The organism is Arthrobacter sp. 10N44_2 (genome assembly GCF_056394385.1).
On record NZ_JBFTHT010000007.1, the window covers coordinates 1 to 200,221 of the forward strand.

The 200,221-nt window shown below is 68.0% G+C and carries 184 protein-coding genes, 1 tRNA gene and 2 pseudogenes; 84 read left to right on the forward strand and 103 right to left on the reverse strand.

Features of this window, described 5'->3' with window-relative positions; translation table 11 throughout:
* Positions 1–207: 207 nt before the first annotated feature.
* The 11 genes from AC1DBX_RS09485 to AC1DBX_RS09535 all read right to left on the reverse strand — a co-directional run bounded on the left by AC1DBX_RS09485 (position 208) and on the right by AC1DBX_RS09535 (position 12,668).
* The gene (locus AC1DBX_RS09485; protein ID WP_223913717.1) at positions 208–1,683 is read right to left on the reverse strand and encodes an FAD-dependent oxidoreductase; all 1,476 of its coding nucleotides are present in this window, start codon (positions 1,681–1,683) and stop codon (positions 208–210) included.
* 88 nt (positions 1,684–1,771) lie between these two features.
* Complete coding sequence (gene cobA / locus AC1DBX_RS09490) at positions 1,772–3,058, reverse strand: uroporphyrinogen-III C-methyltransferase (protein WP_476931620.1); 1,287 nt, start codon at positions 3,056–3,058, stop codon at positions 1,772–1,774.
* A gap of 123 nt (positions 3,059–3,181) precedes the next feature.
* Positions 3,182–3,478 (reverse strand): putative quinol monooxygenase, encoded by a 297-nt coding sequence (locus AC1DBX_RS09495; protein ID WP_223913715.1) that lies wholly within the window; start codon positions 3,476–3,478, stop codon positions 3,182–3,184.
* 199 nt (positions 3,479–3,677) lie between these two features.
* Positions 3,678–4,616 (reverse strand): ABC transporter permease, encoded by a 939-nt coding sequence (locus AC1DBX_RS09500; protein WP_476870408.1) that lies wholly within the window; start codon positions 4,614–4,616, stop codon positions 3,678–3,680.
* Positions 4,606–5,331: an ABC transporter ATP-binding protein gene (locus tag AC1DBX_RS09505; RefSeq protein WP_018775157.1), complete on the reverse strand. Its 726-nt coding sequence runs from the start codon at positions 5,329–5,331 to the stop codon at positions 4,606–4,608. Before AC1DBX_RS09505 ends, AC1DBX_RS09500 begins: the two co-directional genes overlap by 11 nt.
* A gap of 44 nt (positions 5,332–5,375) precedes the next feature.
* Positions 5,376–6,551 carry an ABC transporter substrate-binding protein gene (locus AC1DBX_RS09510; RefSeq protein WP_476931621.1) on the reverse strand — a complete coding sequence of 392 codons (1,176 nt, stop codon included), beginning with the start codon at positions 6,549–6,551 and terminating at the stop codon, positions 5,376–5,378.
* A 283-nt stretch (positions 6,552–6,834) separates the two neighbouring features.
* Positions 6,835–8,274 (reverse strand): sulfate adenylyltransferase subunit 1, encoded by a 1,440-nt coding sequence (locus AC1DBX_RS09515; protein ID WP_223913711.1) that lies wholly within the window; start codon positions 8,272–8,274, stop codon positions 6,835–6,837.
* The gene (gene cysD / locus AC1DBX_RS09520; RefSeq protein ID WP_476931622.1) at positions 8,274–9,341 is read right to left on the reverse strand and encodes a sulfate adenylyltransferase subunit CysD; all 1,068 of its coding nucleotides are present in this window, start codon (positions 9,339–9,341) and stop codon (positions 8,274–8,276) included. The genes AC1DBX_RS09515 and cysD overlap by 1 nt, the downstream gene beginning before the upstream one ends.
* The gene (locus AC1DBX_RS09525) at positions 9,338–10,048 is read right to left on the reverse strand and encodes a phosphoadenylyl-sulfate reductase (RefSeq protein WP_476931623.1); all 711 of its coding nucleotides are present in this window, start codon (positions 10,046–10,048) and stop codon (positions 9,338–9,340) included. Before AC1DBX_RS09525 ends, cysD begins: the two co-directional genes overlap by 4 nt.
* On the reverse strand, positions 10,045–11,790 hold the full coding sequence (locus AC1DBX_RS09530) for a nitrite/sulfite reductase (protein WP_476931624.1): 1,746 nt from the start codon (positions 11,788–11,790) through the stop codon (positions 10,045–10,047). Before AC1DBX_RS09530 ends, AC1DBX_RS09525 begins: the two co-directional genes overlap by 4 nt.
* 131 nt (positions 11,791–11,921) lie before the next feature.
* Complete coding sequence (locus AC1DBX_RS09535) at positions 11,922–12,668, reverse strand: sirohydrochlorin chelatase (protein ID WP_476931625.1); 747 nt, start codon at positions 12,666–12,668, stop codon at positions 11,922–11,924.
* A gap of 60 nt (positions 12,669–12,728) precedes the next feature.
* On the opposite strand from AC1DBX_RS09535, the gene AC1DBX_RS09540 reads away from it, so the two are divergent.
* Together AC1DBX_RS09540 and AC1DBX_RS09545 are read left to right on the forward strand one after the other, a co-directional pair.
* The gene (locus AC1DBX_RS09540) at positions 12,729–13,394 is read left to right on the forward strand and encodes a trimeric intracellular cation channel family protein (protein ID WP_476851228.1); all 666 of its coding nucleotides are present in this window, start codon (positions 12,729–12,731) and stop codon (positions 13,392–13,394) included.
* 20 nt (positions 13,395–13,414) lie between these two features.
* A complete protein-coding gene (locus tag AC1DBX_RS09545; protein WP_243181967.1) occupies positions 13,415–13,843 on the forward strand; it encodes a hypothetical protein in 429 nt (142 codons plus the stop codon).
* A 172-nt stretch (positions 13,844–14,015) separates the two neighbouring features.
* Here AC1DBX_RS09545 and AC1DBX_RS09550 read toward each other — a convergent pair whose 3' ends face one another.
* Positions 14,016–14,501: an endonuclease domain-containing protein gene (locus AC1DBX_RS09550; RefSeq protein ID WP_476931626.1), complete on the reverse strand. Its 486-nt coding sequence runs from the start codon at positions 14,499–14,501 to the stop codon at positions 14,016–14,018.
* A gap of 108 nt (positions 14,502–14,609) precedes the next feature.
* Here AC1DBX_RS09550 and AC1DBX_RS09555 point away from each other — a divergent pair, with 108 nt between their 5' ends.
* Positions 14,610–14,822: a hypothetical protein gene (locus AC1DBX_RS09555; RefSeq protein ID WP_476931627.1), complete on the forward strand. Its 213-nt coding sequence runs from the start codon at positions 14,610–14,612 to the stop codon at positions 14,820–14,822.
* Between the two features lie 522 nt (positions 14,823–15,344).
* On the opposite strand, the gene AC1DBX_RS09560 is transcribed toward AC1DBX_RS09555, so the two are convergent.
* The 3 genes from AC1DBX_RS09560 to AC1DBX_RS09570 are packed head-to-tail and all read right to left on the reverse strand — an operon-like array spanning position 15,345 to position 18,653.
* A complete protein-coding gene (locus tag AC1DBX_RS09560) occupies positions 15,345–16,445 on the reverse strand; it encodes a polyprenyl synthetase family protein (protein ID WP_230007829.1) in 1,101 nt (366 codons plus the stop codon).
* Positions 16,446–16,454: 9 nt separating this feature from the next.
* The gene (locus AC1DBX_RS09565) at positions 16,455–17,849 is read right to left on the reverse strand and encodes a geranylgeranyl reductase family protein (protein WP_476931628.1); all 1,395 of its coding nucleotides are present in this window, start codon (positions 17,847–17,849) and stop codon (positions 16,455–16,457) included.
* 12 nt (positions 17,850–17,861) lie between these two features.
* A complete protein-coding gene (locus AC1DBX_RS09570) occupies positions 17,862–18,653 on the reverse strand; it encodes a demethylmenaquinone methyltransferase (protein WP_084476083.1) in 792 nt (263 codons plus the stop codon).
* A gap of 153 nt (positions 18,654–18,806) precedes the next feature.
* Between AC1DBX_RS09570 and AC1DBX_RS09575 the strand changes: the two genes are divergently transcribed.
* From AC1DBX_RS09575 to AC1DBX_RS09590, 4 genes are all read left to right on the forward strand, one after another.
* Positions 18,807–20,183 carry an isochorismate synthase gene (locus tag AC1DBX_RS09575; protein WP_476931629.1) on the forward strand — a complete coding sequence of 459 codons (1,377 nt, stop codon included), beginning with the start codon at positions 18,807–18,809 and terminating at the stop codon, positions 20,181–20,183.
* A gap of 268 nt (positions 20,184–20,451) precedes the next feature.
* Positions 20,452–21,405, forward strand: coding sequence for an ABC transporter substrate-binding protein (locus AC1DBX_RS09580; protein ID WP_476870399.1), 954 nt, complete (start codon positions 20,452–20,454; stop codon positions 21,403–21,405).
* A 35-nt stretch (positions 21,406–21,440) separates the two neighbouring features.
* Complete coding sequence (locus AC1DBX_RS09585) at positions 21,441–22,412, forward strand: amino acid ABC transporter permease (protein ID WP_476851222.1); 972 nt, start codon at positions 21,441–21,443, stop codon at positions 22,410–22,412.
* A complete protein-coding gene (locus AC1DBX_RS09590) occupies positions 22,409–23,185 on the forward strand; it encodes an amino acid ABC transporter ATP-binding protein (RefSeq protein ID WP_028276658.1) in 777 nt (258 codons plus the stop codon). Before AC1DBX_RS09585 ends, AC1DBX_RS09590 begins: the two co-directional genes overlap by 4 nt.
* 81 nt (positions 23,186–23,266) lie before the next feature.
* Here AC1DBX_RS09590 and menD read toward each other — a convergent pair whose 3' ends face one another.
* The 4 genes from menD to AC1DBX_RS09610 all read right to left on the reverse strand — a co-directional run bounded on the left by menD (position 23,267) and on the right by AC1DBX_RS09610 (position 30,343).
* The gene (menD, locus tag AC1DBX_RS09595) at positions 23,267–25,000 is read right to left on the reverse strand and encodes a 2-succinyl-5-enolpyruvyl-6-hydroxy-3-cyclohexene-1-carboxylic-acid synthase (RefSeq protein ID WP_476931630.1); all 1,734 of its coding nucleotides are present in this window, start codon (positions 24,998–25,000) and stop codon (positions 23,267–23,269) included.
* Positions 24,997–26,832 (reverse strand): arginine--tRNA ligase, encoded by a 1,836-nt coding sequence (gene argS, locus AC1DBX_RS09600; protein ID WP_476859329.1) that lies wholly within the window; start codon positions 26,830–26,832, stop codon positions 24,997–24,999. Before argS ends, menD begins: the two co-directional genes overlap by 4 nt.
* Before the next feature lie 218 nt (positions 26,833–27,050).
* Positions 27,051–29,147 carry a PhoX family protein gene (locus tag AC1DBX_RS09605; protein ID WP_476931631.1) on the reverse strand — a complete coding sequence of 699 codons (2,097 nt, stop codon included), beginning with the start codon at positions 29,145–29,147 and terminating at the stop codon, positions 27,051–27,053.
* Between the two features lie 158 nt (positions 29,148–29,305).
* Complete coding sequence (locus AC1DBX_RS09610) at positions 29,306–30,343, reverse strand: o-succinylbenzoate synthase (protein WP_476931632.1); 1,038 nt, start codon at positions 30,341–30,343, stop codon at positions 29,306–29,308.
* A 360-nt stretch (positions 30,344–30,703) separates the two neighbouring features.
* Here AC1DBX_RS09610 and AC1DBX_RS09615 point away from each other — a divergent pair, with 360 nt between their 5' ends.
* On the forward strand, positions 30,704–31,762 hold the full coding sequence (locus AC1DBX_RS09615; protein ID WP_476931633.1) for a phosphatase PAP2 family protein: 1,059 nt from the start codon (positions 30,704–30,706) through the stop codon (positions 31,760–31,762).
* Between the two features lie 60 nt (positions 31,763–31,822).
* Here AC1DBX_RS09615 and AC1DBX_RS09620 read toward each other — a convergent pair whose 3' ends face one another.
* From AC1DBX_RS09620 to AC1DBX_RS09640, 5 genes are all read right to left on the reverse strand, one after another.
* Positions 31,823–32,329 (reverse strand): hypothetical protein, encoded by a 507-nt coding sequence (locus AC1DBX_RS09620; RefSeq protein WP_476855601.1) that lies wholly within the window; start codon positions 32,327–32,329, stop codon positions 31,823–31,825.
* A 228-nt stretch (positions 32,330–32,557) separates the two neighbouring features.
* On the reverse strand, positions 32,558–33,772 hold the full coding sequence (locus AC1DBX_RS09625) for an MFS transporter (RefSeq protein WP_476931634.1): 1,215 nt from the start codon (positions 33,770–33,772) through the stop codon (positions 32,558–32,560).
* 38 nt (positions 33,773–33,810) lie between these two features.
* Positions 33,811–34,548, reverse strand: a complete 738-nt coding sequence (locus tag AC1DBX_RS09630) for a GAF and ANTAR domain-containing protein (protein WP_028277729.1) — start codon at positions 34,546–34,548, stop codon at positions 33,811–33,813.
* A gap of 36 nt (positions 34,549–34,584) precedes the next feature.
* A complete protein-coding gene (locus tag AC1DBX_RS09635; RefSeq protein ID WP_476855598.1) occupies positions 34,585–35,871 on the reverse strand; it encodes a MinD/ParA family ATP-binding protein in 1,287 nt (428 codons plus the stop codon).
* A 117-nt stretch (positions 35,872–35,988) separates the two neighbouring features.
* Positions 35,989–36,804, reverse strand: coding sequence for an MBL fold metallo-hydrolase (locus tag AC1DBX_RS09640; RefSeq protein WP_476931635.1), 816 nt, complete (start codon positions 36,802–36,804; stop codon positions 35,989–35,991).
* Between the two features lie 231 nt (positions 36,805–37,035).
* On the opposite strand from AC1DBX_RS09640, the gene AC1DBX_RS09645 reads away from it, so the two are divergent.
* The gene (locus AC1DBX_RS09645; RefSeq protein WP_476931636.1) at positions 37,036–37,662 is read left to right on the forward strand and encodes a TMEM175 family protein; all 627 of its coding nucleotides are present in this window, start codon (positions 37,036–37,038) and stop codon (positions 37,660–37,662) included.
* 49 nt (positions 37,663–37,711) lie between these two features.
* Here AC1DBX_RS09645 and AC1DBX_RS09650 read toward each other — a convergent pair whose 3' ends face one another.
* The 3 genes from AC1DBX_RS09650 to pdhA are packed head-to-tail and all read right to left on the reverse strand — an operon-like array spanning position 37,712 to position 41,636.
* A complete protein-coding gene (locus AC1DBX_RS09650; protein WP_476931637.1) occupies positions 37,712–39,286 on the reverse strand; it encodes a dihydrolipoamide acetyltransferase family protein in 1,575 nt (524 codons plus the stop codon).
* A gap of 2 nt (positions 39,287–39,288) precedes the next feature.
* Positions 39,289–40,401 carry an alpha-ketoacid dehydrogenase subunit beta gene (locus AC1DBX_RS09655; RefSeq protein WP_476931638.1) on the reverse strand — a complete coding sequence of 371 codons (1,113 nt, stop codon included), beginning with the start codon at positions 40,399–40,401 and terminating at the stop codon, positions 39,289–39,291.
* Entirely contained in the window at positions 40,398–41,636 is a 1,239-nt protein-coding gene (gene pdhA / locus AC1DBX_RS09660; RefSeq protein WP_476931639.1) for a pyruvate dehydrogenase (acetyl-transferring) E1 component subunit alpha, read from the reverse strand. Before pdhA ends, AC1DBX_RS09655 begins: the two co-directional genes overlap by 4 nt.
* Before the next feature lie 159 nt (positions 41,637–41,795).
* Between pdhA and AC1DBX_RS09665 the strand changes: the two genes are divergently transcribed.
* Entirely contained in the window at positions 41,796–42,260 is a 465-nt protein-coding gene (locus tag AC1DBX_RS09665; RefSeq protein WP_026537452.1) for an Lrp/AsnC family transcriptional regulator, read from the forward strand.
* Here AC1DBX_RS09665 and galU read toward each other — a convergent pair.
* The 7 genes from galU to paaA form a co-directional block, all read right to left on the reverse strand.
* On the reverse strand, positions 42,257–43,147 hold the full coding sequence (gene galU / locus AC1DBX_RS09670; protein ID WP_476855591.1) for a UTP--glucose-1-phosphate uridylyltransferase GalU: 891 nt from the start codon (positions 43,145–43,147) through the stop codon (positions 42,257–42,259). The two genes, AC1DBX_RS09665 and galU, sit on opposite strands and share 4 nt — an antisense overlap.
* Positions 43,148–43,245: 98 nt before the next feature.
* On the reverse strand, positions 43,246–44,025 hold the full coding sequence (locus tag AC1DBX_RS09675) for an enoyl-CoA hydratase/isomerase family protein (RefSeq protein ID WP_476931640.1): 780 nt from the start codon (positions 44,023–44,025) through the stop codon (positions 43,246–43,248).
* A gap of 41 nt (positions 44,026–44,066) precedes the next feature.
* Positions 44,067–45,293, reverse strand: coding sequence for a 1,2-phenylacetyl-CoA epoxidase subunit PaaE (paaE, locus tag AC1DBX_RS09680; RefSeq protein WP_476931641.1), 1,227 nt, complete (start codon positions 45,291–45,293; stop codon positions 44,067–44,069).
* Between the two features lie 15 nt (positions 45,294–45,308).
* Entirely contained in the window at positions 45,309–45,893 is a 585-nt protein-coding gene (gene paaD / locus AC1DBX_RS09685) for a 1,2-phenylacetyl-CoA epoxidase subunit PaaD (RefSeq protein ID WP_476931695.1), read from the reverse strand.
* Between the two features lie 11 nt (positions 45,894–45,904).
* Positions 45,905–46,801: a 1,2-phenylacetyl-CoA epoxidase subunit PaaC gene (paaC, locus tag AC1DBX_RS09690; protein WP_476887318.1), complete on the reverse strand. Its 897-nt coding sequence runs from the start codon at positions 46,799–46,801 to the stop codon at positions 45,905–45,907.
* Positions 46,802–46,821: 20 nt separating this feature from the next.
* Positions 46,822–47,124: a 1,2-phenylacetyl-CoA epoxidase subunit PaaB gene (gene paaB / locus AC1DBX_RS09695; protein ID WP_476931642.1), complete on the reverse strand. Its 303-nt coding sequence runs from the start codon at positions 47,122–47,124 to the stop codon at positions 46,822–46,824.
* Complete coding sequence (gene paaA / locus AC1DBX_RS09700) at positions 47,121–48,146, reverse strand: 1,2-phenylacetyl-CoA epoxidase subunit PaaA (protein WP_476859315.1); 1,026 nt, start codon at positions 48,144–48,146, stop codon at positions 47,121–47,123. The genes paaB and paaA overlap by 4 nt, the downstream gene beginning before the upstream one ends.
* A 104-nt stretch (positions 48,147–48,250) precedes the next feature.
* On the opposite strand from paaA, the pseudogene arfB reads away from it, so the two are divergent.
* Positions 48,251–48,673, forward strand: a pseudogene (gene arfB, locus AC1DBX_RS09705) (alternative ribosome rescue aminoacyl-tRNA hydrolase ArfB).
* A gap of 126 nt (positions 48,674–48,799) precedes the next feature.
* Positions 48,800–49,423 carry an arsenate reductase/protein-tyrosine-phosphatase family protein gene (locus AC1DBX_RS09710; protein ID WP_476931643.1) on the forward strand — a complete coding sequence of 208 codons (624 nt, stop codon included), beginning with the start codon at positions 48,800–48,802 and terminating at the stop codon, positions 49,421–49,423.
* A gap of 53 nt (positions 49,424–49,476) precedes the next feature.
* Here the strand turns inward: AC1DBX_RS09710 and AC1DBX_RS09715 are convergent, their stop codons facing one another.
* Complete coding sequence (locus AC1DBX_RS09715; RefSeq protein ID WP_343213085.1) at positions 49,477–49,728, reverse strand: hypothetical protein; 252 nt, start codon at positions 49,726–49,728, stop codon at positions 49,477–49,479.
* A gap of 452 nt (positions 49,729–50,180) precedes the next feature.
* Here AC1DBX_RS09715 and AC1DBX_RS09720 point away from each other — a divergent pair, with 452 nt between their 5' ends.
* The 6 genes from AC1DBX_RS09720 (at position 50,181) to AC1DBX_RS09745 (ending at position 59,258) form a co-directional block, all read left to right on the forward strand.
* Positions 50,181–51,176 (forward strand): LCP family protein, encoded by a 996-nt coding sequence (locus tag AC1DBX_RS09720; protein WP_476872923.1) that lies wholly within the window; start codon positions 50,181–50,183, stop codon positions 51,174–51,176.
* 75 nt (positions 51,177–51,251) lie between these two features.
* Complete coding sequence (locus AC1DBX_RS09725; protein WP_476931644.1) at positions 51,252–52,349, forward strand: LCP family protein; 1,098 nt, start codon at positions 51,252–51,254, stop codon at positions 52,347–52,349.
* A 27-nt stretch (positions 52,350–52,376) separates the two neighbouring features.
* On the forward strand, positions 52,377–54,593 hold the full coding sequence (locus AC1DBX_RS09730; RefSeq protein ID WP_476872921.1) for a S9 family peptidase: 2,217 nt from the start codon (positions 52,377–52,379) through the stop codon (positions 54,591–54,593).
* Between the two features lie 245 nt (positions 54,594–54,838).
* Positions 54,839–55,621, forward strand: a complete 783-nt coding sequence (locus AC1DBX_RS09735; RefSeq protein WP_476931645.1) for a peptidoglycan-binding protein — start codon at positions 54,839–54,841, stop codon at positions 55,619–55,621.
* 7 nt (positions 55,622–55,628) lie between these two features.
* On the forward strand, positions 55,629–58,208 hold the full coding sequence (locus tag AC1DBX_RS09740) for a hypothetical protein (protein WP_476931646.1): 2,580 nt from the start codon (positions 55,629–55,631) through the stop codon (positions 58,206–58,208).
* Positions 58,209–58,631: 423 nt separating this feature from the next.
* Positions 58,632–59,258: a dihydrofolate reductase family protein gene (locus AC1DBX_RS09745; protein WP_476872918.1), complete on the forward strand. Its 627-nt coding sequence runs from the start codon at positions 58,632–58,634 to the stop codon at positions 59,256–59,258.
* Between the two features lie 162 nt (positions 59,259–59,420).
* On the opposite strand, the gene AC1DBX_RS09750 is transcribed toward AC1DBX_RS09745, so the two are convergent.
* The gene (locus tag AC1DBX_RS09750) at positions 59,421–59,984 is read right to left on the reverse strand and encodes a GNAT family N-acetyltransferase (RefSeq protein WP_476870382.1); all 564 of its coding nucleotides are present in this window, start codon (positions 59,982–59,984) and stop codon (positions 59,421–59,423) included.
* A 60-nt stretch (positions 59,985–60,044) separates the two neighbouring features.
* Positions 60,045–61,214 (reverse strand): acetate kinase, encoded by a 1,170-nt coding sequence (locus tag AC1DBX_RS09755; protein WP_476872917.1) that lies wholly within the window; start codon positions 61,212–61,214, stop codon positions 60,045–60,047.
* Positions 61,215–61,436: 222 nt separating this feature from the next.
* Between AC1DBX_RS09755 and AC1DBX_RS09760 the strand changes: the two genes are divergently transcribed.
* Entirely contained in the window at positions 61,437–61,700 is a 264-nt protein-coding gene (locus AC1DBX_RS09760; RefSeq protein WP_028276372.1) for a hypothetical protein, read from the forward strand.
* Positions 61,701–61,728: 28 nt separating this feature from the next.
* Here AC1DBX_RS09760 and pta read toward each other — a convergent pair whose 3' ends face one another.
* Positions 61,729–63,840 (reverse strand): phosphate acetyltransferase, encoded by a 2,112-nt coding sequence (gene pta / locus AC1DBX_RS09765; RefSeq protein ID WP_476931647.1) that lies wholly within the window; start codon positions 63,838–63,840, stop codon positions 61,729–61,731.
* Positions 63,841–63,931: 91 nt separating this feature from the next.
* Here pta and AC1DBX_RS09770 point away from each other — a divergent pair, with 91 nt between their 5' ends.
* From AC1DBX_RS09770 to gad, 7 genes are all read left to right on the forward strand, one after another.
* Positions 63,932–64,474 (forward strand): hotdog fold thioesterase, encoded by a 543-nt coding sequence (locus tag AC1DBX_RS09770; protein ID WP_476931648.1) that lies wholly within the window; start codon positions 63,932–63,934, stop codon positions 64,472–64,474.
* A 16-nt stretch (positions 64,475–64,490) separates the two neighbouring features.
* Positions 64,491–65,819, forward strand: coding sequence for a phenylacetate--CoA ligase PaaK (paaK, locus tag AC1DBX_RS09775; RefSeq protein WP_476870378.1), 1,329 nt, complete (start codon positions 64,491–64,493; stop codon positions 65,817–65,819).
* A gap of 31 nt (positions 65,820–65,850) precedes the next feature.
* Positions 65,851–66,456, forward strand: coding sequence for a TetR/AcrR family transcriptional regulator (locus AC1DBX_RS09780; RefSeq protein WP_230008365.1), 606 nt, complete (start codon positions 65,851–65,853; stop codon positions 66,454–66,456).
* A 69-nt stretch (positions 66,457–66,525) separates the two neighbouring features.
* Positions 66,526–67,386 (forward strand): DUF427 domain-containing protein, encoded by an 861-nt coding sequence (locus AC1DBX_RS09785; protein WP_476931649.1) that lies wholly within the window; start codon positions 66,526–66,528, stop codon positions 67,384–67,386.
* A 266-nt stretch (positions 67,387–67,652) separates the two neighbouring features.
* Positions 67,653–69,029, forward strand: a complete 1,377-nt coding sequence (locus AC1DBX_RS09790) for a chloride channel protein (protein ID WP_476931650.1) — start codon at positions 67,653–67,655, stop codon at positions 69,027–69,029.
* On the forward strand, positions 69,022–69,723 hold the full coding sequence (locus AC1DBX_RS09795) for a hypothetical protein (protein WP_476931651.1): 702 nt from the start codon (positions 69,022–69,024) through the stop codon (positions 69,721–69,723). The genes AC1DBX_RS09790 and AC1DBX_RS09795 overlap by 8 nt, the downstream gene beginning before the upstream one ends.
* A gap of 31 nt (positions 69,724–69,754) precedes the next feature.
* Positions 69,755–71,134: a glutamate decarboxylase gene (gene gad, locus AC1DBX_RS09800; protein WP_476855571.1), complete on the forward strand. Its 1,380-nt coding sequence runs from the start codon at positions 69,755–69,757 to the stop codon at positions 71,132–71,134.
* Between the two features lie 41 nt (positions 71,135–71,175).
* Here gad and AC1DBX_RS09805 read toward each other — a convergent pair whose 3' ends face one another.
* Complete coding sequence (locus AC1DBX_RS09805; RefSeq protein WP_476859300.1) at positions 71,176–72,057, reverse strand: helix-turn-helix transcriptional regulator; 882 nt, start codon at positions 72,055–72,057, stop codon at positions 71,176–71,178.
* A 297-nt stretch (positions 72,058–72,354) separates the two neighbouring features.
* Between AC1DBX_RS09805 and AC1DBX_RS09810 the strand changes: the two genes are divergently transcribed.
* From AC1DBX_RS09810 to AC1DBX_RS09825, 4 genes are all read left to right on the forward strand, one after another.
* Positions 72,355–73,236, forward strand: a complete 882-nt coding sequence (locus AC1DBX_RS09810) for an aldo/keto reductase (RefSeq protein ID WP_476855569.1) — start codon at positions 72,355–72,357, stop codon at positions 73,234–73,236.
* Between the two features lie 20 nt (positions 73,237–73,256).
* Complete coding sequence (locus AC1DBX_RS09815; protein WP_476859299.1) at positions 73,257–74,285, forward strand: aldo/keto reductase; 1,029 nt, start codon at positions 73,257–73,259, stop codon at positions 74,283–74,285.
* Between the two features lie 72 nt (positions 74,286–74,357).
* Positions 74,358–74,690 carry a carboxymuconolactone decarboxylase family protein gene (locus AC1DBX_RS09820; protein ID WP_476850188.1) on the forward strand — a complete coding sequence of 111 codons (333 nt, stop codon included), beginning with the start codon at positions 74,358–74,360 and terminating at the stop codon, positions 74,688–74,690.
* A gap of 8 nt (positions 74,691–74,698) precedes the next feature.
* Positions 74,699–75,100, forward strand: coding sequence for a (R)-mandelonitrile lyase (locus tag AC1DBX_RS09825; RefSeq protein WP_476870370.1), 402 nt, complete (start codon positions 74,699–74,701; stop codon positions 75,098–75,100).
* Positions 75,101–75,264: 164 nt separating this feature from the next.
* Here the strand turns inward: AC1DBX_RS09825 and AC1DBX_RS09830 are convergent, their stop codons facing one another.
* Together AC1DBX_RS09830 and paaZ are read right to left on the reverse strand one after the other, a co-directional pair.
* A complete protein-coding gene (locus AC1DBX_RS09830; RefSeq protein ID WP_476855566.1) occupies positions 75,265–75,672 on the reverse strand; it encodes a VOC family protein in 408 nt (135 codons plus the stop codon).
* A 189-nt stretch (positions 75,673–75,861) separates the two neighbouring features.
* Positions 75,862–77,964: a phenylacetic acid degradation bifunctional protein PaaZ gene (gene paaZ / locus AC1DBX_RS09835; RefSeq protein ID WP_476931652.1), complete on the reverse strand. Its 2,103-nt coding sequence runs from the start codon at positions 77,962–77,964 to the stop codon at positions 75,862–75,864.
* A 165-nt stretch (positions 77,965–78,129) separates the two neighbouring features.
* On the opposite strand from paaZ, the gene AC1DBX_RS09840 reads away from it, so the two are divergent.
* Together AC1DBX_RS09840 and AC1DBX_RS09845 are read left to right on the forward strand one after the other, a co-directional pair.
* Positions 78,130–78,546, forward strand: coding sequence for a PaaI family thioesterase (locus AC1DBX_RS09840; RefSeq protein ID WP_223913660.1), 417 nt, complete (start codon positions 78,130–78,132; stop codon positions 78,544–78,546).
* Positions 78,547–78,780: 234 nt separating this feature from the next.
* Positions 78,781–80,088, forward strand: coding sequence for a globin domain-containing protein (locus AC1DBX_RS09845; protein WP_476931653.1), 1,308 nt, complete (start codon positions 78,781–78,783; stop codon positions 80,086–80,088).
* Positions 80,089–80,201: 113 nt separating this feature from the next.
* On the opposite strand, the gene AC1DBX_RS09850 is transcribed toward AC1DBX_RS09845, so the two are convergent.
* Together AC1DBX_RS09850 and AC1DBX_RS09855 are read right to left on the reverse strand one after the other, a co-directional pair.
* Positions 80,202–83,141, reverse strand: a complete 2,940-nt coding sequence (locus AC1DBX_RS09850; RefSeq protein ID WP_476931654.1) for a S1 family peptidase — start codon at positions 83,139–83,141, stop codon at positions 80,202–80,204.
* 24 nt (positions 83,142–83,165) lie between these two features.
* Entirely contained in the window at positions 83,166–83,903 is a 738-nt protein-coding gene (locus AC1DBX_RS09855; protein WP_476931655.1) for a tyrosine-protein phosphatase, read from the reverse strand.
* A gap of 153 nt (positions 83,904–84,056) precedes the next feature.
* On the opposite strand from AC1DBX_RS09855, the gene AC1DBX_RS09860 reads away from it, so the two are divergent.
* Complete coding sequence (locus tag AC1DBX_RS09860) at positions 84,057–84,893, forward strand: SGNH/GDSL hydrolase family protein (protein ID WP_476850195.1); 837 nt, start codon at positions 84,057–84,059, stop codon at positions 84,891–84,893.
* On the opposite strand, the gene AC1DBX_RS09865 is transcribed toward AC1DBX_RS09860, so the two are convergent.
* The 6 genes from AC1DBX_RS09865 to AC1DBX_RS09890 form a co-directional block, all read right to left on the reverse strand.
* On the reverse strand, positions 84,890–85,513 hold the full coding sequence (locus tag AC1DBX_RS09865) for a GNAT family N-acetyltransferase (protein ID WP_476931656.1): 624 nt from the start codon (positions 85,511–85,513) through the stop codon (positions 84,890–84,892). The genes AC1DBX_RS09860 and AC1DBX_RS09865 overlap by 4 nt on opposite strands.
* Before the next feature lie 32 nt (positions 85,514–85,545).
* Entirely contained in the window at positions 85,546–86,418 is an 873-nt protein-coding gene (locus AC1DBX_RS09870; RefSeq protein ID WP_476931657.1) for a 3-hydroxyacyl-CoA dehydrogenase family protein, read from the reverse strand.
* 2 nt (positions 86,419–86,420) lie between these two features.
* Positions 86,421–87,254, reverse strand: a complete 834-nt coding sequence (locus AC1DBX_RS09875) for an enoyl-CoA hydratase/isomerase family protein (protein WP_476931658.1) — start codon at positions 87,252–87,254, stop codon at positions 86,421–86,423.
* Complete coding sequence (locus AC1DBX_RS09880) at positions 87,254–88,465, reverse strand: thiolase family protein (protein WP_476859289.1); 1,212 nt, start codon at positions 88,463–88,465, stop codon at positions 87,254–87,256. The genes AC1DBX_RS09875 and AC1DBX_RS09880 overlap by 1 nt, the downstream gene beginning before the upstream one ends.
* 109 nt (positions 88,466–88,574) lie before the next feature.
* On the reverse strand, positions 88,575–89,252 hold the full coding sequence (locus AC1DBX_RS09885; protein WP_476859288.1) for a pentapeptide repeat-containing protein: 678 nt from the start codon (positions 89,250–89,252) through the stop codon (positions 88,575–88,577).
* Entirely contained in the window at positions 89,252–89,725 is a 474-nt protein-coding gene (locus AC1DBX_RS09890) for an SRPBCC family protein (RefSeq protein ID WP_223913648.1), read from the reverse strand. Before AC1DBX_RS09890 ends, AC1DBX_RS09885 begins: the two co-directional genes overlap by 1 nt.
* Positions 89,726–89,900: 175 nt before the next feature.
* Here AC1DBX_RS09890 and AC1DBX_RS09895 point away from each other — a divergent pair, with 175 nt between their 5' ends.
* From AC1DBX_RS09895 to AC1DBX_RS09905, 3 genes are all read left to right on the forward strand, one after another.
* Positions 89,901–90,077 (forward strand): CsbD family protein, encoded by a 177-nt coding sequence (locus AC1DBX_RS09895; RefSeq protein WP_043435744.1) that lies wholly within the window; start codon positions 89,901–89,903, stop codon positions 90,075–90,077.
* A 102-nt stretch (positions 90,078–90,179) separates the two neighbouring features.
* Entirely contained in the window at positions 90,180–90,953 is a 774-nt protein-coding gene (locus AC1DBX_RS09900; protein WP_476855555.1) for a dienelactone hydrolase family protein, read from the forward strand.
* Positions 90,954–91,041: 88 nt separating this feature from the next.
* Complete coding sequence (locus tag AC1DBX_RS09905) at positions 91,042–91,899, forward strand: prephenate dehydratase (RefSeq protein WP_223913646.1); 858 nt, start codon at positions 91,042–91,044, stop codon at positions 91,897–91,899.
* A 45-nt stretch (positions 91,900–91,944) separates the two neighbouring features.
* Here the strand turns inward: AC1DBX_RS09905 and AC1DBX_RS09910 are convergent, their stop codons facing one another.
* Complete coding sequence (locus AC1DBX_RS09910; RefSeq protein ID WP_476931659.1) at positions 91,945–93,858, reverse strand: FAD-binding monooxygenase; 1,914 nt, start codon at positions 93,856–93,858, stop codon at positions 91,945–91,947.
* A 249-nt stretch (positions 93,859–94,107) separates the two neighbouring features.
* Here AC1DBX_RS09910 and AC1DBX_RS09915 point away from each other — a divergent pair, with 249 nt between their 5' ends.
* From AC1DBX_RS09915 to AC1DBX_RS09940, 6 genes are read left to right on the forward strand one after another with little or no spacing between them, the layout of a single operon-like run.
* On the forward strand, positions 94,108–95,613 hold the full coding sequence (locus AC1DBX_RS09915; RefSeq protein ID WP_476931660.1) for a fumarylacetoacetate hydrolase family protein: 1,506 nt from the start codon (positions 94,108–94,110) through the stop codon (positions 95,611–95,613).
* Positions 95,606–96,307: a GntR family transcriptional regulator gene (locus tag AC1DBX_RS09920; protein WP_026537409.1), complete on the forward strand. Its 702-nt coding sequence runs from the start codon at positions 95,606–95,608 to the stop codon at positions 96,305–96,307. Before AC1DBX_RS09915 ends, AC1DBX_RS09920 begins: the two co-directional genes overlap by 8 nt.
* Before the next feature lie 56 nt (positions 96,308–96,363).
* Positions 96,364–97,878, forward strand: a complete 1,515-nt coding sequence (hpaE, locus tag AC1DBX_RS09925) for a 5-carboxymethyl-2-hydroxymuconate semialdehyde dehydrogenase (RefSeq protein ID WP_476931661.1) — start codon at positions 96,364–96,366, stop codon at positions 97,876–97,878.
* Positions 97,879–97,926: 48 nt separating this feature from the next.
* Entirely contained in the window at positions 97,927–99,015 is a 1,089-nt protein-coding gene (gene hpaD / locus AC1DBX_RS09930) for a 3,4-dihydroxyphenylacetate 2,3-dioxygenase (protein WP_028276400.1), read from the forward strand.
* Position 99,016: 1 nt separating this feature from the next.
* On the forward strand, positions 99,017–99,802 hold the full coding sequence (hpaH, locus tag AC1DBX_RS09935) for a 2-oxo-hept-4-ene-1,7-dioate hydratase (RefSeq protein ID WP_476931662.1): 786 nt from the start codon (positions 99,017–99,019) through the stop codon (positions 99,800–99,802).
* Positions 99,787–100,620: an HpcH/HpaI aldolase family protein gene (locus tag AC1DBX_RS09940; protein ID WP_476931663.1), complete on the forward strand. Its 834-nt coding sequence runs from the start codon at positions 99,787–99,789 to the stop codon at positions 100,618–100,620. The genes hpaH and AC1DBX_RS09940 overlap by 16 nt, the downstream gene beginning before the upstream one ends.
* Positions 100,621–100,725: 105 nt before the next feature.
* Here AC1DBX_RS09940 and AC1DBX_RS09945 read toward each other — a convergent pair whose 3' ends face one another.
* Complete coding sequence (locus AC1DBX_RS09945; protein ID WP_476931664.1) at positions 100,726–102,183, reverse strand: amino acid permease; 1,458 nt, start codon at positions 102,181–102,183, stop codon at positions 100,726–100,728.
* Positions 102,184–102,452: 269 nt separating this feature from the next.
* Positions 102,453–104,135 (reverse strand): ABC-F family ATP-binding cassette domain-containing protein, encoded by a 1,683-nt coding sequence (locus AC1DBX_RS09950; protein ID WP_476887270.1) that lies wholly within the window; start codon positions 104,133–104,135, stop codon positions 102,453–102,455.
* Positions 104,136–104,320: 185 nt separating this feature from the next.
* On the opposite strand from AC1DBX_RS09950, the gene AC1DBX_RS09955 reads away from it, so the two are divergent.
* From AC1DBX_RS09955 to AC1DBX_RS09980, 6 genes are all read left to right on the forward strand, one after another.
* Positions 104,321–105,082: a lysostaphin resistance A-like protein gene (locus AC1DBX_RS09955; protein ID WP_476850208.1), complete on the forward strand. Its 762-nt coding sequence runs from the start codon at positions 104,321–104,323 to the stop codon at positions 105,080–105,082.
* Between the two features lie 130 nt (positions 105,083–105,212).
* A complete protein-coding gene (locus AC1DBX_RS09960; protein WP_476872899.1) occupies positions 105,213–106,490 on the forward strand; it encodes a S1C family serine protease in 1,278 nt (425 codons plus the stop codon).
* Between the two features lie 39 nt (positions 106,491–106,529).
* A complete protein-coding gene (locus tag AC1DBX_RS09965; protein WP_476870353.1) occupies positions 106,530–106,970 on the forward strand; it encodes a VOC family protein in 441 nt (146 codons plus the stop codon).
* Between the two features lie 21 nt (positions 106,971–106,991).
* Complete coding sequence (locus AC1DBX_RS09970; protein ID WP_476870352.1) at positions 106,992–107,960, forward strand: 1,4-dihydroxy-2-naphthoyl-CoA synthase; 969 nt, start codon at positions 106,992–106,994, stop codon at positions 107,958–107,960.
* Positions 107,961–107,983: 23 nt separating this feature from the next.
* The gene (locus AC1DBX_RS09975) at positions 107,984–109,129 is read left to right on the forward strand and encodes an AMP-binding protein (protein WP_476931696.1); all 1,146 of its coding nucleotides are present in this window, start codon (positions 107,984–107,986) and stop codon (positions 109,127–109,129) included.
* 73 nt (positions 109,130–109,202) lie between these two features.
* Positions 109,203–110,084, forward strand: a complete 882-nt coding sequence (locus AC1DBX_RS09980; protein WP_079554823.1) for a 1,4-dihydroxy-2-naphthoate polyprenyltransferase — start codon at positions 109,203–109,205, stop codon at positions 110,082–110,084.
* Positions 110,085–110,147: 63 nt separating this feature from the next.
* On the opposite strand, the gene AC1DBX_RS09985 is transcribed toward AC1DBX_RS09980, so the two are convergent.
* Positions 110,148–110,471, reverse strand: coding sequence for a DUF4229 domain-containing protein (locus AC1DBX_RS09985; RefSeq protein WP_018775060.1), 324 nt, complete (start codon positions 110,469–110,471; stop codon positions 110,148–110,150).
* Positions 110,472–110,600: 129 nt separating this feature from the next.
* Here AC1DBX_RS09985 and AC1DBX_RS09990 point away from each other — a divergent pair, with 129 nt between their 5' ends.
* Both AC1DBX_RS09990 and AC1DBX_RS09995 read left to right on the forward strand, forming a co-directional pair.
* Positions 110,601–111,029, forward strand: coding sequence for a PLD nuclease N-terminal domain-containing protein (locus tag AC1DBX_RS09990; RefSeq protein WP_223913634.1), 429 nt, complete (start codon positions 110,601–110,603; stop codon positions 111,027–111,029).
* Between the two features lie 532 nt (positions 111,030–111,561).
* Positions 111,562–112,425, forward strand: coding sequence for a hypothetical protein (locus AC1DBX_RS09995; protein WP_476931665.1), 864 nt, complete (start codon positions 111,562–111,564; stop codon positions 112,423–112,425).
* A 335-nt stretch (positions 112,426–112,760) separates the two neighbouring features.
* Here AC1DBX_RS09995 and ccsB read toward each other — a convergent pair whose 3' ends face one another.
* From ccsB to AC1DBX_RS10020, 5 genes are read right to left on the reverse strand one after another with little or no spacing between them, the layout of a single operon-like run.
* Complete coding sequence (gene ccsB / locus AC1DBX_RS10000; protein WP_459385545.1) at positions 112,761–113,879, reverse strand: c-type cytochrome biogenesis protein CcsB; 1,119 nt, start codon at positions 113,877–113,879, stop codon at positions 112,761–112,763.
* Positions 113,879–115,651: a cytochrome c biogenesis protein ResB gene (gene resB, locus AC1DBX_RS10005; RefSeq protein WP_476931666.1), complete on the reverse strand. Its 1,773-nt coding sequence runs from the start codon at positions 115,649–115,651 to the stop codon at positions 113,879–113,881. The genes ccsB and resB overlap by 1 nt, the downstream gene beginning before the upstream one ends.
* The gene (locus AC1DBX_RS10010; RefSeq protein WP_028278104.1) at positions 115,651–116,406 is read right to left on the reverse strand and encodes a cytochrome c biogenesis CcdA family protein; all 756 of its coding nucleotides are present in this window, start codon (positions 116,404–116,406) and stop codon (positions 115,651–115,653) included. The genes resB and AC1DBX_RS10010 overlap by 1 nt, the downstream gene beginning before the upstream one ends.
* A 12-nt stretch (positions 116,407–116,418) precedes the next feature.
* The gene (locus AC1DBX_RS10015) at positions 116,419–117,039 is read right to left on the reverse strand and encodes a TlpA family protein disulfide reductase (protein ID WP_476850216.1); all 621 of its coding nucleotides are present in this window, start codon (positions 117,037–117,039) and stop codon (positions 116,419–116,421) included.
* A 2-nt stretch (positions 117,040–117,041) separates the two neighbouring features.
* Positions 117,042–117,707: a histidine phosphatase family protein gene (locus AC1DBX_RS10020; RefSeq protein ID WP_230010601.1), complete on the reverse strand. Its 666-nt coding sequence runs from the start codon at positions 117,705–117,707 to the stop codon at positions 117,042–117,044.
* Between the two features lie 213 nt (positions 117,708–117,920).
* Between AC1DBX_RS10020 and AC1DBX_RS10025 the strand changes: the two genes are divergently transcribed.
* The 3 genes from AC1DBX_RS10025 (at position 117,921) to AC1DBX_RS10035 (ending at position 120,519) form a co-directional block, all read left to right on the forward strand.
* Positions 117,921–118,469, forward strand: a complete 549-nt coding sequence (locus AC1DBX_RS10025) for a YceI family protein (protein WP_028278101.1) — start codon at positions 117,921–117,923, stop codon at positions 118,467–118,469.
* A 218-nt stretch (positions 118,470–118,687) separates the two neighbouring features.
* Positions 118,688–119,404, forward strand: coding sequence for a hypothetical protein (locus AC1DBX_RS10030; protein WP_476931667.1), 717 nt, complete (start codon positions 118,688–118,690; stop codon positions 119,402–119,404).
* A 212-nt stretch (positions 119,405–119,616) separates the two neighbouring features.
* Entirely contained in the window at positions 119,617–120,519 is a 903-nt protein-coding gene (locus AC1DBX_RS10035) for a Yip1 family protein (RefSeq protein ID WP_476931668.1), read from the forward strand.
* A gap of 66 nt (positions 120,520–120,585) precedes the next feature.
* On the opposite strand, the gene AC1DBX_RS10040 is transcribed toward AC1DBX_RS10035, so the two are convergent.
* Together AC1DBX_RS10040 and AC1DBX_RS10045 are read right to left on the reverse strand one after the other, a co-directional pair.
* Positions 120,586–121,281, reverse strand: coding sequence for a redox-sensing transcriptional repressor Rex (locus AC1DBX_RS10040; RefSeq protein ID WP_079555510.1), 696 nt, complete (start codon positions 121,279–121,281; stop codon positions 120,586–120,588).
* A 74-nt stretch (positions 121,282–121,355) separates the two neighbouring features.
* Entirely contained in the window at positions 121,356–121,628 is a 273-nt protein-coding gene (locus tag AC1DBX_RS10045) for a glutaredoxin family protein (RefSeq protein ID WP_476855540.1), read from the reverse strand.
* A gap of 131 nt (positions 121,629–121,759) precedes the next feature.
* Here AC1DBX_RS10045 and AC1DBX_RS10050 point away from each other — a divergent pair, with 131 nt between their 5' ends.
* Complete coding sequence (locus tag AC1DBX_RS10050) at positions 121,760–122,578, forward strand: HAD family hydrolase (protein ID WP_018775047.1); 819 nt, start codon at positions 121,760–121,762, stop codon at positions 122,576–122,578.
* Positions 122,579–122,793: 215 nt separating this feature from the next.
* Here the strand turns inward: AC1DBX_RS10050 and AC1DBX_RS10055 are convergent, their stop codons facing one another.
* The 3 genes from AC1DBX_RS10055 to AC1DBX_RS10065 all read right to left on the reverse strand — a co-directional run bounded on the left by AC1DBX_RS10055 (position 122,794) and on the right by AC1DBX_RS10065 (position 124,625).
* Entirely contained in the window at positions 122,794–122,892 is a 99-nt protein-coding gene (locus tag AC1DBX_RS10055; RefSeq protein ID WP_003792170.1) for a 30S ribosomal protein bS22, read from the reverse strand.
* Between the two features lie 205 nt (positions 122,893–123,097).
* Positions 123,098–123,319 (reverse strand): helix-turn-helix domain-containing protein, encoded by a 222-nt coding sequence (locus AC1DBX_RS10060; RefSeq protein WP_018775046.1) that lies wholly within the window; start codon positions 123,317–123,319, stop codon positions 123,098–123,100.
* Positions 123,320–123,509: 190 nt separating this feature from the next.
* Complete coding sequence (locus tag AC1DBX_RS10065; protein WP_476850221.1) at positions 123,510–124,625, reverse strand: 3-deoxy-7-phosphoheptulonate synthase; 1,116 nt, start codon at positions 124,623–124,625, stop codon at positions 123,510–123,512.
* Positions 124,626–125,022: 397 nt separating this feature from the next.
* Here AC1DBX_RS10065 and AC1DBX_RS10070 point away from each other — a divergent pair, with 397 nt between their 5' ends.
* Entirely contained in the window at positions 125,023–126,378 is a 1,356-nt protein-coding gene (locus AC1DBX_RS10070; RefSeq protein WP_476931669.1) for an alpha-hydroxy acid oxidase, read from the forward strand.
* Between the two features lie 96 nt (positions 126,379–126,474).
* On the opposite strand, the gene AC1DBX_RS10075 is transcribed toward AC1DBX_RS10070, so the two are convergent.
* Both AC1DBX_RS10075 and AC1DBX_RS10080 read right to left on the reverse strand, forming a co-directional pair.
* Complete coding sequence (locus AC1DBX_RS10075) at positions 126,475–127,050, reverse strand: ArsR/SmtB family transcription factor (protein ID WP_476850272.1); 576 nt, start codon at positions 127,048–127,050, stop codon at positions 126,475–126,477.
* A gap of 81 nt (positions 127,051–127,131) precedes the next feature.
* Complete coding sequence (locus AC1DBX_RS10080; RefSeq protein WP_476855537.1) at positions 127,132–128,355, reverse strand: acetoin utilization protein AcuC; 1,224 nt, start codon at positions 128,353–128,355, stop codon at positions 127,132–127,134.
* A gap of 118 nt (positions 128,356–128,473) precedes the next feature.
* Between AC1DBX_RS10080 and AC1DBX_RS10085 the strand changes: the two genes are divergently transcribed.
* Positions 128,474–129,904, forward strand: coding sequence for a TrkH family potassium uptake protein (locus AC1DBX_RS10085; protein ID WP_476931670.1), 1,431 nt, complete (start codon positions 128,474–128,476; stop codon positions 129,902–129,904).
* Between the two features lie 40 nt (positions 129,905–129,944).
* Positions 129,945–130,583 (forward strand): potassium channel family protein, encoded by a 639-nt coding sequence (locus AC1DBX_RS10090; protein ID WP_374208249.1) that lies wholly within the window; start codon positions 129,945–129,947, stop codon positions 130,581–130,583.
* Positions 130,584–130,641: 58 nt separating this feature from the next.
* Here AC1DBX_RS10090 and proC read toward each other — a convergent pair whose 3' ends face one another.
* The 7 genes from proC to AC1DBX_RS10125 form a co-directional block, all read right to left on the reverse strand.
* Positions 130,642–131,475 (reverse strand): pyrroline-5-carboxylate reductase, encoded by an 834-nt coding sequence (gene proC / locus AC1DBX_RS10095; RefSeq protein ID WP_476850224.1) that lies wholly within the window; start codon positions 131,473–131,475, stop codon positions 130,642–130,644.
* A 497-nt stretch (positions 131,476–131,972) separates the two neighbouring features.
* Complete coding sequence (locus AC1DBX_RS10100) at positions 131,973–133,271, reverse strand: RNA polymerase sigma factor (protein ID WP_476931671.1); 1,299 nt, start codon at positions 133,269–133,271, stop codon at positions 131,973–131,975.
* A gap of 21 nt (positions 133,272–133,292) precedes the next feature.
* On the reverse strand, positions 133,293–133,634 hold the full coding sequence (locus AC1DBX_RS10105; RefSeq protein WP_028277719.1) for a YciI family protein: 342 nt from the start codon (positions 133,632–133,634) through the stop codon (positions 133,293–133,295).
* A 114-nt stretch (positions 133,635–133,748) separates the two neighbouring features.
* Positions 133,749–134,753, reverse strand: a complete 1,005-nt coding sequence (locus AC1DBX_RS10110) for a Ppx/GppA family phosphatase (protein ID WP_476850226.1) — start codon at positions 134,751–134,753, stop codon at positions 133,749–133,751.
* A 92-nt stretch (positions 134,754–134,845) separates the two neighbouring features.
* Positions 134,846–135,289 carry an SseB family protein gene (locus AC1DBX_RS10115; protein ID WP_028277718.1) on the reverse strand — a complete coding sequence of 148 codons (444 nt, stop codon included), beginning with the start codon at positions 135,287–135,289 and terminating at the stop codon, positions 134,846–134,848.
* A gap of 115 nt (positions 135,290–135,404) precedes the next feature.
* The gene (gene topA / locus AC1DBX_RS10120) at positions 135,405–138,143 is read right to left on the reverse strand and encodes a type I DNA topoisomerase (RefSeq protein ID WP_476859270.1); all 2,739 of its coding nucleotides are present in this window, start codon (positions 138,141–138,143) and stop codon (positions 135,405–135,407) included.
* Positions 138,144–138,357: 214 nt separating this feature from the next.
* Positions 138,358–139,059, reverse strand: coding sequence for an ArsR/SmtB family transcription factor (locus tag AC1DBX_RS10125; RefSeq protein WP_476855533.1), 702 nt, complete (start codon positions 139,057–139,059; stop codon positions 138,358–138,360).
* Positions 139,060–139,249: 190 nt separating this feature from the next.
* On the opposite strand from AC1DBX_RS10125, the pseudogene AC1DBX_RS10130 reads away from it, so the two are divergent.
* A pseudogene (locus AC1DBX_RS10130) lies at positions 139,250–140,401 on the forward strand (MFS transporter); the annotation flags it as partial.
* Between the two features lie 114 nt (positions 140,402–140,515).
* Here the strand turns inward: AC1DBX_RS10130 and AC1DBX_RS10135 are convergent.
* Positions 140,516–142,195: a DUF7059 domain-containing protein gene (locus AC1DBX_RS10135; protein ID WP_476872259.1), complete on the reverse strand. Its 1,680-nt coding sequence runs from the start codon at positions 142,193–142,195 to the stop codon at positions 140,516–140,518.
* A 91-nt stretch (positions 142,196–142,286) separates the two neighbouring features.
* Complete coding sequence (locus AC1DBX_RS10140; protein WP_476887256.1) at positions 142,287–143,066, reverse strand: MerR family transcriptional regulator; 780 nt, start codon at positions 143,064–143,066, stop codon at positions 142,287–142,289.
* A gap of 256 nt (positions 143,067–143,322) precedes the next feature.
* On the opposite strand from AC1DBX_RS10140, the gene AC1DBX_RS10145 reads away from it, so the two are divergent.
* Both AC1DBX_RS10145 and AC1DBX_RS10150 read left to right on the forward strand, forming a co-directional pair.
* Entirely contained in the window at positions 143,323–143,781 is a 459-nt protein-coding gene (locus AC1DBX_RS10145) for a hypothetical protein (RefSeq protein ID WP_476931672.1), read from the forward strand.
* 109 nt (positions 143,782–143,890) lie between these two features.
* Positions 143,891–144,436, forward strand: a complete 546-nt coding sequence (locus tag AC1DBX_RS10150; RefSeq protein ID WP_476872882.1) for a DUF6023 family protein — start codon at positions 143,891–143,893, stop codon at positions 144,434–144,436.
* A 34-nt stretch (positions 144,437–144,470) separates the two neighbouring features.
* Here AC1DBX_RS10150 and trhO read toward each other — a convergent pair whose 3' ends face one another.
* A complete protein-coding gene (trhO, locus tag AC1DBX_RS10155) occupies positions 144,471–145,364 on the reverse strand; it encodes an oxygen-dependent tRNA uridine(34) hydroxylase TrhO (RefSeq protein WP_476931673.1) in 894 nt (297 codons plus the stop codon).
* A 117-nt stretch (positions 145,365–145,481) separates the two neighbouring features.
* Here trhO and AC1DBX_RS10160 point away from each other — a divergent pair, with 117 nt between their 5' ends.
* Complete coding sequence (locus AC1DBX_RS10160) at positions 145,482–146,174, forward strand: GNAT family N-acetyltransferase (RefSeq protein ID WP_223913610.1); 693 nt, start codon at positions 145,482–145,484, stop codon at positions 146,172–146,174.
* Between the two features lie 150 nt (positions 146,175–146,324).
* A complete protein-coding gene (locus AC1DBX_RS10165; protein WP_476931674.1) occupies positions 146,325–148,751 on the forward strand; it encodes a DEAD/DEAH box helicase in 2,427 nt (808 codons plus the stop codon).
* Between the two features lie 182 nt (positions 148,752–148,933).
* Here the strand turns inward: AC1DBX_RS10165 and AC1DBX_RS10170 are convergent, their stop codons facing one another.
* The 8 genes from AC1DBX_RS10170 to ssd all read right to left on the reverse strand — a co-directional run bounded on the left by AC1DBX_RS10170 (position 148,934) and on the right by ssd (position 156,473).
* Complete coding sequence (locus AC1DBX_RS10170; protein WP_476931675.1) at positions 148,934–149,413, reverse strand: Rv3654c family TadE-like protein; 480 nt, start codon at positions 149,411–149,413, stop codon at positions 148,934–148,936.
* Positions 149,410–149,880 carry a TadE family type IV pilus minor pilin gene (locus AC1DBX_RS10175; RefSeq protein ID WP_476931676.1) on the reverse strand — a complete coding sequence of 157 codons (471 nt, stop codon included), beginning with the start codon at positions 149,878–149,880 and terminating at the stop codon, positions 149,410–149,412. The genes AC1DBX_RS10170 and AC1DBX_RS10175 overlap by 4 nt, the downstream gene beginning before the upstream one ends.
* A complete protein-coding gene (locus tag AC1DBX_RS10180) occupies positions 149,877–150,203 on the reverse strand; it encodes a DUF4244 domain-containing protein (protein WP_476850273.1) in 327 nt (108 codons plus the stop codon). Before AC1DBX_RS10180 ends, AC1DBX_RS10175 begins: the two co-directional genes overlap by 4 nt.
* Before the next feature lie 253 nt (positions 150,204–150,456).
* Positions 150,457–152,163: a hypothetical protein gene (locus AC1DBX_RS10185; RefSeq protein ID WP_476931677.1), complete on the reverse strand. Its 1,707-nt coding sequence runs from the start codon at positions 152,161–152,163 to the stop codon at positions 150,457–150,459.
* 339 nt (positions 152,164–152,502) lie between these two features.
* Positions 152,503–153,114 (reverse strand): type II secretion system F family protein, encoded by a 612-nt coding sequence (locus AC1DBX_RS10190; RefSeq protein WP_476855525.1) that lies wholly within the window; start codon positions 153,112–153,114, stop codon positions 152,503–152,505.
* Positions 153,115–153,130: 16 nt separating this feature from the next.
* Positions 153,131–153,865 (reverse strand): hypothetical protein, encoded by a 735-nt coding sequence (locus AC1DBX_RS10195; RefSeq protein ID WP_476931678.1) that lies wholly within the window; start codon positions 153,863–153,865, stop codon positions 153,131–153,133.
* A gap of 161 nt (positions 153,866–154,026) precedes the next feature.
* Complete coding sequence (locus AC1DBX_RS10200) at positions 154,027–155,367, reverse strand: TadA family conjugal transfer-associated ATPase (protein ID WP_476931679.1); 1,341 nt, start codon at positions 155,365–155,367, stop codon at positions 154,027–154,029.
* The gene (ssd, locus tag AC1DBX_RS10205; RefSeq protein ID WP_476931680.1) at positions 155,364–156,473 is read right to left on the reverse strand and encodes a septum site-determining protein Ssd; all 1,110 of its coding nucleotides are present in this window, start codon (positions 156,471–156,473) and stop codon (positions 155,364–155,366) included. The genes AC1DBX_RS10200 and ssd overlap by 4 nt, the downstream gene beginning before the upstream one ends.
* A gap of 134 nt (positions 156,474–156,607) precedes the next feature.
* On the opposite strand from ssd, the gene AC1DBX_RS10210 reads away from it, so the two are divergent.
* Positions 156,608–158,350: a bifunctional 3'-5' exonuclease/DNA polymerase gene (locus AC1DBX_RS10210; RefSeq protein WP_476887250.1), complete on the forward strand. Its 1,743-nt coding sequence runs from the start codon at positions 156,608–156,610 to the stop codon at positions 158,348–158,350.
* A gap of 80 nt (positions 158,351–158,430) precedes the next feature.
* Complete coding sequence (locus AC1DBX_RS10215; protein ID WP_476855520.1) at positions 158,431–158,754, forward strand: YegP family protein; 324 nt, start codon at positions 158,431–158,433, stop codon at positions 158,752–158,754.
* 85 nt (positions 158,755–158,839) lie between these two features.
* Here AC1DBX_RS10215 and AC1DBX_RS10220 read toward each other — a convergent pair whose 3' ends face one another.
* The 3 genes from AC1DBX_RS10220 to AC1DBX_RS10230 all read right to left on the reverse strand — a co-directional run bounded on the left by AC1DBX_RS10220 (position 158,840) and on the right by AC1DBX_RS10230 (position 161,856).
* Complete coding sequence (locus tag AC1DBX_RS10220; RefSeq protein WP_230008029.1) at positions 158,840–159,520, reverse strand: NUDIX hydrolase; 681 nt, start codon at positions 159,518–159,520, stop codon at positions 158,840–158,842.
* Entirely contained in the window at positions 159,517–160,287 is a 771-nt protein-coding gene (gene nth / locus AC1DBX_RS10225) for an endonuclease III (protein WP_230008030.1), read from the reverse strand. Before nth ends, AC1DBX_RS10220 begins: the two co-directional genes overlap by 4 nt.
* A 96-nt stretch (positions 160,288–160,383) precedes the next feature.
* Positions 160,384–161,856 carry a hypothetical protein gene (locus tag AC1DBX_RS10230; protein ID WP_476931681.1) on the reverse strand — a complete coding sequence of 491 codons (1,473 nt, stop codon included), beginning with the start codon at positions 161,854–161,856 and terminating at the stop codon, positions 160,384–160,386.
* A 431-nt stretch (positions 161,857–162,287) separates the two neighbouring features.
* Between AC1DBX_RS10230 and acs the strand changes: the two genes are divergently transcribed.
* From acs to AC1DBX_RS10245, 3 genes are all read left to right on the forward strand, one after another.
* The gene (acs, locus tag AC1DBX_RS10235; protein WP_476931682.1) at positions 162,288–164,318 is read left to right on the forward strand and encodes an acetate--CoA ligase; all 2,031 of its coding nucleotides are present in this window, start codon (positions 162,288–162,290) and stop codon (positions 164,316–164,318) included.
* Between the two features lie 202 nt (positions 164,319–164,520).
* Positions 164,521–164,997, forward strand: a complete 477-nt coding sequence (aroQ, locus tag AC1DBX_RS10240; RefSeq protein ID WP_230009056.1) for a type II 3-dehydroquinate dehydratase — start codon at positions 164,521–164,523, stop codon at positions 164,995–164,997.
* A gap of 2 nt (positions 164,998–164,999) precedes the next feature.
* A complete protein-coding gene (locus tag AC1DBX_RS10245; protein ID WP_476931683.1) occupies positions 165,000–166,193 on the forward strand; it encodes a DUF2332 domain-containing protein in 1,194 nt (397 codons plus the stop codon).
* Between the two features lie 50 nt (positions 166,194–166,243).
* Here the strand turns inward: AC1DBX_RS10245 and AC1DBX_RS10250 are convergent, their stop codons facing one another.
* A complete protein-coding gene (locus AC1DBX_RS10250) occupies positions 166,244–167,428 on the reverse strand; it encodes a MarP family serine protease (RefSeq protein WP_476850249.1) in 1,185 nt (394 codons plus the stop codon).
* Between the two features lie 215 nt (positions 167,429–167,643).
* On the opposite strand from AC1DBX_RS10250, the gene AC1DBX_RS10255 reads away from it, so the two are divergent.
* Positions 167,644–168,321 (forward strand): Crp/Fnr family transcriptional regulator, encoded by a 678-nt coding sequence (locus tag AC1DBX_RS10255; protein ID WP_011693220.1) that lies wholly within the window; start codon positions 167,644–167,646, stop codon positions 168,319–168,321.
* A gap of 397 nt (positions 168,322–168,718) precedes the next feature.
* Here AC1DBX_RS10255 and AC1DBX_RS10260 read toward each other — a convergent pair whose 3' ends face one another.
* Genes AC1DBX_RS10260 through AC1DBX_RS10270 form a run of 3 tightly spaced genes read right to left on the reverse strand, consistent with a single transcriptional unit; the run spans position 168,719 to position 170,395 of the window.
* On the reverse strand, positions 168,719–169,630 hold the full coding sequence (locus AC1DBX_RS10260) for an NUDIX hydrolase (protein WP_476931684.1): 912 nt from the start codon (positions 169,628–169,630) through the stop codon (positions 168,719–168,721).
* Between the two features lie 16 nt (positions 169,631–169,646).
* Positions 169,647–170,237, reverse strand: coding sequence for a RidA family protein (locus tag AC1DBX_RS10265; protein ID WP_476872246.1), 591 nt, complete (start codon positions 170,235–170,237; stop codon positions 169,647–169,649).
* Between the two features lie 2 nt (positions 170,238–170,239).
* On the reverse strand, positions 170,240–170,395 hold the full coding sequence (locus AC1DBX_RS10270; protein WP_003797879.1) for a DUF4177 domain-containing protein: 156 nt from the start codon (positions 170,393–170,395) through the stop codon (positions 170,240–170,242).
* Between the two features lie 37 nt (positions 170,396–170,432).
* Between AC1DBX_RS10270 and AC1DBX_RS10275 the strand changes: the two genes are divergently transcribed.
* From AC1DBX_RS10275 to AC1DBX_RS10295, 5 genes are all read left to right on the forward strand, one after another.
* Complete coding sequence (locus tag AC1DBX_RS10275; RefSeq protein ID WP_476859255.1) at positions 170,433–172,724, forward strand: transglycosylase domain-containing protein; 2,292 nt, start codon at positions 170,433–170,435, stop codon at positions 172,722–172,724.
* A gap of 3 nt (positions 172,725–172,727) precedes the next feature.
* Positions 172,728–173,675: a metallophosphoesterase gene (locus AC1DBX_RS10280; RefSeq protein ID WP_476855513.1), complete on the forward strand. Its 948-nt coding sequence runs from the start codon at positions 172,728–172,730 to the stop codon at positions 173,673–173,675.
* A 347-nt stretch (positions 173,676–174,022) separates the two neighbouring features.
* A complete protein-coding gene (locus AC1DBX_RS10285) occupies positions 174,023–175,846 on the forward strand; it encodes an ABC transporter ATP-binding protein (RefSeq protein ID WP_476855512.1) in 1,824 nt (607 codons plus the stop codon).
* Entirely contained in the window at positions 175,843–177,768 is a 1,926-nt protein-coding gene (locus tag AC1DBX_RS10290; RefSeq protein ID WP_476931685.1) for an ABC transporter ATP-binding protein, read from the forward strand. The genes AC1DBX_RS10285 and AC1DBX_RS10290 overlap by 4 nt, the downstream gene beginning before the upstream one ends.
* A gap of 128 nt (positions 177,769–177,896) precedes the next feature.
* Positions 177,897–177,973 (forward strand) — tRNA-Pro (locus AC1DBX_RS10295).
* Positions 177,974–178,210: 237 nt separating this feature from the next.
* Here the strand turns inward: AC1DBX_RS10295 and AC1DBX_RS10300 are convergent.
* Positions 178,211–178,429 (reverse strand): hypothetical protein, encoded by a 219-nt coding sequence (locus AC1DBX_RS10300; protein WP_018776166.1) that lies wholly within the window; start codon positions 178,427–178,429, stop codon positions 178,211–178,213.
* 131 nt (positions 178,430–178,560) lie between these two features.
* On the opposite strand from AC1DBX_RS10300, the gene AC1DBX_RS10305 reads away from it, so the two are divergent.
* Positions 178,561–179,826, forward strand: a complete 1,266-nt coding sequence (locus AC1DBX_RS10305; RefSeq protein WP_459385576.1) for a helix-turn-helix domain-containing protein — start codon at positions 178,561–178,563, stop codon at positions 179,824–179,826.
* A 33-nt stretch (positions 179,827–179,859) separates the two neighbouring features.
* Here AC1DBX_RS10305 and AC1DBX_RS10310 read toward each other — a convergent pair whose 3' ends face one another.
* Both AC1DBX_RS10310 and purD read right to left on the reverse strand, forming a co-directional pair.
* Complete coding sequence (locus AC1DBX_RS10310) at positions 179,860–180,873, reverse strand: phosphoribosylaminoimidazolesuccinocarboxamide synthase (protein ID WP_476931686.1); 1,014 nt, start codon at positions 180,871–180,873, stop codon at positions 179,860–179,862.
* Positions 180,870–182,180, reverse strand: coding sequence for a phosphoribosylamine--glycine ligase (purD, locus tag AC1DBX_RS10315; RefSeq protein ID WP_476855508.1), 1,311 nt, complete (start codon positions 182,178–182,180; stop codon positions 180,870–180,872). Before purD ends, AC1DBX_RS10310 begins: the two co-directional genes overlap by 4 nt.
* Positions 182,181–182,909: 729 nt before the next feature.
* Here purD and AC1DBX_RS10320 point away from each other — a divergent pair.
* Genes AC1DBX_RS10320 through AC1DBX_RS10330 form a run of 3 tightly spaced genes read left to right on the forward strand, consistent with a single transcriptional unit; the run spans position 182,910 to position 185,967 of the window.
* Complete coding sequence (locus AC1DBX_RS10320; RefSeq protein ID WP_476872241.1) at positions 182,910–184,484, forward strand: molybdopterin-dependent oxidoreductase; 1,575 nt, start codon at positions 182,910–182,912, stop codon at positions 184,482–184,484.
* 36 nt (positions 184,485–184,520) lie between these two features.
* Positions 184,521–185,537 carry an asparaginase gene (locus AC1DBX_RS10325; protein WP_476872240.1) on the forward strand — a complete coding sequence of 339 codons (1,017 nt, stop codon included), beginning with the start codon at positions 184,521–184,523 and terminating at the stop codon, positions 185,535–185,537.
* Positions 185,538–185,550: 13 nt separating this feature from the next.
* Positions 185,551–185,967: a sterol carrier family protein gene (locus AC1DBX_RS10330; protein ID WP_476855506.1), complete on the forward strand. Its 417-nt coding sequence runs from the start codon at positions 185,551–185,553 to the stop codon at positions 185,965–185,967.
* A 70-nt stretch (positions 185,968–186,037) separates the two neighbouring features.
* Here the strand turns inward: AC1DBX_RS10330 and AC1DBX_RS10335 are convergent, their stop codons facing one another.
* The 4 genes from AC1DBX_RS10335 to AC1DBX_RS10350 all read right to left on the reverse strand — a co-directional run bounded on the left by AC1DBX_RS10335 (position 186,038) and on the right by AC1DBX_RS10350 (position 189,576).
* Positions 186,038–186,799 (reverse strand): SDR family oxidoreductase, encoded by a 762-nt coding sequence (locus AC1DBX_RS10335; RefSeq protein ID WP_476850259.1) that lies wholly within the window; start codon positions 186,797–186,799, stop codon positions 186,038–186,040.
* A 168-nt stretch (positions 186,800–186,967) separates the two neighbouring features.
* A complete protein-coding gene (locus AC1DBX_RS10340; protein WP_476931687.1) occupies positions 186,968–187,285 on the reverse strand; it encodes a hypothetical protein in 318 nt (105 codons plus the stop codon).
* Positions 187,286–187,348: 63 nt separating this feature from the next.
* Positions 187,349–187,654 carry a hypothetical protein gene (locus AC1DBX_RS10345; RefSeq protein ID WP_223913587.1) on the reverse strand — a complete coding sequence of 102 codons (306 nt, stop codon included), beginning with the start codon at positions 187,652–187,654 and terminating at the stop codon, positions 187,349–187,351.
* A gap of 134 nt (positions 187,655–187,788) precedes the next feature.
* Entirely contained in the window at positions 187,789–189,576 is a 1,788-nt protein-coding gene (locus AC1DBX_RS10350; RefSeq protein WP_476931688.1) for a glycoside hydrolase family 15 protein, read from the reverse strand.
* 75 nt (positions 189,577–189,651) lie between these two features.
* On the opposite strand from AC1DBX_RS10350, the gene AC1DBX_RS10355 reads away from it, so the two are divergent.
* Both AC1DBX_RS10355 and AC1DBX_RS10360 read left to right on the forward strand, forming a co-directional pair.
* A complete protein-coding gene (locus tag AC1DBX_RS10355; RefSeq protein ID WP_476855504.1) occupies positions 189,652–190,392 on the forward strand; it encodes a DUF72 domain-containing protein in 741 nt (246 codons plus the stop codon).
* A 90-nt stretch (positions 190,393–190,482) separates the two neighbouring features.
* The gene (locus AC1DBX_RS10360; RefSeq protein WP_476931689.1) at positions 190,483–191,550 is read left to right on the forward strand and encodes an App1 family protein; all 1,068 of its coding nucleotides are present in this window, start codon (positions 190,483–190,485) and stop codon (positions 191,548–191,550) included.
* A gap of 21 nt (positions 191,551–191,571) precedes the next feature.
* On the opposite strand, the gene AC1DBX_RS10365 is transcribed toward AC1DBX_RS10360, so the two are convergent.
* On the reverse strand, positions 191,572–193,092 hold the full coding sequence (locus AC1DBX_RS10365) for a GH1 family beta-glucosidase (protein ID WP_476931690.1): 1,521 nt from the start codon (positions 193,090–193,092) through the stop codon (positions 191,572–191,574).
* 123 nt (positions 193,093–193,215) lie between these two features.
* On the opposite strand from AC1DBX_RS10365, the gene AC1DBX_RS10370 reads away from it, so the two are divergent.
* Positions 193,216–193,764, forward strand: a complete 549-nt coding sequence (locus AC1DBX_RS10370; RefSeq protein ID WP_230007698.1) for a TspO/MBR family protein — start codon at positions 193,216–193,218, stop codon at positions 193,762–193,764.
* Positions 193,765–193,791: 27 nt separating this feature from the next.
* Here AC1DBX_RS10370 and AC1DBX_RS10375 read toward each other — a convergent pair whose 3' ends face one another.
* The 3 genes from AC1DBX_RS10375 to AC1DBX_RS10385 all read right to left on the reverse strand — a co-directional run bounded on the left by AC1DBX_RS10375 (position 193,792) and on the right by AC1DBX_RS10385 (position 195,134).
* A complete protein-coding gene (locus tag AC1DBX_RS10375; protein ID WP_230007693.1) occupies positions 193,792–194,181 on the reverse strand; it encodes a hypothetical protein in 390 nt (129 codons plus the stop codon).
* A 93-nt stretch (positions 194,182–194,274) separates the two neighbouring features.
* The gene (locus AC1DBX_RS10380) at positions 194,275–194,640 is read right to left on the reverse strand and encodes a J domain-containing protein (RefSeq protein WP_476872835.1); all 366 of its coding nucleotides are present in this window, start codon (positions 194,638–194,640) and stop codon (positions 194,275–194,277) included.
* Between the two features lie 65 nt (positions 194,641–194,705).
* Complete coding sequence (locus AC1DBX_RS10385) at positions 194,706–195,134, reverse strand: Hsp20/alpha crystallin family protein (protein WP_290370254.1); 429 nt, start codon at positions 195,132–195,134, stop codon at positions 194,706–194,708.
* A gap of 136 nt (positions 195,135–195,270) precedes the next feature.
* Between AC1DBX_RS10385 and AC1DBX_RS10390 the strand changes: the two genes are divergently transcribed.
* Positions 195,271–195,558 (forward strand): MerR family transcriptional regulator, encoded by a 288-nt coding sequence (locus tag AC1DBX_RS10390; RefSeq protein WP_476931691.1) that lies wholly within the window; start codon positions 195,271–195,273, stop codon positions 195,556–195,558.
* Positions 195,559–195,564: 6 nt separating this feature from the next.
* Here the strand turns inward: AC1DBX_RS10390 and AC1DBX_RS10395 are convergent, their stop codons facing one another.
* On the reverse strand, positions 195,565–196,347 hold the full coding sequence (locus AC1DBX_RS10395) for a phosphatase PAP2 family protein (RefSeq protein WP_230007696.1): 783 nt from the start codon (positions 196,345–196,347) through the stop codon (positions 195,565–195,567).
* A 231-nt stretch (positions 196,348–196,578) separates the two neighbouring features.
* Between AC1DBX_RS10395 and AC1DBX_RS10400 the strand changes: the two genes are divergently transcribed.
* The 3 genes from AC1DBX_RS10400 (at position 196,579) to AC1DBX_RS10410 (ending at position 199,815) form a co-directional block, all read left to right on the forward strand.
* Positions 196,579–198,240 carry a purine-cytosine permease family protein gene (locus AC1DBX_RS10400; protein ID WP_476931692.1) on the forward strand — a complete coding sequence of 554 codons (1,662 nt, stop codon included), beginning with the start codon at positions 196,579–196,581 and terminating at the stop codon, positions 198,238–198,240.
* A complete protein-coding gene (locus AC1DBX_RS10405) occupies positions 198,237–199,403 on the forward strand; it encodes a cyclase family protein (RefSeq protein ID WP_476931693.1) in 1,167 nt (388 codons plus the stop codon). The genes AC1DBX_RS10400 and AC1DBX_RS10405 overlap by 4 nt, the downstream gene beginning before the upstream one ends.
* A 202-nt stretch (positions 199,404–199,605) precedes the next feature.
* On the forward strand, positions 199,606–199,815 hold the full coding sequence (locus AC1DBX_RS10410; protein WP_028276129.1) for a hypothetical protein: 210 nt from the start codon (positions 199,606–199,608) through the stop codon (positions 199,813–199,815).
* 139 nt (positions 199,816–199,954) lie between these two features.
* Here AC1DBX_RS10410 and AC1DBX_RS10415 read toward each other — a convergent pair.
* Positions 199,955–200,221 (reverse strand): enolase C-terminal domain-like protein (locus tag AC1DBX_RS10415; protein WP_476931694.1); only part of this gene is annotated, 267 nt, incomplete at its 5' end.

Below are 200,221 nucleotides of genomic sequence, written 5' to 3' on the forward strand. Positions count from 1 at the left end.
TCACCGCCGAGGACCTCGAGGCAATCGCCGACAAGCTCAACAACCGGCCCCGCCCCACGCTGAACCTCGAAACCCCCAAACAACGCATGCGCCACCTCATCGCCGCCGCGGCCTAAACCCCGTTGTTGCAACGACCAATTGACTTTGAGCTTCCGGGATGGGCGCGAAGTGACCCCGCGCTGGTCTGCGTCGTTGCCTGTGTTGAGGCTAGACCTCGACGGCGGCGCCGCGGGAGATCTCCACCATGTCCTCGCGGGGCACCACCTTGATGCGCTCGCGCTGGACGGCGACGCCGTGCGACCCGCCGGCAGCGGTGGCCTTTTCACCGAGGGCGCGCTCGTGCTCGTCCAGGGCCAGCCAGCCTTCCCAGCTGGTGTACTCGACGCCGCGGCCCGCCAGGAGCTCGACGATCGCCTCGGGGGCGGGCGCCGCGGCCAGCGGCAGGTTTTCGCGGTCCTCAAGCAGGTAGGTCACGGTTTCGAGGGCGTCACCCTTGGTGTGGCCGATCAGTCCCACCGGGCCGCGCTTGATCCAGCCGGTCGCGTAGATCCCCGGCACGTGGGTGCCGGCGGCGTCCAGGACCCGGCCGCCGTCGTTCGGGACGACTCCCTTGCTGTGGTCGAACTCGACCTCGGGGAGGGCGGAACCGAAGTAGCCGATGGCGCGGTACACGGCCTGGACCGGGTACTCGACAAACTCGCCCGTGCCGCGGGCGTTGCCGGTGCCGTCCAGTTCGGTGCGCTCGAACTTGATCCCGGCGACGCGGCCGGGCGCGTCGGCGCCGTCTGTTGTTTCTGCGTAGATCTCGACGGGGCTGTGCAGGAAGTGCAGGTGCAGCCGGCGGGACGCGGTGAGCTCGGAGAGGTCCTCGGGCTGCTCGGCGATCCAGTTGGTGAGCGTGCCCACCATGGTCTTGGTCTGGTTGTTGCTCTGGATCTGCCGGTCCGATTCGGCGTCGAACTCGAAGTCCTCGGCGTAGAGGATGATGTCCACGTCCTTGGAGTGGGAAAGTTCGCGCAGTTCCAGGGGCGTGAACTTGACCTGGGCGGGCCCGCGCCGGCCGAACACGTGCACGTCCGTGACCGGCGAGGACTTCAGCCCGGTGTAGACGTTGTCCGGGATTTCGGAGACCAGGAGGTCGTCGGCGTGCTTGGAGAGCATGCGGGCCACGTCGAGGGCCACGTTGCCGTTGCCGATCACGGCGATTTCCTTGGCCTCCAGCGGCCATTCGCGGGACACGTCGGGGTGCCCGTCGTACCAGGACACGAAGTCGGCGCCGCCGTAGGAGCCCTCGAGCTCGATGCCGGGGATGTTCAGGTCCGCATCCTTGATGGCGCCGGTGGCGAAGATGACGGCGTCGTAGTGGGTGCGGAGGTCATCGATGGACAAGTCCGTGCCGTAGTCCACGTTGCCGAAGAACCGGATGTCGCCGCGGTCCAGGACCTTGTGCAGGGCGTTGACGATGCCCTTGATGCGGGGGTGGTCGGGGGCCACGCCGTAGCGGATCAGACCGTAGGGTGCCGGGTAGCGGTCGAAGAGGTCGATGCTGACGGTGAGCTCGCCGCTCTTGACGGCCTCGCTCTTGGTCAGGATGTCCGCGGCGTAGACGCCGGCGGGACCGGAGCCGACGACGGCGACGCGCAGCGGGCGGGCGGCGGTTCCTACGGGGGTGCTAGTTGACACGGCTGTGTTCCTTTTTTGTTCTGCATCCGTTGCTCCACAAACGCCCTTTGGGGCTTGATAACGGCAGTTGTGGAGCAATCGACGGGTGTTAGGGGGTCAGTACGCGGGTCTTGGTGGTGCGGGGAGCGTTCGGGGAGGTGGTGCTGTAGTCCGCGGTCTTGAAGTGCGACGGCGCGAACGGGCTGACGCGGACCACGTCGCCGATCACGATCACGGCGGGATTCGCTACGCCTGCGGCCTCCGCCTGGTCCGCGATGGTCCCGAGGGTTCCGATGGTCACCCGCTGGTTTGGCAGGTATCCATTCTCTACGATGCCAACAGGCGTCTGAAGAGGCAAACCGGCACGGGCCAGGGAGGCTGCGGAATCGCGCAGCTGGCCCACACCCATGAGCAGGATCACAGTGTGGTCGGCACGGGCCGGGACTTCCGAGAGTTCCTCATGGCCGGTGACCACACTGAAGCCTTTGGCCAGCCCGCGGTGCGTGACCGGGATGCCGGCGGCGGCGGGGACGGAAATGGCCGACGTGACGCCGGAAACCACTTCGACCTCGACGCCGTGCTGCCGGCAAAATTCGGCTTCCTCGCCGCCGCGGCCCAGGACGTAGGGGTCGCCGCCCTTGAGCCGGACCACGCGGTGGCCCTGCAGGGCTTCCTCGACCAGGATCCGGTTGATTTCGGACTGCGGCACCGGATGGTGGCCGGGGGTCTTGCCGACCTCCACAACGCGGACGTCGGGGGCCAGTTCGGCCAGGAGTTCACGCGGGCCGAGCCGGTCCGCCACCACGACGTCGGCCTGGCCAAGGAGCCGGCGGCCGCGGACGGTGATGAGTCCGGTGTCGCCGGGACCGCCGCCGACGAGGGCCACGGATCCGGGAGTTGCCCCCGTGCCGGAAACTCGGTGCCGGCGCAGCGGCAGGTCTCCGGTGGCCAGGGCGGTGGCGACGGCGTCGCGCAGGGCCATGGCGCGGCGCGGGTCTCCGCCGGCGTTGACGGCGATCTTGACGTCGTCCACCACGGCGACGGCGGGCGTCCAGGCGGCCGAGGCTTCGTGGTCGGAGGCGTTGACGCACCAGATGCGCTGCGCCTCGGCGTCGGCGGAGACCTGCGCGTCCACGGCGGCGTCGCCGGTGGCGGTCTGGACGAACCAGACGCCGTCGACGTCGGACCGCCGGTACGGGCGGGGCTCCCAGTTCAGGAGGCCGGCGTCGGCAAGTTCAGCGAGCGCCGGGCAGGCGGCCGGTGCCACGACGGTGACGCGGGCTCCGGCGTCGAGCAGCCCCTTGGTGCGCCGGGCGGCCACCGGGCCGGCGCCGACCACCAGCACGGGACGGCCGAGGAGGCGCAGGGCCGTGGGGTAAATGTCCTGAATTGCCATGCATCGACGATAGGGCGGCGTCACATAGCGGAACAACGGTGCGGCAACACCAGTTCACGCAAGGTAACGCCGCGTCACATAATGGCAATCGCCGCTCCTGATCTGCGGCGGCCGGGGGCACCGCTATTTCACGGCGATGAGTTCGATCAGCTTGATGTCGGGATCCTTGGCGAGCAGGGCGGGACCGTGTTCGCCGAGGGCGGCGGGGATGGCGCCGCTGAGGTGGGCCTGCCGGTCCTCCTCGGTATCGAAGGTGTCGAAGATGCCGAAGGTGTTCTCGTTGACCCGGAAGGCATACCAGGTGCGCGTTCCGGGCTCGTTGAGCACTATTTCGCGCCCTCCGTTCAGGAAGTCCCAGACGTCCTGTTCCTTCCCCGCTTTGGCTTCGACCAGGGCCAGCACGCCAAATTTTGCCGCCACAGCGACCTCCTAGGAATCGGGCTTTGCATCAGCCGTGGAAGGGGCCGCAACACGGCCTCTAGGCGTGAGTGTAGGCCCGTGCCTGTACCCGGGCAAGGAGCCATCGAAAAAGCAACGCGGAGTCACTTACAGCCCATAAACCAATGGATTATGGGCCGTAGGTGACCCCGCGTTGCTTTGGAGGAGCTGGGGGGCTTGCCTAGCGGGTGCTGCCGGCCAGGAGGCCGCGGCGGCGGAGCAGCCGCTTTTCAATCGGTGCGAACACGAGCAGCTCGATCAGGATTCCGACGGCGAGGATCAGCAGGATGGCGGACATGACGATGGTCATGTCGGACAGGACGCGGCCCTGGTCCAGCATGGAGCCCAGACCGAAGCCGATGGTGCCGCCGACGGCGATGATTTCCGCCGCCATGAGCGAGCGCCAGGAGAACGCCCAGCCCTGTTTGAGGCCGCCGAGGTACCCGGGCAGGGCTGCCGGCAGGATGATCTGCAGGGCCAGCTGGAGCCGGGACGCACCCAGGACCTTTCCGACGCTGCGGTACTGCGGCGGAATCTGGTCCACACCGGAGATCAGGCCGTTGATGATCGAGGGAATCGCACCCATGAACACCACGAAATACACGGTGGCATCCGTGATCCCAAACCAGAGAATAGCGGCCGGCACCCAGGCCACCGACGGCAGGACCTGCAGCCCGGAGATCAGCGGCCCGAAAGCGCGCCGCAGCGGTGCCACCTGGGCCAGCACGAGACCCACCGGCGTCGCGATCACCACGCTGATCAGGAAGCCCACGACGCCGCGCTGCAGCGAGGTCCAAACGGCCTCTTGAAGCTTGCCCTCCCCCCACAGGGTTCCGACCTGGCCGATGACATCCAGGGGGCCGGGCACGACGTCGCGCCGCTTGAAGCCGACGGAGACGTACAACTGCCAGAGGATGATCAGCACCGCGAGCGCGGCCACCGGCAGCAGGATCCGGCTCCAGTCGATGCGGACCTTGCGGATGGAGTCTGACTGCAGGGAGTCGAGGCCCGCTTCGAGCTCGCGGAGGTCTTCCTTGCCGGTGGAGGAACGGGTCAGGGCGGCGTGGACCTTGCGGGTCTCGGCTGGCGCTTCCGCCACGGGAAGCTGGTTACTTGGCATGGCGGCGGATCTCCTCGCGTAGCCGGGCGGTGATTTCGCCGGTGAGCTGGCCGGCCAGTCCGGCGTCGGTGCGGTGCTCTTCGCTGACGTGCCATTCCCGCACCACGCGGCCGGGCCGGGAGGAGAGCAGCAGGACGCGCTGGCCCAGCCGGACGGCCTCGCGGACGTTGTGGGTGACAAAGACGATGGTCCGGCCGGTTTCCTTCCAGATCCGTTCCAGCTCGTCATGGAGCAGGTCCCGTGTAATCGCGTCCAGGGCCGCGAACGGCTCGTCCATGAGCAGCAGCTGGCGGTCCTGGGCCAGCGACCGGGCCAGGGAGACGCGCTGGCGCATCCCGCCGGAGAGCTCGTGGGGCCGTTTGTCCCCCGCACCGCCCAGGTGCACCAGGTCCAGCAGCTCCCCCGCCCGGACCCGGCGGTCGGCTTTCCCGACGCCGCGCAGCTTCAGGGCCAGCTCGATGTTCTCCCGCGCGGTCAGCCAGGGAAACAGTGCCGCGTCCTGGAACATGAAGGCGGCGCCGTCGCTGGGCACTTCCAGGGCGCCCGACGTCGGGGCCTCCAGTCCCGCCATGATGTTGAGCAGGGTGGACTTGCCGCAGCCGGAGGCACCGAGCAGGGCGACGAACTCGCCCTGCCCGATGGTGGCGTTGACGTCGTCCAGCACCGGGGCGCCGGCGCCGAAGCGCTTGCCCAGGTGTTCCAGTACGACTGGCATGGTCTGGTCCTTACTGTTGTGGCGGATGGCTGGGGGCCCGGGCGCTAGTCCTTGCCGAGCCCCTCGGCGGAGATCTTCTTGCCGGCACTCTCACTCAGAACGCTGTTGAGCGCCGTGAGGTCGAAGATGCCGTTGATGTCGGCCTGCTTCGTGGTGCCGGCGTCGACGCCGTCCTGGAGCAGCTTCTTGTACGTCCCAGCGAGCGGGTCGGTGGTGAAGAGAATGTTCTTCAGGGACCGGTCGATGACGTCGGCCGACAACGCCTTGCCTGCGGCAGCCTTGAGTCCGTCGTTGAGGACGGTGGCTTTCTCGGCGGCGGGCGCCGCGTTGAGCCAGTCCACGGATTCGACATGGCCCTTCAGCAACGCCTGCACCGTGGCAGGGTGCTCGGCCGCGAACGTCTTGTTGACGATCAGGACGGTGGTGACGAACTCGCCCTTCTCCCACAGGTCCTTCTCGTCGACCAGGACCTTCGCGCCGGCCTGGAGCACCAGGCGGGAGGCCCAGGGCTCAGGCAGCCACGCGCCGTCGAGCTTGCCGTCCTGGAACAACTTGAGGGTCTGGGCGTTCTCGGTCGGGTTGATCGAGACGTCGCCGCTGCCGTCCGTGGAGGTCTTGAACCCCTGCTTGCCGAGCCAGGCGCGGAGGGCCACGTCCTGGGTGCCGCCGAGCTGCGGCGATGCGAGCGTCTTGCCCTTGAGGTCGGCCGCCGAGTTGATGCCGGGCTTGACCACCAGCTGCGCTCCGCCGGCCGCGGCGCCGGCGATGATGCTGATGGACTGGCCGTTGCTCTTGACGTAGGAGTTGATGGCCGGGTTGGGGCCGATGTAGGTGGCGTCGATGGCGCCGGCGTTCAGGGCCTCGATCGCGGCCGGGCCGGCGTTGAACACCTGCGTGCTGAGCTTGGTCGCCCCGAGGTCCTTGGCGATGAACCCCTTGTTGACACCCACCAGGGCCGGGGCGTGGGTGATGTTGCCAAAGTAGCCGAGCCTGAGCTCCGCGGCCGGGCCGGCGTCCGCCGTTGCCGCTACGGGGGCGGTTTCGGGGCTGCGGGACAGCGAGGATGCAACTGCTGCGCCGGCGCCGATCAGGAGCACGAGGCCCGCGACCAGGGCGATTTCCAGGGTGCGCTTGCGTTTGGGTTTGCCGGTCTCGCCGGCGACGATCCGGGTGGTGCCGGGCTGTGTGCCGGGCCCGGGGTTTTCGGGGGTGTGTGACATGGGTGAAGTCCTGTTCTGGGGTGTGTGCGGAAGGGCCGGGCGGATGGTCAGCGCCGGCGACATCGCCCCTGGAAGTCCCTGCGGGGGAGGCCGGGGAACCGTTCCTGTGTCTTCATTCATTCACCATAGGGAGTGTCATATTCGGGGTTCAACGGCCCGGAAACCGGGGGTCACGCGGGTTCACGCAGCGTCACATTCGGCCCCAAAAGACGGCAGCTTGTTTCCCGGATAGCCGCCCATGGCGACCGACCGGGGAACAAGCTGCGCCCATGTGACACGTGGCCTAGATCGAGTAGCGCTCGTCCTCGTGGTCGCCGGGGTGGTCGTTGACCAGGCCTGCGGCGAGGGTGTTGCCGTCGAGCGGGTCGATCACGAGGAACGCCCCGGTGCGGCGGTGGTGCAGGTAGTTCTCCAGCGGCAGCGGCGCGGCGAGCCGGAGCTGCGCGTGCCCGATGTCGTTGAGCTCCAGGGTGGTGGTCGGCTCCAGGCCGAAGCTGGCGAGGTCGAGCCTGCCTGTCACGTTCCGCACCAGGGCCTGGACCGTGCGGGTGCCGTGCTTGACCAGGACCTTGGAGCCCTCCCGGAGCGGCTTGGGCGAGAGCCAGCACAGGGCGGCGTAGAGGTCTGCCGATGCCTCGCGCACCGTCCCGGCCGCCGCGATCGTGTCACCGCGGGCGACGTCGAACTCATCGGCCAGGCGCAGCGCCACGGACTGCGGTGCGGCCGCCTCGGCGAGCTCGCGGCCCGCGAAGTCGATCCCGGTGATGGTGGTGGTGCGCGGGGCCTGGCCCGGGGTCAGGATGCTGACCTGGTCCCCCAGTTTCACGGAGCCTTCGGTGATCTGGCCGGCGTAGGCACGGTAGTCGCGGTAGGCCTCGGGATCGAGGCCGCCGGCGATGGCGTCCGGAGCCAGCGCGCCCTGCGGCCGTATCACCAGCTGGACCGGGAAACGGAAGCTTTCGAGGTGGCTTTCGAGTTCGTCGGCGGCCGGCAGCGTCTCCAGGACCTCCAGGAGCGCCGGGCCGTCGTACCACGGTGTCCGCTCCGAGCGGTCCACCACGTTGTCGCCGTCGAGGGCGGAGACGGGGACGACGAAGAGATCGGAGACACCGCCTGCATTTGAATCGTCACGGCCGAGACCGAGTTCGCGCCCGACCTGTTGGACGTCCGCCTCGATCCCGCGGAACACGTCCTCGCTGAAATCCACGAGGTCGATCTTGTTCACGGCGACGATCACGTGTGCCACGCGCAGCAGCTGCAGCACGGACAGGTGCCGGCGGGTCTGCTCGAGGACACCCTTGCGGGCGTCGATGAGCACGACGACGGCGTCCGCGGTGGACGCGCCGGTCACCGTGTTCTTGGTGTACTGCACATGCCCGGGGCAGTCCGCGAGAATGAAGCTGCGCCGGTCCGTGGCGAAGTAGCGGTAGGCGACATCGATCGTGATGCCCTGCTCGCGCTCCGCGCGCAGGCCGTCGGTCAGCAGGGCGAGATCGATCGCTTTTGTGCCGGTGGCCCCTTCACCGCCGAACCCGCGGTCCGCCGAGGTGCGGGCGACGGCGTCGAGCTGGTCGGCGAGGATCGCCTTCGAGTCGTGCAGGAGCCGGCCCACCAGTGTGGACTTGCCGTCGTCGACGGAGCCTGCGGTGGCGAAGCGGAACAGCGTGGTGGGCAGCGCCGCGGCAACGAGGTCCGGGCCCGGGAGAAACGTTTCCGTGCTCATTAGAAATAGCCGTCCTTCTTGCGGTCTTCCATGGCGGCCTCGGAGATGCGGTCGTCGGCCCGGGTGGCGCCACGTTCGGTGATGGTCGAGGCGGCAACCTCAATGACGACGTCGCGCACCGTGGCGGCGGCCGATTCCACGGCGCCGGTGCAGGACATGTCGCCGACGGTCCGGTAGCGGACGGTCTTGGTGATGACTTCCTCGTGATCGCGCGGCTGGGAGACCTCGCCGACGGCGCGCCACATGCCGTCGCGGGCGAAGACTTCGCGGCGGTGGGCGTAGTACAGGCCCGGCAGCTCGATGTTCTCGCGCTCGATGTAGCGCCACACGTCCAGTTCGGTCCAGTTGCTGATGGGGAATGCGCGGACGTGCTGGCCCACCGTGTGCCGGCCGTTGTAGAGGTTCCACAGCTCGGGCCGCTGGTTGCGGGGGTCCCACTGGCCGAACTCGTCGCGCAGGCTCAGGATCCGTTCCTTGGCCCGGGCCTTGTCCTCGTCGCGGCGGCCACCGCCGAAGACGGCGTCGAACTTGTTGCGCTGGATCGCATCCAGCAGCGGTACGGTCTGCAGCGGGTTCCGGGTTCCGTCCGCACGCTCGGCCAGCTCACCGGAGTCGATGAACTCCTGGACGGAGCCAACGACGAGCTTCAGGCCCAGCCGTTCCACAGTGCGGTCGCGGAAGTCGATGACCTCGGGAAAGTTGTGCCCGGTGTCCACGTGCAGCACCGGGAAGGACACCTTGCCGGGCCAGAAGGCCTTCGTGGCCAGGTGCAGCATCACCACGGAATCCTTGCCGCCGGAGAACAGCAGCGCAGGCTTCTCGAACTCGGCGACGACCTCGCGGATGATGTGGATGGCCTCGGACTCGAGGGTGTCGAGGCTCGAGAGGCGTGAACCTGCGACGCCGATTGCCGCCCCCGCCCCTGCGCCGCGCGGCTGATCTTCGATCAGCCCAGCGCGCGGCTCCGACAGGCCCGATGCCACTCCCTGGGCGGCAATCGGCGTCTCAGCTGCGTCGTTGTCCAGCACCGACAGCTCCAGGTCCTCGTTGGTGATTTGAGTTCTCATACGTGTAGTCCGCATTCTGTCTTGTCGGTTCCTGCCCAGCGTCCGGCGCGGGGGTCGTCGCCGGGCGCCACCTTGCGGGTGCAGGGCTGGCAGCCAATGGACGGGTAGCCCTGTGAAAGCAGCGGGTTGACGGGAAGAAGGTTGTCGTCGGAGTACTGCACCAGCTGGTCGAAAGTCCAGGCCGCCACAGGGTTGACCTTGACCAGGCCGTTGGCCTCGTCCCAGGTGACCAGCGGCGTGTTGGTGCGGGTGGGCGCCTCGTCGCGGCGGACCCCGGTGAACCAGAGCTCGTAGCCGGCCAGGGTGCGGCGCAGCGGCGCCACTTTGCGCAGGGCGCAGCACTGCGCGGGGTCGCGGGCGAAGAGGTCCTTGCCCAGGAGCCGGTCCTGCTGCTCCACGGTGTTCTCCGGCAGCACGTCCACGACGTTGACGCGCAGGTTGGCCGCGACCTCGTCGCGCGTCGCGTGCGTCTCCGGGAAGTGGTAGCCGGTCTCCAGGAACAGGACGTCGACGCCGGGGAGCTGGTCCGCGACCAGCGCCGGGAGGACCGCATCCGCCATGGAGCAGGCGACGGCGACAGTCGGCAGCTCGAAATTGCGGGCCACCCAGCCAATGACGTCGCGGGCCGGGGCGTCCCAGCCGAGCTCGGCGGCGCCGGCCTCGGCGAGGGCCTTGAGCTCGTCGTGGGTGCGGAGTGCTGCGGTCACTGGAGATCACCCTCCTCCGCGGCGAAGGCCCACTCGGCGAAGCTCTGGCCCTCGGAGCGGTCGGCGACGAACTTGCGGACCACGCGTTCCACGTAGTCGGGCAGTTCCCCGGCAGTGACCTTGAGGCCGCGGACGGTGCGGCCCAGGCCTGCCTCCTCGCGGCTGTCGGACGCCAGCCCACCGCCGAGGTGGACCTGGAAGCCCGGGGTGGGATCGCCGTCGGGCGTTGGCAGCATCATGCCTTTGAGGCCGATGTCCGCCGTCTGGATCCGGGCGCAGGAGTTGGGGCAGCCATTGATGTGCAGGGACAGCGCCTGGGGCAGCTGCTTGCTCTCGGCGAGGTCGGCGAGCCGTCGCTCCAGCTCGGCAACCGCCGTCGCCGCGGTCACCTTCGTTTCCACGATGGCGAGCTTGCAGAACTCGATGCCGGTGCAGGCGATGGTGCCGCGCCGGAACACGGACGGGCGGGCGGACAGGCCCAGCGCGTCGAGCTCGGCCACGAGCGGGTCCACCTCATCCTTGGGCACGTCGAGGACCACCAGCTTCTGGTGCGGGGTGGTGCGCAGGCGCTGCGAGCCGCGGGCCTCAAGGGTGTCCGCGAGCTTGACCAGCTGGCTGCCGGAGAGACGGCCGGCCAGCGGGGTGGCGCCGACAAAGAACTTGCCGTCCTTTTGTTCGTGCACGCCAATGTGGTCGCCGGGCGTGGAGGGCTTCGGGGCGGCCGGGCCGTCGGCGAGCTTGTAGCCGAGGTATTCGTCCTCGAGGACCTGGCGGAACTTCACCGGCCCCCAGTCGGCCAGCAGGAACTTCAGCCGGGCCTTGGTGCGCATGCGCCGGTAACCGTAATCGCGGAAGATGCTGGTGACGCCGAGCCACACGTCGGCGGCCTGGTCCGGCCGGACGAAGGCGCCGAGGCGCTTGCCCAGCATGGGGTTGGTGGAGAGCGCGCCGCCCACCCAGAGGTCGTAGCCGATGCCGAGTTCGGGGTGGACCAGACCCACCAGGGCGACGTCGTTGATCTCGTGCACCACGTCCTGGCTGGGGTGGCCGGTGATGGCGGTCTTGAATTTGCGCGGCAGGTTGGCCAGTTCCGGGTCGCCGATGAACCGCTCGGCGAGTTCCTGGATCAGCGGTGTGGGATCGATGATCTCGTCCTTGGCGATGCCCGCCACCGGGGAGCCGAGGATGACGCGGGGCACGTCGCCGCAGGCTTCCGTGGTGGACAGCCCCACGCCTTCGAGCCGGCGCCAGATTTCGGGCATGTCTTCGACCCGGATCCAGTGCAGCTGGATGTTCTGGCGGTCCGTGAGGTCGGCCGAGTCGCGGGCGAAGTCCACGGAGATCTGGCCGATGACGCGCAGCTGCCCGGTGGTGAGCGCACCGCCGTCGATCCTGACGCGGAGCATGAAGTATTTGTCTTCGAGCTCGTGCGGCTCAAGCGTGGCGGTCTTGCCGCCGTCGATCCCGGGTTTGCGCTGGGTGTAAAGCCCCCACCAGCGGAAGCGGCCGTGCAGGTCGGTGCCGTCGATCGAGTCGAAGCCATGCTTGGAGTAGACGGACTCAATACGCTCGCGGACGTTGAGGCCGTTGTCTTCCTGTTTCCAGGTCTCGTTGGCGTTCAGCGGCGTGGTGCCGTCCACTTTCCACTGGCCGTGCGGCTTTGCGGCCGGGCGGGGAGGGCGCTTGGTGCGGCCGGCGGCAGCCTCGTCCGTGGACGCTCCGGCTAGAGCTGTATCAGTCATGCATCGACTGTAGGGGCGGCCGTAATCCCGTCACAAAGGGTCAGAAACGGGGAGTCACCTAGGGCAACATTTCGTCACGAACCGCCGAAAACCCTTGAAGTCGCCCTGCGGCTGTGCATCTGCGCGGACCGTCAGGGCCGGGGCTGCGGGGCCCCGGCCAGCGCCGCGTCGAAGCGTTCCAAGGCAATTTCGGCGAGGACCGGGGAGGGCAGCAGCGGCGCCGTCACCAGGTCCGCGCCGGCCTTGGCCAGCTGGTCATGGAAGAAGCCGGGCGCCAGAAGATACGAGGCGATGACGACGCGACCGCCAAGGTCCAACGCTCCGGCCGACTCCCCCGCGCCGGCACCGCCGGCGGCCTCCTCGCGGAGCATGGCGACGGCGTCGGGAACCGAGGGTTTGGCGGAGGCGCCGTAGGCGGCCACGATCCGGTTGGAACGCAGGGCACGGAGCTGCTCCGTGAGTTCCTCGACATTCTGTGCCGCGCTGGGATCGGAGGACCCGGCGGCGGCGAGGACCACGGCGTCGTTGTCCGTTACGCCGGCCTCGCGCAGCCGCGCATCGAGCAGCGCGGCGAGCCGCGGATCCGGCCCCAGAGGCGCCGCGGCCAGGGTGTCCGGCCGGCTCTTCACGGCGCGGGCGATGTCCACCTTGACGTGGTATCCGACGCTGAGCAGCAGCGGAACCACGACGGCGGTTATCCCCGCCGGGAGCCCCGCCACGACGGCCGGCAGGTCCGGGTCCTGCACGTCGACGTAGGCCTCGCGGACGTCCAGCCCGGGACGGAGCCCCGCGATGCCGTCCCGGAGCGCGTTGACCTCCGAGGCCCCGTGCGGGCTCGACGTGCCGTGGGCGCAGGCGATCAGGATGGGGGTATTCATAGCCGTTAGCGTAACCTTGGAGCCGCCCTATCCGCCCCTTGCAATCGACCGGGACGCTTCATGACCTTCTCCTTCAGCCTTGTCCTGGTCTGGCTTGACCTCGCCGGCGTGTTCTTCTTTGCGGTCTCCGGCTCATTGCTCGCGGCGCGGAAGCAGTTCGACATCATCGGCTCGCTGCTCCTGGCCTCGGTGGTGAGCCTGGGCGGCGGCGTCATCCGCGACATCATCATCAACGCGGGCCCGCCCGCTGCGTTCACCAACCCGGCGTACCTGGCACCGCCCCTGTTTGCCACGGTGCTGGTGTATTTCCTGTTCTCCAGCGTCCAGCGCTTCACGTCGCTGCTGATCCTGTTCGACGCCGGCGGGCTGGCCCTGTTCTGCATCACCGGCACACTGAAGGCCCTGGCCGCCGGGATGAATCCCGTGGCCGCCGTCCTGCTGGGTGTGACGACGGCGGTGGGTGGCGGCCTGCTGCGGGATATCACCGCCAACGAGGTCCCGCAGCTCTTCGACCCCAGGGATCTGTACGCGCTGCCGGCGTTCGCCGGGTCGGCGTCGACCGTGATCCTGTCCCTCACGGGGACCTTCACCGCGGTGAGCGCCTGCGCCGTCGCCGGGGTGGTCTTCGCCTTCCGGGTCACGGCCTGGCGGCGCCACTGGTACGTTCCGCTGGCGGTCCGCGGCTGGCACCGGCTGGGCCTGGACACCGCGGAAAACGACCGCTGAGGATTAGCTAGGATAAGACCATGACTGACATGTTCCTCGAGAAATTCCGCGCGCTTGTCCCGAAGTATCTCGAAGACGAATGGCAGGAAGAAGATGGCCTCCCGGCCGAGGAGCTCGACGCCGCCCTCGCCGAGCACCAGTTCCAGGTCCCGATGGTCCTGCGCGAGTTCTACCTGGCAGTCGGCGGCTGCGAGGACATCATGGAGGCCTACCACTACTTCTGGGACCCCGAAGAGCTCGAAGTCGATGACGAGGGCTTCCTCATGTTCCTCGAGGACGAGGAAGAGCAGTTCACCTGGGGCTTCCGCGTCGGGGACCTCAGCATCCCGGATCCCATCGTGTACCGCCGCAACAACGCCCGCGGCCAGTGGAAGAGCGAGGAAGGGACCTTCTCCGAATTCGTCTTCGACATGTTCGAGTGGGCCTTCAACGACGAGGACGAAGACTAGGCTCCCCGGCCCTCTCCTCCCCTCTCCGGCCGACCACTCCCCTCCCATCTCCGGCCGACCTCTCCCCTCTCTCCTGCGGCCGCCGGCTCTCCCCTTGTTTGGCGTCCCCCACCGGCGTGTCCGGAGGAACCGCCGGCATTCTGTGGCATTGGGATTCCATACGTGGGGAAATTCAGTGGATGACCCTGCCGCGCAGCACCTGCCACGCCTCGTCGATCACCTTCTGCGGGTTGTAAACGACGTCGTGATATCCGTACCGGAGGACGGCGTAGCCGGTCAGGATGCTGGCGTTGTTCCGGCCCCGGTCCTTCTTGACCTGCGCGCGCTCAAGATGGGTGCTCCCGTCGATCTCCACGATCAGGAATCCTTCAAGCAGGAAGTCCACGACGCCGATCCCCGGCAGGTGCACCTGCGTCTGGGTGTAGATTCCCTGGCTCCGGAAGAGCAGCCTGGCAACGACCTCGATCGCCGAATCCGCCGTGCCGTCAACCAGCTCCAGGACTGCACGGGCGGCCCCGTTCCGGTTTTCCGGCAGCCGCTGGCGCAGATAGTCCAGCGAGGTGCGGCCCTGCAGCAGGGCACTTTCCACCATGACCGCCGCATCCACCGGGGGCAGGCAGCGCAGCGCGTGGAGCAGAGCGTCGGTGAGTCCGGCCACGGGCGCGGGTATTCCGGTGGAACCAGGCTGCCGCGGTGGATGACCATTCCGGGCGCTGCGCCGTGCGCGCACAGCAGGTGCAGGCGTGCGGGCTCGTGGAGGCGCCATATGCCGTGGAACGGCGCGGCGGAGGCGCAGGTGAGCACGCCGTTCACGAGCACGGCGGCCACGAAGTCCGCCCGCGCCCCGGGCAGCGCCACCACCCCATGGCGGAGGCGGCGAATTTCCCCGGCAGCCACGGCAGCGCGGATCCTGTTCGACGTAAAACCTGCCTGGAGCAGCGTGGCCGTGCGGGCAACCGAGCCGGCGTATTCCAGATAAACCTTAACGTCCATGGGGCAAGCACACACGCGGCATGACAGCCCCGGGGGCCACAACATCGGTTATGTGGACAACTCCGCACCATCCGCGCCGCTGGTATTCCCCGCTTTTGACCATGTCCGACGGCGTGTCCCGCCAGCGGCGGGCGTGTCCCGAAGCTGTCCGGCCAAAGGTGGGGAAACTCAGCGCGACAACGTCCGGCAATGAATCGAAATCTTATGACAAGAAATTTACAGATAGGTCTGGACGCTATGACATAACTGTCATAGAGTTGTTTCTGGGTTCACCAAATGCCTCCGGTGGATCTGATGCGAACGGAGAAATGGCCCCGGTTCGGCGCAACGGAAGACTCGGACGTTGTGAGGAACCGGGGCCATTCCGTTTAAGCCGGAAGCCAGGTTAATCGTCAGGCTGCACCCAGCTGGAAGAACCGGCCGGGGAGTGACTCCGGCCCGGCTGTACCGCCGGGCCCGGCCTAGCTGGTGTGGCCGGAGGCGGGCCCAGCGGCTGGAGGCCGGGGACCTAGCTGCTGCGGTCCACTACGGCGTGGGCGAAGCTGGTCAGCGAGGCCTTTACGACGCCTTCGGGCAGCGGGGCAAGGGCGGCAATGGCCTCATCGGCCCAGGTGCGTGCCACCACCCAGGACTGTGCAGTGACGGGGTGCTCCCGGAGTCCGGCCACGGCGGCGGCCAGGGCCTCATCGGAGCTGAGGTCTCCGTCGATCAGCGTCAGCAGTTCGACGGCGGCCTGGTCGCCGTCGCGGGCCGCGTTGCGCAGCAGCAGCACGGGCAGGGTGGGCACGCCTTCGCGCAGGTCGGTTCCCGGCGACTTGCCGGACTTGACCTTGATCCCGGTGACGTCGATGACGTCGTCGGCGAGCTGGAAGGCAACGCCCACCTTCTCGCCGTACTCGACCAGGATCGGCTCGTAGGCTTCGTCGGCGCCGGAGAAGATTGCACCCAGCTGCCCGGAGGCGGCCACGAGCGAGCCGGTTTTGTCCGCGATGACGGAGAGGTAGTGCGCCAAGGGGTCCTCGTCCGGGCGCGGTCCCACGGTCTCGTGCAGCTGGCCCAGGCAGAGCCGTTCAAAGGTGCGGGCCTGGATGCCAAGCGCCCGGGACCCGAGCTCCGAGACCAGGATGGAGGCGCGCGCAAAGATCAGGTCGCCGGTCAGGACCGCGACGGAGTTGCCCCAGACCTCGTGGGCCGTCGGCGCCCCCCGGCGGAACGGCGCGGAGTCCATGACGTCGTCGTGGTAGAGGGTGGCGAGGTGCGTCAGCTCGACGACGACGGCGGCCTGCACCACTGCGGGCAGGGAGGCGTCGCCAAGGTGGGCGCACAGCAGGGTCAGCAGCGGGCGGATCCGCTTGCCGCCGGCTTCCACGAGGTGGCGCGACGTTGCGTCAGCCAGGGGATCGGAGTTGGCAATGGCTTCGCGCAGCTTCTTCTCGACGCGCGCCAGGTTGGTGGTGAGCGCCGGGCCCAGCTCGGCGTCGCCCGCGATGGCCGAGAAGCCTGCCGGCAGTTGGAGGCCGGTGGCGATCGCGGTGGTGTTGAGGCTGGGTTCAGCGCTCGGCAGGCCGTGTCCGGCGTGCGTCCAGCTTTGGTCTGCAGAGTTGGTCACGGGTTAACCCTAACTTTTTGTTGCGGAAACCGCGGAGTTGGCGCCGGAGTGCGGAACGCTGTCCGTGGTGGACGCGGCCTTGTTGGACGTTGCCTGATTGGACGTGGCCTGATTGGACGTGGCGGGAACCAGGGATTCCAGGACCCGGATGACCCGGTCCTCGAAGCCCTTGGCGGCGGGATCGGTAAGGTTGGCCAGCATCCGCACCACGAAACGCATGAGCACGGGGACAGGCATACCGGTCCGGAGGGCCAGTTTCATGACGGCCGGCTTGCCGATCAGGGCGGCGAACGCCCGTCCCAGTGTGAAGTGCGAGCCCCACTGCTGGCGCACGTAGTCGGCGTACCGGGCAAGGTGCGCGTCGGCGGCCCTGGAAGCCTCCGCCCCGGTCCCCCAGCCGGCGGACGCCGACCGGGCAGCCGCGTCGGCGATGAATTCGGCCGCGAAGCGGGCGGACTCCATGGCGTAGGAGATGCCCTCGCCGTTGAACGGGGAGACCATGCCGCCGGCATCGCCGAGGAGCAGCAGGCCCGGAGAATAGTGCGGGGTGCGGTTGAAGCCCATGGGCAGCGCGGCACCACGGATTTCGCCCACCTGGTTGTCCGGGGTGAAGCCCCAGTCGGCGGGCATGCCGGCGGTCCATTCGCGCAGCACCTGTTTGTAGTCCAGCTTGCCGAAGTCCTTCGAGGAGTTCAGGATGCCCAGGCCCACGTTGGAGGTGCCGTCGCCGACGCCGAACACCCAGCCGTAGCCGGGCAGGAGCTTGCCGTCGCGGCCGGGAAGCTCGAGCCAGCCTTCCATCCAGTCGTCGTCGTGCCGCGGCGAGGTGAAGTAGGTCCGCACGGCCACGCCGAGCGGCCGGTCGTCGCGCTTGCCGATGCCCAGTGAGACGGCGGTGCGCGTCGAGTTCCCGTCGGCGGCGAGGACGACGTCGGCGCTGAAGTCGCGCGTCTCGCCGGTCTTGCGCCCGGAGTTGTCCAGCAGCGCTGCGCGCACGCCGGTGACCCGGCCATCCTCGGAGCGCAGCGCCTCGGTGACGCTGTGGCGTTCCAGCACGACGGCGCCCGCGGACTGGGCATGCCGGGCGAGCTGTTCGTCGAAGCCGAGCCGGGTCCGGATCAGCCCGTACTGCGGGAAGTCGGCAACCTCCGGCCAGGGCAGTTCGATCGTGCGGCCGCCGGCGATCAGGCGCAGGCCCTTGTTCCGCCGCCAGCCGTCGGCTTCGGGGTGGGCGAGTCCCAGCTTCTGGATCTCGCGGACCGCGCGCGGGGTGAGTCCGTCGCCGCAGACTTTCTCGCGGGGAAAGCTGGTTTTCTCCAGCACCGTGACGTCAATGCCGGCTTTGGCAAGGTAGTAGGCGGCGGTGGATCCGGCCGGGCCCGCCCCGACGATCAGTACATTCACAGCAGGGATCGGCTACCGGCCGGGCCGGGTGATGTTGCGGCGCAGCTTGGCCACGGGTCCGGTGTGGGCGGCCAGCGCCGCAGCGCCTGCAGCAGGGCCGGTTGAGGGGTCTGCCGGCTTCTGGGCCCGGTGCACGGCGACGATGCCGCCGCTGAGGTTGCGGTAGGTGACGGATTCCCAGCCGGCCTCCTGCAGCCAGGCCGCAAGGTGGTCCTGGTCCGGCCAGGCGCGGATGGACTCGGCGAGGTAGACGTAGGCGTCGGGGTTGGAGGAGGCCTTGACGGCGATGGCCGGCAGGGCCCGCATGAGGTATTCGGTGTACATGGTGCGCCACAGCGGCACCACTGGCTGGGAGAACTCCGCGATGACCAGCCGGCCGCCGGGCTTGGTGACCCGCAGCATCTCGGCCAGGGCCTTCTTCGGCTCGTTGACGTTGCGCAGGCCAAAGGAGATCGTGCTGGCGTCGAAGGTGTTGTCCGCGAACGGCAGGCGGGTGGCATCCCCGGCGATGAAGTCGATGTCAGGGCGGCGGCGCTTGCCGACCTTGAGCATGCCGAGGGAGAAATCGCAGGCGATGACGTTGATGCCCGCGTCGGCGTACGGCTCGCTGGAGGTGCCGGTGCCGGCGGCGAGGTCCAGGACGTGCTGGCCGGCCGATACGCCCATCGCCTCCACCACCACCTTGCGCCAACGCCGCGTCTGCCCCAAGGACAGGACATCGTTGACGACGTCGTATTTGGGGGCGACGTCGTCAAACATCGTGGCTACTTCGTCCGGACGCTTATCCAAGGATGCTCGGTTCACCCTGACATTGTCTCAAATGATCGGCGCTCCCACGAACGGGCCGCCAATTGACGCGGCTTTCACCTGCGGCAACGGCCGCGGCGGCCCCGCACAGGCCCGGCCGGCCCGTGTATATCCACCCAACGGCCGATCACGGGCTAGTGTTATGCCATCATGACGAGCACGTTCCGCACCTTGACAGTCCCCCTCGATGCCGAAACTTTCCCCGGGGGCCTGCCGTCGTTTCTGGTCCGGGACGATGTCCTCTGCTGGACCCGCCGCGAGGCCGGTCTCGTGGGCTTCGGCGAGATAGCCCGTTTCACCGCCACCGGGCCCGAGCGGTTCCTGGAAGCGGACATCTGGTGGCGCCACCAGGTCCTGGAGGCAGACATCCAGGACAGTGTGGGCTGCCCCGGCACCGGCCCGGTCGCCTTCGGCTCCTTCGCCTTCTCCAAGGCCTCCGCCCATGAGTCCCGGCTGCTGGTCCCGGAAATCGTCGTCGGGCTCCGTGACGGCCAGGCCTGGCTGACCCAGCTCACGTTCGACGACGGCGACCTCACCGAAGCCGGTGCCCGCGCCGCCCTGGACCGCTGGCTTCACAGCACCAGCGCCAATCCCGGGACCAGCGTGACCATGGTGGACGACCCGGCGCCGGCACCCGCGCAGGCCGGTGGCGCCGTCGTACGTCCTTTGCCATTGGCCGCAGGGGCAACGTTGCACACCGGCTCGCTCAGCGAGGAAGACTGGATGGCCGCCGTTGCCGCCGGGGTCGCGGAGATCCGGACCGGCGCCCTGGAAAAGCTGGTGCTGGCGCGGGACGTCGTGGCCACCGTCCCCACCGGCGTCAAGGCCGCCGAGGTGCTGCGCGAGCTGTCGGCCCGGTACCGCGAATGCTGGACGTACGGGGTGGACGGGCTGGTGGGGGCCACTCCGGAAATGCTGATCCAGGTGGAGGGCCGCACCGCGCAGGCGCGCGTCCTGGCCGGCACCCTGGACCGCCGCGACGCCGATGGCATGGCGGGCTCGCCGCTGGAATTCGCCGAACGGGTGCTGGCCGGCTCCGAGAAGCAGCGGCACGAACACGACATCGCAATCCAGTCCCTGACCACGCAGCTGGCCCCGTTTTCCGAGGCCATGAACGCGCACAGCGAGCCCTTCATCCTCGAACTGCCCAATGTGTGGCATCTGGCCTCGGACGTCAAGGCTGAGCTGGCTGAGGTGGAAGGCCACGTCCCCACGTGCCTGGCCTTGATCAACGCGCTGCATCCGACCGCCGCCGTCTGCGGTACCCCCACCACCGTGGCCGGGGCGCTCATCCGCAAGCTCGAGCACCTGGACCGCGGCCCGTACGCCGGGCCGGTCGGCTGGCTCGACGCGGCCGGCAACGGCGAGTGGGGCATCGCCCTGCGTGGCGCCGTCATCGAATCCCCGCACACGGTCCGGCTCTATGCGGGCTGCGGCGTGGTGGACGGCTCGGTTCCCGAGACTGAGCTCGCCGAGACGTGGGCGAAGTTCCGGCCGATGCTGGAGTCGCTCGGCATCAGCAGCTAGTGTGCGGGGCTCGCGAGGCCCAAGATGCGGGTGGGGCCCGTGACGCCGGCCGGGCCGGCGAATCGGCCGTCGGACTTGCACCGCAGGAACTGGCGAAACGGACAGGAATCCGGGATCACAGACAGATCGGGCATTAAAGATATTGCATTCCGGTCTGGTTTAGTTATCCAATAGTGAAACTTAGTTTTCTGTGACGTACATCTCTTGTTCGGCGATACACTATAAATCGGCCTCGTTACGCATCCCTCCGGCAACAAAAGGTAAGAAAATGCAGATCTCCCCTTCGCTCCTGAGCAACCCCGCAATGAAGGTCGCCACGGTGCTCGCCGTCGGCGCATTGGCCTTGACGGCCTGCACGAACGCCTCCGAGACCGGCCCCTCCGGCGCGGCTTCCGCTTCGGGCAGCGCCGCGGCCAGCTTTGACCCCAGCACGGTCCAGAAGGACGACACCCTGGCGGCCATGTTGCCCGAGTCGATCAAGTCAAAGGGCACCCTGACCGTGGGCTCGGATACCTCCTACGCCCCCGCGGAATTCCTCGGCACCGACGGCCAGACCCCCGTGGGCTACGACGTCGACATCGCCAAGGCGATCGGCGCGGCGCTGGGCCTGAAGGTCCAGGTCCAGACGGCCGAATTCACCGGCATCCTTCCGGCTCTCGGCCCGAAGTACGACCTCGGGGTCTCTTCCTTCACGATCAACCCGGAGCGGCTTGCCGCGGTGAACATGGTCAGCTACTACCAGGCAGGTACCGGCTGGGCCGTTCAGAAGGGCAACCCCAAGAAGATCTCCCTCGATGACCTCTGCGGCAAGTCCATCGGCGTGCAGACCGGCACCATCCAGGAAGATCCGGACCTCTCGGACCGCAACAAGAAGTGCACCGCCGAGGGCAAGCAGCCCATTAACATCGTGACCCTCAAGACCCAGACGGACATCACCACCCGACTGGTCAACGGCAGCATCGATGCCATGGCCGCCGACTCCCCCATCATCGGCTACGCACTGACCCAGACCAACGGCCAGCTCGAGAAGCTCGGCGAAGTCTACGATTCTGCTCCCCAGGGCATCGCCGTCGCCAAGTCGGACACGGCCCTGGCGGACGTCGTCCAGAAGACCATGACCAAACTGATGGAAGACGGTTCCTACAAGAAGATCCTTGAGGGCTGGGGCGTCACCGACGGTGCCATCACCAAGTCCGAGGTCAACCCGGCGGTCGCGTCTTGAGCCTCCCCACAACCGGATCCGCAGCAGGGGCAGAGATGGACAGCCATCAGGACCCTCACGCCGCACCGGTACTGAACAATGCAGTACCGGTACGGCACCCCGGCCGCTGGATCAGCGCCATCATCATCGTCGGCTTCCTGCTTGCCTTCCTGCAGAGCCTGTTCACGAACCCCAACTTCCGCTGGGACGTCGTCGGCACCTACATCCTGGACACCAAGGTGGTCCAGGGCGTCGTCTGGACCCTGTTCCTGACATTTGCGTCCATGGTCCTGGCCATCGTCCTGGCCATCCTCCTGGCGTTCATGCGGCAGTCCGACAACCCGGTGTTCCGCTGGTCCAGCTGGACCTGGGTCTGGTTCTTCCGCGGCACCCCGATCTACACCCAGCTGCTGTTCTGGGGGCTCGCCACAGTTCTCTATCCGACGATCGTCCTCGGAATCCCGTTTGGTCCTGCAACCTTCACCTGGGTGACCTCGGACCCCACCCACGGCCTGATCCCGGCCATCCTGGGCCTGGGCCTGAATGAGTCCGCGTATCTCGCAGAGATTTTCCGGGCCGGCCTGAAGTCCGTGGACCAGGGCCAAAGTGAGGCTGCCGAGGCCCTGGGCATGACGAAGGGCAAGATCATGCGGCGGATCATCCTGCCGCAGGCCATGCGCGTCATCGTGCCGCCCACCGGCAACGAGACAATCGGCATGCTGAAGACCACGTCGCTGGTCCTGGCGGTGCCGTTCACACTGGACCTGACCTTCGCGACGAACGCCCTGGCCAACCGGATTTACCTTCCCATTCCGCTCCTGATTGTCGCCGCATTCTGGTACCTCGTCATCACCAGCATCCTGATGGTGGGCCAGCACTTCATTGAGGCGCACTACGGCAAGGGCGTGGACAACCGGGTTCCGGCAGCGATCAACCCCGCCGCCGCCAAGGCGTCCGCAGCCGTGGCCCCCAGCGCCGGGGCCGAGCCGGACCTCAAGATGGACTTCCCCGAGGAGGAGGCGAAATGACGATCACCACAGAGCAGCCCCTGGTCAAGATCGAGGGCCTTCACAAGTACTACGGCACACACCACGTGCTGCGCGGCATCGACCTGACCGTCAACCAGGGCGAGGTGTCGGTTGTGATCGGCCCGTCCGGTTCGGGCAAGTCCACCATGCTGCGCTGCGTGAACCTGCTGGAGACCATCAGTGCCGGGCGCATTTCGGTGGGCGGCGACCTGATCGGCTACCGCGAGGTCAAAGGCAGGCTCCATGACCTGAAGACCAAGGAAATCGCCGCCCAGCGCCGCGAGATCGGCATGGTCTTCCAGCGCTTCAACCTGTTCCCGCACAAAACGGCGCTGCAGAACATCATGGAAGCCCCGGTCCAGGTCAAGGGGCAGTCAAAGGCCGTCGCCCGCAAACGCGCCCTGGAGCTGCTGGACCGGGTGGGGCTCGGCGACCGCGCCGGACACTACCCGTCCCAGCTCTCCGGCGGCCAGCAGCAGCGCGTCGCGATTGCCCGGGCCCTGGCCATGGACCCCGAGCTCATGCTGTTCGATGAGCCCACGTCCGCGCTCGACCCTGAGCTCGTGGGCGATGTCCTGAACGTGATGAAGGACCTCGCCAAGTCGGGCATGACCATGATCGTGGTGACCCACGAGATCGGCTTTGCCCGGGAGGTCGGCGACCGCCTGACCTTCATGGACGGCGGCATCGTCGTGGAGTCGGGCGACCCGCGGGAGGTCCTGGCCAATCCCCAGCACCCCCGCACCAAGGAGTTCCTCAGCCGCGTGCTGTAGTTCCGGATTTCCGCACCGATTTAGGGCAGCCGCTACGTGGATCCACGTAGCGGCTGTCCTTTTTCGTAGCGGAAACGTGCGCTACGTCTGCGGGAGGCCCTCCACGGCCGTGGCCACCGCGGCCCGGATGGCGCGGTGCAGTTCCCCGAGCCGGTGCCGGTCCGTGCGCACCTCGATGATGCTGCGGCCCTCCGGCGGGCCGGCCAGCGCCTCGGCGAGTTCCGCCGTCGTGCCGACCAGGCGGTGCGGGACGCCGTATGCCGCGGCCAGCGCGGCGAGATCCACCCGCTGCGGGGTGGCGAAGAGGCGTTCGACGGCGTCGCCGTAGCGCCCCGCCGCGGCGACGGTGCCGTGTTCCAGGAGCCCGAAGATGGCACCGCCGGCGTCATTGAGCACCACGATCCGCAGCTGCGGTTCGGCCTCGCCGGCGCCGAGCAGGAGTCCCCCGGCGTCGTGCAGGAACGTCACGTCCCCCATGAGCACGGTGGTTTCCTGGCCGCCGCCAAGCGCGATCCCGGTGGCGGTGGACGTGGTGCCGTCGATCCCGGCCAGGCCCCGGTTGGCGAACATGGTGGCCTGGGGTTCCGCGGGCGGCGCCCCGGCGAGGTCGACGTCGCGGATCCCGTTCGAGGAGCCCAGGACCAGCTGCCCGCGGGCATGTTTCCAGACTTCGGCGCCCACCGACGGGCCGGTCGCGGCCGGGGATGCGGCCAGGATCAGGTCCACGGCATGCTGCGCGGCGGCTCCTGCCAGCAGCCAGGCATCGAGCCAGGCGGCAGATCCGCGGCCGGCGAAGTCCGCCAGGTCCGCCAGGGTTTCCAGCGGCAGTTCGGTGCGGCGGCCGGGTTCGTACCAGGCCACCGGAACCGGCTGGTACAGGGCCGACGGGACATCCGCCCGCTCCAGCAGCGCGCTCACCGGCCGGGAGAGCGTCGGCCGGCCGAAGAGGACCACGCGTTCGATCGGCTGTGCCGCGTCCGCGCCGAAGTGCTCGATCAGCAGCCGGTAGGGGCCCACCGCGTTGGGGCCGAAGCGGGCGTTGGAAGACGGCTCGGCCAGCAGCGGCAGGCCGTGCGCGCGGGCGAAAGCCTCGGCGACCGGGCCGGCGTCGTGCCCGGCCAGCACCACGGTGCGCCGCTCCGGCAGCGCCGTCGACGCGGCCGGAAAGTCCAGGGCCAGGGGGTTCCGGGCGGCCCGGTAGATGCCGTGACCGGCGGCCGCGGGCAGCCCGTCGCCCACGGCCGGGACCAGCGGGTCGCGGAAGGCAAGGTTCAGCTGCACCGGCCCGGGCGGGGCGTCCTCGAAAGCTCCGGTGGCGGCACTGAGGGCCGTTTCGACGGCGCGCTGCGGATCGCTGCCCGCGGGCACGTCGACGGCGAAGCGGACGTGGTCGCCAAAGAGGTCCAGCTGCACGGTGGTCTGGTTGGCGCCGGTCCCCCGCAGCTCCTCGGGCCGGTCGGCGGAGATGACCACGAGCGGCACCGCGGCGTGGTTGGCCTCCATGACGGCCGGGAGGAGATTGCCGACGGCGGTCCCGGACGTGGTCAGGACGGCGGCGGGCGCACCGGCGGACAGGGCCAGGCCCAGGGCGGTGAAGCCGGCGGACCTTTCGTCGATCCGGACCAGCAGCTCCACCCGTCCGGCGGCTTCGGCCTCGGCCAGGGCGTAGGCCATGGGCGCCGAGCGCGATCCCGGGGACACCACCACCTGGCGCACACCGGCGGCGAGCAACGTGCCGACGGCGATGCGCGCAGCCTCCACCGCGGTCAGGCCGCCAGGAGCGAATGAGCCGGCAGCGGAATCCGCCGGACTCACATGTTCTCCGGCGTTTCGATGCCCAGCAGTTCCAGGCCGCCGGAGAGGCGGCGCAGAGCCAGCGCGCACAGGGCCAGCCGCGAGTCCCGGACGGATTCCTCGGCCTTGAGCACAGGGCACTGGTCGTAGAACGTGGTGAAGAGCTGTGCGAGCTCAAAGAGGTAGCCGCAGAGCCGGTGCGGCTCCAGCGCGTCCCGCACCTTGTTCAGCGTTGCGTCGAACTCCAGCAGGTGCAGGGCCAGCGCGCGTTCTGCGGGTTCGACGACGGCGATCGCCGTGGCGGGGCCGCCGGATGCTTCGGCTGCCGGAGTGCCGGCCGCCGGAGTTCCCGCGGCGCCGGCTGACGGCGAGCCGCCGTCGCCGGTGATTTCTTCCAGTACCCCGGCTTTGCGCAGGATGGAGCGGATCCGCGCCGCAGCGTACTGCACGTAGGGTCCGGTGTTGCCGCTGAGGGCGAGCATGCGGTCGAAGTCGAAGACATACTCGGTGTCGTGGCCGGTGGAGAGGTCGGCGTACTTGACGGCACCGATGCCCACCTGGCGGGCGGTCACGGCGCGCTCCGCCTCGCTGAGCTCGGGCCGGCTCGCGTCGATGACGGCGCGGGCACGGTCCACGGCCTCTTCGAGCAGGGCCATGAGCTTCACCGGGGCACCGGAACGGGATTTGAGGATCTTTCCGTCCTCGCCAAGCACGTTGCCGATCTGCACGTGCACGGCCTCGACCGTCTCCGGAAGCCAGCCGGCGTCCCGGGCACTGGCCATGACCATGCGCAGGTGGACGTTCTGCGGGGCGCCCACGACGTAGAGGATCCGGTTGGCCGCCAGGTCGCGGACCCGGTAGCGGATGGTGGCGAGGTCCGTGGTGCCGTAGCCGTAGCCGCCGTCGGACTTGCGGATAATCAGCGGCAGCGGCTGCCCGTCGCGGCCGGTAAATCCTGCGGGGAAGGTGCACAGGGCGCCGTCGCTGATCCGGGCCAGGCCGCGTTCCTCGAGTTCCTGGCACAGCTGTGCCAGATGCGCGTCGTAGGAGCTTTCACCGGCGATGTGGTCATCGGTAAGGCTGATGCCGAGGGTTGAGTAGATGGCGTTGAAGTAGCGCTTGGACTGGGCGACCAGCCGCTGCCAGACGGCGAAGGTCTCCTGGTCGCCGCCCTGCAGGGCAACGACGCGGAGCCGGGCCCGGGTGGCGAAGCCGTCCTCGTCGGTGGCGGAGGCATCGAACTTGGCCCGGGCGGCCTGGTAGAACGCGCTGGGGTCCTCCACCAGCAGCGCCGCCTCCGGGGAGTCCTCGCCGATCTCCAGCCAGTGTTCAATCAGCATCCCGAACGGGGTGCCCCAGTCACCGATATGGTTCTGCCGGATCACGGTGTCGCCGAGGGCTTCGAGCACCTTGACGAGGCTGTCCCCCACCACGGTGGTGCGCAGGTGGCCGACGTGCATTTCCTTGGCGACGTTCGGGGAGGAATAGTCGACGACGACGCGCTGCGGTGTCGCGGCGGGCGTGACGGCCGTGGCCGGGGACGCGGCCTGGACTGACTCCGCATTGAGCAGCTCCTCGATCCAGGTGCCGTCAAAGCTCAGGTTGATGAAGCCGGGCCCCGAGATTTCCACACTGGTACAGATGCCGTCCAGGTTCAGGGCGTCCACGATCCTGGCGGCGGCGTCCCGCGGCGGCAGGCCGGCCTTTTTGGCCAGGGCCATGGCGGCGTTGATCTGGATGTCGGCGAACTGGGAGGGCCTGACCACCGGATCCGTCTGCCGGAACTCTTCGCCAAACGCGGTGGCAATTGCAGCCTGGACTCTGGGGACAACCAATTCGGCCGGATTATTCACAGTCCCAAATTATCAGTTCGGCAAAAACCCGACGCTCCCTCACGTCCCGCCGCCAAAAACCCGACGCTCCCTCACGTCCCGCCGGCAAAAACCCGACGCTCCCTCACGTCCCGCCGCCAAAATAAGGGAAGTGAGGGAGCGTGGGAAGGAAACCTGCCAAACGTGAGGGAGCGCGGGAAGGAAACCTGCCAAACGTGAGGGAGCGTGGAGACAGGAAGCTAGCCGCCGGTGCGGAACACCTGGACCACGGACGGACGCGGGGCGCGCACCTGGCCGGGCTTCGGTGTGGCGCCAGCCGCGACGTAGTCCGGGAAGTACGAGTGCTGTTCGGCGAAGGTGCCTTCCTCGCCCGGGTGCTGAACGGCAACGAAGACGGTGCGCTCCTCGTCGTGGATGACCGGGCCGCAGGTCTCGGCGTCGCGCGGGACGGCGAGGAACTGCTCCACCTTGCCGCGTTCGGCACCGTCCAGGGTCACTTTGAAGAGCCCGTCGGCGTAGCCGATGCTGGAGGGCGCTCCGTCGGTGGAGATCCAGAGGTTGCCCACGGAATCGAAGGCCACGTTGTCCGGGCAGGAGATCGGTGAGACCTGGCTGGCAGGGAACCCGGCGAAGTAGGTGGCGGAGTTCTTGGCCGGATCGCCGCAGACCATCAGCAGGTTCCAGCCAAACGTTGTGGAGCTCTGGTCCCCGGTCTCGGTGATTTCGACGATGTGGCCGTCGCGGTTGAGGGTACGGGGGTTGACCTCGGTGGCACCTTCCTTGCCGGGCTTGCCGCGGTCCGCGTTGTTGGTGCAGACCACGTAGACCTTGCCGGTGTGCGGGCTGGGCTGGACGTCCTCGCAGCGGTCCATCTTGGTGGGGCCCACCTTGTCGGCGGCGAGGCGGGTGTACACCAGTACCTCTTCCACGGACATCCCGGCCACCTTGGACTGTCCGCCCACCACGAGGGGCAGCCAAACACCGGCGCCGTCGAAGGCGCCGTCGGCCGGAAGCTTGCCCGCGCCGTCGAACCCGTCGGCAGGGGAATTGCCGGTGAACTTCGCGACGTACAGGTCGCCTTCCGAGAGCAGCGTGAGGTTGTTCCTGCGGTCCTCCGCCGTCTTTCCGGGCCGGTACGTGCCGGCCGAAACGAACTTGTACAGGTAGTCGAAGCGCTCGTCGTCGCCCATATAGGCCACCACGTGACCGGACTTGGCGACGATCACGTTGGCGCCCTCGTGCTTGAAGCGGCCCATCGCGGAGTGCTTGCGGGGCGTGGAGGAGGGATCGAAGGGATCCACTTCCACGATCCAGCCGAAGCGGTTGGCCTCGTTCTGATATCCGGGGTTGCGGGTGTCGAAGCGCGGGTCATCGAGTTCCCACTGGCGGGCGGTGGGCTTGCTGGTCAGGCCGTAGCGCTTGTCGGCGTCGGAGGTTCCGGGCGCGGCGAAGTAGCCGTTGAAGTTTTCCTCGCCGGAGAGGATCGTGCCCCACGGGGTGGTGCCGCCGGAGCAGTTGCCCAGGGTGCCCTGGATGGCCCGGCCGGAGGGATCGGCGGCGGTCTTCAGCAGCGGGGACCCGGCGGCGGGGCCGTCGAGCTCGTAGGTGGTGTCGGTCAGGAAACGGCGGTTCAGCCCGGCGCCCCGGACGTAGCTCCAGGGCTTGTTCTTGTTCGCACGCTCCAACTCGACCACCGTGAGGCCGTGGGCCGCACGGCCGATCGCGCGGGCCTCGGCGGCGTCGAATCCGGCCGGCAGCATGATGGACTCGTTGGTGTATTCATGGTTGGTGAAGAGCACGGCCCGGCGGTCCTTGGAGCTATCGATCGGCAGGATGTCGGTGTAGTCGTTGTTGTAGCCGAACTGGCGGGCCTGCGCCGCCGCGCTCTGGTGGTCCAGGTCGAAGGCCGGCGAGTCGTTGAAGAGCGGGTCGCCCCAGCGGATGACCGGCTGCCAGGTGAACCCGGCCGGGACGGTGAACTGATCCACGGCGGCGTCCACCGGAGCGATGGCGGTGAACTGCAGCTTGGATTTTCCAAACCCGTCCTTGGCGGCAGCGGCGAGGCCCGGACCGCCCTCGGCCACTGCCGTATCGGCGGACGTCACGGCGTTGCCGAGGACGACGGCGAGCGCGCCGGCGGCGCCGAAGCCCAGCGCGGCGCGGCGGGACATGGTGGCGGAGGCGATGTCCCGGAAGTAGCTGTTGGTGCTGGTGTTGCAGACCTCGCCCGAGCAGGCGTTGTCGCACTTCAGCGCACAGGTGACAGGGCTTCGCTTGCCTTTGGTGTGGCCGAGCATGGGGAGCAGGGAAAATTTGCGTCCGGAGGTGACAGACATGGAGAGACCTTCCATGGGGTGAGTTGCGGTCGCGCCCACCCTTCCAGCCGCTGGCTACCGAGAGGCGTCTGTCAGATGAAGTCCCGGTGAATGCTTCGCCGTGCCGCCGAACCCATCGGTTGCTCCGTAATCGCCATTTTCGAGGTCCTGAAGGGCCGTTACGGAGCAGTCGATGCGGCCAGTACGGCATGCACCCGCCGCAGCCGGTCCAGCCACCAGTCCCGGCGTTCCGGCGAGGCGGCGTGTTCGGCCATCAGCTCGGGTGCCGGGCGGACGTCGCGCAGGGCGATCGCGCCGTCGTCGGGTACCAGCGGATCGTGAGTGACATCGGCGGCGAGCAGGGACACCGTGCCCAGGCCGCAGGCATACGGCAGCTCGGGCAGGGCGGCGGCCAAGGCCAGTCCGGCCCGGATCCCCACCGAGGTGTCCAGCGCCGAACTCACGACGGCGGGCAGCCCGGCCTGCGCCACGATCCGCAGGGCACGCCGCACGCCCCCGAGCGGGGCCACCTTTACCACGATCAGGTCCGCGGCGCCGGCCCGCGCCACTTTGAGGGGGTCGTCCTCCTTGCGCACGCTCTCATCCGCGGCGATCAGCACGGGGACGCCGGCGGCCCGGAGCAGCCGCCTGACCTCGGCGAGGCCTGCGATCTCGGGCACGGGCTGTTCGGCATATTCGAGCCCGACGGCGGCGAGACGGGTCAGTGCCGCGACGGCCTCCGGCACGTCCCAGCCGCCGTTCGCGTCCACCCGGATCGCGGCGTCCGGCAGCGCCGCCCGGACGGCCGCCACCCGGGCGGCGTCGTCGTCCAGGCTCTGGCCGCGCTCCGCGACCTTGACTTTGACCGCGTCCACCCGGCCGAAGCGGGCCAGAATCTCGGGCACCCGGTGCGCCGGCACGGCAGGAACCGTGGCGTTGACCGGGATGCTGTCCCGCAGCGGTGCGGGGAACCCTTCCCAGCCGGCCTCGATCGCGGCCGTAAGCCAGCGGGAGGCCTCGGGGTCGCCGTATTCGGGAAAGGGACAGAATTCGCCCCAGCCCAGCGGCCCGCGGAGCAGCAGGGCCTCCCGCTGCAGGATACCCCGGAATTTCACGCGCATCGGCAGGCTCACAACATGGGCGCCGGCCAGGAGTTCGTCGAGGCCGGGCAGGCGCGCGGCGGGACGTGCCGGGGGGTCCATGGGGAGGGCAGGCATGGAGCCACTGTACTGGGAATGCACTGCGGGGAATGCACTGGGAGGAATGTACAGCGGAGCTTTCCCGGACACCGGTCTCGGACGCGGGGCACAAGAACGCGGCACCGGGAACCCGGCATGGATCCTTGATTGGGCCGGCGTCGACTGGGGGTGAGTCCCTGGTCCAGGAAACTCGTCTCCGCCGGCCCCGCTCAAGGAGCGCCGTGCCGGGGACAAGCCGCGGCAGCACACACCCGACTCTACAAATCCCGGCCCGGCGGCGCACCAGTAGTGAGTACTCGTTAATTGACGGGCACTACCCTCCGCGCCGCGCGCAGGCCCTTCAGCTGGCGCGCAGGGTTCTATGGGACTCTTAATGGCATGACTTTTCGGCAGGAACGCACCCCTTGGGACCCGTCTGCCCCGGTCTATGAAACAGAGGCCCAGGAAACACAGGTTGCGGAAACACAAGTCCTCCCGGCGAGTGCGCCCGAGACGCCAGAGCGCAGCACGCGGGACCGCACAACACCGGATCCGCAGGCGCGGTGGTCCCCCGGCAAGGCCACGGCAGCCTTGTTCGTGCTGGCCACGGTTGCCTGCATCGCTGCGCTGGCCGTCACCTATGTCTTCTTTGTCCGTACCACCACGGGCCAGTTCATTGACGAATCGGCCCTCGTGGAAGCCGTGGCACTCAGCGGGACCGCGGGCAAGGCCGCCACCAAGCTGTTGGACTGGCTGCCGGCGCTCTCCGTGGTGATCGCGTCGGTTGTGGTCGTGTTCGTCACCATCCTGCGGCGCCGCTGGTCTGCGGCGGTGATTGCGATTGCGGCGTGTGTGGGCGCCAACCTTGCCACCCAGATCCTGAAGGACTGGCTTCCGGTCCGGCCGTACCGCGGGGTTGAGACGCTGGAGCTGAATTCGCTGCCCTCGGGCCACACCACCATGGCGGCCTCGGCCGCCGCCGCCGTGTTCCTCATGGTTTCGCCGCGCTGGCGGCCGCTGGCCGGCTATCTGGGCGGCAGCTTCGCCGTCGCCACGGGCGTGTCCACGCTGATCAACCAGTGGCACCGGCCCGCCGATGTGATGGCGGCCTTCCTGGTGGTCGGGGCTTTCATGATCCCGGCCGGCTGGCTGATCATCCGCCGGGGCCCGGGCTGGAACGTCTGGAACGGCTACAACGAACACTGGGCCTCGGCCAGGGTATGGGTGGCGCTTCCCGTCCTCACCGGTCTCGCCGCGGCCGGGGTGGCGGCCGTCGCCTTGCTGAGCATCGGCCCGGGCGGCCAGGAGGTCAGCACCACCAGCTACTTTTGGGCCGGCACGTCCCTGATCGTCATCGCCGGCTACCTCGCAACGGTGGCCGGCGTGTGGCTGTTCGGCCTGGCCGCCCGGCAGCCGGACCCACGACGGCGGGACAGGGCCCTGCACCAGGAACGGTAGCGCGGCGCACGTAGGCCCGGGAACAACAGCGCGCCCGGGCCTAAGCAGTTCCTGCGATAGCTACTTGAGACGTGCGCAGATGTCCACGGCTTTGCCTCCGCTGGAGTCCACGGAGAGCACGTTCACGGTCGCCGGCGAGTCAATGGTGAGCTTCAACTGTCCGGTGTACTGGAAGGCCCCGGCCCCGGGCGCATCTGTCGGAAAGAAGATAAACCCAAAGTGGCCTGCGGCGCTGAACGTCCAAGTTTTTCCGTCCGGATTTTGGGTGAATTTGGCCACTGTTCCGGCCGTGTTTACCCTGTACGTCTTCCCGTTGCTCAAGTTGGTATAGGTCAGTATGACTCCCTTGCCAACCTGAAAGAAGTTGCCGTTTTTGAAGTCAATCCGTGTAATCTTTCCGCCGGTGCCGGAGACGCCCAGATCAAAGCCGCACGCTAGGTCGGCCGGAACAACAAAATCCGGCGGGTTGGGCGGACGTGTGACAGTTGCACCCGCGGGCGAAGCAGCAAATAGCAGAGCCGCTGTTGCGGCCAGGGGCGCGAACCAGCGGGACTGTTTTCCTAACATGAGCATCTCCTCATTTTTTTGCGTCGAAACGCATCACCCATCCGGGCGGAGACCATGCGCTGCAAATAATCACGGGCGGACCCTGACTGCGGCACTCGTGCCGCCCCACAAAGGGCCGGTCTCGATGCACCGGCGCGGTTCCCCGACCTTACTGAGCCCACGCAGGCGTCGCCCGAGTAGTCGCTACCTGTTAATCACTGCCTGCTTGGGCGCCGGAGCCCCGGCCGGTCAGTAGTTCCGACGGTGCTTGAGCCGCGGAATGGTCACGGCGAACACGGCCGCGGCGGCGAAGCCGATCACACCGGTCGCGGCCACACCGGCCCCCAGGGACACGGCGGCGGTGACGGCGGAGAGCAGCACGGGCCCGCCGGTCGCGCCGGCGTCGGCCATGAAGCGCCAGATGCCGAGGAACTGGCCGCGGCCGTTGTCCGGCGAGAAGTCGGCCCCGAGAGTCATGTTCAGGCCCGAGCTGATCCCGTTGCCGAAGCCGATCAGGAGCGCCGCCAGCATGAGCGAGACGAAGCCCGTGCTGAGCGGAATCAGCACCATGGCCGTCCCCATGATCAGTGTGGACGGCACGGCCACCCATTGCCGGCCCTTGCGGTCCATCAGCTTTCCTGCCGGATAGAACACCAGCATGTCGATCGCTCCGGAGATCCCGTAGATCAGCGAGGCCTGGGTGGGGTCCAGGCCCAGGTGATCGGCCCACAGCGGGATGACCACCTGGCGGGAGGCGCGCAGCCCGCTCAGCAGCAGCACCCCGGCCCCCACGCTCAGGAAGACGCCGGCGTGGGACACCGCGACGCTGCGCAAGGTGGGCTGCTGCACCGGAACGCCGTCGACCGGTTGCGGCTTCGCCTCAAGGTCGGGGATGGTGACTGACACGGCCGCCGCGGCGGCCATCGCCACGACGCCGGCCCAGTAGGCCCCGCAGATGCCGGCAAACTGCATCACGGCGGCGCCAACGAACGGGCCGATGAAGATCCCGATCCGGTTGACGCCGCCGAGGGTGGACAGGGCCCGGGCACGGAGCATGACAGGCACGGCCTCGGTCAGGTATTTCTGCCGGGCAAGGCTGAATACGCTGGCGGCCATGCCGACCACCACCATCGCCGCCGCCAGTACCCAGAGGCCGCCGGAAAACAGCGGAGCGACCGCCGCCGCGGCGAGGGCGAACGCGCTGGCGGCCGCGGCCCCCACAATCGCCCAGCGTTCCCCGAATTTCAGGGTGATCAGTGACGCCGGCAGGTTGAAGAACCACGATCCGAGGCCGATCAGCGTCACAATCAGCGCGGCCCCGGGCACGGAGGCGCCAAGATCACGGGCGGACAGGGCGACCACGGGCAGGATCGCGCCCTCCCCCAGGCTGAACATGAGGGCCGGCCCGAACGCGGGAACGGCGATGCTGCGGAGGCTGAAGGGCGCGAGGCGTGTGGTGGTCATCCCCTTCATCCTAGGCACCCGCCGCGGCCGTCCCTGCCCTACGCGTCGAAGTGGGTGCGGACTTCCTCGCTGGTGAGGTGCCGGAGCACGTCCTCGGCGACTTCCCGGAGCTTTTGGTTCCGGTTGCTGGAGACCCTGGTGAGGATGGCCATGGCCTGGTCCTGGGAGCAGCGGTTCTGGGCCATGATCACGCCGCAGGCCAGATCGATGGAAGTGCGGTGTTCCATGGCCGACTGGAGATCTTCGGCCCGGGATTGGAAGGTTCCGAGCCGCACGGCCAGCCGGAGGGCGCGGCCGGCGAGGTCGGCGAATCCGGCCGCCTCCGCAATGATGTCGTCCGTGAACAGCCCGGTGTCCGCCCCGAAGAAGTTCAGGGCCGCGGCGGCGTCGTCGCCGATTTCCAGCGGAACGCCGAGCGTGCTGCGGCATCCGTTGGCGGCAAGTTGCCGCTGGTAGTCGGGCCAGCGGGGATCGGCGTCGACATCCGCCAGCAGGACCACGGACCTGGTCCGCAGCGCCTCGATGCAGGGGCCGTCACCGAGGGTTTGTTCGATGCGGTCCAGGGTGACCGCCCGCGCGCTGCTGCCCGCGACCGTCATGGTCCGCTTGCGGCGCTGCAGGGTCACGCCGCACTCAATCTCGGCGCCGGTCGTACGGCTCAGCGTGGCGGCCGAGAACTCCGCGAGGCGGCCCAGGAAGTCCTCGACGTTGTCGGTCCCCAAAAGCAGGTCCTGGAGGTGGCGGGCGGCGTCGACCCCGAGTGAGTTGTTGGCCATGCTCAAATGTACCGCGGAGGTCGGCACGGGTCGCGCTTAGACGTATCCGTCGACGATTGCCGCGGCGATCTCCCGGTACGCGCGCCGCGTTTCGGGGCGAAGCACATCAAGGGTGACGAGGTCGCCGTCGGCCACTCCGCGGTCGTGCGGAACCGCGATCAACTGGCGGCAGATGCCGGACAGGTGTTCTTCGATGGCGTCCTTGTCCACCCGGGTGGACACCTCGTCCTTGTCGGTGATGACCACGACGGCGTTGCGGGCCAGGTCTTCGTAGCCGTGGCTGGCCAGCCAGTGAAGCGTGCTGCGGGCCCGCTTGGCGCCGCTGACGGCATAGCCGGCCGCGATGATCAGGTTGTCCGCCGACTGCAGGATGCCGCTCATGGCATTGTGGGTCACGCCCGTGCCGCAGTCGATCAGCGCCACGGAGTAGTAGGCGGAGATGAGCTTGCGGATCCGCAGGTATTCCTCGGCCGTCAGCGAATCTGAGACCTCGGGGTCCTGCTCGCCGGCAATGAGGTGGAGCCTGCCGGCGTGGTGCATGTAGCGGGCCAGGGCGGTGAGGGAATCGACTGACTCGATGTTCCTGAGCAGGTCCGTGATGGTGCGCGGGCTCTGCTGCTGGTAGATCCCCTCGCCGAGGGCGCGCTCGACGAGATCGCCGGAATCGGGGTTGGCGTCGATGGCGCACGGAGGATCGCCGCGGAACTCGGCCAGGGTCAGTCCGACGCCGACCGTCGTGGAGGTCTTCCCGATGCCACCCTTGAGGCTCAGGACGGCCGTGTTGTAGCTGCCCTGGAGCTGCCGGGAGATGCGCCGGGCCAGTTCGTCTTCCTCACGCTGCCTGGCGCTCGGGCCAAGGTTCAGGCCGCCGCCGGTCAGGTTGTAGAGGGCACCGCGGAAACCGCCGACGGGCCGGGGCTTCTGCTCGCGGACAAAAAGACCCGGTGAGCTGATGAAGTCGGGCAGCGGGGCATCGGCCAAGGCCGCGGCTTTGCTGGCCGAACGGGTGGAACGGGTGGGCTGGGCGGGCACGGCAGGTGCGGCCTCGGGGGCAGGCGGCTTCAGCACGGGATCCTTGGACGGTTTGGCAGGCTGCGGGCGCGCCGGCGCGTCAGCGGCAGCGGCGGCCTCCGCCCAGGAACTGCTGGGGGCTGTTGGGCGCTGTTCGGCCTGGTTGCTCGAAATGATGGGCATGGTTCCTGTCCAGGCGTCGGAGTCGTCGCCGCGGCGGCGGTCTCTCCGACGCGGGAGTTGGGCCTGCTCTGCAGCTGTTTCAGCTTCAGCGAGGGCGTTGGCGGTCTTGTTTTCGACCGGTTCTGGCATGTTCGTTCCCCCCAGGGATCACAGCGCAGACCGCTGCAGTGCTCGATTGACATCGTTCAAGGAACAAGTCTAGGGGCAGTAATGAGCACACTTACCATTACCGCCCATTTCCCGGCCCTAGCGGTGGGCCCGCGTGTCCTGCAGGCGCTTGATGAACCAGCGCGACTGTTCGGGGCCGTACGGCAGGATCGGGATGGCCTTGGTGGCGTCGTCCGGGGTTTCCCGGGTGGCCTGGATCGCCTGCCGGACCGCGGTGGTCATGGTGTTGGCCATGGTCTTGACGAACTGGTCCGAGCACGGTTCGCCGTGGCCGGGAATCAGGAATTCGTAGCGGTGCCGCAGCGCGGAGAGGTGCCGGAGGGCGTCGGCCCAGTCTTCCGGGAATGAGTCCTCGAAGGACGGGTGGGAACCCTGTTCGACGAGGTCGCCGGCGAAGAGGGTGCTTGCCGTGCCGACCAGGAGGTCGCCGTCGGTGTGTCCGCGGCCCAGATAGAACAAGGTGGCGGTCTGCCCGCCAAGATCCACCAGGACCGGCTGGTCCTTCACGATGGCGTTGGGAACCACCAACTCAGCGTCGGAGCCCTGACCGGCCGCCATTTCGGGTTCCGCGGAGGCCACGAGCCGGCGCTGCTCGTCACCGTTCTCCTCGATTTCCGCGGCGCAGTTCTCGTGAGCCCAGAACTCCGTGACGCCCTCACTGGCGAAGACTGCGTTGCCGAAGAAGTGGTCAAAGTGGGCGTGCGTGTTGACCACGACGAGCGGCAGCCCGGTCTTTTCCCGCACGGCAGTCAGGATCTCGCGGCCCTGCCGGGGCCCGCCGCCGGTGTCGATCACCATGGCGCGTTCGGTGCCGACCACCAGACCCGTGTTGAGCAGGGAACCTTGAGTTGTCAGTACGTAGTTGTCCGGACCGACCTCGAGCCATCGTGACATTGAATCTCCGTATTTCCGACGCTTTTCCGGCATTGTTGGTCCAGCGTTGTTGGTGCTGTACAGGCCTCGATTCTACCCGCGCTGGCTGGCATTTCCCTTCAGGGCATGCCCGTCCCGTCCCTGTGGCGGGTATGCCCGGACCCCTCGTCGTGGCCCGCGCGGCGGTGTAGCCTGTGGGCTACTTCCCTCGATGAGCCAGGTGCTCCACCGAACGAATGGGGGTGGCTCCCGTTGAAATCCGGCACGTCCCTGGAGCGGATGGTGTTCTTCAGCGATGCCGTCTTCGCCATAGCCCTGACCCTCCTGGCCCTGGACCTGAAACTGCCTGAAGGAATTCCCGCGGACCAGGTGGACGACGCCCTGGTTGCTGCCCTGCCGCAGCTGCTGGCGTACGCCCTGTCCTTTGTCATCATCGCCAAGACGTGGATGTCCCACCACTCCGACTTTGCCCTCATCCGCCGCTTCAATGCGAACCTGGCCTGGCTGAATCTTGCCCTCTTGTTCTTCATCGCCATGCTGCCCGGTCCGACGTCGATCCTCAGCGACTACGGGGACGACCCCACCCCGTGGCCGAGCGTCCTGTACGCCGCCAACATTGCCGCTGTCTATTTGATGCTGGCGGCCATCTGGGGCTATGCGAAGCATGCGGGGCTCATGGACCGCGAGATGGCCGCCCACGTCCACCGCCGGATCTTTTATGCGCGGATTGCCGTGGCGCTGGTCTTCCTGCTCTCAATTCCCGCGGCGTTCGTCCTCAAGGCCTACACGCCGTTCGCGTGGCTGCTGCTCCTGCCGGCGTCGTGGCTGGCACAGTGGCTTTCGGCGCGGCAGGGGACGGCAGGGGCCGCACACGACTGATTGTGCGGCCCCTGTCCCCTCACCCGGGATGCAGATCCCCGGTTAAGCCTCACATGTCCGCGAGTGCCGACCCCGGGTTCTCGATCGCGTCCGCGACGTAGCGCAGGAAGCCGCCGGCCGCTCCGCCGTCGCACACCCGGTGGTCGAACGTGAGCGTCAGCTCGGTGACCTTGCGGACGGCGAGCTCGCCGTTGACCACCCAGGGCTTGTCGATGATCCGCCCGACGCCGAGGATCCCCACCTCGGGGTGGTTGATGATCGCGGCGGAACCGTCAACCCCGAACACGCCGTAGTTGTTCAGCGTGAACGTGCCGCTGCCCAGTTCCGCCGGGGTCGCTTTGCCCTCGCGCACGACGGCGGTGAGGCGGCGGATTTCGGCGTCCAGTTCGCGGGCGCTGAGCTTGTCCGCGTTCCGCACCGACGGCACCATCAGTCCGCGGTCGGTCTGTGCCGCGAACCCGAGGTTGACGCCGTCGAAGGCCACAATCTCCTGCATCGCCCCACCCGCGGCATCCTCCGTGGTCACGATCCGGGTGTTGAGCTCCGGGAACTTCTTGAGCCCGGCAGTAACAAACCGTGCGATGAAGGCCAGCAGGCCCGGGGTGTTGTGCGGGTCCGCCTTTTTCAGCGCGGCACGCATCTCCACCAGCGCAGTGGCGTCCACGTCCACCCACACCGTGGCTTCCGGGATCTCGGAGCGGCTGCGCGACATGTTTGCCGCGACGGCCTTCCGCACTCCCCGGACCGCCGTGCGTCCGGAAATGCCCAGACCGGTGCGCGCGTCGGTGCCGGAACCCGCGGCAGGCGCGGCAGACTCAGCAGCAGCCGGACGCTCAACCACCGGCGACGGCTTGATGATGGCCTCGACGTCGCGCCGCATGATGAGCCCGCTGGCCCCCGAGCCCTGGAGTTCCCCCAAATCAACCCCATGATCGCGCGCCATCCGGCGAACCAGCGGAGAAATAACGGCCCCCAGTTTCCCGGGAACCCGGGTGCGCAGCAGTACCAGGTCATCGGCAGCCTTCTCCTCAGCCGAAACCCCGGAAACCGGCTCGGCCCCCGTAGCCCGCTTAGGAGCCCGGGTCCGCCGGGCAACCCCATGCCCGCCCGGAGTCCCATAACCAATCAGGACATTGCCGGACCCGGCCTTCTCCTCCTCGCGATAAGCCTCAGCCGCAACAGCAGCAGGCGAAGAAACAGGAGCGGCGGCCGGTGTGCCAGCAGCGAAACCAGCCGGCGCGGATGATGCCGCCCCGGGAGTGGCATCGGGCCTTCCGGAGCCGGCAGCATCGTCCGCAGGACGAATGCTGTCCGGCGAAGGGGCGGGGGCGGCATCATCCGTGCCGGCCCCACCGACGGAAGCGCCGGAAACAGCAACACCAACCGGCATCACAGAGATCAGCGGCTTGCCGACGTCGAGCGTCTGGCCGGGTTCGCCGTGCAGCACGGCCACGGTGCCGGCGTACGGGGAGGGCACCTCCACCATGGACTTGGCGGTCTCCACCTCGGCGATCGGCTGGTCCACGCGGATCTCGTCGCCCACGGCCACGAGCCAGTTCACGAGCTCGGCTTCGGTGAGGCCTTCACCCAGGTCCGGCAGGAGGAATACTTTCGGTTCGCTCATGGTCAGTCTTCCCACTGGAGGTCGTCAACGGCGTCGAGGATGCGGTCCACGCCGGGCAGGTAGTAGTGCTCGAGCTTCGGCGCCGGGTAGGGCACGTCGAAGCCGGTGACGCGGCGGATCGGTGCGGCCAGGTGGTGGAAGCAGCGTTCCTGGACCCGGGCGACGATTTCCGAGGCCACGGACGCGAAGCCGTGGGCTTCGGCGATCACCACGGCGCGGCCGGTCTTGCGGACCGAGGCGCAGACGGTCTCATCATCGAACGGCACGATCGAGCGGACGTCGATCACTTCCAGCGAGCGTCCTTCCTCGGCGGCGGCGGCCGCTGCGGCGAGCGCCGTCGGAACGGACGGACCGTAGGCGATCAGCGTGGCGTCGGTGCCGGGGCGGGCGATGGCGGCCCGGCCCTCGGAGGACGTGCCGCGCTCGGTGTTCGCGGCGTGCTCGGCGCGCAGCGCGTCCAGGTCCACCTGGTCCTTGGACCAGTACAGCTTCTTGGGCTCCATGAACATGACGGGGTCATCGGAGTCGATGGCTTCGCGAAGCATCCGGTAGCCGTCGGCCACGGTGGCCGGGGTGAAGACCTTCAGACCGGCAGTGTGCGCGTAGTAGGCCTCGGACGAGTCGCAGTGGTGCTCCACTCCCCCGATGCCGCCGGCGTACGGGACCCGGATGACCATGGGCAGCTTCACGGCGCCCTTGGTGCGGTTGTGCATCTTGGCGACGTGGCTGACGATCTGTTCGAAGGCCGGGTACGCGAACGCGTCGAACTGCATTTCGATGACCGGGCGCATGCCGTTCATTGCCATGCCGACGGCCATGCCGACGATGCCGGATTCGGCCAGCGGGGTGTCGAAGCAGCGGCTCGTGCCGAAGGTCTTGGTGAGCCCGTCCGTGATGCGGAAGACGCCGCCGAGCATGCCGACGTCCTCGCCGAAGACCAGGACCGAGGGGTCCGCGTGCATGGCGTCCGCCATCGCGGTGTTCAGGGCCTTGGCCAGGGTGATGGTCTGCGGGCCGGCCTGCTCGGCCGCAACAGCAGCCTTGGCGGCGGCGCGGGCGGTCGCGGCGCTGACGTTGCCGTTCGCCTCGGAGGACGTGGTGATGGTGGGGCTCATTTCCCGGCCTCCCTAGAGGTGGATACAGCTGCGGTGGATGCGGCGTCGCGGGCCAGTTCGTCGGCGAGCATGGCGGACTGTTCTTTCAGCTGTGGTGTGGGGGTGGAGAAGACGTACTTGAAGAGATCCTGCGGTTCCACCGGGACCTCTTCGCTGAGGCCTTCGCGCAGCTGCGTGGCTACCGCCTCTGCCTTGTCGGCGATCACGGCGGCGCGGTCGTCGTCCAGCAGGCCGCGGTCCGTCAGGTAGGTCTGCATCCGGCTCAGCGGGTCCTTCGCCACCCATTCGGCGACTTCGCTGTCCTGCCGGTAGCGGGTGGCGTCATCGGCGTTGGTGTGCGCCTGCATCCGGTAGGTGTGCGCCTCCACCAGCAGCGGGCCGGAACCTTCCCGGGCGAGCTTGACGGCCCGGCCGAGGACGGCGAGCAGGGCCACGACGTCGTTGCCGTCCACGCGTTCGCCGGCCATGCCGTAGCCCACGGCCTTGTGGGCCAGGGAGGGCGCAACGGACTGGTGCGCCAGCGGCACGGAGATCGCGTACTGGTTGTTCTGGACGAAGAAGACCACTGGCAGGTGGAAGACGGCGGCGAAGTTCAGGGCCTCGTGGAAATCGCCTTCGCTCGTGGCGCCGTCGCCGCACATGGCCAGGACCACGGTGTCCTCGCCGCGCAGCTTGGCGGCGTGGGCAACGCCGACGCCGTGCAGCAGCTGGGTCGTCAGCGGGGTGCACTGGATGCCGACCTTGTTCTTGGCGGGGTCGTAACCGCCGTGCCAGTCGCCGCGGAAGAGCGTCATCGTCTGGACCGGATCCACGCCCCGGGCCATGACGGCCACGGAGTCGCGGTAGGTGGGGAACAACCAGTCACCCTCGGCAAGGCACAGTGCGGCGGCAACCTGGCACGCCTCCTGGCCGTGGCTCGAGGGGTAGACGGCCATGCGGCCCTGCCGGACCAGCGCGGAGTTCTGGTCATTGACGCGGCGGCCGATGACGAGCTGCTCGTAGGCGGCCATCAGTTCGGTCTCGCTGGGCAGGCTGTACTCGTGCCCCGGCTGGGTACCCTGTTCCGTGTGGGGATTCAGGGTTCCGTCCGGGCCCACCATCTGGATCTGGTGGCGTGCGGGCAGCATGTAGTCCTCAACGGTGATACCGAACTTGCTCACGGCATCACCGGCTGGATCTTGTTGCGCGGCCTGCTGCGCAGCTGGCTGCGCAGCGTGGTCTGCGGAGATCGTCATTGGTCCGTCCTTCTGTAGCCACTAATCTTTCCCAGTATGCCGCCAGCCGATGTTTCGTATCCAGCCCCACGGCAAATCGTGGAGATGTCCACAAATTTGCCCTAATCTGGAAGACAAATCGTAAGTGTGAGCTGGATTACCGGCGGGAGTCGTAGACGAATGGCAGAGCTCGAATCAGAGCAGGTGGCGGTGCCGCTGGACGATGTGGACCGGAACATCATCGCGGAGCTGACCCGGGACGGCCGGATGTCGGTGACACAGGTGGCCGAGAACGTCCACATTTCCCGCGCCCACGCCTACACCCGGATCGCCCGGCTCACGGGCGAAGGCGTCCTGACCAAGTTCACCGCCCTGGTGGATCCCATCAAAGCCGGGTTGAAGTCTTCTGCATACGTCACGCTGAAAGTGCGCCAGCATTCCTGGCGCGAGTTGCGCGAACTCCTGCGCGCGATCCCCGAGGTCCATCACATCGCTCTGGTCGGCGGGGACTTCGATGTCATCCTGCTGGTGCGCGCCGTGGACAACATCGACCTTCGCCGGGTGATCTTCGATCAGCTGCAGTCCATGCCCGGAGTCCTGGACACCCAGACGTTCCTGGTATTCGAGGACCTGGACACCCGCTAGCTGACGAACGCTTTCATCCAGGCCCGGAGCTCTTCGCCGAATTCCACCCGGTCGGCTGCGATCGAGATGACCGCCTTGAGGTAGCTCAGTTTGTCTCCGGTGTCGTACCGGCGGCCCCGGAAGACCACCCCGTAGACGCCTCCGCCCTCGCAGTCGGACACGGCAAGGGTCTGCAGCGCGTCGGTCAGCTGGATTTCGCCGCCGCGGCCGGGCGGAGTGTCCTCCAGGACATCGAAAATCTCCGGATGCAGGATGTACCGGCCGATCACGGCCAGGTTGGACGGGGCCTCGGCGGCGGCAGGCTTCTCCACGAGCCGGTTGACCCGCACATGGTCCTGGCCCGGCACAACCGAAACGTCGGCGCAGCCGTAGGCACTGATTTCCGCCGGATCCACCTCGATCAGGGCCACAACCGAGCCGCCGGTCCGGGCCTGGACATCCATCATGGCGGTCAGCAGCTCGTCCCGCTCGTCGATCAGGTCATCGCCCAGCAGGACGGCGAACGGTTCGTACCCGACATGCTGGCGGGCGCAGAGGACGGCATGACCGAGCCCCTTGGGGTCGCCCTGGCGCACGTAGTGCAGCGGGCCCAGGCGGGAAGCGTGGCGGACGGCCTCCAGCCTGTCGAAATCACCCTTGAGTTCGAGGGCGTGCTCCAGCGAGGGCTCGCGGTCAAAGTGGTCCTCCAGCGCCCGCTTCTGGCGCCCGGTCACCATGAGCAGATCCGTCAGCCCGGCCCGGACGGCTTCTTCCACCACGTACTGGATGGCCGGCTGGTCGACCACGGGCAGCATTTCCTTTGGCATCGCCTTAGTTGCCGGCAGGAACCGGGTTCCCAGTCCCGCCGCGGGTATGACAGCCTTATTTACAGATTTCCCCAGAGTCATAACCGAACATTACAAGCGGGTTCCGGAAATGAGAATGCTTCGAAGCAAAGACGAGTAGCCGGGAAATGCGTTTCCGGGTACCCCGACCGGGCCGGCCCTCAGCCCTTGAAAACCGGGCTGCGCTTCTCCTGGAAGGCCCGGAAACCCTCGGCGTAGTCCTCGCTCTTGCACAGCCGTGCCTGTTCTGCGTTTTCCTCTTCCATGGCCTCCCACAGCCCCAGCCGCTGGTCCCGGATGTGCGCGACGAGCTCCTTGCTGGCCCGGAACGCACCCGTGGCGCCGGTGGCAACGTCGGCCACGATGGCGCGGGTATTCTCAAGCAGTTCCGCCACGGGCATGGCCCGGCTGAACAGGCCCTGCGCCACGGCGTCGGCGCCGCTCATGAGCTCGGCGGTGTAGATCAGGTCCAGGGTCCGGTGCATGCCGAGGCGCTCGGTGAAATACCAGTGCCCGCCCGAATCGAGGGTGGCGCCGAGCTTGGCGAACGGTGAGCCGACCTTGGCATTCTCTGCCACGTAGACCACATCCGTGGCCAGCAGCAGCCCCAGCCCCACGCCGAGGCAGGCGCCCTGGGCGGCGGCGAACGTGGGCGCGGGGAAGGCGCTCATTTTCTTCAGCAGCGGCTGGACGAGCCCGCCGAGGTAGGCCTGCGCGTCATCGCTCTCCGGTGTAACGCCGGCAATGTCACGGCCGGCGCAAAAGGCCCGGCCTTCGCCGCGGAGCAGCAGCGCCCGGACGTCGCCGCGCGCGGCGGCGTCAGCGGCGTCGTCGTACGCCCGGGACAAATCCGCGAGTGCCTGCTCGTCGAGGGAGTTCAGCTTGTGCGGGGCGTCGAGTACGACCTCGGCGACGCCGTCGGCAATGGAGAGGGAGATCATGGGGCTCCTTGGATTTGAAAAGGCCTGGACGTCGAAAAACCTTAGACGTCGAAGTCGACCGTGACTTCCGGTGTGGTGGGGTGGGACTGGCAGGTCAGGACGTAGCCCTTGTCGAGTTCATCCTGCTCCAGGGCGTAGTTCTCGTCCATGGTGACGTTGCCGCTGACCACCTTGGCCCGGCAGGTGCCGCAGACGCCGCCGGCGCAGGCGAACGGCACATCGGGGCGGACCCGGAGGGCGGCGTTGAGGATGGACTCGCGGGCATGGGTGGGGCTGGCCACTTCGCCCTGCAGCCCGTCCAGCTTGAACGTGATCTTGTAGGTTTCCTTGGATTCGTCCGTGACCACGGGCCGGCCAATGTTGCCCTCGGGGCGCTCCGGCTTGCCGGAAGTGAACAGTTCGAAGCGGACATGCTCCGGGGCGACGCCGCGCGCGGCGAGGGTGTCCCGGCAGAGCTGGACGAGTTCGAACGGGCCGCAGAGGAACCATTCGTCGACGTCGTCGGCGTGGATCGCGGTGCCCAGCAGCGCCTGGAGCTTCTCGGCGTCGATCCTGCCGCTGAGCAGCGGCGCGATCCGCTGTTCACGCGAAAGGACGTGGTGCAAGGCCAGCCGGGCGGGGTATCTGTCCTTCAGGTCCGCGAGTTCTTCCAGGAACATCACGTCCATCGCGGCCTTGTTGGCGTAGACGAGGTCGAAGCGGGTTTCCGGGTGGGCCGCCAGCAGGGTGCGGGCAATGGCGATCACGGGAGTGATGCCGGAGCCCGCGGCAATCGCCACGAAAGAGCCGGGCTCGCCCGCCAACTCTTCCGGATGGTTCATGGAGTTCATGAGGTTCTGTTCCACGGACTTGCCGTCCCGGCCGTGCTTGGAGACAAAGGCTCCCATGGGGCTCATGACGTCGAGGACGTCGCCTGCCTTGAGTTCGGCATTGGCCCACGTGGAGAACAGGCCTCCGAGGTCTTTCTTGATGGCCACGCGGATTTCGCTGCTGCCGTCCGCGAAACTGCGCGGTTCGGCGCAGATCGAGTAGCTGCGGCGGATCTCGTGCGGCTGGCCGTCGGCGTCGGGCAGGGTGGTGCGCAGCGCGACGTACTGGCCCGGCAGGTAGTCGAACTGTCCGGCGAGCTCGGCCGGGACCCCGAACGTCACCTCGATGGCGTCGTCGGTGAGCCGGCGGACTTCGTCCACCGTCAGGGTGTGGAAGGACGCACGACGGCGGCCGGTGGCTGCGGCCGACTCCGCGGCGGTCTGGCGGACAACCTTCATGGAAGCACCTGTTCCTTACAAGACTTTGAAGTAGTCGAACGGTTCCTTGCAGTCCTGGCACACGTAGAGGGCCTTGCAGGAGGTGGAACCGAAGCGGGTGAGTTCTTTGGTGTTCAGGGATGAGCACTGGGGGCACTTGACGGCGAGCGAGAGCCGGACCGGGCCGGCGTGCCGGACTGCTTTTCCGTCAACAGCCGTCCGGCCGGACGGCGGGGCTATCCCGTACTGTTCCAGCTTGGCCTTGCCGTCGGCACTCATCCAGTCAGTGGTCCAGGCCGGCGAGAGGACTAGTTCGACCCGGACGCTCGGGTACCCGGCGAGGTGGAAAGCCGTGGTGAGGTCATCCCGGATGGCGTCCATGGCGGGGCAGCCGGAGTATGTCGGGGTGATGATGACCTGGACGGCGGGAACCATCCCGCCGTCGTCAGTGCTTGGTTCCGTCGAGACCTGGACATCGCGCAGGATGCCGAGGTCCGCGATGGTGAGGACCGGGATTTCGGGGTCGCACACGGTGGCAGCGACCGCCCAGGCCTTCTCCCGGGCAGTATTGCCCTTGGCGGCGTTGCGGCGCTCGGCGGTTTCCGGATCGGAGACAAACATTTCCATGGTCTCTACCAGCTGGCTCCGGGGTACTCGCGGGCGAGCACCTGCATCTCGGCGAGGATGTAGCCGAGGTGTTCGGAGTGCAGGCCGCGGCGGCCCCCGCCCGGTGATGGCTGGACGTTGGGGACCTCGAGCTCGGCTTCGGCCAGGATCTCGCCGGTGAGCCGGTCGAAGTCCTCGCGCAGGCTCGACGGCTGGGGCGCGGCGCCGGCTTCGCTGAGGCGTCCGGTGAGTTCGTCGTCGCGGAACAGCTCATCGACGAAGGGCCAGACGACTTTGAACGCCTGGATCATGCGCCGGCGCGATTCGTCCGTGCCGAGGGCCAGGCGCAGCACCCACTGGGCACTGTGGTCCCGGTGGTAGTCAACTTCCTTGACCGCCTTGGCGGCGATGCCGGCCAGGGTGGAGTCGGTGGAGGACGTCAGCCGGCGGTAGAGCTCGAACTGGTAGTAGCTGACCACGAACTGCCGGGCGATGGTGACGGCGAAGTCCCCGTTCGGCTGCTCGAAGAGCGCCGCGGAGCGGAACTCGTGCTCGCGGCGGAAGTAGGCGAGATCGTCTTCGCTGCGCCCGTCCAGGCCGCCGGCGTAGCTGAGGAAGGACCGGGCATGGCCCAGTTCGTCCAAGGCGATGTTGCCGAGGGCGACGTCCTCTTCGAGCTCCGGCGCGCGGGAGATCCAGTGACCCAGGCGCTGGGCCAGGATCAGTGCGTCGTCACCCAGGCGCAGGGCGAACTCGGCAGCGTCCTCGCTCGGCTTCGCAGAGCCGCGGTTGACGGCGAGGGCGATGTCTTCCGGACGGAGGGCGTTGCCAGGGGTGATGCGGGTGGCGCTCGCGGTGCCGTCACCGCTGGCGCCCGCACCGGATACGCCGACGGAGATGTCGCCGTGGCCGCTGTCGTGCATGTCTGTTTCGGGAGTGGTGCTCACAGGTGCTTCACGCCCTCGCTCTTGGTGTAGTAAGTGGCGTGGCGGTAGTCCTTGCCCTGGGGGGATTCAAAGAAGTAACCCTTGGAATCGGGGTCGCTGGAGGCGATGGCCTCGGCCGGGACCACCCAGATGGATACCCCTTCGTTGCGGCGGGTGTAGAGGTCCCGGGCGTTGCGCAGGGCCATGGCCGCGTCGGGCGCGTGCAGCGATCCTGCATGGACGTGGGACAGGCCGCGGCTGGAGCGGACGAATACTTCCCAGATGGGCCAGACGTTGCCTGCGTGGGGTTCGGTTGTCATGCTGCTGATTCCTTCTGCTTGCGGCTCTGCTTCTCGGCGTAGGCGGCGGCGGCTTCGCGCACCCAGGCGCCGTTCTGGTGTGCCTCGCGGCGCCGTTCCAGGCGCTGGGCGTTGCAGGGGCCGCGGCCGGCCAGGACTTCATGGAATTCATCCCAGTCCAGCGGCCCGTGCTCCCACTTCTTGGTTTCCTCGTTGAACCGGATGTCCTTGTCCGGAAGCGTCAGGCCGAGGACCTTGACCTGCTCCATCATCATGCCGACAAACCGGTTGCGGAGCTCGTCATTGCTGAACCGCTTGATGTTCCAGGCCATGGACTGCTTGGAGTTGGGCGAATCGTCATCCGGCGGGCCGAACATCATCAGGGCCGGGGCGTACCAGCGGTTGACCGCTTCCTGTGCCATCTGCTTCTGCTCGGGGGTGCCGTTGGAAAGTTCCAGCAGGATCTCGAAGCCCTGGCGCTGGTGGAAGGACTCTTCCTTGCAGACCCGCACCATGGCCCGGCCGTAGGGGCCGAAGGAGGCGCGGCAGAGCGGCACCTGGTTGGCGATCGCGGCGCCGTCGACCATCCATCCGATGGCACCCATGTCGGCCCACGTGCGGGCGGGGTAGTTGAAGATGGAGGAGTACTTGGCTTTGCCGTCCATCAGGTCCTGCATCATCTGATCGCGCGGCTGGCCGAGAGTTTCAGCAGCGGAATACAGATAGAGACCGTGGCCGGCCTCGTCCTGGACCTTGGCCATGAGGATGGCCTTACGCTTCAGGCTCGGGGCGCGGGAGATCCAGTTGGCTTCGGGCTGCATGCCGATGATCTCCGAGTGCGCGTGCTGCGAGATCTGGCGCAGGAGCGTTTTGCGGTAGGCCGGGGGCATCCAGTCACGCGGCTCGATCCGGGAATCTTCCGCCATGACCTTGTCGAAGTATGCCTGGCCCTCGGCGTCGAGCCGGGCCGCGTCCTCGGGGCTCAGTTCATGCCGTGCCTGCGATGGCTCGGCGGGCACTGACTGCAGGGTCTGCGATGCCATGGTTGCTCCTAATGATTTCGGATAAATAATTACCGACCGTTCGTTCAGGATATGCGGAAGGCCGGAGATGCGTCAAGGACAGGAATCCGTGTAACGCTGGTTGCATGGATCTGGAGGTGTCGGCCGCGCTCACCATTCCCGCGTCGGAGCTCCGCTGGCGGTTCTCGCGCTCGTCCGGGCCAGGCGGCCAGCACGTCAACACCTCGGACAGCCGCGTCGAACTCTCGTGGAACGTCGCGGCCTCGACGGCGCTCTCGGATGGTCAACGGCTGATACTGGCCACCCGCCTTGAACGGCGCCTCATCGCCGGAGTGATCACCGTGACCGCCGCCGAGCAGCGCTCCCAGCTGCGCAACCGCTAGATCGCCCTGGCCAAGCTCGCCGGCATCGTGGCAGAGGGTCTTGCCCCCGAGGCCGCCCGCCGCCGGGCGACCAAACCCACCCGCGGCTCGAACCGTCGACGCCTCGCCGCAAAGGAACAGCGGGCAGCGACGAAACAGCAACGACGGCGGCCGTCCGCCGAATAGCGCCGTACAGTCATCCAGCCGTCGGGCCAGTCATCCAGCCAGCGGGAAACGCGCGCCCGCGCCCGGGGGAAGATAAGCTCGAACATTACGTCGCCGCTAAGCATCACGAAACGGAAAATGGAAGCCTTGGAGTCGTCCCCACCCATTCGGATCCTGACCGTCTGCACAGGGAACATCTGCCGTTCCCCCGTCGCAGAACGCCTGCTCCAGGCAGGACTTGACCGGATGAAACCCGGCGCCTTCGAGGTAGAGAGTGCCGGCACCCGGGCCATGGTGGGCGAGCCCGTCCAGCCCAGCTCAGCGGACATCATCCGGAGCTATGGCGGAACACCGGACGGCTTTGCCGCCCGGCAGTTGACGCCGACGATCCTGCGCCACACCGATCTGGTCCTGACCATGGCCGCACATCACCGCGGCGAAGCACTGCAGATGGATGCCTCCCTGCTCCGGCGCACGTTTACCATCCGCGAGTTCGCGCGCATGCTGAGGGTCCTGGAACAGCGCGGCAGCACCCAGCGGGATGGCACGGCGGATCCGGCGGTGGACCTGAGAAGCTTTTGGCGCGAATTGCCCGCCCGGGCCGCTGCGGTCCGGCACCTGACACTTGCCCAGGACGTTTCAGAGGACGACGTCGTGGATCCCTACGGGCGCGGCGAGGGAATGTACCGGCAGATGGAGTACGAGCTCGCGCCCGCGCTCCTCACCATCCTGCGTTTCGCGCGCACCACAGCTGAGTTCCACAACGGCTGAGTGGCCGCAAGAGCCGGGCACTCCCGGAGGGGTTTTCGTTCGACGGCCCGGAGCTATGCCGCCAACCTCCTGGCCCGGGGAACCGCCATCGGTTCCACCGGCGCCACGATGCTGAGCTGGCATTCGGACTGAAGCGGATCAATGGCGGCGGGCAGGTGGTGGGAGGCTGAGCACTCCCGCAGCTGCTCCAGGGCTGCCGGCTCCACCACGGCGTGGCTGACATCCAACACCAGATGGAGTCCTTCTCTCAGGTGGTTCGCCCGCTTGACCACCACGTACAGGGCCTGGAGGCTTCTTGCCGTCACATGTCCCTGCGCTGCTACTTCTGCCTGACCGCAATCGAGGTCGAGCCTGACAAGAACCCGGAGTTTGTGGTTCAAACGATTCCCCTGTTCGTGCATTTACTGCTTTGGCCGCGACGCTGCGACCGGTTTGGCCGCGACGCTGCGACCGCCCCCAGCCTAGGCAGGGAGTGTGACGCAGGCAACAGTGCGCTTCATATCCGGGGAACCCCGCGTTATCTAGTGCCTTCTTGGTCCAAAACTGTTGTTGCCGCGCCCGGTGTACTGTAAAGAAGGCCGCCACCGGGCCCACTTTCCGGCACCTGGCCCCCGGCGCAGCCAGCCTGAGTGCAGCCAGCCTGAGTAGCGACAGATAGATTCCGGGCACCGTCCCGACTGACCAAGAGGAATACATGACGCACCCCTTCGACAGCGCAGACCAAGTCCCCGCGGCCGGATCCAGGGAACGGCGGCCCGTGAGGAAACACCGGGGCCGCAAGGTGCTGATCGCCGTCGCCGTAGTCGTGGCGCTCGTCGCGGTGGTGGCTGGCGGCTACCTCTTCAACCTGGCACGGACCTTCGACTCCGGCACGAGCAAGATTGAGCAGGCCTTCCCCGACGAGTCCACGCGTCCGCAGAAGACCAACACCGCGATGAATATCCTGGTGATGGGCAGCGACAGCCGCGGCGCCACCGAGGCTGATGCCGCGGGCGGAACGCCCACGAACCAGCGCGCGGACACGCTGATGCTCATGCACATCCCGGCGGACCGCAAGAACATCTACACGATGTCCATCATGCGCGACCTCTGGGTGGACATCCCCGGGCACGGCGAGGCGAAAATCAACTCGGCACTGGCCCTTGGCGGTACGCCGCTGATGGTGCAGACCATCGAGTCGATCTTCCACCAGCGCATCGATCACGTGGCGATGATCGACTTCGAGGGCTTCAAGGGCCTCACCGACGCGCTGGGCGGGGTAACTGTGAACATCAAGGTGCCGTTCAGCTCCACCGCACTGCCGGGCCAGTCCTTCGCCCCGGGCCAGCACACCTTCGACGGAACCCAAGCCCTGGCCTTCGTGCGCGAACGCCACGCCTACGCCGACGGCGACTACCAGCGGGTCCGCAACCAGCAGGAGTTCCTGCGGGCCATCATCAAGAAATCGACTGCCGGCCAGACGCTGAGCAACCCGATCACCATCAACAACATGGTCGGTGCCGTCTCGCCGTTCGTCACGGTCGACAAGACCTTTGATTCGGGAGCCGTGGCAGGGCTGGGGCTCGAGCTCAAGGACATCCGGGCGCAGAACACCGTCATGTTCACCCTGCCGACCGGGGGCATCGGAACGTCCACGGACGGCCAGTCGATCGTGCTGGCCGACCCGGACGCCATCCAAAAGATCTCCGCGGCGATGGCCTCTGACACCCTGGGCGAGTACGTCGCCGCGAACAAGTTCGAGAACGGCAACTGACTCCCGTCAACTGAGGCGCCCAGAGAGGCCCTTGGACCCATAGTCCGCGGCCGGGCGCAGTGGTAGCGTCCGTTCATGGGGAACGCTCCGGAGCCAGCAGCCGCGGCTTCCGCGGCGTCCCCTCCCCCGTCCCCTGCGGCAGGCCGCCGTCGTCCGATTATTCTGCTCCTGGGGGCGCTGCTCGCGGTCGTCGTGGCCGTCGCGGCCTACGTCCTCACCGTGCAGCGGCCCGGGAGCCCCGCTCCGGCCGGAGCCACGGCACCGACAGCCGCCCCGGCGGCCGCGACGGCGACGGCGGCCAGCCCCACGCCGGCGCCCACCCCCACGCCCACCCCGGAACCACCCGCCGTCGCCCTCAACATCCTGCTGATCGGGAGCGACAGCCGGGTGAATGAGCGGGCGGCGGCGGCCCGCGGCACCACCTCCGACCAGCGCGGCGACGCTCTTGTGCTGATCCACCTCCCGGCGGACCGGAAGAGCGTCTACGGCATCTCGATCATGCGCGATCTTTGGGTGGACATCCCCGGCCACGGAACCTCGAAGGTGAATGCCGCGCTGGAACTGGGCGGACTGCCGCTGATGACGCGGACGGTGGAGGCGCTGCTGGGTGCGCACATCGACCACACGGTGATGCTGGATTTTCAAGGGTTCGCGGCCATGACGGACGCGCTCGGCGGTGTCGACGTCAACATCAAACAGTCATTCACCGCCACCGCAGATGACAAGGTCCACTTCCCGGCGGGCGTGAACCACCTCAACGGGCTGCAGGCCCTGGCCTTCGTCCGCGAGCGCCATGCCTTCGCCGATGGCGATTACCAGCGGGTCCGGAACCAGCAGACGTTCTTGAAAGCCATGATGGCCAAGTTGGCTTCCGAAGGCGGCCTGGCGGACCGCGGCACCGTCCGCAAACTCATCAAGACGGTGCTGCCGCACGTGACCCTGGACGCAAGCTTCACCTTGGAGTCGCTGGAAAACCTCGCCTTCGGCCTGCGGAGCACGCCGCCGGGACGTGGCGTGTTCTTCACCCTGCCGACCGCCGGCACCGGGACCAGCCGGGACGGCCAGTCGATTGTCCTGAAGGACCCTGCCGCGACCGCAGCGCTCTCCGCCGCACTGCGCTCGGGAACGCTTGCCGGCTACGTGGCGGCCAACAATCTGCAGAACGGCAATTGAGGCGCCGCTCTTCGGTAGATTGGGTCCATGACCCAGACTCCCGCCCAGCCGTCCCCGCAGCCTCCCGTCGCCCGGAAAGTTCCCTCGGTGCGCACCCATCACGGCGACGCGTTCGAGGACAACTACGAGTGGCTCCGGGACAAGGAGTCCGCAGAGGTCGTGGACCTGCTCAAAGCTGAAAACTCCTACCAGGAGTCCGTGACCGCGCACCAGGAGCCGCTGCGCGAGGCAATCTTCCAGGAAATCAAGGGCCGCACCCAGGAAACTGACCTTTCCGTCCCGAACCGCAAGGACGGCTGGTGGTATTTCACCCGCTCGGTCGAGGGCAAGGAGTACGGCATCCACTGCCGCGTGCGCGGCCAGGACACCGGGGACCGCGTCGCGGACTGGACTCCGCCGGCCGTGGAGGCCGGCGTCGTCATCCCCGGCGAGGAGGTCCTGCTCGATGGCAACCTCGAGGCCGAGGGCAAGCCGTTCTTCGCCGTGGGCGGGGCTGCCACGACCATCGACGGCACCCTCTACGCCTACGCCGTGGACAACGCCGGCGACGAGCGCTTCACCCTGCGCATCAAGGACCTCCGCACCGGCGACTTGCTGCCGGATGTGATCGAGAACGTCTTCTACGGCATCTCCTTCTCCCCCGACGGCAGCCGGATCTTCTATACCGTGGTGGACGATTCGTGGCGGCCGTACCAGGTCAAGTCCCACGTGCTCGGCACACCCGTCGGCGAGGACACGGTCATCTACCAGGAGGACGACGTCGCCATGTGGCTCGGCTTCGAGCTCTCTGCCGACCGGCGGCACCTGGTGCTCAGCATCGGCTGCTCCGAGTTCAGCGAGACCCGCCTGCTGCGCTTTGATGACCCCGACGCCGGCCTGCGCACCGTGATCTCCCGCGACGAGCGCATCCTCTACGAGGCCGAGCCGTTCCTGCTGGCGGAAGCCACGGGACGGGGCCGGGAGCGGATTCTGCTCACGCACAACAAGGACGCCATCAATTCCATGGTCTCGCTGGTGGACCCGGCCGAGCTCGCAAAGCCGCTCGCCGAGCAGCACTGGGATACCGTCGTCGCCCATTCCGACCAGGTCCGGGTCAACGGCGCTGGCGTCACGTCGACCCACGCGGTGGTCTCCGTGCGCAAGGACACCATTGAACGGGTCCAGGTCCTGCCCCTGGCAGGACTGGGCACCCCGGAGCAGGGCGCCGCCGTGGAACCTGCGTTCGCCGAAGAGCTGTATACCGCCGGCGTCGCGGGCTCCGACTACGAGGCGCCCGTCATCCGGATGGGCTACACCTCCTACTTCACCCCGTCGCGGGTCTACGACTTTGTGCTGCCCACCCCGGAGCTCCCGGCCGGTGAACTCCTGCTGCGCAAGGAGAGCCCGGTGCTGGGCGGCTACACGCCGTCGGACTACGTCGCCACCCGGGAATGGGCGGTGGCGTCCGACGGGACCCGGATTCCGCTCTCGGTCCTCCGCCATGCCTCCGTCCGGCAGGATTCGACGGCGGCCGGCCTGGTGTACGGCTACGGCTCCTACGAAATGAGCATGGATCCGGGCTTCGGGATCCCCCGGTTGTCCCTGCTGGACCGGGGCATCGTGTTTGTGATCGCCCACATCCGGGGCGGCGGCGAGCTGGGCCGGCACTGGTACGACGACGGCAAGAAGCTGCACAAGAAAAACACGTTCACCGACTTCATTGCGGCCACGGACTGGCTCGCCGGTTCCGGCTGGGTCGACCCGGCACGGATCGCGGCGATGGGCGGCTCCGCCGGCGGCCTGCTCATGGGCGCGGTCGCCAACCTGGCGCCGGAAAAGTACGCGGCGATCGTTGCCGCCGTCCCGTTCGTGGACGCATTGACCACCATCCTGGACCCCGACCTGCCGCTCTCGGCGCTGGAGTGGGAGGAATGGGGCAACCCAATCACCGACCCGGCCGTGTACGCGTACATGAAGTCGTACACGCCCTACGAGAACGTCCGTGCCGTGGCGTACCCGAAGATCGCCGCGGTCACCAGCTTCAACGACACCCGCGTGCTCTACGTGGAGCCGGCCAAGTGGGTGCAGCGGCTGCGCGAGGTGAACACCGGCAGCGAACCCGTCGTCCTGAAAATCGAGATGGAAGGCGGCCACGGCGGCGCGTCGGGTCGGTACGTGCAGTGGCGCGAACGGGCCTGGGACTACGCGTTCGTCGCCGATTCCCTCGGCGCCACCGAACTGCTGCCCGAATCCGGACTGAAGTAAGAACCCCATCGGTTGCTCCGTGGGCGCCCTTTGGGACCTCCATGAGGGCACTTACGGAGCAATCGATGCGTTTTCCGGCCGGTCAGCGGGCTTTCCGGCATTAATCCGGGAGCCCGCTACCGATATTTGGTCATCATGCTTACTATTTACTGGCATGATGGGCACTTCGACGTGGAACCCGTCCGCTGGGGGCGGGGCGTCGTAGGGCTTTGACCGGGCACACGGTGCCGGAGATGGAGTTTGTTATGAGCGTTGAGCAGGGAATGACCCCGTTGACTGATGATGAGCTGATGGCGCAGGGCGGCACCGCTCTCCCGGACAAGGAAGTCGCCTCCGTCCTGGACCTGAACGCCGACCTGAACCTGGGGATCAGCGCCGCGGCGCCGATCGACCTCGGCGTCGCGGCCAACGCCAACGTTGCCGCGCCGATTGATGCGGCAGCCTCGGCAAACGTGCTCTCTTTCGGGTCTGAGTCCCAGGCCCTCGCCGACCAGGGCACCATTATCAACCAGGGCGTCACAGGCGATGCCACGGCAGACTCCACCCAGGACAGTGTCATCGACCAGGGCACCGGTACGGATGCCGGGACCACAGCAGATTCTGCCGCAGCGCCTGCCCCCACCGATCCGGCCACGCCTGCCGCCACGGCCGATCTCGGCGGCGCTGTACCGGCCGGCACGGTACCCGCCGATGCCACCGGCGTCTTGCCGGATGGCACGGCCCCGGACCTGGGCGGTGCGCTGCCGACTGACGTGGGAGCCGCTGCCGGCGCCGCGGGTGCCCTCAACGGCAACCTGCTCAACGTCGATGTGAACCTGGACGCCAACGCTGGCATCGCGGCACCGATCAACGGTGCGGTGRCCGCCAACGCCAACGTGGCCGCGCCGATCGACGCTGCCGTCGGCGCCAACATCGGCTCCATCGACAGCAACGCGTTCGCCGTCGCCCAGCAGGATGCCATCATCAACCAGGACATCCATGGTGACGCTACGGCGTCGGCTGACCAGCAGTCCGACCTGAAGCAGTAGCACCTAGATGAGCACTGTGCACGGAGGGCCGTCCGGGCAGGACGGCCCTCCGGCCCTGCCTGCCGCCGGCGGCGCCACATCCGCCGCCACATCGCCCGGCTCCGGCACCGACTCCGGAGCCGGTGCACGCGGCGACGCTGCCGGCCCGGCGGCGTCCGCGGCGGTCGGCCTGCACCCGGTTCCGGTGCGGGCCGCCGGCGTCCAGCTGATCGGCGAGGCGAAGGGGTCCGGTTACAAGGAAGCCCCGTCCCTCGTGCGCCGTTCCGACGGCCAGACCATCCAGCTCACCCGGCTGCTGTACCTGGTGCTCGAGGCGATCGACGGCGAGCGGGGCCTGGAAGAAATCGCCGGGCACGCCAGTGACAGTTTCGGACGGCTCGTCAGTGCCGAGAACGTCCGCACCCTGATCACTTCCCAGCTGCTCCCCCTCGGCCTCCTGCAGCTGGCGGACGGCTCCGAGCCCGCGGTAAAGAAATCGAACCCGCTGCTGGGTATGCGCTTCCGGTACTCGGTGACCGATCCGGACCGCACCCGGAAGATCACCGCGCCGTTCGCCACGCTGTTCAACCCCTTGATCGTGGTGGCCGTAACCGCGGCCTTCCTGGCCACGTGCTGGTGGGTGTTGATGGTCAAGGGTCTGGCATCGGCCACGCATGAGGCCTTCGCCAACCCCGGCCTGGTGCTTCTGATCCTGGTGGTCACGGTGCTCTCGGCCGGTTTCCATGAGTTCGGCCACGCCGCCGCCGCCCGCCGCGGCGGAGCCACCCCCGGCGCCATGGGGACCGGCCTGTATCTGATGTGGCCGGCCTTCTATACCGACGTCACGGATTCCTACCGGCTGGGGCGCGGCGGCCGGCTGCGCACGGACCTCGGCGGACTGTACTTCAATGCCATCGTGGCCGTCGCGATCATGGGTATCTGGTGGGCCACCGGCTTCGATGCGCTGCTGCTGGTGGTGGTCACCCAGATCCTGCAGATGGTCCGGCAGCTGATGCCGCTGGTCCGCTTCGACGGCTACCATATCCTGGCCGACGCTACCGGCGTCCCGGACCTGTTCCAGCGCATCAAGCCCACGCTGCTGGCCCTGGTGCCGTGGCGGAAGACAGATCCCGAAGCCGGGCTCCTGAAGCCCTGGGCGCGGGCCGTGGTCACCATCTGGGTGCTGGTCACGGTCCCCCTGCTGCTCTTCAGCATGGCCACCATGGTGCTCACCCTGCCGCGCGTCCTGGGCACCGCCTGGGACAACGGCCTGAAACAGCAGGCCATGCTTTCCCACAGCGTCGCCACCGGGGACGTCGCCGACGCCGCCGTGCGGGTGATCGCGATCGCCTGCCTGGCGCTGCCGGTGCTGGGCATCTTCTACATCCTGCTGCGCCTGGTCCGCCAGCTGGCCACCGGCCTGTGGCGCAAGACCCGCGGCAAGGCCCTCCAGCGCGCCACCGCCATCGTTGCGATCGCGGCGGTGACGGCGGGCCTCGCCTGGGCCTGGTGGCCGGGAGCTGACACCTACCGCCCGGTCCAGCCCTACGAGCGCGGCACCCTGGCCGACGCCACCACCGCCGTCTTCCCGGCCTCCGCCGCGTCCCGGATGGCCGAGGGCCAGTCGGGAACGACCGTTGCACTGTGGCCGGAGGGCGCCCGGCGGCCCACACGCGAGGACCCGCAGCTGAGCATGGTCCTGGTGCCGCGGCAGTCCGGCACGGCCAGCACGGCCGGCCCCGCGGCGGCGCCGGCTGCCCCTTCCTGGGTCTTCCCCTTCGACAAGCCGGCCGCTCCGGAGGACGACGGCAACCAGTCGCTCGCGGTCAACACCACTGACGGTTCCGTGGTCTACGACGTCGCCTTCGCCCTGGTCTGGGCCGAGGACGGTGACACCGTGGACACCAGGAATGAGGCGTACGCCTTTGCCAGCTGCGCGGACTGCGCCGCCGTGGCGGTGGGCTTCCAGGTGGTCCTGATTGTGGGACAGACCGATGTGATCGTTCCGGAAAATCTCTCGGCGTCGGCGAACTACAACTGCGTCCGGTGCCTGACCTACGCCTTGGCCAGCCAACTTGTCCTGACCCTGGATGGGCCCCTGAGCAGCGACGGCATGACCAGGCTCAAAGAGCTGTGGCAGGAGATCGCCGCCTACGGCAAGGACCTGCGGAACCAGCCGCTCTCGGAGATCCAGGGCCGGCTCAGCGCGTACAAGGAACAGATCATGGCGGTCATCAAGGCCGATCCGAACGCCACCCCGGCGGGGTCCGCCGGCACAGCGCCAACTCCGGGCGCCACGCCCGGCGCAACCTCCGGGGCAACCTCCGGGGCAACCTCCGGCGCCACGCCTGGTGCCGGTACCGCTGCCACGCCCGGTACGACGTCGGGAGCCACTGCCGAAACCACCCCCGGCAGCACGCAGGCCCCGGCCCCGGGACCCACGGGACCCACGGGAGCCACGGCGCCGAGTGGCGGCACGACGTCGTCCGGTCCCGCCCCGGGCTCCGGTGCCACGGAGCCGGCAGGGCAGCAACTGACGCAACCCGCGGCTCCCGCACCGGGCACGGTCTCACCGGCGCCGGTATCCACCGCGCCGCCGGCACCCTAAGTCGGGAACCCGAATCGGGTTCGGCCTGGGCCCGAATCGGTTCCGAATGGACGCAGATGGCCGGAATGAGGACTTCATTCCGGCCATCTGCGTCAGATCGGCGTCCCGACAGACCGCCACCCCGTCAGAGCGCTACCCTGTCAGGTCGGTACTTCCCTTAGATTTGCGCGTCCCTTAGATTGGGGCTTCGCTGCGCCTTCGGCCGCCGGGTACCTGCTGCCGGGCCTTCCATTCATCCGCGGGGATGGTGTACACCATTTCCGTGGCCCGTTCGTCCTTGTTGTGCCACTTGCCACCTGCCGTGATTCCAGGCCCAGCCCGGGCCGGTGAACCCGGCACCCAGGCCCCAGCACCCCGGCCCCAGCACCCGGCACCCAGCACCCAGCACCCAGCACCCAGCACCCAGCACGGAGAGGCAACACGATGAGACTAACGCTGACAGAGTTCCTCACATTGGACGGCGTGGCGCAGGGTCCTGGATCGCCCGAGGAGGATACCAGCGACGGCTTCTCACAAGGAGGTTGGTTCGTCCCCTATCTTGACGAGGAATTCATCCAGCAGGCGGCGGACTGGCTGGGTGAGGCGGATGCGTTGCTGTTCGGCCGCCGCACCTACGTCAACTTTGCGAGGGACTGGCCGAGAATCACGGACCCTGATGATCCGTTCTCTGAGAAGATGAACGGTTTGCCGAAGTACGTGGCCTCGCAGAGCCTGGCGCGGGCTGGTTGGGCGCCCACGACCATCCTGTCCGGGGACGTCCCCGCACAGGTCGCTGAGTTGAAGAGGCAGCCCGGCCGGGAGTTGCAGATCCACGGGAGTGCCCGGCTGGCCCAGTCGCTGCTGGCGAAGGGGCTGATCGACGAACTGAGGCTGGTGATCGCCCCTGTGGTGGTGGGTAACGGCAGGCAACTGTTTCCGGCCGGAGGCGCCCCGGCGGGCCTGCGTCTGGTCCGCCATGAGGCGACGCCGGGCGGACTCGCGATTCTTGTCTATGAGTCGTCCGGGCTTCCGACGTACGGGACCTATGAGCCTGGTTCGTCCGGCACCTGAGGCCCGTGGTTGAGCTTGCGGCCGATGGATGAGTCGGCCGCTACGCTGCACCCTCCTTCGTCACCGCGGCCCTCGTCACCACGGCATCCCTGCCGGCCGGGCGGGGAAGACAGCCCTCAAGGTACTCAGGCGGAGTTGACCGGGTTCAAGCGCCGGGCCCGGTCAGCGGTCCTTCCACTCGTCCGCGAGCATGGCGTACACCACTTCCGTGGCCCATTCGCCCTTGTAGTGCCATTTGTCCACCTGCCGTGATTCCAGGCGCATGCCGAGCCGTTCACAAAGCGCCGCCGAGGCTGTGTTCAGGGCATCGAGCTTGGCGTCGATGCGGTGGAATCCGAGGTCTTCAAACCCGAGCTTCAGCAGTGCCCGGGCGGCCTCGCTCGCGATGCCCCGTCCCCGCGCCTCCGGGGCCAGGCTCCAGCCGATCTCGGCCTGCCCGCACCCCTCCAGCCACTTCAGCACCACCTCGCCGAGGAGGCCGGGCGAATCCTGGGCCTCAATGGCCAGGGCCACCCAGTCGCCCTCCTTCTCGAACTCGAAGTTGGCGTACCGTCCCACCGTTTCCATCGACTGGGTGTAGCTCTTGGCCTCGCGGGGCAGGAACCGGGCGGTTTCCGGGAGCGAGTGGTAGGCATGGAAGGCATCGAGGTCGGCGGCTGCAAAACGCCGCAGCACCAGCCGCTCGGTGCGGATGGGCAGCGGAGGCAGTGGCTTGGGTTCATTCATGTCCCCAACGCTACCCATCCGTTGCTCCGGAAGCGCCGTTTTGCGCGGCCAAAAGGGCGGCTACGGAGCAACGGATGCCTGCGCGACGGCGGCGGCCGTTGCCTCCGCGATCGCCCGTTCCTCGTCAGTGGGGACTACAAGGACCGGCAGGGCCGACGTCGGGGTGGAAATGACGCGGGGTTCCCTGGACCGTTCCCGGTTCAGCCCGGCGTCGAGTTCGACGCCGAGGGCACCGAGCCGCTGCGCCACCAGGTTCCGGAACTGGTGCGAGTTCTCGCCGATTCCGGCCGTGAAGACAAGAGCCTTCGCGCCGCCCACGGCCACGTGGTAGCCGCCGATGTACTTCGCGAGCCGGTAGGACGCGACCGCCAGGGCCATGGCCGCCTTGGCATCGCCGGCTTCCGCGGCCTCCACCACGGAGCGCATGTCGTTGTTTCCGGCCAGGCCTTTGAGCCCGGACTGCCGGTTCAGCATCGAATCCAGGTCCTCGGGTGACCATCCGTTCCGGCCGAGGAAGACCAGGATGGACGGATCGAGGTCGCCGGAGCGGGTGCCCATGACGAGACCCTCGAGGGGCGTGAATCCCATGGACGTGTCGATTGACTGGCCGCCGCGGATCGCGGTGACCGAGGCGCCGTTCCCCAGGTGGGCGATCACGGCGTCGAACTCCTCGACCGGAACATCCAGCAGCGCCGCCGCCCGGTGCGCAACGTATTCGTGCGAGGTGCCGTGGAAGCCGTAGCGGCGGATCCCGTGGTTCGTGTAGAGCTCGTCCGGCACCGCATAGCGCCAGGCGTGCTCGGGCAGGGTGCGGTGGAAGGCGGTGTCGAACACGGCCACCTGCGGCAGTTCGGGCCACTTCTTCGAGATCGCGCGGATGCCGAGGACGTTGGCGGGGTTGTGCAGCGGGGCGAGCGGGTTCAGCCGCTCAATGGCCCGGGTGATCTCGTTGTTGACCAGCACCGGCTCGGCGAAGCGCTCCCCGCCGTGCACCACGCGGTGGCCGACGGCATCCAGCACGCGGTCCCCCAAGGCGTCGTGGATGGCGGCGTCCACCTGCTCCAGCGCCTGGGCGTGGTCGCGCGGGCCCTCGATCTGGCCGTCGCCCTCACCGCCGGCACCCATGCCGATCTTCTCGACCAGGCCTTCGGTGAGCACGCTGCCGGCCTCGACGTCGCGCACCTGATACTTGAGCGAAGACGAGCCAGAGTTGATGACGAGCACGAGCATGGGGCCTCCTAAGCCTTGGCTTCGACGCTACCCGAGGGTGCGCCGGGACTGGCATCACGCCGGAGCCTGGCCGAGCGCTCCGTGGGATCCACTATAAATTGCCGGACCAAATTGCCGGAACGCCAGTGGCGCCCATCCGTTGCGAAAGCCCATCCGTTGCGAAAGCCGGGCCGGGCGCCTAGAGTCGGCGGACCAACTGGACAACTCACGAAGGGGATTTCCATGACTGACGACGCGACCCAGCCGGAGGGCACCGAACCAGCGGGCACCGAACCCGCCAGCGGTTCCGGTAAACCGGATCCCACCGGCGTCGTCGGCGCGAACCCGGCCCTGGACGACACAGGAAACCCCAAGGCCGCCGAGGTCGGCGAAGCGCCCGAGGCCCCCGAGAATCTGGAGGACCTGGATCTCACGCCGGCGGGCCTGGCCGATGAGCCTGCCAAGGAGGAAGACCCCGAAAGTCCGGCGAAGCCGGAAAACAGCTGACGGAAAACAGCCGAGCCGGAACTGCTGACTATGCGCGGGCAGCCGCAGGTTCCGGCTCGGTAGCGGGCTCCACGGACTGCGCCTGCACGGCGGTGATGGCCACCGTGTTCACGATGTCCTCCACGGTGCACCCGCGGGAGAGGTCGTTAACCGGCTTCCGGAGCCCCTGCAGGACCGGCCCGACGGCGACCGCACCCGAGGACTGCTGCACTGCCTTGTAGGTGTTGTTGCCGGTGTTCAGGTCCGGGAAGATGAACACGGTTGCCTGCCCTGCCACGGACGAGCCGGGCATCTTGGACGCGGCGATGGCGGCGTCGACGGCGGCGTCGTACTGGATGGGGCCTTCAACGGCCAGATCCGGGCGGCGGTCCTTCACGACTTCGGTGGCCTGCCGGACTTTGTCCACTGCTTCCCCGGTCCCGGATCCGCCGGTGGAGTAGGACAGCATGGCCACCCGGGGCTCCACGCCGAACTGGGCTGCGGTCTCGGCTGAGGCCAGCGCGATATCCGCCAGCTGCTCCGCGTTCGGGTCAGGGTTGACCGCGCAGTCGCCGTAGACCAGCACCCGGTCCGGCATCAGCATCAGGAACACCGAGGAGACGATCTTGACGCCGTCCCGCGTCTTGACGAACTCCAGCGCGGGCCGGATGGTGTGGGCCGTGGTGTGCGCGGCACCGGACACCATACCGTCCACCACACCGAGCTGCACCATCATGGTGCCGAAGTAGCTGCCGTCGAGCATGACTTCCAGCGCCCGGGCCAGGTCCACGCCCTTGTGCGCCCGCAGCTCCGCGTACTTCTGGGCAAACTGCTGGCGCAGCTCCGACGTCGCGGGGTCCACGATGCTCATGCCGGAGAGGTCGATGCCCTGGGTGGACGCCAGCTCCCGGACCGCCGACTCATTGCCCAGGATCGTGAGGTCGCAGACGTCCCGCCGGTGCAGAATTTCGGCGGCCCGCAGGATCCGCACGTCGTTCCCCTCGGGCAGGACAATGCGCCGGCGCTGCAGCCGGGCCCGCTCAATGAGGTCGTGCAGGAACCGCAGCGGCGTCATCCGCTCCAGCCGCGGCAGGTGCAGCCGCTCCACCAGCTCGGCCTCGTCCACGCGCTTAGCCCACAGTCCCACGGCCGAGGCCACCTTGCGGCGGTGCCCGGACCAGATCTCGCTGCGGACCTCGGACACCCGTTTGGCCGTGGTGTAGGTATCGTCCGGGGCCGCGAACACGGGGAATGGCGCCTGCGCCAGCAGCGAGTAGATGTTGGGGTCCGGGGCCAGGCCGCCGGTGAGGATGAGCGCCGACGGCACCGGAAACTCCGGCGAGAACGACGACGCGAGGCACGCGACCATCACGTCCGCACGGTCACCCGGGACGATCACGAGGGCGCCGTCGTCGAGCACGTGCAGGAAGTTGGCCACGTTCATCGCCGCCACCTTGATGGAATGGACGTCGCGTTCCATGTCCTGCCGGCCGGCCACCTGGCGGATCCCAAGGGCCGAGGCCACCTCCCCGGTGGTGGGCCGTGCGATGTCCTCCAGCTCGGGGAAGACGTAGACGGGGCGGCCGGACGCGCCGGGCTTCACGGCGGCGACGATCCCGTCCACGTCCTCCGGGTCGGCCCGGTTCACCATGATGGCCAGGAGGCTGCAGTGTTCCGCCGCCAGTTCCTTGCGGGCAACCTCGACGGCGTCGGCAGCCTCCGCGACGGTCCGCCCCTTCGCGCCCACCACGGCGACGATCGAGGCGGCCAGGTTGTTCGCGAGGCGAGCGTTGAGGTCGAATTCGACGGCGGCATCCTGGCCGGTGAGGTCCGTCCCCTCCACAATCACCACGTCGCAGTGGCGGGACATTTCGGCGAAGATCTCCACGCAGCGGGCGTCGATCTCGGCCCTGTTGCCCTCGGCCAGCAGCCCGCGGACCTCGGCAAACGTCAGGCCGCCGCGGCAGCGCTGGTCATCAAGATCGAACCGGGCCCTCATCAGCGCCACCATCGGGTCCGCCGCGGCGTCGTTGCCGTGAACCACAGGCTTGAAGAATCCGATCCGGTCCGCGTGCCGGTGGAGGGTGTCCGCCAACCCCAGCGCTATGAGGGACTTGCCGGAGCCCGGGGTGGTCGCGCTGACGTAAATTCCTTTGGCCATGTGTCCCAGCATACTTACACCCCTTGACAGCGGGCACCCACATGGGATTACCTAATGAACATTCGGTAAATAAAGCTGGAGGCAACGACGCATGGCTGAACTGACGGTTTCCGGGGCCACCCACCCCATCCTGAAAGACGACTACGCCTCGGAATGGATGGGCATCGAAGTCCTGGCGCTGGACGACGGGCATGCCACGATCCGCATGACGCTCCGGCAGGAAATGCTCAACGGCTTCGGCATGGCCCACGGCGGAATGATCTTCGCCTTCGGCGACACCGCCTTCGCCCTCGCCTGCAACCCGGCCAGCCCGAAACCCGGCGAAGCCGGGATCGACAGCGGCAACATCACGGTTGCTGCCGGCGTCGACATCAACTTCCTGAAGCCCGCCTTCCGCGGACAGGTGCTGACCGCCGTCGCGAACCGCCGCGCCAGCACCGGACGCAGCGGGCTGTACGACATCCAGATCTACGCCGCCGACCCTGGCGCGGGCATCCCGGCGGCGGCACCGGCCGGCGCGGCCCCCGCAGCAACCCTTCCGGGCCAGCTCCCCACCGATACCGCTACCGACGCCCCTACGTGGGAACTCATCGCCGAGTTCCGCGGCCGCAGCCGCACCATCTCCAAGAAATAGAAACAGGGAACCACTGATGACCCAAGAAACTGCCGCCGCCACTACCGACGCTGTCCTGGACCGCGAGGAGACCATCTCCCGCGACGAGCTCGAGGCGCTCCAGCTCAGCCGCCTGCAGCACACCGTGGCCTACGCCTATGACCGCGTCCCCCTGTACAAGCGCAAGTTCGACGAGGCCGGCGTCCACCCGACGGACCTGCGTGAACTCTCCGACCTCGGCAAGTTCCCCTTCACCACCAAGGAGGACCTCCGCCTCGAGTACCCCTTCGGCATGTTCGCCGTGCCGCAGAACGAGGTAGCGCGGATCCATGCCAGCTCCGGCACCACGGGCCGCGCCACCGTGGTGGGCTACACGAAGAAGGACCTCGCCGACTGGGCCAAGCTTGTGGCCCGCTCGCTGCGCGCCTCCGGCGTCCGGCCCGGCATGAAGGTGCACAACGCTTACGGCTATGGCCTGTTCACCGGCGGCATGGGCGCCCACGCCGGCGCCGAGGCCCTCGGCTGCACCGTCATCCCGATCTCCGGCGGCCAGACCGAGCGCCAGATCACCCTCATCCAGGACTTCAAGCCCGATGCCATCCTGGCCACCCCCACCTACCTGCTGACCATCGCCGACGCCATGATCAAGCAGGGCATCGACCCGGCCTCCACGTCGCTGAAGTACGCGGTCCTGGGCGCCGAGCCGTGGACCGAGGAAATGCGGCACGAGCTCGAGACCACCATGAACCTCAAGGCCTGCGACATCTACGGCCTCTCCGAGGTCATGGGCCCGGGCGTCGCCGGCGAAGCCGTGGAAACGCAGGACGGCAGCCACATCTGGGAGGACCACTTCCGGCCCGAAATCATCGACGCCTTTGACCCCACCGTAGTGCTGGGCGACGGCGAACCGGGCGAGCTGGTGTTCACCTCGCTCACCAAGGAGGCGCTGCCGATCATCCGGTACCGCACCAAGGACCTCACGCGGCTCCTGCCCGGCACCGCACGGCCGGCACACCGCCGCATGGGCCGCATCACCGGCCGCAGCGACGACATGATCATCCTGCGCGGGGTGAACCTGTTCCCGTCCCAGATCGAGGAGATCGCCCTGCGCATCCCCGAGCTCAGCCCGCACTTCCAGCTGGAGCTGACCCGGCCCGAGGGCCTGCGCATGGACCAGCTGACCGTCAAGATCGAGCGCCGCGACACCGTCACCGTCGAGGGCGCCACGGCCGCCGCCAAGGTCCTGCAGCAGCAGATCAAGATCCACGTCGGCTCCTCCTGCACCGTCGACGTCGTCGACCCCGGCTCGCTGGAGCGGTCCAACGGCAAGCTGCGCCGGATCTACGACATGCGCCCCAAGGGCTGAGTGAGCACCAGATCGTGAGAAACTAGCCACTATGCCCAGCACAGCAACCACCACCAAGCGCGGCCGCCCCGGCTATGACCAGCAGTCGGTGCTGGTCATCGCCGTCGACGTCTTCAACCGCCACGGCTACGATGCCACCTCGATGGGTATCCTTGCTGAGAACCTGGGCATCTCCAAGTCCGCGATCTACCACCACGTCCCGTCCAAGGGCGACCTGCTGAAGCTCGCCCTGGACCACGCCCTGGGCGGGCTCGAGGCGATCCTGGACCAGCCCGGGGCAACCTCCGGTTCGGCCGATGCCCGGCTGGAGTTCGTGGTCCGCCAGACCATCTCGGTGCTGGTGGAGCGGCTGCCCTTCGTGACGCTGCTGCTGCGCCTGCGCGGGAACACGGAGATCGAGCGGGATGCGTTGGAACGGCGCCGCACCTTCGACCACAAGGTCGCCGCATTGATTTCCGAGGCTCGGGATGAGGGCTCGCTCCGCCAGGACATTGACCCCCGCACCGTCACCCGGCTGCTGTTCGGCACCATCAACTCGATCGTCGAGTGGTACAAGCCGGGCGGCTCGCTGTCCCCGGAGAAGCTGTCCGACGACGTCATCACCATGGCGTTCCACGGCCTTCACGTCCCCCGCTGACCGCCTGCCGGCCGGCGGGGGGCCGGGTCAGTCGTTGACGGCGGGATAACGGACGCCCACCCTGTAGTCATGGCCACGAAGATATCTGACGTCCTCTTCAGCACGTTCCCCGATTTGCGTTACCAGCCCACCGCGAAAAGGGTCCGTGCCATGGTGGGCGGGCGTGCCGTCGTCGACACTCTGGGTGCGCTCTTGGTGTGGGAGCCCAAACGCATCACCCCCGTCTACGCCGTTTCCGAAGGCGACCTCCGTGCCCAATTGGCGCCGCCGGGGCAGCAGGCGGGCGACGTCCCGGAACACGGCTTCCGAGTGAGCCGGGAGGGGCCGCGGGCGCTGGATCCGCGCACGGCGTTCGGCAGGCACACGGCGGCCGGTGAGGAGCTCGACGTCGTCGCTCCCCATGCGAGGCTGCCCCGCGCTGCCTTCCGGCCGGCGGACCCCGACCTCGCCGGCTACGTGGTGCTGGATTTCAACGCTTTCGACTGGCTCGAGGACGACGAGGAGATCATCGGCCACCCACGTGATCCGTTCCACCGTGTGGACATCCGGGCGTCCTCGCTCACCGTTGAGGTAGGGCTCGACGGCGTAACGCTCGCCACGACGAACGGCGCGCAGCTGCTCTACGAAACCATGCTGCCGGTGCGCTACTACATTCCGCCGTCGGATGTGCGGCTGGATCTGATGCAAGAGAGCCCCAAACGGACCATTTGCCCGTACAAGGGCCAGGCGAGCTACTGGAGCTACCCGGGTTCCGAGCAGGGCAGGAACGTCGCGTGGAGCTATGACCGGCGGTTCCGCGACGCCGCCCAAATCCACGGACTTGTCAGTTTCTTCAATGAGCGAGTGGACATCACGGTGGACGGCGTCCGGCAGGAGCGCCCGGTCACGCCGTGGTCACGCCCGGACGGAGCGGGGGCACCCGGGGTGTGACCGCAACGCTTTGGTTCTCTTTCACCCGCATTGGGTGACGACTGCCCCCTTGGAAGGGTTTAGCTTGGAGAACATCTGAAGGACCACCTCTATCGCTTGTGAGACCTCGCTAAAGGCTCCCGCCGTCTGGCGGAAGGAGGAGGGATGATGTTCTGCTCGTTGATCATCGGTGACCCGCGGTGTTGCCGGCCGGGCACGCCGCCCCGACCTGGAAGAAGGACATTCGGGGTCACCCGGATCGTCACAGTCGCGCCGGGTTGCCGGGAATGAGCGAGCCTGCCGCATCGCCGCCCAGTTTCGATCCGGCCGTCGTCATTCGTTCCAGGGCGTACATCTCTGCGCTCGTGCTGGCTGCGGTCTTGGGCGTTCCCATCTCGGTCATTGCGTACGGCTTTCTCGCTTTGGTCGCGGTTGTCCAGCAGTACGTCTTCGTCGGCCTGCCTGAACAAGTCCTCGGGGGTCCCGTTCCTGCCTGGTGGCCGGTTCCGTGGTTGGTGCTGTGTGGGCTGTTGACGGCGTCGACCATCCGGTATCTGCCGGGAACCGGGGGCCACTCACCGGCTTTCGGCTTCAAGACGGGCGGCGGTCCGCCCAGCGGCCGGGAGCTCGTGGGCATTGTTCTCGCGGCGCTGACCACGCTCAGCCTGGGTGCGGTGCTCGGGCCGGAGGGTCCGTTGATCGCGATCGGTGGCGGCCTCGGGGCGTTGGCGGTGCACCTGGCGAAGAAGGACGCTCCGCCGATGGCCCTGACGATCATGGCGTCGGCTGGCAGCTTCGCAGCGATCAGTACCCTGCTCGGGTCCCCCGTGCTCGGTGCATTCCTGATCATGGAGGCCGCCGGGATCGGGGGAATGACGCTGAGCCTGATGGCCCTGCCCGGACTGCTCGCGTCCGGCGTCGGGGCGCTGGTGTTCGTCGGCCTGGACGGCTGGACCGGGCTGGGCAGCTTCTCGCTGGCGCTGCCCGTCGTGCCGCCTGCTGTGCCGCCGACCCTGGCGACGCTGGGCTGGGCGGTGATCATGGGCGTCGTCGGTGCGCTGTTGGGATGGTTGATCCGCTGGGTCGGGCTCTCGCTTCGTCCGCTCGTGCACCTGAACCGGATGTTGGTGACCTCCGGGCTCGGCCTGCTGATCGGTCTTGCCGCAATGGCCTACCAGTTGATCTCTGGGAACAGCTTCACGCAGGTCTTGTTTTCGGGGCAGGACGCCCTTCCGGATCTGGTCGAACACGCCACGGACTACTCGCTTGCGGCGCTCCTCCTGCTGATCGTTTGTAAGGCCTTGGCCTACGGGCTCTCCCTGAGCGCTTTTCGTGGTGGGCCCGTGTTCCCTTCGATGTTCATCGGTGCGGCGCTCGGTATTGTCGCGAGCGGGTTGCCCGGAATGAATCTCGCGGCAGGACTCGGCATGGGCATGGGAGCCATGTGCGCAGCCATGCTGCGGCTGCCGTTGACGTCGACCCTGCTGGCCACGCTGCTGCTGGGAGTGGACGGTGTGGCGGTAACACCGCAGGTGGTGGTGGCGGTGGCGGTGGCCTTCGTGATCTCCAACGTGCTCCCGGTCCCGGGCCCGAAAGGGCCCGTGGCGTCTGACGCTGGCGGCAAGGTCCACCATCGGGCTGCCTCGAGGGCCGACAATGACTGAGATCTCGAGCGCGGGCCGTTTGACCGTACGGGACCGGTGGACCGCCTGGTTGTTCATCATTGGCTCGAGTCTGTTCGCCCTGGGAGCGGTGCCGCTATACGCCGAGGCCGTGGGATTGCGCTTGTGTGCAGCCACGTTCTTCGTCGGTTCGCTGTTCTTCACCTGTGCGGCGTTCCTGCAGTACCGCGAAGCCGTTGACGCGCTCCCGGCCGTGGGTGCCACGCGGCGCCATTCGTTTTGGGTATGGGCGCCACGGAATCTCGGCTGGCTTGCTGGCGCGGTTCAACTTGCCGGCACGCTGTGGTTCAACTGGAGTACGGCAAACGCAATGCGGGTCAATCTCAGTGCGGCGCTGACCGAGCAGCAAGTGTGGCGACCCGACGCTTTGGGGTCAGTCGCCTTCCTCGTTTCAAGCGGGGTGGCGTTGCGGGATGCCGGTCGCGGCGCCATTGCCGGCCGGCCCAGGACTCGAACGTGGAAGATCGGCGTGATCAACGTGGCCGGCTCCGTTGCGTTCGGCATCTCGGCTGTCGCGGCGTTTGTCATACCGTCGAGCGGCGATGTCTGGAACGCCGAGCTGTCCAATCTCGGCACATTTGTGGGAGGCCTGTGCTTTCTCACCGGCGCGATTCTGATGCTGAGTCCAGAATCCACCGACGCCTCGACTCCTGCAAGCCGTGGAGCTCATCCGTAACCCCCTTTCAACAGTCTCTTTAGGAGAAGTGATGTCAATAAATTCCCAGCCGGCGGACGCCGACGTGGCACTGTTCGGCAACCGATTTGTCACCCAGGAGGTTCCGAGCCGGGAGTTCCCGGAGACCGGCATTCCTGCTGAGGACGCTTTGCGGCTGGTGTCGGAGGACCTGGCGCTGGAGGGTGATCCGGCCCGGAACCTGGCGACCTTCGTAACGACATGGATGGAGCCGCAGGCCCAGCAGATCATCGCAGCGAACCTACACCGCAATTTCATCGACCACGCCGAATATCCCCGCACGGCCGAAATCGAGCAGCGCTGCATTCGGATGCTCGCAGATCTTTTCCACGCTCCCGGCGAGACGACGGGCGCCCGGACCCAGGGATCGTCCGAGGCGATCATGCTCGGCGGCCTGTCCCTGAAGTGGAACTGGCGCAAGCGCCGCGAGGCCGCCGGCGCATCGACGTCGAGCCCTAACCTGGTGTTCGGCGGCGACGTGCATGTTGTGTGGGAGAAGTTCTGCCGCTACTTCGACGTCGAGCCGCGGATCGTGCCCCTGCAGCCGGGGAAGTACACGATCGGCCCGGAGGACGTGCAGGCCCATATCGATGAGAACACCATCGGCGTCGCAGCCGTGCTGGGCACGACGTTCACCGGGCACAAAGACGACATCGTCGGCATCAACGACCTGCTGGTCCGGATCAAGGGTGAGCGGGGCCTTGATGTGCCGCTGCACGTGGACGGGGCCAGTGGGGGGTTTGTCTGGCCCTTCCTGTACCCGGACTCCGAGTGGGACTTCCGGCTCGAGCAGGTCCGCTCGATCAATGTCTCCGGGCACAAGTTCGGACTGGTCTATCCCGGCATCGGCTGGCTGATCTTCCGGGAGAAGGCCGACCTGGCCAAGGACCTTGTTTTTGAGGAGAACTACCTCGGCAAGACCGACTCGACGTTCACCCTGAACTTCTCCACCGGCTCGTCGATGGTTCTCGCCCAGTACTACAACTTCGTGCGCTATGGCCGCGCCGGCTACACCTACATCATGCAGAACATGCAGACCAACGCCCGCGCCCTCGCCGAGAAGTTGGAGGCCATGGGCCGGTTCGAGATCATCGGCCCCGACGAGGAGCAGCTTCCCCTGGTTGCGTTCCGGCTCGCCGGCGACCCCGGTTACGACGAGTTCGACATTGCCTGGCAGCTCTCGGCCGAACGCGGCTGGATGGTGCCGGCCTACACCCTGCCGCCGAACGCCCAGGACGTGACGATCATGCGTGCGCTGGTCAAGGAAACGATGAGCCGCGAGCACGTCGACACGCTCGCCCGGGATATCGAGGAGGCGTGCTCAACACTCGCAAAGAAGGGCGGCGCGCACGAATCCGAACGAAAGAAGATCGTCACCGGACCCGGGCATTGACCGGGTGGCGCCAACAATGAGCACGGTGGAGGAACAGTCGGTCATTTCTTCTCCCTGACTGCGGCCGCTGCCGTTTCGCGCTGGGTGGCGGCCCAGCTGGCGAGGACTTTCAGGGCGTCCTCGGAGGGTGTCCCGGGATCTGCCGTGTAGACGTTGATGCGCAGTCCTGGGTCCGCGGGCAGTTCCAGTGCTTCGAAGCTCAGGTCCAGGTCCCCCACGATCGGGTGGTGAAGCCGTTTGCGGCCGGTGCGGTGGTACTTCACGTCGTGCCTCGCCCACCGGGTGCGGAACTCCTCGCTGCGGGTCGAAAGCTCTCCGATCAGGTCCGTGAGGTCTCTGTCGTAGGGGTTTTTCCCGGCGGTGGACCTCAGGACCGCGACGATGTCGTCCGCGCTGCGTTCCCAATCGGCGAAGAACTCCCGCGCTTTCGGGTTCAGGAAGGTGAACCGTGCACTGTTCGGCGGAGTCACCTGCTCAGCCATCATGTCCAGGTAGAGCGCACGGCCGAGTTCGTTGGCGGCAAGGACATCCCCGCGGTCGTTGCGGACCCAGGCCGGCGCCGTCGTGATCGCATCAATGACGCGTTGCACGCTCGGCCGCACCGTCTGCGGGCTGCGCTTTCGCCGCACCCGGGGAGCGGCCGTGGCCGCGCGGGCCAGGTCAAAAAGGTGGGCCGTCTCGGCGTCGTCAAGCTTCAGTGCACGGCAGAGGGCTTCAAGGACGCTGTCCGAGGCGCCGGAGAGGTTTCCGCGCTCAAGGCGTATGTAGTAATCGATGCTCATCCCGGCGAGCATCGCGACTTCCTCGCGGCGCAGCCCGGTAACGCGGCGGTTTCCGCCGTAGACCGGGAGGCCGGCCTCCTCCGGCGTGATCCTGGCACGGCGGGAGGTCAGGAACTTCCGCACGTCGTCGCTGTGTGTCATGGCCTCCACGCTACCCGCGGCCAATGCGACGAGGGAGGCACTGGCATTACCCGGAACGACCGTGACTCCCCGCCATTGGGAAATCACGGTTCCATGGAAAACATGAATCCTGCACCCGCAACTACTGCCCACCCGGCGGCGATCCTGGCGATCATCCTCGCCAGCTACCTGACACCGCTCGGGGCCGCACCCGCACCCCTGGCCGAGGCCGCCCGCTGACCTGGCTACATCCGAAAAGGGGGTACTCACGTGCCCTCCCATAATCCCGCACACCTGAATACCGTGAAAGGCATGCACATGGAACTTACTCTCAATAACGGCGTCACGATGCCCGCCCTCGGACTGGGCGTCTTCCAAAGCGCGCCGGAGCAAACGACGGCGGCCGTCGAAGCGGCGCTGGCGGCCGGCTACCGGCACATCGACACTGCCGCGGCGTACGGCAACGAGCGGGAGGTCGGTGAGGGCATCCGCAACTCGGGCCTGGACCGTTCCGACGTGTTCATCGAGACCAAAGTCTGGGTCAGTGACTACGGCTACGACCAGACGTTGCACGCCTGGGAAAAGGCTGTTGGCAAGCTCGGCGTCGACTACCTGGACCTGTTCATCCTGCATCAGCCCGCCCCCGACCGCTTCGAAAGAACCGTCGGCGCGTACAAGGCCCTGGAGACCCTGCTTGCTGACGGGCGCGTCCGGGCGATCGGTGTCAGCAACTTCATGCCGCATCACCTGGAGCAGCTGCTGGCGGCCACAGACGTCGTCCCGGCGGTGAACCAGATTGAGCTGCACCCGTACTTCGCCCAGCCGGCCGTCCAGGCAACGGACACCGAACACGGCATCCTTACCCAGGCGTGGTCACCGATCGGCGGCATCACTTTTTACCCCGGATGGGGCGAGAAGCGCAGGAACGTGATGGAAGACCCGACGATCGCCGGCATCGGACAAACACACGGAAAGAGCCCCGCCCAGGTCATGATCCGCTGGCACCTGCAGCAGGGCCGCTCAGCCATCCCGAAGTCGACCAACCCCGCACGCATCGCCGAGAACTTCGACGTCTTCGACTTCGAACTCGGCGCCGACGAACTCGCCGCCATCGACGCCCTCGACACCGGTGTGCGCAACGGACCGGACCCCGACGAGGCCCGCGAAGAGCGTTTCGCCATGGTCATCCCCGAAGCCTGAGACCGAGAGAAGCCACCACCATGGAATACCGTCCCCTTGGCCGCACAGGCGTGCAGGTCAGTCCCCTATGCCTCGGCGCGATGATGTTCGGCCCCTGGGGCAACAACGACACCGCGGACTCCATTCGAATCATCCACCGCGCCCTCGACGCGGGCATTAACTTCATCGACACCGCCGATGTCTACTCCGGCGGGGCATCCGAGGAAATCGTCGGGCAGGCACTGGAGGGCCGGCGTGAGGCCGTGTTCCTCGCCACGAAGTTCTTCATGCCCATGAGCGAAGACGATCCCAACCAGCGGGGTGGATCCCGCCGCTGGATCATGCGGGCGGTGGAAGACTCCCTACGCCGCTTGAACACCGACTACATCGACCTCTACCAGGTGCACCGGCCCAGCCCGGATACCGACGTCGAGGAGACTCTCGGCGCCCTCACTGATCTGGTCCGCCAGGGGAAGGTGCGGTACATCGGCTCCTCGTCGTATTCCGGGTCGCAGATCGTGGAAGCCCAGTGGGCATCCCGGGAACGCAACCTGGAGCGGTTTGTCACCGAGCAGCCGCCGTACTCGATCCTGGTCCGCGGCATCGAGGAGGACATCCTTCCCACGGTGCAGCGCCACGGCATGGGAACCCTCACCTACAGCCCGCTCAGCGGCGGCTGGCTCTCCGGGCGCTGGCGTAAAAACGCAGCCTCCGTGCCCACCTCAACCGCGCGTCCGAACGCCCGGTTCGACATGACGAGCCCGGCCAACCAGCGCAAGCTCGACATCGTCGAAGAACTCGCCCAGCTGGCCGAACAAGCCGGATTGACGCTCATCGAACTGGCCATCGCCTTCGCGATCAACCACCCCGGCGTCACAGCCGCCATCGTCGGACCCCGCACCATGGAACAGCTCGAGTCCTACCTGCCCGCCGCGGACATCACCTTGGCCAGCGACGTGCTGAACCGCATCGACCAGCTCGTCGCACCCGGCGTTACCGTCAACCCCGACGACAACAGCTACGGCACCAACGAACTCACGCCCCTGGCGCGGCGACGGAAGCAACTGTGACCGCCGAGGCGCCTGAAGCCCTGCATGAAGCTCTGTGCAGCAGTTCGAGCTTCCACTGAAAGAAGGAACATCATGACTGACCAACCCCAACAGATCGGCGGCGGCCGGAACATGTTCGGAGACTTCGCCCCGAAGCTCGCCGAGCTCACCGACGACGTCCTGTTCGCGGACGTCTGGAACCGCCCGGAGCTTCCGGCCCGTGACCGCAGCCTTATCACCGTCGCCGTTCTCACCGCCGGCGGCAACACCGAACAGCTCGGCTTCCACCTTGGTCGCGCCATTGAGAACGGCGTCACCCGGGAAGAACTCATCGAAGCCATCACCCATGTCACGCTCTACGCAGGCTGGCCCAAGGGCATGGCCGCCATGGGCGTCGCCAAGCGGCTCTTCACCGAGAGCAAGTAAGGATCACCATGAACATCGAACCCACTGTCCCCACTGCGAAGAACCCGCCGGCCCGGTTCGCCGGCGACGTCTGGCTCGATCCGATCGCGCTCCCGCACGAGCCGGATCAGACGATGGTGGTCGCGACCGTCCGTTTCGCGCCCGGAGCCCGCACCGCCTGGCACTCCCACGAACACGGCCAGTACCTCCGCGTCACCCAGGGAGTTGGCCGGTTCGGAACCCGGGACGGCAAGATCGTCGAAGTCCACCCCGGCCAGACGCTCTACACGCCGCCCGGCGAGGAGCACTGGCACGCGGCCGCCCCTGGCTGCTTCATGGAACATATCGCGATGCTCCAGAACGGCGAGGACGCAGCGACGACCACCACGTGGGGCGAGCACATCACCGACGACGAGTACAACGGAAGCTGACCAGCCCGCGAACCAATTGCAGGGACGCAGCTGAGGACAATCCCTCTCGCGAACCTGGGCCTGGGCGCCACCGGAAGGCGGCGAGGCGCCCTGGATGGCCGCGGGCAACAGAAAAGGGCGCCCCGCTGAGCCGGAGCGCCCGAAAATCCGCCGTTGCCCGCCGTTTAGAGCTGGTAATCAGCTGCCGTGGTGATGTTCTCGTGCACGCACAGAATATTGTGCTCGGAGTCCATGAACCAGGCGCACTTCTCTGAATCAGTTGTACAAATATGGTTCTCGGTCTTGAGGTCCGGGCGATCGTAGTCCTGGAACATGACGCCCTTGGCTTCCATTTCCTGGACCGTGCGCTCGATCTCGCTGACTTCGAAGCTCAGGGTGGTGTGCTCTGAATGCATTCCATCCTTGACTGGCATCAGCTGCAGCATTGGGCCGCCTTCTGAGCCGAACAATTCGCTTCCGTCATCTGCCACGCCACGGTGCGGGAGCCCCAAAGTGTCCGCGTAGAAATGCCGGGCACGCGCTGCATCATCAACTGGCAGGACTGTTGTGGCTTTATTGAGTACTAGGGTCATTTCGCCACCTCCTACGAGCAAGATTTTACGCCGGAGCGGGATGGAAAGAGCCCGCCAATTGCTCCCTGCACGGCGAAGCCCGCCCCTGTCCCTCCCCGGTTGCCCTATCACTTGTGGCGGTCATTTCGACCTTTTGGCAGCCACAAGTGATAGCGCAACGGGAGGTAAGGCGGGAGTGAGCGGGACGGGCTACTTCTCTACGAGGGTCAGGACGTCGTAGGTCGCGACGATTTCGTCGTTCTGGTTGGTCAGGACGGCGTCCCAGCCCACCTCGCCGTACTCGTCGGTCTCGCGCGGGGTGATCTTCTTGGCCGTCAGGGTCACGCGGATGGAATCGCCCGCGGCCACGGGGGTGATGAACCGCAGGTTCTCCAGGCCGTAGTTGGCCAGGACCGGTCCCGGTGCGGGCTCCACGAACAGGCCGGCTGCCCAGCTGAGCAGGAGGTAGCCGTGCGCCACGATGCCCGGGAAGAAGGGGTTGGCCGCGGCGGCTTCCTGGTTGGTGTGGGCGTAGAAGGTGTCGCCGGTGGAGTTCGCGAACTTGGTGATTTCCTCCAGCGAGACCTCGCGCAGCTCCGAGCGGATGGCGTCGCCGATGTGCAGGGTGGCGAGGGATTTCCGGAACGGGTGCTGGCCCTCGGTCTCGAGCGTGAAGTTGCGGTCCGCTCCGGTGTGCCAGAGCCCTGTGACGGCGGTGAGCATGTTCGGCGAGCCCTGGATGGCGGTGCGCTGCATGTGGTGCATCACCGAGCGGATGCCGCCGAGCTCTTCGCCGCCGCCGGCGCGGCCGGGACCGCCGTGGACCAGGTGCGGGACCGGGGAGCCGTGGCCGGTGGAGCTGCGGGCGTCCTCGCGGTTGAGCATGAGCACGCGGCCGTGGTGGGCCGCGATGCCGGTGACCAGCTGCTGGGCCACGGCGGGATCGTTCGTGCAGACCGTGGCGACCAGCGAGCCGCCGCCGCGGGCGGCGAGGCGGACGGCGTCGGCCAGGTCGGTGTAGCCGATCACCGAGGACACCGGGCCGAAGGCCTCCAGCGAGTGGACCTCCTCGGCTTCCGGGTTGGCCCAGCTCAGCAGGACCGGGGACATGAAGGCGCCGCCGTCGACGACGCCGATGCTGCCGTCCGCGCTGGTGACCTTGGGCGCGTCGAGCGTGCCGTAGGCGAGCTCCCCGCCGGCGTCGAGCATGGACTGGACGGCGGCGCGCACGTCTGCGAGCTGCTCAAGGGAGGCCAGGGCGCCCATGGTGACTCCCTCGGCGCGGGGATCACCGAGCACGACGCGTTCGCGGATGCGGTCCCCCACGGCGGCGGTGACGTCGGCGACGACTTCCTGCGGCACGATCGCGCGGCGGATCGAGGTGCATTTCTGGCCGGCCTTGGCGGTCATCTCGGTGACGAGGGACTTGATGAAGGCGTCGAATTCCGGTGTGCCCTTGACCGCATCCGGGCCCAGGATCGCGGCATTCAGGGAGTCGGTCTCGGACGTGAAGCGGACCCCGCCCTTGACCACATTGGGGTGCGACTTGAGCGTGTTGGCGGTCGACGCGGAGCCGGTGAAGGCCACGAGGTCGCGGTAGTCCAGGTGGTCCAGCAGCGTACGGACCGAGCCGGAAATCAGCTGCAGCGAGCCGGTGGGCAGGATGCCGGATTCGTCGATCGCCTTGACCACGGCGGCGGCCACGTACCCGGTGGGGGTGGCGGGTTTGACGATGGTGGGGACGCCGGCGAGGAAGGCCGGGGCAAGCTTCTCCAGCATGCCCCAGACAGGGAAGTTGAAGGCGTTAATCTGCACGGCGACGCCGGGGATGCGGGTGTAGATGTGCTCACCGGCGAACGAGCCGTCGCGGGACAGCACCTCCATGGGGCCATCCACCACCACCTGGGAGTTGGGCAGCTCCCGGCGGCCCTTGGACCCGAAGGTGAACAGGACGCCGATGCCGCCGTCGATGTCGATCATGGAGTCGATCTTGGTAGCGCCGGTCTGCGCCGAGAGCGCGTAGAACTCCTCGCGGCGGCCATTGAGGTACTGCGCCAGTTCCTTGAGCTTGAGCGCGCGCTGGTGGAAGGTCAGCGTGCCAAGTTCCGCCTGGCCGGTGGTGCGGCCATAATCCACGACGGCGGCGAGGTCGAGCCCCTCGGTGCTCACCTTCGCCAGGAGCTCGCCGGTGCTGGCGTCCAGTACCGGCGCCGCGCCGGCGGCGGCGGCGTCGTCGGGAGTCCACCAGGAACCCCGGATGAAACTGGGAACGATCTCGACAGTGTCTACTGTGGGTGCGGCTGTGGTGGTCATCGTTGACGGGTCCTTCCAACGGGGGAGCAAGATCAACACGGCCGGAACATTACTGACCGTCCGTTCGGTAATATGATCTACAGTACATGAATGAGGCCTGCCGCACACTAGCCGCGGCGGCACCGACCGTCCGGGACCCGGCCGGCCGGCAACAAAGGAGACGCTATGACGCCCGAGACCGGCAGCACCGAGTTGTGGAAAATCACCCTGGGGGAACTCGACGAGAAGATGGGCGTGAAGATCGTCGAGGAGTCCGTGGACCGCGTGGTCGCGACCATGCCGGTGGAGGGCAACCGGCAGTCGTTCGGGCTCCTGCACGGCGGCGCCTCACTGGCCGTGGGCGAGGCCGTGGGGTCCTGGGCCGCCGTCATCCACGCCAGCACCCTGGGCAAGACGGCGGTGGGCGTCGACGTCTCGGCCACGCACCACAAGTCGGCCCGCGAGGGACTGATCACGATCACGGCCACCCCCATCCATCTGGGCGGCACCCTGACCACCCACGAGGTGCTGATCACGAACGAGACCGGCCAGCGAATCTGCACGCTGCGGATCACCAACCTGCTGCTGGACCGCAAGGCCTGACTTCTGCCCCGAACCCTCTGGGTCGCCGGAGACCTCCGGGGTCGCTGTAACGTTCCGGCGACCCGGGAGCTTTCCGGCTAACTCGGGCCCAGGGCGGGAGGCCGTCTACACCGGACCCCACTCCCGATGTAGGGCCGATCGGCCCGGAAGGCGCGGTGCCGCGGCTGTTAGCTTGGAAGTGCTGAGTCGCCCGGCACCGCCGGGTATCACCGGTCTCACCGGAAGGGATCCACCATGCTCTCAGACACCTCACTTCCCGTCATTCAGGCAACGCTGCCCGTAGTCGGCGAGCACATCGAGGAGATCGCCAAGCGCTTCTACAAACATATGTTCGAGGCGCAGCCGGATCTTCTGGACGGGCTCTTCAACCGGGGAAACCAGGCGGACGGCCGCCAGCAGCAGGCGCTCGCCGGATCCATCGCGGCCTTCGCCGGCATGCTCGTGGAGAAACCGGACCAGGTGCCGGACCATCTGCTCTCCCGGGTGGCCCACAAACACGTCTCGCTGGGACTAAGCCCGGACCAGTACCAGATTGTCCACGACTACCTCATGTGGGCGATCGTGGATGTTCTGGGCGATGCCGTCACTCCCGAGGTCGCCGCCGCCTGGGACGAGGTCTACTGGCTGATGGCGAACCTGCTCATCAACAAGGAGCGCGGGCTGTACAACGCAGTGCACCTCTCCCCCGAGACCATTTGGCGGACGTGGCGGGTGGTGCAGCGGATCCAGGAGACCGCCGACGTCGTCTCGTTCGTCGTCGAGCGGACCGACGAGCGGGACGTCAAGCCGTCCCTGCCCGGGCAGTACGTGACCCTCAAGATGACCATGCCCGACGGCGTACAGCAGCCCCGGCAGTACAGCCTGACCAAGGCCGACGACGGGCAGCACCGGCAGTTCGCCGTCAAGAGGGTCCACGGACTTACGACTCCCGACGGCGAGATGTCCAGTCTGCTCCACAATGACGTCCAGGTAGGCGACGAGGTGGTGCTCTCAGCTCCGTTCGGCGACGTTGTGCTGGAGTACACGGACCGGCCCCTGGTCATGGCCAGCGCGGGAATCGGCATCACGCCCATGGCCGGAATGCTCTCCCACTTGGTACAGTCCGGTTCACGCCGCCAGGTGGTGCTGCTGCATGCCGATGACAGCGAGGCATCCTTCCCGCTCCGCGCTCAGGTCAGGGAGGATCTGGCGAAACTCGCGGACGGGACCCTGACGACGTCGTTCCTGACTCCCGCGGGGACAGCGGAGACCGGCGGGACGGGCGAGGGAGCCGGGGCGCGCGAAACCGGCGAGGCGGGCGGTACCGGCGGGGCGTCCGGGGTGGCCGAAACCGGCGAGAGGGCCGGGGCGGGCAGTTCCGTGTTCTCCGGTTTCATGGACGTCAGCGACGTAGAACTCCCGGAGGACGCCGAGTACTACCTCTGCGGTCCCCTGCCGTTCCTGAAGTCGGTTCGGAGCACCTTGATTGCCGGTGGCGTCCCCGCGAAGGACATTCAGTACGAGGTTTTCGGCCCGGATCTCTGGCTGGCTGACTTCCAGTAACCCGCGGCTCGCTGTTCCTCCCGAATGCGCGGATTCGCCCAAAGCTTGCGGGGTCGCCGTAGCCGTACGGCGACCCCGCGGCTTTCCGGCGAGCCCGGGCTTGGAGGCCCCGGCTAACGCACCGCCCGGCGCCGGCCGAACGCCACGAAGGCCGCGCCGAGCAGCAGGACTCCGGCGCCGAGACCCGCTAAGGGCAGGAGCCCGCCGGCGCCCGTGCTCGCTAGCTGGCCTGAGGTGCCCGGCGTGTTGCCTGGTGCCGTGTTGTCCGGTGATGCGCTGCCCGCTGCCGCGCCGCCCACAATGACGGAGGTGTCCGACGGCTGGGCGGGAGCTTGCGCCGGTTTGACCGGTCCGGCGGGAGCCCCGGCAGGGTTGGCGGGCTGTTGCGGGACCGCCGGGTGGCCAGGCGTTGCCGGCTGCACGGATCCCGGTGTCCCGGCGGGCGGCCCGGTCGGAGTGCCCCCGGAAACGGGCGTGGCCTCGACGCTGAACGCCACGGCTGCCGGCGGCGATGCGACGCCGTCAATGGTTTGCGTCACGGTCAAGGTGTGCGCTCCGGCGTCCAGTTCCGCGGGGAACGTGACACTCCACCGGGCACTGCCGGCGAAGGTCTGCGCGGTCCCGGGCTCGAGCGCGGCCTCCTCCGCTCCGGAACCGGAACCGGCCTGCACGGAGTCCACGGCCACCCCGTCCACAGCCACGGCCACGCCGGCACCTCGAAGGGCTGTGCCGGAGATGGTGGCTGGCAGGGCGTCCTGGCGCAGGTGTTGGCCGTCCCTGAGGTTCGACACCGCCGGAGCCGGCGGAATGACGGTATAGGTGCGGGTCGCCGCGGGACTGTCCATTTCTCCGGGGGCCGTGAGCACTGCCGTGACTGAAATTTTTCCGAAGACCGGCTGATCGGCCACGTTGATGCTCCAGCGGCCGTCTGCGTCGACGAGCCCGGTCCCGGTGAAGTCGCCGGAGAGCCGCACCGTGCCTCCGGCTTCTCCGGTGCCCTCGATGGTTTCGATGGCGGTGAGTCCCGGGCCGTCCGGCTGGCCGTCCACAGGTGAGGTGATGGCCGGAGCCGCGAGCCGGGAGACGTCGACGGACAGGGCGACGGCGCCGGAGCCGCTGAAGCCGTTCACGGTTTCAGCCGAGAACTTGAAGGGCCCGGCCAACGACGGTGCGGGGAACTGCCAGTTTCCCGACGCATCGACCGGCACTTCCAAGGGCTGGCCGTCCTTCTGGCCCGAGGTCTGGCCAGGTTTCTGGTTCAGGACGGTGATGCGGACCTTGGAATTCGGAGCCACCACGGAGGCCGGACCGGCATCGATGTGCCCGGCAATCGGCTTACCGGCTGTGACGGTTCCGTAGGAGGCCGCAGCGAGCGCTGGCTTGGCCAGGAACAGTTGCAGCTGGACACCGCCCGGGACCTGGCCCATGGCGTCCTCGAGGCTGGTCGCGATGGCCCGCGTCTGGACGCCCTGGTCGTTACTTTCCGCCCCCGTGTGCAGCCCAACAGCGAAGTTCCCGCTGATCCATGGACCGCCGGAGTCCCCGCGGTCTGAGGTGACCGACGTCGACTCGAAGCCCCGGACGGCCCGTAGATCGTTGTTCCAATCCGGCGGTAGTGAATTCGGCCCGAGTAGGACTTGGATGCCGACCGAGTCCACCGTGCCGCACCTCCACCCGGTTGTCCGGCCGGACCGGCACACGGGCTGGCCCTGGAAAGGAGCCACTGTTCCCACGATCTTCACGGACGTCGGCCCCGGTTCGGCGGGCTTGTCCCATCGGGTGACGGCGGCCTGGAGGTCCAGGCCGCTCCGGATGCCCTGGAGGACGGCGACGTCCGTGCCAACGTTGGTGCCGTCCGGCGCAACCTTGGAATTGTCCGGCCCGCCGAACTGGCTGAACCCGAATGTCCCCAAAGTTCCGGCGGCCGCACCGAAAGCTGAGCCCCACGCTGCCCGTGCCTCCGGTGGATCTTCGATCTCGGCCTGCTTCGCGGCTCCGTCAGCGGCGCAGTGCCCGGCGGTCAGAACCACCGGCTCGCCCGCGGGGCTGAAGGCGCCGAACCCTGCCGAGCACCGGGCTTGGCCGTCAATGATGAAGCCCTGGCCGCCAAAGAGGTCCTCTTCCGTCGTGATCCGGGATCCTTGTTCCAGCGTCACGTTGGCGTAGCGGGCCACGAATTCGGCCGCGGACATCTTCGGCACCGTGCCCGGGGCTTTCGCCGGCTGCACATCGGCGCCAGCAGCGGGAACAGCGGCGGGAACAACGGAGGCGGGAACAACGGCGGGAACAGCGGCGGCGGGAAGGGCGTCGGCAGCCGGAACGGACTGCGCCGTGTTGGTGCCGCCGGTGCGGATGACAAAGTGGCCGTCTGTGTACGTGACGGCCTGCAGCCCGGCGGCCCCGACCTCGCGGACATAGGCCTCGAACAGTTGCTGGGTGCTGGAGGCCAGCAGCTCCGCGGCTGACGGGACAGCGGCGGCGGCCGCGGGGGCGGCAAGCAGGAAGTCAGCCGGGCCGGACTGGTTCAGTTCGGCCACGCGGGCCCGGAGCTCGGCGCCGCTGCCTTCAACCGCGATCTTGCCGCCGGCGAGGCTGATCCCCACATAACCCGGGAGGGCCCGAAGGGAGGGTGCGGCGTCGGCGGCCCGCCGGGCAAGTGCACCGGCGGCGTCGAATTCCGCGAGGGTCATGCCAAGGTCCCGCCGCACGGCCTCGGCGAGGCCGGCATCGCTGATCGGCGTCGCGGACGGCACCGGAGAAGAACCAGCCAAAGGCGCGTCAGCCGGCGACGGTACCGGGACCGCCGTCGAGATCGCAGACGCAGCCGGCGCTGGAACCGCCGTCGAGACCGGCACCGGCATCGGGACCGCCGTCGAAACCGGCGTCGCCATCGCCGACGCAGCGGGCGCCGGGTCGTCGGGGACCGGGGCGGGGGCGTTGGCTTCGGCCATCGCCGGGACCGCGGTCAGCGCAAAGGCAGGCACGGTACCGGCAAGCGCAATCGCGAGGGCCGCGGCGGCCCGCACCATCGGCTGGAACTTCGGAGTCTTCACTGGCCTACCCTAACTGCGCCCACCCTATCGGCCGAGCTTTCCGAGGATGGCCGCGAGTTCCGGGGTCGTCACGCCGTGGCGGAAGAGGTAGTCCGCAGTGTTGAGGGACCGGACAAATTGCAGCAGGCTCTGGCCCCGGGATTCCAGCAGGGGCGCCAGCACATTCTCGGGCAGGAAACGCTCGTGGGGATGCGGGACTGCGGCGTGCCGGAGGTGCTCGTTGATGCCCCGCATGGAGCGCTGGTAGCCGCTCACAATGGCCTCTTCGCCGTCACCGGCGAGGTCCTGGAGCATGGCTGCGATCATGCCGCTCCGGTCCCGCCCCGCGGAGCAATGGATGACCACACCGCCTTCCGCGGCGGCCACCGCCTTGAAGACCCGGGACAGCAGGTGCGGGAACAGCCTGGCGTTGTCCGCATAACAGGCGGGGTCGTTCAGGTAAGGCACGCAGAGCTCGCGGAATTCGCGGTTGTCCGGGTCTTCGGTGGGTGCCAGCACGATGTCGAAACCGGCCAGGGCCCCAGCCCGCACCGGCGGATCGGTCTCCCGGCGCCGGATTTCGGCTTCGTTGCGGAGGTCGATGACGGTCCGGATGCCCCGGCGGTGCACCTGCCGCCAGCCGGCCTCGGTGAGCCACTCCCGCCGTCCCATGCGGAACACGTCCCCGGCCACGTGCCACGCGTTGACGGCCCCATCCCACTCCACGGTTCCGGGCACCGCCTGCCCCTTGGCTTGGCCCAGGGGCGCTGCAGGAATCATCATCCAGAAAGCTAAGCACACGCACCGGCGCGATCCGCGGCAGGATTCACAAACGTTATACACAATGGGACCATTGGCATGGTGCGGGGTTTACGCTTCGCAACACGTTTTTCACGGCACGGGCGCTGAACCCAGGGTGCCACTGAGGAGAACACCATGGGACGTCTGAAACTTCGACGCCGGCGGACGGCTCTGGCGGCCGGTCTCGCCGCCCTGGCCATGGCGGCCGGTGTGGCGGCGGTACCGGCGGAGGCGGCGGACAGGACCCGGTACGTCGCGCTCGGAGACTCCTATGCCGCCGGGCTGGGGGCGGGGCCGTACCTGGATGATTGCTACCGCAGCGAGAACAGCTATTCCGAACTCGCTGCCCACACGAAGACCATCAAACTCGTCGCCAACGCGGCCTGCAGCGGCAAGACGACCCAGGACGTCGTCAACACCCAGCTCAGGCGGCTGACCAGGACCACCGGGCTCGTCACCATCACTGCCGGCGGCAACAACCTCCGGTTTGCGGAAATCCTTGCCTCCTGCGGCGCCGCGATGGTGAATCCCGCTGCGGGTCCGCTGTGCGATGCCGCCAGTGCCTACGCTGAGGGCCAGATCTCCAGCCATCGACTGTCCGGTGACGTGACAGCGATGATCCAGCGCGTGAAGGCTGCCGCCCCCAACGCCAAGGTTGTAGTGACGGGCTACCCCTACCTCTATGACCCGGTCGCGCCCGGCCAGGCTGATCCGATGTCCCGGTTCATCTACAAGGCCACGGTCCTGGCGGACGGCCTGAACGGCTCCATCGCCGCCGCCGCCCGGGCCACCGGAGCGGAGTACGTCGATGTCCGGGCCGCTTTCGCCGGTCACGGCGTGAACTCTGCGGCTCCGTGGATCAATTTCAGCCGTACGGCCCTGGCCAGTCCAGAAAACTTCCACCCGAACGCCCGGGGCTACGAGGCGTACTTCGCATCGCTTAACGGGGCCAAGGCCTACTCGGCACGCTAGCGCCGCTTGGCCAGCCGGGATTCGAGGGCGTTCCGGACCATCGGCCATTCATGTTCCAGGATGGAATACACGACGGTGTCCCGCAGCGCCCCGTCGGCGCTGCGCGTGTGGCTGCGGAGCACGCCGTCCTGTTTGGCCCCCAGCCGCGTGATCGCCTCGCGGGACTGGTGGTTGAGCCAGTGCGTCCGGAACTCGACGGCGGGGCAGCCCAGCGTCTCGAAGGCGTGCCGCAGCAGCAGCAACTTGGAGTCCGGATTGCTGCCGGTGCCATGCGCGGACGCCGCGTTCCAGGTGGAGCCGATCTCCACCCGGGGCGTGGCGGCGTCGATGTTCATGTAGGTGGTCATGCCGATCACCCGGCCCGGTCCGCCGGTAGCGGGGTCGATCAGCCGCGTGGTGAAGGGCAGCATGGCGCCGCTGTCCTGCAGGGCCAGGCGACGCTCAATCTCGGCGGCCATGTGCTGCGGTGCGGGCACGCTGGTGTACCAGAGGTGCCACAGCTCGCCGTCGCGTGCCGCCTCGACAAGGCCGTCATGGTGGTCCTGGCTCAGCGGCTCAAGGACGACGTACTTGCCGGTCAGGGTGATGGGCGCGATCGCGGGGCGGTCCAGGGAGGTCACCGCACCATCCTAGGGGCAGAGAAGAATGCCGGTCACTTGGTCCAGTCGAAGAAGCCCTTGCCGGTCTTGCGGCCCAGTTCGCCGCGGGCCACCTTGTCGCGGAGGATCTGCGGCGGAGCGAAACGGTCACCCAGCGTGGACTGCAGGTACTCCGCGATGCCGAGGCGCACGTCCAGGCCCACGATGTCGGTGGTCCGCAGCGGTCCCGTGGGGTGCTTGTAGCCCAGCACCATGGCGTTGTCGATGTCTTCCGCGGTGGCCACGCCCTCTTCCACCATGCGCATCGCTTCGAGGGCGATCGCGACGCCCAGCCTGGAGGAGGCGAAGCCGGGCGCGTCGTTGACCACGACGGCGGTCTTGCCGAGCGCCTCGGCCCATCCGCGGGCGGCCTGGGCCAGGGCGTCGGAAGTCTGCTCGCCGAGGACCACCTCGATGAGCGTCGACGCCGGCACCGGGTTGAAGAAGTGCAGGCCCAGGAAGTTCTGCGGCCGCTTCAGTTCGCGGGCCAGACCGTTGACGGAGAGCGAGGACGTGTTGGAGGCGAGGTAGGCGCCGTCGGCGAGCCGTTCCTCGATGCCGCGCAGCGCGGTGATCTTCAGGTCCCAGTCCTCCGGAACGGCCTCGACCACCAGCTGCCGGCCGGCGAAGTCGTCATAGTTCACGGTGACCGCGAGCCGGGAAACGATCTCGTCCAGGTTGCCGTCCACGGCGCCGCGCTCAATGCTCTTGGCGGCGGCGGACTCGACCCGCTCCCGGGCGGCCTCGGCCGACGCCTCGTCGCGCTCGACGACCACCACGTTGGCTCCGTTGATCAGGAAGGCGTGGGCGATGCCTGCGCCCATGCGGCCGCCACCGAGGACTCCCACGGAGTGGGGAAGGGTGGCGGGGAGTACGGAGTTGCCCATGTCTATTTCTGCTTCCCTGGTTCTTTAGCGGACGTGTTCTCTGGCTTCGTCACTGATTTCTTATCTGATTTCTTCGCTGATTTCTTATCCAGGAATGTCTGCATACGGTCGAACTTGGCCTGGGATTCGAAGAGGATCCCCTGTGCCAGCTGGTCAATGAGGGGATGCGCCTCGGCCGGGGCATGGAACACGGATTTGGTGATCCGGACGGCGAGCGGATCCTGCGTGGCAATCCGGTCGGCGACGCTGTGGGCCGCGGCCATCAGATCGGACGATTCATGGATTTCGGTGATGAGATTGACCGCGAGGGCACGTTCTGCGCGCAGCACGGAACCGGCGAGCAGCATTTCCTTGGCGACGGGCTCCCCCACGAGTTCCTTGAGGCGCCAGCTGGCGCCGGCGGCGGCCAGGATGCCGAGTCCGGTTTCGGGATTGCCGATCCGGACGGACGGGGTGCCGATCCGGAAGTCGGCGGCGTACGCCAGTTCGGCGCCGCCGCCCAGGCAGAAGCCGTCCAGTGCCGCGATGACGGGCATCGGCAGCTTGGCAATCCGGACGAAAATGGTGGAATTGATGCCCTGCAGGGCATCGTCGCGGCGGCGTTCGCGCAACTGGCCGATGTCGGCGCCGGAGGCGAACACCCCGTCAGTGCCGGCGATGATGAGGACTTTGGGGTGCCGCTCGAGATGGGTGCAGACGGTGTGGAGTTCATCGACCATCTGCTGGTCGATCGCGTTGCGGACCTCGGGGCGGTTGAGCACCACCACCACGCGGTCCTCGCGCTCTTCGACCAGGAGCGTGCCGAAGCCAGCCGGGTCGAGGGCCGGGGCCGCCACTAGACGCGCTCCAGCAGCATGGCCGTGCCCTGTCCGACGCCGATGCACATGGTGGCGAGGCCGATCTTGGCGTTTTCGCGTTCCATCCGGCCCAGCAGTGTGATGGCGATCCGGGAACCGGAGGACCCCAGCGGGTGGCCCAGGGAGATCGCGCCGCCGTCGCGGTTCACGATCTCCGGGTCGAGGCCGAGCCGGCGCATGCTGGCCAGGGACTGGGTCGCGAACGCCTCGTTGAGCTCGACGGCGCCGAGGTCATCGACGCTGACCCCGGAACGGGCGAGCACCTTCTGGGTGGCCGGGACCGGGCCGATGCCCATGATCTCGGGCTCGCAGCCGGCTGAGGCGCCGTCGATAATGCGGGCGCGGGCCGTGAGGCCAAGCTTCTGGATCGCGGCCTCCGAGGCAACGATGATGGCGGATGCGCCGTCGTTGAGGGTGGAGGAGTTGCCGGCGGTGACGATCGAGCCGCCCTTGACTACCGGCCGGAGCCCGGCGAGGACGTCCATGGTGGTGCCGGCGCGGGGCCCCTCATCGGTGTCCACCACGGTCTCGCCCTTGCGGGTCTTGACGGTCACGGGGACGATTTCCTCGGCGAAGCGGCCGGCGGCGATGGCGGCCAGGGCGCGTTCGTGGGAGCGGACGGCGAAGGCGTCGGCGTCCTCCCGCGAGATGCCGTCAACCCGCCCCACCTCTTCTGCCGTCTCCGGCATGGAGTAGGTCATTTTGCCGTCCCGGGACAGCTCGCCCTTGGCGAACTGGGGGTTGACGAAACGCCAGCCGATGGAGGTGTCGAAGATTTCGCCCGGTTTGGCGAAGGCGGTCCGGGGTTTTTCCTGGACCCAGGGGGCGCGGCTCATGGATTCGACGCCACCCGCGATCACGATGTCCGCGGCGCCGGACTTGATCATGTGGCTGGCCATAATGATGGCGCTAAGCCCGGAGGCGCAGAGCCGGTTCACGGTGATGCCGGAGATGTGCAGGGGCAGCCCGGCAAGGAGGGTGGCCATGCGGGCCACGTTGCGGTTCTCTTCGCCGGCGCCGTTGGCGTTGCCGAGGATGACCTCGTCGATGGTGTCCGGATCGACGCCGGCGCGGGCCACAGCCTCGCGGACTACCAGTGCGGCCAGGTCATCGGGGCGGACTGCGGAGAGGGCGCCGCCGTAGCGGCCCACGGGAGTGCGGGCGCCGCCAACAAGAAAAGCCTCGACCATGAGAACATCCTTCACCAAGAAAGCGGGGCCGGCAGCAGAGTAATTTACCGACCGTTCGTTCTATAAAGATTACACGGCGGGGCAAGGGGGTCAACCGGATGCCGCCGGATTACGCGACGACGACGCCCAGATGAGCCGCGAGCAATGGAGCGAGCAGGGTGAGCTGGTGATCGTCGACGACGAGGCCGGACAGACTGCCCAGACCGCTGATGGTGCGGAAGTCGGTGCTCCGGAGGTCGAAGTCCTTGAGCCGGGCTCCGGTGAAATCGAGGGTGCCGATCGTGCAGTTCTTCAAAGCGACGCGCGTGGCGGTGCAGGAGCCCAGATCCAGCTCGTTAATGATGCAGTCGCTGATCTGCACGTCCGTGAGCTTGGATCCGCGCAGGTTCACGTAGTCGAGTTTGCCGCCGTCGATCCGAACGGACTGCCAGCCGCTTTCATAGAGCTCCGCCGATCCCCAGCGGGGGTTGCCGATCTCGACATCCCGCAGGCTGGTCCGGGCCGCCATCAGCACCGGGGCGTACGTCTCGGTCAGGATGCAGTCACGGAAAGTCGCGCCCCGCAGCTGCGTCTCATTGAAGGACACCCCGGTGAATTCGCACTCGGCAAAGTCCGTACCGCCCAGGTCCAGACCGTCTGCCGATGCGCGGCTGTAGCGGACGCCGTCGTACCGAACACCCCGCCGGAACTCCGGGGCAGGGTCGTCCTGCAGATCCCCGGGACGGACCGGCGCGAGCCGGGGGGCGGTGACCTTGGGGGTTTTCTCAGCCGCAGTGCGCCGGACCATCACTGGCACTCGGCCTTGGCCGCGATGTCCGCCAGGTCTTTTGCAAGCGCCTTGCGGGTGATGCGCATCCCGAGCGGACCGAACACGGTGAGCATGATCCTGCTGAACCGGGTCGGTTTGATGACTTCGGCGCCAAAGGTCAGCGTAAGGTCGGTTCCCCCGCCGCGCTCCGCGAGCGCGAACCTGGTGGTGTAGTCGGCGCCGCCCTGGAGGGCCTTCACGGTGGTGCTGCCGCCCCGGCCGTTCGACGGCGCCTCGGACTGGGCAACCCACATCTCCACCGTTTCCGCGCGCCCCATCATGGTGCGGGTCTCCTTCCAGCGGGTACCCACGGCATAGGGTCCGTCGGTGAGCATCTGGATCGAATCGACGCCGGAGAGGGTCGCGGCAGATCCGGGAATGTCCGACACCACCGCCCAGACCGCGTCCGCCGGAGCATTGATGTGCTGCGTGAGAGTGGTCTTGTGGTCCATGACCTCGAGCCTAGCCCGCGGGCCGGGGGGATTTCATCCTTTCGCGAACCGCCCCGCCGCTGCCGCGGACGACGCTGCGGAGAATTACCCCGCGAGACCCCTTGAATTAGTAAGCATGCTTTGTGTTAGGCTGATCGGACAGTATTTTCAACCGGAACGAAAGGTGGCCAACACCATGGGTGTCGGAGACAAGATTCAGAACGAAGCAGAGCACCTCGGCGGCAAGGCCAAGGAAACTGCCGGAAACGCCACTGGCAACGACCAGCTGCGCGCCGAGGGCCAGAAGGACCAGGTTGTAGCCGACGCGAAGAAGGTCGGCGAAAACGTCAAGGACGCCTTCAAGAAGGACTAGTCTTTAGGACGTTGGCGGCGCCGGATTTTCCTTTGGGGGATCTCCGGCGCCGCTTTTTTGCGCCCGTGCAAGAATGGCCCCACAGCCGACGGAGGGGTCAGCATGGCACGGACACACGCAGGACGCGGCAAGCCCGCCACCCGGGATCTCAGCAATACCGACCTAGGCCGGTCCGGCGCCGCCGCTGGCGGTTCGCCGGCGCTGCGCGGCTACCTGGCGACGCCGCAGGGCGAGGGGCCGTTTCCCGCGGTCCTGATGGTCCATGAGGCGTTTGGCCTGGACGACATCACCGTCCGCCACGCCGACCGGATGGCGGCGGCCGGCTACCTGACATTGGCCATAGACCTGTACAGCGACGGCGGGGCGCGCCGCTGCCTCGTCGCCACCATGCGCGCGCTGTCCGCGGGCGAGGGCCGGGCCTTCACCGATCTGGCCGCCGCCCGGGACTGGCTGCGCGAAACCGGCCGGACCACCGGCAAGATCGGCGTCATCGGCTTCTGCATGGGCGGCGGCTTCGCCCTGCTGCTGGCCAATGACGGCTTCGACGCCGCCGCCGTCAACTACGGACGGCGCCCGAAAGACCCCGGGGAGGCCCTCGCCGGCGCCTGCCCGATCGTGGCCAACTTCGGCGGCCGGGACCGCACCCTGCCCGGCGAAGCGGCGAAACTCGCGGCTCTGCTCGACGGGCTGGGCGTGGAGAACGACGTGAAGGAGTTCCCGCACGCCGGGCACGCCTTCCTCAATGATGTGGAGACCGGGCCGAAGGTGCTGCGGCCGCTCATGCGGGTCATGGGCATCGGCCCGGATCCGGAATCGGCCCCGGAAGCCTGGCAGCGGATCGAGGACCACTTCGCCAAGCATCTGAACCCCAGCTGAGTCGCAGCAGGGACCGTTTTTGGTTCTCAAACGGCCCTGCCGCGACTTACTTGGGTGAACGGGCGCCCGGCGTGAAACCATACGGAGCATGGCCCAGAAGATTGCGTACCAGGGTGAACCGGGCGCCAACTCCAATATTGCGTGCATGCAGATGTTCCCCGAACTGGAGAGCGTTCCCTGCGCGAGTTTCGAAGACGCCTTTGAACTGGTGGCCGTCGGCACCGCCGACCTGGCCATGATTCCGATCGAAAACTCCATTGCCGGCAGGGTGGCCGATATCCATGTGCTGCTGCCCCAGTCCGGGCTGCAGATCGTCGGCGAGTATTTTCTGCCCATCCACTTCGACCTGCTGGGCATCCCGGGCAGCACCATCGAGGCAGCCACCGAGGTCCACAGCCACCTCCACGCGTTGGGGCAGTGCCGGCGTCTGATCCGCTCCGCCAGCCTGCGCCCCGTGATCGCCGGCGATACTGCCGGGTCCGCCCGGGAAGTGCGCGACTGGAACGATCCCACCAAACTCTCGCTTGCTCCTCCACTCGCGGCTCAACTCTATGGCCTGGAGGTGCTCGCCTCCGCCGTCGAGGATGACCCCTCCAACACCACGCGGTTCGTGGTTCTGGCCCGGGAAAAGCCGCTGCCGGCCCGGGACATCCTGTCCGGACCGGCCGTCACCAGCTTTGTATTCCGTGTCCGGAATGTCCCCTCAGCCCTCTACAAGGCGCTGGGAGGATTCGCCACGAACGGGGTAAACATGACGCGGCTGGAAAGCTACATGGTGGGCAATGAATTTGCGGCCACGATGTTCATGGCCGACGTCGAGGGGCACCCCGAGGATTTGCCGCTCAGACTGGCGCTGGAGGAACTGGAGTTCTTCACCACAGAGGTACGCATCCTTGGCGTCTACCCCGCCGCGGAATACAGGTCCAGGCAGGCAGCCGGCCTCTGACCGCCAGCCCGGACAAACCTTGCGAAGAAGGCCAACTCCACGCGGTCACACCGCCGCGGGCCGCCCTGCCCGCAACAGGGGTGCGAAGAACGCGGCAAGCTCCGCCGTCGCCGTCAGTGGCAGGACGTTGGCCACGTACTGGTCCGGGCGCACCACCACGATGACGCCGCCGCGGTCGATGCCGCGCAACTCAAAGATGTCCGCCGCCGGGTCGGTGCCGTAGACCTTTTCGAGGTAGGGGAGCTTGAACGGCCCCACCTCCGGTTTGAACACCGCGGGGACGTTGCCGATGTCGATGCCCGTGTGATCCTGCTGGTAGATCACCTTCACGTCGAACCAGGCGTCACGGTCGGCCCCCGCGGGGGTGGCGGCGAGCGGCGAGTCCGGCGCGCTGGCCAGCCACGCGGCGAGGTCCGCGGCGGGCGACGGGGCCTCCGCCTGTTGTGCTGGCGCCGCCTGGTCCGCGAAGACGTAGATGCGCCAGCGGCCGTCCGCCGTGGCCTGGTGGCCGAGCTGGACCGGGTTGGTGTCGCAGACCCGCACAACCGGCGCGGACTTGAAGCGCTTGCCGACGGGAAAGCCGGTGGCCAGCTGCTGGTGCGTGGCCTCGGCGACGACCATCGACGGCGAGTACTCGGTCATGAAGCCGGCAGGGAACTCGGCGGTGCGCACGTAGAAGTCCTCGAGCTCGGAGGGGTTTTCAAACTCCTCGGGCTTCTTCGCCATGAGCGTCGACCACACCTTGTCGAAGTCGATCAGGTTCTTCGCGACCACCTGCCGCTCGGCCGAGTACGTGGACAGCAGGCTCTCCGGGCTGCGTCCCTCCAGCACGTGGCCGAGCTTCCAGCCGATATTGAAGCCGTCCTGCATGGAGACGTTCATGCCCTGGCCGGCCTTGGCGCTGTGCGTGTGGCAAGCGTCGCCGGTGATGAACACCCGCGGCGTGCGGGTGCCCAGTTCCTCCGGGAGGACGTCGTCGAACCTGTCGGTGAGGCGGTGGCCCACCTCGTACACGCTGTGCCAGGCCACGTTGCGCACGTCGAGCGTGTAGGGGTGGATGATCGCGTTGGCCTTGGCGATGATCTGCTCGATGGTGGTCTTGCGGACCGCACCGCGGTCGTCCGCGGCGACCTCGCCGAGATCGACATACATGCGGAAGAGATGCCCGCCCTCGCGCGGGATCAGCAGGATGCTGCCGCCGTCGTGGGACTGGATGGCGCATTTGAGCCGGATGTCGGGGAAATCCGTGGAGGCGAGCACGTCCATGACGCCCCACGCGTGGTTGGCCTGGTCGCCCGCCATGGTGCAGCCGATCGAGTCGCGCACCTTGCTGCGGGCGCCGTCCGCGCCCACCACGTACTTGGCCCGCACGACGCGCTCCCGGCCCTCGTCAGGACCGGCGGTGTGCGCCAGCGTCACGGCGACCGGGTACTCGCCCTCGCCGGTGACCTCCAGGCCGCGGAACTCCAGCCCGTAGTCCGGGCTCATGCGGCTCGGGGACATGGCCATGAACTCGGCGAAGTAGTCGAGCACGCGGGCCTGGTTGACGATGAGATGCGGGAACTCGCTGATCCCGCCCGGGTCATCGAGGGTGCGGGCACTGCGGACGATGTTCGAGGGGTCCGCGGGATCCGGCTTCCAGAACGCCATCTCCGTGATGCGGTACGCCTCGGCGATGATCCGCTCGGCGAAACCGAAGGCCTGGAAGGTCTCGACGCTGCGGGCCTGGATGCCGTCGGCCTGGCCGATCGCGAGCCGGCCCGGCCGGCGTTCCACGATCCGGGTGGTGACACCCGGGAACTGGGACAGCTGAGCTGCGGCGAGCATGCCGGCGGGGCCGGAGCCCACGATCAGCACATCTACCTCGTCGGGAAGGTGTGTGGGCCGGTCGATGCCGGCGCCGGCGGCCGGCTGGACCCGCGGGTCACCGGATACGTAGCCGTGGTGGTGAAAATGCACGGGCTTTCCTCACTTCGTTGTGTGGCGGCCTGTCAACGGCCTAGGGTGTTCGATAATAGAACGTGACGTTCGATAATAGAACTTCGGTCCCTGATCCAAAACTGTACGTCAGATATGACGCAGGTTACAAGTGTCCCCAAAGGCCCGGGCAAATGCCCCGGCAAACATCCCCGCGCAAGGGGTTGACGCTCCCCGGCTTCCGGGCCATAGTGTTTCGTATACGATTTCGTACTCGATGAGGAGTAACACTTGGAACAGGTCACCGACCACATCCTGGCCGCGGCCCGCAAGGTCATCGCGGTGCATATCAACTACCCCAGCCGGGCAGCCCAGCGCGGCCGCACCCCCGAGCAGCCCTCCTACTTCCTGAAGCCGTCGTCGTCGCTGGCTCTCGGTTCTGCATCAGCGCCTTCAACCGTGGAGCGCCCGGCCGGCTGCGAACTCCTCGGCTACGAGGGCGAGATCGCACTGATCATCGGCAAGACCGCCCGCCGCGTGGGCCTCGAGGATGCGTGGAGCCATGTCGAATGGGTCACCGCCAGCAACGACCTCGGCGTCTACGACCTCCGCTACGCGGACAAGGGCTCCAACCTCCGCTCCAAGGGCGGCGACGGCTTCACGCCCGTGGGCCCGGGCCTGATCGCGGCAGACGCCGTCGATCCCGCCAAACTGCGGATCCGCACGTGGCACAACGGTGAACTGGTCCAGGACGACACCACCGTGGACCTGCTCTTCCCGTTCGCCCGGCTCGTGGCCGACCTGTCCCAGCTGCTCACCCTCGAAGAGGGCGACATCATCCTCACCGGCACCCCCGCCGGGGCGTCGGTGGCCACGCCGGGCGACGTCGTCGAGGTGGAAGTCAGCGCGACGACGGGAGGCGCCGCCGGCGGCGGGCTCACCACCGGCCGGCTGGTCACCCGGGTGGAGGAAGGCACGACGCCGTTCGCGGACTTCGGCGCCCGGCCCAAGACCGATGATCTCCAGCGGGAGGAAGCCTACGGTTCCCGTGAAGCGGCCGGCCTCGCCGCCGCCCAGCTGTCAGGGACGCCGGGCCTGTCCCCGGAGCTGAAGGCCAAACTGGAGTCCGTCTGCACGGCCACCCTGTCCTCCCAGCTGCGCAAGCGCGGCCTGAACAACGTCAGCATCGACGGCCTGTCCTCCACCCGCCCGGAGCGGCGGATCGTGGGCCTGGCCCGGACCCTGCGCTACGTGCCCAACCGCGAGGACCTGTTCACGACCCACGGCGGCGGCTTCAATGCCCAGAAGAAGGCCATCGATTCCGTCAACGAGGGCGAGATCCTGGTGATGGAAGCCCGCGGCGAAAAGGGCACCGGCACGATCGGCGACATCCTGGCCCTGCGCGCCCAGGTCCGCGGCGCCGCCGCCATCATCACCGACGGCGGCGTGCGCGACTTCACCGCCGTGGCCGCCATGGACATGCCTACGTACTATGCCAACCCGCACCCGGCCGTCCTGGGCCGCCGGCACATCCCCTGGGACACGGACATCACCATCGCCTGTGGCGGCACCACCGTGCAGCCCGGGGACATCATCGTCGCGGACGCCGACGGGATCCTGGTGATCCCGCCGGCCCTCGCCGACGAGCTCGCGGACGACTCCATCGCGCAGGAACGCGAGGAAACCTTCATCGCCGAGATGGTGCAGCAGGGCCACAGCGTGGACGGCCTCTACCCGCTCAACGCCGCCTGGCGGACCCGGTACCAGGAATGGGAAGCAGGCAAGACCAATGACTGAGACAGCCAGGGCCGCAGCCACGCCGGCCGCGACTTCCGGCAGCAAATCCGAGCAGGCCTATGCGGCCGTCAAGGCCCGGATCGTGGACGGGACCTACTCCCCCGGCTACCGGCTGGTGCTGGCCAAGATAGCCGAGGACCTGGGCGTCAGCGTGGTGCCGGTCCGCGAAGCGATCCGCCGGCTCGAGGCCGAGGGCCTGGTCAAGTTCGAGCGGAATGTCGGCGCCACTGTGTCCGGAATCGACCCCACCGAATACCTCTACACGATGCAGACCCTCAGCATCGTTGAGGGCGCCGCAACGGCACTCTCGGCCCCGCTGATCGGGGCGGCGGACGTGGCCCGCGCCCGGGCAGTCAACGCCGAGATGCGCGAATGCCTGCAGCACTTCGACCCCGTCCGGTTCACCCGGCTGAACCAGGACTTCCACAGCGTCCTGTTCGAGCACTGCCCCAACCCGCACATCCTGGACCTCGTCCACCGGGGCTGGAACCGGCTGGCGTCACTGCGCTCCTCCACGTTCCGCTTCGTCCCGGGCCGGGCCCACGAATCCGTCGACGAGCACGAGGCGCTGCTGCAGCTCATCGAGTCCGGCGCCAGCCCGGATGACATCGAAAAGGCCGCCCGCCGCCACCGCAGCGCCACCCTGGACGCGTACCTCGCCCAAACCAACGCGGGGTCACTTAGCGCCCATTAAGGCGCCCGGCATGGGCCGTAAGTGACCCCGCGTTGCACTATCAGTAAGGAAAAACAATGACGTTTACTGCCGCAGAAACCACCGCCCACTACGTTCCGCAGGGCCTTCCCAACCACATCCAGCACTACATCAACGGCGAATTCGTTGATTCGGTGGGCGGGGCGACCTTCGATGTCCTGGACCCGGTGTCCAACACCAACTACGCCACCGCCGCCGCCGGCCAGAAGGAAGACATCGACCTCGCCGTCGCCGCGGCCCGCGAGGCGTTCACCAACGGCCCGTGGCCGAAGATGAAGCCGCGCGAGCGGGCCCGGGTCCTGAACAGGATCGCCGACGCCGTCGAGGCCCAGGAGGCCCGCCTGGCCGAGCTCGAAACCTTCGACACCGGCCTGCCCATCACCCAGGCCAAGGGCCAGGCGCTGCGCGCGGCTGAGAACTTCCGCTTCTTCGCGGACCTGATCGTGGCCCAGTTCGACGACGCCATGAAGGTCCCCGGCGCCCAGATCAACTACGTCAACCGCAAGCCGATCGGCGTCGCCGGGCTCATCACGCCGTGGAACACCCCGTTCATGCTCGAGTCCTGGAAGCTCGCCCCGGCCCTGGCCACCGGCAACACCGTGGTCCTCAAGCCGGCCGAATTCACCCCGCTCTCGGCCTCGCTCTGGGCGACGATCTTCAAGGACGCCGGGCTCCCCGACGGCGTCTTCAACCTCGTCAACGGCCTCGGCGAGGAAGCCGGCGACGCCCTGGTCAAGCACCCGGACGTCCCGCTGATCTCCTTCACCGGCGAGACCACCACAGGCCAGACGATCTTCCGCAACGCCGCGGCCAACCTCAAGGGCCTCTCCATGGAGCTCGGCGGCAAGTCACCGTGCGTCGTGTTCGCCGACGCCGACCTCGACGCCGCGATCGACTCCGCCCTGTTCGGCGTCTTCTCGCTCAACGGCGAGCGCTGCACCGCCGGCTCCCGGATCCTGGTGGAGCGCGCCGTGTACGAGGAATTCTGCGACAAGTACGCCGCCCGGGCCAGGAACATCGTGGTCGGTGACCCGCACGACCCCAAGACCGAGGTCGGCGCGCTGGTCCACCCGGAGCACTACGCCAAGGTGGCCTCCTACGTGGAGATCGGCAAGTCCGAGGGCCGGCTCCTGGCCGGCGGCGGCCGCCCGGAGCACCTGCCCGAGGGCAACTACATCGCCCCCACGGTGTTCGCCGACGTCGCCCCGGACGCGCGGATCTTCCAGGAGGAGATCTTCGGCCCCGTCGTCGCCATCACCCCGTTCGATACCGACGAGGAAGCCCTCGCCCTGGCGAACAACACCAGGTACGGGCTCGCGGCGTACATCTGGACCCAGAACCTGACCCGCGCGCACAACTTCTCCCAAAACGTCGAGGCCGGCATGGTCTGGCTCAACAGCCACAACGTCCGCGACCTCCGCACCCCCTTCGGCGGCGTCAAGGCCTCGGGCCTGGGCCACGAGGGCGGGTACCGCTCGATCGACTTCTACACCGACCAGCAGGCTGTCCACATCACCCTGGGCACCGTCCATACGCCCAAATTCGGCGCATAAGTTTCCCGCCGGCGCCACCCAGACCCCTTTCAAAGAAGAGAGAGCACCATGACCAACTTCGTCCCCACCCCCACTGTCCCGGCCCCGGACATCGTCCGCTGCGCCTACCTGGAACTCGTGGTCACGGACCTCGCCAAGTCCCGCCAGTTCTATGTGGACCTGCTGGGCCTGCACGTCACCGAGGAAGACGAGAACACCATCTACCTGCGCTCCCTCGAGGAGTTCATCCACCACAACCTGGTGCTGCGCAAGGGGCCCGTGGCCGCTGCGGCCGCCTTCGCCTACCGGGTGAAGTCGCCGGCCGAGGTGGACGCGGCCGAGGCCTATTACAAGGAACTGGGCTGCCGCACCGAGCGCCGCAAGGAAGGCTTCACCAAGGGCATCGGCGACGCCGTCCGCGTCGAGGATCCGCTGGGCTTCCCCTACGAATTCTTCTACGAGACCGAACACGTCGAGCGTCTCACCCAGCGCTACGACCTCTACTCCGCCGGCGAACTGGTCCGGCTGGACCACTTCAACCAGGTCACCCCGGACGTCCCGCGCGGCCGGGCGTACCTCGAGGACCTGGGCTTCCGCGTCTCCGAGGACATCAAGGACTCCGACGGCGTCACGTACGCCGCGTGGATGCACCGCAAGCAGACCGTGCACGACACCGCCCTGACCGGCGGCAACGGCCCGCGGCTGCACCACATTGCCTTCGCCACGCACGAGAAGCACAACATCATCCAGATCTGCGACAAGATGGGCGCCCTGCGCATCTCGGACCGGATCGAACGCGGCCCTGGCAGGCACGGCGTCTCCAACGCCTTCTACCTCTACATCCTGGACCCGGACGGCCACCGCATCGAGATCTACACCCAGGACTACTACACCGGCGACCCGGACAACCCCACCATCACCTGGGACGTTCACGACAACCAGCGCCGTGACTGGTGGGGCAACCCCGTGGTCCCCTCCTGGTACACCGAGGCCTCCCTGGTCCTGGACCTCGACGGCAACCCGCAGCCCGTGATCGTCCGTGAGGAAAAGAGCGAGATGGCCGTGACCGTGGGCGCCGACGGCTTCTCCTACACCCGCAAGGAAGAGGACGGCTCCGCCGGAGAAGCGACGGGCTTCAAGCTCGGGGCGCAGGTTTAGCGTGCTTGATCCCGCGACGATCGAGGCCATCGCAGACGAACTGCTGGAAGCCGGCCGCAGCCGTACTCCGGTCCCCCGCCTGACCACCCGTTACCCGGGGATGACGGTGGAGGACTCCTACGCAGTCCAGCGGCTGTGGCGGCGGCGCAACGAGGATGCCGGACGGACCCTCGTGGGCCGCAAGATCGGCCTCACGTCCAAGGCGATGCAGGCCGCCACCGGCATCACCGAGCCGGACTACGGCGCGATCTTCGATGACATGGTGCTGGAAACCGGCTGCTCCGTGGACTGGGACCGGTACACCCATCCCCGGGTGGAGGTGGAGCTCGCGTTCGTGTTGAAGACGGACCTCGCCGGTCCCGGCTGCACCATCTTCGACGTCCTGAACGCCACGGACTACGTGGTCCCGGCCCTGGAGATCCTGGACTCCCGGATCGAAATGGAGGGCCGGACCATCGTGGACACCATCGCGGACAACGCGGCGATGGGCGCCATGGTGATCGGCGGCAACCCCGTGCGTCCCGACGCCGTGGACCTGCGCTGGGTCTCCGCCATCCTCTACAAGAACCAGACCGTGGAGGAAACCGGCGTGGCCGCCGGCGTCCTGGACCACCCGGCCAACGGCGTGCACTGGCTGGCCAACAAGATCGCCGGCCACGGTGACGGCATGAAAGCGGGCGACATCATCCTCGCCGGATCCTTCACCCGGCCCCTCTGGGTCTACAAGGGTGACACCGTGCACGCCGACTACGGACCCCTGGGAGTTGTGACATGCCGCTTCGAGTAGAACCCGACGCCACCTTCAAGCACGCCCTGCGCACCCAAACCGGCCCTGCCGGCCGTCCCCTGGCCGGGATGTGGGTCTGCTCCGGCAGCCCGCTCGTGGCCGAAATCTGCGCCGGGTCCGGTCTGGACTGGCTCCTGATCGACGCCGAGCACAGCCCGAACGGCCTCGAATCCGTCCTGGCCCAACTGCAGGCCGTGCACGGCTACCCGGTCCATCCGGTGGTCCGGCCGCCCGTGAATGACACGGTGCTCATCAAGCAGTACCTGGACCTGGGCGTCCAGAACCTGCTGATCCCCATGGTGAACTCGGCAGCCGAGGCGGAGGCCGCCGTGGCCGCCACCCGCTACCCGCCACACGGCGTCCGCGGGGTGGGCTCGGCCCTTGCCCGGGCCGCGCGCTGGAACCGGATCCCGGACTACCTCGCCCGCGCCTCCGGCACCGTCAGCGTCACCGTCCAGATTGAATCCGAAGCCGCAGTTGCGGCCGTGGAGAACATCCTGGCGGTGGAGGGCGTGGACGCGATCTTCCTCGGGCCCTCCGACCTCGCCGCCTCCATGGGGCTGCTGGGCCAGCAGGAACACCCCCGGGTACGCGCCGCCGTCGAACGCTGCCTCGCCGCCGCCACAGCGGCCGGCAAACCCGCCGGCGTGAACGCCTTCAACCCGGCAACGGCCCGCGCTTACCTGGCCACCGGCGCAGCGTTCGTGCTGGTCGGGGCCGATGTGTCCATCCTGGCCCGCGGCTCCGAGGCCCTTGCCGCCGACTACATCCCACCGGACCCGGTGGCTGAGCCCGGCGGCACCCCCGCCAGCTACTGAGGGCCCTCCGCTTTAAACGCAGTTAAACGCGACGGCGGCAGCCACCGTTTCCAGGTGGCTGCCGCCGTCGCATTTCTGCGTGCCGCGCGTCGGGACCGGCGGGTCCTAGCTGTAGAGCTCGCTCTTGGGCGCGTTGTTCTTGACCTTCTGCCAGCCCAGCCACAGCACCAGGGCGAAGAACGGGACGGTCGCCAGGGTCCACAGGCCCAGGTGGAAGACCTCGCCGGTCTTGCTGGTCATGGTGTCGAAGCCGATCAGCACGGTGATGGCCAGCAGCGCGACCAGCCCGGCCCAGCTGGTCCACGGCGAGCCCGGCATGGGCAGGCTGGAGACGCGGCCCTTCTGGTGGCGCAGCGCGATCTGGCTGGCGAAGATGGCGCCCCACGTGAAGATCACGCCGATCGAGGCGGTGTTCAGCGCGAGGTCGAAGGCGTGCGAGCCGCCGAGCCAGATGTTCAGCAGGATGCCCACGAGGTAGAAGGCGGCGATCGCCAGGATGGCCGCGTACGGCACGTGGCGCTTGGACATCCTGGTGAGCCACTGCGGAGCGTGCCCGTTGTTGGCCATAGTGCGGAAGACACGGCCGATCGAGTACAGGCCCGAGTTGCAGGAGGACAGTGCGGCGGTGATGACGATCATGTTCATCACGTCGCCCACCCAGCCGAGGCCCATCTGGCCAAACACGGTGACGAACGGGGACACGCCGGCCTTGTACTGGTCCGAGGGCAGCAGCATGGCCAGCAGCAGCACGGAACCGACGTAGAACACCACAATGCGCAGTACGACGGCGCGGATTGCCTTGGGCACTTCGCGCTTGGCGTTTTCCATCTCACCGGCGGTGATGCCGACGAGTTCGATGCCGTTGTAGGCGAAGATCACGGCGTTGAGCACGAGGACCATCACCAGGGCGCCCTTGGGGAACATCCCGCCGTCGTCGGCGAAGAGGTTGGCGACTGAGGCGTGGCCCGTGCCGACCTTGGCGTTGGTGACCACCATGAAGGTGCCGACGGCCAGGAAGATCAGGATGGCGCCGACCTTGAGGCAGGACGCCCAGAATTCAAATTCGCCGAACGCCTTGACGCTGAGCAGGTTGACGGCCACGAGCAGCGCGAGGGCGGCAATCGCGGAGGCTTCCACCGGCACGTTGGGGAAGAAGAACTGGAAGTACAGGCCGATCGCGATCAGTTCGGCGATCCCGGTCATGCCCCAGTTGATGAAGTACATCCAGCCGGAGAGGAAGGCACCCTTCTTGCCGAACATTTCGCCGGCGTAGCTGACGAAGGAGCCCGAGGTCTGGCGGTACATGATGAGCTCACCCAGCGCCCGCATGAGCAGGTAGGCGATCACGCCGGCGATGGCGTAGGAGAAGATCAGCGCCGGGCCCGTGGAGGCCAGGCGTCCGCCGGCGCCCATGAACAGGCCGACGCCGATTGCGCCGCCCATCGAGATCATCGTCACGTGGCGCCCGCTCAGGGTCTTCTTATAGCCCTCGGCGCTGAGGGTCGAGTCGCCGGCGGATTCCGCGGGCGCGCTCTGGAGTTCTGTGGGGGTAATTGATGGCACAACGGTTCCTTGTAGGTCGGATTATGGCCGGGACGGGACCGGGATTCGGTTACATTCCATTCGGGTTTCTGCCCGGTGGGACAGCAAGATGTACCGAACCTCACAAGGAGTCAAACCCTCGCGCGGCTCATCCATCGTACTGGAATTCCCGGACCGGCCGTGACGCGGGCAACAGCAGTCAGGCGCTATGCCTAATTAATGACACCAAATCTGCCAAATAGCCGAATAATGTTCTATTTGGTCCGCGCAGGCTCCGGCGAATCGTTCTGCTACGCCAGGGCGCCGTCCCGCATCGAGTACCGGAGCCAGTTCCCCGCGCCGTTTCCGTGCCCGGTTTCCTGCCTGGCGCCGTGCCTTGTTTCTCGGCTCGTTCCTCGCCTGGCGCAGTTGCTGAACCACTCACCCAGCGCGCGGTCGTGGCTGACCATGACCAGTGTCCCTGCGAACTCGGACAGGGCCGCTTCAAGCTGTTCCACCAGCACGGGCGCCAGGTGGTTGGTGGGCTCGTCCACCAGCATCGTCCCGAAGCCGCCCAGCAGGAGCCGGGCCAGCGCCAGCCGGCGTTGCTGCCCCGCGGAAAGGCTGCCCACCGGCACGTGGAATTCGCTGGTCCGGAAGAGCCCCAGGCGCAGCAGCGCCTCGGCGTGCTCATCGATATTGCCGCCCAGGCCCGCGGCAAAGGCGGGCAGGAGCCGCAGTCCCGGGCGCTGCGGGAGTTCCAACTCCTGCTGCAGATAGCCGATCCGGCCGTGCCTCACCACTTTGCCCTGGGCCGGTTCCAACGTGCCGGCGAGGACGGAGAGTAGCGTGGACTTCCCGGCACCGTTGGGGCCCGTAATGAGGATCTTCTGGCCGGCTTCCACCCGGAAATCCGTGGGTTCCAGCCGGCCGGGCACCGCGACCCCCTTCGCCTCGAGCGCCGGGCCTTCGGCCACGTCCGCCCGCAGGTCCGTTGCCAGTTTCAGGGGTACTGGGGGACGGTCAATGGGGTTTGCCTCCAGCCGGCGCAGACGCTCCTGGGCGTTTCGGACCTTGCTGGTGGCCGCCTTCTGCCACGTGCCGGCCTTGAAGTCGAACCCCATCTTGTCGCCGTCGCGCTGGCGGGCGTAGCCCATCTTGCCGGCAACCGTGTCCGCCTGGAGCCGTTCGGCCGCCATCGCGTCCAGCCACCCGTGGTACTGCTGTGCCCAGCGCTGGCGCTCGGCAGCCTTCTCCCGCAGGTAGCCTTCGTAACCGTTGCCATACCGGTTGACCGACCGGCGCTCGGCATCGACCTCAATCACGGTTGAGGCCACTTTGCGCAGCAGCACGCGGTCGTGGGAGACCACCACCACCGTGCCGCGGTGCGCGGCCAGCCGCGCCTCCAGCCAGGCCGTACCGCTGGCGTCCAGGTGGTTGGTGGGTTCGTCCAGGAGCAAAATGTCCGCGGGATCGGCGAGAACGCAGGCCAGTGCCACCCGTTCCTGTTCCCCGCCGGAGAGCGAGCCCAGCGTCCGCATCCGGTCCAGCCCGCCCAGGCCGAGCCTGTCCAGCGCCGCTTCCACCCGGGATTCCGCGGCGTAGCCTTCCCGGAGCTGGTACTGCGTCTGCAGGTTTCCGTAGCGCTCCAGTTCGTCAGCTTCCGCGCCGGCCAGCCCGTCCTCCAGGCGGTCCAGCTCGGCCTCCAGCGCGCGGAGCGATTCCAGTGCGGCGTCGATCGCGTCGCTGACAGTGAACAGCTCCGGCAGGCCGTGGGTCTGGGCAAGGTAGCCCACGCGGCCGTGGCTGACGGACGTGCCCTCGTCCGGGGCCTCGAATCCGGCCAGGATCCGCAGCAGTGTGGATTTGCCCGCGCCGTTTTCGCCGACGATCGCCACATGTTCACCGGCCGTGATGGCAACGTCGACGCCGGCAAAAAGCTGGCGGTCCCCATAGCCGTGGGATACGCCCGAAAGGCGGAGATGTTCGCTCAAGGAGTCCTCGCAGTAGGTGCCAGCCTGCCCGACGGCGGCTTGCGTCCTCAGTATGGCACCGCCGGCCGTCACTGGGCACTGAGGCCCTGGGCACTGAGACGGGTGCCGCCGTCGGGCGTCAGGTCTGCGATGGCGCCGGGGATCAGCTGGACCGCGTCCTCCTGCCTCGGCACTAGGCTGGGGGCATGGGCACAGCTCTCCGTACACCACCCGCGCCGCAGCCGGAGCTTTACCGGTTCTCCCGGCTGGATTTCATCACTGTTGGACTCTATGTTGCCGTGGCCGGTCTATTCGCCGTGGCGGGCAGCCTGCTGGAGCCGCTGCTGCTGCAGATATCGCCCAATCCTGCGGTGGCGTCCTACGCGGTGAACCTGATCTTCTACGCAACGGTCGGCGTCCTTGCCCTGACCGCCGCGCGGCATGTTGCGGTCCGTGATCTCCGCGTCCTTGCCACAAGGCCCTGGTTCACGGCCCTCATGGTGCCGCTGACCGTCGTCGCAATGCTCATTCTCACCGCGGTTCTCGTGGCCCTCAGCGGACCTGTGCAGACCTCCGCCAACCAGGCGGGCCTTCAGGCGCTCATGCAGCAGGTCCCGGTCTGGCTCATGGTCCCCCTGCTGGTGTTGGTCGGCCCGTTCGTCGAGGAGTACATTTTCCGCCATTTGCTGATCGGCAAACTGAGCCGCCGGGTCAACCTCTGGGTCTGCTGCATCATGTCCGTGGTCCTCTTCGCGGCCCTGCACATCGTGGGCCAGGAGCAAATGACCCTGCAGGTGCTGATGCCGTACCTTGCCATGGGCGCCGTCCTGGTGTTCGTGTACGTCTGGACCGGGAAGAACGTGATGTTCTCCTACTTCGTCCACGCCTCCAAGAACCTCCTGGCGGTCGTCTTCATCTACGCCATTCCGCCCGAGGTGCTCGAACAGCTGCAGCAAGTGCAGGGGTAACCGAAGCAGCGCGGCGGCGCATGGCACCCGGCTCCCCTCTGGTTGTTCGCCGGCGCATGCGTTATCTTGAGGGCACTTCGCGATGGTTTGGGAGGGCTGGAGCGGCAACCTTGTATTGGGGAGGACTGCCATGAAAGCCCACGCCCACCGAATGTTCGCACTCCCGGCAGCTGCGGCGATGACGACACTTCTCGCGCTGAGCGGCTGCGTGTCCCTTCCCGGCGCCGCACCGACTGCACCGGCTGCACCGGCCACCCCAACGGCCACGTCTGCAGCGCCGGCGACCCCGCCGCCAACCAGCCAGGCGGCCGTCACGGCACCCGACCCGGTCGCTACCGGAAGCCGACAGCCGGGCGGGTGGGCCGGCACCGTCGCGAGTGTCCGCTCCGGAGTAGCAAAGATCAACGTCACGCTGTGCGACGCAGGCGGCGTCGGTACCGGTTTCCTCATCGAGAATGACCTCATCGTCACCGCCGCACACGTCGTGAAGGACCAAGCCGCCATCAGCATCAGCCTCGGAACAGAGATCTCGAGCGCGCAGGTACTCGGTATTGATGAGGCGGCCGACCTTGCTCTTTTGCGCACCGCCCGCCCGGTCAGCGGCCACATCTTCGACTTCGTCAGCGCTCCCCCGGCACTGGGCGAAGACGTGGCGGCGCTGGGCTTTCCCCTGGACGCCGACCTGACCTTCACCGCGGGACGCGTCAGCGGACTGAACCGGGAGCAGACAATCGGCACAAGGACGGTCAGCAACCTGATCCAGACCGACGCCGCCATCAATCCTGGAAACAGCGGCGGCCCGCTGCTGACCATGGACGGCAAGGTGGCAGGAGTCGTGAGCTCCAAGCGGGCCTGGGTTTTCGGTGCAGGCAGCGAAGGCAACTACAGTGCCGAAGGCACGGCCTTCGCTGTGGATGCCCGCAAGGCTGTCCTCGCCGTCGAGAGCTGGAAGAACCGCACCACTTCGCTGTCCCCTACAAGCTGCGGCCTGCCGGCACCGGCAGACACCAGCGCGATAGACGTTACGGTGAATTCCGATCACCCGCAGGCCGCCAACATCACCCAGAGCCTGGTATTTCATGGCCAGTCCATCAACCGCGGCGCATACGACCTCGCGTTCGCCATACTGACACCCGAGATGCAGGACCGGATGGGTGGACTCGAGACATGGCGGGAGGGGCTCGGCTCGTCTTTCTGGCGCACGCTGGAGGTCGAGGACGTATCCGCTGCCGGACCCGATCTCACGGCGTCCGTCCGGCTGAGGACCGTTCAGGACGCGCAGCACGGGCCCGACGGGCAGTCCTGCTCGGAATGGAAGCTCGACTACCTGATGACCTGGGATGGATCGATCTGGCGGATCGCGGACTCCCTTACGCCGCAAGGGCCTCCGGTGCCTTGCGGCGCCTGAACCCTACCGCCGCGGGCCGCGACGTCGTAGGTTCTTCCCATGACACTGAAAATCCAGATAGTCGTCGACTGCAAAAACCCGCACGAGCTCGCCGACTGGTGGGCCGAAACCCTGGAATGGGCCGTGGAGCCGCAGGATGAGGTTTTCATCCACTCCATGATCGAGCAGGGCTTCGCGACGGAGGCGGAGACCACCACGCACCGGGGCAAGCTCGTGTGGCGCGAGGGTGCCGCGATCCGGCCGCCCGAGGAACTCGACGCCAAGGCGCCCGCCCACCGCGTTTTGTTCCAGATTGTCCCGGAGGAAAAGACGGTCAAGAACCGGGTCCATTGGGACGTGCGGCTCGCGGGAGGGGACAAGGACGCCGTGCGGGCCGCCCTTGAAGCGCGCGGCGCCACGTTCCTCTGGTCTGCCAGTCAGGGACCGCATTCCTGGCACACCATGGCGGACCCGGAAGGCAACGAGTTCTGCATCAGCTGACGCGATTACTAGACTCGGACTGTGAGCAACGAAATCCCCGCCAAGGTATCCGACGTCTTTGACCCCTCCCGGTGGCGCACCGTGTCCGGTTTCGACGACTTCCAGGACATGACCTACCACCGGCAGGTGGAGCGCTCCGCCGACGGGGAGGTGGTCCGGGACCTGCCCACCGTCCGCATCGCCTTCGACCGCCCCGAGGTCCGCAATGCCTTCCGGCCCGGCACCGTGGACGAGCTCTACCGCGCCATGGACCATGCCCGGATGACCCCGGACGTGGCCACAGTCCTGCTCACCGGCAACGGCCCCTCCCCCAAGGACGGCGGCCACTCGTTCTGCTCGGGCGGGGACCAGAGGATCCGCGGCCGCGACGGGTACCGGTACGTAGTACAAAACTCAGATGACGGCGAGACCAAGGAATCCATCGATCCCGCCCGCGCCGGCCGGCTGCACATCCTGGAAGTCCAGCGGCTCATGCGCACCATGCCCAAGGTGGTCATCGCCGTCGTCAACGGCTGGGCAGCCGGCGGCGGGCACTCCCTCCACGTGGTCTCGGACCTCACCATCGCCTCCCGCGAGCACGGCAAGTTCAAGCAGACCGACGCCACCGTGGGAAGCTTCGACGCCGGCTACGGCTCGGCCCTCCTGGCCCGCCAGATCGGCCAGAAGTCCGCCCGGGAAATCTTCTTCCTGGCCCGTGAATATTCGGCCGAGGACATGGTCCGGATGGGCGCCGTGAACGAGGCCGTGGACCATGGACGCCTCGAGGAGGTCGCCCTGGAGTACGCCGCTGACATTGCCCGGCAGTCCCCGCAGGCCATCCGCATGCTCAAGTTCGCGTTCAACCTCGCCGACGACGGCCTGGCCGGCCAGCAGGTCTTCGCCGGCGAGGCGACCCGTCTGGCGTACATGACGGACGAGGCCGTGGAGGGCAAGGAAGCCTTCCTCGAGAAGCGCGATCCCGACTGGTCCGCTTTCCCGTACTACTTCTAAGGCGCGCTGTGACTTCCGGAGCCATGAACATCGAGCCTGCGCTCAAGGCGCTGGCTGCTGCCCTCCACGGCGAGGGACCCGCCGTCGAACTCTCCGCCGGGCCGGACGGCTCGCCGGTGCTGGGGTTCCCTAACACGGCCGGCATCGAGGACGCGGCCGTCGTGGTCCGGACCTCCGGGTCCACCGGCACGCCGAAGGCGACCGTCCTGACCGTCGAGGCCATGGCGGCCTCGTCTGTGGCGACCGCCTTTGCGCTCAAGGGCGAGGGCCAGTGGCTGCTGGCCCTTCCCGTCCAGTATGTGGCCGGCGTCCAAGTGCTGGTCCGCTCGCTTTTTGCCGGGACCCGCCCGTGGGCCATGGACCTCTCCGGCGGTTTTACGCCGGAGGCCTTCACCGCCGCGGCGCTGGAGCTCACGGACAAGATCCGTTTCACCTCGCTGGTGCCCACCCAGCTCCAGCGCCTGCTGGACGCGCCCTCCGCCGAGACGCTGGCGGTGCTGCGGCGCTTCAACGCCATCCTGCTCGGCGGCGGACCCGCGTCCGCGCAGCTGCTCGACGCGGCCCGGGACGCCGGCGTGCGGGTGGTGACTACCTACGGCTCGTCCGAGACCTGCGGCGGGTGCGTGTACGACGGCTTCCCGCTCGAGGACGTCCTGGTCAGGGTGGAGGACGACGGCCGCATCCTGCTGGGCGGGGCAACCATTGCCGCCGGCTATCTTCAGGCCCCAGAGCTCTCGGCAGCGGCGTTCATCGAAGCGGACGGCGTCCGCTGGTACCGGACCAATGACCTCGGTGAACTGGACGCCGACGGCCGGCTCACCGTGCTCGGCCGGGCCGACGACGTCGTCATCACCGGCGGCGTCAAAGTTTCCGCCGCCCATGTCCAGGCTGAGCTGGAAAAGCTCGACGGCGTGCGGGCGGCTTTTGTCGCCGGTGTGCCGTCCGCGGAGTGGGGCCACGCCCTGGCCGCGTACGTCGCAGTGGCCGACAGTTCCCCGGAAGGGCTGGCGGCGTTCGCCGACCGCCGGAACCAGACCTGGGCACCGTCGCTGGGCGCACTGGCCCCGAAAACCGTGCTGCCCGCCGCGGAACTGCTCATGCTGCCCAACGGGAAACCGGACCGGCTGGGCATGACGGTCCGGCTGGACGCCCTCCATCAGGGAAAATAGACAAGCGCTTCCGGCTTCCGGCCGGCAACTCAAACCACCAACGAGCATTCAACCAACCAACGAGGTACTGACCGTGGCCACAGCCGCACAATGGATCCAAGGCGCCCGACTGCGCACCCTGCCGGCCGCAATCGCACCGGTGCTGATCGGCAGCGCAGCCGCCTACGAGATGGATTCGTTCATCCTGCTGAACGCCGTGCTGGCGGCCCTGGTCGCCCTGCTCCTGCAGATCGGCGTCAACTACGCCAACGACTACTCGGACGGGATCCGCGGCACGGATGAGGACCGGGTGGGTCCGCTCCGGCTGGTGGGCTCGGGGGCGGCCAGCCCGGAGCACGTCAAACGGGCCGCGTTCGCAGCCTTCGGGCTGGCGATGCTGTTCGGCCTGATCCTCGTGATCATCACGCAGGCCTGGTGGCTGATCCTGGTCGGCGTCGGCTGCGTGCTGGCCGCCTGGGGTTATACCGGCGGCAAGAACCCGTACGGCTATCTCGGCCTGGGCGACGTCTTCGTGTTTGTGTTCTTCGGCCTCGTCGCAACGCTGGGCACCACGTATACGCAGGCGGGGCAGCTGAGTCTGGCCGCGATCATTGGGGCGATCGGCACGGGGCTGATCGCGTGCGCCCTGCTGATGGCCAACAACGTCCGCGACATCCCGACCGACAGGAAGGCGGGGAAGAAGACCCTGGCCGTGCGGCTCGGGGACAAGCATGCGCGCGAAAGCTATGTGCTGATGCTGGCCGTCGCGATCCTGCTGGTCATCGTCCTGGCCCCCGCCCGGCCCTGGATGCTGATCGTGCTCCTGCTGATCCCCGCCAGCCTCATGCCGTCCTGGCTGATGATCGCCGGGCGGCGCCGCAAGAGCCTGATCCCGGTCCTGAAGCAGACCGGACTAATCAACCTCGGCTTCGCCGCGCTGTTTTCACTCGGACTCGTCCTTAGCCACGGCTTCTAAGCCGCGGGCTTAGGGCCGCGGGCTCCCGGGCCTTCCCGAGCTTCAGGGGACCAGCCCGGGGGCTCAGGCCCCCGGTTGCCGGGAATCTTTGGGGCGGTTGTCCGTGCGGACGGCAATGTCGGGGTTCTCGTCCACGAGGCGGTCTTCGGCCTCGGCGTCGGCCACCTCTCCTGCGCTGCGCATCGGCTTGGCCTTGCCCGAGAACCGGTGGTGGAGCGTCGCGGTGGCCGCGTCGCGCTGCTTCTGGAAGAACAGGAAGCTGACGGCGAAGGACATCATTCCGGCGCACAGGGCGGCCAGGAGCACCCCCAGCTGCAGGTAGAGAAAGAGCGCAAACAAGGGCGCAAACAGCGCCAGTCGAATAAGGGTGTATTTGAGGAAAGCCACACCTCAAGTTTAGCCGCCGGGACGGCGCGCTGCTTCGGCCATCCCGCTCCCCTCGCCCGCGGTGCCGGCAGCCTGCACCCGGGCATAGTGACCGGCGCCGTCGAGGCGCCCGACGGCTAGACTGAAGGTATGCTCCGTGTAGTGGTTCCGATCGTCATACTGGCCGTGTTTGTCTATGGACTGGTGGACCTCATCCGCACTGACGCGCGGCTGACCAGGGGCATCTCCAAGACCGCCTGGATTTTCGTGCAGGTCCTCCTCCCCGTGGTCGGCGCCACGCTGTGGTTTCTCATGGGACGCCCCCGGGCCACGGACACCGCACCGGTCGCCTACAGCCACCCGGTAGCGCCCGATGACGACCCCGAGTTCCTGCGCAACCTTGAGATCCGCCACCGCAACCAGGCCGAGGCCGACAGGCTCAAGAAGCTCAAGGAAGAACTCGACGCCAAGGACCGCAAGAACGACGCCGGCAACGCGGAAGCCGGCGGCAGCGAAGGCGCCGGCGGTGCCCACGAACCCGGCGACGCCGGAACGCCCGGCACCGACGAGGTCAAGTAACAATCACGTAGCAGTCCAGTAGCACCGTTCCGTGCATCCATCTGCGGCCGTTCGCCCCAGATGGCCGGAATCCCACGCTCCAAGCAGCCACCTCCGGCAAACGGCCGCCACGCATCCGCGCCCGCCCCTGCTGCCCACACCGCCTCGGGCCATTGCGTCCGCGCACCGGGCTCAGACGCCCCTTCCCATCTCCGGCGGTCCCCAGTCCCGCCGTCACCCCGGGCATCCATCTGCGGCCGTTCGCCGCAGATGGCCGGAATCCCACGCTCCAAGCGGCCACCTCCGGCAAACGGCCGCCACGCATCCGCGCCCGCCCCTGCTGCCCACACCGCCCACTTCTCCCCCACACCCTGCCCGCGCTGTGGATAACCTCCAAGCCCCATCGGCGCGGGCGCAGAATACCCGTATGCGCCCGCCCAGTGAGCTCCCCCCGCATCTTCGAAACCAGCCCTTCACCGTTGCCGAGGCCCGCACAGCCGGGGTGGGGCGACGACGGACCCGGGCCGGGGATCTCGTCAGCCCCTGTTACGGGGTGCGCGCCACCGCCGCCACCCCGGACAGTTTGCTGAAACGTGTGCATGCCCTGACTGCCGTGACGGGCGCAATCGTGAGCCACCTGTCAGCGGCAGTGCTGTGGGGATTTCCCCTGCCGCAGGCCTTGGAGAACCTGGCTGTCATCCATCTGACGAGTCGGCCGGGCCAGCGGGCGGTGCGGCATGAGAATGTGGTGGGCCATCAGCAGGCACTCGAACCGGAGGAGATCGTGGCTGGGGTGAGGGTTAGCTGCACCTCCCCACTGCGGACGTGGTTCGATCTCGCAGGCATACTAGGCCTCGATGACTTGGTGATCGCCGGGGATTTCCTGCTGCGGCGGAGAAATCCATTGACCACGATCCATGAGCTGGACGCGTTCCTCGCCGGGAAGCAAGGCAGGGCGGGCTACCGGCGGGCTATGCAGGCCCGGTCCCTGATACGCGCCGACACGGACTCCCCCAAGGAGACCGAACTCCGGCTGCTCCTGATTCGGCATGGCCTGCCCGAACCCGCAATCAACGTGCCCATGTTCGATGAGACCGGCGGTTGGATCCAGGACCCGGATCTCGCCTACGAAGAAGAAAAGATCGCGATTCAGTACGACGGCGGGCATCACGCCAGTCCGGCCCAGCGTCGCAGCGACATCTTCCGGGATGAGAACGCCAGGGACGCCGGGTGGCGCGTGGTCGTATTGACCCAATGGCACTTGACCCCGCCCGGCCCTGGGATGGAGCCGGCCGCGGTTACCCGGGTGCGTGCGGCGCTGTTGGAGCGCGGCTGGACTCCCGGCCCGGGCCCGAAGCCCGGGCAACGTCACCGTGCCCGCCCCCAGGCGCACCGATCTGACACGAATGGCCGCTAAGCGCAGCGGCTTAGCGGCCATCTGTGGCGAACCGACGGAGCGCGGGCCCACACAGCCCCCTCCGGGCCCGCGCCCAGACGCGCCGTACCAAGCCCGCGGCCGAGGCAGACGCACCCTGGCACCCTCATGCCATGCCGCACCGCCCCAACCCCCGTGCAGCGTACCGATCTGACGCGAATGGCCGCTAAGCGCATCGGCTTAGCGGCCATCTGTGGCAAATCGAGAGAGCGCGGGCCCACACAGTCCCGGAAGGACCCGGAAGCACCCGGCCCGGGTGCGGTTATGGGCCCGGGTGCGGTTATGGGCCCGGGTGCGGTTATGGGCCGGGGTGCGGCTTACAGTCCCGAGTAGGAATGCAGGCCGTTGAAGAACTGGTTCACGATCGTGAAGTTGAAGACCACGCACAGGTAGCCGACGATCGACAGCCAGGCAGCACGGGTTCCGGTCCAGCCGCGGGTGGCGCGGGCGTGCAGGTATCCGGCGTAGACCACCCAGATCACGAACGTCCAGACTTCCTTCGTGTCCCAGCCCCAGAACCGGCCCCAGGCTTTCTCCGCCCAGATGGCGCCGAACATGAGCGTAAACGTCCAGCCGACGAACGCGATCGCGTTGATGCGGTAGGACAGGTTCTCCAGGCTCAGGGCGTTCGGGACCAGGCGCATGAACCCGAGCTTGTCGGCTCCGCCGGCGGCGATGGTCTTCTGCCGGTGCGACTGCACGAGCTGCAGCGCGGACATTGCGAAGGTCAGGGTGAACAGGGCCGAGGACATTACCGCGATGGAAACGTGGATGATCAGCCAGTAGCTCTGGAGCGCCGGCACGAGGTGGCCCACGGGGGTCCAGAAGGCGATGGAGGCGGCAACCAGCATGATGATGGCCAGGCCGATCACGAACGTGCCCAGGAAGCGCAGGTCGCGGCGGATCAGCACCAGCAGGAAGACGGCCACGGCCACGAACGCGCCCGTGGTGAGGAATTCGTACATGTTGCCCCACGGCACCCGGCCGGCACCGAGCGCGCGGGTGATCACGCCGGCCGCATGAATCGCGGCGCCGAGGACGGTCAGCGCGACGGCGACGCGGGCGGGGGCACGCCGCTCGCCGGCGTAGCGCATGCTGCCGTCGGCGGTCTGGCCCGCGCCTGCGGCGGTGCCGGGGCGGGAGGTGGCCGACGTCGGACGCTCGGCACGGCCTGCCGGGCCGCTGACGTCCGCATCGGAGCGGGCGACGTCGGCTCCGGCGGCCCCCGCACCGACGCCCACGGGAACGCGCGCGGCATTGGCCTCGGCCGCCGCGCCGGAGAGCTCCGCGGCCTTGAGATCCACCGCGCGCAGCGTCTTGCTGCTCTTGGCCAGGTCCCAGGCGAAGGCGATGAACGCCACCGTGTACGTGCCCGCGGCCAGCAGCATGAACAGCTCGCTGTACTGGCCCATGGTTTCGTTGATCGAGAACGGCATTACTGATCCTTCTTCGACTCGGAAGAGCCGGCTGTTGACTGGATGAAGTCTTCTGCGGGTTGTTCAGGAGCGGCGTGCGTGCCGCTGGCACCATTCGCGGCGGTATCCGCCCGGTCATTATCCGCTGTTGCGCTGGGAGCGGGCTGGGAGCCGGTCGCGGCCTCATCGCCCAACAGCCAATCGTCGGAAAGGAGTTTGCGGATTGCCGCGGCCTCCCCGGCCAGGCGGTGGTCCTCACCGCGGGCCAGGAGACCGTACTCCACCATGGTGCGGCCGTCCTCGTGGGTGCCGGTGCGGACCCAGACACGGCGGCGGTTCATATAGAGCGAGGTCACAAGCCCGGCCACGGCCAGGAGCGCGAAGATCAGGGCGTACAGCTGGCCGGGGTTGTGGTGGATGTCCACGCCGATGTAGCGCTTGACGCCGTCGAAGCTGATGGAACCCTTGCCGTTCGGCAGCGTGTAGCTGCTCCCGGGCGCCAGGACGATGCCCTTGGTGTCCAGGTTGCGGGCGTTGAGCGGCGTCAGTTTCTTGACGTCGAGCTCGAAGACGTTCTGCGGGGAGCCCGCGTCCAGGCCGAGGTCGCCGAAGTAGGAATTCAGGGTCAGCTGCGGGTTGATGAGCTCCGGATCACCGCTGAAGGACACGCCCTTGTCGGTGACAAACGCCGTCGGCAGGAAGAACCCGGCAAAGGCGAGCTGTTCGGGTTTGGCGTCCGGAACCTTGATCACCACGGAGGAGTAGTAGTTCTCGCCCTGGAGCTTGGCCACCACGGGTCCCTGCATGGCAACATTGCCCGCGCCGTCGCGAATCGTGACGACGGGAGCGTAGCCGTTGCCGGTGAGGTACACGCTGGTGCCGCCGAGGCTGAGGGGGTCGTTGACCTTGAGCACCTCCTTCTTGGCGGGTGCGTCCGGGTTTTCCTTCGTGGTCACGGCGGCGGTGAAGTCGATGGGCTGACCGAACTTGCCCTTCGATTCACGGTCGAAGGTGATGTCGAACTTGTCCAGCTGGACCGAATAGGGCTGCAGCTGGCTGCTCTGGAAATTGGTGCCGGGGGTGAACTGGTCGTAGCCGACGAGGGTGTTGACGAACGTGTCGCCCTCCACCAGGATGCGCTGCCCGCTGTAGCCGAAGAGGCCGCCGGCCGCCACCGAAACCAGCACTCCGATCAGCGCGGTGTGAAAGACGAGGTTGCCGACTTCCTTCAGGAAGCCGCGCTCGGCACCCAAGGACGGGCGGGCGCCGTCGCGGTCCCGCACGTCGACGCGGTAGCCGCGCTTTTTCAGCAGCTCGGCGGCGTCGGTGATGGCGGCCGACGCCGGGATCCCGGCGTCGGCCGGAATCACCAGGGTGCCGTATTCGGGGAGCCTGGACAGGCGGGCGGGGGTGCGCGGGGGCTGGGAGCGCATCGCTTTGTAGTGCGCGATGGCGCGCGGGATCACGCAGCCAATCAGCGAGACGAACAGCAGGATGTAGATCGCGGAAAACCAGGCCGAGGAGTAGACGTCGTAGAGCTGCACCGAGTCCAGGATCGAGCCGTAGTCCGGGTGGTCCTTGATGTACTGCGTGACAATCGCCGGGTTGGCCGGGCGCTGCGGGAACAGCGAGCCGGGCACGGCGGCGACGGCCAGCAGCAAGAGCAGGAACAGGGCTGTGCGCATGCTGGTCAGCTGCGTCCACGCCCACCGGAGCATGCCCAACGGACCCAGCATGGGCAGGACGGCCTCGGGCTTCGGGGACTTCTTCTTTTCGTTCACGCGCTCGCTCATCAGATTGGCAAATTCACATCGGTTTGGAACCAGTACTGCAACCCGGAGACCCAGGTGCCCCACACACCGCTCGCCATCAGGATCCCAAGCAGGATCAGGATGCCGCCGCCAGTGCGCTGGATGGCGAGCCGGTGGTTGCGGAAGAAGGACATCACGCCAATGCCGCGGCGCACGGCCAGGGCGATCAGCAGGAACGGGATTCCCAGCCCAAGGCTGTAGACGAACGCCAGGAACGCCCCCTTGGCCGCCGAGGAGCCGCCGGAGAGGCTAAGCAGCTGGACGGCCGAATACGTCGGACCGATGCACGGTGCCCAGCCCAGCCCGAAGGTGATGCCCAGCAAGGGCGCGCCCCAGAGACCGGCCGGGGGTTTGGCATGGATCTTGGCATCGCGCTGGAGCCAGCCGAAGCCGCCCATGAACACCACGCCCATGACGATCACCAGGACGCCCAGCAGCTGGGTGATCCACATGTTCTGCGAGCCCGTGATGAAGCTGCCCAGCTGCCCGAAGGCGCCGCCGAGCAGCACGAAGATCACGGAGAAGCCCAGGACGAACAGCCCGATGCCGGCCAGCATGCGCCCGCGCCTTTGCTTCTGCAGGTCGACGCCGGTCAGCCCCGTGACGTAGCCCAGGTATCCGGGCACCAGCGGGAGGACGCAGGGCGAGAGGAAGGAGACCAGTCCGGCCAGCAGCGCGACGGGAATGGCAAGCAGCAGCGATCCGTTCAGGATGGCTTCGGCGAAGGGGCTGTTCACGGTGGGGCCCCGCTACTCGGCCACGGCGGCGGCGATGAGGGACTTCAGGGTGCCCTGCTGGATTTCGCCCAGGACCCGGGAGGCGACGCGGCCCTGCTTGTCCAGCACGAGGGTGGTGGGCACGGCGCCGGGCGGCACGAGGCCGGAGACGGCCAGCAGCACGGCGCCGTCCTTGTCATTGAAGCTCGGGTACGTCAGGTTGAAGGTCTTGTCGAACGCGTCGGCCGTGGCCTTCTCATCGCGCAGGTTGACGCCGAAGAACTGTACGCCCTTGGTCTTGAATTCCTGGTTCAGCGCCTCGAGGGAGGGCGCCTCGACCCGGCAGGGGGCGCAGGCGGCAAACCAGAAGTTCAGCACGGTGACCTTGCCCGGGAAGTCCGCCGACGTGACGGCCGTGCCGTCGAACAGCGTCCCCTTGAGCGCCACGGGACTCTTGCGGTCCGCGACGGCGAACTCGGTGACGGACCCGTCGCCGGCCACGTAGTTCTTGTTGTCCCCGGCCTTGGCCTGTTTGGCGAGGGCGTCGTCCTGGGCGCAGCCGGACAGCCCGAACACCGCGGCCAGCGCGGCCCCGCCGGCGGTCAGGACGCTGCGGCGGGACAAAGGCATGTATTCGCGGCGGTTCGCGGCCATGGTCAGGCTCCCGGGGTGCTGGCGGCACCGGGCAGCAGGGCAGCAGCGGGCTCGCTGTAGTCGACGCGCACGAGGCCGCCGGCGTCGTCGAACACCAGGGATGTCAGTGACGTCAGGGTGCATTCGCGCTTGCGCGGGTCGTGCCACAACGGCCGGCCTTCGGCGCTGAGCCGCGTGGCCCAGATGGGCAGCTGGTGGCTGACAAGGATGGCTTCGGCCCCGTTGCCGCCCAGCTCGATGGCACGGATGCGTGCGTCCTGGACGGCCGCGATGACCCGCGCGGCCTGCTCCTTGTACGGCTCACCCCAGGAGGGCCGCAACGGGTTGTACAGCCGGGCCCAGTGTTTGGGACGCAGCAGCTCCGCCTTCGAGACGCGAAGGCCCTCAAAGTAGTTGGCGGCCTCGATGATGCGGGATTCGGTGGCAATCTCCAGGCCCAGGGCGTCGGCGATCGGCTGCGCCGTCTCCTGCGCGCGGGTCAGTGGGGACGCGGCGAGGTGGACGATCCTGGCCCCTTGCGCGGACCGCTCCCTGAAGTGTTCCGCCAGGGTGCGGGCCATCTCCCGGCCGAGTTCGGAGAGGTGGAATTCCGGCAGCCTGCCGTACAGGACACCATCGGGATTGTGGACCTCGCCGTGGCGGAGCAAATGAACAGTGGCTTGGGGCATGTCTACCAGTTTCTCAAAGATGCCGGTCGATCTGAAATCTTCTACGGGAGGTAGAACTGATGAGTTTGGAAAAATGTTCCCCGGAGTTGGAATAAAAGATGCAAATGCATGTTTATACTGAGTGAAGCAGTTAGTTGAGATTTCAACCAATGATGCTTCAACTAGCGATCAGACGAACCACCGCAGTACCAACCCGACTCAAGGAGAACCACCATGGCACTTCCCGCAAACGTCACCACCGGCACCTGGACCCTCGACCCGTCGCACAGCGAGATCGGCTTCACCGTCCGCCACGCCGGCATCAGCAAGGTCCGCGGTCAGTTCACCGACGCCGCCGCCACCCTGGACCTCGCCGAGAACGTCACCGACTCCAAGGTCAACGCCTCGATCAAGACCGCAAGCTTCGACTCCGGTGACGCCAACCGCGACGGCCACGTCCGCGGCGAAGATTTCTTCGACGTCGAGACGTTCCCGGAGATCTCCTTTGTATCCAACACCATCGTCCCCAAGGGCGACGCCTACGAGCTCCAGGGCGACCTCACCATCAAGGGCATCACCCGCCCCGTGGCCCTCGAGACCGAATTCAACGGCGTGGCCGTCGATCCCTTCGGCAACACCCGCGCCGGCCTCAGCGCCGAAACCACCATCAGCCGCAAGGACTTCGGGCTGACCTGGAACGCCGTCCTCGAAGCCGGCGGCGTGCTGGTCAGCGACAAGGTGGCCATCAACCTGGAACTGGCCTTCATCGCTCCCGCAGCGTAGCCAGCATCCAGTACGGTCGCGGCCCGGTCACTTCCGTCCGCGCCTGAGGGCCGACGCCGGTCAGCCGGCTCCAGCGCCCCGCTTCATCTTCGCGATGAAGCGGGGCGCTGTTGTTTTTCGCCGCTGCTGCCTGCCCCTCTTGGGCGCCGCCGTCGGGCACCGCGACGCGGCTGCAGATTCCCTAGATAACAGGGAAACGGCCGTCTACAGTGAGAGCCATGAGCAACCCGAGTGATGTACCTCCGCAGCAGCCGGGCGCCCAGCCGCCGGCGTCGGGCAGCGTCCCGCCCGCCGGCCCACCGCAGCTTCCCGCCAACCCGCCGCCCCCTCCCGGGTACCAGGCACCGCCTCCCGGATACCAGGCACCGCCTCCCGGATACCAGGCACCGCCTCCCGGATACCAGGCACCGCCTCCCGGGTACCAGGGCCAGCCGGCGTCGGCCGGCGGATTCCGCTTCGAGATGCCCACCGACCGCCCCAGGAACTTCGGCGATGCACTGCCTGCCGGCGGGCTCTCCGGCATGTTCAAGGTCGCTGCGATGCCCACCGAGCTGAAGGTCTCCTACTGGATCTGGCTGATCGGCGGGCTCCTGGGCCTCCTCGGTGGAGTCATCGGGTTGTTCGGGTCCTTCGTCCTGGTCGCCTTCGCGCCGGCGATCGGGCTCCTGGTGCTGCTGCTCGTGATCGTGGCGCTCGCACTGGCAACCGCTCAGATCATCCTGGCCATGAAGATGAAGGAAGGCCGGGAATGGGCCCGCTTCGCCCTCACCATCCTTGCCGGCATCTCCCTGGTGCTGACACTCATCAGTTCCGGCATCGCCGACGGCCGGGCGGGCGGAGGCCTGCCGGGCTTCCTCATCAGCCTCGTGGCGACCGTGCTCATGTGGCTGCCGAATGCACAGGCCTGGTTTGCCGCCAACCGGGGCCGAATCTAGGCCTGCCGCCGCACAGGGCACCCGCGGATTCGTGGCAGCGCCAGGGCTCCCCCGCCGCCACGCGCCGGCCATCGAAAGAGGCTTGAGAATACCTCTCAGGAATGATCCACACGGCGGCCGGGCCGCGGTACGGTTGAGCTAAACCATGCTGGGGGCAGGGCAGGATCTCTGATCCCGGTGGCCGATTCGATCGACACGCAAAGGACCGCTTCATGAGCAATCCCCCAGTCCAGCCCCCGCCTCGCAACGGCTCCGAGCCGGGCGGGGAATCCACTCCGGCGCCGCAGGCACCGCAGTACGGCCAGAACGCCCCGCAGGCACCGCAGACACCGCAGTACGGCCAGCAGACACCCCCCGCCTACGGCCAGAACGCCCCCCAGGCACCGCAGTACGGCCAGCAGACACCCCCCGCTTACGGCCAGAACGCCCCCCAGGCACCGCAGTACGGCCAGCAGACACCCCCCGCTTACGGCCAGAACGCCCCGCAGGCACCGCAGTACGGCCAGCAGCCACCCCCCGCCTACGGCCAGAACGCCCCCCAGACGCCGCAGTACGGCCAGCAGCCACCCCCCGCCTACGGCCAGAACGCCCCGCAGTCGCCGTACGGCCAGTCCCCCTACGCCCAGTACCCGTCCCAACAGCCGCAGGCTCCGGGCGCGGTTCCCCAGTTGGTCAATACGTCGTTCTGGCTGATCATCGCAGCCGGAGCCTTGTGGGTCATCTCCATGCTGGTATCCCTGGGAACCCTGGACACCCCTGCCGTCAGGGACATGTTCGAGCAGCAGATGGCAGCGAGCGGCACGAGCGTCGACTTCGAATCCATTAAGGGTGTCCTGATCGGCACGATCGTGGTGTTTGCCGCCATCAGCGCCGGGCTGTACGCCCTCGTGGCATTCAATGTCCGCAAGGGCAAGAACTGGGCCCGCATCCTGGGCACCGTGTTCGCGGCCTTGTCGGTCTTCAACATCATCCCGCTCAGCCTCGCCACCCTGGCGGCACTCGTGGGCATTGCGGCTATCGTGCTGCTTTACCTGCCCGCGGCAGCGCCGTATTTCCAGAAGCGGCAGCCCTTTGCCAACCCCTATGGACAGCCCGGAGCCCCCTTCGGGAAGTAGCTTCGCCAGGAACCCACCCAGTGGGGTACCACTCAGCGGGCGCGGGAACCGGAGGGCTGGCCGATCTTAGTCGGCGTCTTCCGGGTCCTGCGCCCTCTGTGCGTGGTAGGCCAGAATCTGCAGTTCCGTTGCCATGTCCACCTTGCGGAGGTTGACTCCCGGGGGGACCTGCAGCATCACCGGCGCGAAGCTGAGGATGCTCCGCACGCCGGCGGCTATCACCCGGTCGCAGACGTCCTGGGCCACCGCCGCGGGCAAGGCGAGGACCACCATGTTGGCACCGGTACGCTGCAGTACCGGCTCAAGGTCGGCGGCGTCGCTGACCCGCAGCCACCCGACTTCACTGCCCACCACCATCTGGTCGGCGTCGAAAATCGCCACAATGTCAAAGCCTCGAGACTCGAATCCGCCGTACCGGGCCAGGGCTTTGCCGAGGTTGCCCGCACCGACGATCGCGACTTTCCAGTCGTGCGTCAGCCCGAGGGCAGCGGCGATGTTGCGGTTGAGGTACTGGACCTCATAACCGACACCCCGGGTTCCGTAGGAGCCGACATAGGAGAGGTCCTTGCGCAGCGTCGAGGAACTGACTCCGGAGGCCTCGGCCAGCGACTCGGACGAGACCCGGTCCACCCCGTCAGCCAGCAGCGTGGTCAGGGCGCGCAGATAGATGGTCAGCCGGGCCACGGCCGCGGGCGGAATCTGTTTGGCCGCAGTCCCGGCTCCCCCGGGGACAGGCCCGGGAGATGAATCCAGCGAAGTCACTATCTGCTCCATTGCGTCGCGTTGTGCTTCCCACTCTAGAGCCCCCGCGCATCACGCAACAAAGCACCCCGCCGTCAGGAGGGCTGGTCGAGGATCCGTTGCAGGGTCCGGGTCAGGCGGGCCTCGTCGATCTTCCAGAAATCCCGCTGGACGCCGTCGACCAGCACCACCGGGATCTCCTCGGCGAAGCGTTCCCGCAGCCCGGCGTCGTCGTCCACCGATTTTTCCGACCAATCTAGTCCGAGCGCAGCGGTGACCCGGCCGACGGCGGCACGCGCCTCGGTGCACAGGTGACAGTCAGCCTTGGTGATCAGAACTACAGCAGGTAAGTGTGCGGGTTTGGCCATGCATCCACCGTAGCCCGGCGGCCACTTCGGCGTCGACGCGCGGAGCAGTCCGCCCGGGTCCGGGGCCGTCCTGCCGTCGCGTCGCGCGTCCCGCGGGCGGCCGGGGGCCCGTCATTGACTAGACTCGTGGCATGCCCGAGGAGAAATACGTCATTGTGGCCAATGAGCCTGCTGCATCGACGCAGCACGGCGAGGCCGCATTTTTCGACGTCGACAACACCCTCATGAAGGGCGCAAGCCTTTTCCATGTCGCCCGCAAGCTTCACCAGCGTGGCGCCTTCACCCTGCCGCAGGCTGCCGGGTTCGCCTGGAAGCAGTTCATGTTCGTGCTGCGCGGCGAAAACATGGATGACGTCCATGCCGTCCGCGATTCCGCCCTGACCCTGGCCGCCGGCATCACGGCCAAGGACATCGAGGCGTTGGGCGAAGAGGTCTACGACGAAATGATTGAGTCGCGGATCTGGCCGGGGGCAAAGGCCTTGGCCGAGCAGCATCTTCGGGTCGGGCGCAAGGTATGGCTCGTCACTGCGACGCCGATCGAGGTGGCCACTGTCATTGCCGCCCGGCTGGGCCTGACCGGGGCGCTGGGCACAGTGGGCGAGATCATGGACGGCTCGTACACGGGACGGCTTGTGGGCGAGATCCTCCATGGACCGGCCAAAGCGGTCGCAGTCCAGCAAATTGCCGAGGAGCAGGGTCTGGACCTGAGCCGCTGCTGGGCGTACAGCGATTCCCACAACGACATCCCGTTGCTGAGCATGGTGGGGCACCCCGTTGCCATCAATCCCGACTCCAAGCTGCGCCGCTACGCCCGCGAGCACAACTGGCCGGTCTACGACTTCCGTGCAGGCCGGCGCGCCGCCACTCTGGGCTTCAAGGCCGCAACGGTCGGAGGGGCCATCTACGGCCTGTGGCGGGGGTTCTCCCGCTTCCGCGGCCCCAGCCGCTAGGCCGCCCGCGGCTTCCGCTGCGGATTCGGACGGGCGCGGCGCGGATCAGGGCCGCCGTCCTCTGATTCCGCAGCCCGCGTCCGAAGCCGGTGCGAATCTACGCGCCACCTCCTCGGCGTCGCCCCGGCTGGCCCCAACGCAAATCAACCGCCGAAGGCAAGAAAAATGCCCGTCGCCTGGAAGGCAACGGGCATTTCATGCATTTCGAAGTATTGCTACTTCTTATTGCGACGCTGGTGGCGCGTCTTGCGAAGCAGCTTGCGGTGCTTCTTCTTGGCCATACGCTTGCGACGCTTCTTAATAACTGAACCCACGAAAGTTCCTTACCGGCTAGATGCAGTACCTGCCTGTTGGGAAGGGTCCGCGGGCTAAGCAGCAGACTGAAACAACTGACAGGTTCTTACAATGACGTAAAACGTTCCTTAACAGGGTACCGCCTCTGCGAGGCACCCCACGACCGCGGGCCCCGTGCGGGACCCAAAGCAGTCGATTCACGCTGTGATTGTTGCCGCTGACTGATCAGCCAGTTCCGGCGTGGCCGTCATTCCGGTCGACGACGGCACCCTTGAGGTACTGCTCGACGGCGTTTTCCGGCACGCGGTAGGAGCGGCCGAACCGCACGGCCGGCATCTCCCCCGAATGCACAAGACGGTACACAGTCATTTTCGATACCCGCATAAGTTCCGCGACTTCGGCCACGGTCAAAAAACGGGCCTTGGAGAAGTTGGCCTCCGTAGACATTTCCCTATTCCTTTGCTCAAGCGAACGGCAGCCCCACCTGTTGACATGGCGGTGTGCCGATGCTGAGCCATCAAACAACCATGTGTTAGCAACACTAGTTGCTCATGGTGCCAAAGTGAAAGACTTCCTCAGGAATCCCCACACGATTTCCGCAGGAATCTCGAAAATCCCGCGGCACGCTCCTCCTCCCTCAGGCACGGGTCCGCCGCCTGCGGGCCGAGGCGGCCAGCTGGCCCAGTACCGACGCCGTCACGTCCCAGTCCATGCAGGCATCAGTGACGCTCTGGCCGTAGACCAGCCCCTCCCGTCCGGAGCCGGTAACGGCGTTGACATCAAGGTTCTGGGCCCCGCCCACCAGGAAGCTCTCGAGCATGACGCCGGCGATGGCCCCGGCGGCGGCTCCGGCATTTTCCAGCTGCGCACCGATTTCGAGGGCGACCTCGGCCTGGCGGTGATGGTTTTTGCCGCTGTTGGCGTGGCTGGCGTCGACGATCAGACGGGGGTTGAGCTGCTTCGCGGCGAGTTTCGCTGAGGCCGCTTCAACATCGGCGGCTGAGTAGTTGGGGCCATTGCGCCCGCCGCGGAGGATGACGTGGGTGTCCGGGTTGCCGGCGGTAGCCACAAGCGCCGCCCGGCCGTCGTCGTCGATCCCGAGGAACGCCTGGGCGGCAGCGGCGGAGCTGCACGCGTCCAGCGCCACCTGGAGATCGCCGTCGGTCCCGTTCTTGAAGCCGATCGGCATCGACAGCCCGGAGGCCAGCTGGCGGTGGATCTGGCTCTCCGTGGTGCGGGCGCCGATCGCGCCCCAGGCGACCAGGTCCGCGACGTACTGGGGGCTGATTGGCTCAAGGAACTCGGTGGCGGTGGGCAGGCCGAGGGCGGTGACCTGGCGCAGGAAGGACCGGGCCGCGCGCAGGCCCGCGGCGATGTCGTGGCTGCCGTCCAGCCGGGGGTCGTTGATCAGGCCCTTCCAGCCCACCGTGGTGCGCGGCTTCTCGAAGTAGGTGCGCATGACGATCAGCAGGTCTTCGCGGTGCTTCTCTGCCTGGCTGACCAGCCGGCGGGCGTATTCCAGGCCCGCCTTGGGGTCGTGGATGGAGCAGGGGCCCACGATGACGAGCAGCCTGTCGTCCACACCGTCCATGATGGCCCGGACCTCGTCCCGGCCCCGCCCGACCACCTCGGCCAGGCGGGCCTCCAGGGGCAGTTCCGCCATGAGGTCCTGCGGGGTGGGCAGCGGGGTGAACTCGCTGACGCGCAGGTTCGAGGTGGAGTGTTGGGGGCCGGTGGCTGCTTCGATGCTCATATTCGGGTCCTGTTCCGGGTGCGGAGCGGGCCCTGGTCAGAACCCGCCGAAGAAACGGCGAAGGGCAGAGAATAATCTCTGCCCTGTTGGCTCTGAAGGAAAGTTGGATGCGTGTCAGTTAGACGCGGGCCCCTCCAGAGCCAACGAAAAATACGCATACCAACGGTTAGTCATAGCGTTGACCATAGCCCCGGAGCCGCGGCCGGAGCAAACGCCGGACGTAACAATCCGCGGGCGGCCAGTTCCGGGCGGCCAGGACCAGGTCCGTGGTCGCCGGGCAGGCACGTCGCGGCGGTGTTCGCCGGCACTGCCGCGAAATGACATCTCGACGCACATCGGCACCACCTAGAGTGTGAGGAAACCCAGCACAGCATCCGATCCGCAAATGGAGGCAGCCATGACGCACACCGTCCCGCCCGGCAACCCCGAGGCTCCGACCACTCCCGCGGCCACGGCCCCTGGCCCTGCGGTCTCCGCATCCGGGCACCACACAGCCGCGGCCGCCGGCGGGCTCCCTGCCGCGCTGAAGCGCCGCGTGCCCAAGTACGCCGACCTTGCTCCCCTGATGCAGTTCAAGAAGCCGGAATTCAGCCGGGCCGCCAGGCTGCGCCGTGCCAGCACCATCTGGGACCTGCGGGACATGGCCAAGCGCCGCACACCCCAGGCGCCCTTCGACTACACGGACGGCGCCGCCGAGGCCGAAATCTCCCTCCGCCGCGCCCGCCAGGCGTTCCTGGACATCGAATTCCGGCCCGGGGTCCTGCGGGACGTCTCCAGCATCGACCTCAGCACTGACATCCTGGGCGGGCCGTCCCGCCTCCCGGTGGGGATCGCGCCCACCGGTTTCACCCGGATGATGCAGTCCGAAGGCGAATACGCCGGTTCCCAGGCCGCCGCAGCCGCCGGCATTCCGTACACCCTCTCCACCATGGGCACGGCGTCCCTGGAGGACGTGGCCGCCGCCGCACCCACGGGCCGCAACTGGTTCCAGCTGTACCTGTGGACGGACCGGGAGCGTTCGCTGGAACTGATCCAACGTGCCGCCGCGGCGGGCAACGACACCCTCATGGTCACGGTGGACACCGCCGTCGCCGGCGCCAGGCTCCGCGACGTCCGCAACGGCATGACCATCCCGCCCGCCCTGACCCTCAAGACCGTCCTGGATGCGTCCTACCGGCCCGCGTGGTGGTTCAACTTCCTCACCCACGAGCCGCTGACCTTCGCGTCGCTCTCCCGCTACACGGGCACGGTCGCGGACCTCATCAACTCCATGTTCGATCCCACCCTGACCTTTGCCGACCTCGACTGGCTGCGCGAGACGTGGAAGGGCAAGCTCGTGGTCAAGGGCATCCAGACGGTCGAGGACGCCCGCAAGGTGGTGGACCATGGCGCGGACGGGATTGTGCTCTCCAACCACGGCGGCCGCCAGCTGGACCGGGCACCGATCCCGTTCCACCTGCTCCCGGAGGTCTCCGCGGCACTGAAGGCCGACCACAGCGACGCGGCGATCATCCTGGACACCGGCATCATGAACGGCGCGGACATCATCGCCGCCCTCGCCCTGGGCGCCGACTTCACGCTGATCGGCCGCGCCTACCTGTACGGGCTCATGGCCGGCGGCCGGGCCGGTGTGGACCGTGCGCTCCAGATCCTGGAGAAGGACATGGAACGCACCATGGCCCTGCTGGGCGTCAGCCGGGTCGCGGAGCTCACCCCCGAGCACGTGCGGATCCTCCGCACCCAGCACCTCTGACAAGCCCCCCGGGCACCCGAACGATCGGCCAGGTGCCTTTGGGCGGAGCGGATGGCCGCGCGCATACCCAGGGCGGCATACGCGGGGCAGGAAAGCCTACTTCTTGCGGCCGAATTTGGGCAGGTTGGCCAGGAGATCGGCGGCCCTGGTGGCGGCCCGGCCCACGGTCCGCCCGATCTGCTGGGGCATCTTGTCTTCCCCCGCCGTTCCCACCGGGATGACGACGGCGGGGCTCAGCGGGCTGCCGGCAGGGCGGCCCGCCAGTGCTGCGGCGGGTTGCGCGGCGACCGGTTGTGGGACGGCTGGTTGCGGAACAGCGGCGGCGGCCAGACCTTCCGGGACGGCTGCGGGGACGGCTGCGGGGCCGGCTTCGGGGTGGAGGGCGGCGGCCGCGTCCGCCGTCGCGGCGGGGCCGACGTCGAACGCCTGCAGCCAGGTCGCGATCCCGGTGAGCGGCTTGGGGTTGAGCGTGTAATACCGCTTCTGGCCCTGGGCGCGCATGCTCACCAGGTCCGCTTCCCGCAGGACTTTGAGATGTTTGGAAATGGTGGGCTGGCTTGCTTCAAGCTCCTGGACCAGTTCCCCCACCGCTTTGTCCCCCTTGCGGAGGGCTATCAGAATGTCACGCCTGGTTGCCTCAGCAATGACGGCAAATACGTCGTCTGTCACCATGCCCTCCACACTAGCGACATATACGCCAGATGGCATCCACGAATTGTTGCGTTGGTGCAAGCCCCCAAGCCCGGCCCGGATTCAGTCGAACCAGGGGTCCAGTCCGTGCAGGGGAAACACTTCCTTGCGGGTGGCCATGATGGTGCGGTCCACCTCGTCGTTGGGGTCGAAACCCACTTCCCAGGACCGCCACCAGAGGTCCACGTCGTCGCCCATCGTCTCGGGGGGCTCCACGCCGAACCTGGCGCCATATTTGTCTTTGACGTAGTTGCGCCAATCCTCCGGAACCGGGGTGCGCAGCGGCACCGGGCGGCCGGCGGCGATGGCTATGAGGTGGCTCCAGGACCGCGGCACCACGCTGACCACGTTGTAGCCGCCGCCCCCGGTGGAAATCCACCGGTTCTCGCAGTACCGTGCGGCGAGGTTTCCGATCGCCGTGGCGGCCTCGCGCTGGCCGTCCACACTGATGTTCAGGTGCGTGAGCGGGTCAAGCCGGTGCGAGTCGCAGCCGTGCTGGCTGACGATCACTTCCGGTTCGAACGCGCCAATGAGCTGGGGCACGACGGCGTGGAAGGCCCGCAGCCACCCGGCGTCGACGGTGCCGGCCGGGAGGGCGACGTTCACGGCGCTGCCCTGCGCGTTCGGTCCGCCGATCTCGTTGGCAAACCCGGTGCCCGGGAAGAGAGTCAGTCCGGATTCGTGCAGCGAAATGGTCAGGACGCGCGGATCGTCCCAGAAGATGCTTTGCGTGCCGTCGCCGTGGTGCGCATCGACGTCGACGTAGGCCACCCGCCGGACGCCGCCGTCGAGCAGCCGCTGGACCGCGAGGGCGGCGTCGTTGTAGATGCAAAAACCGCTCGCGCGGTCCCGGGAGGCGTGGTGCATCCCGCCGCCGAAGTTCACGGCCCGCACGGCGCTGCCGTCCAGGACAGCTGCGGCCGCCAGCAGGGAACCGCCGGCCAGCCGGGCACTGGCTTCGTGCATGCCGGCAAAGGCCGGGTCATCCTCGGTTCCGAGACCCCTGGCGTGGTCGGAGGTGTCCGGGTTTGCGCTCACGCGCCGCACGGCGGCCACAAACTCCGGGCTGTGGACCGCGCCCAGCTCCGCGTCGGTGGCGACGTCCGGAGCCGCTACCGTGACGTGGTCCAGATCCAGCAGTCCAAGGCTGCCGGCCAGCTTCGCTGTGAGCTCCATGCGCTCCGGCGCCATCGGGTGGGAGTGGCCAAAGTTGTAGGCAGTCATGGCTGGGGCCCACACCACCGTCGTCGGCAGCGCGGTCTGAGCGAGTCCGGGCAGGAATGTCATCACTCACAGGCTACCCGAGCCGTCCCCGGCCTCCCGCGCGCGCACGGGCGTTCCCCCGGCCATTACCCGGTGTTTAGTGGTTTACTACTTGGGGAAGAAGTTTCAACCGAGGAAGAACATGACGCAAAGCCAGTCGAGGTCCACGAGCCCGGCCAGCTGGCAGCCAGGCCTGCCGGAGCGGGAAGGCCTGTGGATCTTCACACGCCTGCGCGACTTCATTGACAGCATCGCGAACAGCTCACCCGCCCGCCTGGCGCTCTCGGCGTTCGGCGTCGTGATTCTGGTCTTCACCGCTTTGCTCTCGCTGCCCTTAGCTTCCGCGACGGGACAAGTCACACCACTGCATCAGGCGTTCTTCACCGCGGCGTCCGCTGTCTGCGTCACGGGACTGACCGTGGTCTCCACCGCTGTGCACTGGTCCTTCTTCGGCCAGCTCGTGATCCTGGTCGGCATTTTCGTGGGCGGCCTGGGCACCTTGACCCTCGCGTCGCTGCTGGCGCTCATGGTCAGCAAGAGACTCGGTGTCCGCGGCAAGCTGATCGCCCAGGAGGCCATGAACGCCGGCCGGCTCGGCGAAGTCGGTACGCTGCTCCGGATCGTGATCGTGACCTCCGTGGTGATCGAGGCCGCCCTGGCCGTGACCCTGATCCCCCGCTTCCTGGTCCTCGGGGAGAGCTTCCCGCAGGCCGTCTGGCACGGGGTCTTCTATGCCATTTCATCGTTCAACAACGCCGGGTTCACGCCGCATTCGGACGGAATCGTGCCGTACGAAACCGATCTCTGGATCCTTGTCCCGTTGATGCTCGGGGTATTCCTGGGCAGCCTGGGCTTCCCTGTGGTCATGGTGCTGCACCAGAACGGGTTCCGGTGGAAGAAATGGAACCTCCACACCAAGCTGACCATCCAGGTGTCCTTCATTCTCCTGGCCGCCGGCACGGTCCTCTGGGGCTTCCTGGAGTGGGACAACCTGCGCACCATCGGGGACATGGACCTCGGCGACAAGATCACGCATGCGCTCTTTGCCTCAGTCATGTTGCGCTCCGGCGGCTTCAACCTCGTGGACCAGAACCACATGGAGTCCACCACCATGTTGCTCTCCGATGCCCTCATGTTCGCCGGCGGAGGTTCCGCATCCACGGCCGGCGGCATCAAGGTCACCACCATCGCCGTGATGTTCCTGGCGATCACCGCCGAGGCCCGCGGCGACGCGGACGTGAAGATCTACGGCCGCACCATCCCCGAGGGCACCATGCGCGTGGCCATCTCGGTGATCGTCGCCGGCGCCACCCTCGTCTCGGTCTCGGCCCTCCTGCTCCTGCATATCAGCCATGCATCCCTGGACCGGGTCCTGTTTGAAACCATTTCCGCCTTCGCCACCGTGGGCCTCAGCACCAACCTCAGTGCAGAGTTGCCGCCGGAGGGGGTTTACGTCCTCGCTTTGCTCATGTTCGCCGGGCGCGTCGGGACGGTCACCCTTGCCGCCGGCCTGGCCCTGCGCCAGCGCAGCCAGCTGTACCACTACCCGGAAGAGAGACCGATCATTGGCTAGTTCCTCAGGCGCCGTCAACCGCCCCGCCCACAACGCCCCCGTGCTGGTGATCGGGCTGGGCCGTTTTGGTGCATCCACCGCAGAACAGCTGGTCAAGCAGGGCCGGGAGGTCCTGGCCATTGAACGCGACCGCGCCCTCGTCCAGAAGTGGGCGAGCGTCCTGACGCACGTGGTGGAAGCCGACGCCACCAACATCGATGCCCTCCGCCAGCTCGGCGCCCAGGAATTCAGTTCCGCCGTCGTGGGCGTGGGCACCTCGATCGAATCCTCGGTGCTGATCACGGTGAACCTCGTGGACCTGGGAATCGAACACCTCTGGGTCAAGGCGATCACGCCCTCGCACGGCAAGATCCTCACCCGCATCGGCGCCAACCATGTCATCTACCCGGAGGCCGACGCCGGTGTTCGCGCCGCGCACCTGGTCTCCGGGCGCATGCTGGACTTCATCGAGTTTGACGACGACTTCGCGATCGTCAAGATGTACCCGCCGCGCGAGACCGTGGGCTTCACCCTCGATGAGTCCAAGGTCCGGTCCAAGTACGGCGTCACGATTGTGGGCGTGAAGTCCCCGGGCGAGGACTTCACCTACGCACGGCCGGAAACCAAGGTTTCCTCGCGGGACATGCTCATCGTTTCGGGCCACGTGGACCTGCTCGAACGGTTCGCTGCCCGCCCCTAGGCCGCAAGCGGAGCCTGCGGCTCCCAGGGCTGCGGCTCCGGTGTCCGCCCGGGCCGGCTCAGGCGAGCTGTCGGGTGATTTCTGCGGCGCGCTCAGCCGCCGCGCGGGCGCCGTCGGCAATGATGGCCGGCAGTCCGCGCTCGTCAAAGGTGGCGATGGCCCGTTCCGTGGTGCCGTTCGGGCTCGTGACCGCCTTGCGCAATGCGGCAGGATCCGCGCCGGGCTCAGCCAGCATGAAGCCCGCCCCGGCGACGGTCTCGCGGGCCAGCAACAGCGACAGCTCCGGGTCCAGGCCCAGTCGCGCCCCGGCCTCGGCCATGGCCTCCGCCAGGTAGAAGGCGTAGGCCGGGCCCGAGCCGCTGATCGCGGAGAGGGCGTCCACCTGCTCTTCCGGGATCTCCACGACCGTGCCGGCGGCGGCGAGGATGTCCTTGGCGCGCTGGAGTTGCCCGGCGGAGCAGCTGGTCCCGGGCGAGACGGAGACCACGCCGCGGCCCAGCTTTGCCGGCGTGTTCGGCATTGTGCGGATGACGGGCTGGCCGGCCGGCAGCGCCGCCTCCAGCTGCTCCAGTGACACGGCGGCCGCAACGCTGATGACGATCGTGCCCGGTGAAAGGGATCCGCTGATTTCCCGGGCCAGGTCCGCGATCCCCACGGGTTTGACGCCCAGTATCACGACGGCGGAGCCGGTGGCGGCCTGTTTATTGTTGTCCGGCTCTTCTTCGCCCGCGATGGCGGTGATCCCGGGGTGGCGCTGGGCCAGCTCGGCCGCGCGCCCGGCCCGGCGGACGGTTGCGACAATGTCGCCCGGGTCGACGCCGCCGTCGATCAGCCCCGCCATAATTGCCTCGTTCATTGACCCACAGCCCAGGAATGCGATTCGGTTGCTCATGTCCCCATCATTGCAGTCTGACGTGATTCCCAGCCAGCTCCCACCTTCAGCGCAGTCAGCGCACAACTTTGGAACCTAACGTTGTAACTACCTCATTGAGGGTGCGAGTGATGCAGCAGGCATGCGGATGCCTGCGCGGCACCGGTGGTTGCAGCGGGTTTTCCCATTTTCCCGCAGCGGACCGCCGGTGCCTTTGCCGTTTAAAGCCCCCGCGGCGGAGCCGGCCACCCCCCCCCCCCCCCCCGGGGACGCCGTCGGATTGCCAGCGAACACACAGGGAAAACTCGCTGCGCACCCATGATCGGCCATTACCTTGGAAAGTGCCTCAACAGGTGCGAGTGATGATAGCCGGTTCCCCCGGAGCCGGCGGTGCGCCGGGCGATTTGCAGCAGAGTTCCCCCAAGTCCTGCTCCAGATCGCCCGGCCCTACTCTTTTAACCGGTGCGAACGGGCCCGCCACGGGCGCGGCCCGGCCCAGGTTTCCAACCGGCTGCTTTCTACCCGTCTGCGGCCCCGCCGAACACCGGGCTGCGGAGCTTGCCTTCCAGGAACCGGCGTTCCGCGGCGCTGCCGGCAAGCGCCAGCGCCCGCCTGTAGCCTTCGGCGGCCTCCGGATAGCGGCGCAGCCGCACCAGGAAGTCGGCGCGGACGGCGTGGAAGAGGTAGTAGGTGTCCAGTCCCAGGCCCTCGACCGCCGCCAGCCCGGCAACGGGCCCGTGGAGCTCTGCCAGGGCCACGGCGCGGTTCAGCGCCACGACAGGACCCGGCGCGACGGCCAGAAGCTGGTCATACAACTGCAGGATCTGCGCCCAGTCGGTGTCCCCGGCGGCCGCGGCGTCGCTGTGGACGGCGTTGATCGCCGCCTGGAGCTGATACGGTCCCGGCTGGTTCCGGCGCAGGCACCGGCGCACCAGCTCACGGCCTTCGGCGGCCAGGGCGCTGTCCCAGTGCCCCCGGTCCTGGGCCGCGAGCAGCACCAGTCCCCCGTCGGGGGTGAATCGCGCGGCGCGGCGGGACTCGATGAGCAGCATCAGCGCCAGCAGTCCCGCCGCTTCCGGTTCGTCCGGCACCAGCGACGCCAACAGCCTGCCGAGACGGATGGCTTCCGTGCAGAGCTCCGTACGTTCCGGGCCGTCGGCGGGTCCCGCGGTGTAGCCCTCGTTGAAGATGAGGTAGACCACCGCCAGCACCGATTGCAGCCGTTCGGGCAGGTCGGCGCCCTGCGGGACCCGGTATGGGACCTTGGCATCCCGGATTTTCGCTTTGGCCCGGACCAGCCGCTGCGCCATGGTCGCTTCCGGGACCAGGAAGGCCCTGGCGATTTCCGCCGTCGTCAATCCACCCAGAAGCCGCAGCGTCAGCGCCACCTGGGCGGACCCGGCCAGGGCAGGATGGCAGCACGTGAAAATCAGCCGCAAAGTATCGTCGTCCACGTCCTCCCCTGACTGTTCCGCCAGGAACTGCTCTTCGGCGGCCGGCGCGGGTCCGGCCCCGGACCGCGCCGCCGCGAGCAGGGCCGCCTGTGCGTGCTTGTCCTCGCGTGAGGCTTCCCGCCGCAGCCGGTCAATCGCCCGGTGCCGTGCCGTCGTGATGATCCAGCCAGCCGGGCTGGGCGGGATACCGGCCGAGGGCCAGTGCTGGACCGCCGCGGCAAAAGCATCCTGGACGGCGTCCTCGGCAATATCGATGTTCCCGAACGTCCGCGTCAGAACGGCTACGGCGCGGCCGTACTCGCGCCGGAACACCCGGGCGATGTCCGCCTCGGTCGCTGCCTCATGTCCGCGGCGCTCACCCACACCAGCACCCCCGACCGGCGGCTAGTGCTGGAACGGACGGACTTCGACGGGAAGTGTGGTGGCGCCGGCCAGCTTCCTTGCCCAGCCAAGGGCCGCGTCCAGATCCTCGGCCTCGATCACGGTGAATCCGCCGAGGTGCTCCTTGCCTTCGGTGAACGGCCCGTCGGTCACCAGGATCTCGCCACCGTTGGGCCGCAGGACTGTCGCGGACTCCGCCGGGTGGAGACCCGCGGCGAACACCCAGGCCCCCGCCGCCTGCATTTCATGGTTCAGGGCCGCCAGGTCACGCATGATGGGTTCGAGGAACTCAGGGTCCGGGGCAGGGCCGTCCGGCTGGTAAATGCTGAGCAGGTACTGCGTCATTTCGGGTGCCTCCTTGTCGAATCGGCCGGCGCCGTGCCGGCCTCTCAGCACTTACACGATCGAGGACGCTCCGGATCGACACAGTCTCGACACCCGCCGCTGGTCCAAGCCGTCTCAGAGAGCCTTTTCCGGCGACTGAAGCCGCGCCGGCGGTTGCTCTGCCACATGCGGCGGGGGATCGATCGGCCCCTCAAACACCAGCTGGTCCAGGCGGCGGAGGATGAGTCCTTCACGCAGGGCCCACGGGCAGGTCACCATGCTGTCGAACTTGAACATTTCCAGTGCCGCTTCCGCGACGAGGGCGCCGGCGAGGACCTGCGGCGCGCGGGCCTCGGAGACGCCGGGCAGGTGGAGCCTGTCCCCTATCTCCATGGCCGAGATCCGCTGCGCCCAGAGCCCGAGGTCGAGGGCCAGCAGCTCCCGCTTGACGTAGGGCCCGGCGCCGCTGGGGGCGGCCCCGGCAATCCTGGCGAGGGACCGGAATGTTTTGGATGTGCCCGCGACGAGGTTGGGCGGGCCCAGCTTCTCGAATTTGCGCACCGCGGGTTTGAGCGTGGAGCGGATGTAGCGGCGCAGCTCCTTGATGCTCTTGGCCGAGGGCGGGTCCTCGGGCAGCCAGTCGCGCGTCAGCCGGCTGGCGCCGAGCGGAACGGACATCGCCAGCTCGGGCAGCTCGTCCTGTCCGAGGGCCATCTCGAAGGAGCCGCCGCCGATGTCCAGGTTCAGGATGGGCCCGGCACCCCAGCCGTACCAGCGCCGGACGGCGAAGAAGGTCATGGACGCCTCTTCGCTGCCCGTGAGTTCCCGGAGGGTGACGGTGGTTTCATGTTTGACGCGGGCCAGGACGTCAGCGCCGTTGGTGGCCTCGCGGATGGCCGAGGTGCAGAACGCGAGGAGGTCGTCGGCTTTGTGCTTGGCCGCGAATTCCCACGCCTCGAGGACGAACTCGACCAGTTCATGCTGCCCGTCGTCGTCGATGTTGCCGTCGTCGTCGAGGTACTGCACGAGCGACAGCCGCCGCTTATGCGAGGCGTAGGGGACCGGGCGGGCGCCGGGATGGGCGTCGACCAGCAGGAGATGGACAGTGTTGGACCCGATGTCGAGGACGCCTAGACGCATGCTGCCATTATTCCCCCCACGGAGCGGCCGGCCTAGCTGCGACGGCGGTATTCGCGAAGAATACCGCCGTCGCAGTCTGGCCGATTACGGGCCTAAGCCGGGTCGGCAGTGCCGTCAGCGGGCTCGTCCGTTGGCTTGAAGTCGCGGCGGATGTTGGCCACGCCCTCCGGGTCGATTTCAAAACCGTAGGCGGCGCCGGGGTTGATCACCATGCCGAGCTCGGCGCCGAGGTTACCGATGATCGCGGCGCCCTGCGTGCCCAGCACGTTCGGGGCGGCGGCGAGATACTGCTCGGTGACGCGGCTCGGGTGCGAGAAAACGGCCAGAACGGGCTTGCCGGAGGAGTTGGCGAGGACCAGCGGCTCCACCTGCGAGTCGGGGCCCTCGAGGGCGTCGGAGCTGACCACATAGACCTCGTTGTTGAGGAAGGCCAGGATCACGTCCACCGGGTTGGCGTCCGGCTGCTCCCCCCGGGCGAGCTGCTCCTCGAGTTCGTTCAGCGGCTGGTTGTCCAGGTGTGCGGGCTGTTCAGTCATATTCCTACTCGATCACGTCCACGGCCGGTCCGCAAACGCGAAATCGCCGGAAACCTGCGGATTCGCCGGTATTTTCCGGCGAATCGGCAGGTTTCCGGCGATTTCGGCGTGCTGCCTACTTCTTGGCCGGGGCCTTCCGTGCGGGCGCCTTGCGGGCCGTCGTCGTGCGCTTGACCGGGCCCTTGGCCCGCTTCTCCGCGAGGAGTTCGACGGCGCGTTCCCGGGTCAGCTCCTCGATCGAGGTGGTGCGCGGCACGGTGATGTTGGTGATGCCGTCGGTGATGTACGGGCCGAACCGGCCTTCCTTCACCACGATGTTCTTCTCCGAGACCGGGTCCGGTCCGAATTCGGCCAGCGGCGGCACGGCGGCACGGGCGCCGCGCTGCTTGGGCTGCGAGTAGATCTCCAGCGCCGCCTCAAGCGTGATCGTGAAGATCTCCTCTTCGGAGCCGATGGAGCGGGAGTCCGTGCCCTTCTTCAGGTACGGGCCGAACCGGCCGTTCTGCACCGTGATCGGGTTGCCGTCGGCGTCCTGGCCAAGCACGCGGGGCAGGCTCATGAGCTGCAGCGCCTCGTCCAGCGTGATGGTGTCCACGCTCATGGACGCGAACAGGGACCCGGTGCGCGGCTTGGCCTTGACGGGCTTCTTCGGCGGCTTGGGCTTGCCGTTCTTGTAGTACTCAACGGGCTGGTTGGCCAGCTGTTCCTCGGTCATCTCCGGGATGATCTCGGTGACGTAGGCGCCGTAGCGGCCATTCTTGGCCACGATCGTGTGCCCGGTGTGCGGGTCCGCGCCGAGGACGCGCTCCTCCGGGGCAGCGGTCTCCATGAGTTCAACGGCTTTGGCGGCCGTGAGCTCGTCCGGGGCCAGGTCCTCGGGGACGTTGGCGCGGGCCGCCTCCACCACTTCGCCGGTCTCGGGATCCACCGTCGCGGTGGAGCTTTCCAGGTACGGGCCGAACTTGCCGACCCGGAGGGTGATCGCGTCCGTGATGGGGATGGAGTTGATCTCGCGGGCATCGATCTCGCCGAGGTTGTTCACGATGCTCAGCAGGCCGGGCTCGGAGTCCTCACCGAAGTAGAAGTGCTTGAGCCACGCGGGTCCGGCCGCCTGGCCGTTGGCGATCTTGTCCAGGTCCGCTTCCATGTCGGCCGTGAACTCGTAGTCCACGTAGTCGTGGAAGTGCTGTTCGAGGAGCCGGATCACGGAGAACGCGATCCAGCTCGGGACCAGCGCGGAGCCCTGCTTCCGGACGTAGCCGCGGTCCTGGATCGTAGAGATGGTGGAGGCATAGGTCGACGGGCGGCCGATGCCCTTCTTTTCCAGCTCCGCAGTCAGCGAGGCTTCGGTGTAGCGCGGCGGCGGCGAGGTTTCGTGGCCGACGGCGACAATGTCGCTGGCAGTGAGCGCGTCGTCCTTGGCCACGTTGGGCAGCCGGCGTGCTTCCTCGGACTCGTCGTCACCGCGGCTTTCGTCCTTGCCTTCTTCGTACGCGGCGAGGAAGCCGGGGAAGGTGATGACGGTGCCCGACGCCGAGAACTCGGCGTCGCGGCGGTCGGCCGGGTCACCAACGGTGACGGCGCCGAGACGGATCGTGGCGGTGGAGCCCTTGGCATCAGCCATCTGCGAGGCGACCGTGCGCTTCCAGATGAGCTCATAGAGGCGGAATTCGTCGCCGGAGAGCTGCTGGGCCACCTGGGCCGGGGTGCGGAAGGAGTCGCCGGCGGGACGGATGGCCTCGTGGGCTTCCTGCGCGTTCGCTGCCTTGCCGCTGTAGACCCGCGGCGACTGCGGCACGTACTCGGGGCCGTACAGCTCGGAGGCCTGGCGCCGGGCGGCCGTGACGGCCTCGTTGCTCAGCGCGGACGAGTCCGTACGCATATAGGTGATATAGCCGTTTTCGTAGAGCCGCTGGGCCACCTGCATCGTGCTCTTCGAGGAGAAGCGCAGCTTGCGGCCGGCCTCCTGCTGCAGGGTGGAGGTGGTGAACGGCGCCGCCGGGCGGCGGGTGTACGGCTTGGTGTCGACGGAGCGGACGCGGAAGTCGGCGTCCTGCAGCCCCGCCGCGAGCGAGGTGGCCAGTTCCTCGTTGAGGTGGACGGCGTTGCGGGAGGTGAGCTCGCCGTTGTCGTTGAAGTCCCGGCCGCTGGCGACCTTGGCGCCGTCGACGGCGGCGAGTTTGGCTTTGAAGGAGCCGGAACCGGCGCCGAACTGGCCGGTGAGGTCCCAGTAGGAGGCAGCCTTGAAGGCCATCCGCTCGCGTTCGCGGTCCACCACCATGCGGGTGACGACGGACTGCACGCGGCCGGCGGAGAGGCCACGGGCCACCTTGCGCCACAGCACCGGGGAGATCTCATAGCCGTAGAGCCGGTCCAGGACGCGCCGGGTCTCCTGGGCGTCCACCAGGTCCTGGTCGACATCGCGCAGGTTGTCCATGGCGCGGTGGATGGCTTCCTTGGTGATTTCACCGAAGGTCATCCGGTAGACGGGAACCTTGGGCTTGAGCACTTCGAGCAGGTGCCACGCGATGGCCTCGCCCTCGCGGTCCCCATCGGTTGCGAGATAGAGAGCGTCGGCGTCTTTGAGCTGCGCCTTGAGCTCGGCGACCTTCTTCTTCTTGTCCGAGGACACCACGTAGTAAGGCTTGAAGTCGTTGTCGATGTCGACGGCGAACTTGCCCAGCGGGGTCTTCTTCAGTTCCGCGGGGAGCTCCGAGGGCTGCGGGAGGTCGCGGATGTGACCGATGGAGGCCTCCACAATGAAGCCTTCGCCGAGGTACTTGGCGATGGTCTTGCTCTTGGCGGGAGACTCCACAATCACGAGTTTCTTGCCGGTTTTGGCCTTGCTTGGCACGGTGCTCCTACAGAAAAAGGTGGCTCGGGCAGATGCGCCCATACCCGCCTAGTTCACCATATTTTGCAGAATCCCGCGCATCCGGCCGGAAATGACGGCCCGGCGGACGCGGCTTCCGGCCGCAAAAGGGCCACGTGCCGGCCGGCCCCTGAGCGTACTCCGGATGCGGTTCAGCGCCGTGCCCGCGACCGGTTCAGCCCTCCCCGGCGGCGGCTCAGCCCTTGCCGGCGGCGGGCTTGACGGGGGCGGGTTTTGCGGCGGCGGGTTTTGCGGCGGCCGCCGGGCCGCGGTCGTCCGGAATCATCGACCACATCGTCGCCATGCGTTCGGCACCTTCGGGCAGGTGGTCCGGATCCTCGAGTTCGTAGTCCCGCAGCAGGTCGAAGATCCGCCGCGTCAGTTCGGCCCGCTGGTCCGGCGTCAGGTACAGCAGATTGCTGGCCAGTACTACCGAGGACGGCCCGTCGGCGGTGTCGCCGCTCTCGCGCCGGGCGTTGCGGGCCGTGGCGTAGGCACGGACCCGCCGGCGGTAGGCGTCGAGCTCGAGGTCCAGGACGGCGAGCTCGGGGCTGGCCACTCCCCCCAGCGAGTGGATGGTGAAATCTGTACCGGCGGCCTGCCAGCGCCGCTCCCGGGCATCCCCCGCGGTGGCGGCGGGAATCACGATGCCCCACTTCTGCAGTGCCCGCAGGTGGTAGCTCATGGCACTGGGAGTCAGCCCGGTCTGCGCGGCAAGCTCGGTGGCCGTCCGGCTCACCTGCGTGGAATACAGCTCGGAAATGACCTCCAGCCGGGCGGCGTGGGCCAAGGCACGGATCGCCTTCGGGTCGGTGATTTCCACTTGCTTCTCCGGACGGTGCCGGCGCCTGGTGGCCGGCGGAGCCATTGACTCCGCCGTCGGGGTTTCTGCGTTCACTCCTCCAGTGTATCCAGCCCCGCCAAACTATGAAAGAAATGCTTGACATTTGTTTTGCCGCCGGACTAGGTTCCTTTTTATGAAACATGCACTTCATAAATTGCCGGCATCCGCAGCCGGCGTGCCGCCCCTGTGGCGCAACCGCGACTTCCTGATTGCCGGCACCGCCCGGTTCGTGGCGACGGCGGGGATGGGCGCCGTCGTCGTCAGCGTGATGCTGCATCTGCAGAACGCGGCCGCCGCCGGCGAAACTCCTGTCGCCGGGCCCTGGCTCGTGGCCGCGTACCTGCTGTGCTCAGCGCTGCCGCTGGTCCTCCTGGCCCCGTGGGCCGGCCGGCTCGCCGACACCATGGACTCCCGCACGCTGGCGACGGCGAGTTCGGCGGTCAGCGCCGCCGCCGTCGCCGGCATGGGGCTTGGCATGCAGTACCTGGAGAACTATCTGCCCGTGCTGTTTGCCATGACGTTCCTGCTCGACGCGGCCCAGTCCGTGGCCAGCCCCACCTGGCAGGCCCTGCTGCCGCGGATCGTCGGAGAGGACCGCACCCCCCGGGCCATGGGGACCATGCAGGCGACCATCATGATCGCGGGGATGGCAGGACCCGCCGCGGGCGGCCTGCTCAGCGGCTGGGGCGGGACCGGGCTGGTGTTCACCGTGGCCAGCGGCTGCTACGTCGCCATGGGGCTGGGCGCGCTGCTGATCCGCACCCGGCGCGGCACGGCGGCCGAACGTGCCGGCCAGGCGAAGCCCGCGCTGCTGGACGGACTGCGCCTGATTCGCCGGGACAGCCTGGTCTGGGCCCTGGTCCTGGGGGCGATGTTCTTCATCGTCGTCGGCGAAGCCACCAACGTGCTCGAGGTGTTCCTGGCCCGCAACGAGCTTGGCGCCACCGAAATCCAGTACGGCCTCCTGTCCGCAGCCTTCGGCCTCGGCATGGCGGCCGGGGCCGCGATGGCCGGCAGGATCAGGACGCCGCGGGTCCGCCTGCGCGTGCTGCTGGCCGCCATGACCGGAGCCTCGGCGTGCCTGGTCCTCACCGGGATGGTCCCGAGCGTGGAACTGCTTTTTGCGGCCTACACAGGGACGGGAGTGGCCTGCGGCGTCCTGAACGCCTGTTTCGGGGCCATCGCGATCCTGCGGATTCCGGAAAGCGGGCGCGGCCAGGCGATGGCGATTGTCGGCGGGATGACGCGTGCCGTCTCCATTGGCGCGCTGGCCCTGGGCGGTCTCCTGGGCGCCCTGGTGCCGGTCCGCGTCAGCTTCGTGCTCACCGGCGCCGTCGGGGCCCTGGTGGCCCTCGCCCTCACGGCGTACGTCCTGCCGCGGTTCGGCCGGGAGGACTCCGCCGCCAACACTCCAGCGGCGGCCAAGGCGGCGGCCGGGGCAGCGGCGTACGCGGCGTTGCCGGCCAAGGCCGCGGCCGAACCGTTGTTGGCGGGCACGGCCGCGACGGTATCAGGCAGGCAGCAGGAAGCCGTCGCGGACGAGGTTCCCGACTTCCTCGAGCAGGCCGGCGCGGAACTCCGCGCTGTCAAACCCCTCGTAGCCGCCCAGCAGCGCCTCGAGGGCGCCGATGATCTGCCCGACGGACAGGTCGCCGTCGCACGCTGAGACCAGGCCCGCCAGCTCGGTACTGAGCAGGTTGGTGCGGCGCAGCCCGGCACCCTGCCGCAGCAGGATGACGCCGGGGTGTTCCGCACCGGGGCGCTGGTGCCGTTCTTCGGTGACGTCCTCCGCGACCAGCAGGTGGGCGGCGGCCAGATCATGGCCGGCCAGCCAGTCGGCACGCTCGACGGCGGCGCCCAGGTGTGGCCCTACCGGCTGCTCGATCGGGTAGGTGATCTCCTCGAAGCGCGACAGCACCCGCCCCGCGCCGTCGGCAGGCCTCCGCAGCCAGATCATGCCGAAGCCGATTCCGGCCACATTGCGCGAGGCGAAGTCGTCCAGGTAGGCCGCGTACGAGTCCGCGTAGAGCCGGCGGTCGCGGCTTTCCGAGGCGTCCTGCAGCCAGGTCTCGGCGTACTGCTCGGGGCCCACCTGCTCGCGCTGGATGAACCAGACGTCGGTGGCCGGGCCGGCCCAGCTCTGGGGCCGGTCGGCCCAGCCGGCGCCGGCCGTGATCTCCCAGTTGCCCAGAAGCTGGGCCGTTCCGCCCGGGGCAAGGACCGAGGGCAGCACACGGACCAGCGAGGACACAATCTCGTCCCCCGGCAGGCCGCCGTCGCGGTACGTGAACTGGTCCGTGGCGGTCTCGCCCAGGCTGCGGGGGGTGATGACGAAGGGCGGGTTGGAGACCACCAGCTCGAACTCCTGCCCCGCGACGGGGTCCAGCAGGGATCCGAGCCTCAGGCTGACGCGGGCGTCAAGGTCGGCCGGGTCCAGGTGCAGCTCGGCGGCGTTGAGCAGCAGGTTGAACCGGGTAAACGCCAAGGCGCGTTCGGAGATGTCCGTGGCTGTCACGTGCTCGGCGTGGTGCAGCAGGTGGAAGGTCTGGATCCCGCAGCCGGTGCCGAGATCGAGGGCCTTGGCAACATGGCGGCGGGCGGTGACCTGGACCAGGGTGGTGGAGGCCTGCCCAATCCCCAGGACATGGTCGTGACGAAGAACGCCGGCGCGCTGGTGGGCCGCGAGGTCGCTGGCCACCCAGAGGTCTGCTCCGCCGGCGCTGGTCCCGTCTTCCCCCACTGTCGGGTCCCAGCCGTACGGCCTGAGGTCCACCCTGGCCTGGACCAGGTCCCCGCCCGCAGGCTCCACGAGCCCAAGTTCCACCAGCCCCTTGGTACGGATGCCGGGGAGGGCGGCGTCGAGCGTCGCCGCGGGCTGCGGCTCGGACAGAAGCCAGAGACGCACGACGACGGCGAGCGCCGCCGTCGCCGGCTCCCCGAGGGAACGCCCGGTGACGATCAGGGCCGGGATGAGCTGGTCCCGGCCCAGGGCCGAGTGCGCGGCCTCGCCGAGCAGCTCCGCAACCCCGTCCACGGTGTAGCCAATCGCACGCAGGTCCGCGGCCAGGGCCTCGAGGAGGCCGGCGAGGTCGCTGCGCGGAGCGTCCGGGGTGTTGCCGGCCGTGAACGGGGCTGCGGGAGCCTGCGTTGAACGGGAGGGTGCGGCGGGGCCTTGCGCTGAGGAAGTCACCGGACAAGTTTAGTCCGGGGGCCGGGCCCGGGGGTGGGACCTGGGTTGGCCCCGTCAGCGCCGGGGCTGGGCTTGGGGCGTGCGGGTCCGGCTAGAGCTCGTTCTCGGCATAGATTTTCAGCGCGTCCCGGACGAAGGCGGCGCCGTCCTCACCGCCGTAGTTGGCGGCGAACCTGGGATCGGCCACGTACATCTCGCCGAGCCCCGTCACGTACCCCTTGATGCCACCACCTGCCGCCGGGCTGCCGCCCGCTGCGGGTGACGCCGGCGTGCCGGGGATTCCCCTGAGCCATTCGACGTGGCGCCGGGCCAGGTCCTGCGCCTGCGCGCTGTCCGCCGGGACTCCCGACGCCGCAGCAGCCGTCCACTCGGCACCGAGCTGCCGGGACTGTTCCGTCCAGGCAGCCTTCTCCCCGGCCCCCATGCTGCGCCACCAGGTGTCGGACTTTGCATAGGCGTCCTTGCCCCACCGCTGCTGGACTTCCTCCTGGTACTTGGTGTGGTCGAAACCGTCGAACATTTCCTCCGCCATGATCTTTCCTCCCGTTTGCAATGCCTCAATGGTGTGACGGACCGCGGCAATCTGCCGCCCCAGCCTGTCCTGTTCCTGCAGCAGCCACGCCAGGTGCCGGCCCAGTGCATGCTCCGCGTCCGCCTCGTTGCCGAGCACGTCCGCGATCGCCGGCAGCCCGAGCCCCAGGTCGCGCAGGAGCAGGATCCGCTGCAGTCGGACCAGGGATTCCTGGCCGTAGTACCGGTAGCCGTTGTTGCCGGTGCGGCTCGGCCTGAGCAGGCCAATGTCGTCGTAGTGACGCAAAGTCCGGCCGGTGGTGCCGGCCAATTTCGCGATCTGCTGAACGGACCAGTCCATGCCTCCACCCTTCTGCTCCTTCGAGGCCCGCGTTCCTCGGACCCCCGCTGTTACCGTGCCGACCGGCTGCTTCCGGCCATCGCTTCCGGTCGTCGCTTCCGGCCATCGCTGCCAGCCATCGCTTCCGGCCGTCGCTTCCGGCCGTCGCTTCGACTCTAAACTTTGACGCTGCGTCAAAGTCAAGGGCCCGCAGGGAGAGGGTGCCCGGGACGTCGGCGCGGCCGGAGGGGAGCCTTCGAGACGGTAAGTTTGAGGCATGGTTTTCCCTTCCTCCCACGTCCCGGCCGCCCGTCTGGCCCGGCGGACGCTCACCGGCGTGGCCGCCGCCGTCGTCGTACTGGCTGCAGCGGCATGTTCCCCGGCCGGTTCGATTGAGGGCGCCGATGTCCCGGCGTGGAAGGCCACCGCGCTGCCCTCCGCCCCGGGAACAGTGCTGGAGGATGCCGGAAAAATCCTGAACCGGGATCCGATCGTCCGGACCGCGTCCGGCGTGCCCGCCGGCACCTACACCTTGACCATGACCTGCGACGGCGGCGGGAAGGCGTTCTTCGCCGTCAGCCTGGACGGCAGCCAGCTCGCCGAAGCCGGAGCCGCCTGCAACGGCAGCCGCGAAACCGCCCGCATCAAAGTGCCCGCCGCGGGCAAGGTCACGCTCAGCACATCCAGTGTGGATGCCCCGCTTCTCTACGCGTACCACCTGGCGTCGTCCGAGTAGCACCGCCGCAGCCCGGTCCGTGGCGTCCGGCCCGGCGCCCCCTGAAGGCCTGTCCGACCCGGACCTTTGGCCTCTGGCGTTTGATTCCGGGCCGCCCTAATCTCAAAGTATGCCAACTGTGCCGGCGAGCAGGGTGCCGCGACGGCGCACCCCGGCGGCCGCCGTGGTGCTTTCAGTTGCGGTATTTCTCGGGGCAGTCCTGTCCGGCTGCGCATATGAATACAGCGCCGACCACTGGGACGATGAATCGACCTCCGCTGCCCCTCCGCCGACCACTGACGCCGCCCTGCCCCAGGACCCCCATCTCAACGAGCCGGTGACGGGCGAGGAGCTGGATGACTGGGTCGATGCCGTACTGCCCGACGCCGAGGGGCAGGTCTTCCAGACGGGTTTCGGGACGCTGGAGGCGGACGAGGAGCGCAAGGAGACTACAGCCCAGCTGCCCAAGGGTACTTACGCCCTGACCCTGGCCTGCCGGAGCACCCGCCGCGTGTCCTTTTCCATCGAGAACGGTGAGAACGAACTCGTGGACCTGAGCCTCCGGTGCGGGACGTCCAGGGTGAACGTGGTGCAACTGGCCGCAGATGCGTCGCTCTCCATCAAAGTGGATGCGAACGCACCGGCAAACTTCGCGTACCGGGTGAGCCGCATCTGAGGGTTCCCGGCCGGCCGAATGTCCGGCTCGCGCCTCAGGCGGCGCAGCCCTCGGGGCACCGCAGGGTATCGGGGCTCGCGGCGCACCCGGCGCAATAGAGCGTCAGGGTCCGGCAGGACGGATTCGAGCAGTTTTCGAACTTGCTCGTGGGTGCCGAGCAGCGGACGCACTCGCCGATCGTCTTGGCGTCCCCGCTGAACTCGACGTGCATGCGCTTGTCGAACACATACAGTGAGCCCTCCCACAGGCCCTGGTCCTTGAAGGCCTCGCCGTAGCGGACAATGCCGCCGTCGAGCTGGTAGACCTCCTTGAACCCGCGGTTCACCATGAGGCTCGACAGCACCTCGCAGCGGATGCCGCCGGTGCAGTAGGTGACAACCGGCTTGTCCTTGAGGGCGTCGTATTTGCCGGAGTCGAGTTCCTTGATGAAGTCGTGGGTGGTGGCGACATCGGGAACGACGGCGTCCTTGAACTTGCCGATCTGGGCCTCGAACCCGTTCCGGCCGTCGAAGAACACGACTTCGTCGCCCTGCTGTTTCTTGGCTTCAATGAGTTCGTGGAGTTCCTCGGGTTTGAGGTGGGTTCCGCCGCCCACCACTCCGCCGGCGTCGACTTTGAGTTCGCCCGGGGCGCCGAAGGAGACGATTTCGTCCCGCACCTTGACGCTGAGCCGCGGGAAGTCCGCCGCGCCGCCATCGGACCACTTCACGTCGATGCCCCGGAAGCCCTTGTACTCGCGCGTGGTTTTGACGTACTGCTTCACGGCGTTCAGTTCTCCGCCGACCGTGGCGTTGATGCCGTCCCTGGAAAGGATGATGCGGCCGGTTAGTCCGAGTTTTTCGCACAGGGCGCGCTGCCAGAGCCGGACGGCGTCCGGGTCAGGCAGGGGGGTGAATCCGTAAAAGAGCACAATCCTGTTCAAAGCCACGCTTTTAAGGGTACTTGCTGGGGCGGGCGGCCGGGCGACAGTCACAATTGGATAAGCAAGCGGCTTCCCCCGACCCGGCCCCTGTTGCTTGTGGCACTGCTGGAATACGCTCATCACATGAGTCTTGACGCCATGGTTGAAGACACCACTCACCTGCTGGAAATCTGGGTTGCCGGATGGGCCGGCTGCCGCGGATATGAGACGCGCAGGGAGGGCAGGTTCCCCGCGGCCTTTCGCGGTGACACCACCCACGAATGGGAGTACTTCGCCTACGATCCGTCCGACGCGGAGTTCGAGGCGCTGGCGGCAAAGACGGCCGAAGCGCCGGCCCGGGTCCTCACCATCCTCACCAACGATGTGGCCCGATTCACCATACTGGGGCAGCGGAATGGGCTGCATGTCACCTCGGCCTCCCAAACCATGATGATCGTGGACATGGAGACCCAGGATTCGGAGGACCCCTGGCTTTCGGATGACGACCTCAGGCTCGAGACGTCCCGGACCGACGGCGTCCACCACGCGGTGGTCAGCGCCGGCGAAGACGTCGCCGCGAGCGGACGCGTGTTTGTGGTGGGGCATACCGCCATCTTCGACAACATCGTGACGTCAGAGGCTTACCAGCGGCGGGGGCTGGGCAGCTTCATCATGAAGGCCCTGGCAGCCCAGGCGTTCGAACACGACGTCGACTCCGGGCTGCTGCTCGCCTCGCTGGACGGCCAAAAACTCTATTCGCACCTCGGCTGGCGCGAGGTGTGCCACGTCCTGATGTTGTCGACGTCAGACGAAGGGGCCGACCTGTCCGTGGGCTGAGGCGCCGCGAGCGCCGGCCGTCCGGCGGGCCTGCGCCCGGGGCAACGCGTTTGCCGGGCAGCCGCGCCGAAGCCACCGCGCGAAGCCGCAGCGCCTGCCGGGCTGCGTGCCGGGCATGGGCGATTTGAGGGCGGATGAAAGAATATGTGAGTGAACCCGCATGAGTCCTTGATTCCGTTGCTGGGCCGAGGTCCGGACCCGGAACAGCTGCGTCATGTGCGGACGATCCCCGCCCGCCAGGCCGTCAATGCGCCGTGGCCACAGTGGTCGCACCCGGATCTCGTGGCAGCCTACGGTTCCCTGGGCATCCACGAGCCCTACCTTCACCAGGTCCGGGCCGCCGAACTGGCCCACGGCGGAGAGAACGTGGTCATCGCCACCGGCACCGCGTCCGGCAAGTCCCTGGCGTATCAGCTGCCGGCCCTGGACGCGATCCACCGTTCCGAGCTCAGGGTCCTGTCCGATCCCGGGAAAATCCACGACGACGGGGCCGTGACCCTCTACCTGTCCCCGACCAAGGCGCTCGCCGCCGACCAGTTGGCGGCGATCAGGGCACTGAAGCTCCCCACAGTCCGGGCCGAAACCTACGACGGCGACACCGATCCCGCGTCCCGGCGCTGGATCCGGGACCACGCGAACTTCATCCTCGCCAACCCGGACATGCTGCACTTCGGCATTCTCCCGAACCATGCCTGGTGGGCCAGGTTCTTCCGGCGCCTCCGCTACGTGATCGTGGACGAAGCCCACAGCTACCGCGGCGTCTTCGGCTCCCATGTGGCAAACCTCATGCGCCGGCTGCGTCGGATCTGTGCCTATTACAGCCCGGGCGGCTCGCATCCCGGACCGGTGTTCATCGCGGCGTCCGCCACGGCGTCTGAACCCGGGCAGTCCTTCGGCCGGCTGATCGGCGCGCCCGTGCGGGCCGTTTCCGAAGACAGCTCGCCCCACGGGTCCACGACGGTGGCGTTTTGGGAGCCGGCACTGACCGAACTCCGGGGCGAAAACGGTGCCAAGGAGCGCCGGACGGCAGTCGCCGAGACCGCCGACCTGCTGGCCAACCTGGTGTCCTCGCGGACCAGGACCATTGCGTTCATCAAGTCCAGGCGCGGGGCAGAGTCGATTTCCTCCATCGCCAAACGCCTCCTCGACGAGGTGGATCCCAGCCTGCCCCAGCGTGTGGCCGCGTACCGCTCGGGCTATCTGCCGGAGGAGCGGCGGGCCCTGGAAAAGGCGCTGCGCTCCGGTGAACTGTTGGGCGTCTCGAGCACGTCCGCGCTGGAGCTGGGCATTGACATTTCCGGTCTCGATGCAGTCCTGGTCGCAGGCTGGCCGGGCACCCGCGCGTCGTTGTTCCAGCAGATCGGCCGCGCGGGCCGCGCCGGCCAGGACGCGATCGCGGCCTTCGTGGCCAGCGACGACCCGCTGGACACCTACTTGGTGAACCACCCCGAGGCGATTTTCGACGTGTCGGTGGAGGCCACGGTCTTCGATCCCTCCAATCCATACGTTCTGGGCCCCCACCTGTGCGCCGCCGCCGCGGAACTGCCCCTCGGGTTCGCCGAACTGGAGCTCTTCGGGGCCACCGCTGAGAAGCTGCTGGACCGCCTGGTCCTGCAGGGCTACCTGCGCAAACGGCCGGCAGGATGGTTTTGGACCCATCCGCAAAATGCCGCAGCCATGGTGAACCTCCGGGCCGACGGCGGAGGTCCGGTGAGCATAGTGGACGCGGAGACGGGCTCCTTGCTCGGCACCATGGATTCGCCGCAGACCCATTACCAGGCCCACACAGGGGCCATCTATGTCCACCAGGGCGACAGCTACGTGGTCGAAGACCTGAATGAGGACGATCACTGTGTGGTGGTGCGGCGGGCGAACCCGGACTACTACACGACAGCCCGGGACGTGACCCAGATCGAGGTCCTTGAAACGCAACGCACCACCCAATGGGGCGATGTGGCCGTGCATTTCGGCGATGTGAAAGTGACAACACAGGTGGTCTCCTTCCAGCGCAAGGCGTTAATTTCGAACGAGATCCTCGGCGAAGAACCCTTGGAATTGGGCGCCAGGGACCTGTTTACCAAGGCGGTCTGGTTTGTCATGGACAACCGCTCGCTGACCGGCGCTGGGCTGATCGAGGCACAGTTCCCCGGAGCGCTGCATGCTGCCGAGCACGCGGCCATCGGACTCCTTCCGCTGGTGGCCTCCAGCGACCGCTGGGACATCGGCGGAGTGTCCACGGCCATCCACGCCGATACCGGAGTGCCCACCATCTTTGTCTACGACGGCCATCCCGGCGGGGCCGGCTTCGCCGAACGCGGATACGACAAGGCGAGGTTGTGGCTGACCGCCACGCGCGACGCCATCAAGGCCTGCGAATGCGAGTCCGGCTGCCCCTCCTGCGTCCAGTCACCCAAGTGCGGCAACAAGAACAACCCGCTCGACAAGGACTCTGCCGTCACACTGATCGATGTGCTGCTCCAAGACGCCACCGACCTCATGCACGCCGGCAATCCCGGAACAACGGCCGCCGCGGCCAGGACCCCGGACGATCAGCCCGCCCAGCCGCTCCGCGCCTGACCACGTCTCAGCGGCCGGTTCGTGGGCGACGGCCGGCAGGTTCGGGGCCGGGGCGGCAAGGCGGTACGTTCGTGTGAGCCGGGGCGGCAGGCAGGTTCGTGGGAACCGGGCGGCGGCAGGGCTGTACGCCAGGCCGCAGACGGATGCGCGGCTTCTGGCGACCGCCGGAGTTGGTGCATCTTTCACGGTGCCGGCCCGTTCCCGGCCGCAGGGGGCGGTCCGGCCCTGGCCAGTCCCGTGGCCGCCCCGAGGAACGGTCCGGCGCTGAACTCGGTGCGCACCTGAACGGTGTCGTCCGGTCCTTCAGCACAGGCAGCCAGCGTGGCGTTGTTCTTCAGTGCGACCTCTCTAGCCACAGCGCAGGGCTCGCCGGACGTGATGCCCCGCGCGGCATCCGCCGCAGCCAGCGCTGCCAGATCGGCGGCCGCCGCAGCCCTCGATGCCGCAACGGCCGATTCGGCCAAAAGAAGCAGCAGGGCCAACGCCATGATGACCACCAGTCCGAGTCCCAGGGCCAGGACGGTCCCCGACCCCCGCTCTGAAGAAGTCCACCGGTGCCGGGGGTGGGCAGGATTCGGGCTCCGGGGTCGCGGCCCGCGGGCACGGACACGGACAGGTGCAGGTGCAGGTGCAGGTGCAGGTGCAGGTGCAGGCGACATCATGTGCCGCCTTGCCACGGGGAACGGGAGACGCCTTTCAGTTCGGGCTCGTCCAGCCCGGGCCGTTGTGCCGCGCCGGGAGCCTCCGCACGCGCCCACGCGCTGGCGCTGAGGGCCCAGGGAACCAGGGAGCCAACGGCCCCGGGGACCCGGCCGGAAACGGTGACCCTGTGCCACTCGCCGTCGTGCGTCACCTCGGAGTCCGCCGCGTCGCCGGCGAGACGGCGGACAATCTCACCGACTTCGCCTGCCGCGGCTCCCCTCGACACCGCCCGGGCACCGCCGCGGGCCGCTTCCTCAACCCGCAGCTGCATCACCCCGGCCGCCGAACCCGCGAGCAGCACGGAGAGCAGGAGAACGACCGAGGGCAGCGCGACGGCGAACTCAGCAGTGACGGCCCCGCGGCACTCCCCCATCGGCGGCGGCTCCCCCCGGCCGCCGCTCCCCCGGGCGCGCCAGAGTCCGTTCATGGCAACGTGAGCGCCGTCCGGATGAGGTTCAGGAGGAACCCGCGGACCTCATCGCTGCGCATGATGAACACGAGGACCCCGGCGAAACCCACGGCGGCCAGGGTTGCGATGGCATATTCAGCGGTAGCCATTCCCGCCTGCGCGGCCGGCGGCCCTGTGCGGCCCCGCGGTTGAACGGGAACAACCGAGCTGGCGCCGGGGTAGATCTCATAGACCTCCGCAACGCCGCCCTCCCCTGCTTCAATGCGACGTGCAGCGGGAGTGTCCTGATTTGTTGACATCTGCTTTCCTTCCACGGGACACCGGCGTGATCGCCGGCTGATTCGACTCTCCCGGCTTCCACGTCGCGCCATAAGCCCCGATGGCAGCTAAGTGGAAAACGTGCCCGAAGATGCCGTCGTGGCGGCCTGTGGAGGAGAAGTGTCTGGCCCATTCCGGGCGGCCAACGGCCGCCAAACGCAAAGCCCTGGTCCGCCGGCGTTTCGCCCGGGCCAGGACAAGGCTGAACCCGAGGGGCTGCGGTCCGCACTGCGACGACAGCCCCTCGGGTTCAGTTGGTGCGGGTCACCCGCGTTCCTAAGGCAGGAAGTATCCCGCGAGGTCGGCGATGAGGTGTGAGGATCCGGAGGACCGGTTGAACAACGTCACCTTTCCGTCTGAGCCGACGGGGACCGAGACCAGGTTCGGCACAGTCTGTCCGGCGGAGAAGTTCAGGTTGGACGCGTCCGGACGGGTGGAACCGGAGGGGTAGGCGGTGATGTAGCCGATGGACTGGGGCGACACGACCGTCAGGTTGAAGACAGCCGCCAGGACGCTCGAGGGGATGCCGTTGGCGCCGGCAATCTGGAAGGACACCGTGGAGTCCGGGCGAACAGCCGTTGCGTTTCGGGTGTCGAGGATCCTGGATGGACCCGTGGCCTTGAACGCACCGGTGGCTGACGGCGTGCCGCCGAGGTAGTAGCCGGCAACGTCTGCGATCAGGTGCGAACGTCCGAACGAACGATTGAGCAGTGTGACTTTTCCGTCTGGACCGATAGGGACCGTGACCAGGTTCGGCACTGTCTGTCCGGCGTTGAAGTTGAGGTTAGACGCGTCCGGACGCGCCGAGCCCGAAGCATAGGCCGTAATGTAGCCGATCCTAGTTGGCTCGGTCACTGTGAGGTTGAAGACCACAGCAGCGGCAGATGCCGGTATGCCGTTGGTCCCCGCAACCTGCAGGGACACAGTGGAATCCCCTGCAAGCGCCGTCGTGGACCGGGTGTCCAGCAGCCGCTTTGGCGCGAGGCTTTGGAAGGCACCCGGCGTCGCTGGCGTCCCCGTGACGTAGTAGCCGGTGACATCGGCGATGAGGTGGGTTGTGCCGGAGGATCTGTTGAACAGCGCCACTTTTCCGTCCGCACCCACCTTGACCGTTACCAGGTTGGGCACGTTTTGGTTGGCACGGAAGTTCACATTGGATGCATCCGGCTTTGTTGTCCCGGAGGGGTAGGCGGTGATGTAACCAATGGATTTTGCTTCAGTGACGGTCAGGTTGAAGACGACCGCCGCGACATTTGCCGGGATCCCATTAGCCCCTGCAACCTGGAAGGAGACGGCCTTATCGGCACCCACCGGCACCGTTTTCCGGGTGTCGAGGAACCGTTGTGGGGCAACCGGGGCAAACGTTCCGGGCAGCTGGGCGGCCGCCTTTCCGGCCTTGATAACGACGTCGTCAATGAAGCTGTCGCCTGCCTGCCGCCGGTGTTCGGCACCGAGTTGCATCTTGGTGACCGCGGTAAAGCCCGTGGCGATCTGCTTGCTGGAATACAGGAGTTTGCCGTCGAAGATCACCTCGACCGTGGAGGAGGCCCCATTTGCGACGACGTGCGTGACGATATGGTGCCAGGTGCCGAGAGGGACATTGACTTTCATCGGGGTGTATCGGAGGGTTCCGTCGGGCGCCGCGACCCGCAGCCACATCGGGCCGACGCCGCCGTTGGATCGGTAGACGTCTATGAACCGGGTAGTCCCGTTGAAGAAGCGGAAGTACGGGACGTTGTTGCCGGCGACGCCCTCTTTGGTGATGTTGAACCAGCCGTCGGCGTAGACCTCATTGTTTCCGGCAGGAAGTGGTGCGGAAAAATTGGCCACCGACCCGGCATCCGTGGTGACGTGAACAAAGGCTGAGCAGCGGCCCGAGTGCTGCTGTGCCGAGGAGACATCGGCCGTGCCTGTCCCGGCGGTGAATGCGGCGGCGAAGCCTGCGGTGGTGAGGCTTCCGGACTCGAAGTTCGTGGCAATCACCGTTGTGCCAGGGTATTGGTTGGTCGGTTGGGGTGCTCCCGGCTGACAGGTCGGTACGGCGGCGGACGCCGGACTGGCACCGACCGCCAAACCGGTCAACACTAGTAGGTTGAGCGCTGCAATCACGCCCGCTTTATACAGTCGAATCATTGATCTGCCCCCCTGGCATGGCTCCCAGTTAGTACGAGACCCCAGATACTCCGGGATTCGAGGCGCCAAGGAGGTGCTGTGAGAAGCCGACGCACGAGACCGCTCATACTCCGACGGTGCCTGCCCCAAAGGTATCCCCCAGCAACTTGAATAAACCTTGGGCCCGGGGTGATCCCCGGGCTGCCGGCATCACGCCCGAAGCAGCCCCAGGAGCACGGGCACGACGCCGAGGCAGACGAAAGCCGGCAGGGAGCACAGGCCCAGCGGCACCACGAGCTTCACCCCGAGCGTGGCCGCGCGCTGCTCGGCGGCCCTGTTGCGTTCACGGCGGAGCCGGGCCGCCTGGGCATAGAGGAGCGCTGAGGAGGGGGCGCCGGTAAGCGCGGCGAAGGAAAGAGCGTCGCGCAGGGCCTGAAGTTGGGGCGCCCGGGCACCGGAGCTGCGCCATGCCGTGCCCCAGTCCGCACCGATTGCGAGGGCTGACACAACCGGCCGAAGCTGCCGCCCGAGTTCCGGTGGCATGAGGGCGGCCACGAGGTCGAGGGACCGGCCAAGTCCGGCTCCCGCATCCAGCATGGCGCCGATCAGTTCCAGCATCATGGCGGTGTCCCGCAGGCCCGGGAGGCCGTGACGTCCGTGCCGGCCGGCGTCGTGGACCGTCGGGCGCCGGGCGGCCCCGCCGGCAGGGGCCCGAAGCTGGCGCCGGAGCCGCCGGCGGACACGGCCCGGGCGGGCGAGGACGACTGCGGCTGCCCCGGCAAGGCTCGCTGCCATCACGAATCCGGCAAGTTCGGGCCTCACGGCGACCACCGCGGAGTCACGTTGGTGCTTCCGCCGCGGCGCGGACGAGCCTTGCGGACCACAACCGGCCGACGGCGGTCAGCGCCACGCCTGCGGCCAACGCCGCGAGGCCCCAGGGAGTTCCCAGCAGTGTCGCCACCGGGTCCACGCCGAGCAGCAGGCCGAGACCCAGGCCCGACAGCGGCAGCCAGGTCAGCAGACGAACGGTCGCGCGGGGGCCCGCCAAGGCCGTCTGCCGCGCTGCCTCGGCGTCGTCCTCCGTTTCAAGGTGGGCGGCAAAGCGCGCCAGGACATCGGCCAGGGGGCAACCGCTGGCTTCAGCGGTGTCAAAGCATGCGGCGAGCTCGCCCCACACACGCACGTCGCGGCGGGCCCGGTTGCCGACGGCACCCGTGGTGACCGTGACGACGGCGCCCGCACCGGCAGTGACCGCGGAGACCTCGCGGCGGATGGCCGCGGCCACGGAAGACCCGCGCCGGGCGGCGGCACGCGCGGCTGCGAGGATCCTGCGGGACTCCGGGCCGAGGACCGTGCCGGTGCCGTTTGCGGTGCGGGGCTGGCCGGCGCTGTGAACTGCGGCCTGGGCCGCCGGCCCGTCCCGCGCGGTGTCACCGCCGTACAGGGCCCACAGTTCATCCCACAGCCGGGCGGGGATGCGCCCTCCCTTCAGCAGCGCGGCCAACTGCTGGACCAGGACTGTCATGGGGACGGGCCCGGCATCGGCGGATCCCCTGCCGCGCCAACGGGTCATGCCCCCGACGGCCCGTCCTGGGCGGGATCCCGGGGAACCGTAGGCCGCGGGAGCTCGCGTGCCCGCGGCGTGCAAGGCCCTGCGGGTACGATGGCCGGCCGCGCGCGGGGTGGGAAATGCCAGCCACACGGCCAGGACCAAAACGACGATGAGGAAGACGGTCATCGCTGCGTCCAGGGCTGGAGGGATTCGCGGCCGGAACCCGGCGGCCGTCCTGCCGGCAGCGCCGCCTGCAGTTCGGAGGGGTCCGCCCCGGCCAACCCGGGATCCAGGCCGAGACGGCGCGCCAGCAGCGGCCAGGCTCCGCCGAAGCGGAGCTCGCCCTGTTGGATCTCCAGTGCGGCGGCGACAACCAGGCCCGAGTCTAGGACCTCCATGATTCCAACGCTCGCCACCTGGCGGCCCGATTCGGTCCGCTCGACGTGCACGACGACGTCGATCGCGCTGGCGACCTGCAGCCGTACCGCGTCCTGGCCCATGCCGGCGAGCGCGCCGAGGGCCGTCAGCCGGGCAGGCACAGCCGCCGCCTCATTGGCGTGGATGGTCCCGCCGCCTCCGGTGTGTCCGGTGTTCATCGCCGAGAGCAGCTCGCGGACCTCGGCGCCGCGGCATTCGCCCACCACCAGCCGGTCCGGCCGCATCCTGAGGGCCTGGCGGACCAGTTCGCCCAAGTCGACGGCGCCACCGCCTTCCAGGTTTCCGTGCCGGGATTCCAGCGCGACGACGTGCGGGTGGACGGGATTCAGTTCTGCGGCGTCCTCAATCAGGACGAGTCTCTCCCCGGGGTGGCACAATCCCAGCAGTGTCGCCAGTAACGTGGTTTTCCCCGAACCGGTGGCCCCGCTGATGAGGAAGCTCAGCCTGGCCGCCACCATGCGTTCGAGCACGGACTGGACCAGGCTCCCGGGCGTCCCGGCCCCGAACATGCCGGCGCGCTTCAGCTCGGGCATGGAGAAGACCGTGGCCCGGCGGATCCGCACGCTCAGGAGGGTCCCGGCCGTGGAAATGGGCGGCAGCACCGCGTGCACCCGGTAGCCGCCGTCGAGCCGGACATCGACGCACGGCGAACCGTCGTCCAGGCGGCGGCCACCGGCTGCCACCAGCCTCGCGGCGAGGGCCCGGATCTGCGGTTCCCCGGAAAAGACGACCGGCGCCTTTTCCAGACCGCGGCCGCGGTCCAACCAGACCGAGTCCGGCCCGTTGACAAAGATGTCTGTCACGGCGGGATCACGGGTGAGCGGTTGCAGGGGGCCCAGGCCGTTCAATTCCGCGCTGATGCTCTCCACTGCGGCCAGGGCGCCGGCCGTGCCGAGCAGCCGCCCGCTCGCCTGGACCGCGGCCGCCACCCTTGAGGGGGTTACCGGGGAGGCATCGGCCATGACGGACTCGCGCACGGACTCGAGCAGCGTCTGGTCGAGAAATCCCTGCGAGCGGCGGCGGCCCGGTGCCCGCCGGGCCGGACGTTCCGGTCCGGCCGGTTCTACGGCCGCGTGGGCACTCATGAGCCGTCTCCGCCGTTCAGCTCAAGGAGTCCGGCCGCGAACCGGCGGACGGCGCGCTGCCGGCCGGTTTCGAGAAGGCGGCCGAGTTCCGTTGCCCCGGCCAGATCCTTGATGTCCGGCATGATGCCCTGAAGGACAAGCCCCACGGAGCCGGCGATCAGCGGGGCATCCAAAGCGGCGCCGCGACTGGCCCGGACCACGAGCGCGGTGTCCACGGGTGGAAGCTCCTGCAGCAGCCAGGCCGTGGCGACGGCGGCCCGCAGCCGGGCGGGCGCCACGACGATGATCCGGTCGCATTCGCCGGCGAAGGCCCGCAGGGCCTCCCGTTCCCGGCCGATATCCAGCACCACCAATTCGCAGCCGCGGCGTGCGGCGTCAAGAACCGCGGCCACGGTGGTCGCGTCCACCCCGGCGGCTTGGTCACGGGTTCCCGGCCACGACAGGAAGGAGAATCCGCCGGCGACCGGCAGCGACTCCTCCAGCTGGGCGGGGTCGATACTGCCGCTCACCCCGGCCAGATCCGGCCAGCGGAGCCCGTGGGTTTCCTCGGCGGCCAGCGCAAGTTCCAGGCCTCCGCCCCGGGGGTCGCCGTCGATCAGCAGCACCCGGATCCCGGCCCCGGCGGCGGCCTGCGCGATCCAGATGGCGGCGGTCGTGGCCCCGGCACCGCCGCAGCCGCCGGTGAGACCCAGCACCAGGCCGCCGGCTTCCGGGGCGCGGGACCGGCTCAGGTATTCCGCCAGCCAGGCGGCCGCGTCCGGCAATACCGCGACGCGTTCGGCCCCGACGGCGGCGGCCAGATGCCATAACCCTTCTCCGTCACCTTCGAGGCCGAGCATCACGGCAGGGGTCCTCCGCCGGGGCGGCAACCCGCGGATGTCGCTGCCCACCAGCACGGCGGCCGCGGCGTCCCAGAACGGCGCGGCCTCGGCAACGTCCTGCACCGTCCGCAGCTGGCCCCCGGCTGCTGCGACGATGCGTTCCACCTCGCTGCGCAGCACATCGGCGCCGGTTACGAGCAGGATTTCCGCGGAATCCCCGGGGGTCCAGGGCTCATGCGCCCGCGGTGGCGGTGAGCCTGGGCCACGGTCCTGGTGCCTGTTCATGCTGCCACTGTGCCCGGGCCGGGACCGCAGCGGAACCGCCGTCGTGGGCTATGTGGACAAGTCCGGCGTCTTTCCTGCACCGCGGCCGGGGACCGAGCACAGACCACGTCCCGGAGCAGGGCAGAATTGATCCTATGTATCTGCTGCTCGCTGCCCACGCCGACGGCGCGGCACTGCAGCAGCTCACGGCCGATGGCGCCCCCGAACCCTCCAATCCGGAACCCCGTGTGGTCAGGGCCGGCGACCTCGCCGGAATTGTGCGCGAGTTTGAGGAGCGGCACCCGCGCTGGATCTGGCACCGTACGCAGGACTGGTATCCCGCGTTGCTGCGCGCCGGGGTGGAACTCGAGCGCTGCTACGACCTCACCTTGTGCGGTTCGATCCTGGCCCACTCGGAGTTCACCGCCCACACCGGCTACGCGCAGGCGGCGGAGAAGCTGACCCAGGACGACGAGCTGAACCAGCCCCCGCGGGGGCTGCAGCCTCCTGCCCCGCCGCCGGAACAAGGGGCCTTGTTTGATGCCCCGGCCTCCGGCCGGCGTCCCGGCCAATCCATTGAGGCTCTCCGCGCCGAGTACGCCGCGCAGCAGGAGGCCCTTCGCCAGGCGGGACCTGCGCCCGGAACGGCCTCCGGCACGGTCGTCGTCCCTGACGCCGGCCGGCGCCAACGGCTCCAGCTGCTGCTCGCGGCGGAATCCGCCGGAGCCATGATCGCCGCCGAAATGCAGCACACCGGCGTCCCGTGGCGGGAGGAACTCCACGAGCAGATTCTCGCAGAACACCTCGGACCCCGCCCGGCTCCCGGTCAGCGTCCGGCCAAACTCGAATCGCTCACGGCCGAACTGAGGCTGCTGCTGAAGTCGCCCGCGCTGAACCCGGACTCGCCGCAGGAGCTCATGCGCGCCCTGCACCGCAACGGCATCGAAGTTAAAACCACCCGCCAATGGGAGCTGAAAGAATCCAGCCACCCCGTGATCGTGCCGCTGCTGGCCTACAAGAAACTGGCCCGTCTCCACGCGGCCAACGGCTGGGCGTGGCTTGATACCTGGGTGAAGGACGGCAGGTTCCAGCCTGAGTACGTGGTGGGCGGCGTGGTCTCGGGCCGGTGGGCGTCGCGGGGCGGCGGGGCGCTGCAAATCCCGCGCCAGGTCCGCGGCGCGGTCCACGCCGATCCCGGCCACAAACTGATCGTTGCCGACGCCTCGCAGCTGGAGCCGCGCGTGCTCGTGGCGCTGGCCCAGGATTCCAAAATGGCCGAAGCCGCCCGGGACAAGGACCTCTACGCCGGCATTGCCGCCCAAGGCTTCGGCGGCGACCGGGCGAAGGCGAAGGTGGCCCTCCTTGGAGCAATCTACGGGGCGACCACGGGCGAGTCCGGCCGGCTGATGCCCCAGCTGGCCCGCACCTACCCCCGCGCCGTGGGCTTCGTCGAGCAGGCTGCCCGCGACGGCGAAGCCGGCAGGACCGTGACTTCGCGCCTGGGCCGGAGCAGCCCGCCGCCGTCGGAGCGCTGGCTGCAGAGCCAGCACTCCACCACCGCGGAAGAGCAGCGCCGGGCGGACTCGATCGCACGCTCGCGCGGCCGCTTCACCCGGAACTTTGTGGTCCAGGGCTCGGCCGCTGACTGGGCGGCATGCTGGCTCGCGGAACTGCGACGGAGGCTTCGCGCCATACGGTCGGACGGCGCAGCCGCCGGCGAACTGGTGTTCTTCCTCCACGACGAGGTGATGGTCCACTGTCCCGAATCCGCCGTCGGGGATAGCATCAAGGCGATCGAGGACTCCGCAAATGCCGCGAAGGAGCTCTTGTTCGGCCGCATTCCGGTCGAATTTCCGGTCAGCGTGGCCGTCGTCGATTCGTACGACAATGCCAAATGAGTGACCGAAGTCACCGCCTGTAACGTACCCGTCGGTAGCGTTGTGTGCGCTCCGTCACCGGGCTACCCTCGGAAAGGCCGGTGAATTTCCCGTACGAACCGCCGGCTATTGCAACGACGCAAGGATATTGGGGAGGCACAGGTTTGGCTGGCATTTTTGAGATCGCGCAAGCTGGCGACAAGGCTTATTTCTTCAGGCTGACGGCGGCGGATGGCACGGTAGTGGCCGTGTCCCCGCTCTTCAGCTCCATCAAGAGCGCGGCGGCGGGCATCAACGCCGTGCGCGAGAACGCCGCGACCGGCCTGGTTGTGGATCATTCCGGCGCTCACCGGCGGGTCGCCTCCAGCAGGTCGGGAGGACGGGCGATGGCTCCCCTGGCAGGCAGCCCGGTGGCTGCCGGCTAGATGGCTGCAACCCCGTTGCTGCCCGGCAGGCAGCCCGGCGGCTGACAGCCAGCGGACCGGCCGGCAGGCCGGCGCCGTGCGGCCTTCACACATCAATCCCGTAGAGCCGCGCGCGGTCCCACGGCACGGCCCAGCCCAGCTGTTCAAAAAGCTGGTTCAGGATCATCCCGGTAAAACCCCACACCACGACGCCGTTGACGGTGAAGGCTGGGCTCTGGAATGTCTGGCCGGCCCGGCTGACCGTGGCCATCACCCTGTTGTCCGGGTCCAGCAGGTCCCTGACCGGGACCCGGAACACCTGCGCGGATTCACCGTAGTCAACCACCCGGACCGGCGACTGGGCAGCCCACCAGGCCAGGACCGGCGTCACCAGGAAATTGCCCCGGGGCAGGGCCAGTTCAGGCATCACGCCGAGTACGTCCACCCCCGCAGGGTTCAGGCCAGTCTCCTCCTCCGCCTCGCGGAGGGCCGCGTCCACCACGGACTCACCCGGATCGATGCCGCCGCCGGGAAACGCCACCTGCCCGGGATGGTCCTCCAGCGTTTGGGCCCGCTGCAGCAGCAGCACGTCCAAATCGGCCGGAGCCAGCAACTTCTCGGACACAGCGGGGACGTTGTCGAGCGCACCAAAGAGCATCAGCACCGCCGCCCTACGGACCCGCTCGCCGGGTTCGACGGCGAGTTCCCGCCAGCGCGGATCCGGGGCCGGCGCCGTGCCCGCCTCCACCGCGGCAACGAGCTCGACGAGGTCCTGGCGCGCGGTCACGGCTGTTTCCTCTGCGATTCCATCCGGATTTCCGCGGCGCGGTGCGTCTCGGCCAGCAGCCGGGCCAGCAGTTGCTCCTGGCCCGGGGCGAGTTCGTACTTCAGCAATTTCTTTGACTTCTCCGGGTCGGTTTCCCCCATGCCGTAGCTGGGGCACCAATTGGCCACCGCGCAGGCGCCGCACGCCGGCTTCCGGGAATGGCAGACACGGCGGCCGTGAAAGACGACGCGGTGCGAGAGCATGGTCCAGTCCTTCGGCTCGAACAGCTCAGCGACGTCCGACTCGATCCGGACCGGATCATCCGACTCGGTCCAGCCAAAGCGCCGGGCCAGCCGGCCGAAGTGGGTGTCCACCGTAATGCCCGGGATGCCGAAGGCATTGCCCAGCACGACGTTCGCGGTTTTCCGCCCGACGCCGGGCAGCGTCACCAGGTCCGCGAGCCGGCCCGGCACCTCGCCGTCGTACTCGTCCACCAGCCGGGTGCACAGCGCCAGAAGATTTCTGGCCTTGGCGCGAAAGAAGCCGGTGGGCTTGATGATGGCCTCCAGCTCGGCCGGATCCGCCTCCGCCATCCGCCGCGCATCCGGGTAGCGCGCGAACAACAGGGGCGTGATCTGGTTGACCAGCACGTCCGTGGTCTGCGCGGACAGCACCGTGGCTATCACGAGCTCGAACGGCGTGCGGAAGTCCAACTCCGCGTGGGCATAGGGGTACTGCTCCGCGAGTTCCCGGTTGATCCGGCGCGCGCGGCGCTTGAGCGCCAGCATTGACTCCCCCGACGCCCGCGGCGCACCCGGCTTGGCGCTCCCCGGGATCGGGTTGCCGGGTTCCGAGCCGCCGGATTCCGTGGTCACGGCGGCGGACTAACCGCGTTCGATGTTGCTGAGGTCCCGCAAAACGCCGAGCCGGCCGTCGGTGTGCTGGACCAGGAACTCGTTGCCGCGGTCCTCCAGGGCAAGGACCCAGCCGCCGGGTTCAATGACGAACGCCGGGGCACCGGTGCGCACATCGACGGCGGTGCGGGGCTGCGCGACGGCGAACCAGAAGGCCTCGTGCACGGGGTGGACATCATCCTCCGCGGGCCGGCTGGCGGGATCAACGGTCGCGCCGATGGGTTCCTGCGGCCGGGCCTGTTCCTGCGGCCGGACCTGGGGGTTGACCGTAGTGGGGGCACTGCCGCCGGTGGCGGCCGGCACGCCGGCGGCCTGGGTCTGTTCCGCGGCCTGGGTCTGTTCCGCGGCGGGAGCGGTCTGTGCAGCCGCACCAGCGGCACCAGCGGCGGCGACACCAGCGGCGGCGGCACCGGCTGCAGCAGGGACGCCCGCGGTCCGGGTCTTGTCCGCGGCGGACGAAGCAGACTCCGGAGCCGGGGCCTGCGTCGGGGCCGCCGATGAATCCGTAGATGCCGGGGCAGCCGCGCCGGCGGCTGGCACCACGCCCGAGATCTGGGTCTCCGGTGCGCCGGGGGCCGCAGCGCTGGGGGCCGCGGCGGACGCCGCACCCGCCGAAGATGCCCCGGCAGGTGTGGTTGCCGCCGGCGTGGCCGTCTGGCTGCCGGTGGCCGGACGCTTGGCCCAGCCCGCGGCCTCCCCGGAAGCGGCCTGGCCGGACGCAACCGGGCCGGACGCAACCTGGCCGGATGCGGCCGCCAGAGAGGCGCCCGCCCCGGCTGCGCCTGCACCCGCAGCGTCCTTGGTCAATTTGGATTCCTTCGGTTGCTTCGGTTGCTTCGGCGCCTTCGGTGCCCGGGGCTTTCGCACCGGGACAACAGCTTCGCGGGCAACCACGTGGGCAGGCGCGTCCTCCCGGCCCAGGAAGTCGCCGGCAAAGAACGGGATCCAGCGGCCCAGCACCGTGGCGGCGAAGAGCCCCAAAGCGCCCAGGAGCGCGATCAGCATGCTCGGCACGAACGCCCCGGCGGCGGCGAGGAAAAAGAAGGCCAGCGTGAAGGACGCTACAACGGACGCGAACTGGTCGATCGACAGGGATCCGATCCGGATCTTGGTCGACGGGCTGAGGCGGCGGGCCACAAACAACGCGGTGACAATGAGGGGCAGCACGATGCCCAGGCCCAGGAAGAAGAGGCTGCCCAGGTTCCAGAGGTTGTAGGCGAAGGCAAACATAGGAATCAGTGAGGCGATGAAAAGAAGCAGCGTGGAGCCGAAAACGGTGAGGTCACGGATGGTGAACGGGCCGAGGACGGCTTCGTTCTTCTTCCCGGTCTTTTTGTCCACCGTGAAGCGTGGCGCATCCCCGAACCCGGCGGGCCCCGGCTGCGCCGTTCCACCCTGGTTCTGGGCGGGCGCCCGGAGCTGCCCGTTGTCTTGCTCGTTCATTCCGTATCTCCTTAGCATGGCGGCGCCCTGGACAGCGCCGTCTAACGGCAGGCAAGGACAGGACCGCCAGCGGTCCTGTCGCCTCCATCGGATGTCACAACTTCATCTCAGCCTAGCCAAGTGAATGGCCGATCACTAGCTGACAAGCCGTGGGCGGACGCAGCAGAATTCCCCAGATTTCCGAATCCCGGACGCTTGCCCCGGCCCGCCGTCCGGCGCCGGGGACAGACCACTCGGCGCTTAACGAACACCGCTCACGGTGCTGTTTGTGACGGGGCGCACGTTTGGTCGGACCCAAGTATTAGTGTTGATTCCAGACAGCGCTAGCGGCACTGCCGCCGTCTGCCGCCGCCCGACGTCGCGCATGCGGCCCGGCGCGACGGTGGCGAGCACGGCCGCGCAGCCCGGATCGATGAATGATGAGGTTCACCATGTCCCAGCAGACACCCGGCTCCACGGCCACGCAGACACCCCAGGGCGATGCGTTCGAAAACCTGTCCCAGGAGAACCGCCGTTTCGCGCCCTCGGCCGAGTTCGCCGCGAACGCAGTGGTCACCGCCGCCGATTACGCGGAGGCCGACGCCGACCGTCCCGCGTTCTGGGCGAAGCAGGCCCGGGAGCTGCTGAGCTGGTCCAAGGACTTCACCCAGGCGCTGGACTGGTCCGACCCGCCGTTCGCGAAGTGGTTCGTCGGCGGGCAGGTCAACGCCGCCTACAACGCCCTGGACCGGCACGTCGAGGCCGGCAACGGGGACCGGGTGGCCATCTACTTCGAGGGTGAGCCGGGAGACACCCGCACCTACACCTACGCGCAGCTGACCGAGGAGGTGAAGAAGGCCGCGAACGCGTTCGAGTCCCTCGGCGTGGCCAAGGGCGACCGCGTCGCCGTGTACCTGCCCATGATCCCCGAGGCCGTCATCACCCTGCTGGCCTGCGCCCGGATCGGCGCGATCCACTCCGTGGTCTTCGGCGGCTTCTCCGCCGAAGCCCTGCGCTCCCGGATCGACGACGCCGAGGCCAAGCTCGTGGTCACGGCCGACGGCACCTACCGCCGCGGCAAGCCCAGCGCGCTGAAGCCGGCCGTCGACGAGGCGTTGTCCCACGAGGGAGACGGCACCGGACACACCGTGCAGAACGTCGTGGTGGTCAAGCGCAACGGCCAGAACGTGGACTGGCACGAGGGCCGGGACCACTGGTGGGCGGACACCGTCGGCGCCGCGTCCCCCACACACACCGCCGTCGGGCACGACTCCGAACACCCGCTCTTCATCCTCTACACCTCCGGCACGACGGGCAAGCCCAAGGGCATCCTGCACAGCACCGGCGGCTACCTCACCCAGGGCGCCTACACGCACAAGGCGGTCTTTGACCTCCACCCGGAGACCGACGTCTACTGGTGCACCGCCGACGTCGGCTGGATCACCGGGCACTCCTACGTCGCCTACGCCCCGCTGATCAACGGCGCCACCCAGGTGATGTATGAGGGCACCCCGGACTCCCCGCACCAGGGCCGCTGGTGGGAAATCGTGGAGAAGTACAAGGTCTCCATCCTCTACACCGCCCCCACCGCGATCCGCACCTTCATGAAGTGGGGCAAGGACATCCCGGCCAAGTCCGACCTCTCCTCGATCCGGGTCCTCGGTTCCGTCGGCGAACCCATCAACCCCGAGGCCTGGATGTGGTACCGCGAGGTCATCGGCGGCAACGCCGGCAAGAACGGCGAGCGGAAGGAAAACCCCGCACCGATCGTGGACACCTGGTGGCAGACCGAGACCGGGGCGCAGATGATCGCCCCGCTGCCCGGCGTCACGGCCACCAAGCCCGGCTCGGCCCAGGTCCCGCTGCCGGGCATCGCCGTGGACGTCGTGGACGAACTCGGCGAATCCGTACCCAACGGCCACGGCGGCTTCCTCGTAATCCGCGAACCGTGGCCCGCCATGCTGCGCGGGATCTGGGGCGACCCGGAGCGGTTCAAGGAAACGTACTGGTCCCGCTTCGAGACCATGTACTTCGCCGGCGACGGCGCCAAGAAAGACGAGGACGGCGACATCTGGCTGCTGGGCCGGGTCGATGACGTGATGAATATTTCCGGCCACCGCCTCTCCACCGCCGAAATCGAGTCCGCACTCGTGTCCCACCCCGCGGTGGCGGAAGCCGCCGTCGTCGGAGCCGCGGACGAGACCACCGGACAGGCCGTCGTCGCCTTCGTGATCCTGCGCGCCGACGCCGTGGACACCGGCGACGCGATCGTCCAGGAACTCCGCAACCACGTGGGCAAGGAAATCGGCCCGATCGCCAAACCCAAAACCATCCTCGTGGTCCCGGAACTGCCCAAAACCCGCTCCGGCAAGATCATGCGCCGCCTGCTCAAGGACGTCGCCGAAGGCCGCGAAGTCGGCGACGCGACCACCCTGGCAGACAACACCGTCATGGCCCAGATCGCGCAGTCGCTGAAGAAATAGCCGGCTCGTTCCGATAAGGGTTCGTCGGCTGTGTTTGGCTGGCCTGTTTGTCCGGCGGCGGCGCCGCCCACCGTGGTGGGCCGCGCCGCCGTCGTCGTTGGTCCTGTCTGTCGACGCGGCCGCGGCGGGAACATCCGCAGCAGCGAAGAATGCCGCAGTAACGAACGGCGCGCGCGGGCCGCGGCGCGATAGATTTGCAGACATGACTGAAGCCACCTCCGCCACCGTTGCCGGCCGCGGCACCATCCTGGTTCTCAACGGACCCAATTTGAACCTGCTTGGCACCCGCGAGCCCGAGAAATACGGGACGGCGACGCTGGCCGACGTCGAACAGCTCGCCAAAGACGCCGGTGCCGCGCACGGCCTGGACGTCGAGTGCTTCCAGTCCAACCATGAAGGGGCCCTCGTGGACGCCATCCACGCCGCCCGCGGGAAGGCGGTGGGAATCGTGCTCAACGCCGGCGCCTACACGCACACGTCCGTGGCCATCCGGGACGCCATTTCCGCTGTTGCCCTGCCGACGGTCGAGGTGCACATCACCAATGTTCACGCCCGCGAGCCTTTCCGGCACCATTCCTACCTTTCGGACATCAGCAAGGCCGTGATCGCCGGCGCCGGGATCCTGGGCTACCGCTTCGCGGTGGAATACCTCGCCGGGCTGCACGCGGCCGGGGACTGAGCATGTCCCCCGCCGAACCCGCGGCGGCGGAAGCATCCGGGGAACCGTCCGCAGCTCCGGCCCCTGCCACGGGCACCGCCTCGGACACAGCACCGGGCGCGGCTACGGCTACGGACACGGACACAGACACAGACACAGACACAGACACAGCGCAGTGGTACCGGCACTTCGGCACGGTCGACGCCCCCGGCTCCTCCCCCTGCTATGCCGCGTGGTCCGTGGGGATCGCCGGGGACGCCGAGGTGATCCGGCGGATTGATCAGTGGCCGCACAACAAGCGCCAGCCGCTGCTGATCCTCGCCGCGGCCCGGTTCCTCGGCGCGCAGATCAGCCCTTACCGCGATTTCCGGAGGTTCCTGGACCATCACTGGGACGCGGTCTCGGAAATCGTGCTGTCCCGGTCCACGCAGACGAACGAGGCCGGCCGCTGCGCCACCCTGCTGCCCTCACTCGCGCAGATATCCGCGGCAGAGGGCCGGCCGCTGGCCCTCATCGAGGTGGGCGCCTCGGCGGGGCTGGCACTGTTCCCTGACCGCTACGGTTACGAGTTTGTCGACACCGGGGCGGGGGCACCGGATGAGTCGGCGGCGGACCCGGCGGCGGCGGAAGCAAGGACGACGCGGCTGGTTCCGGATGGCGCCCGGCCTGCCACGTTTCCGGTCTTGCGCTGCCTGACCTCGGGCCCGGTGCCGCTGCCGGCGGAAATCCCCCGGGTGGCATGGCGTGCCGGGATCGACCTCAACCCCCTGGACGTGCGCGACCCGGCCGACGTCGCCTGGCTCGAAGCCCTCGTCTGGCCGGAGCAGGAGTTCCGGCTTGAACGGCTGCGCCAGGCGATCGCCATTGCCAGGGAACGGCCGCCGCTGCTGGTGGCCGGCGACCTCAACGAACAACTTGTGGAACTCGCCGGCCGCGCCCCGGCCGACGCCGCCCTGGTGGTATTCCACAGCGCCGTCATGGCGTACCTGGATGCCGGCGGCCGCTCCCGGTTCCGGCGCACCATGGCGGATCTTGCCGCGGAGCGGGGCTGCCACTGGCTCTCGAACGAAGGCCACACGGTGGTGGTGCAGGCAGACGGGTCCAGCGTGGTCCCGGAAATGGATGACGCCCGGCTTCGCGGCCGGTTCCTGCTGCTGCAGGACGGCCAGCCGGCAGCCATCACGGGCCCGCACGGGCAGAGCCTGGAGTGGCTCTAACCTGCGTGCGGCTCGGGCCTGACTGTGGCTAGTGCCTGCGCGGCAGCCTGCTATTTCTTGATGCACTGTCCGGACGAAACGGCGCTGCCCAGACCCGGCGCCTGCGCCGCCACGGGGCTCAGGTCATTCATGGTGATCGCAAATCCGAGCGAAGACTCGGTTGTGGCCTTGGCAAAGACCACCCCCGCCACCTGCCCGTCCATGGTCAGGAGCGGACCCCCGGAGTTGCCCGGCTGCACGTCGCCGGCCAGCCGGTAGACGTCCTCGGGCGACGCATTCTTGCCATAGATGTCCGGGACCAGCACGGTGGCGATGTCCTGCACCGTGGCCGGTTTGGACTGGAAAGGCCCGCCGTGCGGATAGCCGGCAAAGGCCGCAGCGCTGCCGGACGGCAGGTCGGCAGCCAGCGCCAGGGGTTCCGAGCGCAGACCGTCAACGGCCACGACGGCGAGGTCGTGCTGGGAGTCAAAGTACACAACGCGCCCAGGCAGTGCACGGCCACCGGGCGTTTCCACCACTGGTTCGTCGACCCCGGCGACCACATGGGCGTTGGTCACCACGCGCCCGGGGGCGACCACGAAGCCTGTTCCGGTCTGGTTTTGGCCGCACTGGTAGGCGGTTCCGGCGATCTTGAGCACTGACGCGGCGGCCTTGTTCAGCGCCGGCGTGTCGGTGCTGGTGTCCGGAACGGCAACGGGCTGGCTCTGGCCGAAGCCGTCCAGCAGCGTGGGGATTCCCTCGCCGATCACGGCGGAACGCAGCTGCGCCATTGATGCCTTGACCGGCATCGGCGTCACGCCGTCGATGAACCTGATGACTTTGGATTCCGCGAGCTGCTGGGACACGAACGGCACACCCAGGGCCCCGATGCTGAACGCCAGCATCGACATCACAAGGGCGGACACCACCACGTTCACGCCCCCGCCCACGAGGCGGTCCGCCGCCCGCAGGGGGCTGAACGGGACCACGCTGCGGATTCGCCGCCCGATCATGGTGCCGAGGCCGTTGCCCACGATCATCAGAAGGACCGCCGTGGCGACGATCGCCGTCAGGCGCCAGCCGCTGTCCTCCACGAGGCCGCTGACGATGGGCACGGAGACGAAGGCGGCGACGGCGCCTGCCGCGAATCCCGCGATGCCTCCGAGCGTCACAAGGAAGCCGTTGCGAAGACCGTGGATCAGGTAGGACAAGAGCGCCACAACCAACAGCAGGTCCAAAATGGTCAAGCCAAACACCGGGGCTCCTCACAGACAGTTCAGCGACGATTCTACCGGTGTAAGCTGAACGTTTGCCGACCGGCCGCCAGCCTGCACAGGGATCTGCGCGGACTTCCCGAGCCGTTCGCTTTCGGCCCCTTCGGGCGTTTCCGTGCCAACTACGTCACAGAAGCTCCAAAATTCTGAAAGAATGGCTGAAGCGCCCCAGCCGACACAGCTAGTCAGGAGATTTCATGGATATCGAGGTATTGCGCCGCGCACCCCTTTTCGCCACGCTCGACGACGAGGCGTTCCGTCTGCTGACGGACGAACTTACCGAGGTGGACCTTTCACGCGGTGCCTCGGTATTCCGGGAAGGCGACCAGGGTGACCAGCTTTACTTCATCGTCTCCGGCAAGGTGAAGCTCGGCCGCACGTCGCCGGACGGCCGCGAATCACTGCTGGCCATCCTCGGCCCGGGCGAACTTTTCGGCGAAATGGCGCTGTTCGACCCCAGCCCGCGCACGGCCACGGCAACTGCCGTTTCCGAGACGCGTCTCGCCGGCCTGAAGAACGAGAGCCTCAACGCGCTGCTGCGCACCCGCCCCGAGGTCTCGGCCCAGCTGCTGCAGGCCTTGGCACGCCGCCTGCGCCGCACCAACGATTCCCTTTCCGACCTCGTCTTCTCCGACGTGCCGGGCCGTGTGGCCAAGGCGCTGCTGGATCTGGCCGACCGCTTCGGCCGCCCGGCGACCGACGGCGTCCTGGTCGCCCACGAACTGACGCAGGAGGAGCTCGCACAGCTGGTTGGCGCCTCCCGTGAAACGGTCAACAAGGCCCTCGCAGAATTCGTGCAGCGCGGCTGGCTGCGACTGGAAGCGCGCGCCGTCGTCATCCTTGACATGCAGCGCCTGCGCCAGCGTTCCCGCTAGGGATCCCCAGCAGCAACCACGAAGGCCGGCCCCGGAAACGGGACCGGCCTTCTGCCGTTAATCTTCTGCCGTTAATTCGCGGTGGCGGTTTCGGGCTGGTTGTCCGCGGGACATGTCCACTGGTGCGGATCGGGGCGGAGCATGTCCCCGGGCCGCACCCGGCATCAAGGGACATGTCCAGCCCCGGCTGCAACGACTGGACATAATGCCACTATGTCCACCTGTCAGGTCCACCGGAGGGCATGTCCCGGGCCGGCACGCAGCACGAAGGAACATGTCCAGTGCTCAGGAGCAGGGCGGGGCATGTCCCGGGAATCGCCCGGCTCCCCGCCCGGGCCAAGCCCTAACAGGCCGCCCGCATGGGGTCAGCCTTCCGTGGCGTCGGCGCTCCCCGGGCCTAGCGTTCCCGCTGCGGTTCGCCGGCGATCGTTTTGGCTGCTTCGACTTCAAGCATGAGCCGGCCGTCTTCCTCGACCAGCTTCGGCTGGTACACGTGGGCCTTGCGCTTGTAGCTGAGGTAGGCGATGCAGCCGTTGGCCTTGGCCATCTTCTCAAGCATGATCTCCGAGCCGGGGACCAGGAGTTCGCCCAGGGTCCGGCCGACGGTGTTCTCCTGCCCTACCTCGTCACCCAGCACGGTGCTGTCCCGCTCGCTCACGACTTTCCGGACGCACACCCAGCGGCCCCAGGCGCCCTTGCTGGCCAGCAGCGAGGGCTGCTGGTTCACTGGCACGGTGGCGGCAAAGTACCGGGTGTTGAACCGGCGGTGCGCGAAGTCGGGGCTCAGCCAGTTCACCAGGGGTTTGAGCAGGTCAGTGCGCAGCGAGAGCCCGCGCTTGGCGAGCAGGTCGGTGAAGGATTTCTCCTGCTCGGCCACGGCTTCGCGGGCGCGCATCCAGTCGGCGCTGGAGGTCAATTCCACCGTGGTGGACAGGTCAGGGCCGGCCAGCAGGATGCCGGTCTCCTCAAACAGTTCACGGATGGCGCCGACGACATGTCGGCGCGCCAGCCCGACGTCGGACGTCCCCATCTGCTCGGCCCAGTGCTGGGGTGAGGGTCCCAGCCAGCCGACGGCGTCGTCGTCGGTGGATTCCAGCGATCCGCCGGGGAAGGCGAGGACACCGAGCGGGGAGGACCCCGTCCGGTAGCCGAGCCAGGTCTCCAGGCCCGTGGGCGAATCCCGCAGCAGGATCACGGAGGAGGCCAAACGGGGCGCGCGGGGCGTCCGCTCACCGTGTTCAATCCAGCTGCGGGCTGCTCCCTCAAGATCCGGGGGCAGGACGAACAGGCGGCGTTCTAACTGAGGCAACGAAGTAACCGGTCTACTAGGCGAATTCAGCGATCAGTTCGACTTCGACAGGCGAGTCGAGCGGCAGAACGGATACGCCGACGGCGGAACGTGCGTGCTGGCCGGCGTCGCCGAGGACCTGGCCCAGCAGCTCCGAGGCGCCGTTGATGACACCGGGCTGGCCGGTGAAGGAAGGGTCGGAGGATACAAATCCGACAACCTTGACGATCCGCGTGATGCGGTCGAGGTCGCCGATCACACTCTTGACGGCGGCCAGGGCGTTGACGGCGCAGACGGCAGCGTAGGCCTTCGCGTCCTCCGGGGACACCGTGGATTCGTCGGAGGCGCCCGCCGAACCGGTGGAAACCTTTCCGGTGGCCTCGAGCTTGCCGTTGATGAACGGCAACTGCCCGGAGGTGTAGACGTGGTTGCCGGAAATCACGGCCGGAACATACGCCGCGACCGGAGCGGCGACGTCGGGGAGCGTCAGGCCCAGCTCCGCGAGGCGCTGTTCGACGGCGGACGACGCGCCCGCGCCGGCCGTGTGGCTCGCTGCGCCGGCCGTGTTTTCGGAGATGTTTTCCGCGCCCGCCGGCGTGGCCGGAACGGCTTCTGAGGGGGTGCTCATGGTTACTGCTTCTCCCGCTTCAGGTAGGCAACCAGGCCGTTTCCATCGGGTCCCGGAACAACCTGGACGAGCTCCCAGCCATCGTCACCCCACTGGTCCAGGATCTGCTTTGTCGCGTGAATAATGAGCGGAATCGTGGCGTACTCCCATTTGGTCATGACATAAAGCCTAGTCGTTGCCGGTAAAGTGGAAAACATGGCGACTGGCAAGAACCCTTTATTCGACACGGCCACCACCCTCGGAAAGATCTTTCTTTTCCTGGGCGTGAGCGCTATTTGCGGTGTCCTAGTGGCGGGCCTCCTGGTCCCCGCGGCGGCCGTCTCGGGCAGTGCGGCGAGCGGTTCGATCCAGTTTTTTGACACGCTCCCCGCTGAGCTGAAGGTCGATCCGCCGAGCCAGTCGACCACGATCCTGGCGTCCGACGGCAGCCCGATCGCGAACCTCTACGCGGAAAACCGCACCCGTGTTTCGCTGGACCAGATGTCACCGCACATCAAGGACGCGATCATCGCCATCGAGGACAGCCGCTTCTATGAGCACGGCGGTGTGGACACCACCGGCATCCTGCGCGCGCTCGTGAGCACCGCCCGCGGCAACAAGCAGGGCGCGTCCACGATCACGCAGCAGTACGTCAACAACGTCATCAACTCCTCGCTGGAGGCCGAAGGCAAGGGCGACGAGGTCCTGCTCAACGGCGTCAACAAGGGCGTCGGGGACAAGCTCCGTGAAATGAAGCTGGCCATCGCGCTGGAGAAGAAGTTCACCAAGGAGCAGATCCTCGAGGGCTACCTGAACATCGTGTTCTTCAACCGGGACGCCTACGGCATCGAGGCCGCGTCCAAGTTCTTCTTCAGCACCACGGCCAAGGACCTGACCCTGCCGCAGGCGGCCCTGCTGGCCGGCGTCGTGAACAGCCCCTCCTACTACGACCCGATCACCAATCCGGAGAACGCCAAGGTCCGTCGCGACCTCGTGCTCCACGCGATGCTGACGCAGGGCAAGATCAAGCAGGCCGACTACGATGCCGCGGTGGCGACGCCGGTGCAGACCAAGGTCACCCAGCCCCGCCAGGGCTGTGCGTATTCGCAGACGGCGCCGTACTTCTGCGACTACGTGCTCCACCTGCTCCTGAACAATCCGGCGTACGGGGCCGACGCTGCCGAGCGTGAGCGGAAGATCTTCCGCGGCGGCCTGACCATCAAGACCACGCTGGACCCGAAGGCCCAGTCCGTGGCCCAGGCCCAGGTGGACGGATCGGCCGGCGCGAACCCGGACAAGTGGGGCGCCTCGCTGGTGTCCGTGCAGCCTGGTTCGGGCAAGATCGTCTCCATGGCCCAGAACACCGTCTGGTTCCCGGCCGACGGCAAGTTCGACCAGACCCAGAACTTCAACGTGGACGTGCAGGACGCCAAGGGCAATGACCTCAACGGTCTCGGCGGCTTCCAGCCCGGGTCCACGATGAAGCCGTTCACGTTCGCGGAGTGGCTCAACGAGGGCAAGTCGATGAGCACCCAGCTCAACGGCGCCGTGCGCCGATACCCGCCCGGCTTCCCGTGGAAGAACACCTGCCCCACACCGACGACCGACTCGTACGACGACACGGCCGGCACCCACGACCTGCAGAACGCGGACGAGAACCATTACAAGTACATGTCGGTCCTTGACGGCCTGGCGAACTCCATCAACACCATCACGTTCGCCTCTGCCGCCCAGGTGGACCTCTGCGGGATCCAGAAGATCGTGGATGCCGTCGGTATCCACGAAGGCCTGCCGAGCCCGAACGGCGACGATCCCAACCCCAAGGTTCCGATGACCCGGTTGAGCAGCCTGATCGGCGCCCGCCAGACGGCGCCGCTGACCATGGCCAGCGCATTCGCCACCTTCGCCAACAACGGCAAGTACTGCGAACCGATGGCCATCGAGTCGGTGACGGACGCGACCGGCGCGCAGCTGCCGGCCCAGTCACCCAACTGCCGGGACGCGATCAAGCCCGAGGTGGCCCACGGCGTCGCGTACGCCATGCAGGAAGTGCTCAACCGCGGCTCGGGCTCGCTGATCCAGCCCCGGATTTCGACCCGGACCACGTTCCCCATCGCGGCGAAGACCGGCACCAACGACAACAACAGCTCCACCTGGGTGGCGGGCTACACCAGCGGCCTGGCAACGGCCACGTGGTTTGGCGATCCCCTGGGCAACCAGCAGCGCGCCGGGCAGAACGTCACGATCAACGGCAACTTCTACAAGGGCATCGACGGTTACATGATCGCCGGGCCGCAGTTCTCGAACTACATGGCCCAGGTGGCACCGGCCTACGGCACCGATCCGTTCCCGGCCCCGCCGTCGGACATGCTGTACTCCCCGGCCCCGGTCCCGGACCCGATCTCAACGCCGCGGACCTCCATTCCGACCGCCAAGAGCACCGAGCCGGCCACACAACCGTCCGCCGACCCGACTCCGGCACCTACGAAGTCCTCCGGCAAGAAGTAGCCGATGACCCTGGGCAATGACCTGGCGAGCCGCGTTCGAAGCATCGGACGCGGCTTTGCCGTGACCGCCGCGATCGGGACGGCGGCGGGGGCGGCCGCTACCGGCTACGGGCTGTGGGAGAAGAACCAGTTTGTGATCAGGGAGGAAACCCTCCCCATCCTGCCGGCCGGGTTCGGCCCGTTCCGGATACTGCACCTGTCCGATATCCACTTCGTTCCGGGCCAGCACCGGAAGGCGCAGTGGCTGTCCTCCCTGGCGCAGTTACGGCCGGACCTCGTGGTGAACACGGGCGACAACCTCAGCCATGCCAAGGGCGTGGACCCCCTCGTAGCGGCCCTGCGGCCCCTGCTGGAATTTCCCGGCGTGTTTGTCCCCGGCTCGAACGACTACTTCGGCCCGAGCCTGAAGAACCCGGCGTCATATTTGCTCGGGCCCTCGGGCGAGCGCAAGCACCCGGAAAGGCTCGACTGGCCCCGGCTGCGTGCCGAGTTCGGCATGTCCGGCTGGGTGGACCTGACCAACCGCTGCCAGTCGGTCGTGCTCAAGGGCATGCGCTTCGATTTCTCCGGCGTCGACGATCCGCACCTGCGCCTCGAACGGTACGCGGGCTGGCCGCGCGGGACCAAGGGCCGGGACGCCGACCCGCACCTGCGCATCGCCGTCGCGCACGCACCCTACCAGCGCGTCCTCGACCACTTCACCGAAGCCGGCGCCCACCTCCTCCTGGCCGGCCACACCCACGGCGGCCAGATCTGCGTCCCGGGCTACGGGGCCCTGGTCACCAACTGCGACCTGCCCACCTGGCGGGCCCGGGGGCTGCACACCTGGGAGAGCAACGGGAGGACGACGCCGGTAAACGTCTCGGGCGGCATCGGCACGTCCCGCTTCGCCCCTGTCCGCATTGCCTGCCGGCCCGAAGCCGTTCTGCTCACGCTGACCTCCCGCGCCTAGGCCTGGCCGCGGCCAGTGCTGCCCGCCCTCCGGCCTGGCCGGTGGACATGCCCTCCCCTGGCGCCCGAGCCCACGGGACATGCCCTCCCCTGGTCGCGGGCACTGGGCATAGGCCCACAATGCCCACCCGCTGCGGCCACCACCGGACATGTCCCACCGGGCCCGGCACCACCGGACATGTCCCACGGCCACCCGCCGCCCGCACCTATTGCGGATCGCAATGACTGGGCGAGATGCTGGGAGCGCTGAACAACGTGTGAATCCGGTCACCCGATGGCCTAGGGTAGTTGCTACAGGAAACTACATTCAACGGTGCGATCTATGCACGGGCGTCTTAAGAAGCAGGCATGGCCAAGCAGAGCTCATTCTTCACCTCCATCAGCCGTCTCTACCCGCACGTCAGGCCAATCCTGCCCCGGCTGGTCATGGGCCTGCTCTGCGCGCTGCTGGCCAGCGTCATGGCACTGGCCATCCCGCAGGTGCTGCGCGTGCTGGTCAACGAGTCCCTGACCCCCGGCGGCAGCGCGGAAGCCGTCTGGACTGCCTCGCTCCTCATCCTGGTCCTGGGCATCGCCGAGGCGGGCCTCGTGGCCCTGCGCCGGCAGTTCGTCATCAATCCCGCCACCACCGTCGAGACCCGGATGCGGGTCTCGCTCTACGGGCATCTGCAGGACCTCACAGTTTCCTTCCATGACCGCTGGGGCTCCGGTCAGCTGCTGTCCCGGGCCATGACGGACCTGAACTTCCTGCGCCGCTGGATGGCCTTCGGCGCCATCATGCTGGTGGTCACGACGCTCACCGTGGTGATCGGCGTCGCGGTGATGTTTGCCATGAGCTGGCAGCTGGCCCTGATCTTCCTGGCCGCCGCCGTGCCGATCATGATCTACGGATTCCGCTTCCGCACCCGCTTCAGCAAGGTGGCCCGGCGCAGCCAGGACCAGGCCGGGGACCTCGCCACCACGGTCGAGGAATCCGTGCACGGCATCCGCGTCCTGAAGGCCTTCGGCCGCAGCCGGGAGGCCCTGGAGAACTTCAACGAACAGGCCGAGGAACTCCGGCAGACCGAGATCGCCAAGGCCAAACACCTGGCCACGTTCAGCCTGGTGGTGACGCTCCTGCCCGAACTCGCGCTCGGCGCCGGCCTCGTCGTCGGCATCCTGCTGGCCTCCACGGACCAGCTCTCCATCGGGTCCCTGGTGGCCTTCTTCGCCACCGCCGCCGTGGTCGCCGCGCCAGTCGAGTTCTGCGGCATGCTGCTGGCGATGGCCCTCACCGCGAAGTCCGCGGTGGACCGGCACTTCGAGGTCATGGACGCGCAGAACACGATCACCAGCCCGGACCAGCCCCGCCGCCCGGCCGGCCTCAAGGGTGCCCTCAGCTTCCGCAATGCCTCGTTCGCGTTCGAGGACGCCCCGGACAAGCCGATCCTCAAGAACATCACCCTGGACATCCGCCCCGGCGAAACCATGGCCCTCGTGGGCATCACGGGCGGCGGCAAGAGCGCCCTGCTCCAGCTGGTCCCCCGCCTCTACGACGTCACCGGCGGTGCCATCACCATCGACGGAGTGGACCTGCGCGAGTTCGCGGTGGAGGACCTGCGCACCGTGGTCTCCGTGGCGTTCGAGGACACCACGCTGTTCTCCAGCTCCGTCCGGGACAACGTCCTGCTCGGCGCGCCCGACGCCGGATCGGCGAAGGGCCGCGACGCGGCCCTGGAGGAAGCCCTCGACGTCGCCCAGGCCCACTTCGCCTATTCCCTGCCGGACGGGGTCGATACCCTGATCGGAGAGGAGGGCCTCAGCCTCTCCGGCGGCCAGCGCCAGCGCATCGCCCTGGCCCGGGCCATCGCCGCGAAACCGGCCGTGCTGGTCCTGGACGACCCGCTCTCGGCGCTGGATGTGAACACCGAGGTCCTCGTCGAGGCCCGGCTGCGCAAGGTCCTCGCGGACACCACCACGCTGATCGTGGCCCACAGGCCTTCCACGGTGGCGCTGGCCGACCGGGTGGCCCTGCTCGAGGACGGCCGGATCGCCGCCGTCGGAACCCATGCGGAACTGCTCGCCAAGAACAGCCATTACCGCTACGTGATCGCCAGCCTGGACCCGGAACCGCGGGACCTGGATTCAGAATTGTCCGCCCTCGAGGACCAGTCCGAGGAGATTTCCCGATGAGCAGCGCAACGTTCGGCACCGCCAATGAGGACAACGCGCACCTCAGCAGGAACGAAAGCAAGGCCGTCCGGCGACGCTCCCTGACCCTCCTGGGCTCCCTGATCCGCCCCGTCCGGGCCCGGTTCTGGCTGACGATCGGCGCCGTCGTGCTGTCCCAGGCCGCCCGCGTGGCCGGGCCGGCCCTGATCGCCTTCGGCATCGACCACGCCCTGCCCGCCGTGCGCGCCGGCGACAACCTGCCCCTGGTGCTGACCGGCGCCGCCTACCTTGCCGCGGCCGTCGTGGCCGCCGGCCTGACCGCCCTGTACGTGACCTCGACGGCGCGGCTCAGCCAGGCGATGCTGCTGGACCTCCGCGTCCGGGTCTTCCGCCACACGCAGCGGCTTAGCCTGGAATTCCACGAGAAATACACCTCGGGGCGCATCATCGCCCGGCAGACCTCGGACCTGGAGGCCCTGCGCGAACTCCTGGATTCCGGCGTGAGCTCGCTGGCCTCGGGAATGCTGTTCATGGCGTTTACCGCCGTGACGGTGTTCGCCCTGGACTGGCGCAGCGGCGTGCTGGTGCTGGCCGCCGGCGTGCCGATGTATTTCCTGGCCCGCTGGTACCAGAAGCACTCCCAGATCGCCTTCCGCGAATCCCGGGTGGTCTCGGCCCGGCTGATCGTGCACTTCGTGGAGACCATGACCGGGATCCGCGCCGTGAAGGCCTTCCGAAAGGAACGCGAGAATGCCGCGGGCTACTCCGAACTGTCGGAGGACTACCGCCGCGCGACCGTCCGCTCCATCAACCTCAACGGCATCTTCCAGCCGGGGCTGGTGCTGATCGGGAACGTGTGCGTGGCCCTCGTGCTGCTCACCGGCGGCTTCCGGGTCCTCAGCGGCGACCTGGAGGTCGGCGTGCTCCTGGCCCTGATCCTGTCCGCCAAGCGCTTCTTCCAGCCGGTGGACCAGATGGCCATGTTCTACAACTCCTTCCAAAGCGCCCAGGCGGCCCTGGAAAAGGTCTCGGGCCTGCTCGAGGAGGTCCCCACTGTCAGACCGCCGAAAACACCCGCGGCCCTGTACGACGCGCGGGGCAGCATCGATTTCAACGGCGTCGAATTCCGCTACGGCGACGGCCCGGTGGTCATCCCGAGGCTGGACCTGCACATCCCCGCCGGGCAGACGGTCGCGCTCGTCGGGCAGACCGGCGCCGGCAAATCCACCCTCGCGAAGCTGATTGCCCGCTTCTACGACGTCTCCGCCGGGTCGCTGACCCTCGACGGCGTGGACCTGCGCCAGCTCAGCACCGAGGACCTGCGCCGGAACGTCGTCATGGTCACCCAGGAGGCCTTCCTGTTCAGCGGCTCCGTGGCGGACAACATCGCCCTGGGCCGGCCCGAAGCCTCGCGTGCGGAGATCGAGGACGCGGCCCGGGCGGTGGGGGCGCACGCCTTCATCATGGAACTGCCGGACGGCTACGACACCGACGTCAACAAGCGCGGCGGCCGCGTCTCCGCCGGGCAGCGCCAGCTGATCAGCTTCGCCCGCGCGTTTCTGGCCCGCCCGGCCGTGCTGATCCTGGACGAGGCAACGTCCTCGCTGGACATCCCGTCGGAGCGCATGGTCCAGCAGGGCCTCGCGGGGCTCCTGCGCGGGACACGGGAGGCCGGCACCCGGGAGGCCGGCCAGCGGCCGTCCGGTGGACAGGCGGGCGGCGGACAGCCCGTTGCAGACTCGGCCCCCGGCCCGGACTCGGCCCCCGGTCCCGGGCGGACAGCGCTGATCATTGCCCACCGGCTCTCCACCGTGGAGACGGCGGACCGGGTGCTGGTGGTGCACGACGGACGGGTCGTGGAGGACGGCACCCCGGAGCAGCTGATCGGCGACGGCGGCGCCTTCGCCCGGCTCCACGGCGCCTGGAAAGACTCGCTGGTCTGAACAGCGCCTGCCGGGACCGGTCGGCGTCCGGGCCGGGACGACGGCGGGACACGTCCCGGCCGGCGCCCGATTTCACATCCGGGGCCATGATCGGATACTCTTGTGAAGTTGCTTTTGAAGCAACGGATCGGGATGTGGCGCAGCTTGGTAGCGCGCGTCGTTCGGGACGACGAGGTCGCAGGTTCAAATCCTGTCATCCCGACCAAACACAAAGAGGGCCCTCCACACGGAGGGTCCTCTTTTGTATGTCCGGTGGTAGGTCCGGCACGATTTCATGACACCGGCACCGGCGATCGTCCCGGCCCAGGGCCCGGCCCCTGCCCCCCGGACACAACGCAGCCCCGGGAGGAAATCTCCCGGGGCTGCGCCGGATATCCGTGCCGCAGGCAGCCGGCCGTTGCTGCGCCGGGCCTGCCGTGTCGGGCTTGTTACATCGGGCTTGTTACATCGGGTCGGGCCAGTTGCCGACGTTCAGCGAGTGGGTCATGGGGTCGGGCCAGTTGCCCACCGCCTGGGCGGTGCGCATGGGATCGGGCCAGTTGCCGACGGCGGCAACGTCTGAGACATCGGTAAGTGAAGCAGCGGACAGCACGGCCGGGGCCGCGGCGGAGAATGCCAGTGCGCCCGCCAAAACGGCGCCGGCTGCAATCTTCTTCAACATAAGTTTCCTCAATATGGGTTGGGGTTCCTTAACCAAGTCAGCACTACCCTTGTTGACACACATTGTAAAATGGTTTCTACAGAGACTGTCAAGCATTTAGTACAAAGAATGTCCGGAATTAGGAGGTATCCGTGGGGAACGGATTTGGGGAGAAGCTCCGCGCGGAACGGCTCGAACGGGGCCTGACGCAGGCGGAGTTGGGCCGTGACCTGTACTCCCCCAGCTACATTTCTCTGCTGGAAACCGGACGCCGCGAGCCGACCGCCGATGTCATCGAGGAGCTTGCCCGCCGGCTTGAACTGGCCCCCAAGGCGCTCGAGGCCTGGAGCCAGCCGGTGTCCGTCAGCGACGCCGAATACGTGCTCGCGGGATTGTATGCCCGGCAGGCCTGGGACCTCCGGGACTACCCCGTGGCCGCCACCCACGCCGCCGCCGCCGCCAAGATCGCCCTGGAGGCCAAGAACACCAGCGCGTGGTGGAACATGACCTATATGCAGGCCGAGTGCCTGATCAAGCAGGGGCTCTGGCAGGAGTGCAAGGACGTGGTCCAGAATCTCCTGGAGCACCCGATGGCCGCGGAGTCTGCCGGTCTCGGCGTCCGGGCCCAGCAGATGCTCGCCGCAGCCTCGCAGGGCCAGGGGCAGCTGACCGCCGCCGTCGAGCATGCGCAGGAAGCGGTGCGGCTCTGCGCACAGCTGCCCAAAGGCTCCACCATGATCATCGGCGCCCTCCGCGCCCTGATTGGCGCCCTGGCCGAGAGCGGCCGGCTCGATGAGGCCTGGGAGTACTGCCAGGCCATGAACGACCAGATGGACGACCACTCGATGTCCCAGCTCGCCGGCGAGGTGGCCTGGGTGATCGGCAACGTGGCCTTCATGCGCCACGACTATCCCGAGGGGATCAAGTACCACGAGCGGGCCGGCCGGCTGCTCTCCCCGGCCAACGACATCGACCTGTGGGCCCGGTTCAACAAGGCCTCCGCCGCCGTCCGCCTGTCCTCGGGAATCGTCGAACCCGAGACGCTCTCATCGATCGAGCGCGCCGAACTGGCCCTGTCGATTGTCGGCGGCAACAAGACCGACCAGCTGGAGGTCGCCTTCATCCGGGCCCGCTGGCTCTACCTCACGGGCGACATCGTGGCCGCCGTCCAGAAGCTGCGCGAGATCCATGCCGAGCGGGAGGCTCTGGCCCGGCACACGGCCGGCGAGGTCTCCCTGCTGCTGGGTAAGGCGCTCAAGGCTGCCGGGGAGGCCGCGGAGGCGCTGGTGTACCTTGAGGAAGCCCAGAAGGAGTTCAGCGCGGCGGGCGCCTCGGACCGGGTCCAGCAGGCGCTGGACGCCGTGCTCGAGATCAAGCTCGCCCAGCGCCGGGCCGAGGCCGCTTCCGCGGAAGCCTAGCCCCGGCCGGACCGGGCTGGGCGAACGGCCCGGCTAGGCGAACGTCCGGCCGGTGAGCTTCTCGTAGGCCTCCACGTAGCGGCTGCGGGTGCGCGCCACAACGTCGGCCGGAAGGACGGGCGGGGGCGTGTCCGAGGCCTTGTCCCAGCCCGACTCCGGCGAGGTCAGCCAGTCGCGCACATACTGCTTGTCATAGGACGGCTGCGCCTGGCCGGGCCGGTACGTGGCCGCATCCCAAAACCGTGAGGAATCCGGGGTCAGCACCTCGTCGCCGAGCGTGATGACGCCGGTCGCCGCGTCGAGGCCGAACTCCACCTTGGTGTCCGCCAGGATGATGCCGCGGCCGCGCGCGATTTCCTCGGCCTTGGTATAGATCTCCAGGGTCAGCCTGCTCAGGTCCGCCGCGACGTCCGCACCCACGAGGCCGACGACGGCGTCATAAGTGATGTTCTCGTCGTGCTCGCCCACCTCGGCCTTGGCCGACGGCGTGAAGATCGCCTCCTGCAGCCGTGACCCGTCAACCAGGCCGGCGGGCAGCGGGATGCTGCACACTGTGCCCGACGCGCGGTACTCCGCGAGCCCGGTGCCGGTGAGGTAGCCGCGCGCGATGCATTCGACCGGGAACATGTCCAGCTTCTTGCAGATCATTGCCCGGCCCTCGACGGCGGCGGGGACACCGTCGTCGGCCGTGGAGGCGAGGACGTGGTGCGCGACGCCGAGCTGGTCGAACCACCACAGGCTCAGCTGGGTCAGGATGCGGCCCTTGTCCGGGATCTCGCTGGCCAGTACGTGGTCGAACGCACTGATCCGGTCGCTGGCCACCACTAGGACACAATCCTGGCCGAAGCGTTCCGCGACGGCCGGATCCGCGGGGACGTAGAGGTCGCGGACCTTGCCGGAGTAGACGTGCCGCCAGCCGGGCAGGTCCTGCGTGGCGGTGTCGAGCCCGCCCTTGGGCGGGGTCTCAGGCGTGGTCTCAGGCGGGGTCTCAGGCGTGGTCTCGGGCTGGGTGCCGGGCGTCGGCGCTGCGGATTCGGTCACGTTCATGCCTTCGCTTTCGACGCGGCCGCGGTTCCCGGCCCGGCTACCCGGATCTGGCCGCGGGCGGCCTTGCCGCCGATGTCGGTGCGGAACTGGCTGCCGTCCAGCTGGACGAGCTCGACGCCGTCGTACGCCCGCTCCCGGGCCTCCACGAGGTCCGTGCCCAGCGCCACCACGGCCAGGACGCGGCCGCCGGCGGAGACGACCTTGCCTTCGCCGTCGAGCTTGGTCCCGGCGTGGATCACGTGGACGCCGTCCAGGGCGTCGACCTTCTTCAGGCCCCGGATGCGGTCGCCCGTCCGCGGGGTGTCGGGGTAGTTTTCGGCGGCCACGACGACGGCGACGGCCGTGTCCTTGGACCAGCGCAGCGGCTGCACCTTGTCCAGCTCGCCCTTGGCCGCTGCCATGAGCAGCCCGCCGAGGGGCGTCTTGAGCCGGGCGAGGACGGCCTGGGTTTCGGGATCGCCGAACCGGACGTTGAATTCGATGACCCGCGTGCCGCGCGAGGTCAGGGCGAGGCCGACGAAGAGGACGCCGACAAACGGGGTGCCGCGGTGCGCCATCTGGTTGACCGTGGGCTGGGCGACGCGGTCGATCACTTCCTGCACGAGGCCTTCGGGGGCCCACTCCAGCGGTGTGTACGCGCCCATGCCGCCGGTGTTGGGGCCCTCGTCGTTGTCGAAGATGCGCTTGAAGTCCTGCGCCGGGGACAGGGCCACGGTGTTGGTGCCGTCGCAAAGGACGAACACGGAGACCTCGGGTCCGTCCAGGAACTCCTCGATCACCACGGTGCCGCCCGCGTCGAAGCAGGTCTGGGCATGCGCGAGGGCCTCGTCCCGGTTGGAGGTGACCACGACGCCCTTGCCGGCCGCGAGCCCGTCGTCCTTGACGACGTACGGGGCGCCGAAGGTATCGAGGGCGTCGGCGGCTTCCCCGGCGTTGGAGGCAACGCGGGCCATTGCGGTGGGCACGCCGGCCTCGGCCATGACTTCCTTGGCGAATGCCTTGGACGCTTCCAGCTGGGCCGCGGCCTTGCTGGGGCCGAAGACCGGGACGCCGGCGGCGCGGACGGCGTCGGACACGCCGGCGGCGAGGGGCGCCTCCGGACCGACCACCACCAGGTCAACGGTGAGCTTGAGGGCCAACGCCGCGACGGCGTCGGGATCGTTCGCGTCGATCGCATATGTGGGGACCAGCGCGCTGATGCCGGCGTTGCCCGGGGCCGCGTGGACCTCGGAAACGTTCGGGTCTGCAAGCAAGGATCGGACAATGGCGTGTTCGCGGCCGCCGGGGCCGATGACAAGTACCTTCACAGTCTCCAAGGGTACGTGGTGCACCCCGCAGGCTCCTAAGCTGTGTCGGCCGCCGGACATGCTCAATTTTCGCGGCGGCGCCTCGCGGGCGCCGGGCAATCCTGAGCGCGGCGCCCCCGGCGCAGGGCGGCAATCCTGAGTCCGGCAGTCCCGGGCACCAGGCAATCCTGAGCTCAGCAGCGCCGGGGACCGGGGGCAACCCGCGGGACATGCCCAGTCCCGGCCGCGGCCACTGGGCATAATGCCACCATGCCCATGCCTGGCTCCCGAGGCTGGACATGTCCCGTGGTGCCGGAGAGCATGTCCCTGCCGGGGTGCCAAGGCTGGACATGTCCTACTGGGTCCGGGGAGCATGTTGCACGCGCCAAGTTACGGCCGGACATGTCCCCGGCCGCCTGTCACAGACCCAGGCACCAGCCGCGGGACTGCATCTGAGTCCGCAGCGCGGCTCCGACGGGCGCCGGGCAATCCGGGGGACATGTCCTGCCCCGGCCGCGGCCAATGGGCACAATGCCACCATGCCCACGCCCGGGTCCCAAGACTGGACATGTCCCGTGGTACCGGAAAACATGCCCACGCCCGGGTCCCAAGACTGGACATGTCCCGGGACCGCGGGCATGCCCACGCCAGGGTCCGGCAGGAGGGCATGCGCACCCGCCGTAACCAGGCCCGGCGCCGGACAATCCGCGGGGCGCGCGGCTACGAATGGCATGTATGAACAAACCCAGCATGAAGCCCAGCAAGCGGTCCCGCGGCGCCACAGCCCTGGCCGCGGTGGCCGGAGTGGCTGCGGCCGCCGTCGTCCTGTCCGTCGCGGAACTGATCGGGGCGTTCTTCACCACACGGGCGACGCCCCTGATTGCGCTGGGATCGACGTTCATCGACTTCACGCCGCTGTGGATGAAGAACTTCGCCGTCGAAACGTTCGGCACCAACGACAAGGCCGCGCTGTTCGTCGGCATGGCGGTCACGATCCTGCTCCTGGCGTGCGTGCTCGGCATCGTGGCGTACCGGAAATGGGCCCTGGGGGTGGCAGGGGTGGTGCTGATGGGCGCCGTGATCGTCGGCAGCGTGGTGACTCGGGCCAGCGTCAAGCCGATCGATGCCATTCCCTCCCTGATCGGCACCGTCGCCGGGCTGGTGGTGCTGCGGCTCCTGATCACCCGGCTGTGGCGGATGCAGGAATGGCCGGACCGGGCCGCGGACGTCGCCGCGAAGGAACCCGAGCGTCCGGCAACCACGCGGCGCGGGTTCTTCGCCGCCGCCGGCATCACCGCGGCCGCCTCGGCCGTCGCCGCCACCGGCGGACGCCTGCTGAGCGCGGCCCGCAGCAACGTGGCCGCGGCCCGCGAGTCGCTGCAGCTGCCCGCGCCCGCCAAGGCCGCCGCCGCGGTCCCGGCCGGGGTCCAGTCCAAGGCGCCCGGCGTCACGCCGTGGCTGACCCCGAACAAGGACTTCTACCGGATCGACACGGCGCTGAGCGTGCCGGAGATCAACGTCCAGGACTGGGAACTGCGCATCCACGGCCTCGTGGAACAGGAGGTCCGGCTTACCTTCCAGGACCTGCTCGACGCCCAGCTCATCGAATCCCATGTGTCCCTGACCTGCGTGTCCAACCCGGTCGGCGGCAACCTGGCCGGCAACGCCAAATGGCTGGGCATGCCCATCCGCGACGCCCTGAAGCTCGCCCGCCCCACGCAGGGCGCGGACATGGTGCTCTCCACCTCGGCTGACGGCTTCAGCGCCTCGACGCCCCTGGAAGTCCTCCAGGACGACCGCGACGCGATGCTGGCGATCGGCATGAACGGCGAGGCGCTCCCGCTCGAGCACGGCTACCCGGTGCGGATGGTGGTTCCCGGCCTGTACGGCTTCGTCTCCGCCACCAAGTGGGTGGTGGACCTGGAGGTGACCCGGTTCGCGGACAGCAAGGCGTACTGGACCCAGCGCGGCTGGTCCGAACGCGGCCCGATCAAGACCATGGCGCGGGTCGAGGTGCCCAAGTCCTTCGCCAAGGTCCCCGCCGGAAAGATCGCCATCGGCGGCACCGCGTGGGCCCAGACCCGCGGGATCACCAAGGTCGAGGTGCAGATCGACAGCGGGCCCTGGACCGAGGCGGTACTCTCCGACGAGGCCTCCCTCATCACGTGGCGGCAGTGGTCCCTGGACTGGGATGCCACGCCGGGCCCGCACTACATCAAGGTACGCGCCACGGACGGCAAGGGCGAGGTCCAGACGGACAAGCGGGCGGATCCGGTTCCGGACGGCGCCTCCGGCTGGCAGTCGGTGATGGTGACCGTGGAATAACCGGGGTATCAGCACCGGGCACCATAGACTTGCAGCATGGCTTTGAACCCGCATGCAACATTCACAGTCGACTCCGCCGTCGAACTGGCAGTCATCGAACGCAGCGGCTTCGTGGAGTCCCGCCACATCGGCTCGGCCGTGGTGCTGGCCGCGGACGGGACGGCAGTGATCGAGCTCGGCGATGTGAACGCCCCGATCCTTGCCCGGTCCACGCTCAAACCGTTGCAGGCCCTGGCCTCGATGCAGTCCGGCGTACCCCTGCGGGGCGCCCAGGTGGCCATCGCGTGCGGCAGCCACGTCGGATCCCTGGATCACATGGACGTGGTCGAGGGCATGCTCAAGGCGGCCGGGGCCAAGGAAGACCAGCTGCAGTGCCCGGCCGACTGGCCCCAGGATGAGACCGCCCGGAACTGGCTCGTCCAGACCGAGCGGGGCAAGTCCCGGCTGGCCTTCAACTGTTCGGGCAAACACGCCGCGTTCCTTTGGGCGTGCACGGAGAACGGCTGGGACAAGAACAGCTACCTCGAACCCAACCACCCGCTGCAGCAGCGCATCCGCTCCGTGATCGAGGAGTACTGCGGCGAACGCATCACCCACCTGGGCATCGACGGCTGCGGCGCGCCGGTTGCCGCCGTCTCCCTGATCGGCCTGGCCCGGGCCTACTCGAAGCTGGCCAAGGCCCCGGGCGACAAGAACTCGAACGCGCGGGCAGCCACCATTGCCACGTCCATGCTGGACTACCCGTGGGCCGTCCAGGGGCGCGGGCAGGCCAACACGATCGTCATGGACGAACTCGGCATCCTGGCCAAGATCGGCGCCGAGGGCGTCCTGGTCATGGCCACCCGCCAGGGCGTCTCGGTTGCCATCAAGATGCTCGACGGCAACATCCGGGCCACCACACTGGTCGGGCTGACGCTCCTCGCGGCCTCCGGCGCCGTCGAAATCCCTGAAGTGTCCAGCGTCCTGGACAAGGTGGTGGACCCGGTACTGGGCGGGGGACGCCCGGTAGGCAAGATCCGGCTCGGGCGGGCCGTCGCGGCACTGCTGGACTAGGAGACTCGGGAAAGTGGCTGTATCGCGCCGTCGAATCGCCGTGGACGAGGGCCGCGCGGCCCTCGCCGCGTGGCAGGAAGCCACCGCGCCCGCTCCGGGCCCGAACGTGCCGGCCGGGGTCCCGGGCTCTGGAGGACCCGGCGCCGTCCCGCGCACCACGATCGCGACGGCGGTGCGATACTGCCTGGAAGAAGTCACCGCGCGGGCGCCCGGGAACTCCGTGGAGGTGCGCGTCCCGCCGTTCGGCGTCACCCAGTGTGTGGAGGGCCCGCGGCACACGCGCGGCACCCCGCCAAACGTCATCGAGTGCGACGCCGACACCTGGCTGGCGATGGTCAGCGGACGATTGAGCTGGGCCGACGCCGTCGCCGCCGGCCGTGTTGCCGCCTCGGGACTGCGCGCGGACCTGTCCGCCCTCCTGCCCCTCTAGGCCCCCCGGCGGCGTCCCTCAGGACCCACCAGCCGGGGCCCGCGCCCGCAGCCGTGCCCCCAGCCGCGCCTCAGCCGCGCCCGATGAACGGCATGCCCGCAGCTGTCACCACGAGGGATCCCACGTTGGCCGACGCCGGCATCCCGGCCATCAGCAGCACGGCCCGGGCGGCGTCCTGCACCGCAAAGGTCGGCTCGGCCCGCAGGCTGCCGTCTGCCTGGGCGGTCCCGGAACCGACGCCGATCTCCTCCATGAGCTCCGTCGCCGCGTTTCCGATATCGATTTGTCCGCAGCTGATGCCGAAGCCCCGGCCGTCCAGGTCAATGCTTTTAGTCAGCCCGGTGATGGCGTGCTTGGTCACCGTGTAGGCCACCGTCCGCGGCCGGGGCGAATGCGCCGCGACCGAACCGTTGTTGATGATCCGTCCGCCCTGGGGCGACTGGGCCTTCATGGCCCGGACGGCGGCACCGGCGCAAAGGAGGGACCCCGTGAGGTTCACGGCGACGGTCGCGTCCCAGTCCTCCACGGTGATCTCGTCCACCGCGGCGGCGGGGCCGAACACGCCGGCGTTGTTGAAGAGCACGTCCACGCGCTCCCACTGCCCCAGCGCGGCGGCGAAAAGCCGTTCGACGTCGGCGGGGACGGTGACATCACACGGGACCGCAAGCGCCTGGCGGTGGCCGGCCGCGGTCTCGCGGAGCGGTTCTTCCCGCCGCCCCGCCAGGACCACCCGGTAGCCCTCGGCCAGCATGAGCCTGGCCACTGCGCGGCCGATGCCGGAACCGGCTCCGGTGACAACGGCGACCCTTCCCGGGGTGTGGTGCTGGCTCATGAGGTCCTCCTCGACGGTTAGGCGCTGCCCGGCCAGCGTACCGCCGAGACGGCACATCACGGCAGTGTTTCGCGCCCGGAACGCCGCGAACTGTCTCTTCGGGGGCGGAGGCTGGCGGCTGGCGGCGCTTCAGCCCGACTGCGGGGCGGACGGCCGCGCGGCAGCCGCCTAGCGGGAGTCGTCGCCGCGGTCCCGGGCCTGCCGGCCCGTGCGGTAGCCGGACCAGAACGCCAGCAGGAGCAACCCGATGCTGATCAGCGCGACCCCTGCCCAGATCCACGGGCCCATGACCATGAGCCCCTGCAGCACGACGGGCCCCCTGGCCACAGGAGCATACGCTACCCAGCCAAAGTCCTCCTGCGTCACCGGCTGGGCAACAAGGGCCAGCCCGGCGAGCAGCATGGCCGCGGCAGTGAGCGGCACCGCCACACGGCCCAGCAGATTCTTCCGGGCACGGCCGGTGTTCCGATTCCCCCGCTGCTCCATGGCCATACTGTAACCGTTCGGCGCGGCGAACCGGCTGGGGAAACGGCCCACTCGATGATCAGGTCAGGTACGGGCCTGCGCCCTCTTGCCCGCCAGCGAGCCCCCCAGGGTGGAGTTTGAGCGCCCGGCACCGCCGCGCCGCCCCCTGATCACCCGGGCGGACGATCCGGGCACGGCGGCCCGGCCATCGGCGCTGCGGTCCCTGATCAGGCCGGTTCCGGCGATTTCCCTTGCCTGGGCGACGCCGGCAACGGCGGCTTTCTTGGTGGGAAACGTCACTGAGACTGCCATCAGTTGCCCTGCCCCGTCCATCATCCGAATGCGGTAGCCGCCCTCGGGCGCGTCCACGAGCTCAAAATATCCCGCCATTTGCAACACTCCTAGTTCCCTCGTATCCCCCGCCGGGATATTAGTAAGTGTACTTATTTTACGGTGCGGGGAAAGTGCTGAAGGTCCCGCCCTTCGTCCGCCGGCGGTCGCCGCGGCGGGGCCGCGGGCGCGGATCACGGAAGCGGGGTGTCGCTGCGGCGGACGCCGTCTTCATGCAGTTCCAGCGCGCTCATGACGAGGGCGAAGTGGCTAAAGGCCTGCGGCGTGTTGCCCAGCTGCCGGCCGGTCTCGACGCCCCACTCCTCGCTGAGGAGTCCGACGTCGTTGCGCAGCGCCAGCAGGCGCTCGAACAGCTCCCGGGCCTCATGGCGCCGGCCAGCCCCGATCAGTGCCTCGACCAGCCAGAAGGAGCATGCCAGGAACACACCCTCCTCGCCGGGCAGCCCGTCATCGCTCTGTGCCGGCAGGTAGCGGCGCAGGAAGCCGTCGTGCGTCAACTCGCGCTGGACCGCATCGATGGTTCCGATGATGCGCGGATCATCCGGCGGGAGGAACCCCACCCGGGGCAGCAGCAGGAGGCTCGCATCCAGCTCCGGCCGCCCGTAGGACTGCACGAATGTGTTGCGGTCGGCGTCGAACCCGTTGGCCATGACCTCGGCGTGGATGGCGTCACGCAGCTCCTCCCAACGGTCCGCCGGGCCGGTCAGGCCGAAGTCCCGGACGCCCTTGACCATGCGGTCCGCCGCCACCCAGGCCATTACCTTGGAGTGCGTGAAATGGCGTTGCGGGCCGCGCATTTCCCACAGCCCGTTGTCCGGCTGGCGCCAGGCCGTCTCCAGATGTTCCATGAGGGCCACCTGGACGTCCCAGGCGTCGTCGGTGTGTTTGAGCAGGGAGTTCCGGGTCAGGGACAGGCAATCGAGGACCTCGCCCCAGACGTCGAGCTGCAGCTGGCCGGCCGCACCGTTACCGGTCCGCACCGGAGCGGAGTTTTCGTAGCCCTTCAGCCACGACAGTTCGAGCTCCGGCATCCGGCGTTCGCCGTGGAGCCCGTACATGATCTGCAGATCCGCCGGGTCCCCGGCGATGGCGCGGAGCAGCCAGTCGCGCCACGCGCCGGCCTCTTCCGTGTAGCCCGCGGCCAGCAGCGCCTGCAGCGTGAGCGTGGCGTCGCGGAGCCAGCAGAAGCGGTAGTCCCAGTTCCGGGTACCGCCGATCTCCTCCGGCAGGGACGTCGTGACGGCGGCCACGATCCCGCCGGTGGGGGCAAACGTCAGGGCCTTGAGCGTGATCAGCGAGCGCTGGACGGCGTCGCGGTAGCGCCCGGTGACCGTGCACTTCGCCGACCATCGAAGCCAGAACTCCTCGGTCGACGCCAGGACCGTTTCCGGGTTCACCGACCGCGGCCGGCCGAGGTGGCTGGGGCTCCAGGTCAGCACGAAGGGCACACGCTCCCCGGCCTTGACCGTGAAGTCGCTGACGGTATGCATCCGCTCACCGCGCAGGGGCGCCTCGGTCACCAGGTAGGCGGCATCAGGCCCGGCGACGGCGTGGATCCCGAGCTCGTCGTGGCGGACCCACGGCACAATATGGCCGTAGTCGAACCGGAGCGCCAGTTCGCCGCGCATCCGCACCGTGCCGCGGACACCGACCACGATCCGCACGATATCCGCCACCTCGTCGCGGGGCGGCATGAAGTCAATGATCCTGACCTTGCCCTCGGGCAAATCCCACTCGGTTTCCAGGATCAGCGTGCCCTTGCGGTAGCGGCGGCGCGTGCATTCCCCGCCGCCCGCCGGCGCCAGGAGCCACCGGCCGGCCGCGGGGGAATCGAGGAGGGCGCTGAAACAGGCCGGCGAGTCGAAGCGCGGCAGGCACAGCCAGTCGATGGAGCCTTCGGTGCTGATCAGGGCAGCGGTGTGCAGATCGCCGACCATTGCGTAATCCTCGATGCGTACCATGACACTTACAGTGCCACACCGCCGTCGCCCCCGGCACGGTAGAGGGAGCATGGCGGAAGGGGAAGGGGAAGGGGCATGGCAGGGCACGTGGCCGCTGTGCGGATCGGCACATCCGGCTGGAGCTATGACCACTGGGACGGGGTCCTCTATCCGCCGGGCCTGCCGGCCCGGGACAGGCTGGCATATTACGCGGCCCGCTTCGACACCGTGGAATTGAATGCCAGCTTCTACCGCTGGCCGAAAGAGGGCTCATTCGCCAGCTGGCGCCGCCGCCTGCCCGACGGTTTCGCCCTGTCCGTCAAGGCGCCCCGCGGCCTGACGCACGCCAAGAAGCTTTACGCCCCCGAGGTCTGGGCGGACCGGATCACCCGGTGCTGGCACGAACTCGGCGACAAGCGGGCCGTGCTGCTCGTCCAGCTGCCCCCGGGCTTAGCGCGCGACGACGCCCGGCTGGACTACTTCCTGGCGGCTCTGCCCGGCTGGATCCGTGTCTGTGTGGAGTTCCGCCACCCCAGCTGGGACGACGACGCCGTGTACGCCCTGCTGGAACGTCACGGCGCGGCCTACTGCATCATGAGCGGCGCCGGGCTCCCGTGCGTCCTGCACGCCACCGCGGCGTTCGTCTATATCCGGCTGCACGGCCCCGACCACGACGTCCTGTACGGCGGATCCTATTCCGATGACGACCTGCGCTGGTGGGCGGACCGGATCCGCGAGTGGCAGGCCGGCGGGAAAGACGTCTACGCGTACTTCAACAACGACGGCGGCGGCAACGCCGTCCGCAACGCCGCCACACTGCGCGGGCTGCTGGGTTAGCCGCCACGCTGGTAATCCGGCGTGGCGGGGGCCCGCGTCCGGGGACCCCGCCGGCACAGCCGGAGCCCGGCACTGTGGGAGAGTGGAGGCATGGAATTGGCCTCGCAACCAGCGCAGCAGCTGCCCGTGTCCGGCAACAGGGCCTTCCGGCTCGCCCACTGGGTGTCGGACACCGTCAACGGGTTCCGGCTCAAGACGGCCCGGCGCTGGAAGTTCAGCCCGCAGACAGTCGCCTATCAGGGCTACGGCTCGACCGAGTGGGTCAGGGTACTGGGCCGCGTGGTCCTCACCAGCCGGCCGGTGCCCGGCGGCAAGGCGGAGCGGCTGGCCCTGAACGGCAACCAGAACTTCCGCGGCTGGCGGGCGTTCACGAGCGTCCCGGTCCAGTTCACCGAGGTGGAGATCCAGATCGGCGGCGTCACCACCCGCGTGCATGCGGACCGCGGCGGCCTGGTGGACACCCTGGTTCACGTGGCGTTGACCCCGGGCTGGCATACGGCCGTGCTGCGCGCCGAGGGAACGGAACCGGCCGAGGCCAGAATTTTCGTGATCTCGCCGGACACCAGGCTCGGCATCGTCTCGGACATTGACGACACCATCATGGTCACCGCCCTCCCCCGGCCCTTCCTGGCGCTGTGGAACACCTTCGTCCTGAACGAACGGGCCCGGATGGCGACACCCGGCATGGCCGTCCTGCTGGATCGGCTCAAGGTGGAGCACCCGGAGGCGCCGGTGATCTACCTGTCCACCGGGCCGTGGAACGCAGCTCCCACCCTGGCCCGTTTCATCGCCCGGAACCTCTATCCCTCGGGCGCGCTGCTGCTCACGGACTGGGGACTGACGCACGACCGCTGGTTCCGCAGCGGCCAGGAACACAAACGGCGGAACCTTGAGCTGCTGGCCCAGGAGTTCCCGAACATACGCTGGCTGCTGTTCGGCGACAACGGCCAGCACGATGAAGAGATTTACTCCGGCTTCGCGCAGAAGCACCCGGACCAGGTGGCCGCGATCGGCATCCGGCAGCTCTCGGCCAGCGAGGCCGTCTTCGCCGGCGGCCACTCCGACACCGGAGACCACTCGGAGTCCTCCGTCCCGTGGTTCTATTCGCCCGACGGCGCGGGGCTCGCCAAGGGCCTGCAGGACCTGGATCTGCTCTAGGTTGACCCGGCTTGAGGGGCGTCAGCTCGCCGGGTGCGGCTCTCCGACGTCGGCGGTTTCGTCCTGCCCGCCGGCGCCGCCGGGCTCTCCGGCGGACGCCGCGCTTCGGGCCGCAATGACCTCCTGGAGCCAGTAGTAGGAGGCCTTCGGCGTGCGGACCTGGGTATCGAAATCGACGTGCACCAGACCGAACGGCTGCTTGTAGCCGGCGGACCACTCGAAGTTGTCCATGAAGGACCACACATAGTAGCCGCGAAGGTCGATGGCCTCGGCGGCGCCGCCGGGACGTGTCGCTTCCAGGGCCGTGCCGATGTGGTCTGCAAGGTAACGCAGGCGCCGTTCGTCCGGGATTATCCGTTGGTCCGCCCCGACAGGCTGGACCACGACGTCCTCGAAACTGGCCCCGCCCTCGGTGATGAAGACCGGGGGCAGATCCGGGTAGCGGTCGGCCATCTCGGCCAGGGCGACGGACATGTATTCGGGCTTGACCGGCCAGCCGTAGGCCGTGGTCTCGGTGTCCGGGAACTGCGCGATGTGGAAGGGGGCACCGGGTGTCCCACTGAGGTCGTCCCCCATGGCCTCGGCCATGCCGGGCGGCACGGCCCCCTCACCCGGACCCGCCCCGACAAGGGTGGGCATGTAGTAGTTCAGGCCGTAGAAATCCAGGGGCTGGGAAATCAGCTCCATGTCTTCACTGGACGGGCTGAAGGACGACGAAAAGAAGGTGGCGGCCCGGATGACATCCGGGTATTTGCCGAGCAGCACCGGATCGGCGTAGAGCCGGTTCTGCGCCACATCCATGAGTCCGGCACTGACCTTGTCCAGCGGGTTCGCGGTGGCCGGGACCATCGGTGAGTAAACGTTGGTGATGCCGATGTCGCCCGGCACCTTGGCGGCACGCAGCGCCTGGAGCGCCAGGCCGTGGCCCAGCAGTTGGTGGTGCACGCTGGGGAGGGCCTTGAGCATGAGGGCCTCCCCGGGCGCGTGCATGCCCAGGGCGTAGCCGTTGGTGGTGACTGTGGCGGGCTCGTTGACAGTCACCCAGCGCCTCACGCGGTCCCCGAAGGCAGCCGCGGCGATGGCGGCGAAGTCCCCCAGCCGGTAGGCCGTGTCACGGTTCATCCAGCCGCCGGCCTCATCCAGGGGCAATGGGGTGTCCCAGTGGTAGAGCGTGGCCATGGGGGAAATGCCGTTGGCGAGCAACAGGTCGATCAGCCGGTCGTAGAAGTCCAGCCCGGCAGGGTTCGCGGGCCCGCTCCCGCCGGGCTGGATCCTGGACCAGGACAGCGAAAACCGGTACGAGTCGATCCCCAGCTCCTTCATCAGAGCCACGTCCTCGGGCATCCGGTGGTAGTGGTCGCAGGAAACGGCCGGACTCTGGTCCTCCACGATCGAACCCGGCTTCGCGGCGAAGACATCCCATCCGGAAGGGCCGCGGCCGTCTTCATCGAGTGCACCCTCGATCTGGAAGGCGGAGGTCGCCACACCCAGGGTGAAGCCGGGCGGAAGAAGGGAAGCCAGATCCTTGGCGGAAGCGTTCATCGACGGGGACCTCTATGTAGTTTCGGTGGTTGGTTGACTGATTTTAGGCTCCCCCGGGGGTGAGCGCCACGACCCTGGCCGTTTGACGGACGCGATGCCAACGGCCACTGTTGATCGGTGCACGTGAAAATTGAACAAGGCGTCAACCGCCGGCCGCCATCGGCGCCGCCCAGCCCCGGCCGGCAGACGGCAGCCCTCCTTTGCTTCCTGGCGGTCTCCCATGGGGTGTCCTTCGTGGCGTCGCTGGTCATTATCGGCAACGCCGGCGGCTGGTACGCGGCGGCAGAGAAGGCTCCGTGGACTCCGCCGGGCTGGGCCTTCGGAGCGGTCTGGACGGTGCTCTACACGACAATGGCAGTGGCGGCGTGGCTCGTCTGGCGCCGGGAAACAGGACTTCGCTCCGGGCGCGGGCGGGGGGCCATGACGGTCTACGCCATCCTGCTGCTCGTCAACCTCGCCTGGGCGCCCCTGTTCTTCGGCATGTACCCCATGGCCGGCGGGGCCGCGCTCTGGCTGGCCCTGCTGCTCATCGCCGTCCATGCGGTGGCCGCCGCCGTCACGGTGGTCCGGTTCGGCCTGATCAGCCGGGCAGCGGGCCTGCTCATGCTGCCGTACCTCTCCTGGATCGTGTTCTCGCTGAGCCTGAACGCCTATGCCGCCGCCAGCAACTGACCCCTGGCATCTGCTGGTCCCTGCCGTTCAGAACAGCGACGTCTCCGGCCCGAACAGGAATACTTTGGCGTGCTCCACGGCCTTGCGGAAGGCATCGTTCCGCAGCGTCACGAGCTGCTCAGCCTCATCCAGCGAGGGTTCCAGATACTCCGTGAAGCCGGGCCTCAGCACCCAGATATCACCCGCGGGCGGCAAGTAGAACACGCCGAAGGATCGGTGCTGGCTGTCTTCATCTGTCCAGACCGGGACCACCGCCAGCGCCGCACCCGTGTCGATGTTGATCCATTGCGCACGGGGCAACGGGGCCTCATGCGCCTCCGGGTCCAGGAACGGCGCCGTTCCCTCGCCCCAGCGCGCTTCGAAGCGCTCGTGGAACACCGGCATAAGGTGCGAATCGTAGCGGCGCCATGCGCTCATGGCTGGTCTCCTCCTCAGTGGATGGGGCTGCTGGATGTAACTGCTGGGTGGGTTCCTGCCCGGGTCAGCGGCCTGGCCAGGAGAGTTTCCCCGTCACGGCCCGGGTTCCCAGCGGACGGGGAGCACGCGCACAAGGGGATCCCGACGCCGGATGATGCGCACCGGGATGTCGCGGCTGCCTTGGCCGGCATGGTCGTTCCGGTGCTGGAAGGTGTCGTCCTCGACGGCGGGACGCCAGCCGCCGGCGTCGTACTCCGCCCGGCTCCTGGCGTCCCGCAGCACGGCGAAAGCGTGCAGAATGGCGCCGACATCGGGAGGATCGACGTCAGACTGGCCGACATCGGGATGGTGCCGGCGCATCAGCGCCCGGAAGGCGCGGCCAATCTCCTGCCGGCCCGCCTCCGGCGAGACGTGCAATAGCGCGTAGTAGCCTCGGGGATCAGGGTTCCTGCCGGGCATGATCGGCCTCCGTTGCATGCAGCCGGAGCCGGAGCGACGCTGCGGGCGCCGCGCCGGCCCGGGGGCTACTTCCCGATCTCCTGCATCTTGTCCTGCGAACGGGTGACTTCAATCTTCCGCGGCTTGGCCGCCTCCGCCACCGGGATTCGGAGCGTCAGGACGCCGTCGGCGTAGTTCGCCTTGACGTTCTCCGTATCCAGGGTGTCGCCGAGGATCAGCTGGCGGCTGAACACTCCACGGGGACGCTCCGAGACCATCAGTTCCACGTCGGGCTGCGCCGGATCGCGCCGTTCCGCCCGGACCGTCAGGACATTGCGCTCAATGTCGAGCCCGATCGAGTCGACATTGACCCCCGGAAGATCGAAGGCGACGACGAATACGCCGTCTTCCTGCCATGCGTCCATGGGCATGGGCGCGGGGCGTGCCACCGTCCCGAACACCTGCTGGGCAAGCCGGTCGAAGTCACGGAACGGGTCCGTCCGAATCAACATCATTTCCCACTCCTTCAGCGAGACTTGATCTCCATTCCTTCTACAACCCACCTCAAGTTTTCTGTGGTGATGGGTATAGATTTTTTATAGCACCGGTGAAACACTGATGCAAGGGAATTTCCGGAACGGGAGGAAGACCATGGCGGACCGAGGCGCGAATTCAGGCCTGTACGCCATCTCGGTCGTGGCGCAGCTGGTGGGCACGGGGCCGCAGAATATCCGGCTCTACGAGCGCCGGGGGCTCCTTGCGCCGGACCGCACCGCGGGTGGCACCCGGCAGTACAGCGACGCAGACCTTGTGGTGCTGCGGCGGATCGGCCAACTCCTGGCAGAAGGGCTTAACCTGGCCGGCGTGGCCAAGGTGATGGAACTCGAGGCCGCCAACGCCCGGCTGCGGGCCGAACTCAAGCGGGCGCGCAGCCGCTGACGGCGCTCAGTCCTGGCTGGTGTCGGCGGTGGAGAGCGTCCCGGTGACCTGTTCGCCCGGAATCCGCGCCGTCCGCCAGGTGTCCAGCGCAATGACGCCGCCCAGGATCACGAGCGAGATCGAGAAGGCGCCCAGGGCATCGGTCATCCAGTGGTAGCCGAGGTACAGGCGGCTGACGGCGGCGAAGAAGATGCCGATCCCCGCCACGATGAAGGCGATAACAGCGGACATGGGGTTCTTCCGGCGCGAAAAGACCAGGTACGTGGTCACCAGCAGGAAGTCGCACGCGCCGAGGACGTGGCCGGACGGAAACGAGAACGTGGAGTCTGCACCGAAGAGCATGAGGTCGATCGGAGGCCGGTGGCGTTCGACGATGTGGCCGATAATCTGCGCCAGAATGACGCCGGTCAGCATGGCACCGGCCAGGAGCATCGGCCGCCAGGCATGCTTGGCGATCAGGCCCCAGGCCACCGTCACGATCAGGACGATGATTGGCAGGCCGATGGGGCCGAAGATGATCGCCAGGATGATCATGATGATGGTGGTGGGTTCCGCGCGCAGGGTCAGGAGCCAGGTCCGCACGGGCTCATCCGCCGCCGAGATGCCGGCGTGCTGCAGGACTCCGGCGAGGATTACCACGAACAGCACGGCGCCCGCGATCATCAGCACGACGGCGGTCCGGTAGAGATTCCGGCGCGCCGTCACGCTCATGAAGCGCTCCTCCACGACGAACTTTTCGTGGAAGGTCCGCCACCGCCCCTGGGGTTTGCCTGCTTGAGCCTGTGCCATGTCGCTGTGCCGCCTTTGCGCCGTGTTGTGGATGGTCCCCGTTGAAGATTATCCCTGTTATTTACCGGGCGGCGGGCACATGGGCCGCCCGGGCTTCCCGCGGGAGGGTCCAAGGCCGGCGGCCGGTTGCGTAACCCGCCGGCCGGACAGGGCAGCGCCTTGCTGTGAGCCGGTTCACAGTGTAGCCTCCAACACAACTTGTGATGCTTATAAAGCAACTCTTAGGAATCAATGATGAGCTGGACGGAGAACAACATGGTCGAGGAAAAGCCTGACGGCGCCCGCGCAGGGCGGAACCGCGGCAAGGTCACCGACGTGGAGACCTACGGCATTGAGCGGATCCCCGAAAAGGACCGCAATGCCAGCGCCTTTGACTTGTTCAGGGTTTCGTTCGGCGGAGCCAACACCTTTGCCACCGCCTTCCTGGGCGCATTTCCGATCCTGTTCGGCCTGTCGTTCTGGCAGGGGCTCGCCGCTACGGTGACGGGCCTGGTTGTCGGCGCCCTCCTGCTGGCGCCCATGGCCGTCTTCGGCCCCACGAACGGAACCAACAACGCGGTGTCCTCCTCCGCCCACCTGGGCGTGCACGGCCGGGTGGTCGGATCATTCCTGTCACTGCTGACCGCGCTGGCATTTTTCTCCATCTCGGTCTGGAGCTCCGGCGATGCCCTGGTCGGCGGGTTGAACCGGCTCGTTGGCCTGCCGCAGGACATGGGCTCGTTCGCCGTCGCCTACGGCCTCTTCGGTGGACTCGTTCTGGTGGTCTGCGTCTACGGGTTCAAGTTCATGCTGCTCGTGAACAAGATTGCCGTCACCGCGGCCACCCTGCTGTTCGTTGTCGGGTTCATCGCCTTCGCGGGCGACCTCAACCTGAACTTCGAGGGTGCCTTCGGCACCGGATTCGACGGCGTCGGCGTCGCAGGGTTCATCCCGGCGTTCATCGGCGCGGCACTGATCGTCATGTCCAACCCCATCTCCTTCGGCGCGTTCCTGGGCGACTGGGCGCGCTACATCCCCACCGCCACCCCGAAGCGCAAAGTCATGGGCGCGGCGCTGCTGGCCCAGCTGGCCACCCTTATTCCGTTCGTCTTTGGCCTGGCCACGGCGTCCATCATCGCCACCAAGGCGCCGGAATTCATGGACCCGGCGGCGCCGAACTACGTCGGCGGCCTGCTGGCGGTCTCCCCGGCCTGGTACTTCATCCCGCTCTGCGCCATCGCCCTGATCGGCGGCATGTCCACCGGGGCGTCCTCGCTGTACGGGACCGGCCTTGACTTCAGCAGCGTCTTCCCGAGGTTCAACCGGGTCCAGGCCACCCTGTTCATCGGGGTCCTGGCGATCGCCTTCATCTTCGCCGGCCGCTTCGCCTTCAACCTCGTCCAGAGCATTTCCACGTTCGCCACCCTGATCGTGACCTGCACCGCGCCCTGGATGGTGGTGATGATCATCGGTTTCATCACCCGCCGCGGCTGGTACGACGCCGATGCCCTCCAGGTGTTCAACCGGCGCCAGACCGGCGGACGGTACTGGTTCAACCACGGCTGGAACCTGCGCGGCATGACGGCCTGGCTGGTCAGCGCCGCCGCCGGGTTGAGCATGGTGAACATGCCCGGCCAGTTCCAGGGGCCCCTGGGCAACCTGGCCGGCGGTGTGGACATCAGTCTGCCGGCATCGCTGGGGCTTGCCGCTGTCCTCTACCTCGGGCTGCTGTGGATCTTCCCGGAGCCGCGCGGAGTGTTCCCGGCGGCCGGGCCGCGCTGGATCCCCTCGAAGGACACCCCGGTGCCGCCGGTCATCGATGCGGCTGGAAACACCGTCGCTGCCGGAACACCGGAGGCAGCCGCGCCGGGCTTGCACGGCGACTTCGACACGGAACTGGTGGGCCAACGGTGACGTGGTTCGATCTCAGCGTTCCGCTGCGCACCGGAATGCCTGTCTATCCCGGCGACCCGGAGGTCCGGATCGCATCGGCACTGACCGTGGAGGCCCACGGCGCCAACGTGCTCTCGCTCGGGCTGGGCTCCCATTCGGGTACCCACGCCGACGCACCCCTGCATGTGGGCGACGGCTGGGCAGCTTTGGACGAATTGCCGCTGTCCCTTTTCGGCGGCGTCGCCGAAATCGTGGATGTCCGGGACGTGGCCCGCGGCGGCGCCATCACCGCCGCGCACCTGGCGGGGATCGCCCCGGCGGGCTCCGCCGAAAATCCTGCGGAACCTGGAAATCCGGACAATCCCGAGAAGATCCTCCTGCTGCACACCGGCTGCGCAGCGGCGTGGGGAACGGAGGAGTACCTCAAGCACCCATGGCTGGAGGCTGCGGCGGCGCAACTGATCGTGGACCGCGGCTACCGCGCCGTAGGCCTGGATGCCCTCAGCGTGGATCCAACCTCCCCCGGCGCCACGCACGGCGACCAGCAGGGCAACCAGCACGGCGACCCGGCCGGCGGCAGCTTCCCCGCCCACGCCATCCTGGCCGGAAACGGCTGCATCATCGTGGAAAACCTCACCGGACTGGAGCAGGTCCAGCGGGCCACAGACGCAGGATCCGACGTCGAGCTCTTCCTCTTTCCCCTCAATATCCCCGGGGCCGACGGCGCCCCGATCCGGGCCGTGGCCCGGCCGCTGCCGGCTGCGGCGCTGCAGCCGGCAGCGCCCCGCGACCTCAGCCGCGAAGAGGTCCAGGAGGCAGCCGACCGCCTGGTCGCCGCCTTCGCCGCCACGGACACCGAGGCCTACTTTGCGGCCTTCAGCCCGGAGGCGACCTTCATCTTCCATCCGGAAGCCCGGCGCATTGGGTCCCGCTCCGCCTACCGCACCCTTTGGGACAGCTGGCTCGCCGGTGGTTGGCGTGTGCTCGAATGCCGGAGCAGCGAGCAGGATATCCAGCTCCTCGGGGCTACCGCGGTGTTTTCGCACCGCGTGGCCACGACGGTCCGGGTTGACCGGGACGGTGGCCGCGATACGAGCGATGAACGGGAGACCATCATCTTCTCCCGCGCCTCCGACGGCGGCATTGTTTGCGTCCACGAGCATCTTTCGGCCTGCCCGCAGTGATGCCGGGTGATTAGACTCACTGGGACCACCCGGGCCTGGGTGGATCTGCAGGTCAGCCGCCCGGGCCGCAATCTGCGGGCATTTGGCGTCCGCACGGGCCACGCGCACATGCGGCGTGGTGATTTGACGGGCCAATAAATATGACGTTACTGTTCCTGAATCCATTGGGGCCGACTAGAAGTACTCCAAGAAAGACAGAGCGATGACCACCATTACCGAGCCCATTGAGATCCAGGTCGACAACCGGCGCGTGCTCGACGACCGACTCAACGACGCCGTCCGCGGGCTGCAGCAGCTCGCCATGACAACCGGGACGCACGGCATTTTGCTCACGCGGCACAAGCCGGGCCACTACACCGCGGCCCTCTCCGACCAGGTCCCCTTCGGCATGACCCGGGAACAGGTTCACTAAGCAACCAGCAAACCGGACGCTGAGAGCCGGACTCAAAAGAGCCAGGTCCCGGGCGGCTGAGCATCGACTCGCCGCCCGGGACCTTTTTGGTGCTTAAGGCACTGCCATCCGTCAGTGCCAGTTACCCGTCGTGGTCGGGTTACCAGTCATGGACGGTGCCGTCGACGAGGCGGTTGTAGGGCAGGTAGGCCTGCTGGTAGGGGAACGCGGCGGCGGCTTCTTCGTTGAATTCGACGCCGATGCCGGGCGCCTCGCCGGGGTGGAGGTAGCCGTCGACGAAGGTCATGGATTGTTCGAAGACCTCGTTGGTCGCATCCGAGTGCTGCATGTATTCCTGGATGCCGTAGTTGTGGATCGCCAGGCCCACGTGCAGCTGCGCGGCGAACCCGACCGGGGAGATGTCGGT

What these genes read in the sequence shown, in the direction of transcription:
- cobA (WP_476931620.1), bottom strand. Translation starts at nt 3,058, where the DNA reads ATGGCAATTCAGGACATTTACCCCACGGCCCTGCGCCTCCTCGGCCGT.
- AC1DBX_RS09500 (WP_476870408.1), bottom strand. Translation starts at nt 4,616, where the DNA reads ATGCCAAGTAACCAGCTTCCCGTGGCGGAAGCGCCAGCCGAGACCCGC.
- AC1DBX_RS09505 (WP_018775157.1), bottom strand. Translation starts at nt 5,331, where the DNA reads ATGCCAGTCGTACTGGAACACCTGGGCAAGCGCTTCGGCGCCGGCGCC.
- AC1DBX_RS09510 (WP_476931621.1), bottom strand. Translation starts at nt 6,551, where the DNA reads ATGTCACACACCCCCGAAAACCCCGGGCCCGGCACACAGCCCGGCACC.
- AC1DBX_RS09515 (WP_223913711.1), bottom strand. Translation starts at nt 8,274, where the DNA reads ATGAGCACGGAAACGTTTCTCCCGGGCCCGGACCTCGTTGCCGCGGCG.
- cysD (WP_476931622.1), bottom strand. Translation starts at nt 9,341, where the DNA reads ATGAGAACTCAAATCACCAACGAGGACCTGGAGCTGTCGGTGCTGGAC.
- AC1DBX_RS09530 (WP_476931624.1), bottom strand. Translation starts at nt 11,790, where the DNA reads ATGACTGATACAGCTCTAGCCGGAGCGTCCACGGACGAGGCTGCCGCC.
- AC1DBX_RS09535 (WP_476931625.1), bottom strand. Translation starts at nt 12,668, where the DNA reads ATGAATACCCCCATCCTGATCGCCTGCGCCCACGGCACGTCGAGCCCG.
- AC1DBX_RS09540 (WP_476851228.1), top strand. Translation starts at nt 12,729, where the DNA reads ATGACCTTCTCCTTCAGCCTTGTCCTGGTCTGGCTTGACCTCGCCGGC.
- AC1DBX_RS09545 (WP_243181967.1), top strand. Translation starts at nt 13,415, where the DNA reads ATGACTGACATGTTCCTCGAGAAATTCCGCGCGCTTGTCCCGAAGTAT.
- AC1DBX_RS09555 (WP_476931627.1), top strand. Translation starts at nt 14,610, where the DNA reads ATGCCGTGGAACGGCGCGGCGGAGGCGCAGGTGAGCACGCCGTTCACG.
- AC1DBX_RS09575 (WP_476931629.1), top strand. Translation starts at nt 18,807, where the DNA reads ATGACGAGCACGTTCCGCACCTTGACAGTCCCCCTCGATGCCGAAACT.
- AC1DBX_RS09580 (WP_476870399.1), top strand. Translation starts at nt 20,452, where the DNA reads ATGCAGATCTCCCCTTCGCTCCTGAGCAACCCCGCAATGAAGGTCGCC.
- AC1DBX_RS09585 (WP_476851222.1), top strand. Translation starts at nt 21,441, where the DNA reads ATGGACAGCCATCAGGACCCTCACGCCGCACCGGTACTGAACAATGCA.
- AC1DBX_RS09590 (WP_028276658.1), top strand. Translation starts at nt 22,409, where the DNA reads ATGACGATCACCACAGAGCAGCCCCTGGTCAAGATCGAGGGCCTTCAC.
- AC1DBX_RS09605 (WP_476931631.1), bottom strand. Translation starts at nt 29,147, where the DNA reads ATGTCTGTCACCTCCGGACGCAAATTTTCCCTGCTCCCCATGCTCGGC.
- AC1DBX_RS09610 (WP_476931632.1), bottom strand. Translation starts at nt 30,343, where the DNA reads ATGCCTGCCCTCCCCATGGACCCCCCGGCACGTCCCGCCGCGCGCCTG.
- AC1DBX_RS09615 (WP_476931633.1), top strand. Translation starts at nt 30,704, where the DNA reads ATGACTTTTCGGCAGGAACGCACCCCTTGGGACCCGTCTGCCCCGGTC.
- AC1DBX_RS09620 (WP_476855601.1), bottom strand. Translation starts at nt 32,329, where the DNA reads ATGTTAGGAAAACAGTCCCGCTGGTTCGCGCCCCTGGCCGCAACAGCG.
- AC1DBX_RS09625 (WP_476931634.1), bottom strand. Translation starts at nt 33,772, where the DNA reads ATGACCACCACACGCCTCGCGCCCTTCAGCCTCCGCAGCATCGCCGTT.
- AC1DBX_RS09630 (WP_028277729.1), bottom strand. Translation starts at nt 34,548, where the DNA reads ATGGCCAACAACTCACTCGGGGTCGACGCCGCCCGCCACCTCCAGGAC.
- AC1DBX_RS09635 (WP_476855598.1), bottom strand. Translation starts at nt 35,871, where the DNA reads ATGCCAGAACCGGTCGAAAACAAGACCGCCAACGCCCTCGCTGAAGCT.
- AC1DBX_RS09640 (WP_476931635.1), bottom strand. Translation starts at nt 36,804, where the DNA reads ATGTCACGATGGCTCGAGGTCGGTCCGGACAACTACGTACTGACAACT.
- AC1DBX_RS09650 (WP_476931637.1), bottom strand. Translation starts at nt 39,286, where the DNA reads ATGAGCGAACCGAAAGTATTCCTCCTGCCGGACCTGGGTGAAGGCCTC.
- AC1DBX_RS09655 (WP_476931638.1), bottom strand. Translation starts at nt 40,401, where the DNA reads ATGAGCCCCACCATCACCACGTCCTCCGAGGCGAACGGCAACGTCAGC.
- pdhA (WP_476931639.1), bottom strand. Translation starts at nt 41,636, where the DNA reads ATGACGATCTCCGCAGACCACGCTGCGCAGCCAGCTGCGCAGCAGGCC.
- AC1DBX_RS09665 (WP_026537452.1), top strand. Translation starts at nt 41,796, where the DNA reads ATGGCAGAGCTCGAATCAGAGCAGGTGGCGGTGCCGCTGGACGATGTG.
- galU (WP_476855591.1), bottom strand. Translation starts at nt 43,147, where the DNA reads ATGACTCTGGGGAAATCTGTAAATAAGGCTGTCATACCCGCGGCGGGA.
- AC1DBX_RS09675 (WP_476931640.1), bottom strand. Translation starts at nt 44,025, where the DNA reads ATGATCTCCCTCTCCATTGCCGACGGCGTCGCCGAGGTCGTACTCGAC.
- paaE (WP_476931641.1), bottom strand. Translation starts at nt 45,293, where the DNA reads ATGAAGGTTGTCCGCCAGACCGCCGCGGAGTCGGCCGCAGCCACCGGC.
- paaD (WP_476931695.1), bottom strand. Translation starts at nt 45,893, where the DNA reads ATGTTTGTCTCCGATCCGGAAACCGCCGAGCGCCGCAACGCCGCCAAG.
- paaC (WP_476887318.1), bottom strand. Translation starts at nt 46,801, where the DNA reads ATGCACGACAGCGGCCACGGCGACATCTCCGTCGGCGTATCCGGTGCG.
- paaB (WP_476931642.1), bottom strand. Translation starts at nt 47,124, where the DNA reads ATGACAACCGAACCCCACGCAGGCAACGTCTGGCCCATCTGGGAAGTA.
- paaA (WP_476859315.1), bottom strand. Translation starts at nt 48,146, where the DNA reads ATGGCATCGCAGACCCTGCAGTCAGTGCCCGCCGAGCCATCGCAGGCA.
- AC1DBX_RS09725 (WP_476931644.1), top strand. Translation starts at nt 51,252, where the DNA reads ATGGGGAACGCTCCGGAGCCAGCAGCCGCGGCTTCCGCGGCGTCCCCT.
- AC1DBX_RS09730 (WP_476872921.1), top strand. Translation starts at nt 52,377, where the DNA reads ATGACCCAGACTCCCGCCCAGCCGTCCCCGCAGCCTCCCGTCGCCCGG.
- AC1DBX_RS09740 (WP_476931646.1), top strand. Translation starts at nt 55,629, where the DNA reads ATGAGCACTGTGCACGGAGGGCCGTCCGGGCAGGACGGCCCTCCGGCC.
- AC1DBX_RS09745 (WP_476872918.1), top strand. Translation starts at nt 58,632, where the DNA reads ATGAGACTAACGCTGACAGAGTTCCTCACATTGGACGGCGTGGCGCAG.
- AC1DBX_RS09750 (WP_476870382.1), bottom strand. Translation starts at nt 59,984, where the DNA reads ATGAATGAACCCAAGCCACTGCCTCCGCTGCCCATCCGCACCGAGCGG.
- AC1DBX_RS09755 (WP_476872917.1), bottom strand. Translation starts at nt 61,214, where the DNA reads ATGCTCGTGCTCGTCATCAACTCTGGCTCGTCTTCGCTCAAGTATCAG.
- AC1DBX_RS09760 (WP_028276372.1), top strand. Translation starts at nt 61,437, where the DNA reads ATGACTGACGACGCGACCCAGCCGGAGGGCACCGAACCAGCGGGCACC.
- pta (WP_476931647.1), bottom strand. Translation starts at nt 63,840, where the DNA reads ATGGCCAAAGGAATTTACGTCAGCGCGACCACCCCGGGCTCCGGCAAG.
- AC1DBX_RS09770 (WP_476931648.1), top strand. Translation starts at nt 63,932, where the DNA reads ATGGCTGAACTGACGGTTTCCGGGGCCACCCACCCCATCCTGAAAGAC.
- paaK (WP_476870378.1), top strand. Translation starts at nt 64,491, where the DNA reads ATGACCCAAGAAACTGCCGCCGCCACTACCGACGCTGTCCTGGACCGC.
- AC1DBX_RS09780 (WP_230008365.1), top strand. Translation starts at nt 65,851, where the DNA reads ATGCCCAGCACAGCAACCACCACCAAGCGCGGCCGCCCCGGCTATGAC.
- AC1DBX_RS09785 (WP_476931649.1), top strand. Translation starts at nt 66,526, where the DNA reads ATGGCCACGAAGATATCTGACGTCCTCTTCAGCACGTTCCCCGATTTG.
- AC1DBX_RS09790 (WP_476931650.1), top strand. Translation starts at nt 67,653, where the DNA reads ATGAGCGAGCCTGCCGCATCGCCGCCCAGTTTCGATCCGGCCGTCGTC.
- AC1DBX_RS09795 (WP_476931651.1), top strand. Translation starts at nt 69,022, where the DNA reads ATGACTGAGATCTCGAGCGCGGGCCGTTTGACCGTACGGGACCGGTGG.
- gad (WP_476855571.1), top strand. Translation starts at nt 69,755, where the DNA reads ATGTCAATAAATTCCCAGCCGGCGGACGCCGACGTGGCACTGTTCGGC.
- AC1DBX_RS09805 (WP_476859300.1), bottom strand. Translation starts at nt 72,057, where the DNA reads ATGACACACAGCGACGACGTGCGGAAGTTCCTGACCTCCCGCCGTGCC.
- AC1DBX_RS09810 (WP_476855569.1), top strand. Translation starts at nt 72,355, where the DNA reads ATGGAACTTACTCTCAATAACGGCGTCACGATGCCCGCCCTCGGACTG.
- AC1DBX_RS09815 (WP_476859299.1), top strand. Translation starts at nt 73,257, where the DNA reads ATGGAATACCGTCCCCTTGGCCGCACAGGCGTGCAGGTCAGTCCCCTA.
- AC1DBX_RS09820 (WP_476850188.1), top strand. Translation starts at nt 74,358, where the DNA reads ATGACTGACCAACCCCAACAGATCGGCGGCGGCCGGAACATGTTCGGA.
- AC1DBX_RS09825 (WP_476870370.1), top strand. Translation starts at nt 74,699, where the DNA reads ATGAACATCGAACCCACTGTCCCCACTGCGAAGAACCCGCCGGCCCGG.
- AC1DBX_RS09830 (WP_476855566.1), bottom strand. Translation starts at nt 75,672, where the DNA reads ATGACCCTAGTACTCAATAAAGCCACAACAGTCCTGCCAGTTGATGAT.
- paaZ (WP_476931652.1), bottom strand. Translation starts at nt 77,964, where the DNA reads ATGACCACCACAGCCGCACCCACAGTAGACACTGTCGAGATCGTTCCC.
- AC1DBX_RS09840 (WP_223913660.1), top strand. Translation starts at nt 78,130, where the DNA reads ATGACGCCCGAGACCGGCAGCACCGAGTTGTGGAAAATCACCCTGGGG.
- AC1DBX_RS09845 (WP_476931653.1), top strand. Translation starts at nt 78,781, where the DNA reads ATGCTCTCAGACACCTCACTTCCCGTCATTCAGGCAACGCTGCCCGTA.
- AC1DBX_RS09855 (WP_476931655.1), bottom strand. Translation starts at nt 83,903, where the DNA reads ATGATGATTCCTGCAGCGCCCCTGGGCCAAGCCAAGGGGCAGGCGGTG.
- AC1DBX_RS09860 (WP_476850195.1), top strand. Translation starts at nt 84,057, where the DNA reads ATGGGACGTCTGAAACTTCGACGCCGGCGGACGGCTCTGGCGGCCGGT.
- AC1DBX_RS09870 (WP_476931657.1), bottom strand. Translation starts at nt 86,418, where the DNA reads ATGGGCAACTCCGTACTCCCCGCCACCCTTCCCCACTCCGTGGGAGTC.
- AC1DBX_RS09880 (WP_476859289.1), bottom strand. Translation starts at nt 88,465, where the DNA reads ATGGTCGAGGCTTTTCTTGTTGGCGGCGCCCGCACTCCCGTGGGCCGC.
- AC1DBX_RS09885 (WP_476859288.1), bottom strand. Translation starts at nt 89,252, where the DNA reads ATGGTCCGGCGCACTGCGGCTGAGAAAACCCCCAAGGTCACCGCCCCC.
- AC1DBX_RS09890 (WP_223913648.1), bottom strand. Translation starts at nt 89,725, where the DNA reads ATGGACCACAAGACCACTCTCACGCAGCACATCAATGCTCCGGCGGAC.
- AC1DBX_RS09895 (WP_043435744.1), top strand. Translation starts at nt 89,901, where the DNA reads ATGGGTGTCGGAGACAAGATTCAGAACGAAGCAGAGCACCTCGGCGGC.
- AC1DBX_RS09900 (WP_476855555.1), top strand. Translation starts at nt 90,180, where the DNA reads ATGGCACGGACACACGCAGGACGCGGCAAGCCCGCCACCCGGGATCTC.
- AC1DBX_RS09905 (WP_223913646.1), top strand. Translation starts at nt 91,042, where the DNA reads ATGGCCCAGAAGATTGCGTACCAGGGTGAACCGGGCGCCAACTCCAAT.
- AC1DBX_RS09920 (WP_026537409.1), top strand. Translation starts at nt 95,606, where the DNA reads ATGACTGAGACAGCCAGGGCCGCAGCCACGCCGGCCGCGACTTCCGGC.
- hpaE (WP_476931661.1), top strand. Translation starts at nt 96,364, where the DNA reads ATGACGTTTACTGCCGCAGAAACCACCGCCCACTACGTTCCGCAGGGC.
- hpaD (WP_028276400.1), top strand. Translation starts at nt 97,927, where the DNA reads ATGACCAACTTCGTCCCCACCCCCACTGTCCCGGCCCCGGACATCGTC.
- AC1DBX_RS09940 (WP_476931663.1), top strand. Translation starts at nt 99,787, where the DNA reads ATGCCGCTTCGAGTAGAACCCGACGCCACCTTCAAGCACGCCCTGCGC.
- AC1DBX_RS09955 (WP_476850208.1), top strand. Translation starts at nt 104,321, where the DNA reads ATGGGCACAGCTCTCCGTACACCACCCGCGCCGCAGCCGGAGCTTTAC.
- AC1DBX_RS09960 (WP_476872899.1), top strand. Translation starts at nt 105,213, where the DNA reads ATGAAAGCCCACGCCCACCGAATGTTCGCACTCCCGGCAGCTGCGGCG.
- AC1DBX_RS09965 (WP_476870353.1), top strand. Translation starts at nt 106,530, where the DNA reads ATGACACTGAAAATCCAGATAGTCGTCGACTGCAAAAACCCGCACGAG.
- AC1DBX_RS09975 (WP_476931696.1), top strand. Translation starts at nt 107,984, where the DNA reads ATGAACATCGAGCCTGCGCTCAAGGCGCTGGCTGCTGCCCTCCACGGC.
- AC1DBX_RS09990 (WP_223913634.1), top strand. Translation starts at nt 110,601, where the DNA reads ATGCTCCGTGTAGTGGTTCCGATCGTCATACTGGCCGTGTTTGTCTAT.
- ccsB (WP_459385545.1), bottom strand. Translation starts at nt 113,879, where the DNA reads ATGCCGTTCTCGATCAACGAAACCATGGGCCAGTACAGCGAGCTGTTC.
- resB (WP_476931666.1), bottom strand. Translation starts at nt 115,651, where the DNA reads ATGAGCGAGCGCGTGAACGAAAAGAAGAAGTCCCCGAAGCCCGAGGCC.
- AC1DBX_RS10015 (WP_476850216.1), bottom strand. Translation starts at nt 117,039, where the DNA reads ATGGCCGCGAACCGCCGCGAATACATGCCTTTGTCCCGCCGCAGCGTC.
- AC1DBX_RS10020 (WP_230010601.1), bottom strand. Translation starts at nt 117,707, where the DNA reads ATGCCCCAAGCCACTGTTCATTTGCTCCGCCACGGCGAGGTCCACAAT.
- AC1DBX_RS10025 (WP_028278101.1), top strand. Translation starts at nt 117,921, where the DNA reads ATGGCACTTCCCGCAAACGTCACCACCGGCACCTGGACCCTCGACCCG.
- AC1DBX_RS10030 (WP_476931667.1), top strand. Translation starts at nt 118,688, where the DNA reads ATGAGCAACCCGAGTGATGTACCTCCGCAGCAGCCGGGCGCCCAGCCG.
- AC1DBX_RS10035 (WP_476931668.1), top strand. Translation starts at nt 119,617, where the DNA reads ATGAGCAATCCCCCAGTCCAGCCCCCGCCTCGCAACGGCTCCGAGCCG.
- AC1DBX_RS10045 (WP_476855540.1), bottom strand. Translation starts at nt 121,628, where the DNA reads ATGGCCAAACCCGCACACTTACCTGCTGTAGTTCTGATCACCAAGGCT.
- AC1DBX_RS10050 (WP_018775047.1), top strand. Translation starts at nt 121,760, where the DNA reads ATGCCCGAGGAGAAATACGTCATTGTGGCCAATGAGCCTGCTGCATCG.
- AC1DBX_RS10060 (WP_018775046.1), bottom strand. Translation starts at nt 123,319, where the DNA reads ATGTCTACGGAGGCCAACTTCTCCAAGGCCCGTTTTTTGACCGTGGCC.
- AC1DBX_RS10065 (WP_476850221.1), bottom strand. Translation starts at nt 124,625, where the DNA reads ATGAGCATCGAAGCAGCCACCGGCCCCCAACACTCCACCTCGAACCTG.
- AC1DBX_RS10070 (WP_476931669.1), top strand. Translation starts at nt 125,023, where the DNA reads ATGACGCACACCGTCCCGCCCGGCAACCCCGAGGCTCCGACCACTCCC.
- AC1DBX_RS10075 (WP_476850272.1), bottom strand. Translation starts at nt 127,050, where the DNA reads ATGGTGACAGACGACGTATTTGCCGTCATTGCTGAGGCAACCAGGCGT.
- AC1DBX_RS10080 (WP_476855537.1), bottom strand. Translation starts at nt 128,355, where the DNA reads ATGACATTCCTGCCCGGACTCGCTCAGACCGCGCTGCCGACGACGGTG.
- AC1DBX_RS10085 (WP_476931670.1), top strand. Translation starts at nt 128,474, where the DNA reads ATGACGCAAAGCCAGTCGAGGTCCACGAGCCCGGCCAGCTGGCAGCCA.
- proC (WP_476850224.1), bottom strand. Translation starts at nt 131,475, where the DNA reads ATGAGCAACCGAATCGCATTCCTGGGCTGTGGGTCAATGAACGAGGCA.
- AC1DBX_RS10105 (WP_028277719.1), bottom strand. Translation starts at nt 133,634, where the DNA reads ATGACGCAGTACCTGCTCAGCATTTACCAGCCGGACGGCCCTGCCCCG.
- AC1DBX_RS10110 (WP_476850226.1), bottom strand. Translation starts at nt 134,753, where the DNA reads ATGCGTCTAGGCGTCCTCGACATCGGGTCCAACACTGTCCATCTCCTG.
- AC1DBX_RS10115 (WP_028277718.1), bottom strand. Translation starts at nt 135,289, where the DNA reads ATGACTGAACAGCCCGCACACCTGGACAACCAGCCGCTGAACGAACTC.
- AC1DBX_RS10140 (WP_476887256.1), bottom strand. Translation starts at nt 143,066, where the DNA reads ATGGACTGGTCCGTTCAGCAGATCGCGAAATTGGCCGGCACCACCGGC.
- AC1DBX_RS10145 (WP_476931672.1), top strand. Translation starts at nt 143,323, where the DNA reads ATGGTTTTCCCTTCCTCCCACGTCCCGGCCGCCCGTCTGGCCCGGCGG.
- AC1DBX_RS10150 (WP_476872882.1), top strand. Translation starts at nt 143,891, where the DNA reads ATGCCAACTGTGCCGGCGAGCAGGGTGCCGCGACGGCGCACCCCGGCG.
- AC1DBX_RS10160 (WP_223913610.1), top strand. Translation starts at nt 145,482, where the DNA reads ATGAGTCTTGACGCCATGGTTGAAGACACCACTCACCTGCTGGAAATC.
- AC1DBX_RS10170 (WP_476931675.1), bottom strand. Translation starts at nt 149,413, where the DNA reads ATGATGTCGCCTGCACCTGCACCTGCACCTGCACCTGCACCTGCACCT.
- AC1DBX_RS10175 (WP_476931676.1), bottom strand. Translation starts at nt 149,880, where the DNA reads ATGAACGGACTCTGGCGCGCCCGGGGGAGCGGCGGCCGGGGGGAGCCG.
- AC1DBX_RS10195 (WP_476931678.1), bottom strand. Translation starts at nt 153,865, where the DNA reads ATGACCCGTTGGCGCGGCAGGGGATCCGCCGATGCCGGGCCCGTCCCC.
- AC1DBX_RS10200 (WP_476931679.1), bottom strand. Translation starts at nt 155,367, where the DNA reads ATGAGTGCCCACGCGGCCGTAGAACCGGCCGGACCGGAACGTCCGGCC.
- ssd (WP_476931680.1), bottom strand. Translation starts at nt 156,473, where the DNA reads ATGAACAGGCACCAGGACCGTGGCCCAGGCTCACCGCCACCGCGGGCG.
- AC1DBX_RS10210 (WP_476887250.1), top strand. Translation starts at nt 156,608, where the DNA reads ATGTATCTGCTGCTCGCTGCCCACGCCGACGGCGCGGCACTGCAGCAG.
- nth (WP_230008030.1), bottom strand. Translation starts at nt 160,287, where the DNA reads ATGCTGGCGCTCAAGCGCCGCGCGCGCCGGATCAACCGGGAACTCGCG.
- AC1DBX_RS10230 (WP_476931681.1), bottom strand. Translation starts at nt 161,856, where the DNA reads ATGAACGAGCAAGACAACGGGCAGCTCCGGGCGCCCGCCCAGAACCAG.
- acs (WP_476931682.1), top strand. Translation starts at nt 162,288, where the DNA reads ATGTCCCAGCAGACACCCGGCTCCACGGCCACGCAGACACCCCAGGGC.
- aroQ (WP_230009056.1), top strand. Translation starts at nt 164,521, where the DNA reads ATGACTGAAGCCACCTCCGCCACCGTTGCCGGCCGCGGCACCATCCTG.
- AC1DBX_RS10245 (WP_476931683.1), top strand. Translation starts at nt 165,000, where the DNA reads ATGTCCCCCGCCGAACCCGCGGCGGCGGAAGCATCCGGGGAACCGTCC.
- AC1DBX_RS10255 (WP_011693220.1), top strand. Translation starts at nt 167,644, where the DNA reads ATGGATATCGAGGTATTGCGCCGCGCACCCCTTTTCGCCACGCTCGAC.
- AC1DBX_RS10265 (WP_476872246.1), bottom strand. Translation starts at nt 170,237, where the DNA reads ATGAGCACCCCCTCAGAAGCCGTTCCGGCCACGCCGGCGGGCGCGGAA.
- AC1DBX_RS10270 (WP_003797879.1), bottom strand. Translation starts at nt 170,395, where the DNA reads ATGACCAAATGGGAGTACGCCACGATTCCGCTCATTATTCACGCGACA.
- AC1DBX_RS10275 (WP_476859255.1), top strand. Translation starts at nt 170,433, where the DNA reads ATGGCGACTGGCAAGAACCCTTTATTCGACACGGCCACCACCCTCGGA.
- AC1DBX_RS10280 (WP_476855513.1), top strand. Translation starts at nt 172,728, where the DNA reads ATGACCCTGGGCAATGACCTGGCGAGCCGCGTTCGAAGCATCGGACGC.
- AC1DBX_RS10285 (WP_476855512.1), top strand. Translation starts at nt 174,023, where the DNA reads ATGGCCAAGCAGAGCTCATTCTTCACCTCCATCAGCCGTCTCTACCCG.
- AC1DBX_RS10290 (WP_476931685.1), top strand. Translation starts at nt 175,843, where the DNA reads ATGAGCAGCGCAACGTTCGGCACCGCCAATGAGGACAACGCGCACCTC.
- AC1DBX_RS10300 (WP_018776166.1), bottom strand. Translation starts at nt 178,429, where the DNA reads ATGTTGAAGAAGATTGCAGCCGGCGCCGTTTTGGCGGGCGCACTGGCA.
- AC1DBX_RS10310 (WP_476931686.1), bottom strand. Translation starts at nt 180,873, where the DNA reads ATGAACGTGACCGAATCCGCAGCGCCGACGCCCGGCACCCAGCCCGAG.
- AC1DBX_RS10320 (WP_476872241.1), top strand. Translation starts at nt 182,910, where the DNA reads ATGAAGCCCAGCAAGCGGTCCCGCGGCGCCACAGCCCTGGCCGCGGTG.
- AC1DBX_RS10325 (WP_476872240.1), top strand. Translation starts at nt 184,521, where the DNA reads ATGGCTTTGAACCCGCATGCAACATTCACAGTCGACTCCGCCGTCGAA.
- AC1DBX_RS10335 (WP_476850259.1), bottom strand. Translation starts at nt 186,799, where the DNA reads ATGAGCCAGCACCACACCCCGGGAAGGGTCGCCGTTGTCACCGGAGCC.
- AC1DBX_RS10340 (WP_476931687.1), bottom strand. Translation starts at nt 187,285, where the DNA reads ATGGAGCAGCGGGGGAATCGGAACACCGGCCGTGCCCGGAAGAATCTG.
- AC1DBX_RS10345 (WP_223913587.1), bottom strand. Translation starts at nt 187,654, where the DNA reads ATGGCGGGATATTTTGAGCTCGTGGACGCGCCCGAGGGCGGCTACCGC.
- AC1DBX_RS10350 (WP_476931688.1), bottom strand. Translation starts at nt 189,576, where the DNA reads ATGGTACGCATCGAGGATTACGCAATGGTCGGCGATCTGCACACCGCT.
- AC1DBX_RS10355 (WP_476855504.1), top strand. Translation starts at nt 189,652, where the DNA reads ATGGCAGGGCACGTGGCCGCTGTGCGGATCGGCACATCCGGCTGGAGC.
- AC1DBX_RS10360 (WP_476931689.1), top strand. Translation starts at nt 190,483, where the DNA reads ATGGAATTGGCCTCGCAACCAGCGCAGCAGCTGCCCGTGTCCGGCAAC.
- AC1DBX_RS10365 (WP_476931690.1), bottom strand. Translation starts at nt 193,092, where the DNA reads ATGAACGCTTCCGCCAAGGATCTGGCTTCCCTTCTTCCGCCCGGCTTC.
- AC1DBX_RS10375 (WP_230007693.1), bottom strand. Translation starts at nt 194,181, where the DNA reads ATGAGCGCATGGCGCCGCTACGATTCGCACCTTATGCCGGTGTTCCAC.
- AC1DBX_RS10380 (WP_476872835.1), bottom strand. Translation starts at nt 194,640, where the DNA reads ATGCCCGGCAGGAACCCTGATCCCCGAGGCTACTACGCGCTATTGCAC.
- AC1DBX_RS10385 (WP_290370254.1), bottom strand. Translation starts at nt 195,134, where the DNA reads ATGATGTTGATTCGGACGGACCCGTTCCGTGACTTCGACCGGCTTGCC.
- AC1DBX_RS10390 (WP_476931691.1), top strand. Translation starts at nt 195,271, where the DNA reads ATGGCGGACCGAGGCGCGAATTCAGGCCTGTACGCCATCTCGGTCGTG.
- AC1DBX_RS10395 (WP_230007696.1), bottom strand. Translation starts at nt 196,347, where the DNA reads ATGGCACAGGCTCAAGCAGGCAAACCCCAGGGGCGGTGGCGGACCTTC.
- AC1DBX_RS10400 (WP_476931692.1), top strand. Translation starts at nt 196,579, where the DNA reads ATGATGAGCTGGACGGAGAACAACATGGTCGAGGAAAAGCCTGACGGC.
- AC1DBX_RS10410 (WP_028276129.1), top strand. Translation starts at nt 199,606, where the DNA reads ATGACCACCATTACCGAGCCCATTGAGATCCAGGTCGACAACCGGCGC.